This window comes from Plantactinospora sp. KLBMP9567, assembly GCF_033446045.1.
In the GTDB taxonomy this organism is placed as follows: domain Bacteria; phylum Actinomycetota; class Actinomycetes; order Mycobacteriales; family Micromonosporaceae; genus Plantactinospora.
The window spans coordinates 1-230,686 of record NZ_JAWQRR010000010.1; the positions used below are offsets into that span (position 1 = coordinate 1).

Below are 230,686 nucleotides of genomic sequence, written 5' to 3' on the forward strand. Positions count from 1 at the left end.
ACGCCGTGAGCGCGAGGAGTGAGCCGGTCTTGCGAGCCCCGCAGTCGCGAACGAACGGAAACGGAGTCCGGCGGCCGTGAAGATCCTGCACACCTCCGACTGGCACGTCGGCAAGGTCCTCAAGGGACAGTCCCGGATCGGCGAGCACCGGGACGCCCTCGCCCAGGTGGTCGAGGTCGCCCAGGCCGAGTCCCCCGACCTGGTGATCGTCGCCGGTGACCTCTACGACACCGCCGCGCCGACCCCGGAGGCGACCCGGCTGGTCACCCGGGCACTCTCCGCGCTGCACCGCACCGGCGCCCAGGTCGTGGCGATCGGCGGCAACCACGACAACGGGCCGGCCCTGGACGCGCTGCGCCCGTGGGCCGAGGCCGCCGGGGTGGCGCTGCGAGGCAGCGTCCGGGACAACCCGGCCGAGCACATCATCGACGGCAGCACCGCCGACGGCGAGGCCTGGCGGCTGGTCGCGCTGCCGTTCCTCTCCCAGCGGTACGCGGTCCGCGCCGTCGAGATGTACGAGCTGACCGCCGCCGAGGCGGTCCAGACGTACGCGGACCACGTCGGGCGGGTGCTCGGGCGGTTGACCGAGAGCTTCGACTCCCCCGACCGGGTGCACCTGGTCACCGGGCACCTGACAGTGGTGGGCGCCCGGACCGGCGGCGGTGAGCGGGAGGCACACACCGTACTCAACTACGCCGTACCGGCCTCGGTCTTTCCGGGTGGGGCGCACTACGTGGCGCTGGGGCACCTGCACCGGGCGCAGCAGGTGCTCGGGCCGTGCCACATCCGCTACAGCGGCAGCCCGCTCGCGGTCGACTTCGGGGAGGAGGAGAACCGCCCCTCGGTCAGCATCGTCGAGGTGGGTACCCGGACGGCCGCCCGGGTCCGGGAGGTGCCGATCACGGCGGCGGCGCCGCTGCGCACCGTACGCGGCACCCTGGCCGAACTCGCGAAGGTCGACGACCGCACGGCCTGGCTGCGGGTCTACGTCCGGGAGGCGCCCCGGGCCGGGCTGCGCGAGGAGGTACAGGATCTGCTGCCCCGGGCCCTGGAGGTGCGGATCGACCCGGAGATGTTGCCGGCCGCCGGTGCGGGCCGGGCCGCGCAGCGGGCCGGGCGCTCCCCCCGGGAGCTGTTCGGCCACTACCTGACCAGCCGGGGCCAGGCCGACGACGGAGTACGCGAACTGTTCGACGAACTCTACGAGGAGGCGACCAAATAGTGCGCCCGCTCCGGCTCGACCTGGCCGGCTTCACCGCCTTCCGGGACGCCACCACCGTCGACTTCACCGACGCGGACTTCTTCGCCCTGGTCGGGCCGACCGGTTCGGGCAAGTCCAGCGTGCTCGACGCGATCTGCTTCGCGCTCTACGGCACGGTGCCGCGCTGGGGCGGCGCCCGGGGCATCGCCAACGCGCTGGCGCCGTCGGCGAACGAGGCCCGGGTCCGGCTGGTCTTCGAGTCCGCCGGCGCACGCTACGTCGCGACCCGGGTGGTCCGGCGGGACAGCCGGGGCAACGTCAAGACCGGCAACGCCGGACTGCAACTGATGCCGCCCGGCTTCGACGTGACGAAGCTGGACACCGGGCTGAGCCCGGAGGACCTCGGTGAGGTGGTCGCCGGCACCCCGGCCGAGATGGACGACGCGGTGCTGGAGGCGGTCGGGCTGCCGTACGAGCAGTTCACCAGCTGCGTGTTGCTGCCGCAGGGGCAGTTCGCCGACTTCCTGCACGCCAGGCCGGCGACCCGGCAGCAGATCCTGGTCAACCTGCTCGGCCTCGGGGTCTACGAGGAGGTGCAGAAGCGGGCGACCGCCCGGGCCGCCAGGGCCGACGCCGCGCTGGAGGCCGTCGACCGGGTACTCGACGGGCTCACCGGGATCGACGACGAGGCGCTGGCGACCGCCGCCGCCCGGGTCGACGCGATGCGCGAGCTGGCCGACGGCGTCGACGCCGCCGTACCCGAGCTGCGGGCCGCTCGTACCGCCGCGACCGAGGCGGAACGCGCCCTGGCCGCGCTCGACGCCGAACTCGCCGAGCTGGCCCGGGTCCGGCCGCCCCGGGACCTGGCGGTGGTCGCCGAGGCCGTCGAGACCGCCCGGGAAGCGGCGACCGAGGCGTCGGTGGCGGTGACCGTGGCCGAGGAACGCGAGGAGAAGCTCCGGGGCGAGCTGGCCGGCGCCGGCGACCCGGCGGCGCTGGGGCTGCTGCAACAGGCGCACACCGAACGCAGGCAGGTGGCCGGCGAGGCGGCGACGCTGGCCGGCGCGCTGGACTCGGCCGGTGCCGACCACGACGCGGCGGTGGCCGCGCTGGAGGCGGCCCGCGCCGTTGCGGAGCGGGCCGGTGCGGAACTGGAGGCGGCCCGCACCGCCTACCAGGAGGCGCAGACCGCCGACCGGGCGGCGGCACTCCGGGCCCACCTGCACGCCGGGGCGCCCTGCCCGGTCTGCACCCAGCCGGTGACCGAGGTACCACCGCTGCCGGCGGGCTCGGCGGTGGCCGCCGCGAAGCAGGCCGGCGAGGCCGCCCGGGCCGCCGCCGACACCGCCAACCGGCTGGTCGCCGAGCGGGACCGGGCCGCCCGGGACCTGGAACGCACCCTCGACCAGGCCCGGGCCCGGCACGAGCAGCTCACCGCCCGGCTGGCCGACCTGGACGCCCGACTGGCCGACTCACCCGGCCCGGCCGCGCTGCGCGAGCGGCTCGAACTGCTCGCCGGGCTCCGCCGCGACCTGGAGGCGGCCGGCGGGGCGGTACGGGCGGCCCGGGAGGCCGCCCGGCGGGCCCGGGCCGGTGTGGAAGCGGCCGAGGAGCGGCTGCGCGGCGCCTGGCACGCCTTCGACACCGTCCGGGACGGGGTGGCCCGGCTCGGCCCGCTGGCCGCCGACCGGGCCGACGTGACCGCCGCCTGGGCCGGGCTCGCCGGCTGGGCGGCCCGGGCCACCGAGGAGCGGCACGCGCGGCGGGCCGGCGCCGCCTCGGCGGTGACCGAGGCGCACCGCGGCGTCGAGGCGGTGGCCGAACGGATCGCCGCGCTCTTCACCGCCGTCGGGCTGGACCGGCCGGCCGCCGACGCCGACCCGGTCCGGCTGGCGGTGGTCGCCGTCGAGCGGGCCGAGGCCGAGCAGCGCCGGCTGGTCGAGCGCCGGGAGCAGGCCCGGGAGCTGACCGAACAGCGGGCCGGGCACGAGCGGGAGTCCCGGATCGCCAAGGCGCTCGCCGGGCACCTGCGGGCCAACAACTTCGAGCGCTGGCTGCTGGCCGAGGCGCTGGACATGCTGGTCGACGGCGCCTCCCGGATCCTGCGCGAACTCACCGACGGGCAGTACGACCTCGCGCACGACAAGGGCGAGTTCTTCGTGCTCGACCACCACGACGCCGGGCTGCGCCGGGCGGTCCGGACGCTGTCGGGCGGCGAGACCTTCCAGGCCTCGCTGGCGCTGGCACTGGCGCTCTCCGAACAGCTCGCCGGGCTGTCGACCACCACCGCCAGCCTGGAGTCGATCGTGCTCGACGAGGGCTTCGGCACGCTGGACGCGGCCACCCTGGACACCGTCGCCGCCACCCTGGAAAATCTCGCCGCCCGGGGCGACCGGATGGTCGGGGTGGTCACCCACGTACCGGCGCTGGCCGAACGGATTCCGGTCCGCTTCGAGGTACGCAAGGACGCCCGCAGCTCCCGGGTGGAACGGACCGGCCGGTGAGCGCCCGGCTCTTCGTCGACACCTGGGATCCGGCCTACGGCGCCTCGTTCGAGGCGGCCGGTGGACCGGCGGCACCGAGCAGTGCCCAGGTCCAGACCGACATCGAGCTGCCCGCCGACGAGTGGCGCCCGCTCACCGCGCCGGACTCGGTCGAGCCGCCGGACGTGGTACTGCTGGTCGACGGGGTGCGGCGGATCGACGCCAGCGTCTGGACCGAGGAGCCGGACGGCAGCTCGTTTCCCGGCCTGGCCGCCTCGTACGCCGCCGGGGTGGTCCGGTGCGACCTGCGCCGGGGTGCCGCCGAGCTGGCCGGTGCCGAGGTGGAGCGGGGACTCTTCACCGCCAGCCCGTCCGCGCAGGACGTGGTCGCCGGGCAGATCCGGTACGCCGTACACCGGCTCAGCGGGACCGGTGAGCTGGGCAAGCTGCCGGCGGCGGTCCAGGGGCCGCTGACCGCGCTGGAGGTGAAGGTCTCCGGCGCGGTCCGGGACGACGGCGACCTGCTGGTGGTCGACGGCCCGCTGCGCAGCCGGCGGCAACTGCCGCGCACCCTCGGCTACATCAAGACCCAGCACAGCCAATACCTGGACGCCCGGCACACCGCGCTGGTCACCGGGCTGGCGGCTCGGGAACGCTCCCCGGTCTTCCGGCTCGGTACGGCCTGGGGCGGCTACTCCTGGTACCTGCGGTTACCCGGCTCCGGGCGTGGCCCGTGGGCCGGGATCGTCCGGGTGGAGTGTTCCGCCGAACTGGCCGAGCAGCAGGCGATCGAGCTGGCGAACCTCTCCCTTGTCACGCTGCCGAAGTTCGCCTCCACGCCCTACAAGGACCCCCGGGCCCCGCAGAACCTGATCCCGATCGCCGGTCTGGAACGCCGGCTGCGGGCCCGGCTCGGCGACGGCCGGCTGCTGCACCGTGCCCTGACCCTGGCCACCGTCCGGGCCGCCCCGCCGGCATACACCCGCTGACGGGGGCGGTGTGCGGAAGGGCTCCTTCCGCCGACCCCCACCCCGACCGGCGAGTCCGGCGGCCATACTTCAGCGGTGGGACGGAAACGGCGGGCCGACGCGTTCGCGGTGAAGGTGGCGGGCGGCCTGGCGGAGCTGCGCCCGGATCCGGACCGGCCGGGCTCGTACACCCTGCTGGTCGACGGGGCGCCGCAGTCGCACGTCGACCTCGCCGACCCGACCCACCTGGAATTCGAGTACGTCCGCCGGATCGCCATCGTGCTCGACCTCGTCGCGCCGGCCGGCGAGCCGCTCCGGGTACTGCACCTGGGCGGCGGGGCGATGACGGTGCCCCGCTACCTCGCGGCCACCCGGCCCGGCTCGACGCAGCGGGTCGTCGAGATCGACGCGGCCCTGGTCGACCTGGTCCGCGAGAAACTGCCCTGGCCGGCCGACCCCCGGCTGCGGGTCCGGGTCGGCGACGCCCGGGAGGTGCTCGGCACGATCCGGGACGGCGACTACGACGTGGTGGTGGCCGACGTCTTCGCCGGTGCCCGCACCCCGGCGCATCTCTCCTCAGTGGAGTTCGCGGCCGAGGCGGCCCGGGTACTTCGCCCCGGCGGCGTGCACCTGGTCAACGTCGCGGACGGCCCGCCGCTGCGGTACGCCCGCGCCCAGGTCGCCACCGTCCGGGCCGTACTCCCCGAGGTCTGCCTGATCGCCGACTCGGCGGTGCTGCGCGGCCGCCGGTACGGCAACCTGGTGCTGGCCGGCAGCCGGGCCGAACTGCCGGTGCCGGAGCTGGTCCGGCGCACCGCCGGAGACTGGTTCCCTGGCCGGGTGCTGGCCGGCGCCGACCTGGACCGCTTCACCGACGGTGCCCGGGCGGTCACCGACACCGCAGCCCGGCCCTCCGCACCGCCCCCACCGGGCAGCTTCAACATCGCCATCTAGTTGGACACATCGGATGAACGGTCGCCCGGAGCACAGATCCCGGCACAACTTCTCCGAGCTGCGTTGATCCGGCCCGGGCCGGAATCCGTACTTCTCGGCGGCGGGATCGACCGGGCCCCAGGCGGGGGGCCGGCTCACGCGCCTTCGACGCGGAGGTATGGGTGGGATGCAGGCGGTAGCCGGCGGATGGTATGGCGACACGGTCATGCCGGGGCGAATGTGCGCCACCTCGCAACGCCGGGCAATTCGGTACCGGAAAAGTCTCGACGCGCGGCCAACCGGACGGAATGATGGGCCGGTGACATCGCGACCGGCTGCCGGCCGCCACAATTCGACCCCCGCCGAGACGCGGCACTCCGACGAGCTCGTTCGCGTGCTCTACGAGGAACATGCCAAACCTCTGCTGATGTTCGTCCTGCGGCTGACCGGCGGTGACCGCCAGCGCGCCGAGGACGTCGTGCAGGAGACGCTGTTGCGCGCCTGGCGCAACGCACATCGGCTCGGCACCCACGGCCAGTCGTCGCTGCGGCCCTGGCTGGTCACCGTCGCCCGGCGGATCGTGATCGACGACCACCGTAGCGAGCAGGCCCGCCCCGCCGAGACGTACGACCGCGATCTCGAGGCGTTCTCCGAGTCGGACGACACGGACCGGGTGCTGCGAATGATGACCATCACGGACGCACTGCGCACGCTGAGCCAGCCGCACCGGGAGGTGCTGGTGGCGACGTACTTCCGGGGGCGCACCGTACCCGAGGCGGCCGAGGAGTTGGGGCTGCCGCTCGGCACCGCGAAGTCCCGGGTCTACTACGCGCTCCGGGCACTCCGCGCGGCCCTGGTGGAGCGGGGGGTGACCGAGTGAGCGCCGAGATCCACTGGGACGTCGCGTCGTACGCGCTCGGCGTCCTGGACGAGCGGGACACCCTCCGCTTCGAGGAGCACCTGGCGAGCTGCCCGCAGTGCGGGCTGGAGCTGGAGTCGCTGCTGCCGGTGGTGGACCTGCTGGGCGAGGTCGACGGCCACGAGCTGATGGTGGCCGAGCGCGCCGAGACCGACGGCCAGCTCTTCGAGCGGGTCGTGGCGGCGGTCGGTGCGGACCGGCGGCGGGCCCGCAGCCGCCGGCTCTACAGCCTCGCGGCCGGAGTGGTCCTGGTGGCGATGCTGACCGGCCTGGCGCTGTTCACCGGGACCCGGATCGCCGATCCCGGGACGACCGCGCAGCCGCCCGGCCCCGGCACGGTCACCACCAGCCCGGGAGCCACCGGCCGGCCCGCGCCGACCGGCGAGCGGTTCACCGCCACCGACCGGGACAGCGGGGCGCGCATGGAGGTGGTCCTGGGCTCGACGCCCTGGGGCACTCGCATCTCGTACGCACTGAGCGGCGTTTCCGGCCCGAAGGAGTGCCGGCTGGTGCTGATCCACAAGAACGGGGAGACCGAGGCCCTCTCCAGTTGGAAGGTGCCGCCCGGCGGCTACGGCACGGCGGCCCAACCCAACCCGCTGATGCTGGAGACCGCCACGTCCACCGGCTCGGACGACATCGGTCAACTCCAGGTGCAGGTGATCGACGACGACGGCTCGGTGGACCCCCTGGTCACCGTACGGGCCTGACCGAGCCGTACGGGCCTGACCGAGCCGTACGGGCCTGACCGAGCCGTACGGGCCTGACCGAGCCGGGCGGGCCGCTGACACCGTAGGCGCGCGCCCGGAGTCCCCGCCCCGATCCGGAGGCGCCGGACACGCATGGTCCCGGCGTCACCACGCCTCGGATAATTGCGCGCCCGAATAGGGTCACGGACCCAGCACGGGTTTGCCGAGCGGCCGGAAAGCACGTGGCCGGGACGGCTCTTGATTTGTACGTACCGCACCGGGCAAGAGTTCAACGTATCGCTGTGAAATTGTCCACTGCAAATAGCTCATCCGGGCGGCCGAGACGGCCGTACTTTCCGGCAACCTGTCCAGCAGAGGAGGGGACGTGGCACCGACGAAGCGCACCGGCGTCGTTCTGGCCGGCGCGGCGCTGGCCGCGTTGACGGCCTGCGCACCAGCGGGAACCACCCCGGAGAACAACACCGTCGGCAACGCGAAGCCGGCGGCGAACGCGGCCGCCGAGCCGACCGCAGAACCCACCGCCGAGCCGACCCCGCAGCCGGTCGAGGTGGCCGATGTGGACGTCACCGCCGGCCTGGTCGGCAAGCGGGTGCCCCGGATGGGGCAGGTGGTGACCGACGACAAGGGCTGGGTGCTCTACCGCTTCGACCGGGACTCGGCGAAGCCGCCGACGACGACCTGTGCCGGCGAGTGCGCCCGGGTGTGGCCGCCCGCGCTCACCAACAGCAAGCCGAGCCTCAAGGGCGTCGCCGCCGACAAGGTCGGCACGGTCACCCGGCCCGACGGCACCAGGCAGATCACCATCGGCGGCTGGCCGGTGTACCGCTACATCGGTGACAAGTCGCCCGGACAGTGGAAGGGCCAGGGTGTGGGCGGTACCTGGTTCGTGGTGACCCCGACCGGCACCAAGAACCTGAGCTGCCTGCCGACCGGTACGCCGAAGCCGGTCGCCCCGCCGCCAGCCGACGCCGAGGAAGGGGAACAGGAACAGGGCCCGCTGAGCTACTGACCTTCCACCACACGGTGCTGCCCCACAGACCCGGCGGCCGGCCGTTGCCAGGGTAGGCGCGGTCGGTCGCCGCCGTGATCCCGGACGCGGCGCGCGGCAACGGTCGCCGTCCGGCTGTGACGCCGGCCCTGCTCCGGGGTCGGCGTCGCGGCCTGTCCGGCCCGACCGGCCACTGCGGACGCTGCGGAGCATGAGCGACACCCTCCGGCGACCGACCCGACGGCCTCGCCGATGGTTCGCCCCCCGAAACATAATTTCCTTTTAAGTGGACCTCAAGAGATCCCTATCTTCTCTACCACGGTTTGACTCTCAGCCAACGCATTCCGTACGGTTTTTTTCGCACCGTTACCGGCTGAATATTCGGAAAGGCGGGAAGATGGAGACGATATACGGGTTGCCCCGCGGCGACCACGATCGTCCGTCGCTTCGCCGATCTCCGTGGCCAGCGCCGTGCCCGGTGACCCCCGCCGGGTCGACAGCGCGCCGATCGCCGGACTTCCGGGCCCGCGCAGTCGACGGCCCGCCCAGCATCCCGCCCCGCCCGACGACCTCCTGGCCGTCGGCACCACCAGCCTGGTCCCGCTGAATTCCGACCTTGCTGACCGAACCCTCTAAGGAAGAGGTGGCACCACGTGAAGAACACCCCCGTCCGCTCCTCACGGCGGCGCTCGAACCGACCACCACGCAACAAGCGCCTGATCGCCGTACTGGCCACGCTGGGCGTGTTCGGCGCGATCATCACGGTGACCCAGGTCTCGAACGCCGGCACGTGGGGCCGGGGTCGGCCGCCGGCCGCCAAGCCCTGCCCGACCGCTCCGGCCCCGGCGACCTCCGCGCCGTCGACGAGCGCCCCGGGCACGGCTAACCCGTCCTCCTCGGCGGCCGCGACGGGCCCGGGCACGGCGGCGAAGCCGCAGACCCGGTCGTACCACGACCACGGTGCCATCCAACACCCCGGTGACGGGCAGGAGCCGGGCACCCTGGCCCAGCGCGGCCGCCCCGGCAGCGGCGGCACCAACTGCACCCCCAGCCCGGGTACCAGCGGCACCCCAGCCCCGGGCAACCCGGCCGCGCTCGAGCCGCTCGGCGCGGACTGCTCGGACAGCGACCTCACGGCGCACGACGGCTTCCAGAACGGCCCCCGCTGCGTCGGCACCGCGTTCGGTGAGGTCGGCGCCCCGGAGCAGAACCCGAGCCTGCTGATCACCCGGGCGCCGAACTCGGTCCGGGTCAACCAGCAGTTCACGCTCCAGGTCAGCACCCGCAACCTGGTCCGGGACCGGTTCCTGCCGGCCGGGCAGGGCGGCTACTACAAGGAGAGCTCCTTCCTCACCGAGGAGGGCCTGGTCCGCGGCCACTTCCACTCCGCCTGCCGGATGCTGAGCAGCAGCCGTACCGCACCGGACCCGGCGCCGGTCCCGGCGTTCTTCGTGGCGACCGAGGACGGCCGGGGCGGTGCCCAGCCGGACAGCGTCACGGTGACCGTGCCGGGGCTGACCCAGCGGGGTACCGCGCAGTGCGCGGTGTGGGCCGGCGACGGCTCGCACCGGATCCCGATGATGACCCGCGCCAACCAGGTGCCGGCCTTCGACGTAGTGCGGATCACCGTCCGGTGATCCCGGCCGGCTCCGGCCGGCAGGCGGCCGCAGCGGTGTAAACGCTCCCGCCACAACCCGCACCATCCGGCGGTGACTGGTCCCCAACCCCCGCCGCCCACCAGGTGAGTCCGGCTGGAGAGCCCGAGAGGAGGAGACCGGATCGGACCGCACCTGACACCGCTACAGGCCGGACGGCACCGGAACGCGCACGGGCGTTCCGGTGCCGTTCTCCGTATCCGGGCTCGGGCCTGCCCAGCCCGGCGCCCGGACAACCGTTCCGGGCTCTGCGGTCCCCCGCGCATGAGTGGCAGAGTGTCCGGTTGACTTACTCCCCGCCCTAAAGCTGAGGGACGGGGATTCCCTGGGTCGCCCCAGAGGTTTCCTGTTTCCCAGCCGACCGCAGAAGGGAGGACCCTTGCTGTCTCACATCAGCTCCGCAGGCATCGCCGAGATCGCTCTCGGCTACGACTCGACCAGCCGCAATGATGTTCTTGGCGGCGTTGATGTCCCGGTCGTGCCGGGTGCCGCAGTCGGGACACGCCCAGTGGCGCGTCCCGAGGGAGAGCGTGGTGGGCAGGTGCCCGCACACCGAGCAGGTCTTCGAGCTGGGGTGCCAGCGGTCGACGACGACCATGGTGCGACCCGCCCGCTGCGCCTTGTATTCGAGCTGGCAGCGGAACTCGCCCCAGCCGCAATCGGAGATCGCCTTCGCGAGGGACCGGTTGCGGACCATGTTCTTCACGGCGAGGTCTTCGACGGCGATCAGGTCTGCGGAGCGGACCAGCCAGGTGCTGGTCTTGTGCAGGAAGTCGGCGCGGGCGTTACGAACCTTGCGGTGGGCGGCGGCGACTTTCGCTCTGGCCTTGCGCCGGTTCGCCGACCCGCGTTGACAGCGGGCCATGCGCCGCTGGTAACGGGCCAGGTTCCGCGCCTTGCGCTCCAGGTGTCGAGGGTTGGCGATCCGCTCGCCGGTCGACAGGACGGCAAGTCCTTCACGCCCAGGTCGACGCCGATCTCGGCACCGGCTGGACCCACCGGGGCGGGCTGGTCGACGTCGACGGCAAGGGTGGCGTACCAGCGCCCGTCGGTGTCGCGGGAGATCACGACCATCGTCGGGTTCAGGGTGGCCAGGTCGATGTTCGGCCACGACCACACCAGGGCGAGCGGCCCGTCGGTCTTCGCGATGTGCAACGCGCCGGCCCTGATCCGAAACGCGGACCGGGTGTAGTGCACCGGCTGGCGGCCGTGCCGGGACTTGAAGCGGGGGTAGCGGGCGCGGCCGGCGAAGAAGTTAACGTAGGCGGTGTGCTGGTGGCGCAGCGTTTGCTGCAACGGCACGGAGGACACCTCGGACAGGAAGGCGAGTTCGGTCGTCTGTTTCCAGCCGGTCAACGCGGCGTCGGTCTGTCGGTACGAGGTGCGCTCGCCGCGCTGGTGGTAGGCGACGTGCCGGGTGGCGAGGGTGCGGTTCCAGACCAGGCGTACGCAGCCGAAGGTGCGGTTGAACACCGCCGCCTGTTCGGGGGTCGGGTAGACCCGACACTTGTACGCCGTACGCATGTTCGAATGCTTACACGAGGAGAGGCTTGAGTAACGCGACACGCCGCAGGCCAGCGGGCTTCGCCCTCGGACCGTCCCGGCTCCGCCGGGCCACTCCTGGCGGAGTCCGGATTTCTCCCCGCCTTGCAGGACGGGGCATCCTCCGGAGGATCCGGTGACCGAAACCGGGCCGACCGCGAGCCGGCTGCTGCGCCCGCCGGAGCGCTATCACCTCGACGGCTCGGTCCGGTCGCTGGCGATGGGGGCACACGACCCCTGCGCCCGGTTCGTCGACGGCACGTTCTGGTGGGCCACCCGCACTCCGGACGGGCCGGGGACGCTGGCACTGCGCCGGGTCGGGGGCGACCTGCTCGCCGACGGCTACGGGCCGGGCGGCGGCTGGGTGGTGGACCGGGCCGACGCGGTGGCCGGACTGCGCGACGAACTGACCGGCTTCGACCGGCTCGCCGCCGGTCACCCGCTGGTGGCCCGGCTGGCCAGCACCCACCGAGGGCTCCGGCTACCGGCCACCGGGCAGATCTTCCCGCGGCTGCTCCGGGCGATCCTGGAGCAGAAGGTCACCGGAAAGGAGGCGTTCCGGGCGTACTCGGCGACCGTGCGCCGGTTCGGCGTACCCGCCCCCGGCCCGCTGCCCCGGCTCTGGGCCCCGCCCGAGCCGTCGGTGATCGCCGGCCAGCCGTACTGGGTGTTCCACCCGTTCGGGGTGGAGCAGCGGCGGGCGGAGACGCTGCGGCGGGCGGCTGCCGAGGCGGACCGGCTGGAGCGCTGCACCGACCCGGTCGAGGCGACCCGCCGGCTCACCGCCATCGCCGGGATCGGCCCGTGGACCGCCGCCGAGGTGGTCCGGATCGCCTTCGGAGACCCGGACGCGGTGAGCGTCGGCGACTACCACATCCCGAACACGGTCGCCTGGGCCCTGGCCGGCGAGGTACGCGGCGACGACGCCCGGATGCTGGCCCTACTGGAGCCGTTCCGGGGCCACCGTGGCCGGGTCTGCGTGCTGCTGGAGGCCGGCGGTCACCACGCGCCCCGGTTCGGCCCGCGGATGCCGCTCCGCTCCTTCGCCCGGTTCTGACCCACCGACGGTCCTGGCGTCCGCACCGCCGACGGTCCTCGCTGGTCCGCACCGCCGACGGTCCTGGGGTCGGTCCGCACCGTCGACGGTCCTCGCTGGTCCGCACCGCCGATGCTTCCCGGGGGCAGCCTCCGCCCCGCGTCGTCCGCCCTTCGCGGTCAGCCGGCGGCCAGCCGGCGTAGTACCGACGCGCAGCGCCAGGCGTATCCGCGCTGGAAGAGCGGCAGCAGCGGGCCGGCGGCCCGGGTCAGCGGGCTGGCCGGTCGGCTGAACGCGGTGACGGTGAACCAGGTTCCGCCGTCGTCGGCGCGCTCGACCAGGAACGCCTCCTCGCCCCGTACCGGGTGTCCGGGGAGGGTGCCGTAGCCGAAGCCGGCCCGCTGGTCGTCGCGTACCGTCCAGACCACCTCGCAGGGCGCGGCCAGCCGGAGCCGGCCCAGCCCGAGCCCGGCGGTGACCGTGCAGCCCGGCTCGGCCCGGGGCGCGCTGGCCTCGATCCGCACCCCCATGGCCCGGTGCATCCGCCAGCAGAGCACCGCCTCGCCGGCCACCTCGAACGCGCCCGGGGGCAGGGCGGCGCGGTAGCGCAGGTGCCGGTAGCCGGCCGGCAGCCGGCCTGTGCGGGTGGCGCCGACCTCCGGATAGGTCAGTCCGGGCATTGCCTGCCGCCTCCTCGCAGCGGTACCCGCCGGTGGGCCACGGGTACGGCGTCGGTTCCGTCGGGCAGCCTGATACTCCACCCGTACCTGCGTGCATTGGTATTTCCGCAGATGAACGGCATGATCGGTGCTGTGTCGGTGCCGATAAGCCAGCTGTTGGCGTCGATGTTATGCACCGGGCTGAATGTCCGTTTCGGACAGGACGCAGCCGGCGACCTCGGTTGCCGTCAGGTACCGTCAGTCAACAGGACGCAGCCGGCGACCTCGGTTGCCGTCGGGTACCGTCAGTCAACCAGACGTACCCACCCCGGGCCTCATCAGGGGTGAGGAACGCCTCCGGGCCCAACAGCACGCCGTACTCTCCCGTGAACAGGTCCGGGGTTGTCCCGACCAGCGACACCACCTCGCCCGCGTCACGGAACACGAGAAGATTGGGCGACGACAGGTAGCGATTGCCCTTCAGGCCACTCTCGCCGACCACGTTTTCGATCTCCGGCTTTGTTGCACCCTCGCTGAAGAGCGCGACCTCGTCCCACTCCACGCTCGTGAGGTCGCGGACCAGGACCGGCTCGCCGTTCTTCGCCACCCCGGCAATCGCCGTGTCTATCGCCTCCTCGAACTGAAGTGCCGGCAGGTCCTGCGATCCCGCCGAACCGCAGCCCGCAAGCAGCAGGACCGCCACGGCCATCGTCGACACGGTCCTCCGCTTGTCACCTGCGCCCATCGGTCCTCAGCTCTCGTCTTTCCACTCCGGGTCCTTCCTGGCAACTGGTTCGCCCTTTCCGGAACGCGCGGAGCGGCTCATTCGCTCGCGCTGGATCAGCGCGCTATATCACCAGGGTGTCGAACCGGCCTTCCCGACGGCGGACGTGCCCACGCCATCCCGCAAGCAGTGCGATGAAAGTCCAGCCGATGCCACCGAGGACCAGCGAGCCCAGGGTGCCGCTGGAGTCGACCCGATCGGCCTCCTCGAGCGCGACCACCCCGTCCGGGTCGGTGAGTACGGTTAGGGTGTCGCCGATGCGGTAGCCAGGGTTGCTGCCCTGATAGGTCAGTGGCTCGTCGAGCGGACCGTCGTCGCCCCGGAGCGTGAACGTGTGCCGCTTACCGGCGACCTCGGCGTCGACGATGGTTACCTCCTGGCGGACGCCGCGCTGCTCCAGCGCCAGGTCGGGGGCGAGTCCCACCGATCCCACGAGTACGAACAGGGCGGGAAGGAACGAGAGCAGGGACAGCCACATCGCCCGGTGTAGCAGACGTACGACGACCATGAAGACCAGGCAGAAGGCGAGTCCCGTCACGATCGAAACGACCCTCGACCCGACGGTGGCGTACGCGATGGCGGTGTTCAGCCCGATGGAAGCCAGGCCGAACAGCACCACCAGCGCCGTCCTTCTGGCCGACTTGCCCGCCGTCCAGGCTCCCGCCCACGGGGCGGAACCGGTCGGTGGCGCCCCGGCCGGGCCGAATCGCTGCGAACCGAACGCGGCGGGAGTCTTTCCGGTGAATCGCTGCTCGGCTGGCCGTCCGTGGGCGGACTGGATCCGGCCCGGTGATGCGGGATCGGGATGCACGGCCAAGATCGTAACAAGGGCCACCAACCCACCCTGAACGTGCGGAGGCGCGTCGTTGAGTCTTCGGGTCGCCGCCGCCAGCAGGTGACTTCAACGAGCGGAGAAGCGGCGGGAGCACGGCCGCCGGGGCGCCCGGGTCTATTTCGATCCCGACGACGCGCACCGGGTGTGGTCCGCCTTCGACTGGGACGCGGAGGACTACGACGAGTTCCTCGCGGACGTCTGCGTGTCGGTGCCCGCTCACCAACGAGGGAGGCGGTGCCTTGAGCGGCCCCGCAAGGCCCGCCCGACAGAGGTGGTACGTCCCTGCCGCCCGTGCCCGGGTGGTTAGCCCAAGCATCGGGGCCCTGCCGGACGTGGTGCCGGGAACAGTCGCGATCAGCCGGCCACCGAGAGCAGCGCCTCGGCGACCGTGGTACGGCTGTTCAGCACGGTCCGGCCGGTCCGCTACGTGGCCACCAGCCCGGCGGCCCGGAGCACGGCGAGGTGCTGCGACACGCCCCCGGCCGAGAGCCCGGTACGCCGGGCCAGTTCGGTGGTGGAGACCGGTGACCGCATCTCGGCGAGTACCCGGGCCCGGCCCCGGCCGAGCACCGCGGCCAGGCTGTCGGACGCCTGTCGGGGTGTTTCCCAGAGTGTGGCGATGCCCCGGGCCGGGTACGCGAGCTGCGGCGCCGGGCCGGCCGCGACGCTGAGCACCGACGGCCAGACGAAGACCGACGGGATCAGCACCAGTCCGTCCCCGTCCGGCACGTCGGCGGCGGTGCAGTGCTGCTGGGCGATCGCCAGTGTCTCCCCCTCCCACCGGACCTGCCGGTGCAGGTCGTTGAGGAGTCCGGCGGCGCCGTCGGCGGCCAGCCGTCGGGCCCGGTGATGCACCTCGGCGTCGAGCAGCAGCCGGATCCGGGCCCAGTCCGGGGCGAGCGCGATCCGCCAGTACCGGACGATCTCGTCGGCGAGCCGGCGCAGCCCGTCGGCCGGGTCGGCGTGCAGGTGCCGCACCGCCGGGGCGCCCCGGCCGGCGTAGCCGTCGAGGTCCGCCCGGACCGCCTCGACCGGGGTGGCCCGGAGCGTCGCGAGTTCGGTGTCCAGGTCCGGGTTCAGCCCCTGCGGTGCCGGGGTGAGGAAGTCGGGCAGATAGTGCGGCCCGGCCGGGATCAACTGCCAGAGCAGCCCGCCCCCGGCCGCCCCGGCACTGTCGACCGGGCCGGGGGAAGCACCGCCGGCGGGGATGAGGCCGGCGTCGACCAGCCGGGGGCGTACCCGGGTCACCCACGGCAGGTGCACGGCGTGGTCGCCGGCGTCGCGCAGAACCCGGACGCTGGTCGCGACCTCCCAGAGGCAGGAGACCGCGAACCGGATCCGGGCGACGGCACCGCCCGGCAGACCGATGGAAACCACGCCGACCCTTCGTTCCAGGCAGGCCCTTCGTCGCCAGGCCCGTCACGTTACTCGACAGGCCCGTCGTTTTAGCCAGAGCTGAAAGAATACGGCGCCCGGCGCGGGCGGCGGAGACTACCGGGCATGAGTGATCAACGCAGCCGCGCCGAGCTGTTCCGTTCCCTGCACATCCCGTCCGACCCGATCGTCCTGGTCAACGCGTGGGACGCGGCGAGTGCCCGGATAGTGGAGGCCGCCGGCGCCCGAGCCGTCGCGACCACCAGTGCCGGGGTGGCGTGGAGCCTGGGCGCCCCGGACGGTGACGTCCTCGGCCGGGAACTGGCCACCGAACTCGTCGGACGGGTCGCCGGCGCGGTCTCGGTGCCGGTCACCGCCGACATCGAGTCCGGTTTCGGGACCACCCCCGAGCGGGTCGCCGAGACCGTCCGCGCGGTGCTGGCCGCCGGTGCGGTCGGGGTCAACCTGGAGGACGCGGCGCCGGGCGGCGGCCCGGGGTTGCGCGAGGCCGCCGACCAGTCCGGCCGGCTGGCCGCCGCCCGGGCCGTCGCGGACGGGGTCGGGGTGCCGCTGTACGTCAACGCCCGGGTCGACACCTTCCTGCGCGGTGCCGGCGGGCTGCCGGAGACTCTCGACCGGGCAGCCGCCTACCTGCGGGCCGGTGCCGACGGGATCTTCGTGCCCGGAGTGGTCGATCCGGCGACGGTGGCGGCACTGGTCGCCGGCATCCCGGCACCGGTCAACATCCTCGCCGGGCCCGGTGCGCCGACCGTGCCCGACCTCGCAAAGCTCGGGGTGGCCCGGATCAGCCTCGGCTCGGCGGTCGCCGAGGCCGCGTACGCGGTCGTCCGGCGGGCCGCCGAGGAGGCGTACGGGTCGGGCGGTTACGACGCCCTCGCCGGCGCCCTGGACTACGGGTCGGTCAACGAGCTGATGCGCCGCTGACTCCGGCGCGGACGCCTGCCGAGGCGCATCCGGCTGGCGATCGCCGGGTCCGGGGCGTTCCGGCGGTGGATCCGAGGCAAGTTTGGGGAACGATAGCGGAATGTCGAACACCGCAGAGGGCAGCAGCACCACCGAGGGCAGCTACGTCAACCGGGGTGGGGAGTTCACCCGGGACCAGCGCTACATCGCCACCCGGATCACCGCTGACGGGCGGGACGGCTATCCGGTGGAACCCGGCCGGTACCGGCTCGTGGTGAGCCGGGCCTGCCCGTGGGCCAACCGGGTGGTCATCGTCCGCCGGCTGCTCGGGCTGGAGGATGTGCTGTCGATGGGTATCGCCGGGCCGACCCACGACGCCCGGAGCTGGACCTTCGACCTCGACCCCGGCGGCCGGGACCCGGTGCTCGGCATCGAGCGGCTCCAGGAGGCGTTCTTCGCCCGGTTCCCGGGGTACGAGCGCGGGATCACCGTGCCGGCGATCGTGGACGTACCGACCGGGCAGGTGGTGACGAACGACTTCGCCCAGATCACCCTCGACCTGTCGACGCAGTGGCGGGCGTACCACCGGACCGGTGCGCCGGACCTCTATCCGGAGGCGCTGCGGGAGGAGATCGACGAGGTGAACGCGGTCGTCTTCGCCGACGTCAACAACGGGGTGTACCGGTGCGGTTTCGCCGGCAGCCAGCCGGCGTACGAGAAGGCGTACCGGCGGCTCTTCGACCGGCTGGACTGGCTGTCGGCCCGGCTGGAGGGGCAACGCTATCTGGTCGGGGACAGCATCACCGAGGCGGACATCCGGCTGTTCACCACGCTGGTCCGGTTCGACGCGGTCTACCACGGGCACTTCAAGTGCAACCGGCAGAAGCTGACCGAGCAACCGGTGCTGTGGGCGTACGCCCGGGATCTGTTCAGCACGCCCGGGTTCGGCGACACCATCGACTTCGACCACATCAAGCGGCACTACTACGAGGTGCACCGGGACATCAACCCGACCGGGATCGTGCCGCTCGGGCCGGACCTGCGCAACTGGCTGGACCCGCACGGCCGGGAGGCGCTCGGCGGCCGCCCGTTCGGGGACGGCACCCCGCCACCACCTCCGCGCGCCGACGAGACCGTACCGGCCGGGCACACCCCGCTGGCGGGCTGACCGGGCACGCAGGGCTGACCGGGCACGCAGGGCTGACCGGGCACGCAGGGCTGACCGGGCACGCAGGGCCGCTTCCCGTCCGACGGTGACGGGGAGCGGCCCTGCGTCATGTCGGCCACCACCCGTCGCGGTGCGGAGAGCGCAAACCGGCTCCGGCGACCTGGGCGAAATGAGAGGCTTGTCGGTGGTTGGCGGTCGATCGGTCGCTGACGGTCGGCACGGCGAGCGGGGGGCGGCGGCGTGGCGAGCAAGGAGAGCGTGCTGCACCTGGTCGGCCTGGGCCGGAGCTACCAGGAGATCGGCGCCGAGTTGGGCATCCCGGCCGGGCAGGCGTACCTGGTCGGCACCGGGATCCCGGCCGACGGCGGCGGCACGGTGACCCGGGCACAACGGCAGCGCCCCGGCGTCCTGCCGTCCCGCACCCAGGTCCTGGTGAATCCGCGCGAGATCAACCCGATGTCGTCGCGGCAGGTACACGACTGGATGCGGGATCGGGCCCGGGCCGACGGGCTGGGTCGACCGGACCGGTGACGAACCGGCCGCCGCCCGCGGGAAGTGCCGGCGGTGGCGGCCCTCGACGACAGGAGGCGCAGGTGCGCGGTCTACCGATCGGCTCGTGGCCGGTCTGGCGCCAGCTCACCGGTCCGGACCGGGCCGGCCGGGCGGCGTCGGTGAAGTCGCGGCACAGCGCCGACCTGCGCGCCCGTACCGCCGGCGCCGACCGGGTGGTCAAGTCGGTCTGCCCGTACTGCGCGGTCGGCTGTGCGCAGAACGTCTACGTCTCCGACGACCGGGTGGTGCAGATCGAGGGGGATCCCGACTCGCCGGTGAGCCGGGGGCGGCTCTGCCCGAAGGGCGCCGCCTCGCTGCAACTGACCACCGACTCGGGCCGACTGGACAAGGTGCGCTACCGGCCGCCGTACGCCACCGAGTGGCAGGACCTCGACCTCGACACCGCGATGGAGATGATCGCCGAGCGGGTGATCCGGACCCGGCGGGAGACCTGGCAGGAGGAGCACGAGGGCGTCAGGGTGGCCCGGACGATGGGCATCGCCAGCCTCGGCGGCGCCACCCTGGACAACGAGGAGAACTACCTGATCAAGAAGCTGCTCACCGCGCTCGGGGTGATCCAGGTGGAGAACCAGGCCCGGGTCTGCCACAGCTCCACGGTGATCGGCCTCGGTACGTCGTTCGGGCGCGGCGGTGCGACCACCTTCATGCAGGATCTCCAGCACGCCGACTGCATCGTGATCGAGGGCTCCAACTTCGCCGAGGCGCACCCGGTGGGCTTCCAGTGGGTGCTGGCGGCGAAGGCCCGGGGCGCCACGGTGATCCACGTCGACCCCCGGTTCACCCGGACCAGCGCACTGGCCGACCTGTACGTGCCGATCCGGGCCGGCACCGACGTCGCGTTCCTCGGCGGGATCATCAACCACGTCCTGACCGAGGAGAAGGACTTCCGGGAGTACGTGCTGGCGTACACGAACGCCTCGACCATCGTCGACGAGCGGTTCCGGGACACCGAGGACCTGGACGGGCTCTTCTCCGGCTTCGACCCGGACAGCCACACCTACCGCGAGGAGAGCTGGCAGTACGAGGGCGTGCAACTGGTCTCGGCGACCGGCGAGCGGGACAGCCAGTTCGAGGCGCGGGTGGCGGCCGGGCGCAGCCTCCAGGACGACCCGAGGCGGTCGGCGGAGCACGACGGGCACGGCGCCGGCCGGGCCGAGAAGTTCGGCTCCGGCAGCGCCGCCCTGGACGGCCAGCCCCGCCAGGACCCGACCCTGTCCGACCCGCGCTGCGTCTACCAGATCCTCAAGCGGCACTTCGCCCGCTACACCCCGGAGATGGTGGAACGGATCTGCGGCATCCCGCCGGAGGTCTTCACGCAGGTGTGCCGGCACCTGGTCGACAACTCCGGCCCCGAGCGGACCAGCGAGTTCGTCTACGCGGTCGGCTGGACCCAGCACAGCGACGGCTCCCAGTTCATCCGCTCGGCCAGCATTCTGCAACTGTTGCTCGGCAACATCGGCCGGCCCGGCGGCGGCATCCAGGCGCTGCGCGGGCACGCCAGCATCCAGGGCTCGACCGACGTGCCGACGCTGTTCAACCTGCTGCCCGGCTACATCCCGATGCCGCACGCGCACAAGACCCAGACCCTGGCCGACTTCATCATCGCCGACGCCGCCCGCAAGGGGTTCTGGGCGAACATGCGGGCCTACACGGTCAGCCTGCTGAAGGCGTGGTGGGGGGCGGCGGCCGGGCCGGAGAACGACTTCTGCTTCGGCTACCTGCCCCGGCTGACCGGCAGCCACTCGCACTACGACACGGTGCTGGAGCAGCTCGGCGGCACCTGCAAGGGCTACTTCCTGCTCGGCGAGAACCCGGCGGTCGGCTCGGCCAACTCCCGGATGCAGCGGCTCGGCATGGCCAAGCTGGACTGGCTGGTCGTCCGGGACCTCAGCATGATCGAGAGCGCCACCTGGTGGAAGGACGGGCCGGAGATCGCCTCCGGCGAACTCGTCACCGAACAGATCGGCACCGAGGTCTTCGTGCTGCCGGCGGCGGCGCACACCGAGAAGGACGGCAGCTTCACCAACACCAACCGGCTGCTCCAGTGGCACCACCAGGCGGTCGAGCCGGCCGGCGACCGGCGCAGCGACCTGTGGTTCATGTACCACCTGGGCCGGATCATCCGGCAGAAGCTGGCCGGCTCGACCGATCCGAAAGACCGGCCGATCCTCGATCTGACCTGGGACTACCCGACACTCGGCCGGACCGCGGAACCGGACGCCGAGGCGGTGCTCGCCGAGATCAACGGCTGGAACGCCGACGGACGGCCACTGTCGACGTACACCGAACTCACCGACGACGGGTCGACGGTCTGCGGCTGCTGGATCTACTGCGGGGTGTACTCCGACGGGCTCAACCAGGCCGCCCGGCGCAAGCCGGCCGAGGAGCAGAGCTGGGTCTCCCCCGAGTGGGCCTGGGCCTGGCCGGCGAACCGGCGGCTGCTCTACAACCGGGCCTCGGCCCGGCCGGACGGGCGGCCGTGGAGCGAGCGCAAGAAGTACGTCTGGTGGGACGCCGACGCCGGCCGGTGGACCGGCTACGACGTACCGGACTTCGAGCCGACCAAGGCGCCGGACTACGTGCCGCCGGAGGGCGCCCGGGGCGTCGCCGCGCTGCGCGGCACCGACCCGTTCATCATGCAGGCCGACGGGCTCGGCTGGCTCTTCGCGCCGACCGGGGTCTCCGACGGCCCGCTGCCCACCCACTACGAACCGCAGGACTCCCCTGTGGACAACCCGCTCTACGGCCAGCAGCGCAACCCGGCCCGGCTGCTCCGGCCGCACGAGCAGAACAGGTACCACCCGAACGGGTCGCAGCGCGGGGCGCAGACCTTCCCGTACGTGGTGACCACCTACCGGCTCACCGAGCACTTCACCGCGGGCGGGATGAGCCGGCACACCCCGTACCTGGCGGAGTTGCAGCCGGAGTTCTTCTGCGAGGTATCCCCCGAACTGGCCGCCGAACGCGGGCTGGTGCACTGTGGCTGGGCCACCATCGTCACCGCCCGCAACGCCATCGAGGCCCGGGTGCTGGTGACCGAGCGGGTCGCTCCGCTACGCGTCGACGGGCGGGTGGTGCACCAGATCGGCCTGCCGTTCCACTGGGGACCGAACGGCTACAGCCGGGGCGACGCGGCCAACGAACTCACCTCGATCTCGCTGGACCCGAACTCGCACATCCAGGAGAGCAAGGCGTTCTCCGCCGACATCCGCCCCGGGCGGCGGCCGCGCGGGCCGGAGCGGGTGGCGCTGGTCCGGGACTACCAGCGGCGGGCCGGGATCACCGTCGCGACCGGAACGGAGGTGTGAGCGGATGGCTCCCGACCTGCGCGAGGCGACCGGGGACCGGCGCGATCCGGCCACCGCCGGCGGGTACGCCGAACCGCCGGACCGGGTCGGCTTCTTCACCGACACCAGCGTCTGCATCGGCTGCAAGGCGTGCGAGGTGGCCTGCAAGGAGTGGAACGCGATCCCCGAGGACGGGCTGGCCTTCACCGGCATGTCGTACGACAACACCGGCCAGCTCGACGCGAACAGCTGGCGGCACGTCGCCTTCGTCGAGCAGCCGCGCCGGCTCGGCCGGCAGGACGCGCAGCTCGCCCCGGCCGAGGTCCCCGCCGGGCTGCGCCGGGCCGCCGGTGGCCGGACTGCGGTCTCGCTCGGCATGCCCGGCTCGGCACCGCCGGACGGGCACGTCGACGCCGTGCCCGGGATGGACTTCCGCTGGCTGATGTCCTCCGACGTGTGCAAGCACTGCACGCACGCCGCCTGCCTGGACGTCTGCCCGACCGGCTCGCTGTTCCGCACCGAGTTCGGCACCGTGGTGGTGCAGCAGGACATCTGCAACGGCTGCGGCTACTGCGTACCGGCCTGCCCGTTCGGCGTGCTCGACGTACGCGAGGGAGACGGGCGGGTCTGGAAGTGCACCCTCTGCTACGACCGGCTCTCGGTCGGCCAGGAACCGGCCTGCGCCAAGAGCTGCCCGACCGACTCGATCCAGTTCGGCGAGCTCTCCGAGCTGCGGGCCCGAGCCGCCGCCCGGGTGTCGGACCTGCACGACGCCGGGGTGGACAGCGCCCGGCTCTACGGCGCCGACCCGTACGACGGGGTAGGCGGGGCCGGCGCGTTCTTCCTGCTGCTCGACGAGCCCGAGGTGTACGGGCTGCCGCCCGACCCGGTGGTCACCACCCGGGACCTGCCGGCGATGTGGCGCCGGACCGGACTGGTCGCCGTCGGGCTGCTGGCCGCACTGGTCGCCGTGTCAGTTCCGGGAGCACGCCGATGACCCACACCGACGTACGCCTCGACACCGCAGCCGACCTGCCGGTGGAGCGGGACGCGCTGATCGGCTCCGCCGGCCGCCCGGGGCGGCGGCAGCGCGGCGAGCGGCTGATGGTGCCGAGGGCCGAGTTCCGGTCGTACTACGGCCGGCCGGTGCTGAAGCCGCCGACCTGGGAGGCGGCGGACATCGGCGGCTATCTCTTCCTCGGCGGGCTGGCCGGCGCCTCGTCCACCCTGGCCGCCACCGCCGACCTCACCGGCCGGCCGGGACTGGCCCGCGGCCTCAAGGCCGGTGCCGCGGTCGCGCTGGCCGGCTCGCTCTACTCCCTGGTGCACGACCTCGGCCGCCCGGAGCGGTTCCTGCACATGCTGCGGGTGGTCAAGGTGACCTCGCCGATGAGCGTCGGCTCCTGGCTGCTCGCCGGGTACGGCCCGTTGGCGCTGCTCGCCGCCGGCAGCGCGGTCACCGGCCGGCTGCCCCGGCTCGGCCGGCTCGGCACGCTCGGCGCGGCCGCGCTCGGGCCGGCCGTCGCGTCGTACACCGCGACGCTCTTCGCGGACACGGCCGTGCCGGTCTGGCACGACGGGTACCGGGAACTCCCGGTGCTCTTCGCGGGTTCGTCGGCGGCCTCGGCCGGTGCGCTGGGGCTGCTGGCCGCCCCCGGTCCGGAGGGCGGGCCGGCCCGCCGTGCCGCAGTGCTCGGCGCCGCCACCGAACTGGCGGCGGCGTACCGGATGGAGCGCCGGCTCGGCATGGTGGCCGAGCCGATGCGGCAGGGCCTGGCCGGCGGGTTGCTGCGGGCCGGCAAGCTGCTCTGCGGGGCGGGTGCGCTGGCGGCCGGCGCCGGGCGCGGCCGGGCGGTGACGGCGACCGGCGCGGCGGTGCTACTGGCCGGCTCGATCTGCCTCCGGTTCGGGATCTTCCAGGCCGGGGTGGCCTCGGCCCGGGATCCGAAGTACACCGTGGAGCCGCAGCGGGAACGGTTGGTGGCCCGCACCGGCAGGCGGGAGCGCCGATCGTGAGAGCCGTGGCCAGACTCCTGCCGTTCGCCGGCATCGTGCTCGGCACCTGCGCGGCGGCCATCCTCGCCGGGAGGCGGACACCGTCGACGGGTCGGCGCGGTCGCCGTCGCTGACCGGGCCCTGCCGGCCGCCGCGACCGGCGGTGGATCCGGCGGGCGCGGGCGGGGCGGCCGAGCTGCCCGCCGCGCTGCGCCGCGCCGCCGCCGGGCGGATCCCGGTCAGGCGTGACCGGTGTCCGGGGCGCCGGTCTCCGAGATGCCGGCCGTCGCGAACAGTATGGTCCGGACGGCCCGGTAGAGGTCCTGCCGGCTCTGCTCGCTCCCCGGCGGCGGCGCGGTGAGCGAACCGGCGCCGCAGAGGCGGTCGAAGAGCAGCCCGTCCACGCAGGCGACGAGGTGGTTGCCACTCCGCTCCGGATCTGCTGCTCCGGCCTGGGCGAGCAGCGCGCGGGCCTGGTTCCGGGACGCGATGCCGTACGACAGGATCTCCAGCAGTTCGGGGTGGTGGGTGGCCTCCAGCAGGCAGGCGTACCGGGCCAGCGTCCGGGTACGCCCGGCGGTCAGCCAGTGGTCGAGCAGTCCGGCTATCCGACCGGCAAGCTGGTCGAGTTCCCGGGGTCCGAGCTGCTGCTTGCCCTCGCCGGGCAGCACGGCCGATCCGGTCATCGCCTCGGTGGGCAGCTCGGTGGCTTCGAAGTCGGCGCGGTCGAGGTCGGCGAGGCGGCGTACGACCGCCTCGACGAGCGCCTTGCGGGTCCGGAAGTACACCGAGGTGGAGCCGAGCGGCAGTCCGGCCCGGGCGTCCACCGCCCGGTGCGTCAGCCCCCGCATGCCCAGCTCCGCCACCAGTTCGATCGCGGCGTCGGTGATGACGGCGAACCGGTCCGGCCGTGCGGTCACCCGCGGCTCCCTCCAGTGGGCTTTTCTACGCCTGTAGTATGCCCTTCTACAGGCGCAGAAGAACCAGTTCCCGTCGCAATAGCAGAAAAAGCCCCGCATCCGACGCGAGATGAATCGGCCATTCACCTACATTCACGCAACTACGTTTCTGTGATCCGTGCCCGAACGTCCTGATTAGCCCATAATGCAACACAGACCGCTGGGGCATCCGGCCCAAAGCGGCACAAAAGGAGCGAGAGGCCCGATCGTGAAGCTCACTTTCATTCGTAAGACCGCGCAATCCCAGATCAACAACTGCCCGTCGCTGTACCGCACGGACCGTGACACCTTCATCGTGCAGGGCTGGCGCGTCTCCGACCCGGAGGCGCTGGCCCAGCTCGACATTCCGGCGCACGAAACCGCGGTGGAGGTCCCGGCCGACGTACTGGCCGAGATCGCGAAAGCGCTCTAGTACCGCGACGACCCCGATACAGACGCAGATCGGTTCACGAGGCCCGGCCGGCCGGACGTTCGCGGAGGTCGGCCAGGGTCACCGGGGTACGGGCCAGCAGCAGCCGCTCCAGCGCCGCGATCGTGCCCACCTCGCCGAGTACGTCCACCCCGCCGACGTCCGGGCGATAGCGGTACGCCAGCCGGTAGAGGTATCTCCCGGCGATCCGCTCGACACTCACCTGCCACCGGCCGCAGCAGACGCACACCCAGCCCCGCATCCGGCGAAGATAGCTCTGACCTGCTAAAACGTCTCACTCGCGGTGGTCGACTCGGGGCTGCTGAGCCGGATGTGACCCCTGGGACCTCCGGTACGGGCACGGGGCACCCCGGCCCGGCGCCCATCTGGTTGACTTGGCCGGGTGGAACTGCCGATCAACCCGCCGGTCGAGCCGATGCTGGCGAAGAGCGTGCCGAAGATCCCCACCGGGCCCGGGATGAGCTACGAGCCGAAGTGGGACGGCTTCCGCTGCATCGTCTTCCGCGACGGTGACGAGGTCGAGCTGGCCAGCCGGGGCGGCAAGACGATGACCCGCTACTTCCCCGAGGTGGTGGCGCAGGCCCGGGCGCAGTTGCCGACCCGGTGCGCGGTCGACGGCGAGCTGATCGTCATTCGCCGGGACGGCCCGGACGGCGAGCCCAAGCTCGACTTCGACCTGCTCAGCCAACGCATCCACCCGGCCGCGTCCCGGGTCAACATGCTGGCCGAGACGACCCCGGCCGACCTGGTCGCCTTCGACCTGCTCGCCGTCGGCGACGAGTTGCTGGTCGACCAGCCCTACGAGCGGCGCCGGGCCCGGCTCGTCGAGGAGCTGCGCGGCGTAGTACCCCCGGTGCACGTCACCCAGACCACCACCGACCCGGAGACGGCGGCCCGGTGGTTCGAGATCTTCGAGGGGGCCGGGCTGGACGGGCTGGTCGCCAAGCCGGCCGACATCCCGTACGAGCCGGGCAAGCGGCTCATGTTCAAGGTCAAGCACACCCGTACCGCCGACGTGGTGGTCGCCGGCTTCCGCTGGCACAAGTCCGGCCCGGTGGTCGGCTCGCTGCTGCTCGGCCTCTACGACGAGGCGGGGACACTGCACCACGTCGGCGTGTCGGCGTCGTTCAGCGCCGCCCGCAGGGCCGAGCTGCTGGACGAGTTGGCGCCGTACCGCGAGGGCGTCAAGGAGCACCCGTGGGTGCACGGCGACCACACCAGCGGGCAACGCATCCCAGGCGGGCCGAGCCGGTGGTCCGGCACCAAGAGCCTGGAGTGGGAGCCGCTCCGGCCGGAGCTGGTGGCAGAGGTCGGCTACGACGCGATGGAGGGGGACAGGTTCCGGCACACCGCCCAGTTCGTCCGCTGGCGGCCCGACCGGGAGCCGGCCTCCTGCGGGTACGACCAACTCGACCGCCCGATCCGGTTCGACGTCGACCAGGTGCTCCGCGGCGACCCGCTCGCCCCCGGCGCGTAGCCTGACGGTCGATACGATCACGGAGGATTTCTCTTGGCCCGCTCGCATCTTCGCCGGCTGCCCCTGGCCGGTCTCCTGGCCGTCGTGATGCTCGTCGCCGGCTGCACCATCCCGATTTTCCGGCCCGACGACGAGAGCGAGCGCGGTGGCCCGGCCGCCGCGTCGAAGGGTGCCGGCGCCACGGACTGGAAACCCTGTCCGGAGGTGCCGCGCAAGCTCGTCGGCCGAGGCGCGCCCAACATGCGGTACGACTGCGCCACCATCGGGGTACCCGCGGACTGGAGCACCGCCGGCGGCACCGGCGCGGGCGGCGACAAGCTGGAGATCTCGCTGCTGCGGATCCGTTCCACCAAGCAGCAGGACCGGATCGGTTCGCTGCTGATCAACCCGGGCGGGCCGGGCGGTTCCGGCGTCGACTCGGCGGTCTACCTGTCGTTCGGGGCCGGCTTCGGCGGGCTCCCCGACGAGGTGACCCGGCGGTTCGACATCATCGGCTTCGACCCCCGGGGCGTGGGCCGCTCCTCCCCCGTCAAGTGCGTCTCCGACGCCGACCTGGACAGCACCTTCGGCTTCGAGCCGGATCCGGAGAGCCAGGCGGAGTTCGACGAGCTGGTGGCGCTGAACCGGAAGATCGGTGACACCTGCGGCAGCAAGTACGGCGAGCGGCTCCGGCTCTACTCCACCGAGCAGGCCGCGCACGACATGGATGCCATCCGGGCCGCCGTCGGCGACGAGAAGCTGAGCTACCTCGGATACTCCTACGGCACCCTGCTCGGCGCGACGTACGCCCAGCTCTTTCCGCGTAACGTCCGGGCGCTGGTGCTCGACGGCGCGATCGACCCGGAGCAGGACATCGTGGCCGGCTCGGAGAGCCAGGCCAAGGGCTTCGAGCGCGCCTTCAGCAACTTCACCACCTGGTGCCGGGAGACACCGGGCCGCTGCCCGATCGCCCCGGACGCCCGAGGTGCGGTGACGGAGGCGCTGGAGAAGGCCCGGGTCTCCCCGGTACGCGGCGAGGGTGGCCGGGAGGCGACCGCCGGCTGGATCTTCTACGCGGTGATCTCCTCGCTCTACACCGAGGCCGGCTGGCAGAAGCTCGCCGCCGCGATCGACTCGCTCGCCGACGGGGACCCGAAGGAGGTCTTCGAACTCGCCGACTCGTACGCCGAGCGGGCCGAGGACGGCAGCTACACCAACCTCTTCGACGCCAACCTCTCGGTGAACTGCGCCGACGAGGAGAAGAGGGTCGGCCTCGACCGGATCCGGTCGTTGCAGTCGGAGTGGCGCAAGAAGTACCCGCTGTTCGGCGCCCCGCTCGCGGTGGGCATGCTGAGCTGCGAGTTCTGGCCAGGCCAGCGGGACCCGTACCCGACCGGCCCGGCGACCGGCGCCCCGCCGATCGTGGTCGTCGGCACCACCGGCGACCCGGCCACGCCCTACGAGCAGACGCCGAAGCTGGCCGAGATGCTCGACGTCGGCGTGGTGCTGACCTGGCAGGGCGAGGGGCACACCGCCTATCCGCAGACCCGCTGCATCAGCAACGCGGTCGACGGCTACCTGATCGACCTCAAGCCACCGAGCGCCGGCACCACCTGCCCGGCCCGGTGAAGTCCCCCCGCTGACGCCCGGCGCTCCGTCGGGCGCTGCCAGCGTCGGGCGCTGCCGGCGTCCGGCGCTCCCGACCTCGGACGCTGCCCGGCGCTTGCCGACGATCGGCGCGCGGGTGGCGAGCGGTTGGCGACCAGCCCGCCTGGCGCCCGGCCGGCGACGCCGGCCGGGCATAACCTCCGTCGCCGACTGTCGAGCTGGGTGCACAGCCGGGGCAGACGTCCGGAGGAGCGGGGAACGACGTCGGCGACGAACGGCGAGGGACGCCGCCCGGGTGGTACCCAGGCTCGGGCTCCCCTCGCCTCGGCATCCTCGCCGAGTCACGGCTTGGGGTCCGCACCCAGTCGCCTACCCGATGGGTGCACAGGCGGGGCAGCTCTACAGTCTGCTGGACGAACGTCCCTGGCTCGGCGGTTCGCGCGCGGCATCCCGCGCCGCCACGCAGTGCGGCGTCCCGCCAGCCGCCTCAGTCCGCGGTCCTGAAACCGGCGAATGCGCGCAGCCGCAGCTTGCGCCCCACCGTCTCGGCCAGCCACCTGTGATAGCCGTTCTGCGGATCCAGGCTGGCCCGAACCACCTCGCACCACTCCTCGCGGTCGAGTACCGCGAGGATCCGGCCCGCGAGTTCTTCCCGTTGCCCCGCGGAGCAGCTCACCCACTCGTCTGTCGTCCGGTCCGTCAGGTACGCGGCGATGGTCACGGCCGCGATGTACCGGTTCAGGATCGGCCGCTGCCGGCCGAGATGCCTGGCGTACCCGTCGAGCGCCAGCCTGGCCGACGGATACCGGTCGAGGGTGAGTCCCTGGCCCCAGCACTGGGTCATGGTCCCCAGCAACTGGCCGCTCTGGTCGATCAACTCGTCGTCCGCGTCCTCCGCGCCGATCGCCTCGTGCAGGTGGGCCGCCTCGGCCGCCTTGCCGGCGTAGTAGCCCTCCAGGACGTCGCCGTCACAGGTCCGGCGCAGCAGCCAGCCCCGTACCGCGGTTCTGTGGGCCAGCGGGCAGAGCGCCTCGACCAGGTAGACCCTGCCCCATCCGGTCATCCGACCGGCGAGCCAGAGCAGCGCCTCGTCGCCACCGTCGCGGGTACGTCGCCGTAGTGCGTCGGCAGCCAACGGGCCGAACGTGTCGGACAGCAGTGCGATGGTCCGGATCAGCGGAATGTCGTCAGGTGTCCGGTCGGTCGCCAGCAGGGCCAGCCCGACGAGAGCGCCACGTCGATCGGTGGCATGCCGTACCAGCCAACGGCCGGTACGGCGCACGCGTTCCCGCTCGGCTCGCAGGGCCGCGGCGGCGATGTGGTCGTTGCGGTGGATGGGAACGTCGACCTCGCGGAACGCTCCGGCGAGTTCGCTCGGCGGGGCACCGTCCATCACGAAGTGTGCGTCCAGGACGGCGGCGGCCGCCATGCCCTGATGACGCCGATCGTCCGGCGGATCCGGCTCAGGACGCTGACGCTCCAGATCCTCGTCCGGATAGGGACGCCCGTCCTCGGGCAGGGGCGAGTCCGGGTGCTGACGATGCAGCCGCCGGGCGTGGTCGAAGAGGGTGACCCGGGGTCCGAGCGGTCCAGGCTCGGGCGTCTCGCTCACCGGCGGACGGAGGACTCGATTCTTTCGATCATGACCGGGATGATGCCAGGACGCTGCGCCGCCAGGCAAGCCGGCCGCCGAGTCGACCGGGGTGACAATGGCCGATGTGCCAGGCTGAGGGCATGAGTGAGCTGATCTTCCGGACCGCCCGCCGGGACGACGTACCGGCGATCGTCGCGATGCTGCTCGACGACGAGGTGACCGCGAGCCGGGAACCGGCGGAGCCGACCGGCGAAGAGGTCGACGCCGCCTACTGGGCCGGGTTCGAGGCGGTCGACGCCGACCCGCGCAACGAGCTGATCCTCGCCGAACTCGACGGCGAGCCGGTCGGCACGATGCAGCTCACCTTCATCCCCGGAGTGAGCCGGCGCGGCGCCGAACGGATGCAGATCGAGGCGGTCCGGGTCCGCTCCGATCTGCGCGGCGGTGGGATCGGCCGGCGGATGATGACCTGGGCGGTGGACCAGGCCCGGGAACGCAACTGCCGGCTGGTCCAATTGACCACCGACAAACGGCGTACGGAGGCGCACCGGTTCTATGCCTCGCTGGGATTCGCAGCCAGCCACGAGGGCATGAAGCTGGCGCTCTGACGCCGACCGACCGTCGGTACGAGTCGCTGACGGCGGCGTGCGGCGCTGGTCGCCCCGTGGCCACCGGATCGGGCCACGGGGCGACCGTGCGAGGTCAGCGGACGGGCCGGTCCGAGTTGACCAGAGCGATCCGCTCCCGCACCTGTTCGCGCAGCTCGGTCAGGCTCTCGGCCGACAGCCGCGCCGGCGAGTCGAGCTTCCGGCTGTCCCGCTTCACCGGGCCGGCGACCGGGTACACCTCGGCCTCACCCGGCAGCGGCACGCCGGGACAGGTCACATTGGACGGGCGCGAGTTGCGCAGCAGGAAGACGTTGACCATCCCGTCGACACACGGGTTGCCGTTCAGCGCGTACTGCCCGTGGAAGGTGGCGTCGTCGATCGAGACCATGCTGACCCCCGGTGCCGCGCGGACCGCCGCCCGCGCCTGCTCGTAGCCGGTCTGCGGGTCGAACTCGGCCTGGACGACCAGGATCTTCGAGGCGGCCGACGCGGGGAGGTTCGGCAGGGTCTGCCGGGGCGCGTCGGACCAGAATCCACACGGCTCGGAGAGCCCGTACGCCCAACCGAACAGCGGGTAGCGGGGGCCCTGCCGGTCGCTGAGCTTCCGGTACCAGGTGGCGGAGCGGGTGGGCTGGTCGCCGCAGGCCACGGAAACCCGGGTACCGGGGAACGTCACGTAGTCCTCGGGGACCTCGGCCGCGATCCGCCGCACCGTCAGCTCCGCGAGCGGCACGCCGTACTCCGCCCGGGCCAGCGCGTCCAGCTCGGTGCGCAGGGCCTCCGGCAGCCCGGTTTCGGGAGTGTCACCGTTCATCTCCTGTGCCGCCAGCGTGAAGACCAGGGTGGCGAGAAGCCATTGGAGCTGGCCGCCCATGCCGACGAAAAGGGCGTCGTAGTTGTCACCGGCGATCCCCAGGGTCTTGGCGTACTCGCGGGCCTGCTCCCAGGTCCGCGCCGCCTCGGCCGGGGTGCCGCCGACGATCTCGGGGAACTGCCGCGCCGTCCACGGCAGGTAGACGTCGTCGAGCTGCCGCTGCCCGATCATCGGGAACGCCTCGAAGGCGGCCTGGAGCCGGCCCTGCCAGTTGACGCTGGAGTCGAGCACCATCTTGCCGGCACTGGCCGGGAAGAGTGAGGCGTACTTCGCACCCAGCCAGGTGCCGTAGGAGTAGCCGACATAGTTGAGAGTGGAGTCGCCCAGCAGTTGCCGGATGAGTTCCATGTCGTGCGCGGTCTGCCAGGTGGTGATGAACGGGGTCAACGCCTTGCTCTGGCAGGCTTCGGCGATGGCCCGGGGTGCCTTCTGGTGCTCGGCGATGCTCTCCGGGGACCGGTCCCGGGCGTCTAGGTCGGTCCGGGTCGAGAGTCGGCCGGTCGGGATCTCACAGACCAGTCCGAGCTGGTCCGGGGCGGTCCCGCCCTCATGGCCGGTGCCGCGCGGGTCCATGCCGATGAAGTCGTACCGCTCGTTCACGGTCGGCTGGAGCGCGGCCAGGGCCCCGGCCAGGGAGCTGCCCTGGCCTCCCGGTCCGCCCGGGTTGGTGAGGATGGCGCCGAGGCGTTCGCCGGTGGCCTTCGCCCGGCTGATCGAAACCTGTAGGTCGACGCCCGCGTCGGGCGCCGCCCAGTCGCGGGGGACGGTGACCAGGGCGCACTCCGACGGGCGGGCCTGCTCCGGCGGCGTGAACAGGCAGGCACCCCAGCTCAGTTCCTGGTCGAGGTAGCGGTCGAACGGGCTGGCGGCCCGGGCCACTACCGGGGTCGCGACCAGCGCGAGGACCAGGATCGCCGGTGTCACCACACTTCTGACGATGCGGCGCACGGTACTCCCTCCAGTAGGAATCGGATGAAGGGAGCGTAGCCGGTGTTTTCCGGGCCGGTGCCCACCATTGGGGTGAACTCGCGTCCGCCGGCCTCATCCCTCAGGCCTAATCCCATCCTCGCCTAGCGGATCGCGACGACGATCGCAAGAGCGTCGCCTTGCTCGATCATGGACCTCCGTTGCTCACTCATCTCCCATCGCATCGGCTCCCGGCGATTCGGTGTTTACAGCACAATCACCACCTCATAGGGTCGGCAGTCCAACGAGGACGGTCTCGCGTGCCGGAGATCGGAACTGCGCCGATATCCCCAATCGAGAGTGAGCGATCGTGGGCAGCATGTCTGAGTTCCTGATCACTGAACTGCGGATCTTACGGACGTCACGTGGCCTGAGTCAGGAAGACTTCGGAAAGGCGATCAAGTATTCCGGCAGCCACGTCTCGTCGGTGGAGACCGGTCAACGCCCGCCCACCGAGGAATACCTCGAGGCGGTCGACCGAGTCTTCGAGACCGGCGGCCTCTTCAGCCGGCTACTGGTGCGGATCAACACGCTGGAAGTCGTGCACGTCTGGCTCCGGCCGTGGATCGAGGTCGAACGGGACGCCATCGTGCTGAAGTCCTACGAGCCGTTGGTGATCCCGGGCTTGCTTCAGACCGAGGCATACGCCCGGTCGCTGCTCAGCACCGGCACCCTGCCGGCGGGACAACTCGACCCGCAGGTGCGCGCTCGGATCGACCGTCAGCAGGTGCTCGGCCAGGACAACCCCCCGCTACTCTTCGCCGTGATCGACGAGACCGTGTTGCGCCGGGCCGTCGGCGGCGCGGCGGTGATGCGAGAGCAACTCGACCACCTGCTGATGGCGTCCGAGCGACCGAACGTGAATATCCATATAGTCCCCGCCAGCACCGGGGCGTACGTTGGACTGAACGGCGCGTTCGTGATCGCCACGCTGCCGGACAGCCGGGAACTGGCCTATCTGGATCATCAGCTTGAGGGACTGGTTTCGGAGCGGCCAAACGACATCCTGCCCGTCCGGGAGGCGTGGGAAAAGGTGCGCGGCGTTGCGCTACCCGTCCAGCAGTCCATCGAGTTGATCAGGGAAGTGGCGAAGACATGGACATGAGCGTCGCCCGTTGGCGCAAGTCGAGCCGTTCCAGCGCCAACGCCGGCAATTGCGTGGAGGTGGCCGACAACCTGCCGGGTCGGGTACTGGTCCGGGACAGTAAGGATCGGGAGGGCCCGGTGCTGGCCTTCGAGTACAACGCTTGGCGGTCCTTCGTGGCCGAGGTACCCCGGATCTGATCCAGCCGGAGTGGTTCCACCGATCCGCCTGATACCACCGAGTCATCATGATGACTCGGTGGTATCAGCAGCGGAAGGAATGTGCCCGGCCGGGCCGGCGAACGTCTCCCGACCGGGCGGCCCGCCAGCCGTCCCGGAACCCCGTCACTCCGCGGGACAGGAGTCGGGCTGCCCCGGGTGAGGGCGGTGGCCGGTGGGGCCGCGCCTCGGCCTGCGCGCTTCGGTCAGGGGCGGCGTTGCACCGCCAGGAAGGTGACGGTCGTGAGCGCGACCGCGACGATCAGGTATATGGCCGCCTCGGCGAGCTGCAGTTGCCAGTAGGTCATAGTGGCGCTCTCGCGCAGTGCGCGGGCTCCGCCCAGTTGCACGATGCCCAGTATCGGGACGCTGATGGCCATGGCGATGTGGGTGTTGCGGGTCAGCGCACCGAGTGCCGCGCCCAGGGCGAGGGCGAACAGGACCCGGGCGAACGGGACGAGGTCGTGGGATTCGTAGTAGAACCAGTGCATCGGATCGGCGGCGGTTGTGGGTAGTGCCCAGCTGACGATGGCGGTGACCGCTGTCGCTGCGGCCAGCGCTCCGGCTGCGGCGACCGTTAGCCTGGCGGCGAGCCACCGGGTACGGGGTTGGCTTTGGGTCCAGGCGAGGCGGTGCGTGCCGTGTTCGATGTCGCGTGCCACCAGCGGTACGCCCCAGAACATGCAGACTCCGATGGTCAGGTAGCCGGCGAACAGTTGAGTGATCGTGGTGAACTCGGTATCGAAGTGCGCTGCGGTGGCCAAGGCGCCGTAGATGGCGGTCAGGACAGCGGCGGCGGTGAAGGGGAAACGCTGCTGGCGCCAGGCGAGCCAGATCATGCGGCCTCCGTCTCGGTTCTGGCGAGGATGGGTGCTGGCATCCACGAGGCGTCCGGGTTACGGAGGTAGGCCAGGACGAGTTCCTCCAGGGCGGGTGCCTGGCCGCTGCTGCGGGCGTCGGCGGGATCCCCACGTACGAGTGCGGTGGCCTGGCGGGCGGTGGCGCTCAGGTGCACGGGCGGGACGGGGGCATTGCGCAGTTGCGCGGCGAGTTCGGCGGGCCCGGTGACGATTCGGTGGGCTTCGATGAGTTCGTCGAAGCTGCCAGCCAGTTGCAGCCGGCCCCTGTTGAGCAGCAGCAGGTAGTCGCAGGTGTCGACAAGGTCGGTCAGGATGTGTGACGACAGCACGACGGTGGCCCCGGTATCGGAGACGGCGGCCATCATCGCGCCCATCACCTCCTGACGGGCCAGCGGGTCGAGGTCGGCCAGCGGCTCGTCGAGGATGAGCAGTTCGGCGCGCTTGCCCAGGGCGAGCGTCAGCGCGACCAGGGTACGTTGCCCGCCGGACAAGTGGCCGACCTTCCTGTCCAAGGGAATTCGGTAGGCGTCGAGCCGGGCTCGGGCCGAGGCGTTGTCGAAGCCGGGGTTGGTTGCCCGTCCGAAGCGGAGGATCTCTTCGACGGTGAAGGTCGCGAACAGCGGCTTGTCCTGCGCCACGAACGCAACCCGGGCCAGATCCTGGCCCTGCTGGCTGAGCCTGCGGCCGGCGACGCGTACCTCACCCACGGTGGGTGTGAGTAGGCCCGCCGCCAAGTGCAGCAACGTGCTCTTGCCCGCGCCGTTCGGTCCTACCAGGGCGGTCACCGTCCCGGACGGTACCGCCAGGGTGCAGTCACGCAGCGCCCACGTCCGGCCGTATCGCTTGCCCAGGCCGGTGGTCTCCAACGCGTTCATGACTGCTGTCCCGCCTGCCGTGGTGCCGCAGGTTCGCCCTCGGCCAGTGCCGCCTCGAAGACCGCGCGCATGTCGTCATCGTCCAAGCCCGCGTCACGTGCTGCGGTGACCCACGAATCGAGCTGGTTGCGGATCGCCGGGTCCTGCGCCGCGCGCCGCACGGACAGCGACGCGAGGACGAAGGTGCCCACGCCCGGCCGGGAGAGCACCACACCGTCGCGTTCCAGCTCTCGATACGCCTTGTGCACCGTGTTCTGGTTGATACCCAACGCGGCCACCACCTCCCTCGCCGTCGGGAGCTGATCGCCTTCCTGCAGCCAGCCCAGCCGCACCGCCTGTCGTACCTGCTGAACCAGCTGCAGGTACGGGGTGACGCCGGACCGGCGGTCCAGTCGGAACGTGATCACGCCTACTCCCATTCTGCTACACTGCTAGCAGAATAACAGTATGGCAGGTCGCAGCAGAGAGGCCCCTTCCATGACCCAGACCGGACGTCAGATCCGCCGCCGCTTCGGCAGCCGAGGCGTGCTCACCGCTGTGGCGGTGTTCGCCGCCGCCGTCATCACAGGTGTCATCGCCCTCATCGCCTGACACTCGTTCACCGGGGCGTCTTCGCCTCCGCCGCCCAGGGGATGCACCGGCGCCCCGCCCGAGCGTGGCGGGGACCTGCCCGTGGCGCAGCTAGTTCGGCCTTGTCGGCCTACGCTCGCCCGCTCACTCCTTGCGGTCGCGGTCCCGGGACGGCTGTACCCGCTTCGGCTCCCCCGGCATTTTCGGATGGTCCGGCGGATAGGGCAGGTCGCCCGAGCCGTCCCGGTCGTCCCGGTCGGCCCACTCCAGCAGCGGGGAGATGTCCCACGGCGCGTCGTCGATGCCGGCGTGCGGATCGCCGATCTTCGCCACCCGCTCCGGCACCGTCTTCAGGTCGAAGTCGTCCGGCTCCACGTCCGGCAGCTCGTCCCAGCTGACCGGGGTGGAGACGGTGGCCCGGGCGTTGGCCCGCAGCGAGTAGGCGCAGGCGATCGTCCGGTCCCGGGCCATCTGGTTGTAGTCGATGAAGACCTTCTCGCCGCGCTGCTCCTTCCACCACGAGGTGGTGACCAGGTCGGGGCGGCGCCGCTCGACCTCCCGAGCGAACGCGATCACCGCCCGGCGCACCTCGGTGAAGGTCCAGCGGGGCGCGATCCGCAGATAGACGTGCACGCCCCGGCCGCCGGAGGTCTTCGGCCAGCCGGTCGCGCCCAGCTCGTCCAGCAGCCCGCGCACCTCGCCGGCCGCCTCCACCGCGTCGGCGAAGTCGGTGCCGGGCTGCGGGTCGAGGTCGATCCGCAGTTCGTCGGGGCGGTCGACGTCGGTGCCCCGGACCGGCCAGGGATGGAAGACCACCGTACCCATCTGGGCCGCCCAGGCGACGTGCGCCAGGTCGGCCGGGCACAGCTCGTCAGCGCTCCGGCCGCTCGGAAACTGGATCTTCGCAGTCTGGATCCAGGGCGGCACGCCCCGCGCCGGCACCCGCTTCTGGTAGAACATCTCCCCCTCGATGCCCTCCGGGAAGCGCTGCAACGCCGTCGGCCGGTTGCCCAGGGCGCGCATGATCCCGTCGCCGACCGCGAGGTAGTAGTCGAACATGTCCTTCTTGGTGAACCCGCGACGAGGGAAGTAGACCCGGTCCGGGCTGCTCAGCCGTACCGTGTGCCCGGCCACCTCGACCTCGACGGGCTTCGCCTTCGCGCTGCCACCAGCCATGGGCCGACCCTATGCCACCGCTCCGACACAGGTGACCCGACACGGAGACGCCGCCCGCCGCCACGGCCGGACAGCCGCCACGGCCGCTCAGGCCAGGGGTCGCGCCTCCCGCTCCCGGCTGCCGTGCCGGTGCGCCTCCCAGACCTGGCAGATCAGCACGAGCTTCTGCTCGAACCGGGGATCCCGGTCCAGCGGGCCGCCGTCGTACGGAGCATGCAGCCGCAGCGGCCCGGCGTCGCCGAGGTAGACGGCGACGACGGTACGACCCCGGCGGCGCTCCGCCCGGACGTCGACCACCCGCTGCCAGGCCACGAAGGCGTACCCCCCGTACGCCCGGCCCCGCAGCCCCGCCTCGTCCAGCCGGACCCGGGCCCGGAGCCGGTCGGCGGCGCCGCAGAGCACCCCGAGCGGTAACGGGGCCAGCACGGCGACCCAGACCAGTTCGGAGAGTTCCCGATGCCCGGGCAGCGCGCTGGCGATCACGATCACGGCGCCGCTGCCCAGACCACCCCAGCGCAGCCCCCGGACCACCGCCTGCCGCCAGGTCAGCCGGAACTCGGCCAGCACCGGCCGGTGCTCGCGTCGCCGTCGCTCTCCGCCCGGCCCGGTGGCCGCCCGCATGTCCTGTCAACGACTCGGTCGCCGGGCGGTGATTAATCAGTTGTTTCTCGCTGTTTTCCGATGATTCTGCGGTGCTCGGCCGCCCCGACGAGGCGCTTAGCCGCCCGACGATCTCCGCCGTACCGTTGGGGGTATGGCTGACAACAGCGTCCGGGACGACCAGGCAGGCAAGCTGCCCACCACCGAGGAGGAGTGGCGGGTCCGGCTCACTCCGGAGGAGTTCAGGGTGCTCCGCCAGGCGGGCACGGAACGCGCGTGGACCGGCGAGTACGTGGACACCAAGACCGCCGGCACCTACCACTGTCGGGCCTGCGGGGCGGAACTCTTCTCCAGCGACACCAAGTTCGACTCGCACTGCGGCTGGCCGAGCTTCGACCAGGCACTGCCCGGCGCGATCCGCTACCTGGAGGACCGCTCGCTCGGCATGGTCCGGATCGAGGTGCGCTGCGCCAACTGCGACTCCCATCTCGGGCACCGCTTCGACGGCGAGGGCTTCACCCCGACCAACGCGCGGTACTGCATCAACTCGATCTCGGTGCGCCTCGACCCGTCGAGCACGTAGTATCACCGCAGATGCGGTGAAACGGGGGAATTCGACATGGCGACCTGCGAGGTCTGCGGCAACGACTACTGGATGGCGTTCGAGGTCCGCACCACCAGCGGGGACGTGCACACCTTCGACTCGTTCGAGTGCGCGGCGCACAAGCTCGCCCCGGTCTGCGAGCACTGCGGCATCCGGATCATGGGGCACGGTGTCGAGGTCTCCGGCCGGTTCTTCTGCTGCGGGCACTGCGCCCGGGTCGTCGAGGGCGAGCGCGGGGCGGAGATCCGGGACGCCGTCGGCGCCCGCCCGGCCTGATCCCGCACCCCAATCACGGCCTGACGCCGCACCGGGTCCCGACGCCGTCGGATCGCCCCGGCGGCAGCCCGCGCCGCCGCGCGCCTACCATCGCGGGATGCAGCAGTCGCAGACGCCACCGCGCCAGGCGGACCCCGCGGAGCGGGTCGAGCTCCGGGTCGCCTCGTTCGCCGACCTCGACACCCGGACCCTGCACGACCTGCTGAAGCTGCGGGTCGACGTCTTCGTGGTCGAGCAGGAGGCCGCCTATCCCGAACTCGACGGCCGGGACGTCGAGCCGGGCACCCGGCACCTGTGGCTGGCCCGGGGCGGCGTGCCGATCGCGTACCTGCGACTGCTCGCCGACCCGGGCGGGGTGGAGCGGATCGGCCGGGTGGTGGTGGCCCGGCAGGCCCGGGGCGGCGGGTACGCCGGACGACTGATGACCGAGGCGCTGGCCGTGGTCGGCTCCCGGCCCTGCGTACTCGACGCCCAGTCGCACCTGGTCGACTTCTACGCTCGCTACGGCTTCACCGTGAGCGGCCCGGAGTACGTCGAGGACGGCATCCCGCACGTGCCGATGCGCCGCGACCCGGCGGACCGGGCCGAGGCGGCGGACTAGTCTGCCTGGCCAGCCCAGACCGGCGGTTCGGACGGAACTGCCCGCCTATCGCGATCATTTGCCGGGGTTTGTGCCGGGCGGGGTTGCTGGCCCGACCGGGCCACCTCTAGCCTCCCGATCACCGCCGTGGAGATCTTGCCCCGGCGCCTTTCTACGTAACCCCCATGGAAGGTGTACATGCGCCCCCTCCTGCCCTTCGCCCGGATCGGCGTGGCCGTCGCCCTGGTCGCACTGACCACGGTCGCCGCCGCCACGCCGGCCAGCGCCGAGGAGCCCGACTCACCGTACGCCGCCGCGTGGCCGTCACTGCCGTTCGTGGTCAACGTCGCTCAGGACGCGACCAAGCCCAAGCCGGCCAAGCTCACCATCAACAACTACTCGCAGGTCGCGGCCCGCAACGTCTCCGTCAAGATCGACGTCTCCGGGCTGCCCGCCGCCATCACCGCCACGCTGCCCGGTAAGGACCAGGGCTGCGTCATCTCCGGCGCGGTGGCCACCTGCACGCTCGCGGAACTCGCGGCCGACACGGTGCACACCTACACCATCGGGCTCGCCCCCGGAAACCTCGACGAGACTCCGTGGAGCGGCACCATCACCGCCACCTCCCGCGGGGAGAACACCCAGGGCGAGGGCAGCACGGAGAGCATCGTCCAGGTCAGCGCCCCCGGCATCGACCTGGCAATCGGTCAGCTCGCCGACGTCGAACTGAAGGCCGGCGCCTCGACCAATGTGCCGATCTCGGCCCGCAACGAGGGCACCGTCGCCGCCGACGCGGTCGCCGTGGTGATCAGCACCACCCACCACCTGGAACTGCCCAACCCGTACGAGAACTGCCTTTACAGCCAGGACGACCTGGCGCTGACCTGCATTGTGGACGGAGCGGTCGGCCCGGACGAGACCTTCGAGATCGATCCCGCGACGCCGCTGCGGCTCAAGGTGGCCGACAAGGCTGCCGGCCCGGACACCTACGGTGCGTGGGCTGCCGTGCTGCCGCTGACCGACGAGGAGGCCGAGCAGCGGCTCAGCAAGGCGGAGAAGAGGTCGAGCGGCAAGCGGCTTCGGCTGGTCCCGACCAGCAGGGCGCTGCGTGCCCCGGCGGATGACCTGAACTACGACGACAACGAGACCAGCTTCACCGTGAAGGTGCCGCTGCACGAGGCGGACAGCGTCGCGATCGGGGCGACCGTCGACGGTGCTGTCGACGAGACCAGGTCTATCCGGGTCGGCATCCGCAACGACGGCCCGGCGAACACCCTCACCCCGGGCGAGGAGTGGTCGTCGTCGGCCGAGGTGGTCCTGCCCGCCGGCCTGTCGGTGCTCAAGGTCGACGAGAACTGCGAGCCGAACACCGACAACCCGAACGGTGAGGACCGGCGGGGCGTGGCGGACGGTCTGTCGTACCACTGCTGGCCGCCGGAAGAACTCCGCTCGGGTAAGACCTGGCTCTTCAACTTCACGGTCAAGATTGCCGGCGAGCCCGGTGCGGCCGGCTCGATCGTCGTCGACGGCGGCGTGCAGGACAAGAACACCGGCAACAACACCGCTCCGATCACCCTGGAGACCGGTGGCGCCGGCGGTGGCCTGCCGGTGACCGGTGCCCGGGCCGGGCTGGTCGCGCTCGGCGGCGCGCTGCTGCTCGCCGCCGGTGTGGTCGGCGTCGTCGTGGCCCGGCGCCGCCGGATCGTCACGGTCGTCGACTGACGCTTCCAGCAACACCGGAGTAGGGGGCAGCGGCGTGACGCCGTTGCCCCCTACTCCTCTCCGACCAGGTGCTGCCCGGCTGCGGTCGGATCCGGACGCGACGACCCGGCACCACCGACGGCACGGCGGCCGGCTCGCGTCACGGCAGCGCGTTGACCAGTTCGCCGATGCTCCGGCGCCGGCCGGTGAAGAACGGCACCTCCTCGCGGACGTGCCGACGGGCCCGGGAGGCGCGCAGGTCGCGCATCAGGTCGACGATCCGGTGCAGTTCGTCGGCCTCGAAGGCCAGCAGCCACTCGTAGTCGCCGAGCGCGAACGAGGCGACCGTGTTGGCCCGGACGTCCGGATAGCCGCGGGCCATCATGCCGTGCTCGGCCAGCATCTCCCGGCGCTCGGCGTCGGGCAGCAGATACCACTCGTAGGAGCGGACGAACGGGTAGACGCAGACGTAACCCCGGGCCGCCTCACCGGCCAGGAACGCCGGTACGTGGCTCTTGTTGAACTCCGCCGGCCGGTGCAGCGCCATCTGCGACCAGACCGGCGCCAACTGCCGGCCGAGCGCGGTACGCCGCAGCCGCCCGTACGCGTCCTGGAGCGCGTCGCTGGACGACGAGTGCCACCAGATCAGCAGGTCCGCGTCGGCGCGCAGCCCGGAGACGTCGTAGCTGCCCCGCACCACCACGTCCTTGCCGGCCAGCTCCTCGAAGAGCGACCCGACCTCGGCCGCGATGCCGTCCCGCGCCTCGGGCAGCGGACCGGTCGCCCGGAACACCGACCACATGGTGTAGCGAATGCTCTCGTTCAGCTCGCGCAGCCGCGCCGCGTTGCTCTGCTCCGAGCCAGCAGTGTTGGTCTGCTCCGAGCCACCGGTCTGTTCCGCAGTCATGTCCCCGATACTCCCAGCACCTTGATGATCTCCTCGGCCGCGGTCTCGCCGGAGCGTACGCAGACCGGTATCCCCACCCCGTCGTAGCCGGCGCCGGCCAGCGCCAGGGTCGGGTGTGCGGTCCGCAGCGCGGCCCGGGCCGCAGCCACCCGGTCCAGGTGGCCGGGGGCGTACTGGGGGAGCGCGCCGCCCCACCGTTGCACGTGGCTGTCGACCGGTGCGGGCAGTTCCGTGCCGAGCAGCTCGGACAGCTCCCGGTGCACCGCCGAGACCAGCTCGTCGTCGGCGCGTTGCAGCAGGTGCTCCTCGCCGTGCCGGCCGACCGAGGCGCGCAGCAGCAGCGTGCCGTCCGGGCGGCGCAGGTGCGCCCACTTGCTGGTGAAGAAGGTGGCCGCCTTGACCAGGGTCTGCTCGGTCGCCGGCACCAGGAACCCGGACAGGTCCGTCGGCACCGCGCCGCCGGTCGCGGAGAGCACGCCGCGGTCGCTCGCCGCCGCGCTGTCGGGCGGGCCGGGCAGGGCGAGGCTGATCAGCGCCACGCTGGCGTAGTCGAGCCGGCCGACCAGCGCGCCGACCGCCACGTCGACCCCGCCGAGCAGCCGGGCGGCGGGCCGGGCCGGCAGGGCCAGCACCACCGCGTCGACCTCGACCAGTTCCGGGTCGCGGGTCGGACCGATCACCAGGCGCCAGCCGCCCGGGACGGGCAGCAGCTCCCGGACCGCCGCGTTCAGCCTGATCTCGGCCCGGGCCGCCTCGGCGACGGCGGCCACCAACCGGCTCACTCCGCCGTCGACGGTCGCGAAGACCGGGCTGCCGGCCGGTCGGGGCGCGGCGGCCATCGCCGCCCGGACCGCCCTGGTCAGGGTCGGCTCGACGCGCGCCGCCCGGGCCAGCCCGGGCATCGTGGCGGCCAGCGACAGTTCGTCGGCGCGGCCGGCGTACACCCCGCCGAGCATCGGGTCGACGAGCCGGTCCACCACCTCGTCGCCGAGCCGCCGCCGGACCAGCCCGCCGACCGTCGGGTCCTCGTCCGGACCGAGCAGCGGGCGGCCTCCGTCGGTGTCCCGCTCCGCCGCCGGCCGGGCCACCGGGGCCACCGCGGCCAGGTCACCGGGTACCCCGACCAGGGTGCCCGGGGGCATCGGCCGCAGCTCGCCACCGATCGCCAGCGCGGCCCGCCCGATCGCCGGGTGCACCAGCGCGTCGGCCAGCCCCACCCGGCGGGCCAGGGCGACCGCCGCCGAGTCCCCGCCGGCCGGATCCCGGGTCAGGAACGCCTCGGCGCCGAACTCGACCGTCGCACCGCCCAGCGACCCGGTACGCAGCTTGCCGCCGAGCGCACCGGACTGCTCGTACACGGTGATCTCGGTGTCGGCGGGGAGCCGGTCCCGCAGCCGGAGCGCGGCGGCCAGCCCGGTGATACCGCCGCCGACCACCGCGATCCGCGGCCCGCCGGACCGTGTCGTGTCGTTCACCCCGGTGCCCGCCTCTCGGTCAGCTCGCGGACGCTTCGTGGACCAGGGCGACGACCCGGGTCAGTACGTCGGGATCGGTCTCCGGCAGCACGCCGTGCCCGAGGTTGAAGACGTGCCCGGGGGTGGCCGCACCCTCGCCGAGCACCCGGCGCACCTCGGCCTCGACCACCGGCCAGGGCGCGAAGAGCACGGCCGGGTCCAGGTTGCCCTGCACCGCCCTGTCCGGCCCGATCCGCACCGTCGCCGCGTCCAGCGGGGTACGCCAGTCCACCCCGACCACGTCCGCCCCGGCCTCGCCCATCGCGCCGAGCAGTTCGGCGGTGCCGACCCCGAAGTGGATCCGGGGCACGCCCGCGTCGGCGAGCCCGCGCAGCACCGCCGTCGAGTGCGGCAGCACGAACCGGCGGTAGTCGGCCTCGGAGAGCGCCCCGGCCCAGGAGTCGAAGAGCTGCACTGCCGCCACGCCCGCGCCGACCTGCACCTTCAGGAAGGCGAGGGTGATCTCGGCCAGCCGGCCCAGCAGCGCGTGCCAGACGTCCGGTGCGCCGTGCATCAGCGCCTTGGTGCGTACGTGGTTGCGCGACGGCCCGCCCTCGACGAGGTAACTGGCCAGGGTGAACGGCGCTCCGGCGAAGCCGATCAGCGGGGTGTCGCCGAGTTCGGCGACGAGCAGCCGGACCGCCTCGTCCACAAAGGACACGTCGGAGGGGTCGATGGCCCGGATCCGGTCGACGTCGGCGAGGGTGCGTACTGGTTCGGCCACCACCGGGCCGGTGCCGGGCACGATGTCCAGGTCCACCCCGGCCGCCGCCACCGGTACGACGATGTCGCTGAACAGGATCGCCGCGTCGACGCCGTGCCGGCGTACCGGCTGGAGGGTGATCTCGGCGACCAGCTCCGGCCGGCGGCACGACTCCAGCATCGGGATCCCGGCCCGCACCTCGCGGTATTCCGGCAGCGAGCGCCCGGCCTGCCGCATGAACCAGACCGGGGTGTGTGGCACCGGCTGGCGCCGGCAGGCCCGGACGAACGGCGAATCGGCCGGGCCGCCCGGGGCCGGCTGGTCGTCTCGGGCCACGTCGCCCGCAGTCGTGGTGGTCATCGGCGCCATCGTGCCACGCGCCCCGTTCCCGGCGACGCGCACCGCCGGGTTTTGTGGCGTGCCAGACGTACCCGATGTGCGGTGCGCCGGGCCGACCGGCCGCTCCGACCGGCGCGGCGCCCCACCACCGCGCCGACGATCGGCTTAGGCTGCGGATATGGCCTCCCCGATCGTCCAGCCCGAGACCTTCGCCCGCGCGGTGGCCGGGTTGCGGTCGGCGGCGCCGCGCGCGGAGATCGTGCTGGAGGAGGTGGGCGCCCCGCAACGGCTGGCCCCGTACGCCTTCGCGCTGGCCGCGAGCGTGCGGCGCGACGGCGAGGAGGTGGCCACCGGACGGCTGATCCTGCTGCACGACCCGGCCGGACACGAGGGTTGGGAGGGGACGCTGCGCCTGGTCACCTACGTCACCGCCGAGCTGGAGATCGACCTCGCCGCCGACCCGCTGCTGCCCGCCGTCGGCTGGACCTGGCTGACCGACGCGCTCCAGGCGCGGGACGCGGCCCACCGGGCGCTCGGCGGCACGGTGACCCAGACCATGTCGACCCGGTTCGGCGAGCTGGCCGGCCCGCCGGCTGCCGGTGACATCGAGATCCGCGCCTCCTGGACCCCGGTCGACGACGACCTGCGGGCACATCTGCTGGCCTGGTGCACGCTGCTCGCCTCCACCGCCGGGCTGCCGCCGCCCGGTGTCACCGCGCTGCCGCACTCCCGGCCGGCCGGCGCCGCCTGACCAGCCGCAACTTCTGCCGAACCTCGTACGCCCCAACCGCTTCGGCGGCCCCAGCCGCCCCACCGGACCCGACTCGCCGGACCGGCTGCGCGACCCGAATCCTGGCGAAGACTAGGGTTGTCAGGTGACCGACGAACCACCCCTGCGCCGTCGGGCCGCGCAACGCCGAGCAGGGGACGAGCCGCACAGCCTTCCGGTGTCCGCGCCGGATCCCGAGACAGTGGGGCCCGACCCAACGCCCGGCGGGCCCGTACCGCTTCTCACCCCTCGCGACGGCACTCCAGCCCCCGTCGAGACACCCGCCGGCCTGGCCGACGTGGTGTCCCGGTTCGGGGCCGGCACCGGCCCGGTCGCCGTCGACGCCGAACGCGCCTCCGGCTACCGCTACAGCCAGCGGGCCTACCTGGTCCAGCTCCGGCGGGCCGGGGCCGGCACCGTGCTGATCGACCCGCTGCCACTCGGCGACCTACGCACCCTCGACGAGGCGATCGCGGATGCCGAATGGGTGCTGCACGCCGCCAGCCAGGATCTCGCCTGCCTCGCCGACCTCGGGCTGCGGCCGAGACGCCTCTTCGACACCGAGCTGGCCGCCCGGCTCGCCGGCTTCGAACGGGTCGGTCTGGCCGCACTGACCGAACAACTGCTCGGCTTCACCCTGGAGAAGCACCACTCGGCGGCGGACTGGTCCAGCCGGCCGCTGCCGGAGTCCTGGCTGACCTACGCCGCGTTGGACGTGGAGATGCTCACGGAACTGCGGGACAAGCTCGCGGCCGAGCTGGAGCGGCAGGGCAAGGCGAAGTGGGCGGCCGAGGAGTTCGCCGCGCTGGTGGCCTGGGGCGCCCAGCCGGCCCGGCAGCGGCCGGACCCGTGGCGGCGGACCTCCGGCATCCACCGGGTGCGCGGTGCCCGGGCGCAGGCTCGGGTGCGGTCGCTCTGGTACGCCCGGGACGAGATCGCTGCCCGCCGTGACTCCGCGCCCGGCCGGGTGCTCCCGGACGCCGCGATCATCGCCGCCGCCGAGATGGACCCGAAGGACGAGCGGACCCTGCTGATGCTGCCCGGCTTCGGCGGCCGCTCGGTACGCCGGCTCGTCCGGACCTGGCTGGACGCCCTCGCCGACGCTCGGCAACTGCCGGACGACGCGCTGCCGGTGAGCCCGACGATCGACGGGCCGCCCCCGCCGCACCGCTGGGCCGAGCGGGACCCGGTGGCAGCCGCCCGGCTGGCCCGGTGCCGCGAGGTGGTGACCCGGATCGCCGCGGCGCACACCCTGCCGCCGGAAAACCTGATCACTCCCGACTCGGTACGCCGGCTGGCCTGGATCCCGCCGGAGGAGATCACTCCGGAGACGGTGGCCGAGACCCTGGGTGGGTACGGCGCTCGGAGCTGGCAGGTCGGCCTGATCGCCGAGGAACTCGCGCTGGCACTGGTCGGGCCGACCTGACCCGCCCACTCCGGCCCGCCGGCAGCAGGTTCTCCGGCGGGCCAGAGTAGCGGCGCAGTTCTCCGCCGGGCCGGAGCGGCGGCACAGGTCAGTGGTGCAGGTGCAGGGCGGGCCGGCGGATGCCGAGCAGCTCGTCGCGGATCCTGCACCACTGCACGGCGTGCCGGATGCCGTCGGCAACGGAATACTCGGGCTTCCAGTCGAGCAGCAGGCGGGACCGGGTGCTCCGGGTGAACGAGCCGGCCGCGTCGCCGGGGCGGCGCGGCGCCTCGCGGGTGCGTACCGGCCCGACCGCCTCGGCGAAGGCGGCGACGAGTTCCCGGACGGTGGTCCCGTCGCCGGTGCCGAGGTTGACCGCCTCCACCGACCGGTCGCCGCCGGGCGGCAGGATCTCGTCGAACCGGCGCAGCGCACAGACGTGTGCCCTGGCCAGGTCCCAGACATGGATGTAGTCGCGGATTCCCGAGCCGTCCCGGGTGGGCCAGTCGGTACCGGTGATCGGGAACTCCCCGCCGTCGGTCCAGGCGTCGATCAGCTTGCCCAGCGCGTGCGTCGGCCGGGGCACCTGGAGACCGGTACGCAGCAGCGGGTCGGCACCGATCGGGTTGAAGTAGCGCAGCGAGAGCGCCCGCAGCGGGGTGGCCCCGGCGGTGTCCGCTAGCACCGTCTCCATCATCGCCTTGGTCCGGGCGTACGGGCTGGCCGGCTCCAGCGGTGAACTCTCGTCGACCGAGAGGTCGGCACCGGTACGGTAGATCGCCGCCGAGGAGCTGAAGACGTAGCGGGTGACCCCGTTGCGGAGGATGTGGTCGAGGAAGTCGAGCGACTTGGCGACGTTCTCCCGGTAGTAGCGCAGTGGCTCGCTGACCGACTCCGGCACCACGATGAGCGCCGCCGCGTGCACCACCGCGCCGATCTCCGGGTGCTCGGTGAAGATCCGGTCGAGCAGCACGCCGTCGGAGATGTCGCCCCGGTAGAAGGTCCGTCCCCGGGTGAACTCGACCCGCCCCGTGCAGAGGCTGTCCAGGATCACCGGTTCGATGCCCTCGTCCAGGCAGGCCGACGCGATGGTGCTGCCGATGAAGCCGGCACCACCGGCGACCAGCACCTTCACCCGGACTCCTGGCTGATTGGAGGCTTTTTCACAATTGCTCGGCGTTTAGCCGGCAATAGCGGGATTACCGACGCACCCAGCCGGACAATATGTGGTCCGAGCCACACGGGGGGCACGAACGACACTAGTTACTGGCTAGTAGCATCCGAGGTACCCGCCCACCCGGGCCCCTGCGGCAAGGAGGCTCCAGTGCCCCGTGAAGTCCGGGACGTCGTCTTCGTTGACGGCGTCCGCACCCCGTTCGGCAAGGCAGGTGGGATGTACGCCCACACCCGCGCCGACGACCTGGTGATCCGCTGCATCCGCGAACTGCTGCGGCGCAACCCGCAACTGCCGCCGGAGCGGGTCGACGAGGTGGCGATCGCCGCCACCACCCAGATCGGCGACCAGGGCCTCACCATCGGCCGTACCGCCGCGCTGCTCGCCGGGCTGCCCAAGACGGTGCCCGGGTACGCCATCGACCGGATGTGCGCCGGGGCGATGACCGCGGTCACCACGGTGGCCGGCGGGATCGCGATGGGCGCCTACGACGTGGCGATCGCCGGTGGGGTCGAGCACATGGGCCGGCACCCGATGGGCGAGGGCGTGGACCCCAACCCGCGGATCCTGGCGGAGAAGCTGGTCGACCCCTCCGCCCTGGTGATGGGCTCCACCGCGGAGAACCTGCACGACCGGCTCCCGCACATCAGCAAGGAGCGCGCCGACGCGTTCGCGCTCGCCTCGCAGGTCAAGACCGCCAAGGCGTACGCCAACGGCAAGCTCCAACCCGACCTGGTGCCGGTGGCGACCCGCGACCCGGAGACCGGCTGGGGACTCGCCACCGCCGACGAGGCACCCCGGGAGACCTCACTGGAGAAGCTGGCCACCCTGAAGACACCCTTCCGCCCGCACGGCAAGGTCACCGCCGGCAACGCGGCCGGGCTCAACGACGGGGCCACCGCCAGCCTGCTCGCCGCCGAGGACGTCGCCCGGGAACTCGGGCTGCCGGTGTCGATGCGGATGGTGTCGTACGGCTTCGTCGGGGTGGAGCCGGAGGTGATGGGCTACGGCCCGATCCCGTCGACCGAGAAGGCGCTGCGGATCGCCGGGCTGTCCATTGACGACATCGACCTCTTCGAGCTGAACGAGGCGTTCGCGGTGCAGGTGCTGGCCTTCCTCGACCACTTCGGCATCGCCGACGACGACCCCCGGGTCAACCAGTGGGGCGGGGCGATCGCCATCGGCCACCCGCTCGCCTCCTCCGGGGTACGACTGATGACCCAGCTCGCCCGGCAGTTCGCCGAGCACCCCGAGGTGCGGTACGGCCTCACCGCGATGTGCATCGGGATCGGCATGGGCGGCACAGTCATCTGGGAGAACCCGAACTGGGAAGGCGGCGACGACAAGTGACGGTTCCGCGCAACCCCAACGAGGTGGTCACCCGATCGCTGCTCCGGCTGGTGAACCTGCCGGGGCTGGACCGCCCGGCCGCGCTGATCACCCTGGACAACGGCCTGGACCACACCAAGCCGAACACCTTCGGCCCGGCCGGTCTGTCCAGCTTGGACAGCGCGATCACCGAGGCGCTCGCCGCCGAGCCGGCGTTCGTGGCGGTGACCGGCAAGCCGTACATCTTCTGCGTCGGCGCGGACGTGACCGGCATGCCGCTGCTCGCGGACCGGGACCAGGCCCGCGAGATCGGCCGACTCGGGCACCGCGTCTTCGGCCGGCTACGCACCAGCGCCGTGCCGACCTTCGCCTTCGTCAACGGCGCGGCGATGGGCGGCGGGCTGGAACTGGCGCTGCACTGCCACTACCGGACGCTCTCCGGCGGCGCCGCCGCGCTGGCCCTGCCCGAGGTGTCCCTCGGCCTGGTGCCCGGCTGGGGCGGCACCCAACTGCTGCCCAACCTGATCGGCATCGCCGGTGCCGCCCAGGTGATCATCCAGAACCCGCTGATGCAGAACCGGATGCTCAAGCCGAAGCAGGCCGCCGAGCTGGGCATCGCGGACGTACTCTTCGCGCCGGCCGACTTCCTGGAGCGCTCGCTGGAGTGGGCCGCGCAGGTGGTGCGCGGCGAGGTCCAGGTGACCCGGCCGGAGGTCGACCGGGAGATGTGGGACGGCGTGCTCTACTTCGCCCGGCAGACGCTGGACGAGCGACTGCACGGCGCGGTACCGGCCGCCTACCAGGCGCTGGAGCTGCTGGAGCTGGCCCGCGAGGCGCCGGACGGGCCCGCCGAGGGCGACCCGGACCGGCTGCCGAAGGGAATGGCCGCCGAGGTGGAGGCGCTGGCCGAGCTGGTCTTCAGCGAGGAGCTGCGCAGCGGCCTCTACTCCTTCGACCTGGTGCAGCGCCGGGCCAAGCGGCCGGCCGGTGCCCCCGACAAGGGCCTGGCCCGGCCGGTGACCAAGGTCGGCATCGTCGGCGCCGGCCTGATGGCCTCGCAGCTCGCGCTGCTCTTCGCCCGCCGGCTCCAGGTGCCGGTGGTGCTCACCGACCTCGACCAGTCCAGGGTGGACAAAGGCGTCGGCTATGTGCACGCCGAGATCGACAAGCTGGTCGGCAAGGGCCGGCTTCCCGAGGGTACGGCCGCCAAGCTGCGCGGCCTGGTCAGCGGCTCGGTCGACAAGGGCGTCTTCGCCGACGCCGACTTCGTGATCGAGGCGGTCTTCGAGGACCTGGCGGTGAAGAAGCAGGTCTGGGCGGAGCTGGAGAAGATCGTCTCGCCGGAGGCGGTACTCGCCACCAACACCTCGTCGCTCTCGGTCAGCGCGATGGCCGCCTACCTGGAGCACCCGGAGCGGGTGGTCGGGTTCCACTTCTTCAACCCGGTCGCGGTGCTGCCGCTGCTGGAGATCGTCCGGGGCGAGCGGACCGACGACGCCACCCTGGCGACCGCGTTCGCGGTCGGCAAGGAGCTGCGCAAGTCCTGTGTCCTGGTCGCCGACGCGCCGGCCTTCGTGGTCAACCGGTTGCTGACCCGGTTCCTCGGCGAGATCATCGCGGCCGTGGACGCCGGCACCCCGCCCGAGGTGGCGGACGCCGCACTCGACCCGCTCGGCCTGCCGATGCGCCCGCTGGCGCTGCTCCAGCTCGTCGGGCCGGCGGTGGCGTACCACGTCGGCGGGACGCTGCACGCCGCCTTCCCGGACCGGTTCGCGGTCAGTGAGAACCTGAGGCGGATCGCCGAGTCCGGCAAGCCGCTGGTGGTCGACGGCGACGTCAACCCCGAGGTGGCCGGGCTGCTGGAGGTCGGTTCCGCGCCGCTGCACGCCGAAGAGGTACGCCGGCGGGCGCTGGACGCGCTCGCCCAGGAGATCCGGCTGATGCTGGACCAGGGTGTGGTCGCCGAGCCGCAGGACATCGACCTCTGCATGATCCTCGGTGCCGGCTGGCCGTTCCACCTCGGCGGCGTCACGCCGTACCTGGATCGGACCGGCACCTCCGAGCGGGTCACCGGCCGCCGCTTCCTGCCCCGGGGCGCGGCCAGCCTGCCCGCCTGACCGACACCCACCCATCCCCCCACGATCGCGGTGATCAGGGACCTGTCCCGGCGAGTCGCACGGCGCGCTGTGCGACCCTGATCCCTGATCACCGCGATCTGCCCGGGCGCCTGCGGCGTGCGGCGATTTGCCCGCCCGACCGGGCGGGGGCGCCGGCCGGGCAGGCATCGAGATTCGCGTACCGGACTGAACTGCCACTGGACGTCGACTGGATTCGTCCCGCCGGGAGGACCCGGGAGGTCTCCTTCACCGAGTCTCCACGACGGGCACACACCCGCCCCGCACCGGCTGCCTAGCGTCGGTGACATGCGTGTCAAGCTGATCCTGCCGGCCCTGACCGAGGCAACCAGCCCGTTCTTCCGACCGATCAAGTACTCCCTGATCGCCGGGCACCGCTACCTGGTGCCGAACTCGATTGTGGTTTCCCGGGGCTGCCCGCACCACTGCGACTTCTGCTACAAGGACGCCTTTTTCGCCGGTGGGAAGTCGTTCTACACGCAGGCGGTCGACGACGCGCTGGCCGAGATCGACCGGCTCCCCGGCCGGCACCTCTACTTCCTCGACGACCATCTGTTCGGCAACCGGCGGTTCGCCCGGGCCCTCATCGACGGGATGGCCGGGATGGGCCGGCTCTGGCAGGCCGCCGGCACCGTCGACGCGGTACTCACGCCGGACCTGCTCGAACGTGCCGTCGACGCCGGGCTGCGCAGCCTCTTCGTCGGCTTCGAGACGGTCAACGACGGCAACCTGGCGGCCACCCGCAAGCGGCAGAACGTCGGCCGGGACTACTCGGCGGTGGTGCGGCGGCTGCACGAGCACGGCGTGATGGTCAACGGCAGCTTCGTCTTCGGGCTGGACGACGACGAGCCGGATGTCTTCGACCGTACGGTCGGCTGGGCGGTCGAGCAGGGGGTGGAGACGGCCACCTTCCACATCCTCACCCCGTACCCGGGGACCGCGCTGTACGACCGGATGGCCGCACAGGACCGGATCCTGCACCGGGACTGGGACCGGTACGACACCCGCCAGGTCGTCTACCGGCCGAAGCGGCTCACCCCGACCCAGCTCACCGACGGCTACCGGCGGGCCTACCGGGACTTCTACCGCTGGCCGGCGATCTGGCGCGGAGCCGCCACGAAGGAGAGCCTGCGCGGCCGGCTGCGGCATGTGGCGTACGCGGGCGGCTGGAAGAAGTTCGAGCCGGCCTGGGACGCGGTTATCCGGGCCGGCCGGGTGCTGCACGCCCTGCCGCTGCTGGAGGCGGTGCTCGGCGGCTTCGGCGAGCGGCCCGCGGGCAGCGGTGGTGGCCGGGCCGGCGAGGGCGGGGCGAATCCGGTTGCGCCGTCGCTCGCGCCCGTCGACATCCAACGGCATGGATCTCGACGACGTCGCGCCGGTCCGGGCCGGGGCACGCGCCGTGCTCGGAGTCGACTTCAGCTCGGTGGCGACCACCGCCGCCGCCCGCCGGGCGGCCGACCTGGCGGTCCCGTGCCGGTACGTCGTCGCCCGGCTGCCCGGTGCCCCGCTGCGGGACGGCTGCCGAACGCGTACGCCCTGCTCGCCCGGCTGCCGGGCTAGCCCGGGCCCCGCCACACCGCTGCGGTGCGGAGGGGTCCGGTACTACCGTTTCGCGCCGGTACGCCGCAGCTCAGTCGGCGTGCTCGGCGGCGCTCCGCTCGACGCAGAACTCGTTGCCCTCCGGGTCGGCGAGCACCGCCCAGCCGGTGCCGTCCGGCCGCCGGTGGTCCGCGACCAGGGTGGCGCCCAGCCCGAACAGCCGGTCGACCTCCTCGTCCCGGGTCCGGTCGGTCGGTTGCAGGCAGACGTGCAGCCGGTTCTTACCCGACTTGCCCTCCGGCACCCGCTGGAAGAAGACCTGCGGCCCGACGCCGTCCGGCGCCAGCAGCGTGATCTCGTCGTCGCCGGGCTGGTCCTCCGGACGCAGGGACCGGTCCAGCACCTTCGCCCAGAAGCTGGACAGCCTGTAGGTGTCGGCACAGTCGAAGCTGATGTTGTGGATGATGGAACTCACGAATCCTCCATGCTGGAGTGTGCGCCTCGCGGAGGAACGCGGATCGGTCAGCGGTGGCCGAGGCGAGGCGCGGGACAGGACAGCGCAACCATCTACCGCACCTCCCTCCGATGATCCGGGCTGACGGCGGCAAGCCTGGCACGACGGGACGGGATCGGCAACCGGGTTTTCCACCGTCGTCGGGCCGGACCCGGGCGGCCCGGCTCGACGAGCGGGGTGCGGCCGGGCGGCTCAGTCGGCGAGTCGGTGCAGCACGAAGAGCCCGCCGTGCCGGGGCTGGTCGAGGCGCTGCTCGTCAGTGCTCACGTACTCGTCGAGCAGCGCGCAGATCCGGCGGTCGAGTTCGGCGATGTCCTCGACCGACAGGTGCAGCGCGAACCGTGCCAGTGTCTGCACCGAGTCGCCGCCGGCCTCGCGTAGCTCGTGTTGGAACGCCTCGATGGGAGCCAGCCGGGAGACCCGGGTGGCATCGGTGAGCCACCAGGACTGCCGGGTCGACCGGTACGGCTTCTCCAGCGCGCCGCTGTTCCCGGCACGCACCGATCCCGGCTCCAGCAGCCCAGCGTCCACCAGGTGCCGGACGTGGTAGAGCACCGTACCCGGGTCCCGGTCCAACCGATTCGCCAACTGCTTGTTGGTCAACTCCTGCTCGTGGCAGAGCCGCAGGATGCGCAGCCGCAGCGGATGGGCCAGCGCCTTCGCTTCCCGGACCGTCGCCTCCCGCCGCTCCGTCGCCTGAGGCCGCTGCTCGGCCTCGCGCCGCTCCGTCGCCTGACGACGCCGCCGGGAGGCGTCGGTGCCGGGAGCCTCGGCGATGGTGCCGGTCGGTTGCCGGCCGGTGCCCTGTTCGCGCATGGCGAAAGCGTAGTCGACCGGTGGAACCAATCCACCGATGGAGTGTTCTCCATCGGTGTGTAATTCTCCACCGATGCTCCAGCTCGGCCTGCTCGCCGGGATGATCGTGGTCACCGACGACCGGATGGACGCCGCCGAACGCGACGCCGAGCAGCCGGGCGGACACCACTGACCGCGAAGGGCGGGCAACCACCCGGCAAGGGGTGGCAACGCCAAGCACATGGATGGCCACCAGGCGGTGAGCGACACGCCGGAAATCCCGCCGGTACACCGGCTGGACCGCTTCGGCCGTAAGGATGAGCGGTCAGGCCGGCTGGTCCGCTGGGCCGAGAGGAAGCACGACGACAGGCAAGGAGCGACCGGTGCCCCTCCCACAGCTTCGCCGGGTCCGCTGGGCCGTACGCGCCACCCTGGCCCTCGGGGTCGCCGCCTCGGTGGTCGCCAACATCCTGCACGCCCGGGACAACCCGATCAGCCAGGCCATCGCCGCCTGGCCGCCGCTGGCCCTGCTGCTCACCGTCGAGTTGATCTCACGGGTACCGGTGCACCGCCGCTCGTTGGCGTTCGCCCGGATGGCGGCCACCGCCACCATCGCCGGGATCGCCGCCTGGGTGTCGTACTGGCACATGGTCGGGGTGGCCGCCCGGTACGGCGAGACGGGCGCGTCGCCGTACCTGCTGCCACTGTCGGTCGACGGCCTGATCGTGGTGGCCAGCATCTGCCTGGTCGAGCTGGGCGGCCGGATCTCCGCCGCCCAGGCCGCGACCTCCGCCGAGGCGACCCGGTCCGGTCCGGCGGCAGAGTCCGCCGAAGCCGGCGCCTTCACCCGGACCGGGGAGTTCGACCGGGTCATCCTGGGAACCGAGCGGGCCGCCGGACCGGGCGGGGACGCCGGGACCCGTCGGCGCCCGGCGGCATCGAACGGCGGACCGCTCGGCGCGGTCGAGCCGCTCGGCCGGGGTATCGGCGAAATCCTCGCCATCCCGTCCGGCGACACGGAAACCGGCGTGTCCGGCGGGACGCAGGCAGGCGCGCCCGGCACGACCGGCGCGGCAGCGCCACCGGACGCCGGAACCGCCGCCAGGACCAGGAAGGCGCCGACCGGAGCGGCCCGGAAGCGGGGCTCGACCGGCCGCGCGGCCGGGCCGGGCGCCGCAGCACGGCCACGCCGGCCGATCACCGAGACCGCCGCTCTGGCCGCGGCGATCCAGGCGGAGCGGCCCGAGGCCAGTGACGCCGACGTGGCGCAGGAACTCGGCATCACCACCGCCCGGCTACGGGCGATCCGCCGCGAGGTACGCGAACTCGACCTCGTCGCCTGAACGCAGAGCCGTTAGCCGGATGCGGGGTCCGCACCGGGGCCGGCCTCCGCCAGGTCGGTCGGGGTGCCGGGCTCGGCCGGCGTACCCGGGACCGGCACGCCGGCCGGGGCGGCCCGGCTGGCCGCCGAGCCCAGCGGGACGGTGCTGGCCGTACTGACCACGCTGTTCGCCGGTACCGGCCGGACCGGCACGGCGACCGGACTGCCGCCGACCGCCGCCGACGCGGCCACCACCGGGGTCGTCTCGGCCGCCGGCAAGGTCACCGTCACCTCCAGCCCGCCGCCGTCCTGGGCGATCGCGCTGACCGTGCCGCCGTGCGCGTCGCAGACCGCCCGGACGATCGACAACCCCAGCCCGGAGCCACGGGCACCGGTACGTTCCCGGCCGCCCCGCCGGAACGCCTCGAACAGCCCTGGTACGTCCGCCTGCTCCACCTCGAAACCGGTGTTGCCGACCACCAGCCAGGCGTGCTCGGGACCCGAGCCGGTACGCACCCACATCCGGCCGTGCAGGTGGTTGTACCGCACCGCGTTCTCGATCAGGTTGCCGGCCAGCCGCTCCAGCAGGCCCGGATCGCCGACCACCGGTGCCGGGGCCAACGCCGTCTCGACCTGGAGCTTGAGCCGGTTGGTCTCGTTCCGGACCGCCGAGAGTGCCGCACTGGCCCCGGTGGCGAGATCGGTCGGCGCCTTCCGGGCCAGCCGGCGGCCCGACTGGGCCTCGCTGCGTGCCAGCACCAGGAGCGCGTCGACCAGGTTGTTGGCCCGTTCCGACGCGTCCCGGACCACCGTGGCCATCCGCCGGTACTCGGCCACGTCCGCCTCGTCGTCGGCCATCGTGACGTCGATCTCGGTACGCATCACCGCCAGCGGGGTACGCAGCTCGTGCGAGGCGTTGGCGACGAAGCGTTTCTGCGCCTCGAAGGCGTCCCCGATCCGGTCCAGCATGGCGTCGAAGGTGCCGGCCAGCTCGGCCACCTCGTCGTCCGCGCCGGAGTAGCGGATCCGCTGGTCGAGGGTGGCCTCGCCGAGCCGTCGAGCCGTCGAGGTGACCTGGTGCAGTGGGCGGAGCGCCCGGCCGGCCACCGCGTACGCCCCGGCGACCCCGACGATGCTGATCACCAGCAGCGCCAGCAGCCCCTTGACCAGCAGTTCCCGGGTGGCCGTCTGCGCCATCTCCTGCTGCCACTGGCGCGCCCCGACCGTCCGGCCGTCGGAGAGTTCGAGCATCGGGTTCGACCTGAGCTGGATGTCCGGGGTCAGCGCGTCCCCGACCAGCAGCCAGGCGAGCAGCACCAGGATCGCCCCGGCGCCGATCAGCAGCACGCCGTTGAGCAGGGTCAGCCGGAGCCGGAGGGTGGGCCGCACCCGGGGCCGGCGGCGGGTCAGATAGACGGTCACACGCTCACCTGCCCCGGCACGTACGGGTCCGGCACCCGGTAGCCGGCCCCGACCACCGTCTCGATCAGTGGAGGATCACCGAGCTTCTTCCGCAACGTCATCACGGTCACCCGGACGGTGGTGGTGAACGGGTCGGTGTTGGCGTCCCAGACCCGTTCCAGGAGTTCCTCGCTGGACACCACCGCCCCGCGCGCCTTGACCAGTTCCTCCAGCACGCCGAACTCCTTACGGGTCAGGTCCACCGCCGCCCCGGCCCGGGTGGCGACCCGCCGCGCCGGGTCGACCACCAGGTCTGCCACGGTCAGCACCGGCGGGGTGACCGGGGTGGCCCGGCGGCCGAGGGCCTGCACCCGGGCGACCAGCTCGTCGAAGGCGAACGGCTTCGGCAGGTAGTCGTCGGCGCCGAGCTGGAGACCCTCCACCCGGTCGGCGACCGTACCGCTGGCGGTCAGCATCAGCACCCGGGTCAGCGCGCCCGAGGTGACCAGGTCGGCACAGATCTGGTCGCCGTGCACGCCCGGCAGGTCCCGGTCGAGCACCACCACGTCGTAGCGGGTGACGAAGGCCATCTCGTGTCCGGCCGAGCCGTCGTAGGCGACGTCGACCGCCATGCCCTGCCGGCGCAGCCCACGGACGATCGCATCGGCAAGGTTGCGCTCGTCCTCCACCACCAGTACCCGCACCACGACCTCCCCGGCTGCCTGTAGGGGACAACCTATCCGTGCCCGACAAGTGACAGCTCGCAGGCGCCGGCCCGGCCGGCTATCCGGGCAGCCGCCACACCCCGATCGAGGCGTCCAGCCGCCGGCAGTGCAGCGCGGTCGCGGTCAGCCCGCAGTCGCCGGAGACCCCGGACAGCACTGTCACAAGCCGGCCCCGCCAGGTCGCCGGATCGAACTCCACCACCCAGGCCCGGCGGTCCGCGCCGTACCGGACGCCGATGAACCGCGATCCGTGCGGGGTGAACAGTCCCCAGGCACCGAGGTCGGCGAGTACCCGTCCGCTGGCCGGATCGAGCACGGAGAGCGCCTCGGTCTCGCCGGCCCCGGCCCCCTCGGCGGCGACCAGGGCGTCACCGACCCTCCAGATGCCGATCCAACGCTCGTCCGACCAGCGGGTACGGCCAGTTTGCGCGTCCCAGACCCGTACGCCGCGCTGGGAGCGCAGGCTGCACAGGTCGGCCCCGCAGGCGAACGGCCCCCGCTCCACGCCGGGCTGGGCCGGCAGCGACCAGCGCCGGTCCAGCCCCGGCAGCCCGTACGCGGTCACCGCGCTCTCTTCGTACACCACGAAGAGGCCGGCGGCGACCGCGGCCCGCCAGTTGGTCCGCGGCCCGGCGCCCGGCGGCGGCATCTGGACGGCCCGCACGACCGCGCCGGTGCCGAGGTCGCGCACCTCGACCCGGCCGGACGGCAGGGCGAGGACCAGGGTCGAGGCCCGCACGGGTGCCCTCGGGTCGGCCGCCGACACGTCGAACGACGGCAGGGCGCCGGCCGGCACCGGCAGCGACCAGCGCACGGCACCGGAAGCCGGGTCCACCGCCTCCAGCGTGCCGGGCCGGTTCTCCGCGCCCGGCCGCCAATCCTCGGCTGCCGCCCAGAGCACCAGGTCACCGCCGCTGCTGACCACCATCAGGCTCGCCTCGCGCTCCCAGGCCACGGCGCCGGCCGACACCTCCAGCACGGTCAGCCGGGCGACCCTGTCCAGCAACGGTTCCGGATAGCGCGCCAGCAGCAGGTGCTCGCCGACCACCTGGAGGCTCCCGATGTCGCCGGCCGGCAGCGTCACCCGCCAGCCCAGCTCCGCCGCCGGCAGCCGGTACGCGGCCAGCTCCGGACCGCCCCCACGGGGCCGCTCGGGGTCGACGACGAACATCCAGCCCCGGTCGGCGTGGACGATGGAGCCGAGCCAGGCCGGTACGGCCGCCTCCGGCCAGGGCCGGGAAAACGGGCTGCCAGCGGCCACCATGCCGAGCACCCCGACCAGCACGGCCGCGAGCAACCCCGGCCGGGCCGACCGGCGCCGGCCGGCCCGGCGCGGCGCGGCCCGGTCCGACCCGACCGGCCCGGGACGGGACCCCGCAGCCAACTCACCCAGCTCGATGGTGGGCATCTCCCTCCCTCCCCGACTCCGCCGACCAGCCCGGCGCGTTCCGTCCGGATGGTCCGGTGCGAGCCGGCACGGTGATCCGGCACACTCCGGATATCCCGGAGCGGGTAGCGGCAATTCGGACGCGAAGCCACCTGTACGATGGCGCCTCGTGGCAGTTCCGGTGGTGGACAATTCTTCGGACGCCGAAGCCGGTTCGACCGAAGTCGGTCGATCTCGACGGTGGCGGATCTTCCGAACTCCCGCGCGGGTCGACGTACTGGCCATCGGAGCGTACGTCCTACTCGGCATCTTCGTGTGCGCCAACTACTGGGTCGACGTCAACCACCGGGTGTCGTCGCACCTGCCGACCGACCACAGCTGGTTCGAGTGGCTCTTCGCGCACGGCGCGTACTCGGTGCAGCACCTGGAGAACCCGCTCTTCTCGGCCCGGCAGAACGCGCCGGACGGGGTCAACATGATGGCCAACACCTCGCTGTTGGGCGTCACCCTGCCGCTGGCCCCGCTCACCTGGCTGTTCGGTCCGCAGGTGACGTACGCGCTGTATCTGGGCGGTGCGCTCGCGGCGACGGCCGCCACCTCGTACTGGGCGCTCTCCCGGCACCTGGTCTCCTCGCGGGGCGCGGCGTTCGTCGGCGGGGCGTTCCTCGGCTTCGCGCCCGGCATCATCCACCACGCCAACGGGCAGCCCAACTTCGTCTCCAACTTCCTGCTGCCGCTGATCGTGGTCCGGGTGTTCCGGCTCGCCGAGCCGGGCCGCTGGCTGCGCAACGGGCTGATGCTGGGAGTGCTGGTCGCGTACCAGATCTTCATCAACGAGGAGATGCTGCTGCTCACCGCGCTGGCCTGCGCGGTGGCCGTGCCGCTCTACGTCGCCTTCCGCTGGTCGCTGATGCGCCACCGGATCTGGATCTTCCTGCGCGGCCTCGGCGTCGGCGGCGCCGTGGCGCTGCTGCTGGCGGGCTACCCGATCTGGTACCAGTTCAACGGCCCGCAGTCCTACCGTGGCCTGCAGGGCGGCGTCTTCCACAACTGGGGCGAGGACCTGCGGGCCTTCGTCACCTATTCCCGGGACACCATCGCCGGCTCGCCGGAGGTGGAGAAGACCATCGGGGTCACCGAGCAGAACACCTGGCTGGGTTGGCCGCTCGTCGGGCTGGTCGTGCTGGTCGCCGTGCTGCTCTGGCGGACCTCGGTCGCCGCCCGGATCGCCGCGCTGCTCGGTGCCGGGTTCGCGCTCGCCTCGCTCGGCCGGCAGATCCGTTACGACGGCCGGCTCACCGAGCAGGAGGGGCCGTGGCACCTGCTGCCGGAGGACCTGCCGCTGATCGAGATGATGATGCCGACCCGGCTGAGTCTGGTCACGGTCGCCACCGTCGGGCTCCTGGTCGCGCTCGCCTGGAACGACGTCGCGAAGGGCCGGCCGCGACCGGCCGCCTCGAACGGCGGCGCTCCGGCCGGCGGCTCCGGAAACGGCGTCGCGGCCACCTCCGGCGCGCCGCACCAGATAGCGTCCGGCACGCCGGACGGCAGCGCGACGGCCAACGGCGGCCCGGCGCCGGGTAGTGTCCCGCTCGACGTCGCCGGCCGGGTCGAGCCGGCCCGGCCCCGGCTGCGGATCCTGGCGTACGCCGCGATCGCGCTCGCGCTGCTGCCGCTCGTCCCGCGCCCGCTGCCGGCCATGCACATCGACCCGCCGCCGCGGTTCATCACCTCCGGGGCCTGGCGACCCTACGTGCCGGCGGGCCGGACCCTGGTGCCGGTGCCCATCCCGAGCAACGTGCACGGCCTCTCCACGCTGCGCTGGAGCGCGCTGACCGGGCAGGCGTTCCCGATCCCGGCCGGCTACTTCATCGGCCCGGACGCGCAGGGCTACGGGGTGTTCGGCGCCCCGTCCCGGCCGACCAGCCTGCTGATCTACGGGACGATGGACCGGGGCGCCGCACCGGTGGTCACCGAGGAGAACCGTCGTCAGGCCATCGAGGACCTGCGGTTCTGGCGGGCCTCGGTGGTGGTGCTCGGCGACCACCCGGCCACCCCCGCCCTGCACGTCCTGCTGGCCGGACTGTTCGGCCCGGGGCAGCGGGTGGACGACGTCTGGCTCTGGGACGTCCGACCGCTCGTCGGCTGACCGCCGTTACGACTCCCCTGGGACCGTACGCCGGCAAAGAACCCGGCCGGGCGGCGCGGCCGACGACTCAGCCGACGAGGGCGCGGACGTCCCACACCCAGGCGCCGGAGATGTCCCGGCCCGGCCCGAGCAACTGGTCGAGGGTCTCCTTGACCGGCACGCCCCGGTGCAGGCCACCCTGCACCACGATGGCGGCCCGCCAGTGCCGCAGGTCCTCGATCGCCTGCCGCCGTTCGACCTCACCGATCGGCGGCACCTCACCGGTGGCGGCGACCCGGTCGAGCAGCACCGCGGTCGGGCGGTCCGGCGCACCCCAGCGGGCCTGCGGATCGTCCGGCCCGGTGGGTCCGATGAAGTAGCCGCCCGGGGCGGTGAAGGTCAGCCCGGTCCGGGCCGACCAGAACATCCCGGCGATCGCCTCGGAGCCCCTGGTCGGCGGCACCGCCACGAGGGTACGTCCGGGCGGCACGTACGACCGCCACTCGCCGCTGGCGACGAAGTCCGGTACCGGCCAGACGGGCCTGGTGTGCAGCGGCGTCGGCGCCAGCGGCAGCAGTACGGCGAGCACCGCCCCGGTCCAGAGCAGCCGGACCGGTATCCGCCCGCCGGCCACCCCTGCCCCGGCTTCCGGCAGCGCACGGCTGTCCGCCGCGCCGCCGGCCGTACGCCGGAACACCCCGTCGAAGGAGAGCGCCAGCAGGATCGCCAGGGCCGGTACGCAGATCAGCGGAAACCGGGCCGGCACCGCCAGATCGATCAGCGGCAGCCCGGAGACCAGCCGGTACGGGCCGGGCAGGTCCAGCACCTCCCCGCCCAGCCGCAGGTCCTCGCCGAGCGACAGCGTGGCGAAGACGAGTACGCAGAGCACCAGCGCCCGGACGAGCGGCCGCCGCCACTGCCAGATCGCCACCACCGCGCAGAGCACGATCAGCGCCAGCCCGAAGAAGGAGTTCTCCTCGGTCAGGTTCGGCGAGAGCAGGCCCGGCACCGAGTCGTGACCGGTGATCGACTGCCGGGACGCGGCGGTGAACGACGCCAGGTCCAGCGGGTACGCCTTCGGGTCGAACGGCAGCCCGCGATAGTGCCCCGGCCCGAAGAACTGGAACCACAGCGGGTACGCCAGCAGCACCACCCCGACCAGCGTGCCGACGCCGAGCCGGCCGAGAAACGCCGGAGCCAGCCGCCGGGCGGTGCGCGGGGCCGAGACCGCGTAGCCGACGGTGAACAGCCCGCAGGCCAGCACCAGGAAGGCCAGCACCTCCTCGCCGAGGAAGACCTGATAGCCGACCAGCACTCCGAGCAGTACGCCACGCCGGACCACCCGGTCGGTGCGCGGGTCGAAGACCACCGCGAGGATCGCCGGCACCAGGAACTGCGAGATCATGTGCAGGTGCCCGGTGGCCTGGGAGATCATCCCGGGCGCGAACCCGCAGAACAGGCCGGCGACGGCCGCGCCGAGGCGGGAGTCGACGATCCGCCGGGACAGGAAGAGATACCACGCGGTGGCCGTACCGGCCAGCGAGAGCACGACCGCGAGTAGATAGCTGGTCTGCGAGCCGAAGAGCAGGGTCACCGGGGTCAGCGGCACGCCCAGGCCGAGCACCGAGGTGTTCGCCATCAGGTTGATCCCGTCCGGCGCGTTCAGCGCGGTGCTGTAGAACGGGTTCTCCAGGTGGGTCACCGCCCGGGCGGCCCGGGCCAGCATCCACTCGAAGAGCATCATGTCGTTGCTGGCGTACGTCATCCGGTCCCGGTGCAGCCAGAGTCCGGAGGTGACGTAACCGGCGGCGGCCAGACAGAGCAGCACGACCGCCGCGTCGACCAGCGGACCCCGCCGCCGCGTCGACCAGGCACGCAGTGCGCCGAGTCGGTCGGCGGCGATGCGCCGCACCACCTCCCGGCGGCCGGCGCCGCTGGTCGCCGGCACGGCCGCCGGGACCGCGACGTCCGGCGCGGTCTCGGCGGGTCGACCCGGCCCGCTCACCCGGGCGTGCGGTTGGTCAGTGCGCGGACGTCCCAGAGCCACACGTCGGCGGTACGCCGGGCCGGGCCGGCGAGCTGGTCGACGGTGCTGCGCAGCGCCTCGACGTTGTCCTGCCGCACCGGCAGCACCAGGATCGCGGCCCGCCAGTGCCGCAGCTCGTCCAGGGTCCGCCGGCGCTGCCGGTCGGTCAGCGTCGCCGGCTGGCCGCTGGTGGCGACCCGGTCGAGTACCGCGCTGAGCCCGCTGGGCCGCCCGCCGAACCGGCCGGGGTCGCCGGTGTTGCCGTTGCGGGGAGCGAGGAAGTAGCCGCCCGGGATCTTGAAGTCAAGGTTGGTGGCGGCGGCCCAGCGCATCCCGTTGGTGTGCCCCATCGCCGGGATCGGCACCGGCACCAGCGTCTGGTCCGGGCCGACGTACGGCCGCCACTGTCCGGAGGTGATGAAGTGTGGCACCGCCGGCCGGCTCACCTCGCGCAACGGCAGCGGCAGGATCGGCACCAGCGCGATCGCCAGCGCCGCCACCACCACGGCACGCAGCGCCCGCTGGTCGGCGATCTCCAGCTTCCAGGCCCGGTCGGTGGCGAGCGCGAGGATCAACCCGATCACCACGGTGGTGATCAGGCCGAACCGGGTCGGTACCACCGCGTCGAGCAGCGGGGCCTTCACCAGGATGTCCCACGGCCCCCAGAAGGCGCCCCGGTTCCACCAGGAGATCCGCTCGCCCAGCGAGAAGATCGCGAAGAGCAGGCCGGTCACCGCGAGCGCCCGGATCACCACCTCGCGGCGGAGCCAGACCACGATCGCCACGGTCAGCAGCGCCAGGCTCCAGCCGAAGAAGGCGTTCTCCTCGGAGTAGTTCGGGGCGAGGTCGAGATTGGCCCGCTGGTTGCCGCCGAGCGTGGTGGAGCCGGGTACGAAGAACGCCGCCAGGTCGTTGCCGTAGTCCCGCACCGCGTCGCTGAGCCCGTGGTACGCCTGCCGGCCCGCGAACTGCACGATCAGCGGGTACGTCAGCAGCGCCCCGGCGAGCACGGCGCAGACCGCCAGGCCGGCGCCGAGCGGGCGCCAGGTCGCCTTCCAGCGGGCCGGCTCCTGGGCCAGCACGGCGAGCAGGAAGACCCCGCAGGCCATCGCGGTGAAGAGCAGGATCTCCTCGTTGATGAACGCCTGGTAGGTGACGAGCAGCGCGAGGATCACGCCGTCCCGGACCGGCCGGGTGGAGCGGGTCAGCACCAGTACCCGCCAGACGATGAACGGCAGCAGGAACTGGGAGATGATGTTCGGGTGCCAGTTGGCGTGCGACAGCAGCGCCGGGGAGAAGCCGCAGAGCCAGCCGCCGACGATCGCCGCGATCGGGACGCTGACCAGGTGCCGGGAGATCACGTAGTACCACGCGGAGGCGGTGCCGGCCAGGCCGATCGTCACCAGCACCACGAAGGACACCGCCGGGCCGAACAGCAGCGTCACGGGCACCATCGGGATGCCCAGCCCCAGGATCGCCGTGTTGGCCATCAGGTTGACGCCGTCAGGATAGTTCAACCGGTCGGTGAAGAACGGAAACTCGCCGTGCAGCACCACCCGGACGGAGTGGGCGAGGAAGTACTGCACCTGTGCGGGATCGCTGCTGTAGAGCGAGGCGACCCGGCCGGCCGGGTCGAGCCAGATCTGGCTGGTCACCCAGAGACCGGCGACCAGGAAGGCGGCGTAGACGGCGAGGTCGCGCCGCCAGGTGGGCCAGCGGGCCGGCCGGGTGGCCGGCTGGCCGGTGTTCCGGTCCGGGGTACCCGCGTCCTCGCCCGCGTCGCCGGGACGCCGCGTTCGCTCCTCGTCGGCGGCGGCCGCCGCCGCGGTATCCGAGCCGGTCTCGGAACCGGCGCCCGAACCCGCCGACTCCGCCGCGCCCCCGTCGGTTCCGGTCGCCGTTCGGCTTCCTGACTCGGGGCCCTCCGGGTCCGGCGTGGTGTGCAGACGTGGCTCGGCAAGCGTCACAGTCGGCGGAGTCTACAGGAGTACCCCATTGGTCCCAGTTGCCTGGGCGGCGAGTTTCCGCAGGGCGAGTCGTGTCGCCGGGACCCTGGTCCCCGATCGGTCGAGCTTTCCCGGGTCGCGCCCGAGCCGCGTCCGAGATCTCGTAGGATGTGGCTTCTGTTGACGACTGAGGCGGATCGGGAGCACAGCGGTGGGTTCACTCCCTCGTAGCGGGATCGTCGGCGCGGCCTTCACGCTGGCTCTGCTCACCGGCGGGTGCGGCACCGTCCCGAAGGAACCTCCGGTCGCGCTCCGGGTCGGCTACGACACGCTGGACGGCACCCTCCAGGTGTGGCCCTCGCGGGGCGCCCTGGCCGGTGATCCACAAGCGACCGCGGCGGTGGCCCGGGCCGTCGACGAGTGGCGCTCCCCGGTCGAAGACCGGGTGCACCTGCCCTCCTCCGGCATCCTCTGGCTCGGCGAGGTCGACGGTGGCCGGCTCGCGCTGGTCGCCGCCGACGTGCCCGGCGAGGCGGGGTCCTGGCTGTTGCAGTTGACCGGCGACGGAGCGGACTTCACGGTCGACCGGGCGGTCGAATACACCGATCCGGGCTACCTGGTCTACTCCGACGTGCTGCCGGTGCAGTTGCCCACCGGCCGGCGCTATCTCGTCTCCGCCCGGGTGGACCGGCTCCTCGGGCCGGACCGCCGGCCACTGGCCGTCACCGACGGCCTGACCGGCCCGGTCGCGCTGCCGGCCTGCGCCGCCCGCACCGTCACCGCCCGGCTGCGCCCCAGCGAGTCGCTGCCGAGCGGCAAGGCCGCCGACCGGCTCATCGACCTCGGCACCGGCATCGAGGGGCCGCGCTACCCACTGGTCGGCGACGACACCGGCTCCGGCGCGAAGGTGCTGGACGGCCTCGACACCTGCGCTCTCGGCACCAGGACCGGGCCGTTCGGCAGCATCCCGCACCGGGTGCACGGCGAGGCCCACCCCGGATCGGTGCCGGTCTCCTGGCCGATCGACCGGCTGTCGACGAAGGAGTTGGCCGAGGTCGAGCTGGTGGGTGCCGGGGAGGAGCCGGCCAAGCTCGAACAGCTCAGCTGGCGCACCGACGAGGGCATGATGACGGCGGCCCTGTTCCGGCCCGCCGGAGGTCCGCCGCTGGTCTCGGCCGCCGACCGGCTCGAGCCGCTCCAGGCGTACGTCCTGCCGTTGTCCAGCCCCGTCGTGGTGCTGGTCTGGCAGCCGAGCCCGGAGACCAGCCTCGCACTGCCGGCGAACACGACCCGACTGGTCGACCGCCCCGGCCTGGTCGTGGTGCCGAAGCCGGCCACCCGGGAGACGTTCAGCCTGATCGCCTCGGACAAGACCACCGACCGCTCTGCCGGCGGCAACTGACGACCACTCGACCAGCAGCTCTGGCCGTCGTCGTACCGTGCCTGCCCGGCAGGGCGGGCTCTGGTCGGCGGGAGGGCGGACACGTACCGCCGGGACCGGACGTACGCCTGCCGGTGGGGCGGACGTGGATCGACGCCGACGAGTCCGGTCGGGTGGACCGGGACGTCGGCGCCGACACGTCCGGCGGTCAGCCCCGGCCGTTGCGTCCCTTCGCCGCCCGGTCGCCGTTGGGGGCGGTCACCGGCACCGGCGCGATCGGCTCGTCGTCGAGCTGGGAGACCCAGCCGGTGACGTCCCGGGCCACGTCCTGCGCGGTCAACCCCAGGTCGGCGAGGATCTGCGCCCGGGTGCCGTGCGGCTGCCAGACCGGCGGCACGCCGAGGTCGCGTACCGGCACCCGGAGGTCGGCGTCGCGCAGCGCCTTGGCCAGCGCGTCACCGACCCCACCGGCGCGTACGCCGTCCTCGACCGTGACCACCAGCCGGTGGCTGCCGGCCAGCGTGACCAGCTCCGGCGGGATCGGCCGGACCCAACGCGGGTCGACGACCGTCACGCCGTAGCCCTGCTCGGCGACCCGGGCGGCCACCTCGACGCCGAGCTGCCCGAACGCACCCACCGCGACCAGCAGGACGTCGGTCCGGGCGGACTCGGCGAGCACGTCCACCCCGCCGGAGCCCGAGCCGGTGGCGGTGACCCGGCGCACCGCCGGCAGGTCGGCGACGACAGCACCGGTCGGGAAGCGCAGGATCGTCGGCCCGTCCTCCACCGCGACCGCCTCGCGCAGCTCCGCCCGTAGCGTCGCGGCGTCCCGGGGCGCGGCGATCCGCAGCCCGGGCACCACCCCGAAGACGGACATGTCCCAGATGCCGTAGTGACTCGGCCCGTCCGGGCCGGTGATCCCGGCCCGGTCCAGCACGAACGTCACCGGCAGTTTGTGCATCGCGACGTCGAGCAGCACCTGGTCGAAGGCGCGGTTGAGGAAGGTCGCGTAGACCGCCACCACCGGGTGCAGGCCGCCCATGGCGAGGCCGGCGGCGGAGGTGGCCGCGTGCTGCTCGGCGATGCCGACGTCGTAGACCCGGTTCGGGTACTTGCGGGCCAGCGCGGCGATGCCGGTCGGCTCGGCCATCGCGGCGGTGATGCCGACCACGTCCGGCCGCTCGTCGGCGATCGCGACCAGCTCGTCGGCGAAGACGTGCGTCCACTTCACCGACGGGGTGGCGAGCAGCCTGCCGGTCTGCACGTCGAACGTGCCCGGGCTGTGCAGGCAGTCGGCGTCGTCCTCCTCGGCCGGACGGTAGCCCAGACCCTTGCGGGTCACCGCGTGCACTATCACCGGCCCGCCGAAGCCCTTGGCCCGGCGCAGCGCCGACTCCATCGCGGCCACGTCGTGCCCGTCGACCGGGCCCAGGTACTTGATGCCGAGGTCCTCGAACATCGCCTGCGGCGCGACCGCGTCCTTGATGCCCTTCTTGACCGCGTGCAGCACCTCGTACATCGGCTTGCCGACCAGCGGGGTGGAGCCGAGCGCCTCCTTGACGACGTCCAGCACCTTCTCGTAGCCGGGGTTGAGCCGCAGCGTGGCCAGGTGGTCGGCCAGGCCGCCGATCGTCGGCGCGTACGACCGTCCGTTGTCGTTCACCACGATGACCAGTGGGTTGCGGGCGGCGGCGATGTTGTTCAACGCCTCCCAGCACATGCCGCCGGTCAGCGCCCCGTCGCCGACCAGCGCCACGACGTTGCGCGACTCGCCGCGCAGTGCGTACGCCTTGGCCAGCCCGTCCGCATAGGAGAGCGCGGTCGAGGCGTGCGAGTTCTCGATCAGGTCGTGCTCGCTCTCCGCCTGGCTCGGATAGCCGGAGAGGCCACCCCGCTGGCGGAGCTGGTCGAAGCCCTCCTGCCGCCCGGTGAGCATCTTGTGCACGTACGCCTGGTGACCGGTGTCGAACAGGAAGCGGTCCCGGGGCGAGTCGAAGACCCGGTGCATGGCCAGGGTCAGCTCGACCACCCCGAGGTTCGGGCCGAGGTGCCCGCCGGTCCGGGACACCTTCGCGACCAGGAAGTCCCGGATCTCGGCGGCGAGCGACGCCAGATCCTCGGCGGACATCCGCTTGACGTCCTGCGGTCCACGGACCGCGCCCAACAACCGTCCGGCGGACGTCTCCGACTCCTCCACCGTCATGCCGTCACCTCGCCGCGCTCGGCAGGGGTATCGGGCCGCACGGCGCTGGGCTGGCTGATTCGCTCCCTACACAGGCTCATAGCCGCAGAGTCTATCGGGGCCGGACCGGCCCGCAGCCGGGCCGCCGAAGCAGTGCCACGGATGGCCCCACGCCGCCCAGGTGGCAGAGGTTCGGTGCGCATCCCGGCGCGCAGGGTAGCCGATCGGAAGCGGGTCGGCGGGCGAACCGCTTCGCCGGCCGGTTCCGGGCGGCTGGCGATCAGCAGAGTCCCGTTGACCGGACGGCGCGGCCGTTGCGGACAGTCGACGACTCCACACCGCGAGTGGCGGGTCCGGGATCCGCCGAACGACCGAAAAATCGGGCAGATGCTGCCAAGGGCCGTAGCATGGCCGGTAACCCACCCTCCCCTAAGGTCTCGACATGTCGCCTGCTGGCTCTCGCCCCGAGTGGTCCCCCGGCCGGACCCGAACCACCCCGGCCTCCGGCCAGTACGCCGTCGGCCAGGTCATCGCGGTCGGTATCGTGCTGCTGGTCGCACTGCCGCTGCTGCCGCTGATTCTGCTGATCATCGCCTGGATCCGGCTCCGCGATCGGGCCGCCGCCCGGGCCGCCCGCCGGGATACGGAGGCGGTCCCCACGGCGCCCCGGTCCGCCCTGCACGCCATTCCCTGAGCCCCGCCCCGGCAGCACCGCCCGCGCCGACCACCACTGCCCCGCGTCCTCCGCCGCTGGATCCGGCTGGGTGCCCGCGTACCCGTGCCGAATCTGCGTTGCCTGCCCGGTCGGCGGTCCCGCAGAGTTGCCGGAACCACCGGCAGGTGGACGGCAGCGCAGATCACGGGGAGGCAGCATGTCCGACTTCAACGTCCGTACGGCGAACCTGGCCGCCGTCAATTCGTTGACGAAGTACCCGTCCATCCCGACCTACCACTCGCTCGACCCGCGCAACGGCGGACTGCTCGACGAGACCGTCGCCTTCTCCGGCCGGGTCCAGCTGACCGAGAAGGTCGACGGAGTCAACGGTCGGATCGTCTCGCTGCCCGACGGCAGTTACCTGATCGGCAGCCGCGAGGAGCTGCTCTACGCCCGGGGTGACCTGATCGGCAACCCGGCGCTCGGCATCGTCGAGGCGCTCCGGCCGATCGCCGACCGGTTGCCGCCGGGCGGCCGGGACGCCATCGTGGTGCATTACCTGGAGGTCTACGGCGGCAAGGTGACCGCCGCGTCGAAGCACTACACCGACACCCGGGCGGTGGGCGCCCGGCTCTTCGACGTGGTCGTGCTGGACGACTACGCCGAGCTGCTGGACTGGCCGGCCGAGCGGATCTCGTCCTGGCGGGAGTCGGCGGGTCAGCCGTTCCTCGCCGAGCCGGAGCTGCTGGCCCGGGCCGAGGCCGCCGGGCTGCCGACGGTACCCCGGCTGGCCACGGTCGACGCCGCCGAGCTGCCGACCGATCTGGAGAAGACCCACCGGCTGCTCGGCGAACTCCTGCCGGCCACGACGGTGGCCCTGGACGGTACGCCGGGCCGCGCCGAGGGCGTCGTGCTGCGTTCGGAGACCCGCTCGACGATCGCCAAGGCGCGGTTCCAGGACTACGAGCGGACCCTGAAGCGCCGCCGTACCGGCCGGGCTCAGCCCTCGCCCGGCAGCAGCAGCGCCACCAGCTCCACATGTTGGGTCATCGGGAAGAGTTCGTAGCCGCGCAGCGCGGCCAGTCGCCAGCCCGCCTCCCGGAACGTCCGGGCGTCCCGGGCGAAGGCGGCCGGGTCGCAGGCCACGTAGGCCACCGCCCGGGTGGTGGCCGCGGCGACCGCCCGGACGACCTCGGCACCGGCACCGGCGCGCGGCGGGTCCAGCACCACCAGGTCGACCGGCCCGACGATCCGGCGCCGCCGCAGCGCCGGCCCGACCGACGCCCGGACCACCTCGATCTGCGGCAGGTCGCGCAGGTTGTCCCGGGCGGCCTCGACAGCCGGCTCCGCCGACTCCACCAGGGTGATCCGGCCGGCCGGGCCGACCCGGCCGGCCAGCGCCGCCGCGAACAGTCCGGCGCCGCCGTAGAGGTCCCAGGCGGACTCGCCGGCCCGCGGCGCCAGCAGGTCGAGTACGGCCGTCGCCAGCGTCTCCGCCGCCGCCGGATGCACCTGCCAGAACGCCTCCGGCGGCAGCCGCCACGTCCGGCCGACCGCCATCTCCCGGACCCGCTCCGCCGCCCCGTCCCCGGCCGCCGTGCCGTCCCCGGCCGCCGTGCCGCGCCGCCCGCGTACGGTCACGTCGCCGGCCGAGGAGGCGACCACCTCCACCAGGTCGGCGTCGGGCCAGAGCCGGCCGCTGGGCGCCAGCACCGGCAGGTCCTGGATCGCCGGGCGGGCGATCCGGCACCGGTCGATCGGGACCACCTCGTGCGAGCGGTGCTTGAGCAGCCCTGCCCGGCCGGCGGCGTCGACGGCGTACCGGACCCGGGAGCGCCAGCCGAGCGGACCGCCGGGCAGTTCGTCGACCCGGACGTCCAGTTCGGTGACCTCCTCCGGGGACAGTCGGGCCAGCCGGCGTAGCTGCTCGCGTACCACCTCGGCCTTCCAGTGCCGCTGCGCCGCAGGTGCGACGTGCTGGAGGTCGCAGCCGCCGCACCGGTCCGGCCCCGCCCACGGGCACGGCGGGACGACCCGGTCCGGCGAGGCATCGAGTACGGTCACCGCGTCCGCCCGCAGGAAGTCCCGGCGTACCTCGGTGATCTCGGCGATCACCCGCTCCCCCGGCAGCGCGTGCCGGACGAAGACCACCTGCCCGTCCAGCCTGGCCACGCAGTGCCCACCGTGCGCCACCGGCCCGACGGTCAGCTCGACCCGCTCCGCTTCACCGGGGCCCACCGAGGACACCCCGGACCGCTCCCCGGTGCTCATCGGGGACCGGCCGTGTCCCGCCCGGGGGCGGGCGGAGGCTCGTCGAGGTCGGTACCGGCCAGCGGGGGCGGCGGCGCCGGCGCGGCGGCGGTGTTCGACGGCGGAGGCGGGCCGAGCAGGCCACCGACGGCACCGCCGCGCGGGCCCCGGGCCGGTCCGCGGCTGAGCGTGGCGTCGAACCGGTCCAGGTTCTTCCGGGCGGTGGAGGCGAGTTGCCACGGCACGCTGGTCACCATCACCCCGGGCTCGAAGAGCAGCCGGCCCTTGATCCGCAGCGCGCTCTGGTTGTGCAGCAGGTTCTCCCACCAGTGCCCGACGACGTACTCCGGGATGAAGACGGTGACCACGTCGCGCGGCGACTCCCGGCGCGCCGACGCGACGAAGTCGAGGATCGGCCGGGTGATCTCCCGGTACGGCGAGTCGATCACGGTCAGCGGCACGGCCACCCCGTGCCGTTCCCACTCGGCCTGCACCGCCCGGGTGTCCGCCTCGTCGACGTTCACGGTCAGCGCGGTCAGGGTGTCCGGCCGGGTCGCCTGGGCGTAGGCGACCGCCCGCAGGGTCGGCTGGTGCACCTTGCTGACCAGCACGATCGCGTGGTTGCGGGCCGGCAGCACCGGGCGCCCCTCGGCCGGGGTCAGCTCGGCGGCGATCCGGTCGTAGTGCCGGCGGATGCCCAGCATCATGGCGTAGATCACCGCCATCGCGGCGATGGCGATCCAGGCGCCGAGCAGGAACTTGGTGATCAGGACGACCACCAGTACGGCCCCGGTGAGGCCCATCCCGAAGGCGTTGATGGCCCGGGACCGGACCATCCTCCGCCGGACGACCGGATCCCGCTCGGTACGCAGCATCCGGTTCCAGTGCCGGATCATCCCCGCCTGGGAGAGCGTGAACGAGACGAAGACGCCGACGATGTAGAGCTGGATCAGCCGGGTCACCTCGGCCTGGAAGGCGACGATCAGCAGGATCGCGGTCAACGCGAGGAAGACGATGCCGTTGGAGAAGGCCAGCCGATCGCCCCGGGTGTGCAACTGCCGGGGCAGGTAGCGGTCCTGCGCCAGGATCGAGCCGAGCACCGGGAAGCCGTTGAACGCGGTGTTGGCGGCCAGGAACAGGATCAGCGCGGTCGCGCCGGCCACCACGAAGAGCAGGACCCCGCTGCCCAGGATGGCCTGGCCGAGCTGGACGGTCACGGTCTGCTGCACGTAGTCGACCGGGCCGTGCTCGAGCTGCCGGGCCGGGTTCTCCATGAACTGCAGGCCGGTCAGCCGGGACAGCCAGATGATGCCCATGATCATGACGATCGCCACCGAACCGAGCAGCAGCAGCGTGGTGGCGGCGTTGCGGCTCTTCGGCGGCTTGAACGCGGGTACGCCGTTGGAGATCGCCTCCACCCCGGTCAGCGCGGCGCAGCCCGAGGAGAAGGCCCGGAGCAGCAGGAAGGCCATCGCGAAGGCGGTCAGGTTGGCGTGCTCGGCGCTGACCACCAGGTCGGCGCTGGGCGCCCGGAGGTCGTGGCCGAGGACGAAGATCCGGACCAGCCCGGTGAGGATCATCCCGATGATCACGATCATGAAGCCGTAGGTCGGGATCGCGAACGCGGTGCCGGACTCCCGCAGCCCGCGCAGGTTGATCGCGCTCAGCACGACCACCGCGGTCACCGCGACCCCGACCCGGTGCTCGGAGACGAACGGCAGCACCGACCCGAGGTTGGCCACCCCGGAGGAGACCGAGACGGCGACGGTCAGCACGTAGTCGACCAGCAGCGCACTGGCCACCCCGACGCCGAACTTCGGCCCGAGGTTGACGGTGGCCACCTCGTAGTCGCCACCGCCGGAGGGGTACGCGTGCACGTTCTGCCGGTAGCTCGCCACCACGGTGAGCATCACCACCACGACGGCCAGGGCGACCCACGGCGAGAAGAGGTACGCCGAGGTGCCGGCGATCGACAGCGTCAGCAGGATCTCGTCCGGGGCGTACGCCACGCTGGAGAGCGCGTCGGAGGCGAAGACCGGCAGCGCGATGCGCTTCGGCAGCAGGGTGTGCTGCAACTTGTCCGACCGGAAGGGTCGGCCCAGCAGCAGACGCTTGACTAGCGAGGTGGGACTGGCCACAACCGCTAAGGGTACGGCTGCCGGATTCGCCCGGTCGGGCGGTGCGGCCGATCTTCCCGGTGGGCCGGCCGACCCGGCACCCGGTAGCCCGGCACCGGGAGGGCAAGCCCGGTCACGGCTGGCAACCGGCCCGCGCCGGGCCACGTCGCGACGGGCCGTGGCGCGCCCCCTCCGGAGTTCGGGGCGCGCCCGGAGATCCGGCGACGCGGAGGTCGGGCGGCACGGGCGGGGGGCCGGATGACTACGCTCAGGGTGACATCACCCCACCGGACGGGTCGGTCCCACGGTGACCCGGGAGGACTTACCTTGCACGTCGTGATCATGGGCTGTGGCCGGGTCGGCTCGACCCTCGCGCACAACCTGGAGTCGCGCGGCCACTCGGTGGCCGTCATCGACCAGGACGCCGACGCGTTCCGCCGGCTCGGCCCCGACTTCGGCGGGATCACCGTCACCGGCGCCGGGTTCGACGCGGAGGTGCTCCGCCAGGCCGGCATCGAGCGGGCCGACGGCTTCGCCGCCGTCTCCAGCGGCGACAACTCCAACATCATCTCGGCCCGGCTGGCCCGCGAGACGTACGGCGTCTCCCGGGTGGTGGCCCGGATCTACGACTCCAAGCGCGCCCAGGTCTACGAGCGGCTCGGCATCCCGACCGTGGCCACGGTCCGGTGGACCGCCGACCGGATCGTCCGGCATCTGGTGCCGGAGGGGCACGTGGAGATCTTCCGCGACCCGACCAGCACCGTGTCGATCATCGAGGTGCCGGTGCACGACGACTGGATCGGCCGGCCGGTACGCGGGCTGGAAGAGGCCACCGGCGCCCGGGTCGGATACCTGACCCGGTTCGGCATCGCCGCCCTGCCGACCGCGTCCAGCGTGCTCCAGGAGGGCGACCAGCTCTCCATGCTGGTCACCGACGACATCGCCGACCAGGTGACGACGGTGGCGGGTTCGCCGCCGGAAGGAGGGCGCTGACATGCGGGTCGCCATCGCCGGGGCCGGCAACGTGGGCCGCTCGATCGCCCAGGAGCTGATCGAGAACGGGCACCAGGTGATGCTGATCGAGCGGAAGCCGAAGATGCTCCGCCCGGAGCGGGTACCGGCCGCCGAGTGGGTGCTCGCCGACGCCTGCGAGCTGGCCAGCCTCGAGGAGGCCGACCTGGCGAGCTGCGACGTGGTGGTGGCCGCCACCGGCGACGACAAGGTCAACCTGGTGGTCTCGCTGCTGGCCAAGACGGAGTTCGCGGTCCCCCGGGTGGTCGCCCGGATCAACCGGGCCGAGAACGAGTGGCTCTTCACCGACCAGTGGGGTGTCGACGTGGCGGTCAGCAAGCCACGGGTGATGGCGGCCCTGGTCGAGGAGGCGGTGACCGTCGGCGACCTGGTCCGGCTGATGACGTTCCGGCAGGGCGAGGCGAACCTGGTCGAGATCACGCTGCCGCCGACCGCCCCGTACGTCGGGCACCCGGTCCACTCCGTGCCGCTGCCCCGGGACTCGGCGCTCACCGCCATCCTGCGCGGCAAGCGGGTGCTGGTGCCGAGCCCGGACGACCCGCTGGAGGCCGGCGACGAACTGATCTTCGTCTGCACCGCCGAGGTCGAGGACGAGGTCCGCAAGGTGATCCTCGGTCCGGACAGCGTCGAACGGACCCGCGGCAGCAGCAGCGGCTGAGCCGCCAGGCCGATCGGGCGGGGCCTGCCGGCGGCGGTCAGCCGCCGAGCGGGGCCGGTACGGCCGGCACCCGGTTCACCCGGCGGACCGCCCAGATGGTGATCACCAGCAGCAGCGCGTACGGCGGATAGCCGAGCAGCAGCCGGGCGATGCCGAGCGCGGTGTCCATGTCGGCCAGGTAGAGCCCGGCCTGCACACCGACCTTGGCCAGCCACACCACGCCCCACAGCACGGTGAGTCGGGTGAAGGTGCGGACCAGCCGGGGATCCTGCCGCCACTCGGACCGGCCACCGGCGGCGATGATGGACCAGATCCAGCCGACCAGTGGCTGGCGGACCACCGCCGAACCGAGCAGCACCAGCCCGTAGACGATGCCGTAGAGGATGCCGGGCAGGTAGAAGTCCCGCTCGTCACCGGTACGCCAGGCGATCATGGCGCCGATGCCGATCCCGACCAGGCCGTTGACGGCGTGCCGGACCGGCCGCCGCTGGAAGAGCCGGACGACCGCGATCAGCACCGCGACCGCCACCGAGGCGATCACCGCGGGACGCAGCTCGGTGATGATGTTGACCGCGACGAAGACGACCACGGGGACGCTGGACTCGACCATCCCCCGCCAGCCGCCGAGCTGCTCGGCCATCTGCTCGGTCAGGCTGGGAAGCGGTTCCTCCTCCTCGGTCCGGCCTGCCGTCGGGTCGCTGCCCGTGCTGTCGGTGCGGGGCTGTCCAGCGGTCATCTGTGTGTCTTCCGGTCGCGGCCGGAGTCGACGCCGTCCGTGCTCACCGCGGCGACTCCAGCTCGTAGTACGGGTTGTAGATGACTTTACGGTCATCCCGTACCGCCATGCGACCGCGCGCGGTCAATTGCCGGCCCGGCTCGATCCCGGAGATGTGCCGGCGGCCCAGCCAGACCAGGGTCACGATGTCGCTGCCGTCGTAGAGGTCCGCCTCCAGGGTCGGCAGGTTCGTCCGAGGGGTGTAGACCACGGTGCGGAGCCGGCCCGAGACCGACACCACCTGGCCCCGGCGGCACTGCCCGGCCGGGGTGCTGCCGCACTCGGCGCTCTCCCGGAGCAACTCCTCGGCCTCGATCTCGGCCTCGCTCGCGGTGAGCCGTTGCAGGAAACCCCGCCACGAGACTCGGCCCTGGTCGGTCGCCATGACCCGGTGTCACCCTCCTCGACGCGCCCGCCCGGCGCGTCCTCGACACGACTGGCGTGAAGCCGTCCCGCAAGCGTACGCCGGTCGGCACGGGCGCACCTGCCGCCCGGTGGCGGGTTGCCGACCCGCCCGCCGCCCGCGCCCGGATCGGCGACCCCCTGACCTCCGGAATCCGCCCGGACAGGTCCCGCCGACGGCCGGGCGCGTCCGGGTTACCCCCGGGCGCCCGCCGACGGCCGCACCAAAGCGCCGCCACGACCGTTCCGGCACCCACCGCAGGGATACCCGACGGGCACTGGTCAGGCGCCGTCGCGGCGGGGTCGCGGCTCGGGCCGGTGCGGGTGCTGGTGGCCGGAGACCACCCCGTTGACCGGCGGCCCGGACCCGTCGCCCTCCGACTGCGGCTCGGCCCCGGCGGCCGCCTCGCGGGGCAGCCGCAGCGGCAGCGGCTCGCGGACCGGCTTGGCCTCCTGGCCCCGGTCGACCACCAGCCCGTTCAGGCACTCGGCGAGCGACCCGGCCGCGGCCGGGTCGCTGGCGGCACGCCCCTGGAAGACACCCTGGATCATCCAGCGCGGCCCGTCCACGCCGACGAACCGCAGGTCGGCGACGCCGCCGTCCGGGGTACGGACCCGGGCTCGCAGCTCGGTGCCGTACTCCCCGTCCACCTCCTCGGCCACCACCCCGTCGGCCGCCAGCGAGGTGCGGATCTCCTCCCGCCACTCCGGCCAGATGTCCTCGGTACGCGGCGCCGCGAAGACCCCCAACTGGAGGGCGCTCTCGCCGTGCACCAGGACGACCTGCTGGATCACCCCGTCCGGGTTGGCCTGGACGCGTACCTCCACGTCCTGTACGGCCGGGATGCGCAGGCTGCCCAGGTCGAGCCGCTGCACGTCCGGCGGCGCGTCGCCGATGTCGTACGGCCCGCGCCCGGGCCCCTCGGGCTCGGCCGCGGCGGCGAGGTCCTGGGTGTCGGCCGACTGCCGACCGGAGCGCTCGTCGCGGGAGTGGCGCCCGCCGCGTCCTCGGGAGAAGATCATGTGCTTACCTGCTACCTTCCGTTTCCGGCTGCCGGATGGGCGGATCACTCGCATTGTCGGCCACGGCGTACGGCGACGTCCGACCCGGGGCACTGAACCTTTTCACCCTCCCCTGGCGGTCCGCCGTGGCCGCAGGTGGAAGTCGGGACGCACGCACCGCGCTGTCCAGGTTGAAAAGGTCCACCCTTTCCGGCGGGTTCACCGGCTTCCCGCCCCCTCGACCCGCTCGCCCCGGTGGTCGGCGGCGACCAGCCCGGCGTGCCCGCCGGTCGAGCCGTGCCCGCCCGCGCCCCGGACGGAGTCTGGCAACTCGTCGACGGGCAGGAACTCGACCCGCTCCACCCGCTGCACCACGAGCTGCGCGATCCGGTCCCCCCGGGAGATCTTCGCCGGGGAGACCCGGTCGTGGTTGATCAGGTTGACCAGGATCTCGCCCCGGTAACCGGCGTCGACCGTACCGGGCGCGTTGAGCACGGTCACACCGAGCCTGGCCGCCAGCCCCGAGCGCGGTTGGACCAGCCCGACGTACCCGGCGGGCAGGGCCAGCGCGACACCGGTCCGGACCAGCCGCCACTGGCCGGGCGGGATCTCGACCTCCTCGGCGGCGACCAGGTCCGCTCCGGCGTCACCCGGATGGGAGTACGCCGGCAGCGGCAGGTCGGGGTCGAGTAGCCGGACGGGTACGGGCAGGACGTGCGTCACGCTCTCACTCTCCTGGCAGGTTCGCGGATCCACCGGTGCTGCCCCCATCCTGCCGGGTCGACCGGGCGCGTCGGGTCGTACCCTTCCAGCGTGGCCCCGACAAGTTCCGAGCCCGCCGTCGTCCCGGCCCGTGCCCGGTACGCCGAGCGGCTGACCCTGCCCTGGTGGCTCTGGCTGGCCGGGATCGCCGCCGCCGGGCTGCTGGCCACCGAACTCTGGCTCGGTTCCACCGGCGTACGCGCCTGGCTGCCGTTCGTGGTGCTGTTGCCGCTGGCCGCCGTCGGTCTCGGCTGGCTCGGCCGGATCCGGATCGCCGTACGCGACGGCGAACTGCTGGTCGACGACGCCCGGCTGCCGGTGCGGTTCGTCGCCGACGCGATCCCGCTGGACGCCGAGGGCCGGCGCGAGGTACTCGGAGTCGGTGCCGATCCGCTGGCGTTCGTGGTGCAGCGTCCGTGGGTGCCGGGAGCGGTGCAGGTGGTCCTCGACGACCCGGCCGACCCGACGCCCTACTGGGTAATCAGCTCCCGCCATCCGGTACGCCTGGCCGAGGCGATCCTCGCGGCCCGCGACCCGGACTGACCGCCGCCCGATCCGCACTCGGTCCACCGCCCGGCCGTATCCGCACCCGGGCAAGGCACCGGAGCCAGCCGGTTGCCGAGTCGGTCGGTCATCCGCCGAGCGCCTTGGGCCCCTGGCGGAGGTCCTCCCGGACCCGGTCGCCGAGTCCGCGGGTGGCCCGGCCGTTGAGGAAACCGGCCACCGCCGCGCCGGTCAGGAACGGCCCCAGGGTGGTCAGGTTGCGGCCGAACCGCCGCAGCAGCCGGTCCCGCAGCTCCTTGCGGGCCGCCGTGCCGAGTACCGCACCGACGCCGACCCCGGGCAGCAGCGGATTGACTCCGCGCTGGCCCGCCCAGGAACGGATCAGGGTGACGGCGCGCTGGCTGCCGCCGCCCGGCAGCCGCACGCCGTACGCCTCGTGCAGTTCGCCGATCAGCTTGAGTTCGATGGCGACCACCGCGACGGTCTCGGCGGCCAGCAGCACCGGTGCCGACAGCAGGGTCGGGGTGACCACCCACTCCACCGCCGCGACGCCGCCACCGGCCGCGCCCACCCCGGCGGTCGCCCTGACGGCGTTGCGGACCAGCCGCTCGGCCAGCGCGTCCCCGTCGAGACCGTCGAAGTGCCGGAGCAGGGTTTCCCGGTCGCGCACCGGGATGTGCGGCGCGATCTCCGTCACCGTGTCGGTGAGCCAGCGGACCGCCGCCTTGGGCTTGAACAGGTTTCCGGGTCGCCCGGTACGCACCTGGCCGACCAGCCGGCCGAGCAGCCGTCGCCGACGGGACCGGTTTAGCTCGTCGGCGGTGAGCGCGGCGACGGTCGAACTCAGCTCGTCGTCCCGGGACGCCAGTTCGGCACCTGGCGTCGCGCCCCGGCCGGCGGGCGTGGCCGGGGTCGTCCCGTCGACCGGCAGGGCGGGCCCGTCCCGGTCGGTCGGTCCCGGCGCGGCGGCGTCGGTCGGTCCCGGCGAGGAAGCGTCGGACGCCCGGTCGGAGCGGCTCATCATGACCTCCAGCGCGTGTCGTCGGTGGGGCGTGCCACCACGCGCATCGAGTCAAGCAGTTACCCGCCAGCCCCGCATGTCGAATCACGCGCGGCGACCTCCAGCCGTGGAGGTCGCCGCTCCCCCCGTACCGGAAGACTCACCCCGTACCCGCCGGACGGGCTCCCCTGCCCGGGAAGACCGCTCCGGCCGCAGTGGTCAGGCGCACTCGCGGCAGATCAGCTCACCGTTGCGCTCCACCGCGAGCTGGCTGCGATGGTGCACCAGGAAGCAGCGCGCGCAGCGGAACTCGTCCGACTGCATCGGCAGCACCTTCACGGTGAGCTCCTCGTCGGCCAGGTCGGCACCGGGCAACTCGAAGCTCTCGGCGACCTCGGCCTCGTCGACGTCCACGGCGGCCGACTGTGAGTCGACCCGCCGAGCCTTGAGTTCTTCCAGGCTGTCCTCGCCGAGGTCGACCTCGTCGCGACGCGGGGCGTCGTAGTCGGTGGCCATCGGTCTCACTCTCCCATATCGATATAGTCGCTTCCGGTTGTAACGCCGGAGGACGCTGTTTCGGTTCCCGCTGGCCGGCCTTCACTTCCGGTCGCCCGACCCGGCGCACGTTCCGGGTCGTGGCCGCCGGGCGGAACTCCCCCGGCGAGCGGGGTACCTTACCCCCCTTCGGGCGAGGCATGTATACCGTCCCTGCGGCAGACATGTACGTCCGAGCGCGCGGAGTTGTTCCCAATGTGACTCAGGCGACACGAAGATAGGGGTAGTGGTCGGCCGATCGGCGTCGGCGCGCCGACAAATCTGGCGGATTCAGCACCCGGTCGGACAACGGCTGGCGTCACCGGCATACTCGATAGCCACGGCGGCCCGTCCGGTCGGCCGCCCGGTGTCTGTTCCACACCAGCTTCGCAGGAGCCAAGCAGATGACTTTCGCGCGCGTCCGAGCCCTCCTCGTCGTCGGCGTGCTCGCGGTGATCGCCATAGTGTTCGTCGCCGTCACCCTCGTCCGCGACACCCAGGCCGGCAAGGAGGTCGCCAGCGACTGCCAGGAAGGCGACAAGCTCGCCGACACGCGGTTGCGGCAGGCCAAGGACATCAAGATCAATGTCTACAACGCGACCGACACCGCCGGCTTGGCCAACACGGTGAAGACCGACTTCCAGAACCGGCAGTTCAAGGTGCTCAAGGCCGGCAACGAGCCGGCCAAGAAGGGCATCGACGACGAGGTCGCGGTGCTGCGGTTCGGACCGAAGGGTGTCGGCTCCTACCAGGTGCTCAGGGCCTACTTCCTGAACAAGGCGGAGCCGGAGTTCCAGCTCGACCGCAAGGACGACGTGGTCGACGTCGTCATCGGCGGGGAGTTCAAGCAACTGGCGACCATCACCGAGGTCAACCAGGCGCTGACCCAGCGGGACAGCGACAGCACGCAACTGCCACCCCGGACCTGCGCCGACCCCAACCTGAAATAACCGTCAGGGGCCGCCGGCCGCGTCGAGCCGGGCCAGGTGGTCGTGCAGCCGGCCGAACAGCGCCGGCGGGGCCGCGATCACCAGGTCCGGCCCGGGTGCGGCACCGGACAGCCCGTCGACCCGGAGCCCGGCCTCGGTGGCGACCAGCCCGCCGGCCGCGTGGTCCCAGAGGTTCAGGCCCTTCTCGTAGTAGCCGTCGACCAGCCCCTCGGCGGCCAGGCAGAGGTCGATCGAGGCGACGCCGAACCGGCGGATGTCCCGGACGTACGGGATGAGCCGGTGCAGCACCCCGGCCTGGTGCGCCCGGCGCGCGGGGTCGTACCCGAACCCGGTGGCGATCAGCGCCTGTCCGAGATCGGTCTCCACCGAGCCCGCCAGCCGCCGACCGGCCCGGTAGGCGCCCCGGCCCCGGACGGCCGTCCACTCGTCCCCGGTGGCCGCGTTCCGGACCACTCCGGCGACCACCTCGCCGTCGACCTCGGCGGCCAGCGAGACGGCGTAGTGCGGCAGCCCGTAGAGATAGTTCACGGTGCCGTCGATCGGGTCGAGGATCCACCGTACGCCGCTGCCACCGGCCGGGCCGGCGCCCTCGGCGTCGCCGTACTCCTCGCCCAGCACGGCGTCGCCGGGCCGGGCCGCCCGCAGGGTCGCGACCGCCTGCCGCTCCACCGCCCGGTCGGCCGCGGTGACCACGTCGGTCGCGGTGCTCTTGGTGGCCACCCCGGAGACGCCGTCGGCGCGCATCCGGTACGCGCTCTCCGCCGCCTCCCGGGCCACCTCGACCGCGATCTTCAGCAGCTCCTCCGGAGCCGGTGTCGTGCCGTCCATGACGTCCCCTTCCCGCACGCCTGTGACGTCCCGCCCCCGGCGCGAGTATCATCCTTACAAAGTCAACACGCGCATCGGGTCGGTGGCCCCGGACCACGTCTCCGGCGTGCGGCGCGGGATGATCGCCGCAGACGGCGCTACAATTCACGCCTGCCCACGCGCCACGGACCGCCGAGCACCGGCCGGCCCGGGACACGGGGGTCCCTCAACCACATCGGCCCGACACAACGCATAGCGCTGCGCCGGCCGATCCCGGCCGTGCTCGCTCATCGCCTCCGGAAGGTCATTCGTGACAGAACCCCGCCACATCGGCGCCGACGTACGCTCGCTCACCGACACCCTGATCGCCCACGCGCAGAGCGCCGGCGGCCAGCTCACGTCGGCCGAGCTGGCGCGTACGGTCGAGTCTGCTGAGGTGACTCCGGCCCAGGCCAAGAAAATCCTGCGTGCGCTCTCGGACGCGGGGGTGACCGTCGTGGTCGACGGCTCGGCGAGTACCCGTCGCCGGGTCGCCGCCGCCCGGTCCGCCACTCCCGCCTCGCGGGCGACCACCGCCAAGGCGACCAAGAAATCGGCGCCGCCGGCCCCGAAGCAGGCGCCCGCCGCCGACGAGTCGGCCGGCGCGACGCGCAAGCCGGCGACCCGCAAGCCGACGCTCGCGGCCGACGGCGCGTCCCCGGCCGGTGCCGCCAAACCGGCCGCGAAGGCCGCTGAGACGGCCGCCAAGGCTCCGCCGAAGCCCGGCCGGGCAGCCGGCAAGGCTGCCGGCACCGGACCGGCCAAGGGCGCCAAGGCCGGCGCGCCGGCCAAGGGCGGCGCCCCGGACGGTCCCGGCGACGACATCGATCCGGAGGAGCTTGCCGCCGAGATCGAGGACGTGGTGGTCGAGGAGCCGGCCGAGCTGGCCAAGGCCGCCGAGGCGGACGCCGCCGACGCCGCGACCGACAACGACTTCGAGTGGGACGACGAGGAGTCCGAGGCGCTCAAGCAGGCGCGCCGGGACGCCGAGCTGACCGCCTCGGCGGACTCGGTCCGGGCCTACCTCAAGCAGATCGGCAAGGTTCCGCTGCTCAACGCCGAGCAGGAGGTCGAGCTGGCCAAGCGGATCGAGGCCGGGCTCTACGCCGCCGAGCGGCTGCGCGCCGCGGAGGAGGGCGAGGAGAAGCTCGTCCGGGAGATGCAGCGCGACCTGATGTGGATCTCCCGGGACGGCGAGCGGGCCAAGAACCACCTGCTCGAGGCGAACCTGCGGCTGGTGGTCTCGCTGGCCAAGCGGTACACGGGGCGGGGCATGGCGTTCCTGGACCTGATCCAGGAGGGCAACCTCGGCCTGATCCGCGCCGTCGAGAAGTTCGACTACACCAAGGGCTACAAGTTCTCCACCTACGCCACCTGGTGGATCCGGCAGGCCATCACCCGGGCCATGGCCGACCAGGCCCGCACCATCCGCATCCCGGTGCACATGGTCGAAGTGATCAACAAGCTGGGCCGGATCCAGCGCGAGCTGCTCCAGGACCTGGGCCGCGAGCCCACTCCGGAAGAGCTGGCGAAGGAGATGGACATCACACCCGAGAAGGTGCTGGAGATCCAGCAGTACGCTCGGGAGCCGATCTCGCTCGACCAGACCATCGGCGACGAGGGAGACAGCCAGCTCGGGGACTTCATCGAGGACTCCGAGGCGGTCGTCGCGGTCGACGCGGTCTCCTTCTCGCTGTTGCAGGACCAGCTCCAGCAGGTGCTCCAGACGCTCTCCGAGCGGGAGGCCGGCGTGGTGCGGCTGCGGTTCGGGCTGACCGACGGACAGCCGCGCACCCTGGACGAGATCGGCCAGGTGTACGGCGTGACCCGCGAGCGGATCCGGCAGATCGAGTCCAAGACGATGTCGAAGCTGCGCCATCCGTCCCGTTCGCAGGTGCTACGCGATTATCTTGACTGACCCCAAAAGTCAACCAGTCGTGTCCATCTGATCACCACACGTACATCGGGCGCATGGTGATCGGCGGTTCCCCACTTGTGATCGTTGACGTGGCACCCTGGTGGCACGGCACACTGTCTCTACCACGTGTGACATCGGTCCCCCGGGGGCACACTGGGAAGGCCACACCCCACGAGGGTGTTGCACGATAGGTGAGCAATGACCGACGAGAGTGTTCATCGGTGACGACCGCAGGAGGAAGGCGATGACCCCGACCCTCACGCCGCCGCCCGAGACGGTGGCTCCCCCAGCCGCCGATGAACGGTGCGACCGCTGTAACGCCGCCGGCAAGCTTCGAATCACCCTCGCGGGTGGGAGCGAGCTGGTGTTCTGTGGGCATCACGCGAACAAGTACGCCGAGGATCTCGTGAAGATCACGGTTAGGTACGCGGTTGACCCCGAGTTCAGCTGGCGAGGCGCCGAGTTGATGGCGAACTAACCCAATCAGGACATAGCTGACCGGAGGTGCCCGGAGCGGGCGCCTCCGGTCGTCTATTCCCCGACAGTGCCGATTGCCGACACAGCCGGCGATCGGCCGCAGCACGGCACGGACCCGCCGGCACTGTGCTGGCATCGGCCGCGCCGCCGTACGGCCGCCTCGGTGCCGTGACGCGGTCACAACGTCTGGACGGTGGCGATCCGCTCCTCGAGCTGCTCGATGGTGGCCTGCGCGCTGGGCGGCCCGCCGCAGCGGCGGCGCAGCTCGGCGTGGATCTTGCCATGTGGCAGCCCGGTCCGGTGGTGATGCGCCGCGACCAGTGCGTTGAGCTGGCGGCGCAGGCTGACCCGCCGTTCCGCCGCGCTGAGCGGGCGGCTCTCCGGCCGGGGCGCCGGCACCGGCTCGGCAATCGTCCGACGCCGCTGCGCGGCCAACTGCTCGGCCTGGCGCTTGTTCAGCAGCACCGCGACCTGGTCGGCGGTGAGTAGGCCGGGCAGGCCGAGGTACTCCTCCTCCTCCGGCGTACCCGCCTGGGCGGCGGTGCCGAAGGAGGCGCCGTCGAAGATCACCTGGTCCAGTTCGGCGGTGGCGGAGAGCGCCTCGAACCGCTTCTCCAGTTCCCCACTGGCCTGCTCGGTGCGCTGCGCCCGCTCCAGCAGGTCGTCGTCGAGCCCGTCGCCGCGCTTCGGCGCGCCCAGCACGTGGTCCCGCTCGACCTCCATCTCACTGGCCAGCCCGAGCAGATGCGGCACGCTGGGCAGGAAGACCGACGCGGTCTCGCCGGGCCGGCGGGCCCGGACGAACCGCCCGATCGCCTGGGCGAAGAAGAGCGGTGTGGAGGCGCTGGTCGCGTAGACGCCGACGGCCAGCCGGGGAATGTCGACCCCCTCGGAGACCATCCGGACCGCGACCATCCAGCGCTGGTCCGAGGCGGCGAAGGCGGCGATCCGGGCCGAGGCGCCCTGGTCGTCGGAGAGCACCACCACCGCCCGCTCCCCGGTGATCCGTTCGATCAGCCGGGCGTACGACCGGGCCGCCTGCTGGTCGGTGGCGATCACCAGACCGGCCGCATCGGAGACTCCACCGGCCCGGAGCACCTGCAGCCGCGCGTCGGCGGCCCGCAGCACCTGCGGCATCCAGTCGCCGGCCGGGTCCAGCGCGGTGCGCCAGGCCTGGGCAATCAGGTCCTGGGTCATCGGCTCGCCCAGCCGGGCGGCCAACTCGTCCCCGGCGCTGGTCCGCCACCGGGTCTCCCCCGAGTAGGCGAGAAAGATCACCGGACGGACGACGCCGTCGGCGAGCGCGTCGGAGTAGCCGTACACGGAGTCGGCGCGGGAGCGTTGCAGGCCGTCGCCGCCCCGCTCGTAGTTGACGAAGGGGATCGGGTTCTCGTCCGACCGGAACGGCGTACCGGTCAGCATCAGCCGGCGTACGGCGGGTTCGAAGGCCGCCTTGACCCCGTCGCCCCAGGACCGGGAGTCGCCGGCATGGTGGATCTCGTCGAGGATCACCAGGGTCCGTCGGGTCATCGTCCGGCGGCGGTGCACCTGCGGGGCGATGCCGACCTGGGCGTACGTGACGACCGCACCGTGGAAGTCCGCCGAGGAGTGCAGGTCGGCGTTGCGGAAGGCGGCGTCGAGCTGGATGCCGACCCGGGCCGCCGCCGCGGCCCACTGGGTCTTCAGGTGTTCGGTCGGGGCGACCACGGTGACCGCCTCGACCGTGCCGTCGCGGAGCAGCTCGGCGGCGATCCGCAGCGCGAAGGTGGTCTTACCGGCACCGGGCGTGGCGACGGCCAGGAAGTCCTCGGAACGGCGTCGCAGGTATTCCACCAACGCCTTACGCTGCCACGCGCGCAGCGCCGGGAACGACTCGAGAACCGGCAGTCGGGCTCCCACGCGAATCTCTCCCCTCCGACGGCCAGGTATCCGACCACACGAAAACGCCTCCGCGACCGGACCGAGCGCGAAGGCCGTACCAGCATAACCAGCCGGCCCCATCCGACCCAGGCGACACCGACGCCACAGCGGGCACAGTTGGCGCCGCCGGCCCGGGCCCTCGACGGTGCCCGGACGCCCGGGCACGGCCGGTCAGCGACCCTGGTCCGCAGCGCGTCCGTCGTCGGCCTGCCGGTGCACGCCGCCGGCGTGATCGGCCTGCCGATCCACCGGGCCGGTACCGTCGCCGGCCTGCCGGTCAACACCTCGTCCGCCGCCGGCCCGCCGGCCCGCCGGAACAGCGCCGTCGCCGGCCGGCGGGTCGATCGGAACCGGAGCCGACCAGCGCCGGCGCAGGGCCACCAGCCGGACCGCGAAGACGAAGAGCGCCGCCGCCATCAACGGCCCCGGCCCGGCCAGGCCGGCCCGGTCCAGGCCGACGACCGCGACCGCACCGGCCAGCGCCGCCACCGCGTAGATCTCCCGGCGCAGCACCACCGGAATCTCCCCGGTGAGCAGGTCCCGGCCCAGCCCGCCGCCGATGCCGGCCATCATGCCGATCATGCCGGCGCCGAGCGGTGGCAGGCCGGCGTCCAGCGCGGTGAGCGTACCGGTGACGGTGAAGAGGCCGAGCCCGGCCGCGTCGAGGACCAGCACGGTGGTACGCAGCCGCGCCAGCTGGGGATGTAGCCAGAAGACCGCCGCGGCGGTGACCGTCGCGGTGACCGCGTACCGCCAGTCGGCGAAGGCCAGCGGTGGCCCGTCGCCGATCACCAGGTCACGGAAGATGCCGCCGCCGAGCGCGGCGACGAAGCCGACGAAGACCACCCCGAACAGGTCGAGCCGCTTGACCACCGCGGCTGATGCCCCGGAGGCAGCGAAGATCGCCACACCGGTCAGGTCGGCGAGGAGCAGGGCGGCTGCGGCGGTCACCGCAGGATGTTACGCGCGCAGGGCTGGCCCCGGCCCGCGTCAGTCCCGCATGGAGTCGTAGATCTCCTTGCACTTCGGGCAGACCGGCGAGCCCGGCTTGGCTGCCTTGGTGACCGGGAACGTCTCACCGCAGAGCGCGATCACGAAGGTCCCCATGACCGCGCTCTCGGCGATCTTTTCTTTCCGGACGTAGTGGAACATTTCCGGCCCGGTATCCGCGTCCTTCAGCTCCGGACGCTCGAGAACCTCTGTACTCACGGCAGTGATTCCTCCCTAAGTGACCCCGCCAACGCTCAAGTCTGGCAGGTCACTGCCGACCGGTCCACCGGAACACCCACCGGCCCCGGCCCGTACGGTGGTCAGCCGTGACCGATTTTCAGATCCGCTACGGCGCCGAGGTGGCCGAGGCACTGCGCGCCGGACGTCCCGTCGTTGCCCTGGAGAGCACCATCGTCTCGCACGGCCTGCCCCGCCCGGACAACCTGCGGGTGGCCCGCGAGATCGAAGCGGCCGTACGGGCCGAGGGTGCGGTGCCGGCCACCATCGGCATGGTCGAAGGCGTTCTCGTGGTGGGCCTCGACGACGCCCAGTTGATCCGACTGGCCTCCTCGGACGGGGTCGCCAAGCTCTCCGTACGCGACCTGGCGTTGGCCGCCGCCACCGGGGCGGACGGGGCGACCACGGTGGCCGCCACCAGTGCGGTCGCCGCGGCGGCCGGAATCCGGGTCTTCGCCACCGGCGGGCTGGGCGGTGTGCACCGGGAGGCGGCGCAGACCTTCGACGAGTCGGCCGACCTGACCACGCTCTCCCGGACCCCGATCGCGGTGGTCTGTGCCGGGGTGAAGTCGATCCTCGACGTCGGCGCGACGCTGGAACGGCTGGAGACGCTGGGCGTGGCGGTGGCCGGTTACCGCAGCCGCCGGTTCCCCGGCTTCTTCGTCACCGACGGCGGCTTCGACCTGGACTGGTCGCTGGACTCGCCGGAGCAGGTCGCGGCGGTACTGGCGGCCCGGGCGGCCCACGGAGTCCAGCCGGGTGCGCTGATCGTGGCCAACCCGCTCCCCACCGACGAGCAGCTCGATCCGGCCCTGCACGACCGCACCCTGGCCGACGGGCTGGCCCGGCTCGCCGCCGACGCGGTGACCGGCAAGGCGGTCACCCCGTTCCTGCTGGCCCACTTCCACTCGGCCACCAAGGGCGCCAGCCTGGCGGTGAACATCCGGATCATCCTGCGCAACGCGGCCCTCGCGGCCCAGATCGCCGTGGCCGCCGCCACCCGGTGATGACCACCGCGGAACCCGTGGCCACGGCCAGGATCGTCGTGGTGGGTGACATCGTCACCGACGTGCTGGCGGTGCTGGCCGGGCCGGTGGCGCCCGGCTCCGACACCTCGGCCGACATCCGGGTCACCGGAGGCGGCCAGGCCGCCAACACCGCCGCCTGGCTGGCCTGGCGGGGCCGCCCGGTGACCCTGGTCGGCGCGGTCGGCGCCGACGAGGCCGGCGCCTCCCGGCTCGCCGAGCTGACCGGGCTGGGCGTGCGGTGCGCGGTGCGGCGGTATCCGGACGTGCCGACCGGCACCGTCATCGTGCTGGCCGGGGACGGCGAGCGGACCATGGTCACCCAGCGCGGCGCGAACCTGCGGCTGGCCCCGGGGCACGTGGACGCCGCCCTGGACGCCAGCGCGGACGCGACCCATCTGCACCTGTCCGGGTACACCCTGTTGGACGCCGGATCGCGGGAGGCCGGGCGGCGCGCGCTGGCCGCCGCGCGCGAACGCGGGTTGACCACCAGCGTGGACGCGGCCTCCGCCGAACCGCTGCGCCGGGTCGGCGCGGCGGCGTTCCTGAGCTGGGTACGCGACGCCGACCTGCTGCTCGCCAACGCGGACGAGGCGGCGGTGCTGGCCGGCCCGGGCTCACCGGCCGCCCAGGCGCGTGTCCTGACCGAGCTGACCCGGCACGTGGTGGTGAAGGACGGGGCCGCCGGTGCCGTCTGGGCCGAGCGCGGCGGCGAGGTGGTCTCCGCGCCGGCCCGCCGGGTGCCGGTGCGGGACGTGACCGGAGCGGGGGACGCGTTCGCGGCCGGTCTGCTGGCGGCCTGGGTCACCGGGGCGCCTGCGGCCGAGGCGCTGGACCGGGCGGCCGAACTGGGCGCGGCGGCGGTCGGCACCCTCGGTGCCCGGCCGGCGGCCGACGGGGCGGCCGGGGTGGTCGACTGACCGGCCAGCAGGCCGGTTCGGGGTCCTGGTCATGTTCCAGACCTTCTCCCTGCCCGGCGTCCGGTCGCCGACCGGTCAACCTCAGCCGTGACCGCTCGGTCCGTCCCCGCTCAGCCTGGCACCGCTCAGCCCGTGGCCTCGTGCCGGGCTGCCGCGAGGAACCGGTCGAAGGTCTCCACCAGTACGGCCCGGCGGCTCTCCCGGGCCTCCGCCGACTCCACGAGTTCCCCGATGGTCTCGTCCCAGACGGCCAGGTAACGCCGCTTCCAGTCGGCGGCGACGTCCGGTTCGGGCAGGCAGACGCCGACGTAGGGCAGCTCGGCGAGCCGGTAGAGGAGTTCGAGGTTGCACGGCACCGCCACGCCCCAGTACTCGTCCGGCTCGAGTTCGACCGGATCGCCGGCCATCGCCTCGGTGACCTCGTCGAGCAGTCGTTTGGTGATGATCGACAGGTGGTCCGCCGCCGTGTCGTTGTCGAAGTTGCCGAAGCCCCAGCTACCCACCGCTGCTCCTCCTGACCGTCCGCGTCCCGCACCGGCGGCCGGCGCGCGAAGTCGATCACCGATCCGGGTGAGACTACCGACCGGGGCGGACGCTTCGGATCACGGCTCGGCGTCGATCACCCGGTGCGGCCGCTCCTCGGCGGGCAGCGCGCGGGGCGGGGTCTCGTCGAGGTGCGTACGACGCCACCTGGCGCTGATCCGGTGCTGCTCCTTCGGTGGGCGGTCGTTCGCGAGCAGTACGGCCAGCCACGGGATCAGCACCATGCCGACGGCGCAGAGCGGCAGCCAGAGCCAGAGCAGCGGTGCCTTGGCACCGACCAGGATCGCACCGACGATGACGCAGAGTGCCCGGATGGACATCATCACGATGTACCGGCGCTCGCGGGTACGCAGTTGGTCGTCCTGGCTGCGCGAGGCGTCGGTGATCAGGATCGGCTGGTACGCCTGACGCTTCACCACGGCCTCCGGAGGGATGCGGTCGGTCCTCCCCGGAACTCTCCCGTCCCGGGATGCCACCCCCATCCTCGCACCTTCGCCTGAGCGGCGGCGCCGGGCCGCCGCCCCGCCCCCCGCGCTCGCCCCTCCCCGACGTGTTACGCCCGTGGTACGCTCCCCCGCGTGGGCAGCAGGTTCAGCTTCACCGATGAGGCGCTGGGAAACCTGAAGGTCCACGACGTCACCCCCGGCGAGGTGTGGGAGGCGCTGCACAGCGCCCGACGGGTAATCCGGCACCTCGGCGACGACGTGATGGTCGTCTACGCCACGGCACGGCGCGGGCGACGACTGGCCATCCTGCTGGCCGAGGCCGATCAAGTTGACAACGACTGGGACATCCTCTCCGCGCGTGACCTGACCGACATCGAGTCCAAGCGCTACGAGGAGGCGATCCAGGGGCGACGGCGATGAGTCCGTCCCACCGGGCGGGCCCGAGATCGCGCACCAGGAGACCGGGATCGATCACGAGATCGAGCACCGAGACGAGGAGGAGGCGGTGACGATGCACCGAGACGATGCCATCAAGCGGTTCCACGCCGGCGACGAACAGCTCGCCGACCTGGTCGACGACGCGCAGCCGGTCGAGCTGCCCACCCCGGACACCGACGTGCCGATGGTCAGCCGCTCCGTACGCCTGCCGTTGGACACCTACGAACGGGTCCGCTCGGCCGCCGAGGCGCGGGGCATCGGGGTGACCACCCTGATGCGGCAGTGGATCGAGGCCGGGCTGGCCGACCTGGACGACTCGGCGACGGTGTCGCTGGCCGACGTACGCCGGGCCCTGGCCGCGCTCGCCCACCCGACCGCAGCCTGAGACCGGCGGCCGCACAGGGCGGCGACCACCGGTCAGACCCGCGGCATCGGCTGCTCGGGCGCCTGGCCCCACGAGCGGCGCAGGTCGAGGAGTGCCACCCCGAGCAGTACCCCGGCGGTGGTGCCGGCGACCGCCAGCAGCGGCAGGTGCTCCATCGCCGGTACCACCGCTCCCAGCAGGAGCAGGCCGGCCACCCGGGGTCGGGAGATCCGCCCGAACACCTGGAACTCGAAACCGGCCCGCCCGGCCAGGAACAGCGCGGGACCGCCCAGGATGGCGATCAGCCAGCCGGGCGCGATGTGCCCGAGCGGGTGGGCGATGGTCAGCTCGTAACCGACCCCGGTGAGCACGATTCCGGCAACCATGATCAAGTGCGCGTACCAGGCGGAGAGGCCGAGCCGGGTCGAGTTCCGGGCCCTGACGATCGCGCCCGGTAGCACGTGCCCGGCACGGTAGAAGTAGATCCGCCAGAGCAGCACGGTGGTCAGCAACGCCAGCCCCAACGCGCTGGTCCGCGCAGGGGTGAAGATACCGTTACCGCCGCTGAAGGCGATCCCGGTGACGAGGATCACCTCGCCGAGCGCGATCAACAGGAACTGCTGAAGCCGTTCGGCCAGGTGCTCTCCGCCGAAGGGCTGAGTGCCGTACCGGGTGCGACCGGACCAGGGGGTCGGCCAGCCCAGCGTGAACCCGAAATAGTCCATGGCGATTGCGCCGCTCCACAACACTCCGCGGAGGACACTCTCGTCGATCATTCCGCCGGTGAGCCACGGCACGGCGGACAATCCGGCCCAGAAGAGCACCCGTCGCGGCGCCGCCGGGTCGTTCGGAAGGAACCGGCCAGACGTGGCGAGCATGAGGAAGCCGATCCGGCCGAACTGGACCGCGAGATAGGCGACGGCGAAGATGAGAGCCCGATCGCCGAACCCCTCCGGCAACGCCACCGCCACCACCATGCTGCCGACCACGGTCAGCACCACAGCGCCCTGCACGGCGAACGCCTCGGGCTCCAGGGCGCTGGTGACCCAGGCTGTCGAGGCCCAGATCAGCCAGAGCGCCAGGAACAGGGCCAGGGTCTGGCCGGCCTCGGAGAACAGGACCCGCTGCTCCGTGGTGAAATCCTCGACCAGCCGCGCGGAGACCCGGGTGAGCGCGAAGACGAAGACCAGATCCAGGAACAACTCCAGGAAGGTGGCCCGCTGCGAACTGGACTCGGCGCGCAGCAGCGGGTCCACAGGCGTGTCAGCCATCCGGCCTCAGCCCGGCGGGTCCGGCCGGCGCTCCGAGACCTACCCGGATAGGAACCGTCGAAACCATTGGTCGCTCCCTGAGCGTCGATAATCTCCACACTCAACGAGTCAGCATCCACCGGGGCGCTGCCGCCGCCCGGATCCGCCCCGCCGACCGGCCGTCGCGTGGGGCCCGGGCGGGATCAGTCGGCCGCTGCGGCCTTGGCGGCGGCCTTCATCTGCTGCTTGTGCTGGCGTACCTTGGCCAGCGACGTCTCGTCCACCACGTCCGCGACCGAGTAGTGGGCGCCGTCCACGCCGTAGTCGCCGGCCGCCTCGCGCCAGCCGGGCGGCTGGACGCCGAAGCGCTTGCCGAGCAGGGCGAGGAAGATCTGCCCCTTCTGCTTGCCGAACCCGGGCAGTCCGGTGATCCGCTTCAGCAGCTCGCGGCCGTCCTCGGCCTCCGACCAGAGCCGGCTCGGGTCACCGTCGTACCGCTCGACGAGGGTCCGGCACACCTCCTGGACCCGGGCCGCCATCGCCTTGGGGAACCGGTGCAGGGCGGGGCGCTCGGCGAAGATCGCGGTCAGCGCGTCCGGGTCGAAGCCGGCCAGCTCGGCCGCGTCCGGCGCGTGGCCGAGCCGCTTCACCAACTCGTACGGGCCGGCGAAGGCCTTCTCCATGCTGACCTGCTGGTCCAGGACCATGCCGATCAGCAGCGCCAGCGGGTCGCGCCGGAGCAGTTCGTTCGCTTCGGCGTCGATGGGCAGCGAGAGCGTCATGCGGCTATCTTGCCTGCTCAGTCCGGCGCCGAGGTAGCGCCCCCGGGCGGGCCGGACCGGCGGGCGGGGTACCCGAGCCGCGGATCGTCGGACCGGGTTGACCGACACCTCACCCTGGTCCGTCCGGATCACGATCTGTAGCCCGGACAGGTCCTCGGCCCACCACAGCCGTTCCTCCTCGACGGTGGCCGCTCCGTCCCGCCCGGCCAGCGTGGTCTCCCGGGCCCAGACCTGGATCCGGGTGTACGCGTAGCGCCCGGTCGCCGGGGCGTCCGAGCCCTCCCGGACCAGGCCGGCGAGGTGGTTCAGCCAGTACCGTGCGGTGCTCGGCTCCGAGACTACGGGTGCGCCGGACCCGACGGGTGGACTCGACGGCGCGGTGAGGACGGCCGGAGGCTCGCGATCGTCCCGAATGGCCACCAGCACTCCGCCGGCACCCGCGAGGGCCATCCCGGCGGCACCCGCCATCGCCGCGCTCACCACCTTGCGCCGGGTCCAGACGACGCCTGCCCAGCGGGGCGGGAGCGGCAACGGCGGTACCGGGCCGGGCCGGGCTCCCCCTGCGGGAGGAGACGGCTCGGGCGTCCGGGGCGCAGGCTCGGGCATTCGGGGCGCGGGTATGGCTGGCGACGTCCTGCCCGGTGAGAGGCGCGCACGAGGTGGGCTCGCCGGACGCGACGATCCGATCTCGTCGAGCAGGTGGTTCTTGCGGCGCAGTTCGCGGATCCGGGCAAGGTGCTTCCGCCAGTACCGGACGTCGCCGTCGATTCCGCCGCAGGCGAAGACGACGTGGTCGAGTACCGGCTCGGTCGGCGGGCTGCTCCGGTCGACGAACTCCGCGACGATCTCCGGCTCGGGTATCGGCCGGACCGTCCACTTCTTCCGGTGTTTCCTCGTCTCCCCGATGACGCTCCCGGCCGCCTCCGCCAACCGCCCGGCCAGCACGGCGGTGTCCAGTCGCCCGTCGACCGCCAGTCCCTGCCCGGACGCGAGCACGACCAGGGCGTCCACCAGGTCGTCGTCGGTCTCGCAGTGCGCCAGGTCCGGCCGGAACGCCTCGATGGCCTCGGCCGTCTCTTCCCAGATCCGGAGCACACCGCCGTAGGTGTCGCCGTCCGTGATGCCACACCCCCGGAGGAACGCCTCCACGCACTCCCGGGTCGGCACCACCTGACCGTTCTTCGCCCGGGACAGGTTGGCGGTACTGCTGCTGCGGCCGAGCCTCATCCGTTCGAGCGGCGGTCGGCCGGCCTCCTCGTAAACCCTACGGAGCACCCGCGCGAGCCGAGCCACCGGCCCGAAGCCCAGCACCGGGTTACCCGGCCGTCCGGTCCGCGCCCCGTCGGTGCGGGGTCGGCCGTCTCCAGCCTTCCCGGTCCCGTCCGCACCGGTCACGGTCTGCGGCAGCCCGACCTGCCCGAGCGGTTCGTGTCGTCCTGGCCGCCCAGGCGGACCGGACCGTTCCGGCTGCCCGAGCGGGCCGGGGCGCCCGAGTGGTCCGGGCTCGACACGGGGTTCGGTCGACTGCTGGCGACGATGCCAGTCACTGTCTTGCACGCTCAGGTAGGCCTTTCGAGGGGCGGGTAACGCGTCGCGAGGCGATGCGTCACCCGCCGGGTCCAGCGGTTCCAGACCATCGTCGGAGATCATTTCCCGTCCGGACCGGTTGCAGCCGGCCCAATGATCTCGAACGACAATTCGGATCATCCCATCGCGCGGCCCCCGAGGCTAGTCCAGAAATAGCAAAGCTTCGGCCGCGATCCGGCCATAAATCGGTCAATCGCTATGTGTCGCGACAACATTCACCCCATCAAGAAACTCCGGGCGCCCAACCCGAAAAGCCTCACCTGCTTCCGCCGCACGAGCCGGAGCACTCACCGAACCAGGACCAAAGTAGACTGTCGCCGCTCGGCTACGTACGGTAAGGTATCCACAAATCGTGGCCACCTGATCACAGGTTCCCGATTCGGCCTTCGATGGGTCCAGCGGAGTCGGGCGGGGGTCTTCCGTTGCAGCGGAAGACCCCCCATCACCATCGGCACCCAGAGCCCGCCCCGACCCGGAAGCCACAGCTCACTGGCCTGGGCCGACACCCGTTCCGATCATGATGGCCACCTTCAGCAGCCGACCGAACCAGCCGTCGCGCCCCTCCCCCGACGCCGGTGCCGTGACCCGGCGGACCACCGCGACAGCCACTCCACAGAGCACGACCAGGACGGCCAGGGCGGGCCACAGCGGTACTCCGATCCACAGCAGCAGGACCAGGCAACCCATCAACATCGCAAGCACGGCGACGAGCAGTCCGGCCGCAATCGCGACGCCGGCAACGAGACGACCCCGTTCCGACGATTTCCCCCCAGACCCGGAATCCGGGTCTCCTTTCTTTGCAGGCATCTCGGCCTTCCTCACTTGCGCCGACGGCGACACCCTGATCGTGCACGCGACCGGCGGTCCGATAGGCACGACGAGAGCAGGATTTGCCGGGCGGTCTGCAGCCCGACCGCTGATCTCATCGATTGGAGGGATCATGTGCAAGCGAACAGGATTCGTCAAGACGCGAAATGAGTCCGTTCTTGTTCCGATTCACGGAGGGGAGATTTTCCGCGTCGCAAGCACAAATCCCGGATCGGCACGGAGGCGGGGAGGAGGGACGGAAAAAGCCGATACGCTGCGGGTTCGTACGGCGGGAAAACTTCTGCGAGGCCGGAAGAACTGTCAGCCGGCGGTCGGATCAACCACCGGCGTGGCATCGGTGGAAACGCGCCGGGTCGGGGCGGCCGAAAAACCGCGCCGCCCCCGACCCGGCACGCGCTCGCCGCTGCCAGCCGACCAGCGGTGGCCGTACGGCACGGGTGAGAGCCGCAATCGGGCCGACGGGCGGGAGGTTCGACGCCGGGGTCAATCGTGCGAGGGGCGGCGCCCGGCCCGGGTGCCGGCGAGGAAACGGCGCCACCGTTCCCGGCCGAAGGTCAGCACCGGGCCGGCCGGATCCTTGCTGTCCCGAACCGCCACCACCCCGGGCAGGTTGTCGGCGACCTCCACGCAATCCCCGCCGTTGCTGCCGCTGCGCGTGCTCTTGCGCCACCGGGCGCCGGTCAGATCGCTCACCATTACCGCTCCCCTGCGATCATGTTGATCAATTCCTTCGATTCTCCCCCATCCAGAGCGAGCCTGACCAGCGCCGACCAGACTTCCTCGTAGGCCCGTATCTCGCCCGACTTCTCCAGATAGAGCGCACCGGTCAGCGACTCGCTGTAGACCGTGGTCGGCCAGTCACCCGCCGCACGTTCACGCCCCGGGAACTCCAGCACCGTGAAGGCTCCGGTCTCGCTGGCCAGGGTCGGCCCGGCGGCCAGCGGCAGGATCCGTACCGAGACGTTTGGTTGGGACGCGACCGTCACCAGGTGGCGGAGCTGCTGCTGCATCCCCTCGGCGTTGGCGATGCTCCGCCTGAGCACCGCCTCGGAAACAACGGCCCAGATTGCCATCGGTAAACGGCGGACACAACGTTGTCAGCCAACTGTCCCTATCGGATTCTGAACACGGGCACGGCACCCACCCGAGGCGACCCCCCCGCAGAATCGGCCGGTGCCGTGCCCCCGTACCCGAATCGGCAGCGGAAGCGCGCCGTGCCCCGCACCGGGCCCGGAAGGATCAAGATGCTCCGGGAACTCTTCCAGGGCAATCTTCCGGGACTGGTCAGCTATCTGATCCGCTACCTGAACGAGGCGGTGGCCGAATTGGACGGGCTCGGCACGGCAGAGATCATGGACCGGTTCGTCGGATGGTGCGGGCAACCGCCCGATCCAATGCCTCCCCTGGACCGGCCGGACCGGAGTCGTCCGCCGAACCTCGGCCCGACGATGCGCCGGCTACCGTCCCGCCGGTCGTTCTGAGGAATACGAGCAGACCCGACCCGGATCAGTCGCCGACGGCGACGGCCTCGATTTCGAGTAGCCATTCCTCGGCGTAGATGTCGGTGATGATGATGGTGATCGCGGGCGTGTGGTCGCCGAGTACCTCGGCGCGGATCCGCGAGTTGGCCTCCCGGTAGCGCCGGTCCGAGAGGTACGTCGTCACCTTGGCGAGATTCCGCACTCCCATCCCCGCCTCGGCGAGCACGGCCAGGACGTTGCGCCAGACCAGTCGGCACTGCGCGTCGAAGTCCTCCGGGAGGTGTCCCGCCTCGTCCCGCCACGGCACCTGACCGCTGACGAAGACCGTACGGCTGCCGCCGGTGACCAGCGTGCCGTGGGTGTAGTTGCCGGTCGGCGCCGGCAGCCCGGCCGGGTTGAGCGGTCGGATCTCGACCTCGGTCACGACACCCTCCCGTCCACGACGTATCGATCACTGATCCAGGTGCGTACGCACCGTACGCAGCCCCGGCCGGCCGATCAAGCACCGCTGGAACGGATCGACGGCGGGGCGGGAAGGCCGTTGAGGGCCGTCGATGTTGCCGGGGTGGGGTAGGGCGTGCTGGAATGGCTCATATCGCCGCAGTGCGGGGGCAACCGCACTGGGAACGGCCAGCACGGGAGCACGCAGTGCCGGCAGCGCGCCGCCTCGACGCCGGATTCGCGCTGCACCAGATCCGCGCTGCGTTCGCCGGGCCAGTTCCGACAACGACGGACATCCACCCACCACGGGTCGGCGCGTCCGACGAGTTCTGCCAACGCACCAACCCGGCGACGAGATGAGAACGATCATGATTACCCGGAACAGTTTCGCGGGGTGGTACCGCAACCGCTTCGTGTGGGTGGCGGTCATCCTGCTGGCGGTGTCGGCCGGCACGGTCGTACTGGTCAACACGGCCGGCTCGGAGGCCGGGCCGCCAGATCTGCGCGGGCAGATCATGACCCGGCTGCGCACCACACTGGAATCGGCCGACCCCGGGCAGCACCAGCACACGGGCCACAACGTCGAGCAGGCGACAGCCGAGAAGGACGGGAAAAAGCCGCCGGTCATCTGCGGGGTACACGTCTACGGCTTCGAGCCGAGCGGCGTCAGCACGCTCGCCGAGGTGAAGACGGTCTACGGATTCCACCTCTGCGGGGTCGCCGAGCAGAAGCGGCCCTGGGACTGGGCGGTCAAGCTGGCCGGTCCGGTGATCGTGGACATGTCCACCGAGCCGCCGGGGATCCAGGTGGTCGAGGCGACCGAGAACGTCCGGTTCATCGACCGGCTCAAGGAGATGTTCCCGGACAAGTACGAGGAACTGGCGCAGAAGGAGGCGCTGGGCGCCTCGGAGATGGCCGACCTGCGCCGTCGGTACGACGAGGCGGCCGGGCTCTGACCCACGCTGCGCGGCGGGGCCGACGCCGTACCCGGTCCCGGCCGGCCGCCGGGGCGCACCCCCCTCGGTAGACTTCCGGTTCGTCGGGTGCCGGGCCGGCCCGGCGTACCCGAGTGGAGGTCGACCCGTGACGACACCGCACCGACCCCCGCTGGCCGAGCAGCTCGACCTGGCCCCCCACCCGGAGGGTGGCTGGTTCCGCGAGACCTGGCGCTCGGCGCACGCCTTCACCCCTGACGGGTACGCCGGACCGCGTGCCGCCGCGACCGCGATCTACTTCCTGCTGCAACCCGGGGAGCGGTCCCGATGGCACGTCGTCCGCTCCGACGAGCTGTGGCTGTGGCATTCGGGCGGCCCGCTGCGACTGCAGCTCGGTGGCGCGGCCGAGGTGCCGGCGGAGGAACCGGCCGAGGTGCGGCTCGGCCCGGACGTGCCCGCCGGCGAGCGGCCGCAGGTGGTGATCCCCGGCGGTGTCTGGCAGTCGGCCGAGCCGGCGGGTAACCAACCCGTGCTGGTGAGCTGCGTGGTGGCACCCGGCTTCGACTTCGCCGACTTCCAACTGGCCTGAGCCGGCCGCACCGGTGGCGAACCGACGCCCACGGCGCGCCGGCTCCGACCGCCCCGGTCCCGGTCCCGACTGGACATGCGGGACCATTCAGCCCGTCAGGTATCGATGGACACCTATTGATTGAGCCGGCCATCCGTGCTGCAATGGTTCATATCGCCGCAGTACGGGGGCAACCGTGCTGCGCGTGTGGGATCCGGGCCTGATGCCAGCAGCCGGTGACCGGGCACGGCGGACGCCACCACCACGCCCGCACGCCCCGCCGGAGTCAGCCCGACCGCGCCCGACGACACCTTCCGGCGGCGGTCGAACAGAAGGGATCAACTCGTGAAACTCCTGCGCAGACTGACGGTTGTCGGCGTCTCCGCCGTGCTGACCGCCGGCCTCCTGACGGTGATCTCGCCGAACCCGGCCAACGCACACGGCGCGCTGATGGTTCCGGCGAGCCGGACGTACGCGTGCTACCGGGACGGCCTGACCCCGCAGGGCAACATCGTGAACCAGAACCCCGGCTGCGTCGCCGCGGCCAACGTGAGCGGCGTCTCCCCGCTCTACAACTGGTTCAGCGTGCTCCGCTCGGACGGCGCCGGCCGGACCCAGGGCTTCATCCCGGACGGCCAGCTGTGCAGCGGCGGCAACTCCACCTTCCGGGGCTGGGACCTGGCCCGGAACGACTTCCCGAAGGCCCAGGTCAGCTCGGGCGCAAGCGTCGAGTTCCGGTACAGCAACTGGGCCGCGCACCCCGGCCGGTTCGACCTGTACGTCACCCGGAACAGCTGGAGCCCGACCCGGCCGCTGGCCTGGAGCGACCTGGAGTCGACGCCGTTCTCCTCGGTCACCAACCCGCCGCAGCGGGGCAACGTGGGCAGCAACGACGGCCACTACTACTGGACCGGTCGACTGCCGTCCGGTAAGAGCGGCCACCACATCATCTACTCGGTGTGGACGCGGTCCGACAGCACGGAGACCTTCTACGGATGCTCGGACGTGACGTTCTGACGCTCTGACCCACGGCCCGTCCGACCATGAGCACGTCGCCCGGCCCGCCCCCGCGCGGCGAACCGTGACGCTCTCGACGAGATGCCACCGGCCCGATCCGGCGGCGGCATCCCGTCGAGAACGGCCGTCTCCGGCCCGCCGACCGCCACTACTCCGGCCGGCGGGATCGTGGCCGGGCCAGGCCCAGGTCGTACGCGAGGATCGTCGCCTGCACCCGGTCCCGCACGCCGAGCTTGGCCAGCAGGGCGTTGACGCCCCTGGGAGATGTTCGTGGTCAGCCTGCTGGTGCACGCCGGCTACGCCGTCGTGGTGCTCTGGCTGGCCCGCCGTCACCGGCTGCCGACCGTCTCGCCCGAGCGTCCGGCCTCCGCACCCGCACACCCGACGACCACCCCCGGACATCCGTTCCCGGTGCCCGCACACCCGACCGCCGTTCCCGGACAGCCGCTCCCCGACCCGCACACCCGACCACGAATCCCGGACAGCCGCTCCCCGACCCGCACACCCGACCACGAATCCCGGACAGCCGCTCCCCGACCCGCACACCCGACCACGAATGCCGGACAGCCGGTTCCCGGTGCCGGATATCGGCTCCGGTCGCGGCGGAGCCGGCGCAGCGGCCGAGAGCTGGGGAAACGCCGATCGGACCGGTCGGCTGACGCGGGATGTCGCCGCCGATTACACCCGACGGGGTGGTTCCCGGCCGCCAACTGCGGGGGTTGCGGGTCGGTCCGGCCCGACCGGCGGGCAGGATGGACGCCGTGGACGGGAACGAGATGCTGCTGTCCCCGGCTGGGGTGGACCAGCTCCGGACGGCACTGACCAGCGCGGGCTACACCTCGAGCGGCATCGCCGACCGGCTCGGCCCGGCGGCGACCAGCGGACTGGCCCGCAGCGACTATCGGGCGGCGCTGCGGGTCACCGAGGACCGGGACCCGCTCGCCACCCTGATCCGGCTCTTCGTCTGCGCCCAGACCGAGCCGGAAGCGGCGGTACGGGCCGCCTTTGCGCCGCTGCCGCTCGCCGAGGCGCTCGCCGGAGGGCTGCTCGAACGGGTCGGCGACGGACTGCGCCAGGGCGTCGACCTGGAACCGTACGGGGACTCCTGGTGGGTACTCTCCGACGTGGCGGCCAGTGCCCGGCCTGGCCAGCCGCTCGCCGCCGACCATGTGCTCGGAATCGGCGGGGCGACCACCACGCTGGTCGGGGCGACCGTCCGGCGCCCGGTCGGCAGTGCCCTGGACCTCGGCACGGGCAGCGGGGTGCAGGCCCTGCACCTGGCCGAGCACGCCCGCTCGGTGACCGCCACCGACCTCTCCGACCGGTCGCTGCGGTTCGCCGCGACCACCGCCGCGCTGAACGGACACCACTGGGAACTGCTGAGGGGCGACCTGGTCGGCCCGGTGGCCGGCCGCCGCTTCGACCTGGTGGTGAGCAACCCGCCGTTCGTGGTCGGCCCGGGCACCACCACGCACAGCTACCGCGACTCGGGCCGGGTCGGCGACGGGATCGCCGCCGAACTCGCCGCCGCCGCGCCGGAACTGCTCACCGAGGGCGGCACCATGCAGTACCTGGCGAACTGGCTGCACGTGGCCGGGGAGGACTGGGGCGAGCGGGTGGCGGGGTGGTTCGCCGGTACCGGCCTGGACGCCTGGGTGATCCAGCGCGAGGTCGCCGACCCGATGGCGTACGTCGACCTGTGGCTGGCCGACGCCAGCGAGGCGGCCGACCCGCACCGGGTGGCCGCCTGGCTGGACTGGTTCGACGCGCAGAAGGTGGAGGCGATCGGCTTCGGCGTGGTGAACCTGCGCCGGGCCGGCCACACCGATCCGGTGGTGCGGGTGGAGGACCTGCGCCAGGCCGTACAGCCGCCGATGGGCGAGCAGATCGCGGCCTGGTTCGACCGGCAGGACTGGCTGCGCGGCCGGGACGACGAGGCGCTGCTGGCCACCCGGTTCCGGGCGGTCGACGGGCTGAAACTGCGCCAGGAGGCGTCGATGGGCGACGACGGCTGGGCGGTGGACCGCCAGGTCCTGGTCCAGTCGCACGGACTGCGCTGGACCGAGGAGGTGGACCCGCTGGTGCTGGCCCTGGTCGGCGGGGCCAACGGCCAGGTGCCGCTGCGCGAGCAGCTCGCGGTGCTGGCGCTGGCGCACGACGTACCCGCGGAGGACCTTGCCGAGGCGGCCGGGCCGATCATCGCGCACCTGGTGGAACGCGGCGTCCTGGCACCCGTGGCAGACTGACCGCCGTGCGGGCGGTGGTGCAGACGGTCAGCCGGGCCAGTGTGACGGTGCACGGCGAGGTGGTCGGGGCGATCTCGGACGGGCTGCTGGTGCTGCTCGGGGTGACCCACTCCGACACCCGGGCCACCGCGCAGACGTTGGCCCGGAAGGTGCACGAGCTGCGCATCCTGGACGACGAGCGGTCCGCCGCCGACGCCGGGGCGCCGCTGCTGGTGGTCAGCCAGTTCACCCTCTACGGTGACGCCCGCCGGGGCCGCCGGCCCAGCTGGGGCGCGGCGGCCCCGGCCGAGCTGGCCGAACCGCTGGTGACCGCGTTCGTCGAGGCGCTGCGGCTGCGGGGCGCCAAGGTCTGCACCGGTCGGTTCCGGGCGCACATGCTGGTCGAGAGCGTGAATGTCGGCCCGCGCACGGTGCTGCTGGAGCTGTAGGAGCCGGCCCTCGCGGGTCCTCCGGCGGGCGGACCGCCGTGGGACGGTTCAGAAGAACAGGCCGCGCTTCTGCATGGACTGGCGCAGCCAGCCGTCGAGCTGCCGGACCCAGTCGGTCCGGTCCACCGACGCGTAGTCGACGGTGAACCGGCCGAACGCGTCGCGGCCCTCGGTGAAGAGCCCACCCCGCTTGTCGATCTCCAGCACGATCTGCAACTGCTGCGGCGTGGCCACGAAGGTCAGCTCAAGCTGGTTGATCGCGCGGGCGTACTGCGGCCCGGGGTAGAACTCGATCTCCTGGTAGAACGGCAGGCTCTGCTGCACCCCGTAGATGCGGCCGCGTTCCACGTCCGCCCGGCTGAACCGGAAGCCGAGCTGAACCAGGGCGTCGATGACGCGCTCCTGCGCCGGCAACGGATGGACCGCCACCGGGTCGAGGTCGCCCTTGTCCACCGCCCGGGCCACCTCCAGCTCGGTACGCAGCCCCATGGTCATCCCGTGCAGGTGCCGGCCGCCGATCTCGGTCAGCGGCGTCTCCCACGGCACCTCGAAACGGAACGGAAGGTCGTGGCGCTGCCCGCTCTCCAACCGGAACGGGCCGGTCACCCGCTGCCGCTGGAACTCCTGGGTGGTGTTGTACTCACTGTCACCGCTCTCGACCTCGACCCGGGTCACCAGGCCGAGCGAGACGTACTCGACGTCCACCGGGTGGTCGCCGCCGGCGACGTGGACCTGGCCCTCCAGATAACCGCCTGGCCGGCAGTTCGGGTTGGTCAGCACCGTCTCGACCGACGGACCGCCCACGCCCATCGCCTGCATCAACCGCTTGAAGACCACCACGTCCTCCATCCGTCGTTGATCTCGTTCCCGTCTCGCACGGTAACCGTCACCGGCAAGTACCGCCGGGCGCGTACCAGGTCGGCTGCCGACGAGCCGGCAGTGATCAATCGGACCAAGATCGGGAAACCAGGGCGAATCACCCCCGGCAACCTCCCGGTTTCATGCCAACCCGACGCTCGCCTCACCTCGGCTTCACGCCCTACCGGCCAAGCTATGTGTCACCAGCGCGGTTGTCCGCTGGGACGCGCCACATTGTCGAAGCGGGGAGGCGACAGATGATGGTCCTGCAGCACAGCGAGAGCCACACTCACCCGGCCAGCGCGGCCGGTGTCGACAACGAGCCGGCCGGGGACGGCGGGCAGGTCATGGTCGACCTCGACGCCACCGACGAGCGCGGCGCCTCGGCCGACCTGGTCCGGGCCTATCTCAACGGCATCGGCCGGACCAAGCTACTCACCGCCGTCCAGGAGGTGGAGCTGGCCAGGCGGATCGAGGCGGGGCTCTACGCCGAGGAGAAGCTGAGCACCGACACCCGGGGCGCGCTCCCGGTGGAACTGCGGGCGGACCTGGAGATCGTCGCCGCCCAGGGACGGGCCGCGAAGAACCACCTGCTGGAGGCGAACCTGCGGCTGGTGGTCAGCATCGCGAAGCGGTACACGGGGCGGGGCATGGCGTTCCTGGACCTGATCCAGGAGGGCAACCTCGGCCTGATCCGCGCCGTCGAGAAGTTCGACTACACCAAGGGCTACAAGTTCTCCACCTACGCCACCTGGTGGATCCGGCAGGCCATCACCCGGGCCATGGCCGACCAGGCCCGCACCATCCGCATCCCGGTGCACATGGTCGAGCAGGTCAACCGGATGGTCCGGACCCGCCGTGACCTGGCCACCCAGCTCGGCCGGGAACCGAACGTGGCCGAGGTGGCCGCCGCGCTGGGCGTACCGGAGTTCCAGGTCATCGAACTCATCTCGTACGACCGGGAGCCGGTCAGCCTCGACCAGGCCGTCGGCGAGGACGGCGAGAGCGCGCTCGGTGACTTCGTCGCCGCCGTCGACCCCCGCGAGGAGCCCGGTGACGCGGTCTCGCAGGGCATGCTGCGCAGCGAGGTGGAGATCGTGCTCGCCACCCTCTCGCACCGCGAGCAGGCCGTGATCCGGCTGCGCTTCGGCCTGGACGACGGCCGGCAGCGCACCCTGGACGAGGTGGGCCGGGAGTTCGGCCTCTCCCGGGAGCGGATCCGCCAGATCGAGAAGGTGACCCTGCTGAAGCTGCGCCACCCATCCCGGGCCGACCGGCTGGAGGCGTACGCGAGCTGAGCCGTACGACGCGGGAGCCCCCGCCACCTGTCCGGTGGCGGGGGCTCCCGCCGTGTCCCTGGTTCGCGGTGGTGCCCGTCCGGCTCAGCCGATCGCCAGGTCCCGGCGGCGGAACGTGGCCAGGCCGAGCCCGGTCAGCGCGACCGCGACGGCGAGCAGCACCAGCAGTGGGGTGGCGCTCGGGTCGGCGGCCGGCACCGCCGGCAGGTGGGTGAACGGCGACAGGTTCAGCACCGGCTGCGGCAGCTCCAGCAGCACGCCGAGCTGGCCCAGCAGGACGCAGAGCAGGAAGACCGACCAGGACAGCGCCACCGACAGTCGGGGCAGCAGCCCGAAGAGCACCACCACCAGGCCGGCGAGGACCAACGCCGCCGGCGCCTGGACCAGTCCGGCCACGGTGAGCCGGGCCACCTCGCCGGGCACGTCGCCGCTGACCAGGCCGTAGCCCAGCCCGGTGCTGGCGCCGGCCAGCGCCAGCAGGACGACCGCGCCGAGCGCGGCCCAGAGCAGATGGCTGAGCAGCCAGCGGGGCCGGCTGACCGCCGTGGCCAGCACTCCCTCCAAGGTTCCGGCCGCCTCCTCGGTCCGCAGCCGCAGCACCGCCTGCACCGCGAAACCGGCCACCGCGAGCGCGAACATCGCCATCATGGTGCCCAGGAACGCGTCGACCAGCTCCTCGGTGCCGCCGAGCTGGGCGATCAGCTCGCTGGCGGCCTCGTTCTCGCCGACGAAGCTGTCCAGTTGGTCGCCGACCGAACCCATCGACAGCCCCATCACCACGACGCCGATCGCCCAGCCGAGCACCACGCCACGCTGCAACCGCCAGGCCAGGCCGCCCGGGCTGAGCAGCCCGCTGGCCGCCGCTGCCGGCCCGCGGCGGACCGCCAGTACCCCGCTGCCCAGGTCGCGGTGGGCGGTCAGCACGAACGCCGTACCGACGGCGAGCAGCGCGAACCCGGCCGTCAGGGCCAGTACCGGCCAGCGGTTGCCGCCGAACGGCTGGACCTGGTTGGCCCAGCCGAGCGGGGAGAGCCAGGACGGCCAGGCGCTGACCACCCCCATCCCGTCGGCCGTGACGGTCCCCCAGGCGTCTCCGGCGGCCCGGAGCAGGAAGGCGAGCCCGACGGCGGCCGCCGCCATGCCGTTCGCGCCGCGCGCCGTACCGGCAATCTGGGCGGTCACCGCGGCGACCGCCGCGAACGAGACCCCGATCCCGGCGATCGCCGCGCCGAGGGCGAGCGAGCCGGCCGCCGGAAGATCACCGGCGACCAGCACCAGGGCGAGCAGCAGCCCGCTGACCAGGTTGGCGGCCACCGTGGTGAGCAGGGCTGCGGTGAGCGGGGCGTGCCGGCCGACCACCGCCGAGCCGAGCAGTTCGGCCCGGCCGGTCTCCTCGTTCTGCCGGGTGTGCCGGACCACCGCGAAGGTGCTGAGTAACGCGGCGAGCAGGGCCAGCATCGTGTACGCCTCGGCGGTGACCACCGACCCGAGACTCGGTCCGGAGACCGGGCCGTTGAACGCCCGCGCGACCACGCTGGCGGCGCTGGTGGTGGCGTAGCCGATCCGGTCGGATTCGGTGCCGTAGATGCCGGAGACGCTCTGCGCGACCGCGGCGCCGACCGCCGGCAGGGCCAGCGCCCAGACCAGGAGCTTCACCCGGTCCCGGCGCAGCGCGAGCCGGGTCAGCCGGGCGGTGCCGGTGAACGCGGTCATCGGGCACCCGCCGGCACCGGGCGCCGGGCGGCGTCGGTCTCGGATCCGTCGCCGTAATGCCGCATGAACAGCTCCTCCAGCGTCGGCGGCGTACTGGTCAGCGCCCGTACGCCGAACCGGACGAGGTGGGCCAGCACCGGGTCGAGGGTGCCGGACTCGACCTCGAACCGGGTGGTCGAGCCGGAGACGGTCACCGCGTGCACCCCGGCCAGGTCGGCGAGCCCGTCCACCGGGCGTTCCGTCTCGACCGCCATCGGGGTCCGGGTCAGGTGGCGCAGTTCGGCCAGGGTCCCGGACTCGACCGTACGGCCGGCCCGGATGATGCTGACCCGGTCGCAGAGCGCCTCCACCTCGGACATCACGTGGCTGGAGAGCAGGACGGTCTTGCCCGCGTCGCGCATCGCGGCGACGTACTCCCGGAAGACCGCCTCCATCAACGGGTCCAGCCCGGAGGTCGGCTCGTCGAGCACCAGCAGTTCGACGTCCGAGGCGAACGCGGCGACGATCGCCACCTTCTGCCGGTTGCCCTTGGAGTAGGTGCGGCACTTCTTGGTCGGATCGAGGTCGAAGCGCTGCAACAGCTCGTCCCGGCGGGCCCGGTCCAGGCCGCCGCGCAGGGCGCCGAAGAGGTCGATCGCCTCCCCGCCGGAGAGGTTGGGCCAGAGGTTCACGTCGCCGGGCACGTACGCCAGCCGGCGGTGCAGCGACACGGCGTCCCGCCAGGGATCACCACCCAGTACGCCGACCTCGCCCGCGTCCTTGCGGAGCAGGCCGAGCAGGATCCGGATGGTGGTGGACTTGCCCGCCCCGTTCGGCCCGAGGAACCCGTGCACCTCACCGGACCGGACGGTCAGGTCCAGTTCGTCCAGCGCGCGGGTGGCCCCGAAGGTCTTCACCAGGCCGGCCACCGAGATCGCGGTCATGACGCTCCCTTGTTAGTTGCCGATTCCACGTCGTCCCCAGCCTGGACGGCGCGTCGAGCCAGATCGTGACGGTGCCTCGGTCCCCAGTGTACTGACCGATGGTAGGACGACCGTCACAGATTCCTGATCGACGGTCAGTGGCCGGTACGCTGGGCGGATGGACCGCCCGCCCGCCCCCGACACCCGGAGCCGGATCCTGCGTACCGCCCTCGACCTGTTCGGGGCGCAGGGTTACCAGCGCACCTCGCTGCGGCAGATCGCCGACCGGCTGGGACTGACCAAGGCGGGCATCCTCTACCACTTCCCCAGCAAGGAGCACCTGCTGGTGGCGCTGGCCGAGCCGCTCGTCTCCGACCTGGAGGCGGCCCTGGACCGGGCGGCCCGGCTGCCCTGGCCGGCGGCCCGCTGGGCGGCACTGGAGGGCTGGCTCGACACGCTGCTGCGACATCGCCGTCCACTGGGGACGCTCTATCACGACATGACGCTGCTGGCCCGGGGCAGCACGTACGCGCGGATCATGCGGCTCGCCACCCAGGCGTACGACCTGGTCGCCGGGCCGGGCGCGACCCGGCTGGAGCGGATCCGCGCCATCCAGGCGACCGCGATGCTCGGCGACCCGATCGTCTTCTTCGCCGACATGCCGGACGACGAACTACGGGCGGCGCTGCTCGACGGGGCCGTCCGGCTTCTCCGCGACCCGGCACCGCCATCCGGTGGGCCGGCACCGGCCGGGACGGCTCCGCCCGCCCGACCGGACGAACCGGAGCCGGCCGCGCCACCCCTTGTACCAGCCAGGACGTCCGAGGTGGCGCCGGTCGGCGACGCGCGGCGCGGCGGCACCGGCCCGGTGCCGGGAGCACGTACCGGCCGGGCCGACGAGCTGTCCGGAGGGCGGCAACCCGGCCCGGAGGGCGGGGCAGGAGGCCGGCACCCGGGTCCGGAGCGGGTCCGGCCCGGCCGTCGGCGCCGGGCGGGGCGACCGCCCGGGCTCAGTGCCGAACAGGTGCGGACGGCCCGGGCGATGCACGGCGACGGCCTGCACACCGTGGACCAGATCGCCGCCAGCCTGGGCGTCTCCCGGGCCACCCTCTACCGGCACCTGCGGGTCACCGATCCGACCCACCCCGAGCCATAACGAGACGGTTTCCAATACTAATTCGAGACGATTTTGCGACAGCCGGAGCAGGGGTCACCGTCAGCCAGGCCGGAGCTCTGGCCGCAGTCGGTATCAGAGCGCCGGATCCTGCGGATCGAGGCCGTGCAGCGGAAAGACCGCCTTGCGGGTCGCCATGATCGCCCGGTCCACCGCGTCCGGCTCGCCGGTCGGCTGCCACGGCTCGTACGAGCCGTCCGCCTCATCGGTCATCCGCAGCGGTACCTCACGCTCCGGACGGCGGGCCTTGGCCAGCGCCCGCCAGGCCGGCGGAGTCAGCGCGGCCGGGTCGACCGGGTCACCGGTGGCCACCGCGAGCAGGTGCGTCCAGGCCCGGGGCACCACCTCGACCAGCGCGTAGCCGCCACCGCCGGTGGCCACCCAGCGCCCCTCGCAGAGTTCGTCGGCCAGCGCACGCAGTGCCAGATAGCTCGCCCGCTGCCCGTCCACGCTCAGCCGCAGATCGGCCAGCGGATCGAGCCGGTGGCTGTCCGCACCGCACTGGGTGACCAGGATCTGCGGGCGGAACGCGCGCAGCAGTGCCGGAACGGTGGCGTGGAAGCCACGCAGCCAGCCCGCGTCACCGGTGCCGGGTGGCAGCGGCAGGTTGACCGCGCTCCCCTCGGCCCCCGGACCGCCGGTCTCGTCGGAGAACCCGGTGCCGGGAAAGAGCGCCAACGGCGTCTCGTGCAGGCTGATCGTCAACACCCGGGGGTCGGTGTAGAAGACCTCCTGCACGCCGTCACCGTGGTGCACGTCGACGTCCACGTAGGCCACCCGCTCGGCGCCGAGGTCGAGCAGTCGGGCGATGGCCACCGCCGGGTCGTTGTAGACGCAGAACCCGGCCGCCCGGCTGGGCATCGCGTGGTGCAGTCCACCGGCCACATTGACCGCCCGCCGGGCCTCACCCCGCCAGACCGCCTCGGCCGCCGCCAGGCTCGCCCCGGCCACCAGGGCGCTGGACTCGTGCATCCCGTCGAAGATCGGGTTGTCCGGCGTACCGAGGCCGTATCCGGAGAAGAGCGGGTCGCTCGGCGCCGCCCGGACCGCGTCGAGGTAGTCCGGCCGGTGTACCCGGGCCAGTGCCGTGTCGTCGGCCGGGGTGGGCGCCACCACGCGTACGCCGGGGCGGTCCAGGATGCCGAGTTCCCGGGCCAGGGCCAGGGTCAGTTCCACCCGTACCGGGTCGAGTGGGTGGTCACCCAGGTCGTACGTCAGCAGGCTCTCGTCCCAGACCACCACCGTGTCGTCCGACATGGCGTTCATCGTCGCACGGCGACCGACGACCACCCGCGACCACGTACCCGGAGCGCCGCGCGCCGCTGCCGTGACCCGACGGGCTCAGGAGCCGGCCGGCGCCGGGTCGGTGCCGAGCGCGACCGGCCGCTCCGGATCGGTGATCCAGTGGCTCCACGACCCGACGTAGAGGGCCGCCTCGGGATATCCGGCCCGGTGCAGGGCGAGCACCGCCTGCGCGGCGGTCACCCCGGAGCCGCAGTAGGCGCCGACCCGCACCCCGGGCCGGACGCCCGCCTCGGCGAACCGGGCCCGCAGCGCCTCGGCGGCCGGCAACCGGCCGTCCACCCCGACGTACTCGGTCGCCGGCACGTTCACTGCACCGGGAATGTGCCCGGCTACCGGGTCGACGGGCTCGGTCTCACCCCGGTAGCGCGCCGCCGTCCGAACGTCGACCAGCACCCCGTCCGCCGCCATCTCGGCGGCCGAGCCGGCATCCAGCACCGGCATGCCCCCCGGGCGTACGGTCACGTTCCCCGGCGTCAGTGCCGGCGGCTCGGTGGTGACCGTCAGCCCGGCCCCGGCCCACGCCGGGAAGCCGCCGTCGAGCACCCGGACCTCGGCATGCCCGGCCCAGCGCAGCGTCCACCAGGCCCGGGCCGCCGCCATCCCGTCGCCGCCGTCGTAGACCACCACCGGCCAGCCGGCCCGGACGCCGGCCGCGCGGAGCACCCGCTGCAACGCCGCCGGGTCGGGCAGCGGATGCCGGCCACCCTCGCCGGGCGGCCCGGACAGCTCGGTGTCCAGGTCGACGAAGACCGCGCCGGGGAGATGCCCGGCCAGGTAGTCCGTGCGGCCGGGCGGCCCGACGAGCCGCCAGCGGACATCCAGTACGACCGGCGGCTCGGCGGACGCCAGTTCGGCGGCGAGCCCGGTCACGTCGACGAGGAGGTCACCCGGTACGGACACGGCGTCCAGTCAACACCATCCGGCACGGAAGCGCCCGGCTCGGCGACACTGAATATCGGTGCCCCGAGGTACCATCGTGACCGGGAGGACCACTGACGTGAACGACCTAGTCGACACCACTGAGTGCCGGTATATCGTCGAGGGTGGGTGTTGATCTTGAACGACCTAGTCGACACCACCGAGATGTACCTGCGCACCATCCTCGAGCTGGAAGAGGAGGGGGTGCCGCCGCTGCGCGCCCGGATCGCCGAGCGGCTGCGCCAGAGTGGTCCGACCGTCAGCCAGACCGTGGCCCGGATGGAGCGCGACGGCCTGCTGACCGTCGAGGACGACCGGCACCTCCAGCTCACCGCGCTCGGCCGGACGCAGGCGATCTCGGTGATGCGCAAGCACCGGCTGGCCGAACTCCTGCTCGTCAACGTGATCGGGATGCCCTACGAGGAGGCCCACGAGGAGGCCTGCCGCTGGGAGCACGTGATGAGCGACTCGGTGGAGAAGAAGGTCTACGAGCTGCTCGACCGGCCCACCCGGTCGCCGTACGGCAACCCGATCCCGGGGCTGGAGGCGCTGAGCCCCAACCCGGACGTCACGGTCGAAACAGTCACCGAGGGTGAGCGCAATCTCGCCTTCCCCGGCCTGAGCGGTCCGGTGGTGGTCCGCCGGATCTGCGAGAGCGTCCAGAAGGACGGCGACGTGTTGCGGCAGTTGCACGCTGCCGGAGTCGACCCGGGCGCGATGGTGACGGTGGCCCAGGAGCGGGACGGGGTCACCATCGACCGCTCCGGCGACAAGGTACGGCTGCCCCGAGAGGTCGCCTCCCGGGTCTTCGTCGCCGCGCACTGACGCGCAGCCGCACCGCCTGCACACCAAGCGCGGCCGCCCGACCTCCCCGGCGGGGCGGTACACCCTACCGCGCCCGATCCGACCCACCGGCCGGCTCCGGCTCACCCGCCGACTCCGGCCCGCCCATGGTCAGAGGCTGCTGGTGTCGATCTTCTTTGCCAGGTTGATCAGCTTGGGCGCGAGAGCGTCGGCCTGGGCCTCGTCCTCCCCGGTCGCGAAGGTGAAGCGGAGGCTGACCAACCGGCCGTTGCCGGCGAGCCAGCCCACCTCGACCGCACTTCCGACGCTCTTCGTCGGGGCCGTCGTGGCACGGTAGGCGGCCTTGCCGAGCCCCTTGACGGTCTTGCCGCCGCTCGGAACGACCTCGTCGGCGAAGATCGACGCGTCGGCCGTGGTCGGGGTCACCGACAGCGTGAGTTCGGGTCGGGCCTCGGCCTCGCCACGCAGCACGCAGGTGTCCGTCTTGCCGTGCCGGCTCGCCGCCGCCACCTCGAACCTGATGCCGATAGCCTGCTCAATCGCCGGATACTCCAGTAGCTGGCAGGCACCGCCGGCCGCCGACGCCGGCAGCCGGACCACCTTCGGCGCCGGCCCGACCGACTGCGGCGCGGCCTCCTCGGCACACCCGGCGAGCAGCAGCAAACCGGCACCAATCAGGCAGAGTCGTCCGCGCACCTCGCACCTCCCACCCGCCCGGCCCGAGCGCCGGGGAATCCGTCGGACACCGTACGGGTTCGACGCGCCCGGCGAAACCCCGCGTCCCGCCCGTCGCCCGCACGGCCCCGGTGAACAGCTCGCCCGCGCCGCTCCCGCCCGCACGGCTCCCGCCCGTCGCCCGCCCGCACGGCTCCTCCCCCGCTGCTCGCCCGCACGGCTCCTCCCCCGCTGCTCGCCCGCACGGCTCCTCCCCGCTGCTCGCCCGCACGGCTCCACCCCGCCGCTCGTTCCGGCCGAGCACGACCATCCGGAACCGGTCCGGGTTGCGGGGCCTGCTCGATCGTCTTGGAAAACGCGGTGGCAGCGTGGCCGAACGGGGTGGGCCCGGCTCAGCCGGTCGGTGGCACCGGGTCGTCCAGGTACGGGCAGTGCCGGCAGCCGCGCCCGCAGCAGGTGCCGCGCCGGGCCAGAAACCCGGCGGTGAGCACGAAGAGCCCGGTGCCCGGGTCGGGATAGCCCGCCTCGCCGGCCGCGAGCGCGCCGGCGTGGGCGGCGAGGATCCGCTCCCGGTCCGGGTACGTCAGCGGGAGCCGGGACGGGTGCGGCTGGTCGAGCGGTCGGGGTGCCAACGGCAGGCGCCGTCCCCTCGTCTGCTCCCCCGGACCGTCCATCGCGCCGACCCTACGACAACCCGCCGGCCGCCCTGGCCAGCGGCTGGTTCCCCGGCCCGGACGAGGCCAAATTCGGTACCCGAACACCAAGATCAACGGTAGCGTTGCCAACCGTCTCCCGGCGCGGTCGACCGAAGACGGCGGCCGCGTTGCGGGCCGAGGCCAGCGGAGGCCACGAGCCGTACCGACGGGTGGATCGGTGACCCAGCAACTGGCACGACCCTCGACGCCCGGGACGGCGGAGCAGCCCTCGCTGTGGCGCAACCGGAATTTCATGCTGCTCTGGAGTGGTCAGACCGTCAGCGAGCTGGGGACCAGAATCTCCGGGATCGCCGTACCGCTGCTCGCCGCCAATGACCTGCGGGCCAGCGTGTTCCAGATCTCCCTGCTCACGACGCTCGCCTGGTTGCCGTACCTCTTCTTCTCGCTGCCGGCCGGGGTCCTCGCGGACCGGGTCGACCAGCGGCGGGTGATGATCGTCTGCGATCTGGGCCGGATGGCGCTGATGCTGTCGTTGCCGGTGGTCGCCCTGCTCGGCGGGCTGACCCTGGGCTACCTGTACGCGGTCGTCGGGCTCTCCGGCGCACTCACCGTGCTGTTCACGGTGGCCTACCGGAGCAGGCTGCCCGGGCTCGTACCCGCCGGCCAGCTCGTCGATGCGAACGGCAAGCTCGGGATGAGCCAGGAGTTCGCCGAACTCGTCGGGGTGAGCCTCGGCGGCGCGCTGATCGCCCTCGTCGGCGCCGCCAGGACCTTCGTCGGCAACGCGCTCGCCTTCCTGGTGAGCGCGGTGACGCTCGCCCTGCTCCGGCCCGGGCCGGGCGGCCGGCGAGGTGCCGGGCGGACCGAGGACCGGGTGCCGCTGCGGGTCGCGCTCACCGGTGGGCTCGGCTTCATCCGGCGGCAACGGATCCTGCTCGGCATCCTGGCCTGCACCACCACCTCGAACTTCTTCGTGATGGCGTCGGGTTCGATCGAGATCACCTTCATGGTCCGGGAGCTGCACGCCACGCCGGTACTGGTCGGCCTGGTCTACGCGGGAAGCGCCCTCGGCGGCCTGGCGGCCGGTGCCGCCGCGCGGCGGCTGTCCAGGCGGATCGGGTCCGCCCGGATCATCTGGGTCGCCATGGCCGCGCCCGGACCGCTCTACCTGCTGCTGCCGCTGGCCCGGCCGGGTTGGGGGCTGCTGCTCTACGGAATCGGCCTGGCCGCCTTCTCCGCAAACACGGTGCTGTTCAACGCTGCCGCGATGTCGTACCGGCAGCGGGTCACTCCGGCCGGGCTGCTCGGCCGGGTCAATGCGGCGTTCCTCTGGGTCTGCTACGGCGTCATCCCGCTCGGCGCCCTGTTCGGCGGCGTACTCGGCAGCCAGCTCGGACTGCGCCCGGCACTCTGGATCTGTGTGCTCGGCACCTGGAGCGCCGCGCTCTTTGTCGTCTGCTCACCGCTGCGCCGGATGCGGGACATGCCGGTGACGTGACGGCCGCTACTGGGTGTTCGACCGCGCCGCCGGAACGGAAGGCCTGGCACCGGTCCGCACCGCCCTGCTGGCGACCGGGCATCGAGGATCGGGGCTATCCGAACCAGACCATCGCCTGTCCGTGCCCCCGGGTCCAGGCGAGCGGCCCGCCGTTCAGTGCGAGCACGTTGTAGAACGCGTCGCTCGGCGGCTCCGGCAACCCGTCGTAGGGCAGCACCTCCGGAGCCTCGTTCGCGATCCAGTGGCCGGGCAGCCCGCGTACCAGCTCGACGAACGCCTGCCGGCGTGGCGCCGGCACCTGGTAGAGCACCGCGGTGTGGAAGACGACCAGGGTCGCGCCGGGCGGCGCCTGCGCGGCCAGCGCCGGTAGGTCGTCCACCAGGTCGCCCCGGACCAGCAGCGGCGGCTCGGCCACGGCGACCGCCGCCGCGGCCACCAACCGGGCCCGCCGGTGCGCGTGCTCCGGCCAGATGGTGGCCTCCAGCCAGGCAACGTCGGCGGGATCGGTCACGTCCAGCGGGTTCAGGTCCAGACCGGCCCGCCACACCACCTCGGGCAGCCGGGTCGGCGGCGCCACTGCCGTGGCCGCGCAGTCGAGCAGCGGCTCGCCGTTGCCGACGAGGTGGTCGCCGTAGCGGTAGGCGTAGCGGTCCGGGTAGAGGCAGAGCCCTGCGGAGGCGCCGACCTCCAGCAGCGCGAGCGGCTGCGGCAGGGAGTTGAGTACCGGCAGCAGCAGCGCACACCGGCCGGCCTCGTTGGTCTGGGTGGCCCGGGTACGCACCTGCGCCGCGATCGCCGGCCAGTTCGCCACCGTGTACTCGTGGAACGCGGCCGGGTCCTCGACCGGACCGCCGAGCAGCCGTACGACTCCGAACAGCAGGTTCGGTTGCTGCTTGGCGGGCGGCAGCGTACCGATCAGGTCGAGCAGCTCGTCGTCGCGGGAGACCGCGAGGGAGAGCCGCTCGTACGCGGGCGACACCCCCCGCGCCTCACGGGTGCCGAACTCGACGTAGCGGGTGGCGATCGTCATTTCCCGATGATCGCATCCGGCCCGGCGCCGTCCGCCCTGATGGCTGGCTGGGGCCGGCAGTTCCGGCCCTGGCCGCGCCCGGTGACGCGCGGGCCCGCGGGGTCGTAGTAGATCTCTCCGCTTCGGTGGCCGGTGTCGGGGCCCGACCATGTTCGCCTCGCCCTCATCCGTCCCGGTCAGCGCACACCCGATTTCGCCTTGCAGGACAAGACAATGACCGGGCGCCTGGCCCGCTGGCCGGGGCGCCGGCAGTCCAGATTCCAACCCCCGGCGCACACGGCCGCCGATCAGGTCCCCGTCGCGGCGACCGCCCGGCCCCTTACGGGATCGGGCGGTCGCTTCCTCTTCAGCCGATGGCCGGCGCCGCAATCCACACGTCGCGGATCACCAGCCCCCAGCCATCGTCGTCATCGAGCAGTTCGGCGTTGCCACAGGTGCGATTCGGCCCGGTACTGGTGCAGTGAGTTGATCTCAACAAGGATCCGGGCTCAGGTTGGGATGACACGGGCATCGCGTCCATAACGGATGGTCCAGAGACAGAGCGTGGGGCCCTCGGTAGACAGGTTCTTGCGACGGAATCTGATCTACCAGGAAGGACCCCACGTGATTGCCTATCGTGCCATCCTCGACGTCCCCAGGGAACTCGTGCAGTACGTGGCACGGCTGCTACGCGCCGAGCGTCGCGCGGTCGGCACTCGACCGGGTACCCGCGCTCTGACCTGCTTCTACCAAGCACTCCTGGTGCTGGTGTGGTTTCGCAAGGGTGAGGACAAGACCATCCTCGGGGCCGGGTCCGGAGTGTCGAGAGCAACCGCCTACCGGTACGTCGCCGAGGCCGTACGCGTCCTGGCGACGCAGACACCCACCCTGCACGACGCCCTGCGACGAGTAGCCGCCGACGGCTGGTCACACGTGATCCTCGACGGGAAGCTGTTCGACACCGACCGGCTTGCCGAGACGACCACCAGCGTGAAAGGCGAGACGATCGACGCCTGGTACTCCGGGAAACACCGCGACTTCGGCGCGAACATCCAGGCCGTGATCCGCCCGGACGGACTGCCGATCTGGACCTCCGACGCGATGCCCGGACACCTACACGACCTGACCTGCGCCCACCACCTCGACGTCACCGGCGCCCTGTACTGGGCGGCATCGCAACTCCACCTACCGACCCTTGCCGGCTCCGGCTACGAAGGCGCCGGCCAGGGCATCCACACCCCGTACAAGCAACCCGCCGACAGCCGCCGGCCGCATAAACCCCGTGTCCAGGATCCGGGGGCAAGCCCCAACTCCACCAGATGCGTGACGTAACTGTGGCGTAGGCAATGCAGGTCAAGCTCGGAAGGCAGGCCGGCGGCGCCACGGGCGACCTCGAACGCCGCGTTGATCCTCCGCCGCGCCAATCGACTGCAGCGCTCTGTAACCCACATGGCGGGGTGGGCACCGGGTGAGAAGGCCGGCCGAACTTCACCCAGCCAGTGCTCCAGCACAGGAACGATCCAGTCCATCTCCGGAATGGTCACACAGTCCGGCGCTTCGGCGGGCTGCCGTTCGAAGACTTCCCATACCGGACGAAGACCGCTCCGTACCGCCCGAATGCCGGTGTCTTCGGGTTGTGCCGGAGGTCAGCCAGATCCAGGCCCCACGCCTCTCGACGACGAAGGCCGAACGCGTAGATCGTCTTCAACAGCGCGGCGTCCCGCAGCGCGGCCAGCGCACCCTTGCGGCCCCGCGAACGGATCGCTCCCCAATCAGCTGCCCGTCTCGTTGATATTGAGGCACCCCGTCTGGAATGACATCCTCTGCGCCATGAGCAACGACGCGGCTGATATATGGGACCAGCACGCAGCGACCTTCGACGACGAGCCGGACCATGGCCTGCGCGACCCGACGGTCAGGGACGCTTGGATCGCTCTACTCATGCCGGTCCTTCCGGACCCGCCGGCATCGATCGTCGATCTCGGCTGTGGGACTGGCAGCCTGTCGATCCTTCTGGCTCAAGCGGGACATGATGTCCACGGTCTCGACAGTTCGCACCGCATGCTCGATGAGGCCCGCGGTAAGGCAAGCCGACTCGGCGTCGCCGTGACGCTGCATCACGGCGACGCTTCACGGCCGCCGTTCCAGCCCGCCTCGTTCGATGTCGTTCTGGTCCGGCACGTGCTCTGGGCGTTGCCGGATCCAGCGAGCGCCCTGGCGCACTGGGTCACCCTTCTGCGGCCTCAAGGCCGGTTGGTGCTGATCGAAGGGCGCTGGATGACTGGCGCCGGGCTGTCCGCGGCCGACTGCACCGCCCTGCTGCGGCAGCACCGCAAGGAGATAGGTCTGCAAGTCCTGGACGACCAAGCCCTGTGGGGCAGGGCCATCACGGACGAGCGATACCTCCTGCTCAGCCGCCGCTGATTACGAGCAGGCCCTTCCGAGAGCGACGAGGGACAGCGAATGGCCTGGGTGTTGGACGACGCCCCGGCGGTCAGGCGGGGGAACGGGTGCATGCTGCTTTGGAGCCAGCAGAAGAGTGGATCGTAGGAGCTGTTCTCCGGTTTGTAGTCGATGCGAGGTGCTGCATGATGTCGCGCCGGAGCTGGCGGATTCGGCGCCTATCGGCGGTGTGGGTGAGTTCCCGCGAGTGTGGCATGGCCAGCACATGGGCGAGACCGACGGTTTCGGGGTAGGTCACGACCGGTGTGATCGGGTCGCCGGGCGGGATCCTGCCGGTCAGCGGGTTGCGGCCGAGCAGGGCGTGGACCAACGGTTTCCTGCGGTCGCTGTGGATCCCGTGGCGTGCCCAGAAAGCGGTAATATCGGCGGCTTCGGTAAGGGCGTCGGCTGTTGCTTGGCGGCCGTTGTGTCGAACCAGCCGGTAGTGGCGGCGTTGGGCATGAAGGATGTCGGGCAGGTGGTGGACGTCGTACTGAAGGCCGTGGTGAGTGCGAACGGGTGGGCCGAGCCAGATCAGGTGGCGTGGGCAGAGCGTGATCTCGGCGGGTTTCCAGGTGATGGCGAAGATGAACGCGCTGCGCAGGCCGGCGCAGCGCCAGCAGATCGTGCGGCGCACGTGCACGGGCAGCGGTGGGCCGGTGTTGCGGTCGATGCCGGGCCGTAGTTCGGGCAGCGCATGGATGAGGATGTGCGGGGATCTGCCGGTCACGGCGGCTAACTCGTCGACGGTGATCGGGGTGTGTCGGCGGGTGCCGGTCAGGTGCCGCCGCGACCGTCCGAGTCGCCAGATCGATGATCCAGCTCAGCTCGACCCGATCGACCACCCCGTTGTCCAGCACCACCCGCACGTCCAACGGTGTGGAGTCGATCTGCATCCACTCACCCGGACGCACCGCGGTGACGGTGCCGAACGGGCCATCCGGCCGCTGGGCCAGCGACCGGCGGGTGCGGGCCGACCCGAAGGTGTGCCTGCCCGTCGAGATCCGCTCGGCCAGCCGGTAGAACGTCGCCCGGGCCGGCATCACCGACGCCGGGTCGACACCGCCGTCGGCCAGGATCTGCTCCACCCTGCGCCGCAGCCTCGCGACCGTCCCAGTCGACCGGTTCGTCTCCTCGGCCACGGCCTGACCGATCGCCCGCAGGACCCGCTCGTCGGTCCGGGCGCCCGGCCTGCGGGCAGCCCGCTGATCGACCAAGCCCAGACACCGCGTTTCTCGTAGGCCAGCCGAAGCCGCTGCAACGTGCTCAGCGGCACCATTCGCCCGTCATCGGCCAGCTCACGCACCTTGGCCAGCTCCCGCTGCCGCAGCGAACGGGTGCTCGGGTCGAACTCCGGCCGCGGTCGCGTCTCTCGCCCGGTGTCCGGTGGGACACCCGTGATCACTTCGACGATGTGGCGTTCCCACCAGCGTGCCTGCTCCACCACGTCTGCGGGCAGGCTGTCCAGCAGTCCTTGTGGGGGCAACGCGGCCGCAGTTCGTGTCACCAACTGGAATCCGGGGGCGCGCAGCAGGTCCGCCAACGCGATGTTGGACTCCGCCCCGGTCACATCGACCAGCTGGGATGTTGGACTCCGCCCCGGTCACATCGACCAGCTGGGCGTGGGGTCCGGACAGGCCAGCCACGGTGTATCCGGCGTCGTCGACCCGAACCTCGTCGCCCACCCGCAGGCCCGGTGGTCGTGACACCGTCACCGGTCGCCTCCGCGCGCGCCGACCACCGACGACCCGCACAACGCGGTGGACATCAGGTCCTGGTCGACGTCCCTGTCCACAGCAGGTGGAACAACGACGGCAGCACCGCGATCCGGTCCCCGACCGCCTCCGCCCCGGCCAGCAGCGGCATCGGCTCGGTGAATACCTCCACCAGGCGGACACGGTGCTCCTCCCGCAGACACCGAGGATGCCGATAGCCCGCCAGCCAGCGCACATTCGCCGCCAGTACCGGATCCAGCGCGCCCACTCGACGATAGGCCCAACCCACGGACCCACACGCGGCAGCAGTTGCCTCGAACGCCTCAGCGTCCTCCGGCGCGATCCGGTCATCCGCGCAGACATCGACCACCACACCACGACCATCGGTCAACCGCGCGAAGAAGTCCGGAGCGTGCCGACGGATCCTGCCGCCCGACGACCACAACAGCCAGAACGGCTGCGCCGCGAACGCCTCCACCCGCGGTGAAAAGTCGAGCATCATCAGCTGATCGCGCTCCAGCCACGACTCGAACCCGACGTGTCGGCCCACCGACGCGGCGAAGTAGTAACCCGAGCAACTCCGCTGGCCTTGATAGGACGGGAAGCGGCGCACCGGAGACACATCCTCAAACCTGGTGCTCCAGCACACGCCCAACCCGCCCTGGCGCTCAACGCCGCCAGCCTCGTCCACGTCCAGGTAGCGCAGCTCGAACCCGCTCGCCTGCCGGGCATCGGCAACCGCCACTGCGGCAACGCTGGCCATAGCACACCGTAAACAAGCGTGCCTCAAACAATGAGACGACGCGCCGAATGCCTCAGATCAGAGCGACTAGCTCGACATCAGCGAGACGGGACAACGGGTACTGGTTGGAAAACTCGACAAGCCGGCGCACCAACGCCACCCGCGCCGAGATGGTGTCCGCCTTCAAGAACCGAGCACGCTGCGTCTCCCAGCCCTCCACCATCGCGACGAACACCGCCGCCGCCGGATCAAGATGGACAACCCCATCAGGCAGCAGCGCCACCGCAGAACCCGGCAAGTGAGCACTACCCCGCACGTTGCACCTAACGCAACATCGTTGAATCAGTTACGAGGGCCTACAGCGGATCCCTTGCTCTACAGGGGAGGGAAGCCGGGACGACACCGGACTCCCCTCCCCTTCCAACAAATCTCATACTCGATCAGTAAGTGCCGAATGTTGCGTCAGACGCAATTCGGCCCAGTTTCAGCTGCAACCGGAGGTCGAACCGCAGCCCTCGCAGACGTAGCAACTGCCGGCGGGGCGCATCTTGGTGCCGCAGGTGAAGCAGAGCGGGGCGTCCGCGGCGGTACCGAGCACCGCCTCCAGCAGTTCGGTGGAGGAGCCGACGTTCGGCGCCGGCCGTTCCGCCGCCACCTCGACCTGCTGCTCCGCCGCCGGCTCCGGCTTCGCCGTCTCCACCGGCGCCGATGCGGCCATCGCGGCGAGGTCCACCGCGCTCTCCGCCTCGGCCTCGGCCCGCAACTGCGCGGCCCGCTCCTTGGCGGTGAAGATGCCCAGCTCAGCCCGGCGCTCGTAGGGCAGGAAGTCCAGCGCCAGCCGGCGGAAGATGTAGTCCATCACCGAGGCGGCCATCCGGATGTCCGGGTCGTCGGTCATCCCGGCCGGCTCGAACCGCATGTTGGTGAACTTGCTGACGTACGTCTCCAGCGGCACGCCGTACTGCAGGCCGATCGAGATGGCCACCGAGAAGGCGTCCATCACCCCGGCCAGCGTCGAGCCCTGCTTCGACATCTTCAGGAAGACCTCGCCGAGGCCGTCGTCCGGGTACGACGAGGCGGTGAGGTAGCCCTCGGCCCCGCCGACCGAGAACGAGACCGTCTCGGAGGGGCGCTTCTTCGGCAGCCGCTTGCGCACCGGCCGGTACTCGACGACCTTCTCGACTGCCCTCTCCGCCGGAGCCGGCTCGACCGCCTTCTCCTTCTCGTTCTTGGCTGCGGAGAGCGGCTGGCCGACCTTGCAGTTGTCCCGGTAGATCGCCAGGGCCTTGAGGCCGAGCTTCCAACCCTCGAAGTAGATCTCCTCGACCTCCTCGACGGTCGCCGACTCCGGCATGTTGACCGTCTTGGAGATGGCGCCGGAGATGAACGGCTGCACCGCGGCCATCATCCGGACGTGTCCCATCGGGGCGATCGAGCGCTGACCCATCGCGCAGTCGAAGACGGCGTAGTGCTCCGGCTTCAACCCGGGCGCGTCGACCACGTGGCCGTGCTCGGAGATGTGCTCGACGATCGCCTCGACCTGCTCCTCAGGGTAGCCGAGGCTGCGCAGGGCGCGCGGCACCGTCTGGTTGACGATCTGCATCGAGCCGCCGCCGACCAGCTTCTTGAACTTCACCAGCGCCAGGTCCGGCTCGACCCCGGTGGTGTCGCAGTCCATCATCAGCCCGATGGTGCCGGTCGGGGCCAGCACCGACGCCTGGGCGTTGCGCCAGCCGGACTTGTCACCGATCTTGTTGCCCTGGGTCCACTGCTTGGTGGCCTCGCGGACGATCTCGGTGGCGACCGTGCCGGTCGGCTTGATCGCGTCGTTCGCGGCGGCGTGCTTGCGCATCACCCGCTTGTGCGGCTCGGCGTTGCGGGCGTAGCCGTCGTAGGCGCCGACCACTCCGGCCAGTTCGGCCGAGCGGCGGTAGGCGGTGCCGGTCATCAGCGAGGTGATCGCGGCGGCCACCGACCGTCCGCTCTCCGAGTCGTACGGGTGGCCGGTCGCCATCAGCAGCGCACCGAGGTTGGCGTACCCGATGCCGAGCTGCCGGTAGGCCCGGGTGGTCTCGCCGATCTTCTCGGTCGGGAAGTCGGCGAAGCAGATCGAGATGTCCATCGCGGTGATGACCAGCTCGACCGACCTGACGAACTTCCGGACCTCGAAGCCGCCGTCGGCGCGGAGGAACTTCATCAGGTTCAGCGAGGCCAGGTTGCACGAGGAGTTGTCCAGGTGCAGGTATTCCGAGCACGGGTTGCTGGCGGTGATCCGCCCGGTCTCCGGGCAGGTGTGCCAGTCGTTGATCGTGTCGTCGTACTGCAGGCCGGGGTCGGCACACTCCCAGGCGGCCTGGGAGATGGTCCGGAACAGCCCCTTGGCGTCGATGGTCTCGATCACCGCGCCGTCCAGCCGGCCGCGCAGGTCGAACTTGCCGCCGTCCTGCACCGCCCGCATGAACTCGTCGGAGACCCGGACCGAGTTGTTGGCGTTCTGGTACTGCACGCTGACGATGTCGGAACCGCCGAGGTCCATGTCGAAGCCGGCGTCCCGCAGCGCGCGGATCTTGTGCTCCTCCCGCGCCTTGGTGAGGACGAACTCCTCGACGTCCGGGTGGTCGACGTCCAGGATGACCATCTTGGCCGCCCGCCGGGTCGCCCCGCCGGACTTGATGGTCCCGGCGCTGGCGTCCGCACCCCGCATGAAGCTGACCGGGCCGGAGGCGGTGCCACCGCTGGAGAGCAGTTCCTTGGAGGAACGGATCCGGGACAGGTTGACCCCGGAGCCGGAGCCGCCCTTGAAGATCAGCCCCTCCTCCTTGTACCAGTCGAGGATCGAGTCCATCGAGTCGTCGACGGCGAGGATGAAGCACGCGCTCACCTGCTGCGGCGAGGCGGTGCCGACGTTGAACCAGACCGGCGAGTTGAAGCTGAACACCTGGTGCAGCAGCATCCAGGTCAGCTCGTGCTCGAAGACCTCGGCGTCGGCCGGGCCGGCGAAGTAGCCGTGCTGCTCCCCCGCCGCCCGGTACGTCTTCACCACCCGGTCGATGAGTTGCTTGAGTGACCACTCCCGCTCTCGGGTGCCGACCGCGCCCCGGAAGTACTTGGTGGTGACGATGTTGGCCGCGTTGACGCTCCACGAATCCGGGAACTCGACGCCCCGCTGCTCGAAGTTGATCGAGCCGTCCCGCCAGTTCGTCATGACGACGTCCCGGCGCTCCCAGGTCACCTCGTCGTACGGGTGCACCCCCTCGGTGGTCCAGACGCGCTCCACCTTCAGACCGGCCGTCGCCGCCGACCGGGTACGTGACCTACTTGCTGTCACACCTTCCCCCGACATCTCATCCGCCCCCTTACGCACGCACGACGCTTCCCGTCGTACGGCCTCGCTGATCTGTTACCCGAAAGAACTAACTGGCCGGTTCGCCCGCCGGCTGGACAGCCCCGACGCCGTCCACCGCCGACCGGCTCCGAGCTACCGCAGCCGCCCGCAGCGCGTCGATCTCCCGCTCGAAGTCGTCCAGCGACTCGAACGACCGATACACGCTGGCGAAGCGCAGGTAGGCCACCTCGTCCAGCTCCCGCAGCGGGCCGAGGATGGCGAGCCCCACGTCGTGGCTGGGAAGCTCGGCCGCGCCCTTGGCCCGGACCGTCTCCTCCACCCGCTGGGCCAGCAGGGCGATCGCGTCGTCGTCCACCGGACGGCCCTGGCACGCCTTCCGCACCCCGCCGATGATCTTCGTCCGGCTGAACGGCTCGGTGACCCCGCTGCGCTTGACGACCGCGAGCACCGGCTCCTCGACCGTGGTGAACCGCTTGCCGCATTCCGGGCAGGCCCGCCGGCGCCGGATCAACTGGCCGTCGTCGGCCTCCCGCGAGTCGACCACCCGGGAGTCGGCGTGCCGGCAGTACGGACACCGCATCGCCAACCTCCTTCACACCGCCGGGACCACCGCGCCCGTCGGCCCGCCGGAGCGGCGGACCCGCCCACAGGCAGCCGACACCGGCGGATCAGCCACCTTCGGTGGCTCCCGCGGTGTTGGGCGGACCTGAGTGCTGCGGGTAGTGGAACCCCAACTTCTAGGTGACTTACACCCTTGTCACTACTACATCTAGGGGTCGACCGTATGCCGCCGAGCAGCCGAGGTCAAGTTGAACAGGGCGTGGCGCGGCCCGCAAATCTTCCAACCGCCCCGCCGACGACGTGGTTACCGCTTCACCGGCACGGAACGGCCGCAGTTACCGCTTCGCCGGCAGGATCAGCCGCTGACCGGCGTGCACCGTGTAGTCGTCGAGCCCGTTGAGCTGGCGGATCTCGTCGATCACCGCGAACGGCCGCTGGCTGGGCCGGTGCCGCTCGGCCACCGACCAGAGGGTGTCACCGGGCCGGACCACCGCGGTCTCCGCCGACCGGGGCGGGTCGGCGGCCCGGGAGGCGGGCGAGAGGATCGCCGCCAGTCCGGCCACGAGGAGCAGCAGGAGAACGGTCACGACCAGCCGGCCCCGCCGGGTGAGCCGCAGCCGTGCACCGCCTCGGGTAGTCCTCGGATATCCCGTCGCACCCATCGCGACCTCCAAGATCGAACAGGAGTTCGAACGAACGGACGTACGATGGTTTATCAGAACAGGCGTTCGATGTCGAGCCGACGGAGGCGACACGCCGCGCCGAATGTCGTACAGATGTTTGAAACTGTGTGATCTCACCTATACGGTTTTGAACATCGACACCGGGACCGTGGAATACACGGGACCGGCGCCGAGCCACGACGCACCACGAGCCGCCAAGGCACCCCCACCGCCACCAGGAGGACGACGTGTCGACCGACGACCGGACGAGCCGGCAGAAGCCCCAGAAGAGCGGCGTACCAGGCACCCGGGCCAGCCGACGCACGGCCGGACCGCGGAGCCGGGAGGGTGCCCCCGCGCTGCGCGCGGTCACTCCGGTGGTAAGCGCCTTCCCCGACCTGGTCTCCGCTGACCTCACCGCCCGGCAGCGCCGCATCCTCGAGTTCATTCGGGACTGGGTGGAGCGCTACGGCTACCCGCCCAGCGTCCGGGAGATCGGCGAGGCGGTCGGCCTGGTCTCCCCGTCGAGCGTGGCCTACCAGCTCAAGGAACTGGAGCGTAAGGGCTTCCTCCGGCGCGACCCCAACCGCCCGCGTGCCGTGGACGTGCGCCCGCCGAGCGAGATGATCGACGACGAGACCGCCCGGGCCCAGCGTCCCACTCCGGCCTACGTCCCCCTGCTCGGTCAGATCGCCGCCGGCGGCCCGATCCTCGCCGAACAGGCCGTCGAGGACATCTTCCCGCTCCCGCGCGAACTGGTCGGCGAGGGCGAGGTCTTCATGCTCCAGGTCAAGGGTGACTCGATGCTCGACGCGGCGATCTGCGACGGCGACTGGGTGGTCGTCCGCCAGCAGCCGACCGCGAACTCGGGAGAGATCGTCGCGGCGATGCTGGACGGTGAGGCGACGGTCAAGACCTACCGCCGCCGGGACGGGCACGTCTGGCTGATGCCGGCCAACTCCGCCTTCGACCCGATCGCCGGTGACAGCGCCACCATCATGGGCCGGGTGGTGGCGGTCCTCCGCCGGATCTGACGGCCACCCACCGAGGCATCCCCGTGCCCGCACGGGCGGAGGTCCGTCGCGGTGCTGGTGCGGGTCCGGCGGCGTAGGGGTCCGCCGCCGGACTGAACCTCGTCCGCTCGGCCCGGCCCGGCCTACCGGAGGCAGACCGCCGCCCGACCGGGAGCGGATAGGACCCTGCCGTGCGGTGGGTCGGCGGTCGTCGCCGGGGGGTCACCCCGCGATGGTCGGGCCCGACCGGGTCAGCGGTGGTGGTAGTCGTCGGGATGCCCGCCGGACCGCTGCCGGGGCTGGCCGTACTGGCCACCCCGTGGTCCGCCAGCACGGGGCCCGGCACCCTGGCCGCTCCGCGGCGCCCCGCCCCACTGGTCGTCCGGCCCGGGGCGACCAGCCCGACCATTGCCGTTGCCGCCGGAGGGCTGGCCGCCGTAGACGCCACCGCCACCGGCCCGGGGGCGGCCGGCCGGAACGCCACCGCCGGCGGGAGCCCCGCCGTACACGCCGCCGCCAGCGGGTGGGCGACCGCCGCCGCCACCCTGAGGTCGACCGCCACCCCCCTGGGGGCGACCGCCACCGCCACCGCCCGGAGGGCGGCCACCGCCGTACACGCCACCGCCACCGGCCGGCTTCGCACCGTAGACAGCGCTGCCGTCGGCCGGCTTCCCCCCGTACACGCCACCCGCCGGCCTGCCCCGGCCGGCCGGCTCGTAGTCGTCGGCCGGGCGGTCGGAACGGTAGCCGTTGTCGTACCCGCCGGAGCGTGCCGGACCCCAGTTCGACCCGTCGTCGTAGTCGGGGCGCCGGCCGCCGGGGCGGTCCCGGTCGCCGCCCGGCATCTCCTCCCGGCCGGCCCTCGGATCGATGTCGTCACCGTCCGGCCCGACGGCGCCCAGGCCGTCCTCTTTGGGCCGGCGGCGGGCCCGCACGATCCCGAAGATGCCCAGCCCGACCAGCAGGGCGCCGAGCACCCCCACAGCCGCGATGAGATAGGTGATGTCGTCCAGGGTCAGCGAATCGGTCCAGGACGTCGCGGACTTCGTCGGGTCGGCCCCGGACCCGCCGGCCGAGGCCGCCACCTCCTTGGCCGGGGTGTAGCTCAACACCGTCACGTCCAGTTCCTCGTCGAGCGAGGCGACGTCGGAAACGGTGAGGAAACTCTTGCCGTCGGGGGTGTACGCGACCGCCTCGCCGAACGGATCGGCCAGGGCCGTCATCCGAGGCTTCCCGGTGGTCAGGGTCTTGACCAGGTCATCGTCCTTCACGTCCCACTCGAAGGCGTCCGCGTAGGTACGCAGGGCGACCCGGCTGCCGTCCGGCGACCGGGCCGCGCCGGTGATCGTCACCCGGCCCGCCCCGCCGAACGGGTTGGCGGTGGAGGACTTCGGCAGGCTGATCTCGCCGGCCTTCGCCAGCGGCACGCCCTCGTCGTTGTTCTTCTTCAGGGCCGCGCTCGGGCGGTAGATCTCGGCCTTGCCGGTCGCCTTGGTGATGATCAACGGCACGTTGTCGGAACCGATCAACAGCGCCTCGGCGTCGTGCCGCTTGTTGCCTGGAAAGGTCAGCCGGTGCAGCACCGGCTTGGTGGCGCCGCTGAGCGGCATGCTCCAGAGCACGACGCTGGTCCGCCGCTCGGTGTCGTTGTCACCGGTGTCGGCGATCCAGAGGGTCTTGCCGTCGGGGGAGAGAGCGAGGTCCTCCGGGTCGCGCGGGTTGCTCGCGTACTGGACGGCCTTCTTCAGCTTGCACTTGGTGTCCAGCAGGAAGACCCGCTCCCGGTCCGGGTCCTCGCTGCCATCGTTGATCATCACATAACCACTCGACGTGGCGATCATGCCGGAGAGTTCCGTCATCCGCTCGTCGGTGACGGTGCAGACCTTCTTGCCGGCAGCGGCGGAGGCCGCGACAGCTCCGAAACCGAGGCTGACCCCGACCAGGCCAAGGGTCAATCCGAGCACGCCGAAGGCAACCAGCACCATGGAGAGGACTCGCCGCATCCGCCCAGTGTCGCATGCTGATGCCGCCAACCGGGGAAGCGGCGTGATCAACCCTCCGTCACCGGTCAACGGGGCGGCCGGTCATACCACTACCTCCCGGTACGGCGCCAACTCCGCGGCGAGGGCCTCGTCCACCCGTACGTGCAGCTTCGTCCCCTCCGGCAGGTGCGCCGTGCCGAGCACCTCGCCCCGGCGGTGCACCCGGGCGACCAGGTCGCCGCGGTCGTACGGGAGTACCGCACGAACCTCCACCGCCGGGCGGGGCAGCCGGGCCTCGATCGCCGCCCGGACGTCCTCGACGCCGCCACCCGTACGCGCGGAGACGAAAACCGCCTCCGGCCACTCCCGCTTCAACCGGAGCAGGGTCTCCTCGTCCGCCGCGTCGGTCTTGTTGACCACCAGCAGCTCGGGGAGCTTGTCCGCACCGACCTCGGCCAGTACCTCGCGTACCGCCCGGACCTGCTCCTCCGGGTCGGCGTGTGCCCCGTCCACCACGTGCACGACCAGGTCGGCGTCGGCGACCTCCTCCAGCGTGGAACGGAACGCCTCGACGATCTGGTGCGGCAGGTGCCGGACGAACCCGACGGTGTCGGCCAGGGTGTAGATCCGCCCGTCGGCCGCGTACGCCCGGCGGGTCGTCGGGTCCAGCGTGGCGAAGAGAGCGTCCTCGACCAGTACCCCGGCGTTGGTCAACCGGTTGAGCAGGCTGGACTTGCCCGCGTTGGTGTAGCCGGCGATAGCCACGGCCGGTACACCGTTGCGGGCCCGGCGGGCCCGCTTGGTGATCCGGGCGGTCCGCATGTTCTTGATCTCGCGGCGGAGCCGGGAGATCCGGATCCGGATCCTGCGCCGGTCGGTCTCCAGCTTGGTTTCACCGGGACCGCGGAGCCCGACGCCACCGCCGGCACCGCCGCCTCGGCCGCTACCACCGGCCTGGCGGGACAGGCTCTCACCCCAGCCGCGCAGCCGGGGCAGCAGGTATTCGAGCTGGGCCAGCTCGACCTGCGCCTTACCCTCCCGGCTCTTGGCGTGCTGGGCGAAGATGTCCAGGATCAACGCGGTCCGGTCGACCACCTTGACCTTGGTGCGCTGCTCCAGGTTGCGTAGCTGGGACGGGGACAGCTCACCGTCGCAGATCACCGTGTCGGCGCCGGAGGCCATGACCACCGAGCCGAGGTCGTCGACCTTGCCCCGACCGATGTAGGTGGCCGGGTCCGGCCGGCTGCGCCGCTGGATCAGGCCCTCGAGCACCTGCGAACCGGCCGTCTCGGCCAGCGCGGCGAGCTCCGCGAGGGAGTTCTCCGCGTCGGTCACCGTGCCGTCCGTCCAGACGCCGACCAGGACCACCCGCTCCAGCCGGAGCTGCCGGTATTCGACCTCGGTGACGTCGGCCAGCTCGGTGGAGAGGCCCGCGACCCGGCGGAGCGCCTGGCGGTCCTCCAGTTCCAGCTCGCCGGTGGTGACGTCGCCATCGATGACGATGGCGTCAAGGTCCTCGTCCGCCAGCCGAACGAAGCTTTCCTGGTCTCGCAAGCCGTTCCTCCTGATCTCGTGTTCGTCGTCTATCGCCGACCCCACCGGTCCGGACTACGCGTGCCGGCCGGTGGGTGTTTCTGATGCCCGTTGCGCCATCTGCGCGCTCTGCGGCTTGTCGTCGCATTGTTACCCTGGGCGCGCGAGTGGCAATCAATCGTGACACGCGCGCCCGTCGGACGCACCCGCTATATATCGACCCAGCCGTCCCGTCGACCGCCTGGATATCGACGCAGCCGCCCCTTCGACCGCCCGGCGCGGGGCCGTCCGGCCAGAACCCCCGCACCGGCCTTCCCCGCTTCGCCGGGACCATCCGTTCGGCAGCGGTCCCTCTGCTTCGCCCGGGACTACCGGGATGGTTTCGCCCGGAATTACCAGGATGGTCAACGGCCGGCAGCAGCCGGAAATTCCCCGGGCCGGCCTGAGCCATCGACGGCATGGCCCGGAACCGGGTGGCAGAGGTCAGCCGCCGGGATGGCCTGGCGTCCGTCGGACGGACGTGAATGGAGGTGCCGCAGGCGGCGGACCGGAGTCTCCGGCGAAAGGTGAGCCGGTGGGGTCGACCGGCCGGGCCGGCGTCGGCGACGTTGTCGACCCGGCCTAGGGTGGTGCGGGTCGCCGGATGGCGACGGAGGCCGGGCCCGGCCGACGGCGGGTCCGGGCCGGCAGGCGAGAATGCTGACGGCGGCAACGAAGCCGCGGGAAGACGACGGAGGACCACGTGGCGATCACCCGACTGCCGAGTGCCGGATTCTCGATCACCATCCGGATCGGCGTAACGGCGGACGCCTCGGCCATCGGCCGGCTGACCACCTGCGTCGGTGAGGCCGGCGCCATCGTGACCGCGCTCGACGTGGTCGACTCCGACCCCACCACGGTGGTCGTCGACCTGACCTGCGACACCGCCGACGCGACCCACGCCGACCAGGTGGTGAAGGCGCTGACCGCGCTGGACGGGGTGGACGTGCGCAAGGTCTCCGACCGGACCTTCCTGCTGCACCTCGGCGGCAAGATCGAGGTCTCCCCGAAGGTGGCGCTGCGCAACCGGGACGAGCTCTCCCGGGCGTACACCCCGGGGGTGGCCCGGGTCTGCCTGGCCATCGCGGAGAATCCCGCCGACGCGCGGCGGCTGACCATCAAGCGGAACACCGTCGCGGTGGTGACGGACGGCTCTGCCGTACTCGGACTGGGCAACATCGGTCCGGCGGCGGCGCTGCCGGTGATGGAGGGCAAGGCCGCGCTCTTCAAGCGGTTCGGCGGGGTGGACGCCTGGCCGGTGGTGCTGGACACCCAGGACCCGGACGAGATCGTCTCGATCGTCCGGGCGATCGCCCCGCAGTACGGCGGGATCAACCTGGAGGACATCGCCGCGCCACGGTGCTTCGAGATCGAGAACCGGCTGCGCGAACTGCTCGACATCCCGGTCTTCCACGACGACCAGCACGGCACCGCGATCGTGGTGCTGGCCGCGCTCACCAACGCACTGCGGGTGGTCGGCAAGAAGCTCGCCGACGTCCGGGTGGTCGTCTCCGGCGCCGGCGCCGCCGGTACGGCGATCATGAAGCTGCTGCTGCGGCAGGGCGTCGGCGACATCATCGCGTACGACCGCCAGGGGCCGCTGCACCGCGGCCTGGAAGGGCTGAACTCGGCCTGGCAGTGGCTCGCCGAGAACACGAACCGGGACGCCTTCTCCGGTGACCTCAAGGCGGCCCTGCGCGGCGCGGACGTCTTCATCGGGGTGAGCGCCCCCAACCTGCTCAGCGGCGACGACATCGCCACGATGGCCCCCGACGCGATCGTCTTCGCGCTGGCCAACCCGGACCCGGAGGTGGACCCCCGGGAGGCGCGCAAGTACGCCTCCGTGGTCGCCACCGGCCGGTCCGACCAGCCCAACCAGATCAACAACGTGCTCGCCTTTCCGGGCGTCTTCCGCGGCATGCTCGACGCGCACGCCGAGGAGTTCACCGAGGAGATGGCGATCGCGGCCGCCCGGGCCATCGCCGACGTGGTGGGCGCAGAGAAGATCAACCCGACGGTCATCGTGCCGAGCGTCTTCGACCCCCGGGTGGCACCGGCGGTGGCCGCCGCGGTCCGGGCCGCCGCGCAACACCCCACTCCCCCGCCGGCCGCGGATCCCGGGCCGGCCGACCTGCCCGAGATCGCCGCCGAGGCCGCCGCCCCGGCCAGCCCGCTGTCGAGCTGACCGCGCGACCGGCCGGACCGAAGGTCCCGTAGCGGGACCGCGACCCGGGTCACCTGGGCCGGGATCACGGCCGGGCAGAAGAAGCTCAGCCGGTGATCGCGGCCAGGTCGATCTCGCCGTGTGCGACCAGCACCGCCGGGCCGGCGAGCCAGCAGCTCTCGTCGTCCAGGGTCACCGTGAGCCGGCCGCCGGGCACGTCCACCGCGACCGCCCCGCTGGTACGCCCGGCGTCGCGCAACGCCACCGCCGCCACCGCACAGGCGCCGGAGCCGCAGGAGAGCGTCTCCGCCGAGCCGCGCTCGTAGACCCGCATCCGCACGTGCAGATCGGCGCCGTCGACCGGCTCGGCGGGGGCGACGAACTCGACGTTCACGCCGGCCGGAAAGGCCGCGGGGTCGAAACCCGGTGAGCGGGTGAGGTCGAGCCCGGTCAGCTCGATGCTGCCCGGCAGTACGCAGACCAGGTGCGGGTTGCCGCAGTCCACCGCGCTACCGGCCAGGGTCAGCCCGCCGAGCGTGGCCACGGCTCCCCCGGTGATCCGGGGCCGCCCGAGATCCACCGCGATCTCCTCGGCCGTCACCTCGGCCCGGACCACTCCGGCCCGGGTGGCGATCGGCAGGCCGCCGTCGACCGGCTCGGCCAGCCCGCTGGAGATCAGATATCTGGTGAACACCCGTACCCCGTTGCCGCACATCTCCGCGATGGAGCCATCGGCGTTCCAGTAGTCCATGAACCACTCGGCGCTGCCGGCGTAGCCGACCGCGTCCGGGTGCTTGGCCGCCCGGACGACCCGCAGCACCCCGTCCGCGCCGATGCCGCGCCGACGGTCGCAGAGCGCCGCCACGATCGACGGGGTCAGGCCGAGCTGGCCGTCTGGGTCGGGCAGGAGCACGAAGTCGTTACCGGTGCCGTGGCCCTTGCTGAATCGCACCCCTCCATCATCCCCGAGGGCCCGCCGGTCCCGCCGGGCCCCCTCACCCGGGCCCGGGATCACTCGCACCGCATACCTCTCCGACCCCACCGGCCCCATCGTCCCGTGCGGCCCGACGCCGGTCGGCCGGGGCACCCGGGTCAGCCCGGGTGGTGTGGGCCGAATCGGCCCAGGTGGCGTCGGTGGTGCCGGCCGACGGGTCGCGAACCAGGGCGAGGGCCGCCTCCACCAGATCGTCCCGGGCCCCGTCCAACCAGTGGATCCGGGAATCGCGACGGAACCAGGAGCGCTGCCGCCGGACGAACCGCCGGGTCGCCTGGATCGTGTCGGCCCGCGCCTCGGGCTCGGAGATCTCGCCGTCGAGCAGCCGGAGCACCTGCTGGTAGCCGAGCGCTCGGCTGGCGGTACGGCCCTCCCGCAGGCCCTGCTCCGCCAGCGCCCGGGTCTCGGCGACCAGGCCGTCCGCCCACATCTTGTCCACCCGTACGGCGATCCGCTCGTCCAGCGCCGCCGTTTCCCGGTCCACCCCGAGCTGTACGGCGGCGTAGTACGGCGTCGGCCGGGGCAGCGAGGCGGTGAACGGCGCGCCGGTCAGCTCGATCACCTCCAGCGCCCGTACGATCCGCCGCCCGTTGCTGGGCAGGATGTTCTCCGCCGCCGCCGGATCGGCGGCCCGCAGCCGGGCGTACAGCGGCGCCGGCCCCGACTCGGCGAGTTCCGCCTCCAGCCGTGCCCGGACCAGCGGATCCGTGCCGGGGAACTCGAACTCGTCGAGCACCGCCCGGACGTAGAGCCCCGAGCCCCCGACCAGCAGCGGTACCCGTCCCCGGGCCAGGATGTCGTCGACGGCCGCCCGGGCCAGCGCCTGGTACGCCGCCACGCTCGCCGGTTCGGTCACCGCCCAGACGTCCAGCAGGTGGTGCGGTACCCCGGCCCGCTCCGCCGGGGTCAGCTTGGCGGTTCCGACGTCCATCCCCCGATAGAGCTGCATCGAGTCGGCGTTGACCACCTCGCCGCCGAGGGCCTCGGCCAGTTCGATGCTCAGCCCGGACTTGCCGGTGGCGGTGGGGCCGACGACCGCGACGATCCGGCCGCGCCCGCTCACGCCGGCTCTCCGCCCGGCTCGCCGGACCTCGACAGCCGCTCCCGCTCGCCCGACCTCGGCCGCGGCTCCCGCTCGCCGGATCCGGGCGACCCGTCCGGCCGCGTCGGGGTCCAGGTGGCGACGAAGTAGCTGACCCCGTAGGGCGCCGCGTAGTAGGTAAGGTCGCCGCGCCAGGGCGCCCCGCTGCGGGCCGCCGCACCGGCGAGCACCTGCCAGGGCGCCCGGCCGGCGACCAGCAGCCGGGTGGACAGCTCCGGCTCCAGCCCGAGCAGGGCGGAGCGGTCGGCGTCCCGGAGCGCCGCGGCGACCCGGTCGTCGTAGGGCCGGGCGCGCGGATCGTCGTACCCGGGGGACCGCTCGCCCCGGCAGGCCGACCCGTCCCCCATCACCAGCAGCCCGATCCGCTCGGCCGGATCCTCGACCAGTTCGGCACCGATCCGCTGGCACTCGTCCACCGGGGTGTCGGTGCCGACGCTCTGCCCCCGGTGTGGTCCGGCCGCACCGGCCCGGTCCAGCAGCCAGGCACCGACCAGCAGGCTGAGCGGCAGTTCCGCCCGGCCGGTGCGGTTGCCGTCCGGCCCCAGCCGCAGCACCCGGTCCAGTCCGTACGGCCGGAGGCTGCCGCGGTCGTCCGGCCCGTGCCCGAGGGTTCGTTCCGCCGCCCCCACCACGACTACGACGTCCGGCCCGGTCGCCAGTAGCCGACCGACCGCCTCGACGCAGGCGGAACGGAGATCATCCAGCTCACCGGCCGCGGACGCGGCGAGTTCCGGAACGATCATCGGGGGATGTGGGCAGACGGCGGCGGCGACCAGTGGCACGCCACCACCGTAGCGGGCAGCGAACCTTACACCCGAAGGCCAGACGATTCGGGTGCGGTCAAGGACACCGTATGGTCACGGTCGACGATAGGCGCTCGACGCGGACCGGGTTGGACCTGTGACAATGCCGGGAGATACTTCGCTGCGCCGTGGCGGTGACCGCCGGGGACCCCCATCCCCGGCAGCGCCGGGAGAACGAGGATGGGCTCATGAGTGACTGGACTGCCTTTGGACGGGTGGATGCGGACGGGAACGTCTACGTCAAGACGGCCGAGGGTGAGCGTGTGGTCGGTTCCTGGCAGGCCGGTGCGCCGGAGGAAGGTCTGGCCCACTTCGCCCGCCGCTTCGCCGACCTGGTCACCGAAGTCGACCTGACCGAGGCCCGACTCAATTCGGGGGCGGCGGACCCGTCGGGTTCGCTCGCCACCGTCCGGAGGTTGCGGGCATCGCTCGCCGAGGCGCACGTGGTCGGCGACCTCGACGCGCTCGCCGCCCGGCTGGACCGGCTGGCCACGCTCGCCGAAAGCAAGGCCGGCGAGGCCCGGGCCGCCCGGGAGACCGCCCGGGCCGAGGCGGTGGCCCGGAAGACGGCCCTGGTCGAGGAGGCCGAGAAGCTGGCTGCGGAGTCCACCGGGTGGAAGACCGCGGGCGACCGGCTCAAGGAGATCCTCGACGAGTGGAAGACCATCCGCGGCGTCGACAAGAAGACCGACGGCGAGCTGTGGAAGCGGTTCGCCGCCGCCCGGGACGGCTTCACCCGGCGCCGCGGGGCGCATTTCGCCACCCTGGACGCCCAGCGCAAGCAGGCCCAGGCGGCCAAGGAGGAACTGGTCGCCGAGGCCGAGTCGCTGGCCGACTCGACGGACTGGGCCGCCACCGCCAACCGGCTGCGCGAACTGATGGCACAGTGGAAGGCCGCGCCGCGCGCCTCGAAGGAGGCCGAGGAGCGGCTCTGGGAACGGTTCCGGGGCGCCCAGGACGGCTTCTTCTCCCGGCGCAGCGAGGTCTTCTCGGCCCGCGACGCGGAGCAGCGCGGCAACCTGGAGCGCAAGCAGGCCCTGCTCGCCGAGGCCGAGGCGCTCAACGTCGACGGCGACCCGCGCGGCGCGCAGGCGAAGCTGCGGGAGATCCAGGGGCAGTGGCACGAGGCGGGCCGGGTGCCCCGGGACGCGGCGGCCAACCTGGACCGCCGGCTGCGCGCGGTGGACGAGAAGGTACGCCAGGCGATGGACTCGGCGTGGCGGCGCACCGAGCCGTCAGCCAACCCGCTGCTCGCCCAGATGCGCGACCAGGTCGCCGAGGCCGAGCAGCGGCTGGCCCGGGCCAGGACGGCCGGCGACGCGAAGCGGATCCGCGAGGCCGAGCAGGCCCTCGCCGCCAAGCGACGGTTCCTGGAGCTGGCCGAACAGGCGAGCTGAGCCGATCCCCGGGCGGGCCAGGCCCGCCCGGGGCACTCCGGCCGCCGTCGACTCTCGACACGTACCGGCCGACCGCCGACGGCCTCACCCCGCGACGACATCCGCCGCCGGCCATCCCCGGGCGGCGCTGCTCGTTCGGCCGCAACGGGCGACGCTGGGGCGAACCAGCCGTGTACCGGGGCGAACCAGCCGTTTACAAGGATCGAAAAGCATGATTCCATTCGAAGGAAAGCGCTTGCCTAAGGTGGGCGCGAGTGTGGGAGCCATCGTCTTGAAACACGGCTTGGATCCGCGGCGCGGGTCGGCCGGTCACGGGAGCCGCCGGGCACGGCACCCGAACTGACCGGCGGTACGCGCGTGCGTCCGAACGAGAAGGAGAGCACGATGCTCGCACGACAGCGCCGGACGGCGCTGATTCTCACCGCTGCCGCCACCACCGCCGCGCTCACCGGAGCCGGTGTACTCACCGCGGTCTCCGCACACGCCGCGGTCGGCTGTCAGGTCAGCTACTCGGTCGCCTCGCAGTGGCCGGGCGGCTTCGGCGGCAACGTCACCATCACCAACCTCGGCGACCCGCTGAACGGCTGGACGCTGCGCTGGACCTACTCCGGCGGGCAGACGGTGACCCAGGCGTGGAACGCGAACGTGTCGCAGAACGGCAGTCAGGTTACCGCGACCAACGTCGGCTACAACGGCAGCGTCGCCACCAACGCCAGCGTCTCGTTCGGGTTCAACGGCACCTTCACCGGGTCGAGCAACCCGGCGCCGACCAGCTTCAGCGTCAACGACGTGACCTGCACCGGCGGCACCAACCCGGGCACACCGGGGCCGACCACCCCGACGACCCCGCCGACGACCGGACCGACGCTGCCGCCGCAGACCGGGCTGGTCGGCTGGGCCACCCAGAACGGTGGTACCACGGGTGGCGGCAACGCCGCCACCACCACGGTCACCAGCGCCTCCGCCCTGACCAGCGCGGTCGGTTCCAGCAGCGCCGCCGTGATCCGGGTCTCCGGCACCATCTCCTGCTCCGGCATGCTCCGGGTCCGCTCCAACAAGACCATCGTCGGGGTCGGTGCCAACGCCACCATCTCCGGGTGCGGACTCAACATCAACGGAGACCGCAACGTCATCATCCGCAACATCAACTTCCGTGGCTGGGACGACGACGCCATCAACGTCCAGGAGTCGGCCACCAACATCTGGATCGACCACAACAGCTTCACCGACGGGTACGACGGTGCCGTCGACGTGAAGCGGGCCTCGGACTTCGTCACCATCTCCTGGAACCGCGTCTACGGCCACGACAAGTCCATGCTGCTCGGCCACAGCGACGACAACGCCAGCCAGGATCAGGGCCACCTGCGGGTCACCTACCACCACAACTGGTTCGACGGCTCGGAGCAGCGGCACCCCCGGGTCCGGTTCGGCAACCCGGTGCACGTCTTCAACAACTACTACAACAACATCGGCGGCTACGGCGTCGCGTCCACCGAGGGGGCGGGCGTACTCGTCGAGGGCAACTACTTCGAGAACACCGACGACCCGTACCACCTCGGTGAGGGCGACTCGGGTCCGGGCAGCCTGGTCGCCCGGAACAACCACTTCGTCAACTCCGGCAGCGGGCAGACCGGCGGCAGCGTCGCCGGCATCCCGTACTCGTACCAGCTCGACAGCGCCAGCGGCGTGAAGTCGATCGTGACCAGCGGTGCCGGCACCGGCCGGATCGGCCTCTGAGCGGACCGGGTGGCAGGACGGGCCGGTTTCCCCGGCCCGTCCGTACGCCTCAGCGGTCGCAGGCCGCCGCGGGCGCGGGCAGCGGCGGCGGCACGCCGACGGTGGGCAGCCCGAGCGACACCCCACCGGTACGCGGCGCACGCCCCGCCTCGGCCGCGTCACCGGCCCGGGTACGCCGGTGGGCCAGTGGCTCCCCGTCGGCGTTCAGGTGGTGCGGGGCGGCGTAGCTGACCCTGGTGTGCACGATGTCGCCGGGCCGGATCTTCCCCGCGTACGAGCCGACGGCGAAGTGCACCAGCCGGCCGTCCCGGGCCCGGCCGGAGAGCCGTCCGGTGCGCTCGTCCTTGCGCCCCTCGCCGACCGCCACCAGTACCTCGACCGGGGTGCCGACGAGCTTGCGGTTCTCCGCCCAGGTGATCTCCTCGACCGCTGCGATTAGCCGGTCGTAGCGCTCCTGGACCACCTGCTTGGGCAGTTGGTCCGGCATGGTGGCGGCCGGGGTGCCGGGGCGTTTCGAGTACTGGAAGGTGAACGCCGAGGAGAACCGCGCCTCCCGGACCACCTCCAGGGTGCGGGCGAAGTCGGCCTCGGTCTCGCCGGGGAAGCCCACGATGATGTCGGTGGTGATCGCCGCGTCCGGCATCGCCGCCCGGACCTTTTCGATGATCCCGAGATAGCGCTCGGCCCGGTACGACCGGCGCATCGCCCGGAGCACGTCGTCGGAGCCGGACTGCAACGGCATGTGCAGCGAGTGGCACACGTTCGGGGTCTCGGCCATCGCCGCGATCACGTCGTCGGTGAAGTCCTTCGGGTGTGGGCTGGTGAACCGGACCCGCTCCAGCCCGTCGATCTCGCCGGTGGCCCGGAGCAGCTTCCCGAACGCGAGCCGGTCACCGAACTCGACGCCGTACGAGTTGACGTTCTGGCCGAGCAGGGTGACCTCGAGCACACCCTCGGCGACCAGGGCGCGTACCTCGGCCAGGATGTCGCCGGGGCGGCGGTCCTTCTCCCGGCCGCGCAGCGCCGGCACGATGCAGAAGGTGCAGGTGTTGTTGCAGCCGACCGAGATCGACACCCAGCCGGCGTAGGTCGACTCGCGCCGGGTCGGCAGCGTGGAGGGGAAGACCTCCAGCGACTCCAGGATCTCCACCTCGGCGGCGGCGTTGTGCCGGGCCCGCTCCAGCAGCACCGGCAACGCGCCGATGTTGTGGGTGCCGAAGACCACGTCCACCCAGGGCGCCCGGCGGACGATCTCGCCCCGGTCTTTCTGGGCCAGGCAGCCGCCGACCGCGATCTGCATCTCCGGGCGCTTGTCCTTGGCCGGCCGGAGGTGCCCGAGGTTGCCGTAGAGCCGGTTGTCGGCGTTCTCGCGTACCGCACAGGTGTTGAAGACCACGACGTCCGGATCGTCGGAGTCGGCCGCGCGAACGTAACCGGCCTGCTCCAGCAGTCCGGAGATCCGCTCGGAGTCGTGCACGTTCATCTGGCAGCCGTAGGTGCGCACCTGATAGGTACGCGGGCTGCCGAGGGCTGCGGTAGTCATGACAGTGACAGAGTATCCGCAGGACCCGGGAAGCCCGTTCCCCCGGGACGTCCACTCCCCCTCGACCGGAAGGTAGCGCCATGTGCCGGAGCATCAAGACCCTTCGCCAGCCGTACGCCGAGGTCGTCACCGAGACGGACATCGAGGCGGCGGCGTTGCAGTACGTCCGCAAGATCTCCGGGTTCCGCGCCCCGGCCGCGCACAACGCGGCGGCCTTCGACGCCGCGGTGGCCGCCGTGGCCGAGGCGACCCGGACCCTGCTCGACCAGCTCGTGGTGAAGGGCTCCGGCACCGGCCAGCCGGCAAAGGGCGGGCAGGCGGCAGGCTAGCGGGCAAGCGCGGGCTAGCGGCCAGGCGCGGGCTAGCGGCCAGGCGCGGGCGCGGGCTAGCGGCCAGGCGCGGGCTAGCGGCCAGGCGGTCAGGCGGCGGCGAGCGCCGGGATCACCGAGTCCGGGACCCAGCGCGACCGCTGACAGGGCGACCAGCCCCGGCAGCGCGGACTGAGCACGGTGCAGAGCCGCTGCTCGGAGAGGATCTCGCCGTCCTCGGTGTCGCGCACGTCGTGGTGCACCGGCCGGATGGTGCCGTCCGCCGCGACCAGCAGGTGCCGCCCGGCGTCCAGGGTGTCGTCCGGCAGCAGGCAGGCCCGGCCCAGCCGGCGGGCGAACGCCGCGACGGCGCCCACCTCCGGCAGTTCGGCCGGCACGCCGTAGCAGTCGACGGAGGTCGGGAAGTCACCGGGGCGGTGCCAGACGTCGGCCAACAGCGCGCCGGCCGGTACCCGGGCCGGGTCGACCCCGCCGAGCGGCAGCACCGGTACGTCGAGCGCGTCGGCAAGCGCGAGGCGGATCTCCGAGGCGGCGACGCGCCCCTCCGTCCTCCAGTTCCACAGCTCGATCATTGCCGCCTCCTCGCCGTAATCGTTCGTGGCTGGATGCCGGTCTCGCCTCGGGCATCCCCCGTCGGGCCGGGAACCCCGTGTCTGGGTGTAACGGCCTCACCCACGATGGTGCCGGGCACACCGGATCAAGAGCGGCTAAGTTACCGGTCTGTGACCATATCCGCCGAAATAGACGACCCTTGACTACCTATTGTAGTCGGAGCGGGAGCCCGTTCCGGCGCAGCTCGCCGGACACGCTCACCCAGCGTGGTCTCTTCGGTTCAGCGGGGTCGGGCACCGGACAGTTCGGGCGCGGATATAGTCCGACCTGGAGGCGGGCAGGTGCCTGGTGGTCCTCACGGTCTTCAAAACCGATGCGACCGAGTAGCTCGGTCGGGCGGGTTCGATTCCCGTACGCCTCCGCCAGCTTTTTCCCGGCGACGGACCGGTCGCCCGGTTCCGGACGGCGCCCCACCTCGGGAAGCGCGACGGCGACCAGCACGCCACTACTCAGAGTTGACAGACCTTAGCGGACAGTCATGATCTTTGTCGTCGCTGTTATCGCCCCGTGATGAACTCGATTACATTCCAGCACGTCAGGTCCCCTAGAGTTGCGTAACCGATTCAGCCTGAATCTGGTGCGACAGATCATGGACGAGACAGGTGGGGGCATGACCGAGCGGAGCGACGCGGGCGAAGTGGCCGGTGCGACGACGACTGACCGACCGCTCATCAGGCTTGACGGGGTCAACAAGTGGTTCGGCCCGCTGCACGTGTTGCAGGACGTCGACCTGTCGGTGGCCCGTGGCGAGGTCGTCGTGGTGATCGGCCCCTCCGGCTCCGGCAAGTCGACGCTCTGCCGGGCGATCAACCGGCTCGAGCCGATCAACTCCGGCACCATCATCTTCGACGGCCAGCCGCTGCCGGCCGAGGGCAAGGCCCTGGCCCGGCTGCGCAGCGAGGTCGGCATGGTCTTCCAGTCGTTCAACCTCTTCGCACACAAGACGATCCTCGAGAACGTCACCCTCGGCCCGACCAAGGTCCGCAAGGAGAAGGCGGCCTCCGCCCGGGACCGGGCGATGCAGCTACTGGAGCGGGTCGGCATCGCGAACCAGGCCGAGAAATATCCGGCACAGCTCTCCGGTGGACAGCAACAGCGGGCGGCGATCGCCCGCGCGCTGGCCATGCAGCCCAAGGCGATGCTCTTCGACGAGCCCACCAGCGCCCTCGACCCGGAGATGGTCGGCGAGGTGCTGGACGTGATGACCTCGCTGGCCCGGGACGGCATGACGATGGTGGTGGTGACCCACGAGATGGGCTTCGCCCGGCACGCCGCCAACCGGGTCATCTTCATGGCCGACGGCCAGCTCGTCGAGGACGCCGCACCGGACGAGTTCTTCGCCAATCCCCGTAGCGAGCGGGCCAAGGACTTCCTGTCCAAAATCCTCACCCACTAGGTATCCACAGTGGAGCGACCGCCCCCGGGTCTGGCCGCTCCGTCGAAGAAGGAGAGAGCAATGCGCATCACGCGAGTGGCGGCGGTGGCCGCGGTCGCGGCACTGGCCTTCACCGTGGCCGCCTGCGGCGGTGACGATGGAGACGGTGCGGGCACCGGTGCCGGGAGCAAGACCTTCGAGGCCGGCACGACGATGGAGCGGCTGAACAAGGCCCAGAAGATCATTATCGGCACCAAGTTCGACCAGCCGGGCTTCGGCCTCAAGGGCCTCGACAACAAGCCGGCCGGCTTCGACGTCGAGATCGGCAAGATCATCGCCGGTGAGCTGGGTATCGCCGAGGACAAGGTCGAATTCATCGAGAGCCCGTCCGCGGTCCGGGAAGAGGTCCTGGAGCAGGGCAAGGCCGACATCGTGGTGGCGACCTACACCATCAACGACAAGCGCAAGGAGCGGATCGACTTCGCCGGTCCGTACTACGTCGCCGGGCAGCACATCATGGTCCGCTCCGACGACAGCTCCATCACCGGCCCGGACTCGTTCAAGGCCGGCGACAAGAAGGTCTGCTCGGTGCAGGGTTCGACCCCGGCCGACAACATCAAGAAGTACCTGGCCAACCCGGCCAGCCCCGGCGCCCAGCTGGTGCTCTTCGACGGCTACCAGAAGTGCGTCGACGCGCTGACCAACAAGCAGGTCGACGCCGTCACCACCGACAACGTCATCCTGCTCGGCTACGTGGCCAAGAGCGAGGGCAAGTTCAAGCTCGCCGGCGAGAAGTTCACCGAGGAGCCGTACGGAATCGGTGTCAAGAAGGGCGACACCGCGTTCCGCGAGTTCATCAACGCCACCCTCGAGAAGATCTACACCGACGGCCGGTACGCGAAGGCCTGGCAGGACACCGCGGGCAAGTTCGACCCGACCGTCCCGCAGGGTCCGGCGGTCGACCGGTACTGAGTAGCGCCGGCATCGACAGACGCAGTTAGGTAGGAGCTGGAAGGTGACCATGAGAGAGGCGTGCCCGTGAGTGTGCTCGTCGACCACTTCGACGTCTTCGTTGGAGGGTTCTGGCTCACCTTCCAGCTCTGTATCCTGTCCGCGATCGGGGCGCTGGTGCTCGGCACCCTGGTCGCGGTCATGCGGATCTCCCCGGTGCCGCCACTGCGCTGGATCGGCACGGCGTACGTGACGGTGTTCCGGAACAGTCCGCTGACCATCGTGATGTTCTTCGCCGCCTTCGGGTTGCCGGCGCTCGGCTCGAACGCCGACTTCCTACGCATCCCCGGGCTGTCCAGCCTCTTCTCCCGGCTCGGCATCGACCTGCCGTACTTCCGGTTCGCCGTCATCGCACTCTCGGTCTACACCGCCGCCTTCGTCTGCGAGGCGATCCGCAGCGGCATCAACGCCGTACCGCCGGGGCAGGCCGAGGCGGCCCGGGCGATCGGGCTCACCTTCGGGCAGAACCTGCGGTATGTCGTGCTGCCGCAGGCGTGGAAGTCCGCGGTCGTACCGCTCGGCTCGGTGATCATCGCCATGATCAAGAATTCCGCGCTCGCCGGTTTCTTCGGAGTCGTCGGCGACCTCTCCAACTCGGCACAGAATCTGACCAGCGCGCTCGGCGAGCCGATCATCCCGGTCTTCGTCGGAGTCTCCATCGGCTTCCTGGTGATGACCGTGCCGCTGGGCATCCTCCTCGACCGGATCGAGCGGCGCCGGGCGGTGTCGGCCCGGTGAACGCGCTGGACAGTCGGGTGGCGGGTAACCCGCACGAGGAAGGTGCCGGCATGAGCGAGCACAGCGAGCGGATCGTCGGACTCAGCACCGATGTGCCTCAGGACGGCACGGAACGAAGCGGAGTGCAGGCATGAGCAACCAGCAGACGGTGCTCTACGACGCCCCCGGGCCACGGGCCCGCCGGGTCACCCTGATCGTGAGCCTGTTCGCGGCCGTCGGCATCGCCGTCCTCGGATACTTCCTCATCTACCGGCCGCTGGACGAGAACGGCCAGTTCACGATGGAGAAGTGGGGTCCGCTGATCGACCCCAACAACGAGGTGTTCCCGCTGGTCTGGGCGCGACTGCGGGACGGCTTCATCGCCACCCTGACCGCAGCCGGACTGGCGATCGTCAGCTCGCTCGTCTTCGGCACGGCGCTCGCCGTGCTCCGGGTGCAGCTCAAGACGCTGAAGCAGCGGCGGTTCGTGGGGCTGCCCGGCCCGGCCGCCTGGACGCTGCGCGGGCTCGGCTGGGTGCTCAACGCGGTCACCCGGTTCTGCGTGGAGATCTTCCGCGGCCTGCCGGTCGTGATCACCATCTTCTTCGTCGCCAGCGCCCTGCCCGACCTGGGCGTCGACCTCGGCGACATCCTCTGGTACCTGGTCATCGGCCTCACCATCTACAACGGCGTGGTCATCGCCGAGATCCTCCGCTCCGGCATGGAGGGCCTGCCCGGCGGCCAGCGGGAGGCGGCGCACGCGATCGGGTTCAGCTCCTTCCAGACCACCCGGATGATCCTGCTGCCCCAGGCGTTCCGGATCATGCTGCCGGCCCTGATCAGCCAGCTCATCGTGGTCCTCAAGGACACCTCGCTCGGCTTCATCATCAGCTACGAGGAAGTGCTCCGGGTCAGCCGGTTCATCATCGACAACCTGGAGAACCCGATCCAGGTGTACACCGTGGTCGGCGCCATCTACATCCTGATCAACTACCTGCTGTCGAAGCTCGCCGAGTACGCGCAGCGCCGGATGGCTCGGGCCCGCAAGACCCGTGGGCTGCCGAACCAGGCCGCGCCGCCGTCGATCATGCCGCAGGCCGGTCCCGGCGGAGCCACCGTGGGTGTCGGGGCGGACACGGGCAGCGCGTAGCTACCTACTATCAGCCCGCCGGTTCCGCCGCCGCATCGAGGGTGGAGGCCGACCGACACGAGAACGCCGGCCGCGACCGAGAGGTGGTGGCCGGCGTTTCCGTCTGTCCGTGCCAGCCACCGATGCCAGGAGCCCGCCCGTGCCTGCCAGCGACGGCAGGTCCTGTCGGCCGGTGCACAGGCGGGGCAGCTCGACAGTCTCTCTGTCCGTGTCTGCTACCGACGCCAGGACCCGCAGGGTGCACGCCCCGAGGTGCCGGCGGGCCGGACGTCGAACGGGCTCGGCGCGGGCGTCAGCGGGCGATCTCGGTGACCCTGGACTCGCGTACGACGGTCACCCGGATCTGACCCGGATAGGTCAGCTCCTCCTCGATCTGCTTCGCCACGTCTCGGGCCAGCACCGCCGCGCCGATCTCGTCGACGTCGTCCGGCTTGACCATCACCCGGATTTCCCGACCCGCCTGCATCGCGAAGACCTTCTCCACGCCCGACTTGCCGGCAGCGATCTCCTCGATCCGCTCCAGCCGCTTGACGTACGCCTCCAGGCTCTCCCGGCGCGCGCCCGGTCGCCCGCCGGAGCAGGCGTCGGACGCCTGGGTCAGCACCGCCTCGATGGTCTGCGGCGGCACCTCGTTGTGGTGCGCCTCGATCGCGTGCACCACCTCCTCGGACTCGCCGTACTTGCGGGCCAGGTCGGCGCCGATCAGCGCGTGGCTGCCCTCCACCTCGTGGGTGAGCGCCTTGCCGATGTCGTGCAGGAACGCTGACCGCTTGATCAGCGGCACGTCCAGCCGCAGTTCGGCGGCCATGATCCCGGCGATGTGCGCCGTCTCCACCAGGTGCTTGAGCACGTTCTGCCCGTACGACGTCCGGTAGCGCAGCCGACCCAGCAGGCTGACCATCTCCGGGTGTATCTCGGTGATGCCCACCTCGACCAGGGCGTCCTCGGCGGCCCGCTGGCAGAGCCGCTCCACCTCGTGCTTGGCGGTCTCGAAGACCTCCTCTATGCGGTGCGGGTGGATCCGGCCGTCGAGTACCAGCTTCTCCAGGGTCAACCGGCCGATCTCCCGGCGTACCGGGTCGAAGCAGGAGAGCAGCACCGCCTCCGGCGTGTCGTCGATGATCAGGTTGACTCCGGTGACCGACTCGAAGGCCCGGATGTTGCGCCCCTCGCGGCCGATGATCCGGCCCTTCATCTCGTCGCCAGGCAGGTGCAGCACGCTGACCACGCTCTCCGCGGTCTGCTCGCTGGCCACCCGCTGGATGGCGTCGACCACGATGTGCCGGGCCCGCTGCTCGGCGGTGTTCCGGGCGTCGGCCTCGATGTCCCGGACCAGGATGGCCGCCTCCCGCTTCGCCTGGCCCTCGATCGCCTCCACCAGCTCGGCCCGGGCCGCGTCGGCGGTCAGCCCGGCGACCCGCTCCAGCTCCCGCTTCCGCAGCTCCTCCGCCTCGGCCAGCGCCGTCTCCCGAGCGACCAGCGCCGCCTTCCGGGCCGCCAGCTCGGCGGCCGTGGCGGTCAGCCGGCGCTCCCGTTCGGCGAGCCGCTCCACCTCCTCGGTGTGCAGCCGCTCCCGCTCGTCCATCCGCTGGGCTCGCCGTTCCACCTCGGCCGCCTGTTCCCGGGTGGTGGAGGCGAGCAGCGAGATCTCCCGCTCGCCGCTGCGCCGGGCCGCCGCGCGTACCTGCTCGGCGTCCGCCTCGGCCTGCCGGTGCGCCCGGTCCAGTACGGTGTCGGCCTCGGCCCGGGCGGCGTCCAGTACCCGCTGCGCCTCGGCGCGGGCGGCGCTTGCCTCGGCCTTGGCGGCGGCGGCGTCGGCCCGGGCCGCGGCGGCGGCCGACCTGGCGGTGTCGACGCTCGACGACGCCTCGTCGGCGGCGGTGCGCAGCGCCGCCAGCGACTGCTCCTGCCGGTCCTTCTCGGCGACGAAGGCGGGATCGTCCGGCGGCGGCGTGGCGGCCGCGGTCCCGATCCGACGCAGCGCCCGGGCGCCCAGGCTGATCGCGACGAGCACCAGCGCGGCCAGCCCGACGATGGCGGCCAGCAGGACCCATTCGAGGCCGCTCATGCCGGCGCTCCGCGTCGCTGCGTGCCGGCACGAGGCACATCCGCACTGGACTGGCTGATTCGCTCGGGTCGCTCGTTCATGCCGGAGCCCCGGCGTGACTGAACCCGCTACCGATCCTGGCCCGCTCGGTCATGGCCGCCTCCCCTGTGCCGTCAAGCGCCGGAGGTGCCACGCCCGTGGGTGGGGCGTGCCCTGCGGCTGTCACGACGCCCGACCGAGGCGGCTGGCCGAGGGTACGGCCACCGGGCAGTGCCCCCCGGGGACACCGCCGACGACCGGGTGCTGCTGGTGCTGCGGTTACCGGACCGGCCCGTCCGGTAACCGAATATCTGGCCGATGAACTGGCCTGAAGTGATGCCGTACTGTTACGCGATCTATGTTGTGCGCTTAGCCTGCGATGGTCGGGAAAACTCGTCTAAGGCGAGGCTAGGTCGCGATGGGGCATTCGGTCAAGAAACTCATGATCCGGCCAGGCGTCTGACGTACGGCGACGGCACGCTCACGGCAAGCTGATATGAGGGTGGGCATAAGGGGGCGAGTCCGGAATCCGACTTCCGCCTGAGGGCCCGGCGAGGCGGTGCAGCGACCGGAACGGAAGCGCTCCCAGGTCGGCATCGCGGGGCGTCCTCACCCAGAGACGGTCCCGCCTGGCCCGCAGCGCCGAGCGCGCTAGAGAGCGTCGCGGTCGGGTTCCGTGCCGGCTTCGGCGAGCGCGTCCGCGTCGATCTGGTCGGCGAACTCGGCTGCCTCGGCGTCCCGCTCGGCCAGTGCGTCCTTGACCGCCCGGATCGCCACCCCGGGCGGATAACCCTTCCGGGCCAGCATCCCCACCAGCCGCCGGAAGACCGCCTCCGGCGAGCCGGTGGCGCTACGGAGTTTCCGGTCGACCAGGTGCCGGGCGGTCTCGGCCTCGGTCGTCTCGTCCAGCTCGCCGAGCGCCTCGGTCGCGATGTCGGCGTCCACGCCGCGCTGGCGCAGCTCGTTGGCGAGCGCCCGACGGGCCAGCCCTCGACCCTGGTGACGGCTACTCACCCAGGCGCGGGCGAAGGCGGCGTCGTCGATGATGCCGACCTCGTCGTAGCGATCGAGGACTTCGGCGGCCACCTCTTCGGAGATGCCTCGCCGGGCCAGTGCGGTGGCCAGCTCGGCCCGGGTGCGTGGGCGTACGGCGAGCTGGCGCAGGCAGATCTCCCGGGCCTGCTCCGCCTCGTCACGCGGAGCGCCCGGCGCCGATGACTCGTCCGCTGCCGCGTCGCCCGGTCCCGCCTCCGCCGGCCATCGCCCGGACGGGGTGGCCGAGCCACCTGACCGACCCCGGCGCGAACGGCCGGTGCCACTGCCGCCCGTACGGGCCGACGGGGCGGCATCCCACCCCCGGCCCGTACGGGCACCACGTCGTCCTGCCACGTCGATGTGGACTCAGTCGAGGCGTCAGAAGTCCACCGGCGGCAGTTCCGGCCCGCCGGCCGCATCCGTGCCGGCCGCCACCCCTACACCGAGCTTTTCGAGGATCTTCTTCTCGATCTCGGCCGCCACGTCCGGGTTCTCCCGGAGGAACTCGCGGGCCTTCTCCTTGCCCTGGCCGAGCTGGTCACCGTCGTAGGTGTACCAGGCGCCGGACTTACGGATGATCGACTGCTCCACGCCGACGTCGATCAGCGAGCCCTCCCGGGAGATGCCCTTGCCGTACATGATGTCGAACTCGGCCTGCTTGAACGGCGCCGCGACCTTGTTCTTCACCACCTTGACCCTGGTGCGGTTGCCGACCACGTCGGTGCCGTCCTTGAGGCTCTCGATGCGTCGCACGTCGAGCCGGACCGAGGCGTAGAACTTCAGCGCCCGACCACCGGTGGTCGTCTCGGGGCTGTTGTGCACCATCACGCCATCGACGAAGTAGTTGTGGTTCCCCTCAACCTCGATGTCGAACCGGTTCATCGACCGAGTCTTCGACTTGACCCGCACGTCGATGATCCGCGCCGGCACCGGCGTCAGTTCCGCCGGCACGAACGCCGGCTGGACGACGCACCGGCCACGGAAGCGCGGAAGCAGCTTGGACTCCATCACCGCCGGCACGTACGGCGCGACGATCTCCTGGAACCTCGCCGAGGCAGCGGTGGTGAACTGGATGAACGCCATCTGTCGTGCACCCCGGCTCACCAACTTCACGTCCAGTTCGTACGCGTCCCGCAGGTGTTCGACCAGCCTTTCCCGGGTGCCCTCGGCCATCGCCTCGACACAGATCTCGATCCGACCTGAGCCACCCTCGGTACGCTGCTGGAGCCCCTTGGACCGCAGTGTGAAGCAGCCATCGTCCATGTACCACACCGCGAACGCCAACGGCGTCAGTGCCTTGAGATAGTCCCAGCTCAGGTGCTTTTTCCCGTCGCCGAGGTAGACCGCCCGACGCAACTCGTCCAGTTCGGGCAGCGGAGTGAAGTCCGCAAAGACGGCCCCTCTGGCGTCGGTCCGGCGCGAGTTCGGGATGTTGCCGAGCAGCGAGACCTTCCAGTCGAGATAGCCGGTCTGCTCGGCTCCGTGACCGAGCCGGAACCGCGCTCCGGACCGGTCCCGCCGGTTGGCCGAGAGGTTGCCGTCACCCATCAACGAGCCGAGCACCACCTGCCACTGCTGTTCGCTGAGCCGGCGCTGCTCGGTCAGCATCACCCGGTCTCCGGCGATCAGTTCGCCGGCCTCGCGCCAGCCGCCCGGAGTCCGGACGAGGTGGTTGGCAGTGGCGGCGAACTGCGCGCGCCCGTTGCCACCGGATTTGGCGACCGTGAACTGGAGAAACTCCTCGGCCGGGCCGTTGTTGAACCAGTTGACGATCTTCTTGGGCTCGACCCGGTCGGTCTCCGGGTTGTACGAGAGCACCTCGACGTCCATACGCTGGTTTACGATCTTGCCGATCTTCTCCTGCGTGCCGTCCGCGAGGGTGACCCTCGTCGAGTACGACATGCAGCCGAACATCACGCCGATCTTTTCCCGGAGCTGGTTGATGAAGATCGCGGTGGTGCCGGTGTTGCTGAGCACACCGGTGATCTTCCGCAGCGCCTGGCTCATCAGCCGGGCCTGGAGACCGACGTGACTGTCGCCCATCTCGCCCTCGATCTCGGCACGCGGCACCAGCGCGGCGACCGAGTCGATCACGATGATGTCGAGCGCACCGGACCGGATCAGCATGTCGGCGATTTCCAGCGCCTGCTCACCGGTGTCGGGTTGGGAGACCAGCATCGCGTCGGTGTCCACGCCCAGCGCCTTCGCGTATTCCGGGTCGAGGGCGTGCTCGGCGTCGATGAACGCGGCGATGCCGCCGGCCTTCTGCGCGTTGGCCACCGCGTGCAGCGCGACGGTCGTCTTACCGCTGCTCTCCGGGCCGTAGATCTCGACGACCCGGCCGCGCGGCAGACCGCCCACGCCGAGTGCCACGTCGAGCGCGATGGAACTGGTCGGGATCACGGCGGTCTGGATGACCGGCCGCTCCCCCAGCCGCATCACCGAGCCCTTGCCGAACTGCTTGTCGATCTGAGCGAGAGCAAGGTCGAGTGCCTTCTCCCGGTCAGGTCCTGCCGCCATGGTTGCCACCCCTGCCTTCGCCGGCATCTTCGCTGAGCTTTTCGTCACGCGCACACGCTAGGCGCTCGGTCCGACAGAAAACAGCCGGCTGGCCGCGACCTGTGGACGGGCGCCCCGCTGTGGACAATAGCCGAACAGGTGTACGACTCGGCACACGACACGCCAAACTACCGTAAGTGCCTAATCGATCACTTTGAGATGTACGTCGATCGACGGGTCAGCGTAGCCGAGCCGGCACCCGATCGGGGTACGCCGCGCAGACCGCGCGCCACACCACCACGGTCTCCTCGCCGGCCTCCAGGGCCTGCCGGATGGTCCGGCCCCCCAACTGCGGCAGCACCTGGTCGGCGGCGAGGCTACCGGCGTACGCCGGGCCGAACGTCTGCTCCAACCGCGCCCAGAAGTCTGTCAACCGCACCGAACCAGTCCCCTTCCGCTCCGGGCACCCCCGCCCGGTCTCAGACCCCGGCCCGCATCCGCGGCGGCGCCGCCCGCAACGCTAGCGCCAGCAGCGGCACCACGGCGACCGCCGCCAGCAGGTTGAGCACGGGATAGCCGGCGACCTGGATGACAAACCCGCTCAGCGCCCCGGCGAGCGCCCCGGCCAGCCCCATGGTCAGGTCGGAGAGCCCCTGCACCGCAGGGCGTACCTCGACCGGCACCGACTCCGACAGCAGGGTCGAGCCGGCCACCATGGTGCCGGACCAGCCGAGGCCGAGCAGGGTGAGCCCGATCGAGATCCGTACGGTGTCGTGCCCGGCGGTCCCGGCGACCGCGCAGGCGGCGAGGAGCAGGCCGAGCCCGCCGAGGATCACGGCCCGCCGACCGAGCCGGTCGGTGAGCCAGCCGACCACCGGGGCGAGCGCGAACATCCCGGCGATGTGCAGGCTGAGCACCAGGCCGACCACCCGCAGCAGGTGGGCTTCGGAGTGCCACTCGCCGAGGCGTACCGGGGTCATCACCATCACCCCGACCATCACCAGGTGCCCCATCGCGACGGCGGAGATGCCGAGCCGGGCGGCCGGCAGGTCGCGGACCACCCGGAAGGCGGCGCGCAGGCCGTCGTCCCGCCGGGCCGGAGCGCCGGTGCCGGGTGCGTCGGTGGCCGGTGCGTCGGTGGCCGGTGCGGCGTCGGCACCGGCGGCCGCGAGCCGGCGCGCGGTCAGCAGCGGGTCGGGCCGGAGGAACACCAGGAGTACCCCGGCGGCGAGCACGAAGGCGAGCACGCTGAAGACGAACGGGCCGGCCAGCGGGGGTACCCCGGTCCAGGCCAGCGCCCGGTCGGCCGGCGCCGCGAGGTTGGGGGCCGTCACCGCACCGATGGTGGTGGCCCAGACGGCGATCGACAGGTGCCGGCCCCGGCGGGCCGGCTCGGCCAGGTCGACGGCGGCGTACCGGGCCTGGAGCCCGGCGGTCGTCCCGCCGCCGAAGAGGAGCGCACCGAGAAAGAGCAGCGGTACCCAGTCGGCGACCGCCGCCAGCACGATCAGGGCCCCACCCACCGCGCCGACCAGGTACGCGACGGCCAGCCCCGGCCGCCGACCACCGGTCCGCATGATCCGGCTCACCGGCACGGCGAGCAGTGCGCCGCCGACCACCGAGGCGCTCTGCACCAGACCGGAGATCGCGGTGCCACCGAGCCGGGCGCCGAGCAGTACGCCGACGGACATCCCGATGGTCATCCCGGTGCCGCCGATGATCTGGGTGAGGCAGAGCAGCAGCAACGTGCGCCGCTGGACCCGGGCGACGTCGAGTGGCGCCGCCCCGACGGGTCGGCCGTCGACTCCGGTGGTCAGTTCCGCCGTCATGCCAGCCGCTCCCGTCCCCGTTCGGACCCGCCGCCGGGGCGGGAGGCGCAGATCGCCCGCCGCAAGGAGCGGTAGGCGAGGGCCATCCTTACCTGCGGATCGAAGCACGGCCGCCGGGCACGTTCAACCCCGATTCGCCGACGGCGTAGTGCGGACCCAGGCCCGTCACAGCCCCAGGTCGCGCCCGATGATCTCCTTCATGATCTCGGTGGTGCCGCCGTAGATGGTCTGCACCCGGCCGTCCAGCCAGGCCCGGGCGACCGGGTACTCCAGCATGTAGCCGTAGCCGCCGTGCAACTGGACGCAACGGTCGGCGACCCGGTTCTGCAGCTCGGTGGTCCACCACTTGACCTTCGCGGCGTCCACTGCGGACAGCCGGCCGGCGTTGAACTCGGCGACGCAGTGGTTCAGGAAGGTACGGGCGATGGTGACCTCGGTGTCCAGCTCGGCGAGGAGGAAGCGGTTGTGCTGGAACGCCCCGATCGGCTGGCCGAACGCCTCACGGGACCGGGCGTGCCCGAGGGTTACCGTGAGCAGCCGCTCGGCGGCGGCGACCGCGGCGACCGCGATGCCGAGCCGCTCCCGGGGGAGGTTCGCCATCAGGTGGTAGAAGCCCCTGTTCTCCGTACCGAGCAGGTTGGTCGCCGGCACCCGGCACTCGTCGAAGAAGAGTTCGGCGGTGTCGTTGGCCTTCAGCCCGACCTTGGCCAGCCGGCGTCCCCGGCTGAACCCGGGTGTGCCGCGCTCGACCACCAGCAGGCTCACCCCGTGCGCGCCCCGCTCCGGCGCGGTCTTCGCCACCACCACGACCAGGTCGGCCAGCTCGCCGTTGGTGATGAACGTCTTCTGTCCGGTCAGCACGTAGTCGTCGCCGTCCCGGGTGGCGGTGGTGCGGATCCCGGCCAGGTCGGAGCCGGCGCCCGGCTCGCTCATCGCGATCGCGGTGACGATGTCGCCGGAGCAGAAGCCGGGCAGCCAGCGCGCCCGCTGGTCGCCGGTGGCCAGCTCGCTCAGGTACGGCGCGACCACGTCGTTGTGCAGCCCGAACCCGAGCCCGGAACAGCCGCTGGCGACGACCTCCTCGACGAGTACGGCGTTGAACCGGAAGTCGCGCTGGCCACCGCCGCCGTACTCCTCGGGGATGTCCATGCCGAGCAGTCCGGCGGCACCGGCCCGGCGCCACACCTCCCGGTCCACGATGCCGTCGGCCTCCCACCGGTCGTGGTACGGCACCGCCTCGCGGGCCAGGAACGCCCGGCACAGCTCGCGGAACTCGTCGTGCACGGGCTCGTAGAGGTGCTGTTCCATGCCGGTCAGTCTGCCCCGGCGTCGCCCCGGACCCAAGGAACCCGATCCGGCTCCTGGTACGGCGCTCAGGCCAGCGCCCCGGCCACCACCAACAGGTCGGCGACCAGGCCGGCGTACGCGGCGTCCCGGTCGTCGGCGCGGAGCACCGCGGAGGGGTGGATGGTGGCGACCAGCCGGGTCGGCGCGACCGACTCGCGTTCCCCGGTCGGCCCGACCGGCACCGTGGCGAAGTCCTGCGGCCGCTGCGCCGACTCCGGCCAGGGCAGCAGTACGCCCCGGGACTGGGTGACCCGGAACGAGGGGCCGAGCAGCGCCTTGGCCGCCGTCGCGCCGAGTACCACCACGACCTCGGGGTGCAGCCGGGCGAACTCGGCGACCAGCCAGGGCCGGCAGGCGACGATGTGCACCCGGTCCGGGGTCTTGTGCAGCCGGCGCCTGCCGCGCATCTCGAACCGGAAGTGCTTGACCGCGTTGGTGATGTAGAGCTGCGCCGGGTCGATGCCGGCCTCGTCCACGGCACGCCGCAGCAGGTGTCCGGCCGGGCCGACGAACGGCAGCCCCTTCTGGTCCTCCATGTCGCCGGGCTGCTCACCGACGAAGACGACCCGGGCGTGCTCGTCGCCCCGGCCGAAGACCGTCTGGGTGGCGTCTCGGTACAGCTCGCAGCCCCGGCAGCCGCCGGCCGCGTCGCGCAGCTCGGCCAGGCTGTCGGCGCCGGGTGGGATGAACTCCTGCGCTCCGGGGGCGGTCTCGGTCTCAGGCATAGCGCATTTTCTACCCCGTACCCCCCGGATCACGCACTCAGGGTGGTCGGCGTGGCGAGCCACCAAGATTCTCGGCGACATACCATCGGCCGCTGAGCACAGATCACCAAGGATCTCGGTGATCCCGACGACGGCGAAGCGAAGCGGGCGGTGGTCCCGGGTACGCCTGGATCAGGCACTCAGGGTGAGCGGAGTGGCGGGGGCGGCGGCCCGGGCCACCGCGTCGGCCAGCGGCGCGATGTCGGCCTCGGCGAGTGGGCTGACCGTGATCCGGATTCCCGGCCCGCTGGCCAACCGGAACAGTGAGCCGGGCGCCACCACGTAGCCGGCGTCCCGGAGCACCGCGACCGCCCGGGTCTCGTCGGGCACCGGCAACCAGACGTTGATCCCGGTACGGCCGTGCCCGGCCAGCCCGCGCTCGGCGAGTGCGCCGCGCAACGCGGCGACCCGCTCGGCGTAGCTCGCCCGGGCCAGTGCGATCCGCTCGGCGACCGCCGGGTCCCGCCACAGCGCGAGGGTGAGCCGTTGCAGCAGGGTGGAGACCCAGCCGGAGCAGACCCGCAACCGGCCGGCCACCCGGGCCACGGTCACCTCGTCCCCGGCGAGCACGGCCAGCCGCAGATCCGGCCCGTACGGCTTGCTGGTCGAACGGACGAAGGCCCAGCTCCGGGTGGCGCCGGCCAGGCTGTGCAGCGGCTCGACGGCGAGCTCGGCGGCGTGGTCGTCCTCGACCAGCAGGACGTCGGGGCGGTCGGCCAGCACCGCCCGCAGCGCCACCGCCCGGTCGGCGGTCACCACCGCCCCGGTCGGATTCTGTGCCCGGCTGGTCACCAGCACCGCCCGGGCTCCGGCGGCCAGCGCGCCGCGCAGACCGGCCGGGGTGGGTCCGGCGTCGTCGACCGGCATCGGCACCGCGCGCAGCCCGAGCGTGGCGACCAGGTCGATGGTGTTGGCCCAGCCGGGATCCTCGACCGCGACCGCGTCGCCCGGGCTCAGGTTGCTGACCAGCAGCCGTTCGATGCCGTCCGACGCGCCACCGGTCACCGTCACCGCCTCGGCCGGCACCCCGTCGGCGGTCAGCCGCTCCCGGGCCGCCTCGACGAGTTCCGGGAGGACGCCGCCGTCCCGGTAGTTGACCGAGGCACCGGCGGTCTCGGCCAGCGCGGCCAGGTGCGGGCCGATCGGCGGGAGCAGCCCGGGGTCGGGCTCGCCGACCGAGAGGTCGAGCGCACCGGGCGGCGCGGGCAGCCGCAGTGCGGCGCGGCGGCCGGTGACCGGTGGCTTCGGGCGGACCCGGGTGCCGTTGCGGCCGGCGGTCTCCACCACGCCGCGTTGGCGCAGTCCCTGGTACGCCTTGGCGACCGTCGCCGGGCTGACCCCGAGCCGCCCGGCCAGGGCCCGGACGGCGGGCAGCGCGGCACCGGCCGGCAGCTCCCCGGTCCGGACGCCCGCCTCCACGCTGGCCGATATCTCGGCTGCCGTCGTACCGGCGAGCTGATAATGTGCTGTCACAGTTTGAGGATTGTACTATCACAAAAGGGCGGACGCGAGATGGCCGAGCAGACCCCGACGCAGACGCATCCGGACGGCGCACCGGAGAGCTACCCGCAGACCCGGCGGAGCACCGCCACCCGCGACCGGTCGAAGATGACCTACCAGCGCTCCGCCGCGCACGACCTGCTCGACGAGGCGTACCACTGCCACCTCGGGTTCACCGTGGACGGTGAGCCCCGGATCCTGCCCACCCTGCACGTCCGGATCGGCGACACGCTCTACCTGCACGGCTCGACCGGCAGCCGGCCGCTGCTGGCCGCCCGCTCCGACGCCGGGCTGCCGGTCTGCGTCGCGGTGACCCAGTTGGACGGGCTGGTCTACGCCCGGTCCCAGTTCCACCACAGCGCCAACTACCGCTCGCTGGTCGCACACGGCACCGCGCACCTGGTCGCCGACGAGACGGAGAAGCGGAGGGTGCTGACCGCGCTGGTCGAGAAGGTCGGCCGGGGCCGCAGCGCCGACAGCCGGCCGCCGAACCGCCGGGAGCTGGCCGAGACCGCCCTGCTGGCCCTGCCGTTGCGCGAGGTCTCGGTCCGCACCCGCACCGGGGGCGTACGCGAGGAGCCCGCCGACCACGCCCTGCCGCACTGGGCCGGAGTGCTGCCGCTGCGTACCGTCGCCCGGCGGCCCGAGCCCGATGCCGGGGTGACCGCCCCGCTGCCGGCGTACCTGCGGGCCGACCGCTCCCCCTGGCACACCCCGGTGGAGATGGCCGGCGCGCACGTCCGGCTCGCCCCGCTGGCCGAGTCGCACGTCGACGCCCTCTACGCGGCCACCCGCGACCCGGAGGTCTGGCCCCATCTCGGCGCCGCCCAGCCGCAGGACCCGGCCGGGATGGCCGAGATCGTCCGGACCGCGCTCGACGCGCACTGGCAGGGCGAGCGGGTGCCGTGGGTGCAGCTCGACGCGGTCACCGGCGAGGTGGTCGGGACCACCTCCTACTACGAGATCGACCCGGTGCACCGCCGCGTCGCGATCGGACACACCTGGCTGGGCCGGCGCTGGTGGCGTACCGGGGTGAACACCGAGGCGAAGCTGCTGCTGCTGACCAGGGCCTTCGAGGAGTTGGGCGCGGAGCGGGTGGTCTGGCACACCGACATCCGCAACGAGCGGTCGCAGCGCGCCATCGAGCGGCTCGGCGCCACCCGGGAGGCGGTGCTCCGCCGGCACCGGATCCGGCCGGACGGCTCGTGGCGGGACACCGTGCAGTACGTGATGTTCGCCGACGAGTGGCCGAAAGCACAGGTCAGGCTCCAGGAAATGCTTCGCCCGGGGGTCCCGGCGGGGCGATGATGACCGGCGTGCTGGGGATCACCGACATCTGGACGTACGTGCTGGGCACGGTCGCCATCATCCTGCTGCCCGGGCCGAACTCGCTCTACGTGCTCACCACCGCCGCCAAGACCGGGGTACGCGCCGGCTACCGGGCCGCCGCCGGGGTCTTCCTCGGCGACGCGGTGCTGATGGTGCTATCCGCCGCCGGGGTGGCCTCGGTGCTCAAGGCGTACCCGCCGATCTTCATGGTGATCAAGTACGCCGGCGCGGCCTACCTCGGCTATGTCGGGCTGATGATGCTGCGCGGGGCGTGGCGGCGCTGGCGTACCCGGAACGACCCGGCGGTGGCGCCGCTGGTCGACACCCGGCCGGCGGCGGCCGACCGGCCGTTCCGGCGGGCGGCGGTGATCAGCCTGCTGAACCCGAAGGCGATCCTCTTCTTCATCTCCTTCTTCATCCAGTTCGTCGACCCGGCCTATCCCTACCCGGCGCTGTCGTTCCTGCTGCTCGGCGCGATCGCCCAGGTCACCAGCGCGCTCTACCTGACCGTGCTGATCTTCACCGGCACCTTCCTGGCCGTGCAGTTCCGCCGCCGCCGGCGGCTGGCCGCCGGGGTGACCACCGGGATCGGCGCGCTCTTCCTCGGCTTCGGCGTCAAGCTCGCCACCGCCAGCGCCGGCTGACCACCCCCGGTCGACCGGACCCATCCGACACCCTCAGGTTCCACCGCCACCGCCACCGCCACCGCCACCCCCGCCCGCGCCGCCGCCGATCCCACCCTCACCGCCGCCGATCGGGCGCAGTCCCCGGACCGGATCGTGGCCGGCGGCCGGTGCGGCCCCACTGGGCTCCCGGCCCGGCGGCTCGCTGTCCCGGGTGTCGGTGCCGGACGGGCCGGGATGCGACTGGTCGGGGTCGGTCGGGCGAGGCGGCGGCGACGGACGGCGTTCCGTGCGGACCTGGTAGCCGGCGGCGGTGGCCGAGTGCCGCTGTACGGCGTACCGGAGCCAACTGTCCACCACGGTGGTCCAGTCGAGTTCCGCCGCACCCCGGTGGTCCACCCGGAACCGGCTGAAGCTGACGTGTCCGGCACCGGCCAGCGCCACCCGGCGGTCCAGCGCGAAGAGCACCTCCACCCGGTACGGGTCGGTGAAGAACGAGACCTCCAGCTCGCTGAACGGGCCGCCGTACAGCGGTGCCGCCCAGTACGCGATCTTCTGGTGGAACGGCAGCCTCTGGTCGATGCCCGGCAACCGTTCCGCGAGCAGTCCGACCTGGCGCAGCTCGAAACCCAGCTCGCCCAGTGCGGCGAGCACGCCGGCCTGGGCGGGGAGCGGGTGCACGTACACCGGGCGCAGATCGCCCCGGTCGAGCAGCGCGCTGACCGCGACCTCGGCCCGCAGCCCCATCCGCAGGTTGAGCAGGCAGCGGCCGTCGACCACCGTCACCGGCGTCTCCCAGGGCACCGGCACGCCGAAGTCGAGGATCCGGCGCTCCTCCGGAGCCAGCACGAACGCCCCGGCGGCGGCTACCCGGTGGAACTCCACCGGCTGGTACTCCAGCTCGCCGCCGGCCGGCTCGACCCGGGTGACCAGGCCGAGGGTCACCCGATCGACCGTCACCGGCGACCGGCCGGCGGTGACGGTGACCCGGCCGGGCAGCGACAGCCCCGGCCGGGTACTCGGATTGGTCAGCACGGTCCGCACGGTCAGACCCGCACCCGGCAGGAGTCCCCCGAATCCCACCGTCGCCCCCCTCCCGTGTCCGCCCGGCCGGGCCCCCACCCGGCCGCTCCGCCGCACCTGCCCCGGAAACTCGGCTGCCAGGCGGGCACGGCGGACGCTCAGCGCAGCCGGCGGCCCCGTGGGATCGGGTCGGTCTCGTCGTCGAACTCCCCGATGACCTCTTCCAGCAGGTCCTCCAGGGCGACGAAGCCGATCGGCCGGCTGGCACCGGCACCGTTGCTGACCAGCGCCAGCTGCACCTGCTCGGCCCGCATCGCGGCCACCGCCTCGGTGACCGTCGCGGTCGCGTCCAGGGTGAACGGCACGGTCATCAACTCCCGCGCCGTCGCCGCCCGCCCGGCGGTGGTGGCCCGGACCGCCTCCCGGACGTGCACCAGCCCGGCCACCTCACCCGGCGCCTCGAAGACGGCCAGCCGGGACCGGCCGCTGGACCGGCACACCTCCTCGATCCGCTCCGCGGAGTCGTCGGGGCGTACCGAGACGATCGTCTCGACCGGCTCCATCACCTGGGCGACGGTGGTGCCCTGGAGTTGGAGCATGCTGGTCAGCATCTCGTGCTGGTCGGCGGCGAGCAGGCCGTGCTCGCGCGACTGCTGGAGCAGCATCCGTAGCTCCTCCGGCCCGTGCGCCACCGCCAACTGCTCCTCCGGGCGTACCCGGGCCAGCCGCAGTGTCACGTTGGCGAGCCCGTTCAGCGCGGAGAGCACCGGCCGGGCCACCCGGGCGAACGCCCGGAACGGCAGCGCGAGCAGTACGGCGGAGCGCTCCGGGTCGGTGATCGCCCACGACTTCGGAGCCATCTCGCCGACCACCAGGTGCAGGAAGGTGACCAGGGCGAGCGCGAAGACCAGCGCGATCGCGTGGCTCGCCGTGTCGGGCAGGCCGACCGCGTGCAGCAGCGGGCTGAACAGGTCCTCGATCGCCGGTTCGGCGAGGGCACCCAGCCCCAACGTGCAGACGGTGATCCCGAGCTGGGCACCGGCCAGCATCAGGGTCAGCTCGCGTACCCCGTCCAGCGCCGCCCGGGCGGCCCGGCCACCGGAGGCGGCGGCCTGCTCCAGCCGGTAGCGCTTCGAGGCCAGCAGGGCGAACTCGGCGGCCACGAAGAAGCCGTTCAGCGCGAGCAGCAACAGGGAGATCAGCAACGCCCACGTGGTGCTCACGGGGTGCGCTCCGTCTCGCCCTGCGGCACCAGCACCCGGAGCCGGACCGAGTCGGCGACGTGCCGGTCGACCGCCAGCACCTCGACGTGGGCCCGGGGCAGCGTCGCCTCCTGGTCCGGCTCGCCTTCGGCGGAGAGCCTGATCTCCAACCGGTCGCCGACCTCCGGTATCCGGCCCAGCTCCCGCATCACCAGACCGGAGAGGGTGTCGTATTCGGGTGCCTCGGGCAGGGTGATCCCGGTGCTGTCGGCGACCTCGTCGATCCGCCAGCGGGCCGGCACCACCCAGGATCCGTCGGCCTGCCGGACCGGGGCCCGCTCGGGCGGGTCGTCCTCGTCCCGGATCGGGCCGACCAGTTCCTCGGCGATGTCCTCCAGCGTGATCACCCCGGCGAAGCCGCCGTACTCGTCCACCACGCAGGCGAGCTGGCGGTGCCCGGCCCGGAGCCGGTCCAGCACCGTCGGTAGCGGCAGCGTCGCCGGCACCAGCAACGGGGGTACGGCAACCGCCTCGACCGGGGTGCTCGCGCGCCGCGCCGGCGGCACCCCGAGTACGTCGGCGATGCCGACCACCCCGACGACGTCGTCCACTCCCTCGGCGCCGCGGACCGGGAAGCGCGAGTGCCCGGTGTCGAGCAGCTCGACCAGCCGGCTGAGCGGCTCGTCGGCCCGTACGGTGTGCACGTCGACCCGGGGCACCATCGCCTCGGCGGCGGTGAGCTGCCGGAAGTCGAGGCCCCGGTCGAGCAGGGTGGACATCTCGGCGTCGAGGTGCCCCTCCTCGCGCGACTCGGCGATGATCTGTTCCAGGTCCTCCGGCGTCGCCCCGCTGGGCAACTCCTCCACCGGTTCGATGCCGATCCGGCGCAGCAGCCGGGTGGCGGCGGCGTCGAAGAGCCGGATCAGCGGCCCGGCGACGGCCAGGTAGATCAGCGTGGAGCGGCTCAGGGCCCGGGCCAGCGCCTCCGCCCGGACGATGGCGAGGTTCTTCGGGGCGAGCTCACCGAAGACCATCTGCACGACGGTGGCGATCACCAGGGCCAGCGCGACCGCGACCGGCGTGCTGACCGCGGCCGAGACGCCCGCCACGCCGAGCAGGTCGGCCAAGCCGTCGCCGAGGTACGGCTCGGCGACGTAACCGACGAGCAGAGCGGTGACGGTGATCCCGAGTTGGGCTCCGGAGAGCATGAAGGAGAGCCGTCCGGTGACCGTGAGGGCGCGTTGCGCCGCGACGTCGCCATCCTCGGCGAGTTGGCGCAGTTTGCCCCGGTCTACGGCGACGTAACCGAATTCCTGGGCGACGAAATATCCGGTCGCCACGGTGAGCAGGATGATCAGGACGAGACCTAGCGCGATCAACACGGGGTGCTCAGCGCTCCCCGTCGTCGCGGCTGGTGCGGGAGATGCCGGGTCCGACCCGGCTGGCTACAGCTGCCCTCCTGGACAGTTGAGTCGATCACCAGACCATCCTACCGAGCCCCGGAGAACAGCGCCCGGACAACCACCAGCGGTCCCGACCGGCCGTTTCCGGGACCGCCGACCGGGTAGAGACGCGTGTCCCGATCCGTCCCGCCCGGTCTGGGACCGCACCGTGCGGTTGCTGGCCGCAGCCGGGAAGGGAGGCCATGTTGGGACGGGAGTGGCGCAACTGGTCGGGGAGCCTCCGGTTCACCCCGCGCGAGTACGCCACGCCGGAGAGCGAGGACGCCGTCCGGGCACTGGTCGAACGGGCCCGGGCGACCTCGACCAAGCTCCGGCCGGTCGGCTCCGGCCACTCCTCCAGTCCACTGGTCCGGACCGACGGCGTACTCGTCAGCCTGGCCGGGCTGCCCCGGACCGTGCGCCGGCACGACGACGCGCTGCTGGCGACGGTCGGCGCCGGGGTGCCGCTCGGTGAACTGGGCGACGCGCTCTACGAGGCCGGGCTCGCCATGGACAACCTGGGTGACGTCGACGTGCAGTCCATCGCCGGTGCCACCGCCACCGGTACGCACGGCACCGGCCTGAGCTTCGGCAACCTCTCCACCCAGGTGGCCGGAGTCCGGCTGGTGACCGGCACCGGCGAGCTGCTGGAGATCTCCGGGCAGCAGAACAGCGACCTGCTGCCCGCGGCCCGACTCTCCCTCGGCGCGCTCGGCGTGGTGACCACGATGACGCTGAAACTCACCCCCACCTACCACCTGCGGCGGCGCAACTGGTGCTCGTCGATCGCCTGGACGCTCGACCACCTGCACCAGTTGCAGCGGCAGAACCGGAACATGGACTTCTACTGGTATCCACGCACCGACACCACCCAGATCCGCACCCTCAACCGACGCGGCGAGGAGCCGGAACTCATCCCCGTCGGCGAACCCCGGACCATCGAGTCCGGCCCGAGCCACCGGACCATCCCCCGGCACCGCGAACTGCGCTTCGACGAGATCGAGTACGCCATCCCGTCGGAGGCCTTCCACGCCTGCTTCACCGAGATCCGGCGCCGGATCCTGGACCGGCACCGCATCGGGGTGGCCTGGCGGGTCCTGGTACGCACCTGCGCCGAGGACGACGTCTGGCTCAGCCCGGCGTACGGCCGGGCCACCACGACGATCGCCTGCCTCCAGAACAACTCCCTGCCGCACGACGAGTACTTCGGCGACGTGGAGGCGGTGTTCCGGCAGCACGACGGCCGACCGCACTGGGGCAAGAAGCACTCGCTGACCGCCCGGGAGCTGCGCGGCGTCTATCCACAGTGGGACAGGTTCCAGGACCTCCGCCGCCGGCTCGACCCGGACGAGGTGTTCCTGACCCCGGACCTCGCCCGGCTGCTGAGGGACGGCTGATGGCCGGGCTCGGCGGACGGGTCTGGGTAGTCCCCGACGGCCGGATCCCCTTTCCCAGCAACGGAGAGGAACCGGAGTTCACCAGCTTCGACCAGTTGTCCGTGCTGAACACCGGTGACGAGCCGGCCGAACTGGAGATCACCGTCTACTACGAGGACCGGGAACCGGTCGGCCCGTACCCGGTCAGGGTGGACGCCCGCCGGATCCGGCACATACGCCTCAACGACCTGGTCGACCCCGAGGCGATCGTACTGAGCCGGCGGTTCGGCTGCGTCGTCCGCTCGCCGGTCCCGGTCGTGGTGCAGTTCCTGCGTCAGGACACCCGGCTGCCCGGCACGGTCGGGTTGACCGGCACGATGGCCTTCCCCGCCGATCCCTGACCACCTGGCGCCCGCCATGCTCACAGTCAGTCCAGCACCTCCACGGTGTCACCGACGCTGACCGTACGACCTTCGTGGGAAGGCCCGCCCGGTTCGACCCGCACCGTCATCTGGAGACCGAAGAGGAGCTTCCGGCCGATGTTCCGCCGTGCGGCGAGCATCCACAGCGGCTCCCGCCCCCGCTTTCCGGTCTCCTGGTCGATCGTCGCGATCAGACAGCGGCCACACTCGGCGGCGCCGTGGAACACGGCCCCGCCGATCCTGATCCGCCGGCCGACCCACTCGCCCTCGGCCCACGGCGCGGCACCGCTGACCACCAGGTTGGGGCGGAACTGGATCATCGGCAGCGGCCCCTCGGTGCTGCCCGACTCCAGCAGCCAGTCGTTGAACGCGTCCAGCGACGCGGTGTTGGCCAACAGCAGCGGAGTGCCGTCGGCGAAGCTCAGCTCGGCGCCGACCCCGGCCGGCACCGGCCAGGGAACGAGGTTGTTGGTGGGATCACCGAGCCAGACCAGCCGGGCGGTGCGCCCCAACAGCCGGTTGAGCCACTCGTCCGCCTCGGGGCCGACGGCGCGTACCGGTGCGGGCGGCCGTCCCCGGTACACCCGGACCTGGATCGCCTCGCCGCCGGTCGGTTCGGCCAGATCGAGCGGGGCCAGCCCCGGCGCCTCCAGGGTCAGCCCGCCCGGCCGGGACACCGCCCGCATCGTCACCAGTTCCCGATGCTGGCGCTGGGTCAGGCCGAGCCCGTGTTCGTCCACGATCAGCCAGCGCCGGTCGCCGTCCAGGCCCCACGGCTCGACCCGCGCCGTGTCGCGGTCCATCCGGCGGCACCCCTTCACCGGATACGTGTGAATCGAAACGACTCGCATCCGGTCAGGATGACACGCCGGGGCGTGACGGGGGTAACCTCGCGTCGGCGGCTGCGTGCTCGTGGACACCGAGGGGTAATTCCGGAGCAAGACTGTTGGCGCGCCGCGGACGGCGACCCTCGTGATGGCGACCAGTCGACTCGGGAAGCTGCCACGTTCGCGGCCACTCAGTCGAGACAGAACTCGTTGCCCTCGATGTCCTGCATCACGAGGCACGACTCGTTGTCGCCGTCGGCAGGCAGTAGTCGCACGCGTACCGCGCCGAGCGCGACCAGTCGTGCACATTCGGCCTCAAGCGCGGCCAGGCGCTCTTCACCCACGAGCCCGGTGCCGACCCGCACGTCAAGATGCAGCCGATTCTTGACGACCTTGCCTTCCGGGACGCGCTGGAAGAACAGTCGCGGGCCCACACCTGAGGGATCAGTGCATGCGAACGCCGCACCCCGATGCTCAGCCGGCAGTGTGCGGTCGAAATCGTCCCAGGTAGCGAACCCCTCCGGTGGCGGCGGTACGACGTACCCCAACACCTCGCACCAGAAACGAGCGACCCGCTCAGGTTCTGCGCAGTCGAAGGTGACTTGGATCTGCCTGACCGACACCATCGGCCCAGCATAGAGGCGGGGTTTTTCGTCGTCTCCCGGGCCGAGCGGTGGCACGCCAGGCAGGACGGACACCGACCGGACGTACGATGGCAGCTCGGCCGGCGGGACTGCTCAGTCAGCAGGACCCGAACCGGTGGAGTCGCGGTCGGCCAGCTCGTCGACGTTGAGCGACTCCCGGTGTACCCGCCCGGTGCGGTACGCGGCCCGACCGATCATCTGGGCCGCGAGCGGGGCGGTGGTGAGCTGGAACCCGCCGATCAGCACCAGCGTGGCCAGGTCGGCGCCGTTGCGCAGGCTCACCGCCAGCGCCAGCAGGATCAGCAGTACGCCGAGCACCTGCGGTTTGGTCGCCGCGTGCATCCGGCTGAGCACGTCCGGGAAGCGGACCAGCCCGATCCCGGCGACCAGGCTCAGCAGCCCCCCGGCGACCAGGAAGATCCCGACCAGCACGTCGAGCACCACCTCGCCGGTCACGCCTCCTCCCCGGCGGCGAAGCGCACCAGGGCCACCGAGCCGACGAAGCCCAGTGTGCTGAGCACGATCAGAATCGGCAGCGTGGTGGCATGCCGGGTGACGGCCGCCTCGACGCCGAGCGCACCGATCATGATCGAGATCAGCACCTCGGCGGCGACCACCCGGTCCAACAGCGCCGGGCCGCGTACGACGCGGACCAGGGCCAACGCCGCTGCGGTCGAGAGCAGGACGGCGGCGACAACGACGACAACGGTCACGGTGGTCCTCCCGGTTCGGTGTCTCCAGCGGACGGCGAGAGCAGCCGCAGTTCCGTTTCGGAACCGATGGCGCGGACGAGGCGAGCCTCCAGGGCCAGGATGCGTTCCCGGCTCCGGACCAGGTCCTCGGCGCCGCGTACGTCCAGCACGTGCGCGTAGAGCGTTCCGCTCTCCCGGTCCGCCTCCACGATCAGCGTGCCGGGGACCAGCGACAGCACCTCGGCGGTCAGTGCCAGGTTGAGGTCGGTACGCACCCGCAGCCGGACCGCGACGATAGCGTTCCGGGGCTGCCCGGGGCGCAGCGCGACCCAGCCGACGTGCACGCTGGCGACCACGAGTTCGGCGACGAACCGCCCGACGAACTCGGCCACCGCCAGCGGCCGGAGCCGGCCCCCGAAGGTGACCCGGGGCAGCGGCAGGAAGACCAGGATCACCACGGCCACCAGCACGCCGCCGACCAGGTTACCGACGGTGAACTCGCCCCAGAGCAGACTCCAGACCGTGACCAGCCAGCCGACCGTGATCAGGTGATCCCGCCAGCGCCGCCGCTCCGGGAGCCGGCGCCACAGCGCCCGCCAGCGCCGCCGCTCCGGAAGTCTGCGCCACAGCGCCAGCCGGCCCGGTACGGCCCGGCGCGACGGGTCCGGTGCGGCCGCCCGGGCGCCGCCGGTCACGGCGGGCCGCCGGGGAAGACCGCCCGCACGTACGGGACGCGTTGCCGCAGGTCGTCGGCGGCCTCGGCGCTGACGCCGAAGAGCGGGCCGGCCGCCACCGTCAGCCCCACCCCGAGCAGCACCAGTACGGTGGTGGCGCCGACCATCAGCCGGGGCAGCCGGGCCGACGCCTCGGTCTCGACCAGCCGGGGCGGGCGCCAGAACGCCAGACTCCACACCCTCGTCGTCGCGTAGAGGGTGAGCAGGCTGGTCAGGGTGCTGGCGACCACCAGCAGCCAGGGCAGCACCCCGCCGGCCGACACCCCGGCCTGGATCAGCCCCAGCTTGCCGAGGAATCCGGAGAACGGCGGGATGCCGGAGAGGTTCAGCGCCGGCACCAGGAACAGCACCCCGAGCAGCGGGGCAACCCGGGCCAGCCCGCCGATCCGGTCCAGGTTGGTGCTGCCGGCCCGCCGCTCGACCAGCCCGGCCGCCAGGAACAGGGTGGTCTGCACGGTGATGTGGTGCACCACGTAGAAGATCGCGGCGGCCAGACCCGGTCCCGAGGACAGCGCCACCCCGAAGAGCAGATATCCGATGTGACTGATCAGGGTGAACGACAGCAGCCGCTTGATGTCGGACTGCGCGACCGCGCCCAGGATGCCGACCACCATGGTCAGCAGGGCCAGCACCAGCAGCAGGCCGCCGAGGCGGTTCTCGGGGAAGAGCAGCGTCTCGGTCCGGATGATCGCGTAGATGCCGACCTTGGTCAGCAGGCCGGCGAAGACCGCCGTGACCGGGGCCGGAGCGGTCGGATAGCTGTCCGGCAGCCAGGCCGCCAGCGGGAAGACCGCCGCCTTGATGGCGAAGGCGAGCAGCAGTACGCCGTGCAGCGCCACCCGCAGGTCGGTCGGGAGCGCGTCGAGCCGGCCCATCAACTGGGCGAGGTTCAACGTGCCGGTGGCGGCGTACACCAGGCCGATCGCGGTGAGGAAGATCAGCGACGACACCAGGCTGACCACGACGTACGTGGTGCCGGCCCGGATGCGCTCCTCGGTGCCGCCGAGGGTGAGCAGCACGTAGCTGGCGGAAAGCACGATCTCGAAGCCGACGAAGAGGTTGAACAGGTCACCGGCGAGGAAGGCGTTGGTCACCCCGGCCGTCATCACCAGATAGGTGGGGTGGTAGATCACCACCGGGGCGTGCACGCCGGGATCGGCCCGGTCCTCGCCGATCGAGTAGAGCAGCACGCAGAGCGTCACCGCCGCCGAGACCACCAGCATCAGCGCGGCCAACTGGTCGGCGATCAGGACGATGCCGAGCGGGGCGGGCCAGCCGCCGACGTGCACCACCAGCGGGCCGTGCCAGTGCGCGCGCCAGAGCAGCATGCCCGCGACGATCGCGGTGATCACCAGGGCGGTGACGCTGATCGCCCGCTGGGCGATCGGCCGGCGGGCCAGCACCAGGGTCAGCGCCGCGCCGAACAGCGGTACGACCACCGGCAGCGGCACGAGGTACCTCATGCCCGGCCTGTCCCGTCGTCGGGCCGGCGGGGCGGCGGCTCCGGGTCGACCTGTTCCGGATCGGTGCCACCCAGCACCCGGCCGGCCGGGGCCCGCGGCGCCTCCCCGACGTTGTCGTCCGGACCGGCGAGTTCGTGCCGCTCGGCACGGCGCACGATCCGGCGGTCCTCCGGGTCGTCGCGTACCTCGTCGTGCCCGGTCAACTGCCAGCTCCGGTACGCCATCGCCAGCATGAACGCGGTCAGGCCCAGGGTGATCACGATGGCGGTCAGCACCATGGCCTGGGCCAGCGGGTCGCTCATCTCCGCGTCCGGCGTGACCCCGAGGATGGGCGCCCCACCGGACCGGCCGCCAAGCAGGAGCAGCAGGTTGGTGCCGTTGGTCAGCAGGATGACGCCGATCAGCACCCGGCTGAGGCTGCGCTCCAGCAGCAGCACCACCCCGCTGCCGAACAGCACCCCGACGACCAGCGCCAGCACCAGGTTCGGGGTCATCGACGGCCGTCCGTACCGGCCGACCCGGAGTCCGTACCGCCCGGAGCCTCCGGCGCCCCCGCGCCCGCCGCCGCCTGCCGCGCCGGTCCCGCCGGCCGGTCGGTACGCAGCCCGGTGCCCGGCTCGTCCTCCACCTCGATCTGCCGGTCCACCTCGGCGCCGAGGCTGCGCAGGATGTCCAGCACCAGGCCGACCACCACCAGGTAGACGCCGATGTCGAAGAAGATCGAGGTGACCAGGTGCAGGTCGCCGACGAGCGGCAGCTCCGGCTCCAGCAGCGTGCTGCGCAGCAGCTCCCCACCTGTCGACATGGCCAGCAGACCGGTGCCGACCGCCACGAGGAGACCGACCCCGAGCAGCACCCCGGCGTCGACCGGGGCTGCCTGGTCGAGTTCGTGCCGGCCACCGGCGAGATAGCGGACCGCCAGCGCGAGCCCGGCCACCAGGCCGCCGACGAAGCCGCCGCCGGGGGCGTTGTGGCCGGAGAAGAGCAGGAAGATGGAGAAGAGCACGACGGTGTGGAAGATCAGCCGGACGACCACCTCGAAGACGATCGAACGGTGCCGGGTCCGCAGCGTCGGCCCGGCCCGCAGCCAGACCCGCTCGGCTCCGGGCGGCGCCAGATCGTGCCGGCGGGGCCGGTCCGGACCGCGTCGACGCTGGAAGATCAGGCTGGCCACCCCGGTCGCCGCCACCACCAGGACGGCGATCTCGCCCATGGTGTCCCAGGCCCGGATGTCCACCAGGGTGACGTTGACGACGTTACGGCCGTACCCGAAGGAGAGCGCCGGTCCGGGAAACTCGGCCGAGACCGGCGGCGCCCGCCGCGCCCCGGTCGCGGTCACCGCCATCGCGGTGACCACGGCCCCGACCGCCACGCCGACGGCGAGCCGGGTCCACCGGCTGCGCCGCAGCGGCCGCACCGAGAACCGGGCCGGCAGCCGGCGCAGCACCAACACGAAGATCACGATGGTGACGGTCTCCGCCAGGAACTGGGCCAACGCCAGGTCGGGCGCCCCGTGCAGCACGAACAACATGGCCGTGCAGTAGCCGGTGACGCCGGCCAGGATCACCGCGGTGAGCCGGCGCCGGGCCCGGACGGTGAGCACCGCGGCGACCCCGAGCACCACCCCGACGACGGCCTGCAACGGATGGTCCGGGGAGCCGACCCGGTCCGGCCACGGGCCGCGCAGCAGCGCGCCGCCCAGCACGAGCACCAGGGCCAGCAGGATGATGCCGAGGTACTGCGGCAGCGAACCCCGCTGCGTCGCACCGGTGACCGCCACGGCCACCCGGTCGAACCCCCGGCTCAGCACCTGGTAGGCGGTGTCCCCGTCGAACGGTGCCCGCACCCGGGCCTGCACCGCGCCGACCGCGCTGCGCGACGCGTTGACCAACAGGCCGCCGGCGAGGGCCAGCAGCGACATGCCCAGGACCGGCCCCGGCGCCGGCACGAACGTGAGCTGGTGCGCGATCGCCCCGAACGAACGGGGATAGCCGGCGAGCGCATCGCCGACGGGCCCGGCCAGTACCCCCAGCACCAGCCCGGCGACAGCGAGCAGAGCCGCCGGAGCGAGCAGGGCGGTCTCGACCGGGCGGGTCGCGGTCGCCTCCCCGGACGGTGGGCGGCCGGCGAACGCCCCCCAGACGAATCGGGCGCTGTACGCCGTGGTCAGTACGGCGCCGAGCAGCAGCGCGGCGAGCAGCGGCAGGTCGCCGACGAACGCCCCGAGGACCGCCTCCTTGGCGACGAACCCGATCAGCGGCGGTACCCCGGCCATCGAGGCGGCGGCGAGTACGGCGGTCGCGCAGACCAGCGGCATCCGCCGGTACAGCCCGGAGAGCACGGTCAGGTCCCGGGTACCGGCCCGCCGGTCGACGATCCCGACCACCAGGAACAGGGCCGCCTTGAACAGGGCGTGCCCGAGCAGCATCGCCACGCCGGCGAGCGCGGCATCCGGGGTGCCGGCGCCGACGAGTACGACCAGCAGCCCGAGCTGGCTGACCGTGCCGTACGCCAGCAGCAGCTTCAGGTCGACCTGACGCAGCGCGGCCCAGCCGCCGGCCAGCATGGTGACGATCCCGGTCACGTAGATCACCGGGCGCCACGGACCGACCTGCGCGTACGCGGGGGCGAGCAGCGCGACCAGGTAGACGCCGGCCTTCACCATCGCGGCGGCGTGCAGGTAGGCGCTGACCGGGGTGGGTGCGGCCATCGCCGCCGGCAGCCAGAAGCTGGTCGGGAAGATCGCCGACTTGCTGAGCGCGCCCACCAGGATCAGCACCACCGCGATCCCGAGGTACCCGCCGGAGGGCGGCGGCCGGGCGGCGATTTCCGACCACCGGTACGTACCGGCGTGCTGGCCGAGCATGACGAAGCCGACCAGCATGACCAGGCCGCCCAGGGTGGTCACCAGCAGCGCCTGGTTCGCCGACCGCCGGCTGGCCTGCTGCTCCGGGTGGTGCGCGATCAGCAGGTAGGAGAAGACGCTGGTCAGTTCCCAGCAGACGTAGAGCAGCAGCAGGTCGTCGGCGACCACCACCCCGAGCATGGCTCCGGCGAAGCCGACGAAGACGGCGGCGAACCGGCCGAGCCCGGGCTCGTCGGCGTCGAAGTAACGGACGCAGTAGACCAGCACCAGGGCGCCGATCCCGCCGACCAGCAGCACCAGCAGCCAGGACAGGGTGGTGACCCGCAGCGCCAGTTCGAGACCCAGTTCCGGCACCCACGGGTACGCCTCGACGACCGCCCCGCCGTCCCGGACGGTGCCGGCGTACCCGAGCGCCCAGCCGAACGCGCTGGCCGGGGCGGCCGCCAACGGCAGGAAGGCCCGGCGACCCCACCGGTGCACCAACGCGGGTGCCAGCGCCGCAGCCACCAGGTGCAGCGCCAGCAGCATCAGCATGCGTACTCCAGGTAGGTGTCGGCACGGCCCGGCCCGAGGACGTGGACTCAGACAGATCACACGCCAGAGTCCGGCCCGACACGCGGAATTGCCCGAAACCACCCGAGTGGGGCGTGAGATGGGCAATCATGCGGCCGGCCGGTCCGGCGGCGGTCCCGGGTCGGCGGGTGGCGCCGCGCCGCCGTCGGTGGCGCGAGGAACCGCCCCGCCGGTTCGAGCCGCTGTGCGGCGCGGCCGGCGGTCCGAAGAGCACCGAGCAGTCCGAAGAGTCACCCGGCGGTCCGGGCCGGCGGTGTGCGGGGCTACCGGGCGGGCCGCGCCAGCGGGGCTACCGGGCGGGCCGCGCCAGCGGGGCTACCGGGCGGGCCGGAGGGCACGGGTCGGGGGTGTTACCCGACAGCGCACGGCGAGTCGAGGCCGTGCGCCGGACCCTGGTCGCGGAGGGCCGGTGCCGGGCCGCCGTCCAGGAGGGCGCCGGCGGCCGGGCCGTCCGGGACGTCGGGTGTGGACGGCACCGCCAGGTCGGCCCGGCCGAGTTGCCGGACGACCTGATTGATCACCTGCTGGGCGGCGGCGAGGGAGCGCCGGGGCAGCACCCGGCCGTGCGCCTCGCGGCGTAGCACCAGGGCGTGCACCGCCGCCCGGACCCGGGCCCGGTCCGCCGCGCTGGCGGTGGCGGTGGCCGCCACCAACTGGCGCAGACAGTCGACGAGCCGCTCGGCGAGTTCGAGGTCGGCGCCGCGCAGACCGGCCCGCGCCACGGTCAGGTAGGTCTCGACCCGACGGGTCAGGACGTCCGTGGCGGCGGGGACGTCGCGCGGAACGCCGGTCATCCGTACCCCCTTGCGCCGAGCTTGGGTTTCGGAGAAGTTACTGTAGGTCGCGCTTCATTCGCAAGCAGTTAAGTGAGACTTAGCCCTCATCTCAGGCGAAAACAACGATCAACCGGGCATGCGGACAACCGTTCCGGTGAACCTGTCGGACCGACCGGGCACGATGGGTCGGTGAGTGATGTGCTGGCGACGTTCGGCGCGGCGACCCGGGAGTGGTTCGGCGCCGCGTTCGCCGCGCCCACCGACGCCCAGTCCGGGGCGTGGCGTGCGGTCGGCGCCGGCCGCAACGCCCTGGTGGTCGCACCGACCGGCTCCGGCAAGACCCTCGCCGCGTTCCTCTGGTCGCTGGACCGGCTGGCCCGCGAACCGGCCCCGGCCGACCCCCGGCACCGTTGCCGGGTGGTCTACGTCAGCCCGCTGAAGGCGCTCGCCGTCGACGTCGAGCGCAACCTGCGCGCCCCGCTCACCGGCATGCGGCAGGCGGCGGCCCGGCTGGGCATCCCGCCGCCCGAGATCACCGTCGGGATGCGGACCGGGGACACCCCGGCCGACGAGCGGCGGGCGTTCGCGCGTACCCCGCCGGACATCCTGATCACCACGCCGGAATCGCTCTTCCTGCTGCTCACCTCCGCCGCCCGGGACTCGCTGCGCGGCGTGCAGACCGTGATCGTCGACGAGGTGCACGCGGTCGCCGGCACCAAGCGCGGCGCCCACCTGGCCCTCTCCCTGGAGCGGCTGGACGCCCTGCTGCCCGCCCCGGCGCAGCGGATCGGGCTCTCCGCCACGGTGCGCCCGATCGACGCCACCGCACGGTTCCTCGGCGGCGCCCGGCCGGTCACCGTGGTGCAGCCCGAGACCGCGAAGACCATCGAGGTCAGCGTGCAGGTGCCGGTCGAGGACATGACCCGGCTGGACGAGCAGGAGGCGCCGGAGGACGGGTTCGGCACCCCGCGCCGCGCGTCGATCTGGCCCGCGGTCGAGGAACGGGTCTACGACCTGGTCCGGTCGCACCGGTCGACCATCGTCTTCACCAACTCCCGGCGCAGCGCCGAGCGGCTCTGCGCCCGGCTCAACGAGCTGGCCGCCGACGAGTCCGAGTCGGCCCCCGACCCGACAGACGGGGCCGCGAACGGCCGCCCGCCCTCCCCGGGGTGGCCAGGGGACGACCGGCCGCCCTCCACCGGCCGGGCCGGGGGCGACCGGCCCGGGCCGATCCGGCCGGCGGCACCGCCCCGGCTGCCGGCGGAGATCATGGCGCAGTCGGGGGCGGCGACCGGGGCGGCGCCGGTGATCGCCCGGGCGCACCACGGCAGCGTCTCCCGGGAGGAGCGCCGGCACATCGAGGAGGCGCTCAAGTCCGGCCAGTTGCCTGCGGTGGTCGCCACCTCCAGCCTGGAGCTCGGCATCGACATGGGCGCCGTCGACCTGGTGGTGCAGATCGAGGCCCCGCCGAGCGTCGCGGCCGGCCTGCAACGGGTCGGCCGGGCCGGGCACCAGGTCGGCGCGGTCTCCCGGGGCGTGGTCTTCCCCAAGCACCGGGGCGACCTGCTCTCCTGTGCGGTGGTGGCGGAGCGGATGACCGACGGCGCCATCGAGGAGCTGCACTATCCGCGCAACCCGCTGGACGTGCTCGCCCAGCAGATCGTCGCGATGGTCGCCCTCGACGAGTGGCGGGTCGCCGACCTCACCGCCCTGATCCGTCGCGCCGCGCCCTTCGCCGAACTGCCCGACTCGGCCCTGCACGCGGTGCTCGACATGCTCTCCGGGCGCTACCCGTCCACCGCCTTCGCCGAGCTGCGCCCCCGACTGGTCTGGGACCGGGTCGCCGACCTGCTCACCGGCCGACCCGGCGCGCAACGGCTGGCGGTGACCAGCGGCGGCACCATCCCCGACCGGGGGCTGTTCGGGGTTTTCCTGGCCGGCGCCGAACGCGCGGCCAGGGTGGGTGAGCTGGACGAGGAGATGGTCTACGAGTCCCGGATCGGCGATGTCTTCCTGCTCGGCTCGTCGTCCTGGCGGATCGAGGACATCACCCCGGACCGGGTGCTGGTCTCGCCCGCGCCGGGCCAGGCGGCCCGGATGCCGTTCTGGAAGGGCGACCAGCTCGGCCGCCCGGTCGAGCTGGGTCGGGCGCTCGGCAACCGGCTGCGCGGGCTGGTCCGGGCCGACGACGACGCCGCTCGCGCCGCGCTGCGCTCCGGCGGGTTGGACGACTGGGCCGCCGGCAACCTGGTGGCGTACCTGCGCGAGCAGCAGGCCGCCACCCGGTCGGTGCCGGACGACCGGACGATACTGGTCGAGCGCTTCCGCGACGAGTTGGGCGACTGGCGGCTGGCCGTGCACTGCGTGCTCGGCGCCCGGGTCAACGGGCCGTGGGCGCTGGCCATCGCCCGCCGGCTCGCCGAACGCCACGGTGTCGACGCCCAGGTGGTCCCCTCCGACGACGGCATCGTCGTGCGGCTGCCCGACACCGCCGACGATCCGCCCGGCGCCGAGCTGGTCGCCTTCGACCCCGACGAGATCGCCGCCCTGGTGGAGGAGTCGGTGGGCGGGTCCGCCCTGTTCGCCGCGCGGTTCCGGGAGTGTGCCGCCCGCGCCCTGCTGCTGCCCCGCCGTGACCCGCGCCGCCGCCAGCCGCTCTGGCAGCAGCGCCAACGCGCCGCCCAGCTGCTCGACGTCGCCCGGGAGTACGCCGACTTCCCGATCACCCTGGAGGCGGCCCGGGAGTGCCTTCAGGACGTCTTCGACCTGCCCGGCCTGGTGTCGCTGATGCGGGAGGTGGCCGCCCGCAAGGTCCGGCTGGTCGAGGTGGAGACGTCCCGGCCGTCGCCGTTCGCCCGCTCGCTGCTCTTCGGCTACGTCGGCGCGTTCCTCTACGAGGGCGACGCCCCGCTGGCCGAACGGCGGGCCGCCGCGCTGGCGCTCGACTCGGCGCTGCTCGGCGAACTGCTCGGCCGGGTCGACCTGCGGGAGCTGCTCGACCCGACGGTGGTGACGGAGACCGAGCGGCAGTTGCGCTGGCTGACCGAGCAGCGCCGGCCCCGGGACGCCGAGGACGCGGTCGAGCTGCTCCGGCTGCTCGGCGACCTCTCCGACGCCGAGCTGGCCGAACGCGGGGTCGCACCGGAGTGGCTGACCGGGCTGGCGGCGGCCCGGCGGATCCTCCGGATCCGGGTCGCCGGTCAGGAGCGCTGGATCGGCGTCGAGGACGCCGGCCGCTACCGGGACGCGCTGGGCGTGGCCCTGCCGGTGGGAGTGGCGCAGGCGTACCTCGAACCGGTGGCCGACCCGCTCGGCGATCTCGTCGCCCGGTACGCCCGCACGCACGGCCCCTTCGCCGCGGGCACCTGCGCGGCCCGGTTCGGGCTCGGCGTCTTCGTGGTGGAGCAGACGCTGCGCCGGCTCGGCGCCGACGGGCGGGTGGTCTCCGGCGAGTTCTCGCCGACCGGCGCCGGTCCGGAGTGGTGCGACGCCGAGGTGCTCCGCCTGCTGCGCCGCCGTTCCCTGGCCGCGCTGCGCCGGGAGATCGAGCCGGTGCCGGCCCAGGCGCTGGCCACCTTCCTGCCCCGGTGGCAGCAGGTCGGTGCGGCCGCCCGGGGCGTCGAGGCGGTCGCCGCCGTGGTGGAGCAGTTGCAGGGGGTTGCGGTGCCGGCGTCCGCGCTGGAGAGCCTGGTCCTGCCCGCCCGGGTCGCCGACTACTCCCCGGCCTACCTCGACGAGCTCTGCGCCAGCGGCGAGGTGGTGTGGGCGGGCTCCGGCGCGATCGGTCGGGGCGACGGCTGGGTCACCCTGGCGTACGCCGACAGCGCCGCCCTGCTGCTGCCGCCGCCGGACGAGGCGCTGGCCCTGACCCCGCTGCACGAGGCGGTGTTGGCGGCGCTCGGCGACGGGCAGGCGCTGTTCTTCCGGTCGCTGGCCGAACGGGTCACCACCGACCAGCGGGCCGCCGACTCCGGTGCCGGCCCGGTCGAGGACGCGACGCTGGTCGGGGTGGTGTGGGAGCTGGTCTGGGCCGGCTGGCTGACCAACGACACCCTGACACCGCTGCGCGCCGTACTCGGTGCCGGGGGTGCGCACCGGCCGCGTACCGGCGCGCCCCGGACCCGCTACCGGCGGCCGGGCCGCCCCGCACTGCCGGCCAGGGGCGGGCCACCGACGGTCGCCGGGCGCTGGTCCCGGCTTCCCGGGCGGGACACCGACCCGACCCGACGGGCCGCCGCGCTCGCCGACCTGCTGCTCGAACGGCACGGGGTGGTGACCCGGGGAGCGGTGGTCGCCGAGGGAGTGTCCGGCGGCTTCGCCGCGGTCTATCCGGTGCTCTCCGCGCTGGAGGAGCGCGGGGCGGCCCGCCGTGGCTACTTCGTCGAGGGTCTCGGTGCGGCACAGTTCGCGGTACCCGGGGCGGTGGACCGGCTGCGGGCGCTCGCCGAGCCGGAGGAGTTGCGCCGGCGGGCCGGCGGGGCCCGGGTGCTGGCCGCCACCGACCCGGCCAACCCGTACGGCGCCGCGCTGCCCTGGCCGACCCGGGTGGTCGACTCCGGGGACGGCACGGTCGAACCCGACGGCGGTTCCGCCGGTACGGCGACCGGGCGGCAGCGGGTCTCCGGTGTACCGGGCGCAGCCGGGCACCGGGCCGGGCGTAAAGCGGGTGCCCTGGTGGTGCTGGTCGGCGGCGCACTCGTGCTCTATGTGGAGCGCGGCGGCCGGACCCTGCTCTCGTTCACCGACGATGGCGAGGCGCTGACCGCCGCAGCCCAAGCGCTCGGCGCCGCGGTCGGCTCCGGCGCGCTCGGTGCACTGGCGGTGGAACGCGCCGACGGTGGTTCGGTGCACGCCTCGCCGCTGCGTGACGCACTCACCGCCGCCGGCTTCCGGGCCACGCCGCGCGGGCTGCGTCTGCGCGGCTGAGCCGGAGGGTCCGCTGACCACGCGGCCAGGTTAGGCTAACCTAACGACACGCCGCGTTCCCGAGTCTGGCGGCGGCGCGTATCGAGAGGTTGCCCGATGACCGAGCTTTCCACCGCCCCGTCGCTCGTCGCCCCGTGGCGGCTCTTCCCGGCCGAGGTCGTCCGGCTGCACCGGCTGAGCCCGTCCTTCCTCCGGGTCACCTTCACCGGCGACGACTTCGACACCTTCGCCGACCCCGGCTACGACCAGCGGATCAAACTCGTCTTCCCGATCCCGGCGCACGGCTTCCGCCACCTGCCGGCCGGCACCGACTGGTACCCGCGCTGGCGGGCCCTCCCCACCGAGCTGCGCAATCCGTTCCGCACCTACACCACCAGGGCGGTACGCCGGGCGGCCCGCGAAGTCGATGTCGACATCGTGCTGCACCCCGACGGCGGCCCGTACGGCGCACACGGACCGGCGGCCCGCTGGGCACTGGCCGCCGCACCGGGTGACCGGATCGTCATCATGGGGCCGGACCACGGCTACCTCGGCGACCACGGCGGTCGGGAGTTTCAACCGGCGCTGGCCAACCGCACCCTGCTGCTGGCCGGGGACGAGACGGCGGTGCCGGCGATCGCCGCGACCCTGGAACGGCTGCCGGCCGGCAGTCGGGGCGAGGCGCTGCTCGAGGTGCCGCTCCCGGCCGACGTGCTGGAGCTGGCGGCCCCGCCGGGAATCACGGTGACCTGGCTGCCCCGCTCCGGCGCCCGGCACGGCGACCTGCTGATCCCGGCGGTCCGGGCGGCGGCCGAACGGCTGCTCCCGGCCCGGCCCGGCACCGGAACCGCCGCGCTGGCCCCGGAGGCCGAGGCGGCATGTCAAGCCGAGGCGGCCGGCAATCCGGACGAGGAACTCTGGGAGGTGCCGGTCGGGCTCTCCAGCGAGGGCCACTACGCCTGGCTGGCCGGCGAGTCCGCAGTGATCCGGGCGCTGCGCCGGCACCTGGTCACCGAACGCGGCCTGGACCGCGAGGCGGTCGCCTTCATGGGCTACTGGCGACTCGGCCGCGCCGACGACGCCGCCTGAACCGCGCCCGGCGACGAGGCGCCCGGGGAGGGTCCTTTCGTCGCAACCGTCGTAGCAGGGCCCGGTCCCACGGCGACCGGGCGGCCCCGTCCGGGTCAGAGTCGCGGTGCCACCTCGGCGGCGATCAGGTCGAGGTGGTCCAGGTCGGCGATGTCGAGCACCTGAAGGAAGATCCGGCTGGCGCCGTGCTTGGCGTACGCCTGGATCTGCTCGACGACCTGCTCCGGGGTACCGGCGACGCCGTATCCGGTCCGCATCTCCTCCGGGTCGCGACCGATCGCCTCGGCCCGGCGCCGCACCTCGGCGTCGTTCCGGCCGCAGAGCACGGCCAGCGCGGCGGAGAGCACCAGTGGGGCGCGGCCGGCGGCGACCCGACCACTCCGCTCGCCGGCCTCGGCCACCGCCGCGTAGCTGCGGGCCACCTCGGCGGCGGAGCTGAACGGCACGTTGAACTCGTCGGCGAACCGGGCAGCCAGCATCGGGGTACGCCGTAGCCCCTTGCCGCCGACGATCACCGGCAGGCTCGGCGTCTGCACCGGCTTCGGCAGCGCCGGTGAGCCGGCGAGCCGGTAGTACGTCCCGGAGTAGTCGAAGGTGCCGCCGACCGGCGTACCCCACAGCCCGGTGACCACCTCGAGTTGCTCGGTGAGCCGGTCGAACCGCTCACCGGGCGGCGGGAACGGGATCCCGTACGCCTCGTGCTCGGCCTCGAACCAACCGGTGCCGAGACCCAGCTCGACCCGGCCGCCGCTCATCTCGTCGACCTGGGCAGCGCTGATCGCCAGCGGTCCCGGCAGCCGGAAGGTCGCCGAGGTGACCAGCGTGCCGAGCCGGATCCGGGAGGTCTGCACCGCCAGGGCGGCCAGGGTCAGCCAGGCGTCGGTCGGGCCGGGCAGCCCGGTGCCGCCCATCGTGAGGTAGTGGTCGGAGCGGAAGAAACCGTCGAACCCGCACTCCTCGGTGTGCCGGGCGATCCGCAGCAGGTCCTGATAGCTGGCACCCTGCTGGGGTTCGGTGAAGATAACCAGGCGCATGTGGTCACCTTGCCAGGTGACGGGCGGCGGAGCAGCACCCGGTGCGACTTCGGACCCGGGCGCCGGGCCGGCGGAACCGGTCCGGGCTCCGGTCATGCGGAACCGGTCCGGCACCTCCCGCCGCCGCAGCACGGCCAGCCGTCAGCTCACGTCGATGCCGTGCAGCAGCCCGTCCTGGTCGCCGACCAGGAGCAGGTCGCCCACGACGACCGGCGGGCTGTAGCAGTACCCGGTGGTGGTGAGCTGCAGGCGGGTCCGGACCGACCCGGTGCCCAGGTCGAGCGCGACCAGCAGGCCGGTGGTGGTCGGGGTCCACGCGACGGAGCGGTGGATCGCCGCGCCGGTGCTGACCGGACGCGCACCGAGTCCGGTGGTCCACCGGGCCTCTCCGGTGTCCGGGTCGACCCGGGCCGCGGTACGCCCCCCGTCGTCGAACATCAGCACGTCGCCGTCGTCGAGCAGCAGCTTGGGGGCGTAGACGTAGGAGCCGGTCACCGACCAGCGCTGCTGCCCGGTGGCGGGATCCAACGCGAACGCGTTGGCCACGGTGGAGACCAGGACCAGGCCGTTCGGGAGTACCTCGAGGTTGTCCGCCCACGGGCCGTAGATGAGCCGGCTGTAGGCGGTGGTCCGGGAGTTGGTGGAGAACGACCACCGGACGGCGCCGGTGCGGGCGTCGTGGGCGTAGACGTTGCCGTCCCCGGCACCGGCGTAGACCCGGATGCCGTCGCTGGCCGCGCGCCCGGCGAACATGCCCGACCCGGGCACGTTCCACACCCGGGCGCCGGTGCGCGCGTCGATCGCCTGCCGGGTCTCGCCGGCGGCGAAGACGACCAGGGTACGGCCGGCCACCCTGGTCACCAGCGGGCTGCCCAGCACCGGGGCGCCGGCCCGGTAGGCGAACCTGCGCCGCCCGGTGGCCGGGTCGAGGGCGTAGAGGTGCTGGTCGTCCGACGGCACGTAGACGGTCCGGCCGTCGGGGGCGAACGCCGGCCGGCCGTGCACCGGGCCGAGCCTGGTCCGCCAGCTCTGGCGTAGTCCGTTGCGGGTGGGCCGGGCGCCGAGTACGGTGCCGTCGGTGGTGGTGGCGACCAGCAGGCCGTCCCGGGCGGCCAGGCCGGCCTGCACCGGGGCACCGAGTTGTTCGCGCCAGCGCAGCCGTCGCCGGGGGTCGGGGAGGGCGAACGTCCGGGTCTGCTCGTACCAGGCGCCGCCGGGGTCGGTGACCCGTACGGTCATGCGGTGCTCGCCGGGCGGCAGCGTGGTGATGTCCAGGCCGGTGCTGAAGCGGCGACCAGAGGTGTCGGCGGCGAGGTCCCGCCACTGGCCGGCGTCCTTGAGGCCGTACGTGTGCTGCGGGTAGAGCTGAGCCTGCACGCTGGCCGCCTCGGCGCGCGGAGAGAGCCGCACCGAGACCGCCAGGGTGGAGGCGGCCGGGGTGAGCGAGAGCGCCTGGGGCCGCTGCGCGAGGGCGGTCCGTGGACCGTCGAGGGGGATCTCCAGCACCGGCCGGGTCTCGGCGCTGCCGTCTGCGGCCCGCTGCACGGCCGTGATCCGCAGCACCGAACCGGCCCGTCCGGACGTACGCTCCACCCAGTAGTAGATCGGCGCCCCGCGGGTGTCGTCGACCGCGAACTGGGTCAGCCCGTTGAACCGCTGGACCTGTTCGGCGTGCACGTGCCCGGCGAACACGGCCCGTACGTTGTAGCGGTCCAGGAGCCCCAGCAGCCGTTCCTGGTCGTTGACGTAGTAGTTGTCACCGCCGAACGGGAAGTGGCAGAGCAGCACGATCGGCACGCCGGCCGGGACCCGGTTCAGGTCCCGGGTCAGCCAGTCGATGCCGGGCTCGCCGAAGCCGCCCGGCTCCTGGAGCAGGTGGCTGGGGTCCAGCGCGACGAAGTGCAGGCCGGCGTGGTCGAAGGAGTACCGGCTCGGCCCGAACAGCGCGCCGTAGCGCGCCCCGGCGGTGCTGTCCCACCGCCAGTCGTGGTTGCCGGGAACGTGCCGGATCCGGGGTCGCAACGCCGCCGGGATGGTGGACAGGTAGGTGTCGTACTCGGCCACCGAGCCGTGCTCGACGATATCGCCGACGTGGCAGACGATCGGCGGGTTCGCCGCGGCGATGTGCTGGTACACCCAGCTCACGATCTCGGTCCGCTCGGGGAGGTCCACGTCGATCTGCGTGTCACCGAGCAGCGCGAACCCGGACGGGGCGGGGCCGCCCGGCCAGGGCCGGCCGGCGGCGGTCGGCCCGCCGAGGGCGGGCGATCCGCCGGCCGCCGCGCCGGCGGCCACCGCGGCGGCCGTACCGGCGCCCAGCCGGAGGATCCGGCGGCGGTCCAGCCGGAGGTGGTCATGGTCCCGGGCAGGCATCGATGACACGGTCCGTTCCTTCCGGCCGACTTCGTCTGGAGTGCCGGTGAGCCTGGCACGGGCCCAAGTTTTCGATCAAGGTCTTCCGGGTGAATCGGCGATGATCTCGCAGGAAACCGTCAAACATGGCCGGCGGGGTGTCGGGTCCTTGCATCCGCGCCGGTCACCGGCTCGGCAGGCCTGGGGCGCAGCCGTGCTCAGGTCCCGGCCTGGCCCTGCTCAGGTCCTGGTGCCGGCAGCACCATCCCGGCCCGTTTGACGGAACGGAGCGCGACCGCGACATCGGCGTGCTGGAGGCCGGGTAGCTGGCCGATCGTCTCGGAGAGGAAGTCGTAGAGGGCGCTGTCGCTGGCCAGCGCGATCTCACCGCAGAGGTTCCGGTCTCCGGTCGTCGCGGCGATCATGAGTACGGCGGGGTGCGCGGCGAGGACTTCGCCCACCTGCCCGAGCTGGGTGGGATTCACGTTGAGCGAGACGAAGGCGTTCACCGGGAGCCCGACCACGCCGGGCTCGACGAGTGTCCGCATCCGCAGAAAGCCGGCGGTCATCATCGCCTCGGCGCGCCGCCGTACCGTGACCGGGCTCGCGCCGCACCGCTCGGCCAACTGCTGCCAGCCCTGGCGGCCGTCCCGGGTCAGAGCGGCGACGATCGTCTCGTCGAGTGGGCTCAGCCGTGGCGGGGGTACGGTCGGCACCTGCTCGTTCCACTGGTCCATCCGCTGGTCGCGCAGCCGGTCGACGACGTCGGGAGGGAGCAGGCTCGGGCTCCAGCCGTGCGGCGTGGAGAACCTGCGGATCACCTGGTTACTCCAGACCGCCAGGATCCCGTCCAGGCCGGGCAGTTGGTCGAACATGAGCTGGCGCAGGTGCTCGTTCGAGGTGTAGGAGACCTCGGCCACGCACTCGACGCTGCCGGTGACCAGCTTGACCGATCCGCTCTCCGACCATTGGGCCAGGTGCTCGGCCGACCGGCTGGCGGTGCCCGGTCGGCAGCGCAGCCGGACGAAGAGTGATCGCGCCCGACGGGTCGTCTCGCTGTCTATCACCCCGATCACCCGGACGGCCCCGCTGCGCATGAGTCGCGGCAGCCGACGGGAGACGGTCGCCTCCGAGGTGAAGACCGCCTCGCCGATCTGCGCGTGGGTGGCCCGCGGATGTGCGAGCAGGGCACCGATGATCCGGCGATCGAGTGCGTCCAACAAAGCCCCATACCCATCACTTTGACGCGATGACATGCTGAAGTCTTGCATTCGCCGTTCAAAAGTTGACACTCTACCTCGCGGCTCCGCAGACTCGCGCTCACCTTCTTCCGGTGAGGAGACAGCGAATGGCGCTTCCTGGCAAGCGACGGTACGCGATCCGGGCGGTCGCGGCGGCCACGGTCGCGCTGCTCGCAGCCGTCGCGGTACCGGCCGGCCCGACACCGGCATCTCCGGTCTCGTCCTCGTCGACGCCCCTGGCGCGACCCGCCCAGCATGTAATTTTGTTTGACTTCGATGGATTCGACCCACGTTTCGTCTACGGCCAGTACGCCGGTGTGGCGGATCTGCCGAACCTTCGGGCGCTGATCGAGGAAGGCTCGTACGGCGTCGCCGACGGCTCCTTCTCGTCGTACTCGAACTCGTCGCGGGCGACGACGGCGACCGGCACGTACCCGATCACCCACCGCAACACCGGCTACTACTACAGCCCGGAGACCGGTCGGGGCGTCTCGCAGGAGCGTCACATCGAGCCCGGCGTCGAGACGATCGCCCAGTCGCTGCGGCGCCAGGACCGCACCGCCGCCTACCTCCAGTGGTACGTCGTGCAGAACTACGGCGCCGTCTTCGGCGACCCCGCCGCCCTCTACACCCAGCCGGGCGGAAACTGCCAGACTCGTGCCGACCAGGCGATCGCGCTGCTGCGCGGGGAGCCGGTCGACTCCGGGGGCACGATGGTCGCCCCGGCGCGGATCCCGGACCTGATCACCGTCTACTGCGACGATGTCGACGCGGTGCTGCACGGCGACGGGTTCTCCGCCGCCGGCCTGCCGGCCGCGCTGGCCCGGGTGGACGCCCAGATCGGGCGGGTCCGGGAGGCCGCCCGGGAGGCGGGCATCCTGGACGAGACGGCCTTCGTCGTCACCGCCGACCACGGCGCCCGGGACTGGACCATCCCGCTGCTGCCCGAGGTGGTCGACCAGCTCGCCGGGACGGGCCTGACGGTCGAGGTCATCTCCTCCTCCGGCGGCGTACCGGACCCGGCGAGCGAGATCGTCGTCGTGGCGGCGCCGCGTACCGCCGACATCACCCTCCGGGGCCGGGCGGACACGCCGGCGCACGCCCGGAACATCGCCAGGATCATCCGTTCCGTCCCTGGGATCGCGGCCGTCTACGACGAGCGGGACCTGCGCCGGATGAAGGCCAGTGACAAGCTCGGTGACCTCGTCGTCGAGCCGATCGAGCCGTACCACCTCTCCACGCTCACCGACGGCAAGCCCCGCGGCTCGCACGGCGGCCTCGCCGAGGCGTACGTGCCACTGGTGCTCTCCGGTGCCGGGATCCGGGCCGGTGTCCCGCTGCGCGACGTCGGCCTGGTCGACGTGGCCGCCACCGTCAGCGCCCTGCTCGGCGTCCGGCCCCCGACGAGCTCCCAGGGGCACACCATCCACCGCGCCATCGAGCGCTCCTGACCGGGCCGTGCTCTGCCGCCGACCCGGCTCCGATCCCCCCAACGCAGATCGAGGAGATGACATATGACCCAGCGGATCAGGCGCGGGTACGCGGCGGCGGTCGCCGCCGCGGCCGCGCTCACGTTACTCGCCGGCTGCGGCGACTCCGACGAGTCGGATGCGGGCGACCGCAACGACATCACCGTCTGGACGCCGCAGACGACCCCGGAACGAGTCGCGGCACAGCAGAAGGTGGCGGCCCGGTTCACCGAGAAGACCGGCATCGCCGTGCAGGTCGTGCCGCTGGCCGAAGCCGACCAGCGGCAGTCCCTGGTGACCGGCGCCGCCTCCGGCGACGTACCCGACGTGATCCTGCACAGCGCCGCCTCGACGTCCGCCTGGCGCTCCCAGGGGCTGCTGGACACGAAGGCGGCGCAGCAGGTCGTCGACGACCTCGGTGCCGGCACCTTCAACCAGAACGCCCTGACCGCCTTCGGTCTCGACGGCGAGGTCGGCGCCGTGCCGAGCGACGGCTGGGTGCACCTGCTCGTCTACCGCAAGGACCTCTTCCAGGCCGCCGGGGTCCAGGTGCCCACCAACCTGGCGGAGGTGGCGCAGGCCGCCACCACGATGAAGGGGACCGGGGTGACCGGCATCGCCCTCGGCACCCAGACCGGCACCGCCTCGGGCACCGAGGCGATCTACTCGATGTTCCAGAGTGCCGGCTGCGAGCTCGTCCGCGACGGCACGGTCACGATCGACTCGGCCGAGTGCACCCGGGCGGCCGAACTCTTCAAGACGCTGCGGGACTCCAGCGTGCAGGGGGACTTCGACGTGACCAGCGCGCGGGCGGCGTACCTCGCCGGGCGCGCCTCGATGCTGCTCTTCTCGACCCACATCCTCGACGAGCTGGCCGGCCTGGACCCGGCGAACCCGGCGACCTGCCCGCAGTGCAAGAACGACCCGGCGTTCCTCGCGAAGAACTCCGGCTTCATCACGGTGCTCGACCGCAACCACCCGGCCCAGTACGGTGCGACCCTCGGCTACGGCATTCCGGAGGGCGCCCACACGGCGGAGGCGCAGCAGTACGTCAAGTTCGTGCTGGAGGAGGGGTACGCCGACACGCTCGGCTCGGCGACCGAGGGACGGATCCCGCTGCGTAACGGGACCGCCGCCGACCCGAACGCCTACCTCGACGCGTGGGGCAAGCTCGGGATCGGCCCGCAGCGGACGCAGTCCGTGGCCGAGCTGTACGGCCCGGAGATGGTCACCGCGATCCGGGACGGTATGAACGCGGTCCGGCTGTGGGGCATGGGCACCAAGGACTCGCCCCTGGCCGGCGCGGTCACCGCGGAGGGCACTCTCGCGCAGTTCCTGGAGCGGCTCTACGGCGGAACGCCGCCGGCCGAGGTGACCAAGGCGATGGCCGAGGAGGTCAAGAAGGTTCAAGCCGAGCTGTGAAGACGACGACAGCTTGGACCGCCCGTTGGGAGCGGCTCAGCCGCTCCCAACGGGAGAACCTCAACGGCCAGTTCCTCACCGCCCCGTCGCTGCTGCTGGTCACCCTGGTCGTGCTGCTCCCGTTCGTCCTGGTCGTGGTCTTCGCCCTCTCGGACACGCGGCTGATCGACATCCCGAGGTTGTCGCCGTCCACCATCGAATGGAGTTTCGACAACTTCAGGGACGCGGCGGCGTCGGAGGCATTCTGGGACGCGCTCTGGACCACGATCGCCTACGCCGCCCTGACCACCGTCGGATCCATCGGGGTCGGCCTGGCCCTCGCCCTGGCCCTGCGGCGCCCGTTCCGGGGGCGCGGGCTGGTCCGGGCGCTGCTGCTGATCCCGTACGTGCTGCCGGTCATCGCGGCGGCGATGATCTGGCGCACCATGCTCAACCCGCAGTACGGCATCGTCAATGCGGTGGGCCAGGAGTACCTCGGCTGGCAGAACCCGATCGGCTTCCTCAGCACCACGTCGGCGGAGCTGGCCGGGGTACCGGTACCGGTGTCGCTGCTCGTCGTCATCTGTTTCGAGATCTGGAAGTCCTTCCCGCTCGCCTTCCTGTTCATCACCGCCCGGTTGCAGAGCGTGCCGGGCGAGATCGAGGAGGCCGGGGCGCTGGACGGGGCCTCCGGCGGGCAGAACCTGCGCCACCTCGTCCTGCCCCAACTGCGGGGGGTCATCCTGCTCCTGCTGCTGCTGCGCTTCATCTGGTCGTTCCAGAACTTCAACGACGTCTACCTGTTGACCGAGGGTGCCGGCGGCACCCAGGTCATGGCGATCAAGGTCTACACGGAGTTGATCACCAGGGCCGACATCGGCAGCGCCGCGGCGTACGGGCTGCTGATGTCGCTGATCCTGAGCGTGCTGCTCGCCGGCTACGTGCTGCTGTCCCGACGCAGGGAGCCGGTGTGAACGCCAGCGACGCGAGGCGGTTCTGCACCACGGCCACGAACCGAGGAGGTTCCCGGTGAGTTCAGCGATGCGGCCGTCACGCCCGGCCACCGTCCTGCGTTGGACCTTCATCGTGGTCGCCCTCGCCTGCAGCGTCGGACCGGTGCTCTACGGGGTACTGCTGTCGCTGCGCCCGTACTCCGCCGCCCTGCTGGACCCGCTCGACATCGTTCCCGGGCTGAGCGAGATCGACCTGTCCAGTTACGTCACGGCGATGAAGGACGAGTCCGCCGGAGGATTCGGGCTGGGCCGGTTCGTGCTCAACTCCCTGCTGGTCGCCGTCGGCACCGTCGTGGTGTCGATCGTCGCGTGCGTCTTCGGGGCGTACGCCGTCGCCCGGCTCCGCTACCGTGGCCGCCGCGTCACCAGCGCGATCATCCTCGGCGTCTACCTCTTCCCGGGCATCGTGCTCGCGGTCCCGAAGTTCGTGATCCTGAGCCGGCTGGGGTTGACCAGGTCGCTCGTCGGGCTGCTCATCGTCTACGTCGCCGCCACCGTCCCGGTCGCGCTGTACATGATGCGCAACTACTTCCTCGCCCTGCCGGAGAGCGTCGAGGAGGCGGCCCTGCTCGACGGGTGCTCGCTGCCGACGATGCTGCGGAAGGTGGTGTTGCCGATCGCCCTGCCCGGCGTCGTGGCAACGGCCATCTACGTCTTCATGATCGCGTGGAACGAGTACTTCTACGCCCTGCTCTTCCTCGTCCAGGACCGTTCGCTGTGGACCGCGCCCCTCGGCCTCTCCCAGCTCACCGACTTCCAGGTGCCGGTGACCGTGCTCCTGGCCGGCTCCATCGCGGTGACCGTGCCGGTCATCGCCATCTTCTTCCTCGCCCAGCGCTACATCGTCACCGGTCTCACCTCGGGTGCGGACCGGTGAGCCCGGAAAGGACGCCGGTGAGCCCGGAAAGGATACCGGTGAGCCCGGGAAAGATGCCGGTGAGCCCGGAAAGGATACCGGTGACCTCGGAAAGGATGATCGACGTGACAGGCCGGGTGTCGTCGGGAACGCGTCCGTTACGACTGCTCGTACTCGGTGCGGGAGGGCGGGGCGCGCACGCGTACGCCCGGTGGTGCCTGGAGCACCCCACCGAGGCCCAGGTCGTCGCGGTCGCCGACCCCGACCGGGAGCGACGCGACCGGCTGGGCGACACGCACGCCGTGCCGCACTCCCGACGGTTCACCGACTGGCGGCAGGCGCTCGCGGCGCCCGGACCGTGGGACGGGGTCATCGTCGCGACACCGGACCGCGACCACGTGGAGCCCACACTCCGCGCCCTTGAGCTGGGACGGCACGTCCTGCTGGAGAAGCCGATCGCACCGACGCCGGAGGAGGTACAGCGGATCACGGCCGCGGCCCGGCACAGCAGCGGCACGGTCACCGTCGCCCACGTGCTCCGCTACACCCCGTTCTTCCGTACTCTTCGCCGCCTGCTCGACGAGGGACGCATCGGCCAGCTACAGGGCATCTCCCACATCGAGAACGTCGCCTACTGGCACTTCGCACACAGCTACGTACGCGGCAACTGGCACCGCGCCGACCGGTCCAGCCCGATGCTGCTGGCGAAGGCGTGCCACGACATCGACATCCTCCGGTGGCTGGTCGGCGCGCCGTGCGTAGCGGTCGCGTCGTTCGGTGAACGTCGCCACTTCCGGGCCGAGCACGCGCCGAAGGGATCGACGGAGCGCTGCATCGACGGCTGTGCCGCAGCCGACACCTGCCCGTACAACGCGGAACGGCTCTACGTCGACCAGCTCGCCACCGTCAACGGGCCGCCGGTCACGGTCATCACGAACGACACCAGCGTCGCCGGGCGACGCCACGCCCTGCGGACGACCGACTACGGGCGGTGCGTCTACCGGATGGACAACGACGTCGTCGACCACCAGACGTCGACGCTGCTGTTCGGCAACGGCGTCACGGCCTCGCTGGTGGTCTCCGCGTTCACCGCCCAGAACACCCGCACCCTGGTGCTGATGGGCAGCCACGGGCAGATCACCGCCGACATGGGCTCCGGGCGGATCGAAGTCGCTCCGTTCCTGGAGACGCCACCCCAGGTGGACGGGCGACGGGCCAACCCGACGCTGGAGGTCGGCGCCGGCGCCCACGGGGTCACCGAGGAGGTCACCGAAGCCTTCACCGGGCACGGTGGCGGAGACTCCGGGCTGATGAGCGACTTCGTGCAGCGGGTCCGCCGCCGGCTGCACGGCGACGAGGTCGGGGACGCCCCGAGCTCGCTGGCGGAGAGCCTGGAGAGTCACCTCGTCGCCTTCGCCGCCGAACGGTCGCGGCGCAACCGCACCGTGGAGGAGCTGTAGGCGATGCAGGATCTCCTCCGCGACCTGGTGGTACGGGTGGCCGGCAGTGCCGAGGGCGTACGGGTGGAACGGGTCCCGGCCGCCGCCGACGGCACGACGGTCGCCGGGTACGAGTGCCGGGACGGCGTACTCACCCTGCGCGGTTCGGACCCGGTCGCCGCGGCCTCCGCCTTCGGGCAGTACCTGAAGGCGTACGCCGGCCGCCAGGTGACCTGGGACAGCCCACGCCTCGACCCACCGCCGACCTCCTGGCCGGCGGCCCCCTCGACCCGGCTGAGCACCCCGTTCCCGATCCGCTACCACCTCAACGCCGTGACCTACGGCTATTCGACGGCGTTCTGGGACTGGGACCGCTGGGAGCGGGAGATCGACTGGATGGCGCTGCACGGCGTCACACATCCGCTCATGCAGGTCGGGCACGAGGCGGTGCTGGCGGAGTTGTACCGGCGGGCCGGGCTCGATCCGGCCCGGATCGAGGCGTGGATCGGCAGCGCGGCACACTTCCCGTGGACCTGGATGGGGAACACCAACTCGTTCGGCGGACCGCTGCCGGCGACCTGGATCGACCGGCACGTCGAGTTGGCGCGCCGGATCCTCGACCGGGAGCGGGCGCTGGGGATGACGCCGGTGCTGCCGATGTTCGGCGGGCACGTGCCGCCGGAACTCGCCGACGCCTCGGCCGGGGAACTCGAATGGCAGGGCTGGCGCACCCCGATCCTCGGGCCGGACAGCCCGCTGTTCGAGCGGCTCGCCGCCGAGTTCCTCGGCATCCAACGCGAGCTCTTCGGCACCGACCACCATTACGCCGTCGACCCGTTCGTCGAGTCCGTGCCGCCGAGCGGGGAGCCCGGCTATCTGGCGTCGGTGGGTCGGGCGGTCCACCGGACGATGGCGGAGCGCGATCCCGAGGCGGTCTGGGTGCTGGCCGGCTGGCCGTTCCACTACCAGCGCGAGTTCTGGACGCCGGACCGGGTACACGCGTTCCTCTCCGAGGTACCGACCGAGCGGCTGCTCCTGCTCGACCTCTGGGGCGAGTACGCACCGATGTGGCGCCGTGACGGCATGTTCGGGCGGCGCTGGGTCTGGTGCGCGATCCACAACTTCGGCGGCCGTTTCGCGCTCTTCGGCGACCTGCGCGGACTGACCCGTGACATCGACGAGCTGCGACAACTCCGGCCGTCCGGGCTGGTCGGCATCGGGCTGGCCCCGGAGGCGATCGAGAACAACACCGTCTTCTACGAGTTGGCCGCCGACCTTGCCTGGGGCGTACCGCCGGTTTCCGAGTGGCTCGACTCGTTCGCCCGGCAGCGGTACGCGACCGCGCACGACGACGTCGTACGGGCGTGGCGGATCCTGGCGGACACGCTGTACGGGCCGGGACGTACCCGCTCCATCCCGTCGCCCGTCATCGCCCGCCCCTGGTCGGCCGGCACGCCTTTCGCGGCGCAGCGCCTCGCCGGCGAGTTCGTCCCGCAGGACGCCGAGCCAGCACAGCGGCCGGCGAACATCGACGCGGAGGCGCTGCGGCCGTCGGCGAACATCGACGCGGAGAACGATCCGATGGTGCTCGGCGCCCTGCCACGGATCGCCCACGCCGCGCGACTGCTGCTGCGGCGGGCCACCGAGGTGACCGTCCGGGATCCGCTGGAACGCGACGTCGCCGAGCTGGTCGGCCACGTGCTGGCGCAGGGCGCCCGGGTACACATCCGCGGCATCGTGGCGGCCTTCGCCGACCGGGATCCGACGGCGATCCTGGCGCATCTCGCCCGGTTCCGGAGCGATCTGCTCGACCTCGACGAACTCGCCGGTACCCGGGTGGAGTCCCGGGTCGGGCACTGGATCGCCGCCGCCCGCGCCTGGGGCGGGTCGCCGGCCGAGGCCGACGTGATGGAGCGGGACGCCCGCAGCCTCGTCTCGGTCTGGGGACACCAGTCGAGCGGGCTGCACGACTACTCCGGGCGCCACTGGTCCGGCCTCGTCCGGGACTACTACCTGCCCCGCTGGGAGTTGTGGGGCGCCTGGCTGGCCGAGGCGGCACGGACCGGACGGGAGCCGGACGTCGACGTCCTGCGGGCGCGCATCGTCGCGCACGAGGAATCCTGGCGGAACTCCCTGGGCGGCTACTCCGCCGAGCCTGCCGGAAACACCCGCGACGTCGCGGCACGGATCCTCGACCGGCTCGGTCACTGACCGCCGTGATTGGGGACCCGACGTACGGCTACACGCTCCCGATGTTGTCGCAGGTCGGCGTGCCGCCGCCGCCCGACGACTTCGCGGACTTCTGGACCGGTCTGCACCAGCGGGCCCGCCAGGTCGACCCGGCACCCGTGGCGCGACCGAGCGGCCACCCGGAGTCGAGCCGGCCCGGCGGCTCGACGTACGACGTGGAGTTCACCTCGCTGGGCGGGATCCGGCTCGGCGGCTGGCTGCGCCTGCCGGCCGACGGGCGCGTGGAACGTGGCCTGGTGGTCGGGCACGGGTACGGCGGTCGGGCGACACCCGACGCCGCCGTGCCGGTCGAACGGGCCGCGGCGCTGTACTTCGGTTCGCGCGGGCTGCCGACCCGCGGTCTCGTGCCGGGCATCCCCGACACGGCGCGGCGGCACGTCCTGCACGGCATCGCCGACCGGGGCACCTACGTGCACGGTGGCTGCGCGGCGGACGTCTGGGCCGCGGTCAGTGCGCTGTGCCGGCTCGTACCGGAGGCGGCTGCCCGGGTCGACTACCTGGGGACCAGCTTCGGCGGTGGCATCGGCGCGCTCGCCCTGCCGTGGGACGACCGGATCACCAGCGCGTGCCTGGTGGTGCCGAGTTTCGGCAACCACCCGCTGCGGCTGACCATGCCCTGTACCGGAAGCGGCGAGGCGGTCCGGGAGCACGCCCGCGCCCATCCGGAGGTCCACGAGGTGCTGCGGTACTTCGACGCCGCGACCGCCGCGATGTTCCTGCGCATCCCCACCCACGTGGGACTGGCGCTCGCCGATCCAGCCGTGCCGCCGCCGGGGCAGTTCGCGGTCTACAACGCGCTCGCCGGGCCGCGTGCGCGGTTTCTGCTGAGCGCCGGGCACACCCCGTACGCCGGTATGGTCCGCGAGGCCGAGGCTCTCTCTACCGCGCAGCGCGACTTCCTCGCCCCGCTCGGTCCGGCTCCACCGGCCTGAGCTGGCCGGGGCGCCGCGCCGGGCTACCCTTCCGGCTGTGCCCGGTTACGCATGGCTCAGCCTGACCACCGACTACGGCCTCTCCGACGGGTTCGTGGCCGCCTGTCACGGGGTGGTCGCCCGGATCGCCCCGGCCGTCCGGGTGATCGACGTCAGCCATCTGGTCCCGCCCGGAGACGTCGTCCGGGGCGCCACGGTACTGGCCCAGACCGTCGGACACCTGCCGCCGGCCGTGCACGTGGCGGTGGTCGACCCGGGCGTGGGTACCGCGCGGCGCGGCGTCGCGTTGGGTACCCCCGGCGGCCTGCTGGTCGGGCCGGACAACGGGCTGCTCCCCCGGGCCGCGAGCGTGCTCGGCGGCATCACCGAGGCGGTGGAGCTGACCAGCGCGGAATGGTTCCCCGACCCGTCCCGCACGTTCCACGGCCGGGACGTCTTCGCCCCGGCCGCCGCCCGGTTCGCGCTCGGCGCACCCCTGACCGACGCCGGCCCGGCCGTCGACCCGGCGACCCTGGTACGGCTGGCCGAGCCGGTCGTGCGCAGGGGTGAGGGCTGGGTGGAGGCCGAGGTGCTGACCGTCGACCACTTCGGCAACGTGCAACTCGCCGCCCCCGGCGCCGCGCTGCGGCACCTCGGTCCGGTGGTCCGGATCGGCGCGCGGCGGGCGGTCCGGGGCGGCACCTTCGGCGACGCCGCCGCCGGTGAGATCGTGGTCTATCCGGACTCGGCCGACCACCTGGCGGTCGCGGTCAACGGGGGCCGCGCCGACGAACTCCTCCGCGTCGCCCCGGGCGACGTACTGCGGCTGGAGTGAGGGCCGCGCCGACCCGGCGTACCGGCGCCGACCCGGCCCACGCACCGCCCGCGTCGAGCCACCGGACGGCACCGGGAATCGGCCGGTGGAGCCGAAAAGGATGACAAAACTGTCTACTGTGCCCGCGCCGGGCTGCTGTGAAATGCTTACCGCGTGGGGAAACAAACGATCGATGTTGCCGCCTGCCCATGCTGCGCGCACCGGACCGGCGGCGGCACCTGTCCGATCTGCTTCTGGACCGACGACGGTTCCACCGACCAGAATGCCGGCACCGCCCGGGGCGGCCCCAACGGTGAGCTGAGCCTGTCAGACGCCCGGCTCAACTACGCCATCTACGGCGCGAGCCACCCGCGTTACCAGGACGCGGTCCGCCAGCCCCGTCCCGAGGAGTTGCCCTGACCCTGGGTGGGCGGCGGTAGGACGCGGCTCCGCCACCGGGCTGCCGTCCACCCGACGGAGGGTCTCCATCGCGACCGAGACCTACGTGGCGTGGGTGATGTCGCTGGCTGCCCGGACGATCAGACGTCGCGCGTCCTCGCCGACCGCCGCCTGCTCCCACAGTCGATCAACCACCCTGGCGTGCGCGTCGGCGTCATCGCCGCGATAGGTGATCTCACCGAGGAACGTGTCGACGATCGCCAGGTCGTCATACAACTGGACGGCGTGCTGGGGTGCGGTGGTCAGCGGCACACCCATCGGGACGATGCCGAACCGGATGTTGGGCAACCCGACGACCGTTTGAAGCCGGTCGAGCTGTCCGCGCATGACGTCCGGCGGGCAGAGCAACCACCGAAGCACGGGCTCGGCCGGCAGGAACTCGAACTGCTTCGTGGTGTCGTACAGGTACGCCTGGCGCTGCATCCTGGCTGCCACGGCCTCGTCGACGTCGGCGACGGCGAGATCGTGCAGGTCGACCATTTCGCTGAGCACGCGGCGGGCGTACTCGGCGGTCTGGAGCAGCCCTGGCATGTAGACGGTCTCGAAGTGCCTGACCAGCCGGGCGTTCCGGACGAGTTCGTTGTAGCTGGCCTGCACGGCGACCTGACCGCGCCGCATCCGACGCTTCCAGTCGTGGCGGGCGGTTTGCGCTTCGCCGAGCAGGCGGATGAGGTCATCCGCTTCGCCGTCGGCGTTGCAGGCCGAAGCCCAGGCAGCGACGTCCATCGCCGTCGGCATCTGCTTTCCGTTCTCGATGCGGGACACCTTCGACGGCTGCCACCCGGCACGCTCCGCCAGTTCCTTGCCGGACAGGCCCGCCCGCGTACGCAGGGCACGCAGGCGGGCCGCCCGCCCATCAGGCTGGGTCAGCCACTCTTCGATCGGGTTCACCTGACTCCTCAAGCAGCGGCGCTCGGGGCTGGGTCCGGGGTGCCGTGCCGAACCGCCAGATCCCACCACGCCTGCGCCTGCGCCACGATCAGAGGGTCGGCTACCAACTCGTTGCGGGTCCGATGGCCGTCACCGTCGAACATCATCATGATCAGCAGCTCGGAGTCCAGAAGCCACCAGTCGACGTCCCCGGCGGCTGGAAGCAGGCCGATGGCGTGCGCCTGACTCCGAGTCATGTACCGGATCGTCTCACCGGCCGCTGTGTTCCACTGGCCGGCCCACCGCTCCCACCGCTGGTAGTCGGTGGGCGTGTCCTCATGGACACGCACCCGCTCGACGTGCCACCGTCAGCTCGGCGATCTGCTCGAACCACGAGCGTAGCCCTGGCACCTCGGTTGGCGGTTCGGGCTGCCCGTCGACGAACTTCGCCACCGTCGCTTCCTCCTCCGGTTCAAGGTAGACCGGCTGTAACTCCAACCTGCGGGCGGTACGTGTGAAAGTCCGCAGGTGCTCGGCGAACTCGACATCAGTGAGCAGGGTGGGCATGCTCAGTCCAGCTTCCGGAGCCGATCGAGGACAGCCGCAGGCACGAACACGCCATCCTCGTTCCCGGCGAGGTCGCGGAGTTGGGCGCGGGTGGCGTCATCGAGCTTGACCCCCTGAACCACGTAGCCGCCGTCGGTGCGGTACAGCGCCGGGCATCCGCCACCCCCTGACCCGGGGTCCTTCCACATGAACTCCAATCTCGGACTTGACAAACCGGTCGTAGACATCGGCCCCCGGGGGTACCTACCTGGCGGCAGGAACCCGCTCTGCGGGTCGAGGGGCGGAATCATGGTCGTGGACCGTAGTACAACGAGCGAGGCAGCGGACACCTCCTGTCGTATCCATGTCTAACGACGAAGCGGCCCGCCCTCCCGTAGGAGAGCGGGCCGCTGGTCGTTCACCCGGGCCGGCCTTGCACCGGCTACCTCCGCCACATGTCTCGTGGCGACGCTCTCCTCGTTGAGCTACCGGCCTTGCTGGTGCTGCTACCGATGGCTGGTCGGCAGGTCCGGGCGGGCGAGTGCTTCGCCACGTACGCGGCGACCAGGCTGATCGCGGCCGGGATGATCGGGGCGACGAGCACCTCGACGAGATCCGGCCAGGCCGGCGACCAGGTTGTCGGTGTCGGTCTGGCCGAGGAACTCGCGCCAACCCGACAGCCGAGAGTCGCGCCGGTTGAACGCTGCGCGGACCCGGGCGCCGTACTTCACCGCTCGCCGGTAGTCGCCGGACCAGGCCTCCGGGGATGACCAGTCGCAGGCGGCGGCCCGGTTGTCCGGACCCTTCCGGTCGACCGGCCGGCGGATGCTGTAGTCCAACCGTCGACCACTGGCCACCCGCAGCCACATCTCCACCGGGAACGCCTCCTTCCATCCGCACTGGCGCCGGACGGCGCCGCACCGATTCCCGCCGACCGGCGGCAGTCGAGCGCGACCGACCAGCTCACGACCTGCGGCGGAGATCGGCGCGTGCGCGGCCGGCGGGCGTACGGCTGGAGGAGGATGGACGGGTGCCCGAAGGCGACACCGTGTGGAACACCGCCCGTGCGCTGCACCGTGCCCTGGCCGGTGACCGGCTGACCGCCACCGACTTCCGGGTGCCGCGACTCGCCACCGCCGACCTGACCGGCGCGACCGTGCTGGAGTCCGCCGCCCGGGGCAAGCACCTGCTGCTGCGGCTGCTCGGCCGGGACGACGAGGCGCGGCTCACCCTCCACTCCCACCTGCGGATGGACGGAGCCTGGCGGGCGTACGCCCCGGGGGAGCGCTGGGCGGCCCGCCCCGCGCACACCATCCGGGTGGTGCTGCGTACCGCCGACGCGGTGGCGGTCGGCTATCACCTGCACGATCTCGCCCTGGTCCCGACCGCCGAGGAACCGTCGCTGATCGGGCATCTCGGGCCCGACCTCCTCGGGGAGGACTGGGACCCGGCCGAGGCGGTACGCCGGCTCGCCGCCCAGCCGGCCCGGAGCATCGCCGAGGCGCTGCTCGACCAGACCAATCTCGCCGGCATCGGCAACCTCTACAAGTCCGAGCTGCTGTTCCTGCGCGGTGTCTCGCCGTGGACGCCGGTCCGGGAGGTGCCGGACCTGCCGGGCCTGGTGGCGCTGGCGCACCGGCTGCTGATGGCGAACCGGGGGCGGTGGACGCAGAGCACCACCGGGTCGCTGCACCGGGGCCGGACCAGCTACGTCTACGGCCGCCGGGCCGAGCCGTGCCGCCGGTGCGGCTCGACGATCCGGAAGCGGGAGCAGGACGAGCGGGTCACCTACTGGTGCCCGGTCTGCCAGCCCGAGCCCGGCCGGCGCCGGCCCGGCCCGGCCATCCCGCGCAGCGGGTAACCCCGGTCGACGGCGAGCGGCGATGGCCGGACGACGCCGTCGTGTGCCAATCCGAAGTCGAGGCACTCTCACCGGGCTGGCGACCGTATCCAACACTGGCCGTACGCGGTTGACTGCTTACGGATCGTCAGCAGCTCTCTCGGCAGGTCGGGTCGGACCGGTCGCGGAACTCGGGCGCTGGCGGACGGAGCGATCCGGTCGAGCTGATCTTCCCGGGGAAGGGGTGCGGTCATGTTCAGGAGGTTCGCGGCAAGCCGGGCGGCCCGGGCGGAGCAGGCCAGGCGGCAGGGCGGGAACAGCGGGGAGACCGGCACCGGCCGGGCGGGTACGGTGGTGCCGGCTGCCCGGACCGGCACCGATCCGCTCCCGGCGGCCGCCCTCGACCCGACCGCCCCACCGGACTACTTCGGCTTCGTGCCGAACTTCGCGTACAGTCCGCTGCCGGTCTGTGGGGCCGACGGGCGGGTGGCGCCGGGCACCGGGATCCGGAAGTTCGTCACCTCGCTGCCCCGGCCCGGCGACACCCCCAACGAGTTGGGCAACCTGATCCCGGTCGCGGTGCCGGACACCACCACCTATCCGGGCTGCGACTACTACGAGATCGGCGTGCAGGAGTACCACCAGCGACTGCACCCCGACCTGCCGCCGACCCGGCTGCGCGGCTACCGGCAGCTCAACAACGGGACCGACGACACCGGGCACAACACCGTGGCCCCGCCGGTCCGGCCGTACCATCTCGGGCCGCTGATCCTGGCGCAGCGGGACCGTCCGGTCCGGGTCAAGTACGTCAACCGGCTGCCGGTCGGCGAGGCCGGCGCACTCTTCCTGCCGGTGGATCCGACCCTGCCGGGCGCCGGTACGGGTCCGCTCGGCGACACCGAGCGCTATCCGCAGAACCGGTCCGCGGTGCACCTGCACGGCGGGCGTACCCCGTGGATCAGCAACGGCGGCCCGGCGCAGTGGACGACCCCGGCCGGCGAGTCGACCTCGTACCCGCGCGGCGCCGGCTACGCCAGCGTGCCGGACATGCCCGACCCCGGCGCCGGGGCCACCACCGCCTACTACCCCAACCAGCAGAGCGGTCGGCTGCTCTGGTTCCACGACCAGGCGGAGGGGATCGCCCGGCTCACCGTCTATTCCGGACAGGTCGGCCTCTACCGGCTGGACGATCCGGTGCAGCGTCAACTCGTCGACGACGGCGTGCTGCCGGCCGAGGAAATCGTACTGGTGCTCCAGGACAAGACCTTCGTACCGGACGAGACCCAGCTCGCCGCCGAGGACCCGACCTGGGACGTGGCCCGCTGGGGCGGCCCGGGCAGCCTCTGGTTCCCGCACGTCTACATGCCGAGCCAGAATCCCTACAACGAGTCGGGGACGAACCCGATGGGCCGGTGGGACTACGGGCCCTGGTTCTGGCCGCCGTTCACCGGGATCACCCACGGGGCGGCACCGAACCCGTACTACGACCCGGCCACCCGGCCGTGGGAACCGCCGGTCCAGCCGGGCACCCCCACCCCGTCGGCAGTGCCGGACGCGTTCCTGGACACCCCGCTGGTCAACGGTGCCGCCTATCCCTACCTGCGGCTGCGGCCGGCGGCGTACCGGTTCCGGATCCTCAACGCCTGCAACGACCGCAGCCTGAACCTCCAGCTCCACTATGCGGCCTCGGACGCCCCGATGTGGCATCCGGACGGCACGCTGCGGGACGGCGACGCCGGCGAAGTGCCGATGGTGGCGGCCCGGCCGAACCCGGACTTCCCGCCGAGCTGGCCGACCGACGGCCGGTGCGGCGGGGTGCCGGACCCGAACGCGGCCGGACCGGACTGGATCCAGATCGGCTCCGAGGGCGGGCTGCTGCCGGCGGTGGCGGTGCTGCCCAGCCAGCCGATCAACTACCAGTACAACCGGCGGGACGTGACGGTGCTCAACGTGACCGAGCACGCCCTGCTGCTCGCCCCCGGCGAACGCGCCGACGTGGTCGTCGACTTCTCGTCCGTGCCGCCCGGGTCGAACCTGATTCTCTACAACGACTGTCCAGCGCCGATGCCCGGCTTCGACCCCCGCAACGACCACTACACCGGCGCCCCGGACCGGACCTCGTCGGGCGGGCCGCCGACCACCCGCCCCGGTTACGGCCCGAACACCCGAACCCTGATGCAGATCCAGGTGGTCGGCACGCCGGCTCCGCCGTTCGACACCGACCGGCTCCGGGTCGCGCTCCCCCGGGCGTACGGGCAGAGCCAGCCCCCGCCGATCGTGCCGCAGAAGGCGTACGACGCCGCGTTCGACACCGCCACGCCCCGGAACACGTACGTCCCGATCGACGACACCTCGGTCACCTTCACCCCGTACTGCGGGGGCACGCCGGTGACCCTGCCGCTGCGGCCCAAGGCGATCGTGGCCGACTTCGACCCCGAGTACGGTCGGATGAACTTCCTACTCGGCACCGAGCTGCCGAAGACCAGCTCGCTGATCCAGACCACCATCCCGCTGACCCGGATCGACCCGCCGACCGAGGTGCTGCTCCCCTCCGACCCGGCCGCCCCGGTCGGCTCCCCCGGCGACAACACCCAGCTCTGGAAGATCACCCACAACGGGATGGACACCCAGTCCATCCACTTCCACCATGTCAACGTCCAGCTCGTCAACCGGGTCGGCCGGGACGGGGCGATCAAGCCACCGGAGCCGAACGAGGTCGGCTGGAAGGACACCGTCCGGATGAACCCGTTCGAGGCGACGGTGGTGGCGATCCGGCCGACGCTGCCCGAGCCGCTGCCGTTCACCGTCCCGGACAGCACCCGGCTGCACGACCCCACCCGACCGGCCGGGACGTCGGACGGATACACCCAGGTCAACTCGGAGACCGGCGAGCCGGCCGCGGTGACCAACCGGGTGCACAACTTCGGTTGGGAGTACGTCTGGCACTGCCAGCTACTCGGCCACGCCGATGCCCAGATGGCCCGGCCGATGGTGCTGCGGTTCTCGCCGGCCGCGCCGACCGGGCTCGCCGCCAGGCCGGAACCCGGCTCCGCGACCGTGCTCCCGGCGATCGTGCTGGCCTGGACGGACAACTCCCGGTCGCCGGCCGGCACCGGTACGGCAGCGCCGCCGGCCACCGGCAGCCTGGTGCAGCGGGCCACCGACGCCGGTTTCACCCGGGACTCGCGCATCTTCGCCGTCCCGGCCGGCGACAACCGGTACGTCGACTCGACCGTCGTCCCCGGGCTCACCTACTACTACCGGGTCCGGACGGAGAACAGCGTCGCCCACTCGGCGTACTCGAACCCGGCCAGCACGATGGTGCAGCTACGGCCGCCGACCGGGCTGGTCGCCACGGTGGCGAGCGGGCCGCCGCTGCGGGTCAACCGCGGCTGGGTGAACCGGTCCTTCGCCACCACGGTGGACCTGCAACGGGCCACCAATCCGACCTTCACCAGCGGGCTGGTCACCAGCACCGTCCCGGTCACCGGAAGCTGCCCGGACCCACGGGTGGCCCCGGACACCACCTACTACTACCGGGTCCGCACCTGCTATCTCGGTGCCACGTCACCGTGGTCGAACGTCTCCACCGTGGTCACCCCGGCGGTGCCGGCGACCCCGACCGACCTCGCGGTAACGCTCGACGGTGTGGCCGGCGGTCCGGGCGGGGTCAGCGTGGTGCTGAGCTGGGCCGTCCCGCTGACCAGCGTGGTCGGCGGATTCAGGCTGCACCGGGCCACCGACTCCGGCTTCACCACCGGGGTGGCGACGTTGCCGGTACCGGGCGCGGCCCGCTCGTTCACCGACACCGGGCTGGCCCGCGACACCGTCTACCACTACCGCATCCAGGCCGGCAACGCCGCCGGCACCTCCGTGGTCAGCCGCGCGGTCTCGATCCGTACGCCGGCCTGACGGTCATAGGCCCGGTGGTACGACCCGGCGCCGTCAGGACATCGCCTGGGTCGGGCCGGTACGGGAGCGCAGCTCCGCCAGGCCACCGGCCACGCCCCGGAGCAGGTCGGTCGCCTCGGTGAGCCGGGTCACCGAGGAGTTGTCGTCGTACTCGCGACCGTCCTCGGCCACGAAACGCGCCGCCGCCGCCACCAGCCGCTCGTACGCCGACACACCGCTGTCGAGCTGCGCGGTCAGGTGCCGGTGCGCGGCATCCAGCTCGGCCCGGGTCTCGGCCGGAGCCACCCGTACCGCCCGGTCCACACTGGCCACCCGTTCGGCGAGGTCCCGGAGCGACTCCTCCGCCACCGTCGCCTCCAGCACGGCCGGGCCGGCGGGACCGGTCAGCCGGCCGGCGAGACCGGCCATCGTCGTGGCTGCCTGATCCAGCCGGGCCCACGGCTCGGCCGCGGACGAGCCGCGCAGGGCGACCCGGGCGCGCTGCCGGCGTACCTCGGCGAGGGCCTGACGCCCGGCGGGCAGCCGCTCGACCGCGGCGACCAGCCGGGCGCGGACCTGTTCCGGGCTCACCGGCTCGGGTGCCGGGGGCACCGGCTGCGCGGCCAGCGCGCGGAGGTCTGCCCAGCGCCAGACGGCCAGCATCACCGAACCACCGGCCGCCGCCGCCCAGGCCGCGTCCGGCAGTCCCAGCCCCTGGTAGGGGGTGAGGATCGCCGCCGCCCCACCGAGGCCGCCCGCGAGCACGCTCCACCGCCGCACCGACCGGCGCAGGCTCCGCAGCCGGCGCAGGTGGCGGGTTCGCAGATCCGCCATCTCGACCTCACTCCCCGACGGCCGCCGGTCCGGCCGACGGCTCCGCTCCCCCTATGGTCGCCGGCCGGAGCCGGCGGCATCCCGCGTTCGCCGGATCGCGCCGGCTCAGCCGGCGGCGCTGCTGCCGCCGGCCTGCTTGTCCCGGCCCATGCTGGCCCGGATCTCGTCCAGCCGGGCCACCCCGGCCGGGTCAGCTGCCGGAGCCGCCGGCTCGACCGCCGGGGTGGTGGTCCCGCCGGCCAGCTTCTCGCCGGCCATGCTCGACCGGATCTGCTCCAGCCGAGACGCGCCGGCCAGGTCGAGGGTGGACTTCTGGATCTCCAGCATCCGGCCCTCGACGGAGTTGCCGGCCAGCTCGGCCCGGCCCATCGCGTTGGCATAGCGCCGTTCGATCCGGTCCCGCACCTCGTCGAGCGAGGGGGTGTTGCCCGGCGCGGCGAGCGCCGACATCGACTCCAGCGACTTGGCCACGCTCTCCTGCATCTTGGCCTGCTCAAGCTGGCTGAGCAGCTTGGCCCGCTCGGCCAGCTTCTGCTGGAGGATCATCGAGTTGTTCTCGACCGCACGGCGCGCCTGGGCGGCGGCACCGATCGCCTGGTCGTGCAGGCTCTTGAGATCCTCGGTCGACTGCTCGGCGGCGACGAGCTGGGTGGCGACGGTCTGCGCACTCTGCTCGTATTTCGTCGCCTCGGTCTCGTCACCGGCGGCCCGGGCCCGGTCGGCGAGCACCAGCGCCTGGCGGGCCATCCCCTGCAACCGCTCGACCTCGGACATCTGCCGGGACAGCCGCATCTCCAGCTGACGCTGGTTGCCGATGACCGCTGCGGCCTGCTGGACCAGCGCCTGGTGCTGGCGCTGCGCCTCCTCGATGGCCTGCTGGATCTGCACCTTGGGATCGGCGTACTCATCGATCTTGGTGCCGAACAGCGCCATCATGTAGCGCCAGCCCTTGACGAACGGGTTCGCCATCTCCCGGTATCCCCTCAGTGTCATCAGTCCGGTGGCCGTGTCTGCTGGCCCAGGAAAGGCGCCCGCGCGACAGGATCTCCATCGTCCCAGGATCGCGCCACCCCGGCATACGACCTCAGGGGGATATCCACCGGATATGCCGCTAGGGGCCACCGTAACGCGGTAGGCCCCGGCGAGCCACACCTTCAGCGGCGCCGTGCACCCTGACGGACCGGTCAGCCGACGCGCGGGCCGGTCAGCCGGACGGGACGGAAAGCCCGGGCGGGCCCGGCGCTCGGTCGGGTGGAATCAGCCGACGCAGACGACGTCCCGCTCGGGGTTGGTGGTCGGGCGGATCCGACGGGTGGTCCGCAGGGTCGCCTTGAGCGGCGATTCCTGCCGTACCGTCACGGAAACGGTGCCATCGGACGCGATTTGCCGTACCGGCTCGGCGCCGATCTGGTGCACGCCGCCCTCGGCGAGGGTACGCAGTGCCCGGTCGGCCAGCGCCGGTCCGGCCAGGGACGCGTCGACCCGTGCCGACTGTGCGGCGGGCTCGGTGCGGGCCGGTTCGGCCGCCGCGGCCTGCCGGGCCGGCTCGGCGGTGCGGGGCTGGCGTACGGGCTCGGCGGCGGCCGGCTGGCCAGCCGGCTCGGCCGTGCCGGACTGCCGGGCCGGTTCCGGGTAGGCCGGCCCGGCCCGCCCGGCCTGCTCGGCCGATCCGCCGGACTCCGGGCGCCTCGCCCCGTCCCGGCCGGAGACCGGGCTCTCCTGGACCGGCACCAGTACCCCCGGCAGCCCCTCGGCCACCTCGACGGTGTCACTGATGTCGCGGAGCAGTTCGGAGAGCCGGGCACCCAGCGCGTCGCAGATGGCGGCCAGCAGTTCGCTCGACGCTTCCTTCTGGCCCCGCTCGATCTCCGAGAGGTAGCCCAGGCTGACGTTGGCGGCGGAGGAGACCTCGCGCAGGGTCCGGTGCTGCCCCTGCCGACGCGCCCGTAGCGCATCACCGATCACCCGGCGTAGCAGGACCATCGCACCTCCCGTGTCGCGGGCTCAGACCCTCCCGGACGTCGGACCGGCGCCGTCACCTCGACCCCGCCGCGATACGGCGAAATCGACCTCGCCGCAACATTGCGGCATCGATCCGACCGCGCTGCGGCCGATTGATCTGGCCGCGTTGCGGCAGCTTCGATCTGGCCGCGTTGCGGCGGGTTCAATCTGGCCGCGTTGCGGCGGTGACCGCGACGTCGACTGCCCGAGCCTTCCCGCAACCGTACCCGGTGCGGCCGCCGACGACATCCCGCCCCGCCAGTCCGCTCCTCCCCGCCCGCCCACCCGCCGGCACGCCCGCACCGGAGCCGGCCGGCCCGGAAAGAGGAATCGGTGCTGGTGGCGACGCCCGGCTCCGGTACCGCTCGGGTGCCGCCCCGGGCCATCCGCCCGGGTCACCCCGCTGGCGGACGAGTGGAAACTGGCGGACGAGTGGAAATCAGCGCCCGCCGTCGACCGGGCTCTCGTCAGTCTCGGCGTGCAGCCGCTCGGCGAGCAGGTGCAGGGCACCGCTCACCGCGCCGATCCGGATCCGCAGCCGGTTGCCGTCGATGTCGAGTCGGCGTACCACGGTGCCGGAGGGTCCGGCCGCCGCCACGAAGACGAGCCCGACCGGCTTGCCGTCCTGCGGCTCCGGGCCGGCAACCCCGGTGGTGGCGAGGCACCAGTCAGCGCCGCAGCGCGCCCGGCCCCCCTCGGCCAGCGCCACCGCCACGTCCGGGTCGACCGCGCCCCGCTCGGCGAGCAGCTCGGCCGGTACGCCCACCAGCGACGATTTCAACTCGGTCGCGTACGTCACCAGGCCGCCCCGGAACACGCTGCTGACTCCGGCGATGTCGACGATCGTGGCGGCCAGCAGGCCACCGGTGAGCGACTCCACCACCGCCAGGGTGGCGCCCCGGTCGACGAGCGCGTGTACGACCGCCGCGGCTCCGTTGTCGGCCGCCCGTGCCGGGTCGTCCATCCGATCCTCCTCCGGTCAGACGCTGTCTGTTGCGGGTCGATCTGTGGCCCGTCGATCTGTTCGTGGCCGGTCGAGCGGATGCGTGTCCGGCACGCCGTCAGGGCGCGGCGCGGCGCAGCCGCAGCGCCCGGACCACGTAGTCGAGCCCGGTCACCACGGTCACCACCACGGCGACGCCGAGGATCCAGGGCCCGACCCAGGTCACGCTCTCCGGCACCGGCCAGAGATACCAGACGATGGCCAGGATCTGGACGGCGGTCTTGGCCTTGCCGCCCCGGCTGGCCGCGATCACGCCGTACCTGATCACCCAGAACCGCATCAGCGTGATGCCGAACTCGCGGACCAGGATGAGTACGGTGATCCACCAGGGGATACGGTCATACCAGGACAATAAGACCAGAGCGGTGCCGGTCAGCGCCTTGTCGGCGATCGGGTCGGCCACCTTGCCGAACGAGGTGACCAGCGCCCAGCGCCGGGCGATCCAGCCGTCGACCAGATCCGTCGCCGAGGCGACGGCGAAGGTCAGGCAGGCGGCCACCCGCCAGCCGGCGTGCACCATCCCGGAACTGATCACCAGCCCGACGAAGACCGGTACCAGCGCCAGCCGGAGCGCGGTGAGCCCATTGGCGGCGTTGACCACCGGGACCGGACCGACCCGACCGGAGGGTGCCGGATCGACGGCCGCCGCCGCCCGGCCCGGCTCGGCACCCCCGCCACCCCCGCCACCCCGGCCCGCCCCGGATCCGACCGTGCCGGGCGGCACCGGCGGGCCCGGTACCGGATCCGCCGCCTCGGTCACGACGGCGTCCCGCCACCGACGCCGACGCACCGGCGGCGGTACGCCCCCGACGGGACCGTCGCTGCCACCCCGGTCACCCCGCCCCACGCGGCGCCGCCGACACCATCTCCTCCGGTACGGCCACCAGGTCCACGCCCTCGGTGCCGGTGACCCTGGCCCGGACCAGGTCGCCCGGGCGTAACGCGGCCAGGTCGACCCCGCCGCCGACCGGGGCGACCAGGGTGGTCGAGCCGTCCACCTCCGGCGCCTGGTGGGCCGCCCGGCCCTCCACCACACCGCCGTCCACCGAGTCGACCAGCACCTCGACGGCGGCGCCGAGCCGCTCCTCGGCGCGCTGTGAGCAGAGCTCGTCGGCGAGCGCGGAGAGCCGGTCGTAACGGCGCTTGACCGTGGCCGGCGAGACCTTCCCGGGCAGGCCGGCGGCCTCGGTGCCGTCCTCGTCGCTGTAGTCGAAGACGCCGATCGCGTCCAGCCGGGCGGCGGTGAGGAAGCGCTCCAGCTCCTTCACGTCCGCCCGGGTCTCGCCGGGGAAGCCGACGATCACGTTGCTCCGGGCTCCGGCGTCGGGGGCGAACTCCCGCACCGACCCGAGCAGTTCGAGGAACCGGTCGGTCGAGCCGAACCGGCGCATCCGGCGCAACACCGCCTCGCTGGAGTGCTGGAACGAGAGGTCGAAGTAGGGCGCGACGCCCGGTGTGGTGGCGATCACCTCGACCAGGCCGGGGCGGGTCTCGGCCGGTTGCAGATAGCTGGCCCGGACCCGGACGATGCCGTCGACCGCGGCGAGCTGCGGCAGCAGCTTCTCCAGCAGCCGGGGGTCGCCGAGATCCTTGCCGTACGAGGTGGAGTTCTCGCTGACCAGCACCAGCTCCCGGACGCCCGAGCGGGCCAGCCACTCCGCCTCGGCGAGCAACTCGTCCGGGGTACGCGAGACGAAGGCGCCGCGGAACGTCGGGATGGCGCAGAACGCACAGCGCCGGTCGCAGCCACTGGCCAGCTTCAGCGAGGCGACCGGGCCGGAGTCGAGCCGGTGCCGCAGCACCGGGCGCAGGTGCGCCGGAGTGTGCTCGTCGGCCACCAGCGTGCCGCCGGCCGGCCGGGTGGCCGTCCCGCCGTGCCCCGGCACCACGACCGCGCCGCCGTGCCGGGCCACCGGGGTCAGCGGCAGCAGCTCGCGCCGGTCCCGGGGGGTGTGCGCGGGGAGCTGCTTGCCGGCCAGCACGTCGTCGAGCCGGGCCGAGATGTCGGGATAGTCGTCGAAGCTGAGCACCGCGCCGGCCTCGGGCATGCCGTCGGCGAGCTCCCGGCCGTACCGCTCGGCCATGCAGCCCGCCGCCACGACCTTGGCCCCGGTGTCGGCGGCGGCGAGCAGCGTCTGGATCGAGTCCTGCTTGGCCTTCTCCACGAAGCCGCAGGTGTTGACGAGCACCACGTCGGCGCCCTCGCCGTCGGTGGTCACCTGCCAGCCGTCGGCGTGCAGCCGGGCGGCCAACTCCTCCGAGTCGACCTCGTTACGGGCACAGCCGAGGGTGAGCAGCGCGACCCGGCGGTCCGGGGTCGAGGAGGGGGAAGCGGCAGACACCATCCGAGCCTACCGGGACGGCTGGACGGCCCGGCCACGGCGGCCGCCCCCGTGCCGGGCGCGTCACCCCGGACCGGCACCCCGAGCCGGCGGCGCCGAGGCGGCCGGCGCGGCCTCCGGCCGGGTCAGCCGGTCGAGCAGGAACGCCTCGCTGCCGGCCAGGCCGACCGAGCAGAAGACGGTCACCTGGTCCGCCGTGGTCCGGCCGGGGACCACGCCGGCCAGCACCGCGCCCAGCGCCCGCAACCGCCCGGCGTACGCCCCGACGGTGCCGAGCATCGGCGGGTCGTACGCGCCGGCCTGGGCCAGCGAGTCGGTGACCAGCAGATCCGCCCGCTCCAGCAGGTCGGGGCCGAACTCCGCCCGGCCCACCTGCTTGTGGCCGATGGTGCTCAGGTGACTGCCGGGGCTCAGGTCGGCGGCCGAGATCACCGGTGTGGGGCTGGTGGTGGCGAGCACCACCACGTCGCGGTCGCGTACCGCCTCCGGGGCGGTGCGGACCGCCCGGGCCGGGATATCCAGCTCGGCCCGGACCCGGGCGGCGAACTTCTCCCGCCCGGCCGGGGTACGGCAGAAGACGGTGACCTCGCGCAGCCGGCGTACCGCCGCGATCGCCCAGACCTGCGCCCACGCCTGGCCACCGGCACCGACCACTCCGAGCGTGGCCGCGTCCGACCGGGCGAGCGCGTCCACCGCCACCCCGCCGAGCGCCCCGGTACGCCGGGAGCCGATCTCCTCGCCGACCGCGATCGCCCGGACCCGCCCGGTACCGGCGTCGTGCAGGGCCACCACCTGTTCGCCCTCGGCATGCCCGAAGGTGTCGTAGGAGCGGAAGCCGTACCACTCGCCGGTGAGCTGCCCGGCGGTGAAGACCAGCCGGCCACCGGCCAGCGGCGCGGCCACCCGGGGCGGGGCGACGAGCCGGCCCCGGTGTGCCGCCAGCAGCGCGTCCCGGATCGCCCGTACCGCCGTTGCCGGGTCCAGCCGGGCCGCCACCTCGGCGTCGGTGATGAACTGGGTCATCAGCGGATTCTGATACTTCAACCGTGGTTCAGGTCAACCACCGGTGCGCAGCGCCGGCTCCGGCGGCGTCGCCATGCTCACCGTCACCCGCCATGTCCACACTCAGTCGTCCGGGCGGAGCGCCGCCAGCGCCTCCTCCAACTCGTCCGGCTTGACCAGCACGTCCCGGGCCTTCGAGCCCTCGGACGGCCCGACGATGCCCCGGGTCTCCATCAGGTCCATCAGCCGGCCCGCCTTGGCGAAGCCGACCCGCAGCTTGCGCTGGAGCATCGAGGTCGAGCCGAACTGCGAGGTGACCACCAGTTCGATCGCCTGCACGAGCAGGTCGAGGTCGTCGCCGATGTCCTCGTCGACCTTCTTCTTGGTGTCCTGGACCGGAGCGAGCACGTCGGGCCGGAACTCCGGTTCCCGCTGCTCCTTGCAGAACTTGACGATGTCGTTGATTTCGTTCTCGGTGACCCAGGCGCCCTGGATGCGTACCGGCTTGGAGGCGCCCATCGGGAGGAACAGGCCGTCGCCGCGGCCGATCAGCTTCTCCGCGCCCGGCTGGTCGAGGATGACCCGGGAGTCGGCCAGCGACGAGGTGGCGAAGGCGAGCCGGGACGGCACGTTCGCCTTGATCAGGCCGGTCACCACGTCGACCGACGGGCGCTGGGTGGCCAGCACCAGGTGGATGCCGGCGGCCCGGGCGAGCTGGGTGATCCGGACGACCGAGTCCTCCACGTCGCGCGGCGCCACCATCATCAGGTCGGCCAGCTCGTCCACGATCACCAGCAGGTACGGGTACGGTCGGATCTCCCGCTCGCTGCCCGGTGGCGGCTTGATCTGGCCGGCCCGGACCTTGCGGTTGTAGTCGTCGATGTGGCGTACCCCGGCGGCGGCCAGGTCGTCGTAGCGCATGTCCATCTCGCGGACCACCCAGTCCAGCGAGTCCGCCGCCTTCTTCGGGTTGGTCACGATCGGGGTGACCAGGTGCGGGATCCCCTCGTAGTTGGTCATCTCGACCCGCTTCGGGTCGATCAGCAGCAGCCGCACCTCGTCCGGGGTGGCCCGGGTCAGGATCGAGACGAGCAGGCTGTTCAGACAACTCGACTTGCCGGCGCCGGTGGCGCCGGCGATGAGGATGTGCGGCATCTTGGCGAGGTTGGCCACCACGAAGCCGCCCTCGATGTCCTTGCCGAGCGCCACCAGCATCGGGTGGTGGTCACTCGCCGCCGCCCTGGACCGGAGCACGTCGCCGAGCGCCACGTCCTCCCGGTCGCTGTTCGGGATCTCCACCCCGACCGCGCTCTTGCCGGGAATCGGGCTGAGGATCCGCACGTCCGGGGACTTGACCGCGTACGCGATGTTGCGGGAGAGCTGGGTGATCCGCTCGACCTTCACGCCGTGCCCGAGTTCGACCTCGTACCGGGTGACGGTCGGGCCCCGGGTGAAGCCGGTCACCGCCGCGTCCACGTCGAACTGGTCGAAGACCCCCGTCAGCGCGGCGATCACCTCGTCGTTGGCCCGGCTGCGGGTCTTCGGTGCACCGCCGGGACGCAGCAGGTTGGCCGGCGGCAGGGTGTAGTCGCCGGCCAGCCCGGTGATCGCCAACTGCTCCGCCCGGGTCGGTGCCGGGGAGTGCTCCGGCGGCTCCGGTGCCTTCCGGGCGGCCGGTACCCTGCCCTTCGGCTTGCGCGGCAGCGGCACGTGCTCGTCCGCCGGGGTGTCGATCTCGTAGCCGGGCTCGTCCCCATCGGCCGGACCCGGCAGCGGAGACGGTCGGCGGCGCGACCGTCGGCCCTCGGCGGCGCGCGCCGACTCGGACTCGGAGTCCTCCTCGGACTCCGGCCGGCCGAGCACCGCACCGGCGAGCAGCCCGAGCCGCTCCGGCACCTTGTTGATCGGGGTCGCGGTCACCACCAGCAGCCCGAAGAGCAGCAGCAGCACCAGCAGCGGTACGGCGACCCAGGCGCTGACCGCGCTCTCCAGCGGCCCGCCGACGCCGGCCCCGATCAGACCACCGGCGTAGTCCCGCTCGGTGTTGTCGGCCGGATGCTGTCCGATGTGCAGCAGTGCCGCGGTGCCGACGATCAGCGCCGTCCAGCCGACCAGTCCCCGGCCCCGGTGCTCCGGCTCGGCGGGCGCGCGCATCAGCCTGACCGACCCGATCAGCAGCAGGATCGGCAGCACGATCGAGATCGCGCCGAAGAACAGCCGGATGGTGTCGGCGAGTCGACCGCCGAGCGGCCCGGCCGAGGAGAACCAGACCGCCACGGCGCTGAGGATCGCCAGGCCGAGCAGGAGCAGACCGGCGCCGTCCCGGCGATGCTCCGGGTCGAGGTCGCGGGCGGTCGCCGCCTGCCGGCCGGCCGCCCGCATCGCCCAGCCGACGCCGTGCGCCAGCCCCATCCAGGTCGCCCCGAGCGCCCGGCCGACGTACGCCGCCGGACTGGTCCGGGTCGGTCGGCGTACGGCCGCGGCCCGGCCGCGGGCCGGCTGCCGCGCCCGGGTGTTGCCCGCCCGAGTACCGCCGGTACGGGTCGTGGACCCGCTCCGGCGCCGGTTCGCCTGAGAGGAGGCACGGCCCGCCATAAGTTCACACGTTAGCTGCGCGCGCTGAGGATTCCCCGCTTTTGCGCGCCGTGTCTGAGCAGCTACCTTGCGGATCACACCCGATCCGCACCGCCCGCGCCCCGGCGACCCCGGCCCGGCCTGTCCCGGTACCGGCGGCCGTGGTCCTACCATCACGGGCGGAGCCGGAGCCGTCCAGGAGGGACCCCGCATGCCCGTACCGGACTTCGTGGCCGCCTCGGACCGGCCCGGTGGCGGCCGGCCGGAACGACTGCGGCCGCTGACCGACGAACTCCTCGGCACCGTGCTCGGCGGCCGGGGCCACACCTGCTACACCGACCCGGACGGTGACCTGGTCGGTAGCTGGGACGACAACCTGGTCTACTTCCTCCGGGTCGGCGAGGCCGGCGAGGTGCTCCAGGTCCGCACGATGGCGGCGAGCCGGTTCTCGGTCGACGACGTGCCCGTCCTGTACGCGTTCTGCAACGCCTGGAACCGCGACCGGCTCTGGCCGAAGGCGTTCGTGCAGGTCAACGACGACGGCAGCGTCCGGGTCTGCGGCGAGGTGGTCACCGACCTGGAGCGTGGGGTCACGGTGCGGCAGCTCGACCAGTTGCTCGACTGCGGCATCTCGACCGGCCGGCAGATGTGCGCTGCCGTGGCGGAGCTGCGACGCTGAGTAAACTCACCGGCGGCCCGTCCCCACCCCGTGAAACCGGCGCGACCCCGTGAAAGCGAGACCCCGTCCATGACCCGACCCCACGCGGCCGCCGCGTGACCCGCGACGAGTTGTTCGCCGCGCTGGCGGACGCCCGGGACCGGCCGGACGACGCGGCCAAGGTCGCCGAGCTGGACCGGATCGTCGCGCACGCCGACGCCGGCGGGGACGTCGGGCTCGGCTTCGCGGCCCGGCTGGCCCTGGTCGAGGTGCACCGGCAGATCGAACCGTGGCGGATGCTCCCGCCGGTGCGATGGTGCCTGGACGTCGTCGACCAGGCGCCGGGGACGCTCGACGCCATCGACTCCGCCCGGCTGCACGGCTACCACCGGGAGGCGGTGGCCGCGCTCTGCGGCACCTCGCGGATCGGGCTGACCCGCGCCGGGGCCGCTCTCGACGACCTGGAGCGGCGGCTCGGGGCGGCCGGGCGGAGCTGCCGACCGGCGTACGCCCTGCGCTGCCGGATCGCCGACCACGTCGGCGCCGAGTCGACCGCCCGACGGTGGCTGGTGCGCTGGCGGGCCGCACCCCGTGACGAGTGGAGTGGCTGCGTCGGCTGCGAGCCGGCCGAACAGGCGAGGCTGCTGACCGGCTGGGGCCGGTGGACCGAGGCGGTCGAGCTGGTCGAGCCGGTGCTCGCCGGCACGCCGCGCTGCCCCGACCAGCCGGAGCGGGCGCTCGGCACGATCCAGTTGGCGTACCTGCGCCTCGGCCGGTACGACGAGGCCGCCGCGGCACACGTACGCGCCTACCGGCGGCACCGGCGGGAGCGGGCAGGGTTTCCGTTCCTCGCCGACCACCTGCGGTTCTGCGCACTCACCGGTCACCACGATCGCGGACTGGAGATCCTCGCCCGGCACCTGCCCGAGCTGGACCGTCCCTACGACGAGGCGTCCGCGCTGGAGTTCGCCGCCGCCGGGGCCCTGCTCTGCCGACTGGCCGGCCCGGCCGGCTTCGCGCGACACCTGATCCACCGCCCCGGATACGCCGGGCGGCACGCCGCCGAGCTGACCGTCACCGCGCTCAGCACCGAGCTCACCGCCACCGCCGAGGACCTGGCGGGCCGGTTCGACGCCCGCAACGGGACGAGCCACCAGTCCGGCCGGATCGCCTCCTGGCTGGCCGAACGCCCGCTGCCCGGCCCGGTACGCCTGCCACCGGAGCCGGTGGCCGAGCCCGAACGCGCCACCGAACCCGAACGCGCCACCGAACCGGAACCGACAGCCAAGCCGGAGCCGGCGACCGAGTCGGCCACGGCAGCGGAGTCGACAACGGCGGGCAGGTCGGAGCCGGCGGCAGAGCCGAGGAGGGAATCGGAGCCACCAACCGGGCCGACAACGGCAGCCAGGCCGACAACGGCGGGCAGGTGCGAGCCGGTGCCGGTGGGGTGCCGGGACCGGGGCGACGGGCCCGCGGTGGTCGCGCCGCTGACCGTGGCGGCGATCGTGGAGGTGCTGCGGGACCGGGCGGACCAGCACGTACTCGGTCCGGCGGGCACGGTCGGCGGCCGGTGGGGCAACGCGCTGATCGAGTTCCAGCGGTTGGGTGAGCGGGGAGAGATCCTGCACGCCCGGGTGACCGCCGAGCGCCGGCTGCCGGCGGAACGGCTCGGGCAGGCGTACGAGTTCTGCAACGCCTGGAACCAGGACCAGTTGCTACCCAAGGCGTACGTCCTGGATCTCGGGGCGGGGGAACTGGTGCTGGCCGGCGATGTCAGTACCGACCTGGAGTACGGCGTCGCCGCCGGTCAGCTCGCCGTACTGGTCAACGCGACCCTCGCCAGCGGAGCCGCCTTCGCAGCCGCGGTGGCCGCGCTGCCCTGAGCCCCCAGAACAGACCGAGCCGCTGGAACAGGCCGACCCAGGAGACCAGGATCAGCACCGCGACCAGTGCCTGGGCGAGCGCGGCGTACCGCTCGGGATAGATCACGCCCTCGACGTAGCGGTCGATGAAGCCCTGCCCGACGCCGGTTTCGCCGGCTCGGCGCCGCGCCCAGTGTTCGAGATAGGTCAGCGGGCAGACCAGTTGCGCGGCGGTCACCAGTACGCCCCAGGCGGCGGCACCGAGATGCAGCCAGACCGTCCTTGGCCAGCGCCAGGCGAGGAACCCGCCGAGCGCCAGATAGCCCAGGAAGCCGAAGTGCAGCACCAGGACCAGCGTGATCAACAACCGGTAACCCATCGCCGCCTCCCGGACAGAGGCTACCCAGCCGGGCGGCCGGCGGACCGGGTACGAATACTCAGCCCGCCGGCCGGCGCTCACGGATCGTCTCGGCGCCCGGCTGCCTCAGTGAACCTTTTCAACCTGGACCGCGCTGCGCTCACGCACCGCGTCCGCCCCTTGCGGTCCGGCCGGACCGCAAGGGGCGGTTGAAAAGGTTCGGTGCAGGTCGGCCGGCTCAGCGCAGCGAGAAGCCGAGGGTGTAGGCGCCGGAGCCGCGCCGGGACTCCACCCGGTAGCGGTAGAAGCCGGCGCTGCCGCTGTAGGAGATCCGCTCGTCCGCGGTCGGCCCGGCGGAGACGGCGACGGTACGCCAGCCGCCCCGGCTCCACCTCTGGAGTACCAGGTCGAAGTTGGCCCCGGACGGCCCGTCCAGACAGCCGACCTGCCGACCGTGTCCGGCCCGGAAGTAGCGACCGGCGGGCTGCACCTGACGGCGCCCGGCCGCGAGGGTGGCGGCCTTCAGCGCCTTGTGCTCGGCGCACTCGGAACCCGGCGGCGGGCTCGGCGGCTCGGTCGCGCCCGGCGGCTCGGTCGCAGTCGGCGGCTCGGTCGCAGTCGGCGGCTCGGTCGCGGCGGGCGGTTCCGTCGCGGCCGGCGGGTCGGTGGTCGCCGGCGGGTCGGCCGGGGGCGCCGTCGGCCCGTTCGCAGTGGTGACCAGGGTGAGCTGGTTGACCTCGAGGATCTCGGTCAGTGGCTGGAAGAAGGTGATGCCACCCACCGTGCAGTCGCCGGAGCCGCCCGAGGTGACCCCCTGGGCCTGGTCGCCGGACATCCAGGAGCCGCCGGAGTCGCCCGGCTCGGCGCAGACGTTCGTCCGGGTGAGCCCGGTGACCGTGCCCTCCGGGTAGACCACGGTGGCGTTCAGCGCCTCGACGACACCGCACCGGGCGCCGGTGGTGGCGCCGAAGCGGCAGATCGAGCTGCCGACCGGTGCCTCCTGCCCACCGGCGACGGCGATCGTGCCGCCGTCAAAGTCGTTGACCACCGGCTGCGGAACCCAGTCGTCGTTGGTCTCCACCACGCCCCAGTCGTCGCCGGGGAACGAGGAGGCCGAGACGACACCCTGGGCGACCCCGTCCGGGCTGCTGGTGGTAGCCCCCGGCGCTCCACAGTGGCCGGCGGTGACGAATCCGCCGACGACGGAGAAGCCGATCGAGCACCGGGCGCGGTCGTCGATCACGTACGGGTCACCGCCGCGTACGTCGATCAGCGGCACCGGCGCCTCGGCCGAGGCGACCACCTCGACCGCCTTCGCCGGGGCGCCACTGGCCTGCACGAACCGCCGCACGGCGGCCTCGGTACCGGGCTGGGCGCGTACCACGACGCGGTTGTTCGACACGTCGACGTACCAGCCGGCGACGTCCGGGGTCGCCTCGTCGGCGATCCGGTCGAGGCTCGCCTTGACCGTGTCGAGCTGTCGGGCGTTCCGGGTGACCAGCTTCGGTTCGGCTCCGGCGGCGCGTACCCGGGCGGCAGCCGCCTGGTCGGTCACCGCCACCATGAGCTGGTTGCCGTCGGCAGCGAGCCAGGTGCCGCCGTATCCGGCCCCGAGTTCGGTACGCAGCCGCTGGGTGGTCCCGCGGGCCCACTGCTCCCGGTCCAGCCGGGCGCGTGCCTGGGCCTCGGTCAGCGACAGGTCCCGGCGCAGCGCGTCGACGAGCTGCCGGGCCGGGCCGGCGGGTGTCGGCTCCGATCGCGGCGGGTCCTCCCCGGCCAGCGCCGGCCAGGTCACCGCCGCCAGACCGGCGACGGTCGCCACCGTCACCCCGATCGCGATTCCCCGTCGCTGTGCCGTACTCCGCCGACTGACCGTGCCTCGCCGGCTCCGCGTCGCGCGTCCGCGATCCATCGATCGCCTCCTTCACCATCGGGCAGCCCGCGGGAAGGTACGGCCGGCAGGCAGCCGCCGATGAACGGATCGGTGATGGGCAATCTCACAGCCGATCGGCTGAACCGGAAGCGGCTCCCGTCCGTATCACCTGGAACGGCGGCGACTGGGCGCGAAGCCCCTTCCGGCCCTTCCAGCACGCCGACCCTTCCGCACGCTTTCCGCACGGAAGGGCCCGGTCCGACAACTCGAAGACGCTGGTCGGCGCCGTGGACCGGGGTCAGACCTCGACCACGGTCGGGACGATCATCGGACGGCGCCGGTACGCGTCGTTCACCCAGCGGCCGACCGTACGGCGGACGATCTGCTGCAACTGGTGCGGATCGGTGATGCCCTCGGTGGCCGCCCGGCCCAGCGCCTCGGTGATCAGCGGGATCACCGGGTTGAACGCGTCGGGGTCGTCCGAGAAGCCCTTGGCGGAGACAGTGGGACCGCCGACCACCTTGCCGGTGACCGAGTCGACCACCACGGTCGCCGAGATGAACCCGCCGTCGCCGAGGATCCGCCGCTCGGTGAGGAGCGATTCGCCGACGTCGCCGACGGCGAGGCCGTCGACGTAGACGTACCGGCTCTTGAGGTGACCGACCACCCGGGCGTGCCCCTCGACCAGGTCCACGACGTCGCCGTCCTCGCAGAGCACCACCCGGTCGGCGGCCACCCCGGACTCGATGCCGAGCCGGGCGTGCGCCCGCAGGTGCCGCCACTCGCCGTGCACCGGCATCAGGTTGCTCGGCCGGACGACGTTGAGCAGGTAGAGCAGTTCACCGGCCGGGGCGTGCCCGGAGACGTGCACCTTCGCCACGTCCTTGTGGATCACGGTCGCGCCGGCCCGGCAGAGCTGGTTGATCACCCGGTAGACCGAGGTCTCGTTGCCCGGCACCAGCGAGCTGGCCAGCACCACCGTGTCGCCGGGGGCGACCGTGATGTGCCGGTGGTCGCCGGTGGCCATCCGACCCAGCGCGCTCATCGGCTCGCCCTGCGAACCCGTCGACATCAGCACGATCTGGTCCGGCGGCAGCATGGTCGCCTCGTCCAGCCCGACCACCAGTCCGGGCTCGATCCGGAGCAGCCCGAGGTCGCGGGCGATGCCCATGTTCCGCACCATCGACCGGCCGATGAAGGTGACCTTCCGGCCGTGCTCGGCGGCCGAGTCCAGCACCTGCTGCACCCGGTGCACGTGTGAGGCGAACGAGGCGACGATGATCCGGCCACGCGCCTTCGCGTAGATCGAGTCGAGGACCGGCCCGATCTCCCGCTCCGGCGTGACAAAGCCGGGGATCTCCGCGTTCGTCGAGTCGGAGAGCAGCAGGTCGACGCCTTCCCCGCCGAGCCGGGCGAAGCCGGCCAGGTCGGTGATCCGGCCGTCCAGCGGAAGCTGGTCCATCTTGAAGTCGCCGGTGTGCAGCACCAGTCCGGCCGGGGTCCGGATGGCCACCGCGAGAGCGTCCGGGATCGAGTGGTTGACCGCGAAGAACTCGCACTCGAACGGGCCGAGCCGCTCCCGGCCCCCCTCCCGCACCGTCAGCGTGTACGGCTCGATCCGCCGCTCGGCCAGCTTCGCCTCGACCAGGGCGAGGGTGAACTGCGAGCCGACCAGCGGGATGTCCGGTTTGTGGGCCAGTAGGTAAGGCACCGCCCCGATGTGGTCCTCGTGCCCGTGCGTGAGCACGATCGCCTGTACGTCGGCGAGCCGGTCCAGGATCGGCGCGAAGTCCGGCAGGATCAGGTCGACGCCGGGCTGCTCGACGTCGGGGAAGAGCACCCCGCAGTCGACGATCAGCAGCTTGCCGTCGTACTCGAAGACGGTCATGTTCCGCCCGATGGCGCCGAGCCCGCCCAGCGGCACGATTCGCAGCCCGCCCTCGGGCAGCGGCGGCGGCAGCTCCAGCTCAATTCCCGGCTGACTCATGCCGGCACTCCGCTTCGCTCCGTACCGTCATGAGGCACACCCGCACTGAGCCGACCGATTCGCTCACTACGCTCGCTCATGCCGGCACTCCGCTTCGCTCCGTACCGTCATGAGGCACACCCGCACTGAGCCGACCGATTCGCTCACTACGCTCGCTCATGCTGTCGCCTCGCAACGCTGTCCGCCGCTGCCCCTGCCCCCGCTCACGGCAACTCCAGCCCGGCTTCGGCACAGTCCGCCCGCAACTGGGCCATCTCGTCGGAGGTGACCTCCACCAGCGGTGGGCGTACCGGCCCGGCGGGCAGGCCCCACGCGGAAAGTGCCGCCTTGACCAGAATGGTGCCCTGAGTGCGGAAGATCCCGGTGAACAGCGGCAGCAGCCGCCGGTGCAGGGCCAGCGCCTCGGCGGAGGCGCCCCGGTCGTACGCCTCGATCATCTGCTTGGTGAGCGCCCCGGTCAGGTGGGTCGAGGTGCCGACCAGGCCGACCCCACCGATCGCCAGGGCGGGCAGCGTCAACGCGTCCTCGCCGGAGTAGTAGGCCAGGTCGGTCCGGCCAGTCACCACCGAACTGGCGATCAGGTCGCCCTTGGCGTCCTTCACCGCGACGATCCGCTCGTGCTCGGCGAGCCGCAGCAGGGTCTCGGTGGCGATCGGCACGCCGCTGCGGTGCGGGATGTCGTAGAGCATCACCGGCAGCGCGCTGGCGTCGGCCACCGCGGTGAAGTGCCGGACCAGCCCGGCCTGCGGCGGCTTGTTGTAGTACGGCGTGACCACCAGCAACCCGTGCGCCCCGGCCTTCTCGGCGGCACCGGCCAGCTCGATGGTGTGCCGGGTGTCGTTGGTGCCGACCCCGGCGACCACCTGGGCCCGGTCGCCCACCGCCTCGACCACGGTGCGGATCAGCCGCTCCTTCTCCGCGTCGGTGGTGGTCGGCGACTCGCCGGTGGTCCCGTTCACGACCAGCGCGTCGTTGCCCTGCTCGTCCACCAGGTAGGCCGCGAGCCGGGCCGCGCCGTCGAGATCCAGCGAGCCGTCCGGGGTGAACGGGGTCACCATCGCGGTGAGCAGGCGCCCGAACGGACGGGGTGCCGCCCGACCGGCGTTGTCAGGGTGGTGGGTCATGCGAACAACCTATCGGACTGCCGCCGCCCGACCGGCGGGGAAGGGTTCAGGACAACTGGGCGTACGGGCTGGTGGCGATCTCGGTGCCGTCCGGCAGCGCACGGATGGTGAAGTCGGCGAAGACGTTCGGTGCGACCCGCTGGAGCTGCCGCAGGCACTCGACGGCCAGCTCACGAATCTCGACGTCGGCGCCCTCGGTGGCCCGCATCGCCACGAAGTGCCGCCAGGCGCGGTAGTTGCCGGTGACGACGATGCGGGTCTCGGTGGCGTTCGGCAGCACCGCCCGGGCGGCCTGCCGGGCCTGCTTGCGGCGCAATGTCGGGTTCTCGACGTCGGCGAAGCGCCGTTCCAGCCCCTCCAGCAGGTCGTTGTAGGCCCGCAGGCTCGCCTCGCTCGCCTCCACGAACCGCTTGTGCAGCTCGGCGTCCTCGGCGATCACCGAGGGCTCCACCATGGCGGCCTCGCGCTCCGGCACGTACCGCTGGGAGAGCTGGGAGTAGGAGAAGTGCCGGTGGCGTACCAGTTCGTGGGTGAACGAGCGGGACACGCCGGTGAAGTAGAACGTCACGCTGCCGTGTTCCAGCACCGAGAGGTGTTGGCTCTCCAGGATGTGCGCGAGGTAACCCGCGTTGGTCGCGGTGGCCGGGTTGGGCTTGCGCCACGACTGGTAGCAGGCCCGGCCGGCGAACTCGGCCAGCGCCTGGCCGCCGTCCGCGTCGGTCGACCAGGGTACGTCCTCCGGTGGCTCGAAGTGCGTCCACGCGATGACCTTGACCTGGGGGGCAACCATCTCCGGCATTCCTCGGACTCTAGTCGCCTCCGGCGCGATCCCCGACGACCCCCTGCCGGCGTCGATGGCCCGCACCCGCCACTCGTCGTCGGCCTCGCCCGGCAGGACCCGACCACCAAGATCACCGCACCGGACTGAACGCTCGCCGCTGCGCCAAGCCCGAGGCGGAGACCGGGAATGATCGCGCAATATCGGGGAAGGAGTGGCCTCTGTACGCCGACGAAGGCCACTCCTTCCGGGAAGTAGCACGATCTTGTTCCGGGAAGTAGCACGATCTTGCGCGTCGTACCGCGACTGATCCCGCTCGGGACGGCTTCCTGGTTGCCCGGCGCCCGGGCACTGGGCCGGCCCGGGCGGCGCCACGACGGCCGGTCACCACCTCGGCGGTGTCACCGGCGACCCGGACGCGAGACGGCGGACCGGCGCCGATGTCGGGGCCGGTGCCGGAACCGGCCGGCCGGCGGCGGGTCCGACCGAACCGTGTGGCCCGGCAGCCGACGGCAGCGACGGAGCCAGGTCCGGGCGGTCGCGGTCGCCACGGCGGTACCGAGGAACAGCAACCCGGCACCCCACCATCGGGCACGATGAGGCATTCTGTCATCGACCTTCCACGATCAGTAGTCTTCGAAGGAGGTCCTCCGCACGCGACCCGGGCTTGCCGACCGGGCGGCACGGAGGACCACAGCCCGCCCGCCAGCCGGCTGGACCGGCGAGCAGCCGCAGGTACTCTCGCCGGTCCGTCGACTGTCGGAAAAGAGCACCGCCGCCCTACCCCCAAGGTTCCGACAGGCAGCGCCGCTGTCGGAACCACCTCTCCGGCAAGGACTAACCGACATGCCCCCCGGACCTCCCGGCATCGACGACGACACGATCCGCGCCCGCTGCGCCACCCCGGAAGCGGCGGCATACACGCTCTACGTCCGACACCTGGTCACCGGACCGGAGTTAACAGGCGGGCAGGCCGAAGTCCTACGTACCGCCGCCACACGCCGCATCCTGCCGATCGGCTACACCCGACAGACGCTCTCCGAGCACCTCTCCGGCCGGTATCGACACGGCCCGCCCTGGTCCACAACGGAAATAATCATCCAGTGCCTGCCGGAGCACGCACCCCGCGAACGCATCCGCGCCGAGGCCGCCACCCTGCACCGAGCCGCCACCCGACGAGCCACGCACCGTCCCCACCCGGCGAGGACCACCTCCGACAACCTCGATCCCGACAAGCCCGCCAACCCGGACACCATGAATCCCGACAGCCTCCCCGGTCCCGACAGCCGCGCCCGGCCTGAAAAGCTCACCAAGCATCGTCCGGTCCAGGCCCCGGCCGGTCCCGCACCGGCCGGCACGGTCCGCACGCCGAACGCGTCCGCACCCGGCCGGCACAGCACACCGCGACGAAACCGCACCCCGAACAGCGCCCCACTCGGCAACGCCCGCCCGGATGCCAACCAACCGAGCGGGCAGTACCAGCACGCTTCCGAAAAGGACGGACGCAACCGCGACATCACAATCGACATCGCAGACCTACGAGCCGACTGCGCCCGGCTGACGGTGCAGGTCATGCTGCTCACAGAGCCGGGCACCGGACCGAATCAGCACCCCACCGAACTGTCGACAGCCCTCGAACGGCGGCAACGCAGCCCACTCGGGCAGCTCTCCCAGCACATCAACCCGGCCGCGCCACTACCGCAGCGGGCACTCGCCCAGTACCTCTGCACCTACGCCGAACTCGGCCGCACCACCGTCACCGAACTAGCCGTCCGGACCGGACTGACCGCCACCACCGTGGCCGACATCCTCGCCGCCCACCAGATCCCCACCGAGACCGAACTACACAATCTGGGCACCGTACTCGGCGTGGACGCCGGAGTACTCTGGCAGCTCGCGACACCCGCCCTGAGCGTCCCGCCGGCCGTGCCGCAGTCGCACCGCTGACGCTGACGGCACCCGCCAGCCGCACCGCTGACGCTGACGGCACCCGCCCGAAGACCCGCGCCAGCGGCGGGCCGTAGGCCGCTGCGCGAAGCGGCGGGCCCGGCCGGGCCGTGCAGTCTGGATGACGCACCGACACCAGCGCGCCCCGCCGATCGTGCCGAGGGCCAGCGATCATCCCAATCTATGGACGTCTATGTTGCCGCCTCTCCGGTGATGTGTTTCGGTCAATGTTCAGGAGTGCCGGTATGACCGGTATCCAGGGGAGGCACACCATGAATCCAGTTAAAAGGCTTACGCGGGGAGTAACGGGCCTCGCCCTGCTGCTCACGTTCGCCGTACCGGGACCGCCGGCAGGCACGGCCGCGATGGCGGGACCGCCGGGCCTCGCCGGATACGCGGTACCGGCCGAATCGTCGACTCCGCCCGGCACATCCGGGCCCGACCCGACGGCGGGTACCGGTGCCCGGACCGTCAGCCTGGTCACCGGTGACCGGGTCACCGTCACCAGCGACCTCAAGGCGAGCGTCGAGCCGGGACCCGGCCGGACCGGCATCGAGTTCCTGACCCGGAGAGTCGCCGACCGGCTGCACGTCATTCCGACCGACGCCCTCGCCCTGGTCCGCAGCGGGCGGCTGGACGAGCGGCTCTTCGACGTCACCGCCCTGCTGGAGTTCGGCTACGACCGCCGGGGAGACCTGCCGCTGCTGGTGACGTACGCCGGTGCCGACGCCCGGGTGCAGGGACAGCGCGCGCTGGTCGGTGCCGGTGCGCGACTGGTCCGCGACCTGCCGCCGGTCGCCGGGCAGGCCGTCGCGGTGGACCGGGCCGGGCTGCCCCGCTTCTGGACCGACCTGACCGGGCCGGAGCCGACCCGGCGCACCATGGCCGCGACCGTCCGCACCGTCTGGCTCGACGGCCTGCGCCGGCCCGCCCTGGCCGAGAGCGTCCCGCAGGTCGGCGCGCCGGCCGCCTGGGCCGCCGGGTTCGACGGCACCGGAGTGACCGTCGGGGTGCTGGACACCGGCATCGACGAAACCCACCCGGACCTCGCCGGACAGGTGACCGGGCAGCGCAACTTCACCGACGGCGCCGAGGACGACCGGGACACCGCCGGACACGGCACACACGTCGCCTCCACCGTGGCCGGTACCGGTGCGGCCCGGTTCAAGGGGGTCGCCCCCGGCTCCCGGCTGCTGGACGGCAAGGTCTGCGCGGCCGGCGGCTGCGCAGAGTCGGCGATCATCGCCGGCATGCAGTGGGCGGCCGAGTCGGGCGCCCAGGTGGTCAACATGAGCCTGACCGGCCTGGACAGCCCGGTGGTGGACCCGATCGAGCAGGCCCTCGGGGAGTTGACCGAGGCGCACGACACCCTCTTCGTGGTCGCGGCCGGCAACATTCCGGGTACCAGTACCATCGGCTCGCCGGCCACCGCCGACGCCGCGCTGGCGGTCGGCGCGGTCAGCAAGTCCGACGGGCTGGCCGGCTTCTCCAGCCAGGGCCCCCGGCTCGGCGACGGCGCCATCAAGCCCGACCTGACCGCGCCCGGCCTGGACATCGTCGCCGCCCGGAGCATCGACACCGGGCCGGACGTGCCCGAGGGCGGCGGGATCAGTATGTCCGGCACCTCGATGGCCGCCCCGCACGTCGCCGGGGCCGCCGCCATCCTGGCGCAGCGCCAGCCGGACCTGCCGGCGGGCAACCTGAAGGCCGCGCTGATGGCCGCCGCCCGACCCAACCCCGAACTCAGCGTCTTCGCCCAGGGGGCCGGCCGGCTGGACGTCGCCCGGGCGCTCGACCAGCGGGTCACCGCCGACCCGCCGAGCCTGAGCTTCGGCCGGCAGGCATGGCCGCACGACGACGACACCCCGGTCCGGCGTACGGTCAGCTACCACAACGCGGGCACCACGCCGGTCACGCTGCAACTCGGGGTACGGGCGGTCGCGCCGGACGGCACCGCCGTGCCGACCGGGATGTTCGCGGTCACGCCGAGCAGCGTCACCGTGCCGGCCGGCGGCACCGCCGAGGCGACCGTCACCGCCGACACGGCCGGCAGCGGCGGCCCGCTGGGGCAGCTCACCGGCCACCTCACCGCGACCGTGAGCGGTGGCGGGAGTGTGCCCACGCCGCTGGCGGTCGACCGCGAGGTGGAGAGCTACGACGTCAAGGTCTCGCACCTCGGCCAGGCCGGCGAGCCGACCAACGGTTATCTGACCATGCTGGCCGGGCTGGACAGCGCCGGATCGATCTCGATGCCGGTCACCGAGGACGGCACGGCGACCCTCCGGGTGCCGAAGGGGCGCTACGCGGCACTCACCGCGATAACCAGCCCGCTCGACGGCATCTATCTGACCAGCATCCTCGCCCAGCCCGAGCTGGAGGTCAGCGGCGACCGGAGCGTCGTCCTCGACGCCCGGCTCGGTCGACCGCTGGAGGTGACCGTGCCGAACAGCGGCGCCCGGCAGGTCTTCGCCGAACTGGCCACCAGCGTGCTGGCCGCCGGACGCACCGCCGAGGTCGGCACCCTCGGCGGCACCTTCGAGCGGCTGCGTACCGGTCGGGTCGGGCCGGACCAGGCGGCCGCCGGGTTCGTCTCCCGGACCACCGCCACGTTCGCCCCGGCCGACGCGGCGGACCACTCGTACGCGTACCTGCTCTGCTGGCTCGACGAGGGGCGGATGGGCAACGGCTTCACCCGACAGGTGACCGCCGCCGACCTGGCCACGGTCCGGGCCGACCACGGTCACGAGTCCTCCGGCAGCAGCGGCCGGAAACTGGCCTGGGCGGTGCTGCCGGAGTCGGTGATGGGCGGGTTCGCGCACGCGATGACCTTCCCGCTGCCGTCGACCCGGATCGAGTACTACAACACCGACGGCCGGGCACAGTGGTTCCGTTCGGTCGACGAGACGACCGGCTCCGGTACGGAGCAGGCGTACCTGACCAGCCTGGTGGCGCCGCCGATGACCTACCGGGCCGGGCAGGCGTACCAGGAGCAGTGGAGTCGCGGGGTGTTCGGGCCGACGGTGGCGGCACCGCCGTACGAGCACCAGTGGGTGACCCGGCTCGGCGACACCCTCACCGTCCAGGCCCCGCTCTACGGTGACGGCGTCGGCCGGGCAGGCTTCTCCTCGATCGCCACCGGCCGGATCACCCTGGAGCGCGACGGCAAGGTACTGGCCGAACTCGACGGTCTGAACGGAACGCTCGAACTGCCACCCGAGACCGGGGACTACCGGCTGACCATGACGGCGGAGCGGAGCGGGCCGGCGACCCTCTCCACCCGGGTCAGCGTGACCTGGACCTTCCGCTCCGGGCACGTCGACGGGGAGTCGCCGGTCCGGCTGCCGATCTCCACGGTGCGCTTCTCGCCCCGGGTGGACAACGACAACAGCACCCCGGCCGGGCAGACCGGGACCATCCCGGTGACCGTGACGGCGCAGCCCGAGTCGGGAGCCGGCGCCAACGAGAACCTGACCGTCGAGGTGTCGTACGACGACGGGGTGAACTGGGCTCCGGCAGAGGTGACGGCCGGGCAGGCGGTGCTGCGGCATCCGGCCGAGCCGGGGTACGTCTCGCTGCGGGCCAGCGCCACCGACACCGCCGGGAACACGGTCACCCAGACGGTGATCCGGGCATACAAGATCGGCTAGTGGGCGTACGGCTGCGGTGACCGGATCCTGCCGGTCACCGCAGCCGTCGACTAGACGTAGACCGCAGCCGTCGACTAGACGTAGAAGGCGTCGAAGGGCGCCCAAGGCAGGTTGCGCAGCACCGAGAAGACCCCCCAGGCGGCGAGGAAGATGCCGATCGTCTTCGGGGTGATCTCCAACTGCGGCAGCTTCCAGCCGAAGAACTGCCGACCTGCCCAGGCGACGTAGAGGTAGAGCAGGAACGGCAGGGCGAAGACGAAGAGCAGGTGGTGCCGGGCCGCCGCCGGCAGGTCTCCGTGCAGGACGTACCAGAACGCGCGGGTGCCGCCGCAGCCCGGGCAGTCCAACCCGGTGGTGAGTTTGAGGATGCAGGACGGCGCCGCATCGGGTGCGCTGCGGGTCGGATCGGCGAAGAGGGTGTAGCCGACCGCGCCGGCCATGCAGCCGAGCGCCGCCACCGGGGCGAGCCAGCGGGGTGCCCGCGCCTGGATCCGGTTGACGAACCGGGTGAGCCGGTCGGGCTCGGGAGCCTGGTAGGGGGGCACCGGATAGCCCGGGTAGACCGCCGGGTCCACAGCCGGATAGCCCGGATAGGTCCCCACGTCCCCGCCCGGCGGAGTCGGGTCGCCGGCCGGCGTCGCCCCGGCTTCGCCGGACCGGGTCTCGTCAACGCTTGTCATTCCGTCCTGCCCGTCGCCAATCACGTCCGCCACGGCGTCGGCATCGCTTGCCACCGCTCGCGACGCGCCGCCCGCCGGCCCGGCGGACGCCGGCCGGCTCGTCTCACCGTACCGCGAGCATGCTGGCGAGGGTGGCGGCGAGCGGCCCGGCGAGGTCTCCGCCGACCGGGGCCGCCACCGCGCCCAGGCCGAGCCAGCCGGCCAGCCGGTGCAGCTCGGCGGCGAGGGCCGGGGCGGTCTCGACCGGATCGGTGCCGGGCTCGGCCCAGGCCGCCGGCACCAGCAGCGTCCCCGCCTTGCGGTCGGCCTTCAGGTCGACCCGGGCGACGAACCGGTCGCCGAGCAGGAACGGCAGGACGTAGTAGCCGTACACCCGCTGCGGCGCGGGGACGTAGATCTCGATCCGGTAGCTGAACCCGAAGAGGCGCTCGGTGCGGGACCGCTCCCAGATCAGCGGGTCGAAGGGGCTGACCAGGGTGCTGGCCCGGATCCACCGGGGCAGTCGGGCGTCCCGGTGCAGATAGCCGGGCAGCCGCCAACCCTGCACCGTGACCGGCCGCAGCACGCCCGCCTCGACCAGTTCGGCGAGGGCGGTGCGGGCGGCGGCGACCGGCAGCCGGAAGTAGTCCCGCAGGTCCGGCTCGGCCGCCACCCCGAGCGCCCGGGCGGCGATCCCGACCAGCTCGCGGTATGCCTCGGCCGGCTCCGGGGTCGGCGCGGCCAGCACCTCCGGCGGCAGCACCCGTTCCGGTACGTCGTAGACCCGGGCGAAGGAGCTGTTCCGGGCGGCGGCGGTCAGCTCGCCGGCCCAGAAGAGGAATTCACAGGCGCGCTTCACCGCCGACCAGTTCCAGCCCCAGTTGCCGGTCTCCCGGGGCGCGTCGTGCTCGATCTCGGCGGCGGTCATCGGGCCGCTGGCGCGTACCTCGTCGAGGACCCGGGCGACCAGTTCCGGCTGCTCGACGGCGATCCGGCGCATCCCGCCCCAGGCGTCGGTGTGCGCGGCGGCCATCCGCCAGCGCAGCGCCGGTTGCAGGTCGACCCGGACCAGCGACGCCTCGTGCCCCCAGTATTCGAAGACGTCCCGGGGACGCCGGTAGGCGGCCCGGTCGAGCAGCTCGGCCGGATAGGGCCCGAGCCGGCTGTAGAGCGGCAGGTAGTGCGCCCGTTGCAGGACGTTGACCGAGTCCATCTGGAGCAGGCCGAGCCGGTCGAGCACCCGGCGCAGGTGGCGACGGGTCGGCACGGCTCCGGGTGCGGGATCAGCGAAGCCCTGGGCGGCCAGCGCGATCCGCCGGGCCTGGGAGAGCGACAACGATTCAGGTACGGTCATCGCTCCGGACCCTAGCCGACGGGTCCGACACGACGCGGCGGACCTGGACCTGGCCCGCAAAACGGGATAAAACAATGCTGATGCTAGCCGTCAGCCCCGAGGGCCCCGACGACGCCCTGGCCATCGCCGAGGTGCACGTCCGGAGTTGGCAGACGGGGTACGCCGAAATCATGCCGGCCGAGGTGCTGGCCCGGCTGAACGTCACCGCCTGGGCGCAGCGCCGCCGCGACCTCGGCACCGCCGAGCCCGACCACCCGTTCCGGACCCTGGTGGCCCGGGGCGACGACGAGACGGTGCTCGGCTTCTGCACCGTCGGGCCGTACCGGATCGACCAGGACCCGGAACGCCTCGACCACCGGTACGCCGAGATCCTCGGTCTCTACGTGCGGCCCGGGCACTGGGGCGCCGGGGTGGGCCGGCGACTGCTCGCCGCCTCGGTCGCCGAGCTGACCGCACTCGGCTGGACCGAGCTGCGGCTCTGGGTACTCGCCGACAACCGGCGGGCCCGCCGATTCTACGAACGGGCCGGATTAGTCGCGGATGGTGAGCGGTCGACCTACGAACTGCAACGGTCGGGGGGACGGCCGCCGCTTGGGCTGGTCGAACTCCGCTACGCCGCCCGTCTCGGCGAGTTGGCCGGCCCCCCGCACCGGTAGCGCGAACAGCAGCGCGACGCTGATCCAGACATAGGCGTTGCTGCCCAGGAAACCGAGCAGGCCGTCGAAGCGGCGTTCCCAGATCCAGACCAGCCGGCTGATCAGCACCAGGTACCCGAAGACCGCGAACCGCAGCAGCCAGCGCCGCCGCCCGCCGCCGGCCGGGGCGGCGTACGCGTTGTCGACCAGCAGGATCAACGCGGGGATCAGCCAGACCAGGTGGTGCACCCAGGTGACCGGGCTGACCAGACTCTGCACCACACCGGTCAGCGCCAGCCCGGTCGCCTCGTCGCCGACCGCCGCCGCGGCCCGGGCCCGCCAGATCCAGACCCCCACCGTCGCCGCCACCAGCACCAGCCAGAGCAGCGTGTTCGGATGGTCCGGGTCGAGCCGGGCGACCACACCCTGCCACGACTGGTTCGAGATGAACGACAGCGACCCGACCCGGTCGGTGTCCCACAGCGCGGTGGTCCAGAACTCCCGGGACGCGTCCGGGGCCACCCCGGCGGCGAGCAGGGTGACCGCGGCCGCGGTACCGCTGGCCACCAGCGCCGCCCGCCAGCGCCCGGTGACCAGCAGATAGACGATGAAGATGCCGGGGGTCAGCTTGATCGCCGTGGCCAGCCCGACACCCACCCCGGCGAAGCGGCGGTAGCGCTGCGGCAGCCGGCGCCCGAACGGGGTCACCGGGGCGACCAGCCAGAGCAGGTCGGCACCGACCAGGAACAGCAGCAGCATGTTGACCTGGCCGAAGTTGACCGTCTCGCGCATCGGTTCGAAAGCCGCCGCCAGGCAGAGCGCGACGGCCAGGGTGAACCACCGGGTCCAGCCCGTCCGGCGGGCGACCGGGTCGACCAGCCACCAGATCAGCAGCGCACTGGCCAGTACGGTCAGGGTGACGCTGATCACCATGGCAGCCGGCCAGCTCAGGTACGCCAGCGGCAGCATCGTCAGCGCTGCGAACGGCGGATAGGTGAAGCCGTACTTGCTGTCCGGCTTGAGCCAGTCGTAGATCTCGCCGTCGGCGCGTACCCAGTGGTGCAGTGCCCCGTAGTAGACCCGGAGGTCGAAGAAGCCGTGCCGGACCGCCGCCACCGAGAGGAACCCGGCGACCAGCACCGCCAACGCGATCACGAATAGCACCTGGTACCGGGTACGCCAACCGGCACCCTGCGCCATTACCGCCCCCCTTGCCCTGCGTAGGCTTCCCACTCATGGCTCTCGGGTACGTCCGCCCGGCGCGTCCGTCAGACGCCGGCGAGATCGCACGCATCCAGCTCGCGACCTGGCGGGTCGCGTACCGCAGGATGCTGCCCAAGCACGTGCTCGACAACCTGGACGAGGAATGGCTCGGTCGCCGGTGGAGTGCGGCGGTCGAGGCGCCCCCCTCCGAACGGCACCGCGTCCTGGTCGCCGTCGAGCAGGCCGAACAATCGTATCTGGTGGGATTTGCCGCATCCGGGCCCCCCGACGAGCAGGCGCTGGCCCCGGGGGAGCCGGCCGAGGCGCTCGGCGCGGGCGTCGTCGCCGTGACGGACCTGCTGGTCGAGCCGAGGTGGGGCCGGCGCGGGCACGGCAGCCGGCTGCTCGCCGCCAGCGTCGACCTGTGGCGTACCGACGGCTTCGACACGGCGGTGGCCTGGGCCTTCGAGGGTGACGCCGCGACCCGGAAGTTCCTCGGCGGCGCCGGCTGGGAGCCGGACGGGGCGGCCCGGGCGCTGGACGTCGACGACCTGCTGGTGCCGCAACTCCGGCTGCACGTCTCGCTCGCCGCCGAACCCGAGCCGGGCGCCGCCGCCGAGCCCGCGCAGGGTTGAGCCTCAGTCCTTGTCGGCCCCCCTCGTTGGCGCCGCGCACGAAGTAGCGCTGAAAGACCACGAAGATGATCGCCACCGGTACGGTGGCCAGCAGCGCCGCCCCGAGCTTGAGCGGTACTGGCTGCCCTTGCCCAGCGAGCCGCTGACCAGGTCGGCCAGTCCGCGCGGCAGGGTGAACCAGTCCCGGATCCTGCACCGCGACCAGGGTGTGCGGCAGCTCGTTCCAGGAGCCCTGGACGGGGCACATGCCTGGACGGAGCGCCATGCCTGGACGGGTGCTGGTTCCAACGAGACTGTCGAGCTGCCCCGGCCACGCGCCCACCCCGCCCGCCATCCTGGACGGGTGCTGGTTCCGACGAGACTGTCGAGCTGCCCCGGCCACGCGCCCATCCCGCCGCGCCCGCCCGGGGCCGAGCTGGATTCACCTCCACCACGCCCACCCCGGCCGGCCGACGCCGCCGCGCTCGCCCGGGCCGTGTGGCCCTCATCGGGCTCACCCGGCCACACGGTCCCAACCCGGCCACACGGCCCCACCAGGCTCGGCCGGGCCCGGCACCCACCGCGCGGTCACACGGTCGCGCGGTCGCGCGACCGGTCAACGCTGGCGGCTCGGCACACCTCCGAGCCGGCGTCCGGGGCTCACCGCACGCGCCCCGCCTGTGCACCCAGCTCGACAGTCTGCACGCAAGGCTCCCCTCGCCCGGCCCGGCCGGAGCAATCCGCGGCGGTCGACACCGCCCCGACCTCAGTCCAGCAGCGCGTCGATGCCGACGGTGAGCCCGGGGCGCTGCGGCACCGAGCGCACGGCCAGCAGCACGCCGGGCATGAACGACGCCCGGTCGTACGAGTCGTGCCGGACGGTCAACGTCTCACCGGCGGTACCGAACAGCACCTCCTGGTGCGCGACCAGGCCGGCAGCCCGGACCGCGTGCACGCGTACCCCATCGATGTCGGCGCCGCGTGCACCCGGCACCTCGTCCTTGGTGGCGTCCGGCACGGGGCCCAGGCCGGCGTCGGCCCGGGCCTGCGCGATCAACCGTGCGGTGTGCGCGGCGGTGCCGCTCGGCGCGTCCAGCTTCTTCGGATGGTGCTGCTCGATGATCTCCACCGACTCGAAGTAGCGGGCTGCCCGGGCCGCGAACTGCATCATCAGCACCGCCCCGATGCCGAAGTTCGGTGCGACTACCACGCCCACCCCGGGCTTGTGGGACAGCCAGGTACGCACCTGGTCGAGCCGCTGCTCGGTGAAGCCGCTGGTGCCGACGACCACGTGGATGCCCTGTTCGATGCACCAGTGCAGGTTGTCCATCACCGCGTCCGGGTTGGTGAAGTCGACCACCACCTCGGCGCCCGCGCCGGAGGCATCGCCCAGCGAGTCGCCTTCGTCGACCGTCGCCACCAGTTCGAGATCATCGGCGGCGTCCACCGCCCGGCACACCTCGACGCCCATCCGGCCGCGGGCACCCAGCACACCGACCCGCAGCAGCTCTCCCCCCGGCCGGGCCGACGGCTCGGCGGACGATCCGGCCTGGGGTTCACGCACGTCACTCACGCGGCACAACTTATCCCACCCGCGGGGACACGTCCGCCGGGTGCCCCCGCTGGCGAAGCTGCCGGAGCGAACGACTCAGCCTGCGGCGAACGACTCAGCCTGCGGCGGCCGGGAAGTCGTCCGGGCCGAACGGGCCCACCACGGCCAGCGACATCGGCCGGGCCAGCAGGTCGGCCGCGAGCGCGTTCACCTCGTCCGCGCTGACCGCGTCGACCCGGGCCAGCAGCTCGTCGACCGGCAGCAGGTCACCGAAGAGCAGCTCGCCCTTTGCCAGCCGGCTCATCCGGGAACCGGTGTCCTCCAGGTTGAGCACGTAGGAGCCCTTCGCCATGCCCTTGCCCCGGGCCAGCTCGGCGCCGGTGACGCCGTGCGCGGCGACCTCGGCCAACTCGGCCCGGACCAACTCCAGCACCTCGTCGACCTTGC

Annotated in this window: 194 protein-coding genes, 1 tRNA gene and 12 pseudogenes (1 of these 207 cut by a window edge); 92 read left to right on the top strand and 115 right to left on the bottom strand. The window is 72.4% G+C overall.

Translation table 11 applies throughout. The features are described from left to right. Positions 1-76: 76 nt before the first annotated feature. From R6Y94_RS07690 to R6Y94_RS07725, 8 genes are all read left to right on the top strand, one after another. Entirely contained in the window at positions 77-1,222 is a 1,146-nt protein-coding gene (locus R6Y94_RS07690; protein ID WP_318395088.1) for an exonuclease SbcCD subunit D, read from the top strand. After that, a complete protein-coding gene (locus tag R6Y94_RS07695; protein WP_318395089.1) occupies positions 1,222-3,705 on the top strand; it encodes an SMC family ATPase in 2,484 nt (827 codons plus the stop codon). Before R6Y94_RS07690 ends, R6Y94_RS07695 begins: the two co-directional genes overlap by 1 nt. After that, positions 3,702-4,673 carry a hypothetical protein gene (locus R6Y94_RS07700; protein WP_318395090.1) on the top strand — a complete coding sequence of 324 codons (972 nt, stop codon included), beginning with the start codon at positions 3,702-3,704 and terminating at the stop codon, positions 4,671-4,673. The genes R6Y94_RS07695 and R6Y94_RS07700 overlap by 4 nt, the downstream gene beginning before the upstream one ends. Positions 4,674-4,748: 75 nt before the next feature. Further along, a complete protein-coding gene (locus R6Y94_RS07705; RefSeq protein ID WP_318395091.1) occupies positions 4,749-5,606 on the top strand; it encodes a fused MFS/spermidine synthase in 858 nt (285 codons plus the stop codon). A gap of 166 nt (positions 5,607-5,772) precedes the next feature. Then, positions 5,773-6,465, top strand: coding sequence for a sigma-70 family RNA polymerase sigma factor (locus R6Y94_RS07710; RefSeq protein WP_318395092.1), 693 nt, complete (start codon positions 5,773-5,775; stop codon positions 6,463-6,465). Further along, a complete protein-coding gene (locus R6Y94_RS07715) occupies positions 6,462-7,214 on the top strand; it encodes a zf-HC2 domain-containing protein (protein ID WP_318395093.1) in 753 nt (250 codons plus the stop codon). The genes R6Y94_RS07710 and R6Y94_RS07715 overlap by 4 nt, the downstream gene beginning before the upstream one ends. A 364-nt stretch (positions 7,215-7,578) precedes the next feature. Then, on the top strand, positions 7,579-8,223 hold the full coding sequence (locus R6Y94_RS07720) for a hypothetical protein (RefSeq protein ID WP_318395094.1): 645 nt from the start codon (positions 7,579-7,581) through the stop codon (positions 8,221-8,223). A gap of 632 nt (positions 8,224-8,855) precedes the next feature. After that, entirely contained in the window at positions 8,856-9,839 is a 984-nt protein-coding gene (locus R6Y94_RS07725; RefSeq protein ID WP_318395095.1) for a Pecanex-like protein 1, read from the top strand. 319 nt (positions 9,840-10,158) lie between these two features. Here the strand turns inward: R6Y94_RS07725 and R6Y94_RS45065 are convergent. After that, positions 10,159-11,369: pseudogene (locus R6Y94_RS45065) on the bottom strand (RNA-guided endonuclease InsQ/TnpB family protein); the annotation flags it as partial. A gap of 166 nt (positions 11,370-11,535) precedes the next feature. Here R6Y94_RS45065 and R6Y94_RS07740 point away from each other — a divergent pair. After that, positions 11,536-12,456: a DNA-3-methyladenine glycosylase 2 family protein gene (locus tag R6Y94_RS07740; RefSeq protein ID WP_318395096.1), complete on the top strand. Its 921-nt coding sequence runs from the start codon at positions 11,536-11,538 to the stop codon at positions 12,454-12,456. A 158-nt stretch (positions 12,457-12,614) separates the two neighbouring features. On the opposite strand, the gene R6Y94_RS07745 is transcribed toward R6Y94_RS07740, so the two are convergent. From R6Y94_RS07745 to R6Y94_RS07760, 4 genes are all read right to left on the bottom strand, one after another. Beyond that, positions 12,615-13,115: a DUF1990 domain-containing protein gene (locus R6Y94_RS07745; RefSeq protein ID WP_318395097.1), complete on the bottom strand. Its 501-nt coding sequence runs from the start codon at positions 13,113-13,115 to the stop codon at positions 12,615-12,617. A gap of 241 nt (positions 13,116-13,356) precedes the next feature. After that, entirely contained in the window at positions 13,357-13,803 is a 447-nt protein-coding gene (locus R6Y94_RS07750) for a hypothetical protein (RefSeq protein ID WP_318395098.1), read from the bottom strand. Between the two features lie 139 nt (positions 13,804-13,942). Further along, on the bottom strand, positions 13,943-14,497 hold the full coding sequence (locus R6Y94_RS07755; protein WP_318395099.1) for a hypothetical protein: 555 nt from the start codon (positions 14,495-14,497) through the stop codon (positions 13,943-13,945). 639 nt (positions 14,498-15,136) lie between these two features. After that, on the bottom strand, positions 15,137-16,090 hold the full coding sequence (locus R6Y94_RS07760; protein ID WP_318395100.1) for an ArsR/SmtB family transcription factor: 954 nt from the start codon (positions 16,088-16,090) through the stop codon (positions 15,137-15,139). A 123-nt stretch (positions 16,091-16,213) separates the two neighbouring features. Here R6Y94_RS07760 and R6Y94_RS07765 point away from each other — a divergent pair, with 123 nt between their 5' ends. The 6 genes from R6Y94_RS07765 (at position 16,214) to nrfD (ending at position 24,055) form a co-directional block, all read left to right on the top strand. Beyond that, complete coding sequence (locus tag R6Y94_RS07765) at positions 16,214-17,032, top strand: isocitrate lyase/phosphoenolpyruvate mutase family protein (protein WP_318395101.1); 819 nt, start codon at positions 16,214-16,216, stop codon at positions 17,030-17,032. A 100-nt stretch (positions 17,033-17,132) separates the two neighbouring features. Beyond that, the gene (locus tag R6Y94_RS07770) at positions 17,133-18,179 is read left to right on the top strand and encodes a glutathione S-transferase family protein (RefSeq protein ID WP_318395102.1); all 1,047 of its coding nucleotides are present in this window, start codon (positions 17,133-17,135) and stop codon (positions 18,177-18,179) included. Positions 18,180-18,419: 240 nt separating this feature from the next. After that, on the top strand, positions 18,420-18,710 hold the full coding sequence (locus R6Y94_RS07775; RefSeq protein ID WP_318395103.1) for a hypothetical protein: 291 nt from the start codon (positions 18,420-18,422) through the stop codon (positions 18,708-18,710). A 62-nt stretch (positions 18,711-18,772) separates the two neighbouring features. Next, complete coding sequence (fdh, locus tag R6Y94_RS07780) at positions 18,773-22,060, top strand: formate dehydrogenase (RefSeq protein WP_318395104.1); 3,288 nt, start codon at positions 18,773-18,775, stop codon at positions 22,058-22,060. A 4-nt stretch (positions 22,061-22,064) separates the two neighbouring features. Next, positions 22,065-23,036, top strand: coding sequence for a 4Fe-4S dicluster domain-containing protein (locus R6Y94_RS07785; protein ID WP_318395105.1), 972 nt, complete (start codon positions 22,065-22,067; stop codon positions 23,034-23,036). Beyond that, the gene (gene nrfD / locus R6Y94_RS07790) at positions 23,033-24,055 is read left to right on the top strand and encodes an NrfD/PsrC family molybdoenzyme membrane anchor subunit (RefSeq protein ID WP_318395106.1); all 1,023 of its coding nucleotides are present in this window, start codon (positions 23,033-23,035) and stop codon (positions 24,053-24,055) included. The genes R6Y94_RS07785 and nrfD overlap by 4 nt, the downstream gene beginning before the upstream one ends. Before the next feature lie 218 nt (positions 24,056-24,273). On the opposite strand, the gene R6Y94_RS07795 is transcribed toward nrfD, so the two are convergent. Then, positions 24,274-24,954 (bottom strand): TetR/AcrR family transcriptional regulator, encoded by a 681-nt coding sequence (locus R6Y94_RS07795; protein ID WP_318395107.1) that lies wholly within the window; start codon positions 24,952-24,954, stop codon positions 24,274-24,276. A gap of 247 nt (positions 24,955-25,201) precedes the next feature. Between R6Y94_RS07795 and R6Y94_RS07800 the strand changes: the two genes are divergently transcribed. Next, positions 25,202-25,405, top strand: a complete 204-nt coding sequence (locus tag R6Y94_RS07800) for a hypothetical protein (protein ID WP_130464110.1) — start codon at positions 25,202-25,204, stop codon at positions 25,403-25,405. 34 nt (positions 25,406-25,439) lie between these two features. Here the strand turns inward: R6Y94_RS07800 and R6Y94_RS07805 are convergent, their stop codons facing one another. After that, positions 25,440-25,664, bottom strand: a complete 225-nt coding sequence (locus R6Y94_RS07805; protein WP_318395108.1) for a hypothetical protein — start codon at positions 25,662-25,664, stop codon at positions 25,440-25,442. A 141-nt stretch (positions 25,665-25,805) separates the two neighbouring features. Here R6Y94_RS07805 and R6Y94_RS07810 point away from each other — a divergent pair, with 141 nt between their 5' ends. Together R6Y94_RS07810 and R6Y94_RS07815 are read left to right on the top strand one after the other, a co-directional pair. After that, entirely contained in the window at positions 25,806-26,900 is a 1,095-nt protein-coding gene (locus R6Y94_RS07810; protein WP_318395109.1) for an ATP-dependent DNA ligase, read from the top strand. A gap of 33 nt (positions 26,901-26,933) precedes the next feature. After that, on the top strand, positions 26,934-28,508 hold the full coding sequence (locus R6Y94_RS07815) for an alpha/beta hydrolase (RefSeq protein ID WP_412102707.1): 1,575 nt from the start codon (positions 26,934-26,936) through the stop codon (positions 28,506-28,508). A gap of 466 nt (positions 28,509-28,974) precedes the next feature. On the opposite strand, the gene R6Y94_RS07820 is transcribed toward R6Y94_RS07815, so the two are convergent. Then, positions 28,975-30,099, bottom strand: coding sequence for a hypothetical protein (locus R6Y94_RS07820; RefSeq protein ID WP_318395110.1), 1,125 nt, complete (start codon positions 30,097-30,099; stop codon positions 28,975-28,977). Between the two features lie 122 nt (positions 30,100-30,221). Between R6Y94_RS07820 and R6Y94_RS07825 the strand changes: the two genes are divergently transcribed. Then, a complete protein-coding gene (locus R6Y94_RS07825; protein ID WP_318395111.1) occupies positions 30,222-30,689 on the top strand; it encodes a GNAT family N-acetyltransferase in 468 nt (155 codons plus the stop codon). 94 nt (positions 30,690-30,783) lie between these two features. Here the strand turns inward: R6Y94_RS07825 and R6Y94_RS07830 are convergent, their stop codons facing one another. Beyond that, a complete protein-coding gene (locus R6Y94_RS07830) occupies positions 30,784-32,511 on the bottom strand; it encodes an alpha/beta hydrolase (protein WP_318395112.1) in 1,728 nt (575 codons plus the stop codon). A 337-nt stretch (positions 32,512-32,848) separates the two neighbouring features. Here R6Y94_RS07830 and R6Y94_RS07835 point away from each other — a divergent pair, with 337 nt between their 5' ends. Together R6Y94_RS07835 and R6Y94_RS07840 are read left to right on the top strand one after the other, a co-directional pair. Next, on the top strand, positions 32,849-33,634 hold the full coding sequence (locus tag R6Y94_RS07835) for a helix-turn-helix transcriptional regulator (protein ID WP_318395113.1): 786 nt from the start codon (positions 32,849-32,851) through the stop codon (positions 33,632-33,634). After that, the gene (locus R6Y94_RS07840) at positions 33,625-33,813 is read left to right on the top strand and encodes a DUF397 domain-containing protein (RefSeq protein WP_318395114.1); all 189 of its coding nucleotides are present in this window, start codon (positions 33,625-33,627) and stop codon (positions 33,811-33,813) included. Before R6Y94_RS07835 ends, R6Y94_RS07840 begins: the two co-directional genes overlap by 10 nt. A gap of 224 nt (positions 33,814-34,037) precedes the next feature. Here the strand turns inward: R6Y94_RS07840 and R6Y94_RS07845 are convergent, their stop codons facing one another. From R6Y94_RS07845 to R6Y94_RS07865, 5 genes are all read right to left on the bottom strand, one after another. Further along, positions 34,038-34,670: a hypothetical protein gene (locus tag R6Y94_RS07845; RefSeq protein ID WP_318395115.1), complete on the bottom strand. Its 633-nt coding sequence runs from the start codon at positions 34,668-34,670 to the stop codon at positions 34,038-34,040. After that, the gene (locus R6Y94_RS07850) at positions 34,667-35,566 is read right to left on the bottom strand and encodes an ABC transporter ATP-binding protein (RefSeq protein WP_318395116.1); all 900 of its coding nucleotides are present in this window, start codon (positions 35,564-35,566) and stop codon (positions 34,667-34,669) included. The genes R6Y94_RS07845 and R6Y94_RS07850 overlap by 4 nt, the downstream gene beginning before the upstream one ends. Next, on the bottom strand, positions 35,563-35,973 hold the full coding sequence (locus tag R6Y94_RS07855) for a GntR family transcriptional regulator (protein WP_318395117.1): 411 nt from the start codon (positions 35,971-35,973) through the stop codon (positions 35,563-35,565). Before R6Y94_RS07855 ends, R6Y94_RS07850 begins: the two co-directional genes overlap by 4 nt. Before the next feature lie 307 nt (positions 35,974-36,280). Then, positions 36,281-37,312, bottom strand: coding sequence for a non-homologous end-joining DNA ligase (gene ligD, locus R6Y94_RS07860; protein WP_318395118.1), 1,032 nt, complete (start codon positions 37,310-37,312; stop codon positions 36,281-36,283). A gap of 87 nt (positions 37,313-37,399) precedes the next feature. Next, complete coding sequence (locus R6Y94_RS07865) at positions 37,400-37,933, bottom strand: hypothetical protein (RefSeq protein ID WP_318395119.1); 534 nt, start codon at positions 37,931-37,933, stop codon at positions 37,400-37,402. 133 nt (positions 37,934-38,066) lie between these two features. Here R6Y94_RS07865 and msrB point away from each other — a divergent pair, with 133 nt between their 5' ends. From msrB to R6Y94_RS07885, 4 genes are all read left to right on the top strand, one after another. Then, positions 38,067-38,495: a peptide-methionine (R)-S-oxide reductase MsrB gene (gene msrB / locus R6Y94_RS07870; RefSeq protein WP_318395120.1), complete on the top strand. Its 429-nt coding sequence runs from the start codon at positions 38,067-38,069 to the stop codon at positions 38,493-38,495. A 36-nt stretch (positions 38,496-38,531) separates the two neighbouring features. Next, entirely contained in the window at positions 38,532-38,792 is a 261-nt protein-coding gene (locus tag R6Y94_RS07875; protein ID WP_318395121.1) for a Prokaryotic metallothionein, read from the top strand. Positions 38,793-38,889: 97 nt separating this feature from the next. After that, positions 38,890-39,393 carry a GNAT family N-acetyltransferase gene (locus tag R6Y94_RS07880; protein ID WP_318395122.1) on the top strand — a complete coding sequence of 168 codons (504 nt, stop codon included), beginning with the start codon at positions 38,890-38,892 and terminating at the stop codon, positions 39,391-39,393. 177 nt (positions 39,394-39,570) lie between these two features. Next, positions 39,571-41,094: a hypothetical protein gene (locus R6Y94_RS07885; RefSeq protein WP_318395123.1), complete on the top strand. Its 1,524-nt coding sequence runs from the start codon at positions 39,571-39,573 to the stop codon at positions 41,092-41,094. Between the two features lie 139 nt (positions 41,095-41,233). Here the strand turns inward: R6Y94_RS07885 and hemQ are convergent, their stop codons facing one another. From hemQ to hemE, 3 genes are read right to left on the bottom strand one after another with little or no spacing between them, the layout of a single operon-like run. Continuing rightward, positions 41,234-41,980, bottom strand: coding sequence for a hydrogen peroxide-dependent heme synthase (gene hemQ, locus R6Y94_RS07890; RefSeq protein WP_318395124.1), 747 nt, complete (start codon positions 41,978-41,980; stop codon positions 41,234-41,236). Continuing rightward, positions 41,977-43,455 carry a protoporphyrinogen oxidase gene (gene hemG / locus R6Y94_RS07895; RefSeq protein ID WP_318395125.1) on the bottom strand — a complete coding sequence of 493 codons (1,479 nt, stop codon included), beginning with the start codon at positions 43,453-43,455 and terminating at the stop codon, positions 41,977-41,979. The genes hemQ and hemG overlap by 4 nt, the downstream gene beginning before the upstream one ends. Positions 43,456-43,474: 19 nt before the next feature. Continuing rightward, positions 43,475-44,557 carry a uroporphyrinogen decarboxylase gene (gene hemE / locus R6Y94_RS07900; protein ID WP_318395126.1) on the bottom strand — a complete coding sequence of 361 codons (1,083 nt, stop codon included), beginning with the start codon at positions 44,555-44,557 and terminating at the stop codon, positions 43,475-43,477. Between the two features lie 157 nt (positions 44,558-44,714). Between hemE and R6Y94_RS07905 the strand changes: the two genes are divergently transcribed. Further along, positions 44,715-45,287 (top strand): DUF3000 domain-containing protein, encoded by a 573-nt coding sequence (locus tag R6Y94_RS07905; RefSeq protein WP_318395127.1) that lies wholly within the window; start codon positions 44,715-44,717, stop codon positions 45,285-45,287. Positions 45,288-45,411: 124 nt separating this feature from the next. After that, positions 45,412-46,731: a ribonuclease D gene (locus tag R6Y94_RS07910; RefSeq protein WP_318395128.1), complete on the top strand. Its 1,320-nt coding sequence runs from the start codon at positions 45,412-45,414 to the stop codon at positions 46,729-46,731. 88 nt (positions 46,732-46,819) lie between these two features. Here the strand turns inward: R6Y94_RS07910 and galE are convergent, their stop codons facing one another. Next, positions 46,820-47,845 carry a UDP-glucose 4-epimerase GalE gene (gene galE, locus R6Y94_RS07915; RefSeq protein ID WP_318395129.1) on the bottom strand — a complete coding sequence of 342 codons (1,026 nt, stop codon included), beginning with the start codon at positions 47,843-47,845 and terminating at the stop codon, positions 46,820-46,822. A gap of 189 nt (positions 47,846-48,034) precedes the next feature. Between galE and R6Y94_RS07920 the strand changes: the two genes are divergently transcribed. The 3 genes from R6Y94_RS07920 to R6Y94_RS07930 all read left to right on the top strand — a co-directional run bounded on the left by R6Y94_RS07920 (position 48,035) and on the right by R6Y94_RS07930 (position 52,908). Then, positions 48,035-49,234: an acetyl-CoA C-acyltransferase gene (locus tag R6Y94_RS07920; protein WP_318395130.1), complete on the top strand. Its 1,200-nt coding sequence runs from the start codon at positions 48,035-48,037 to the stop codon at positions 49,232-49,234. Further along, positions 49,231-51,330: a 3-hydroxyacyl-CoA dehydrogenase NAD-binding domain-containing protein gene (locus R6Y94_RS07925; protein ID WP_318395131.1), complete on the top strand. Its 2,100-nt coding sequence runs from the start codon at positions 49,231-49,233 to the stop codon at positions 51,328-51,330. Before R6Y94_RS07920 ends, R6Y94_RS07925 begins: the two co-directional genes overlap by 4 nt. 306 nt (positions 51,331-51,636) lie before the next feature. Further along, positions 51,637-52,908, top strand: a complete 1,272-nt coding sequence (locus tag R6Y94_RS07930) for a B12-binding domain-containing radical SAM protein (protein ID WP_318395132.1) — start codon at positions 51,637-51,639, stop codon at positions 52,906-52,908. A 70-nt stretch (positions 52,909-52,978) separates the two neighbouring features. On the opposite strand, the gene R6Y94_RS07935 is transcribed toward R6Y94_RS07930, so the two are convergent. Together R6Y94_RS07935 and R6Y94_RS07940 are read right to left on the bottom strand one after the other, a co-directional pair. Further along, positions 52,979-53,362, bottom strand: a complete 384-nt coding sequence (locus tag R6Y94_RS07935; RefSeq protein WP_318395133.1) for a VOC family protein — start codon at positions 53,360-53,362, stop codon at positions 52,979-52,981. Positions 53,363-53,593: 231 nt separating this feature from the next. Then, positions 53,594-54,217 carry a winged helix-turn-helix domain-containing protein gene (locus R6Y94_RS07940; RefSeq protein WP_318395134.1) on the bottom strand — a complete coding sequence of 208 codons (624 nt, stop codon included), beginning with the start codon at positions 54,215-54,217 and terminating at the stop codon, positions 53,594-53,596. A gap of 362 nt (positions 54,218-54,579) precedes the next feature. Here R6Y94_RS07940 and R6Y94_RS07945 point away from each other — a divergent pair, with 362 nt between their 5' ends. Further along, the gene (locus R6Y94_RS07945; RefSeq protein ID WP_318395135.1) at positions 54,580-55,539 is read left to right on the top strand and encodes a DUF2637 domain-containing protein; all 960 of its coding nucleotides are present in this window, start codon (positions 54,580-54,582) and stop codon (positions 55,537-55,539) included. Between the two features lie 242 nt (positions 55,540-55,781). Here R6Y94_RS07945 and R6Y94_RS07950 read toward each other — a convergent pair. From R6Y94_RS07950 to R6Y94_RS07960, 3 genes and pseudogenes are all read right to left on the bottom strand, one after another. Continuing rightward, positions 55,782-56,927: pseudogene (locus R6Y94_RS07950) on the bottom strand (sensor histidine kinase); the annotation flags it as partial. A gap of 8 nt (positions 56,928-56,935) precedes the next feature. Further along, the gene (locus R6Y94_RS07955; RefSeq protein WP_318395136.1) at positions 56,936-57,622 is read right to left on the bottom strand and encodes a response regulator transcription factor; all 687 of its coding nucleotides are present in this window, start codon (positions 57,620-57,622) and stop codon (positions 56,936-56,938) included. Between the two features lie 79 nt (positions 57,623-57,701). Further along, positions 57,702-59,051, bottom strand: a complete 1,350-nt coding sequence (locus R6Y94_RS07960; RefSeq protein ID WP_318395137.1) for a PQQ-binding-like beta-propeller repeat protein — start codon at positions 59,049-59,051, stop codon at positions 57,702-57,704. Between the two features lie 160 nt (positions 59,052-59,211). Here R6Y94_RS07960 and R6Y94_RS07965 point away from each other — a divergent pair, with 160 nt between their 5' ends. After that, a complete protein-coding gene (locus R6Y94_RS07965; RefSeq protein WP_318395274.1) occupies positions 59,212-61,179 on the top strand; it encodes a hypothetical protein in 1,968 nt (655 codons plus the stop codon). Between the two features lie 67 nt (positions 61,180-61,246). Here the strand turns inward: R6Y94_RS07965 and R6Y94_RS07970 are convergent, their stop codons facing one another. Both R6Y94_RS07970 and R6Y94_RS07975 read right to left on the bottom strand, forming a co-directional pair. Next, a complete protein-coding gene (locus R6Y94_RS07970) occupies positions 61,247-63,163 on the bottom strand; it encodes a hypothetical protein (RefSeq protein ID WP_318395138.1) in 1,917 nt (638 codons plus the stop codon). Continuing rightward, the gene (locus R6Y94_RS07975; protein WP_318395139.1) at positions 63,160-65,151 is read right to left on the bottom strand and encodes a hypothetical protein; all 1,992 of its coding nucleotides are present in this window, start codon (positions 65,149-65,151) and stop codon (positions 63,160-63,162) included. The genes R6Y94_RS07970 and R6Y94_RS07975 overlap by 4 nt, the downstream gene beginning before the upstream one ends. 190 nt (positions 65,152-65,341) lie before the next feature. Here R6Y94_RS07975 and R6Y94_RS07980 point away from each other — a divergent pair, with 190 nt between their 5' ends. After that, positions 65,342-66,532 carry a hypothetical protein gene (locus R6Y94_RS07980; RefSeq protein WP_318395140.1) on the top strand — a complete coding sequence of 397 codons (1,191 nt, stop codon included), beginning with the start codon at positions 65,342-65,344 and terminating at the stop codon, positions 66,530-66,532. 187 nt (positions 66,533-66,719) lie between these two features. On the opposite strand, the gene dxs is transcribed toward R6Y94_RS07980, so the two are convergent. Then, positions 66,720-68,714 carry a 1-deoxy-D-xylulose-5-phosphate synthase gene (dxs, locus tag R6Y94_RS07985; RefSeq protein ID WP_318395141.1) on the bottom strand — a complete coding sequence of 665 codons (1,995 nt, stop codon included), beginning with the start codon at positions 68,712-68,714 and terminating at the stop codon, positions 66,720-66,722. A gap of 421 nt (positions 68,715-69,135) precedes the next feature. Here dxs and R6Y94_RS07990 point away from each other — a divergent pair, with 421 nt between their 5' ends. Both R6Y94_RS07990 and R6Y94_RS07995 read left to right on the top strand, forming a co-directional pair. Then, positions 69,136-69,387: a hypothetical protein gene (locus tag R6Y94_RS07990; protein ID WP_318395142.1), complete on the top strand. Its 252-nt coding sequence runs from the start codon at positions 69,136-69,138 to the stop codon at positions 69,385-69,387. A gap of 178 nt (positions 69,388-69,565) precedes the next feature. After that, positions 69,566-70,414, top strand: coding sequence for an RNA ligase family protein (locus tag R6Y94_RS07995; protein ID WP_318395143.1), 849 nt, complete (start codon positions 69,566-69,568; stop codon positions 70,412-70,414). Here R6Y94_RS07995 and R6Y94_RS08000 read toward each other — a convergent pair. Both R6Y94_RS08000 and R6Y94_RS08005 read right to left on the bottom strand, forming a co-directional pair. Beyond that, on the bottom strand, positions 70,348-71,619 hold the full coding sequence (locus R6Y94_RS08000; protein ID WP_318395144.1) for a class I SAM-dependent RNA methyltransferase: 1,272 nt from the start codon (positions 71,617-71,619) through the stop codon (positions 70,348-70,350). The two genes, R6Y94_RS07995 and R6Y94_RS08000, sit on opposite strands and share 67 nt — an antisense overlap. Further along, a complete protein-coding gene (locus R6Y94_RS08005; protein ID WP_318395145.1) occupies positions 71,616-73,736 on the bottom strand; it encodes an APC family permease in 2,121 nt (706 codons plus the stop codon). Before R6Y94_RS08005 ends, R6Y94_RS08000 begins: the two co-directional genes overlap by 4 nt. A 306-nt stretch (positions 73,737-74,042) precedes the next feature. Between R6Y94_RS08005 and R6Y94_RS08010 the strand changes: the two genes are divergently transcribed. Together R6Y94_RS08010 and R6Y94_RS08015 are read left to right on the top strand one after the other, a co-directional pair. Continuing rightward, positions 74,043-74,708 carry a TrkA family potassium uptake protein gene (locus tag R6Y94_RS08010; protein WP_318395146.1) on the top strand — a complete coding sequence of 222 codons (666 nt, stop codon included), beginning with the start codon at positions 74,043-74,045 and terminating at the stop codon, positions 74,706-74,708. Position 74,709: 1 nt separating this feature from the next. Then, on the top strand, positions 74,710-75,405 hold the full coding sequence (locus R6Y94_RS08015) for a TrkA family potassium uptake protein (protein ID WP_318395147.1): 696 nt from the start codon (positions 74,710-74,712) through the stop codon (positions 75,403-75,405). 37 nt (positions 75,406-75,442) lie between these two features. On the opposite strand, the gene R6Y94_RS08020 is transcribed toward R6Y94_RS08015, so the two are convergent. The 4 genes from R6Y94_RS08020 to dut form a co-directional block, all read right to left on the bottom strand. Beyond that, on the bottom strand, positions 75,443-76,141 hold the full coding sequence (locus R6Y94_RS08020) for a DUF3159 domain-containing protein (RefSeq protein ID WP_318395148.1): 699 nt from the start codon (positions 76,139-76,141) through the stop codon (positions 75,443-75,445). 43 nt (positions 76,142-76,184) lie between these two features. After that, entirely contained in the window at positions 76,185-76,565 is a 381-nt protein-coding gene (locus R6Y94_RS08025; RefSeq protein WP_318395149.1) for an OB-fold nucleic acid binding domain-containing protein, read from the bottom strand. A 299-nt stretch (positions 76,566-76,864) separates the two neighbouring features. After that, entirely contained in the window at positions 76,865-77,605 is a 741-nt protein-coding gene (locus R6Y94_RS08030; protein ID WP_318395150.1) for a DUF3710 domain-containing protein, read from the bottom strand. A gap of 198 nt (positions 77,606-77,803) precedes the next feature. After that, positions 77,804-78,355 carry a dUTP diphosphatase gene (dut, locus tag R6Y94_RS08035; RefSeq protein WP_412102709.1) on the bottom strand — a complete coding sequence of 184 codons (552 nt, stop codon included), beginning with the start codon at positions 78,353-78,355 and terminating at the stop codon, positions 77,804-77,806. A gap of 42 nt (positions 78,356-78,397) precedes the next feature. On the opposite strand from dut, the gene R6Y94_RS08040 reads away from it, so the two are divergent. Then, entirely contained in the window at positions 78,398-78,889 is a 492-nt protein-coding gene (locus R6Y94_RS08040) for a DUF3093 domain-containing protein (protein WP_318395152.1), read from the top strand. An 88-nt stretch (positions 78,890-78,977) separates the two neighbouring features. Here the strand turns inward: R6Y94_RS08040 and R6Y94_RS08045 are convergent, their stop codons facing one another. Further along, positions 78,978-79,871, bottom strand: a complete 894-nt coding sequence (locus R6Y94_RS08045) for a hypothetical protein (protein WP_318395153.1) — start codon at positions 79,869-79,871, stop codon at positions 78,978-78,980. A 198-nt stretch (positions 79,872-80,069) separates the two neighbouring features. Then, entirely contained in the window at positions 80,070-80,366 is a 297-nt protein-coding gene (locus R6Y94_RS08050; RefSeq protein ID WP_203861001.1) for a DUF4193 domain-containing protein, read from the bottom strand. 422 nt (positions 80,367-80,788) lie between these two features. Between R6Y94_RS08050 and R6Y94_RS08055 the strand changes: the two genes are divergently transcribed. Beyond that, the gene (locus R6Y94_RS08055; RefSeq protein WP_318395154.1) at positions 80,789-81,334 is read left to right on the top strand and encodes a LytR C-terminal domain-containing protein; all 546 of its coding nucleotides are present in this window, start codon (positions 80,789-80,791) and stop codon (positions 81,332-81,334) included. Between the two features lie 3 nt (positions 81,335-81,337). On the opposite strand, the gene R6Y94_RS08060 is transcribed toward R6Y94_RS08055, so the two are convergent. After that, entirely contained in the window at positions 81,338-82,162 is an 825-nt protein-coding gene (locus tag R6Y94_RS08060) for an inositol monophosphatase family protein (protein ID WP_318395155.1), read from the bottom strand. A gap of 289 nt (positions 82,163-82,451) precedes the next feature. Between R6Y94_RS08060 and R6Y94_RS08065 the strand changes: the two genes are divergently transcribed. Together R6Y94_RS08065 and R6Y94_RS08070 are read left to right on the top strand one after the other, a co-directional pair. Beyond that, complete coding sequence (locus R6Y94_RS08065) at positions 82,452-84,098, top strand: RNA polymerase sigma factor (RefSeq protein ID WP_318395156.1); 1,647 nt, start codon at positions 82,452-82,454, stop codon at positions 84,096-84,098. A 244-nt stretch (positions 84,099-84,342) separates the two neighbouring features. Then, positions 84,343-84,576: a hypothetical protein gene (locus R6Y94_RS08070; RefSeq protein WP_203860997.1), complete on the top strand. Its 234-nt coding sequence runs from the start codon at positions 84,343-84,345 to the stop codon at positions 84,574-84,576. Positions 84,577-84,752: 176 nt separating this feature from the next. Here the strand turns inward: R6Y94_RS08070 and R6Y94_RS08075 are convergent, their stop codons facing one another. The 3 genes and pseudogenes from R6Y94_RS08075 to R6Y94_RS08085 form a co-directional block, all read right to left on the bottom strand. Beyond that, entirely contained in the window at positions 84,753-86,474 is a 1,722-nt protein-coding gene (locus tag R6Y94_RS08075; RefSeq protein ID WP_318395157.1) for a DEAD/DEAH box helicase, read from the bottom strand. Between the two features lie 354 nt (positions 86,475-86,828). Continuing rightward, positions 86,829-87,446 (bottom strand): annotated as a pseudogene (locus tag R6Y94_RS08080) (trimeric intracellular cation channel family protein); the annotation flags it as partial. Between the two features lie 39 nt (positions 87,447-87,485). Beyond that, complete coding sequence (locus R6Y94_RS08085) at positions 87,486-87,704, bottom strand: DUF3039 domain-containing protein (protein WP_101370506.1); 219 nt, start codon at positions 87,702-87,704, stop codon at positions 87,486-87,488. A gap of 107 nt (positions 87,705-87,811) precedes the next feature. On the opposite strand from R6Y94_RS08085, the gene R6Y94_RS08090 reads away from it, so the two are divergent. Then, positions 87,812-88,729 carry a pseudouridine-5'-phosphate glycosidase gene (locus R6Y94_RS08090; protein ID WP_318395158.1) on the top strand — a complete coding sequence of 306 codons (918 nt, stop codon included), beginning with the start codon at positions 87,812-87,814 and terminating at the stop codon, positions 88,727-88,729. 17 nt (positions 88,730-88,746) lie between these two features. Further along, positions 88,747-89,667 (top strand): carbohydrate kinase family protein, encoded by a 921-nt coding sequence (locus R6Y94_RS08095; protein ID WP_318395159.1) that lies wholly within the window; start codon positions 88,747-88,749, stop codon positions 89,665-89,667. Between the two features lie 125 nt (positions 89,668-89,792). Here the strand turns inward: R6Y94_RS08095 and R6Y94_RS08100 are convergent, their stop codons facing one another. Both R6Y94_RS08100 and R6Y94_RS08105 read right to left on the bottom strand, forming a co-directional pair. Further along, positions 89,793-90,170, bottom strand: a complete 378-nt coding sequence (locus R6Y94_RS08100; protein WP_318395160.1) for a DUF4259 domain-containing protein — start codon at positions 90,168-90,170, stop codon at positions 89,793-89,795. A 99-nt stretch (positions 90,171-90,269) separates the two neighbouring features. After that, complete coding sequence (locus R6Y94_RS08105) at positions 90,270-90,626, bottom strand: DUF3099 domain-containing protein (RefSeq protein WP_318395161.1); 357 nt, start codon at positions 90,624-90,626, stop codon at positions 90,270-90,272. Between the two features lie 162 nt (positions 90,627-90,788). Here R6Y94_RS08105 and R6Y94_RS08110 point away from each other — a divergent pair, with 162 nt between their 5' ends. Both R6Y94_RS08110 and R6Y94_RS08115 read left to right on the top strand, forming a co-directional pair. Then, complete coding sequence (locus R6Y94_RS08110) at positions 90,789-91,076, top strand: hypothetical protein (protein ID WP_318395162.1); 288 nt, start codon at positions 90,789-90,791, stop codon at positions 91,074-91,076. A 91-nt stretch (positions 91,077-91,167) separates the two neighbouring features. Next, on the top strand, positions 91,168-91,479 hold the full coding sequence (locus R6Y94_RS08115; RefSeq protein ID WP_318395275.1) for a hypothetical protein: 312 nt from the start codon (positions 91,168-91,170) through the stop codon (positions 91,477-91,479). A gap of 32 nt (positions 91,480-91,511) precedes the next feature. Here R6Y94_RS08115 and R6Y94_RS08120 read toward each other — a convergent pair whose 3' ends face one another. The 5 genes from R6Y94_RS08120 to R6Y94_RS08140 all read right to left on the bottom strand — a co-directional run bounded on the left by R6Y94_RS08120 (position 91,512) and on the right by R6Y94_RS08140 (position 96,978). After that, positions 91,512-92,729 carry a low temperature requirement protein A gene (locus R6Y94_RS08120; protein WP_318395163.1) on the bottom strand — a complete coding sequence of 406 codons (1,218 nt, stop codon included), beginning with the start codon at positions 92,727-92,729 and terminating at the stop codon, positions 91,512-91,514. Between the two features lie 182 nt (positions 92,730-92,911). Next, complete coding sequence (locus R6Y94_RS08125; RefSeq protein WP_318395276.1) at positions 92,912-93,490, bottom strand: HhH-GPD-type base excision DNA repair protein; 579 nt, start codon at positions 93,488-93,490, stop codon at positions 92,912-92,914. A 2,073-nt stretch (positions 93,491-95,563) separates the two neighbouring features. Beyond that, positions 95,564-95,770 carry a hypothetical protein gene (locus R6Y94_RS08130; RefSeq protein ID WP_318395164.1) on the bottom strand — a complete coding sequence of 69 codons (207 nt, stop codon included), beginning with the start codon at positions 95,768-95,770 and terminating at the stop codon, positions 95,564-95,566. A gap of 618 nt (positions 95,771-96,388) precedes the next feature. After that, on the bottom strand, positions 96,389-96,601 hold the full coding sequence (locus tag R6Y94_RS08135) for a DUF397 domain-containing protein (RefSeq protein WP_318395165.1): 213 nt from the start codon (positions 96,599-96,601) through the stop codon (positions 96,389-96,391). Then, a complete protein-coding gene (locus tag R6Y94_RS08140; RefSeq protein WP_318395166.1) occupies positions 96,601-96,978 on the bottom strand; it encodes a DUF5753 domain-containing protein in 378 nt (125 codons plus the stop codon). Before R6Y94_RS08140 ends, R6Y94_RS08135 begins: the two co-directional genes overlap by 1 nt. Before the next feature lie 171 nt (positions 96,979-97,149). On the opposite strand from R6Y94_RS08140, the gene R6Y94_RS08145 reads away from it, so the two are divergent. Beyond that, complete coding sequence (locus R6Y94_RS08145; protein WP_318395167.1) at positions 97,150-97,386, top strand: hypothetical protein; 237 nt, start codon at positions 97,150-97,152, stop codon at positions 97,384-97,386. Between the two features lie 25 nt (positions 97,387-97,411). On the opposite strand, the gene R6Y94_RS08150 is transcribed toward R6Y94_RS08145, so the two are convergent. Then, positions 97,412-97,810, bottom strand: coding sequence for a RidA family protein (locus R6Y94_RS08150; protein ID WP_318395168.1), 399 nt, complete (start codon positions 97,808-97,810; stop codon positions 97,412-97,414). A gap of 385 nt (positions 97,811-98,195) precedes the next feature. Here R6Y94_RS08150 and R6Y94_RS08155 point away from each other — a divergent pair, with 385 nt between their 5' ends. The 5 genes and pseudogenes from R6Y94_RS08155 to dtd all read left to right on the top strand — a co-directional run bounded on the left by R6Y94_RS08155 (position 98,196) and on the right by dtd (position 103,021). Continuing rightward, positions 98,196-98,783, top strand: a complete 588-nt coding sequence (locus R6Y94_RS08155) for a hypothetical protein (protein ID WP_318395169.1) — start codon at positions 98,196-98,198, stop codon at positions 98,781-98,783. Between the two features lie 127 nt (positions 98,784-98,910). Continuing rightward, on the top strand, positions 98,911-99,351 hold the full coding sequence (locus R6Y94_RS08160) for a cupin domain-containing protein (RefSeq protein ID WP_318395170.1): 441 nt from the start codon (positions 98,911-98,913) through the stop codon (positions 99,349-99,351). Positions 99,352-99,717: 366 nt separating this feature from the next. Next, positions 99,718-100,344, top strand: a pseudogene (locus R6Y94_RS08165) (lytic polysaccharide monooxygenase); the annotation flags it as partial. Positions 100,345-101,108: 764 nt separating this feature from the next. Beyond that, a complete protein-coding gene (locus tag R6Y94_RS08170) occupies positions 101,109-102,593 on the top strand; it encodes a methyltransferase (RefSeq protein ID WP_318395171.1) in 1,485 nt (494 codons plus the stop codon). A 5-nt stretch (positions 102,594-102,598) separates the two neighbouring features. Continuing rightward, complete coding sequence (gene dtd, locus R6Y94_RS08175) at positions 102,599-103,021, top strand: D-aminoacyl-tRNA deacylase (RefSeq protein WP_318395172.1); 423 nt, start codon at positions 102,599-102,601, stop codon at positions 103,019-103,021. A 48-nt stretch (positions 103,022-103,069) separates the two neighbouring features. On the opposite strand, the gene R6Y94_RS08180 is transcribed toward dtd, so the two are convergent. Beyond that, on the bottom strand, positions 103,070-103,858 hold the full coding sequence (locus R6Y94_RS08180; RefSeq protein ID WP_318395277.1) for a sporulation protein: 789 nt from the start codon (positions 103,856-103,858) through the stop codon (positions 103,070-103,072). 368 nt (positions 103,859-104,226) lie between these two features. On the opposite strand from R6Y94_RS08180, the gene sigB reads away from it, so the two are divergent. After that, positions 104,227-105,177, top strand: a complete 951-nt coding sequence (sigB, locus tag R6Y94_RS08185) for an RNA polymerase sigma factor SigB (RefSeq protein WP_318395278.1) — start codon at positions 104,227-104,229, stop codon at positions 105,175-105,177. Between the two features lie 84 nt (positions 105,178-105,261). Here the strand turns inward: sigB and R6Y94_RS08190 are convergent, their stop codons facing one another. Then, positions 105,262-106,890, bottom strand: coding sequence for an anibiotic ABC transporter (locus R6Y94_RS08190; RefSeq protein ID WP_318395173.1), 1,629 nt, complete (start codon positions 106,888-106,890; stop codon positions 105,262-105,264). Continuing rightward, a complete protein-coding gene (locus R6Y94_RS08195) occupies positions 106,887-107,813 on the bottom strand; it encodes an ABC transporter ATP-binding protein (RefSeq protein ID WP_318395174.1) in 927 nt (308 codons plus the stop codon). The genes R6Y94_RS08190 and R6Y94_RS08195 overlap by 4 nt, the downstream gene beginning before the upstream one ends. Positions 107,814-107,970: 157 nt before the next feature. On the opposite strand from R6Y94_RS08195, the gene R6Y94_RS08200 reads away from it, so the two are divergent. Continuing rightward, positions 107,971-108,948 (top strand): TetR family transcriptional regulator, encoded by a 978-nt coding sequence (locus tag R6Y94_RS08200; RefSeq protein ID WP_318395175.1) that lies wholly within the window; start codon positions 107,971-107,973, stop codon positions 108,946-108,948. A gap of 93 nt (positions 108,949-109,041) precedes the next feature. Here R6Y94_RS08200 and R6Y94_RS08205 read toward each other — a convergent pair whose 3' ends face one another. Further along, complete coding sequence (locus R6Y94_RS08205) at positions 109,042-110,223, bottom strand: acetoin utilization protein AcuC (protein ID WP_318395279.1); 1,182 nt, start codon at positions 110,221-110,223, stop codon at positions 109,042-109,044. Positions 110,224-110,307: 84 nt separating this feature from the next. Continuing rightward, on the bottom strand, positions 110,308-111,171 hold the full coding sequence (locus R6Y94_RS08210) for a sulfurtransferase (protein WP_318395176.1): 864 nt from the start codon (positions 111,169-111,171) through the stop codon (positions 110,308-110,310). Positions 111,172-111,318: 147 nt separating this feature from the next. Here R6Y94_RS08210 and R6Y94_RS08215 point away from each other — a divergent pair, with 147 nt between their 5' ends. Further along, on the top strand, positions 111,319-112,014 hold the full coding sequence (locus R6Y94_RS08215; protein ID WP_412102710.1) for a metal-dependent transcriptional regulator: 696 nt from the start codon (positions 111,319-111,321) through the stop codon (positions 112,012-112,014). A 129-nt stretch (positions 112,015-112,143) separates the two neighbouring features. Here R6Y94_RS08215 and R6Y94_RS08220 read toward each other — a convergent pair whose 3' ends face one another. Further along, positions 112,144-112,689, bottom strand: a complete 546-nt coding sequence (locus tag R6Y94_RS08220; protein WP_318395177.1) for a hypothetical protein — start codon at positions 112,687-112,689, stop codon at positions 112,144-112,146. Positions 112,690-113,060: 371 nt separating this feature from the next. Beyond that, entirely contained in the window at positions 113,061-113,342 is a 282-nt protein-coding gene (locus R6Y94_RS08225) for a DUF5522 domain-containing protein (protein ID WP_318395178.1), read from the bottom strand. 199 nt (positions 113,343-113,541) lie between these two features. On the opposite strand from R6Y94_RS08225, the gene R6Y94_RS08230 reads away from it, so the two are divergent. Beyond that, positions 113,542-114,822 carry an MFS transporter gene (locus R6Y94_RS08230; protein ID WP_318395179.1) on the top strand — a complete coding sequence of 427 codons (1,281 nt, stop codon included), beginning with the start codon at positions 113,542-113,544 and terminating at the stop codon, positions 114,820-114,822. Between the two features lie 94 nt (positions 114,823-114,916). Here the strand turns inward: R6Y94_RS08230 and R6Y94_RS08235 are convergent, their stop codons facing one another. Further along, positions 114,917-115,852 (bottom strand): DUF2332 domain-containing protein, encoded by a 936-nt coding sequence (locus R6Y94_RS08235; RefSeq protein WP_318395180.1) that lies wholly within the window; start codon positions 115,850-115,852, stop codon positions 114,917-114,919. A gap of 603 nt (positions 115,853-116,455) precedes the next feature. On the opposite strand from R6Y94_RS08235, the gene R6Y94_RS08240 reads away from it, so the two are divergent. Beyond that, positions 116,456-117,163: a transposase family protein gene (locus tag R6Y94_RS08240; RefSeq protein ID WP_318395181.1), complete on the top strand. Its 708-nt coding sequence runs from the start codon at positions 116,456-116,458 to the stop codon at positions 117,161-117,163. A 498-nt stretch (positions 117,164-117,661) separates the two neighbouring features. After that, positions 117,662-118,255 (top strand): class I SAM-dependent methyltransferase, encoded by a 594-nt coding sequence (locus R6Y94_RS08245; RefSeq protein ID WP_318395182.1) that lies wholly within the window; start codon positions 117,662-117,664, stop codon positions 118,253-118,255. Positions 118,256-118,325: 70 nt separating this feature from the next. Here the strand turns inward: R6Y94_RS08245 and R6Y94_RS08250 are convergent, their stop codons facing one another. Continuing rightward, positions 118,326-119,003 (bottom strand): hypothetical protein, encoded by a 678-nt coding sequence (locus R6Y94_RS08250; RefSeq protein ID WP_318395183.1) that lies wholly within the window; start codon positions 119,001-119,003, stop codon positions 118,326-118,328. Between the two features lie 83 nt (positions 119,004-119,086). Between R6Y94_RS08250 and R6Y94_RS08255 the strand changes: the two genes are divergently transcribed. Then, positions 119,087-119,296 carry a hypothetical protein gene (locus R6Y94_RS08255; RefSeq protein ID WP_318395184.1) on the top strand — a complete coding sequence of 70 codons (210 nt, stop codon included), beginning with the start codon at positions 119,087-119,089 and terminating at the stop codon, positions 119,294-119,296. Between the two features lie 744 nt (positions 119,297-120,040). On the opposite strand, the gene R6Y94_RS08260 is transcribed toward R6Y94_RS08255, so the two are convergent. From R6Y94_RS08260 to R6Y94_RS08280, 5 genes are all read right to left on the bottom strand, one after another. Then, on the bottom strand, positions 120,041-120,751 hold the full coding sequence (locus R6Y94_RS08260) for a TnsA-like heteromeric transposase endonuclease subunit (protein ID WP_318395185.1): 711 nt from the start codon (positions 120,749-120,751) through the stop codon (positions 120,041-120,043). Between the two features lie 52 nt (positions 120,752-120,803). Further along, complete coding sequence (locus tag R6Y94_RS08265) at positions 120,804-121,013, bottom strand: hypothetical protein (protein WP_318395186.1); 210 nt, start codon at positions 121,011-121,013, stop codon at positions 120,804-120,806. 201 nt (positions 121,014-121,214) lie between these two features. Continuing rightward, a complete protein-coding gene (locus R6Y94_RS08270; protein WP_318395187.1) occupies positions 121,215-124,073 on the bottom strand; it encodes a vitamin B12-dependent ribonucleotide reductase in 2,859 nt (952 codons plus the stop codon). A 70-nt stretch (positions 124,074-124,143) separates the two neighbouring features. Beyond that, a complete protein-coding gene (gene nrdR, locus R6Y94_RS08275) occupies positions 124,144-124,656 on the bottom strand; it encodes a transcriptional regulator NrdR (protein ID WP_318395188.1) in 513 nt (170 codons plus the stop codon). Between the two features lie 316 nt (positions 124,657-124,972). Beyond that, a complete protein-coding gene (locus tag R6Y94_RS08280) occupies positions 124,973-125,299 on the bottom strand; it encodes a LysM peptidoglycan-binding domain-containing protein (RefSeq protein WP_318395189.1) in 327 nt (108 codons plus the stop codon). Positions 125,300-125,547: 248 nt separating this feature from the next. On the opposite strand from R6Y94_RS08280, the gene lexA reads away from it, so the two are divergent. Continuing rightward, positions 125,548-126,333, top strand: a complete 786-nt coding sequence (gene lexA / locus R6Y94_RS08285) for a transcriptional repressor LexA (protein WP_318395190.1) — start codon at positions 125,548-125,550, stop codon at positions 126,331-126,333. A gap of 230 nt (positions 126,334-126,563) precedes the next feature. On the opposite strand, the gene R6Y94_RS08290 is transcribed toward lexA, so the two are convergent. Beyond that, positions 126,564-128,315 carry a hypothetical protein gene (locus R6Y94_RS08290; protein ID WP_318395191.1) on the bottom strand — a complete coding sequence of 584 codons (1,752 nt, stop codon included), beginning with the start codon at positions 128,313-128,315 and terminating at the stop codon, positions 126,564-126,566. Between the two features lie 81 nt (positions 128,316-128,396). Next, positions 128,397-129,848 carry a GTPase HflX gene (hflX, locus tag R6Y94_RS08295; protein WP_318395192.1) on the bottom strand — a complete coding sequence of 484 codons (1,452 nt, stop codon included), beginning with the start codon at positions 129,846-129,848 and terminating at the stop codon, positions 128,397-128,399. Positions 129,849-130,569: 721 nt separating this feature from the next. Between hflX and R6Y94_RS08300 the strand changes: the two genes are divergently transcribed. Further along, on the top strand, positions 130,570-132,051 hold the full coding sequence (locus tag R6Y94_RS08300) for an NAD-dependent malic enzyme (protein ID WP_318395193.1): 1,482 nt from the start codon (positions 130,570-130,572) through the stop codon (positions 132,049-132,051). 85 nt (positions 132,052-132,136) lie between these two features. On the opposite strand, the gene dapF is transcribed toward R6Y94_RS08300, so the two are convergent. The 3 genes and pseudogenes from dapF to R6Y94_RS08315 form a co-directional block, all read right to left on the bottom strand. Then, positions 132,137-132,982 (bottom strand): diaminopimelate epimerase, encoded by an 846-nt coding sequence (gene dapF / locus R6Y94_RS08305; RefSeq protein WP_318395194.1) that lies wholly within the window; start codon positions 132,980-132,982, stop codon positions 132,137-132,139. 202 nt (positions 132,983-133,184) lie between these two features. Continuing rightward, positions 133,185-134,168, bottom strand: a pseudogene (miaA, locus tag R6Y94_RS08310) (tRNA (adenosine(37)-N6)-dimethylallyltransferase MiaA); the annotation flags it as partial. Further along, positions 134,084-134,869, bottom strand: coding sequence for a class III extradiol dioxygenase subunit B-like domain-containing protein (locus R6Y94_RS08315; RefSeq protein WP_318395281.1), 786 nt, complete (start codon positions 134,867-134,869; stop codon positions 134,084-134,086). The gene R6Y94_RS08315 and the pseudogene miaA, both read right to left, overlap by 85 nt. Before the next feature lie 248 nt (positions 134,870-135,117). On the opposite strand from R6Y94_RS08315, the gene R6Y94_RS08320 reads away from it, so the two are divergent. Continuing rightward, positions 135,118-136,326, top strand: coding sequence for a DUF349 domain-containing protein (locus tag R6Y94_RS08320; RefSeq protein WP_318395195.1), 1,209 nt, complete (start codon positions 135,118-135,120; stop codon positions 136,324-136,326). A gap of 384 nt (positions 136,327-136,710) precedes the next feature. Further along, entirely contained in the window at positions 136,711-138,063 is a 1,353-nt protein-coding gene (locus R6Y94_RS08325) for a cellulose binding domain-containing protein (protein ID WP_318395196.1), read from the top strand. A gap of 49 nt (positions 138,064-138,112) precedes the next feature. On the opposite strand, the gene miaB is transcribed toward R6Y94_RS08325, so the two are convergent. Continuing rightward, complete coding sequence (miaB, locus tag R6Y94_RS08330; RefSeq protein ID WP_318395197.1) at positions 138,113-139,606, bottom strand: tRNA (N6-isopentenyl adenosine(37)-C2)-methylthiotransferase MiaB; 1,494 nt, start codon at positions 139,604-139,606, stop codon at positions 138,113-138,115. An 80-nt stretch (positions 139,607-139,686) separates the two neighbouring features. Here miaB and R6Y94_RS08335 point away from each other — a divergent pair, with 80 nt between their 5' ends. Then, positions 139,687-139,935, top strand: a complete 249-nt coding sequence (locus tag R6Y94_RS08335) for a DUF2277 family protein (protein WP_318395198.1) — start codon at positions 139,687-139,689, stop codon at positions 139,933-139,935. Between the two features lie 89 nt (positions 139,936-140,024). On the opposite strand, the gene R6Y94_RS08340 is transcribed toward R6Y94_RS08335, so the two are convergent. Then, on the bottom strand, positions 140,025-140,507 hold the full coding sequence (locus R6Y94_RS08340) for a hypothetical protein (protein WP_318395199.1): 483 nt from the start codon (positions 140,505-140,507) through the stop codon (positions 140,025-140,027). Positions 140,508-140,816: 309 nt separating this feature from the next. On the opposite strand from R6Y94_RS08340, the gene R6Y94_RS08345 reads away from it, so the two are divergent. From R6Y94_RS08345 to R6Y94_RS08370, 6 genes are all read left to right on the top strand, one after another. After that, positions 140,817-140,912: transfer RNA gene (locus R6Y94_RS08345), tRNA-Sec, on the top strand. 245 nt (positions 140,913-141,157) lie between these two features. Next, positions 141,158-141,943 carry an amino acid ABC transporter ATP-binding protein gene (locus R6Y94_RS08350; protein WP_318395200.1) on the top strand — a complete coding sequence of 262 codons (786 nt, stop codon included), beginning with the start codon at positions 141,158-141,160 and terminating at the stop codon, positions 141,941-141,943. Positions 141,944-142,003: 60 nt separating this feature from the next. Further along, entirely contained in the window at positions 142,004-142,894 is an 891-nt protein-coding gene (locus R6Y94_RS08355; protein ID WP_318395201.1) for a glutamate ABC transporter substrate-binding protein, read from the top strand. Positions 142,895-142,960: 66 nt separating this feature from the next. Beyond that, positions 142,961-143,671 carry an amino acid ABC transporter permease gene (locus R6Y94_RS08360; RefSeq protein WP_318395202.1) on the top strand — a complete coding sequence of 237 codons (711 nt, stop codon included), beginning with the start codon at positions 142,961-142,963 and terminating at the stop codon, positions 143,669-143,671. Further along, positions 143,668-143,805 (top strand): hypothetical protein, encoded by a 138-nt coding sequence (locus tag R6Y94_RS08365; protein WP_318395203.1) that lies wholly within the window; start codon positions 143,668-143,670, stop codon positions 143,803-143,805. The genes R6Y94_RS08360 and R6Y94_RS08365 overlap by 4 nt, the downstream gene beginning before the upstream one ends. After that, positions 143,802-144,800 carry an amino acid ABC transporter permease gene (locus R6Y94_RS08370; protein WP_318395204.1) on the top strand — a complete coding sequence of 333 codons (999 nt, stop codon included), beginning with the start codon at positions 143,802-143,804 and terminating at the stop codon, positions 144,798-144,800. The genes R6Y94_RS08365 and R6Y94_RS08370 overlap by 4 nt, the downstream gene beginning before the upstream one ends. Positions 144,801-145,092: 292 nt before the next feature. On the opposite strand, the gene rny is transcribed toward R6Y94_RS08370, so the two are convergent. From rny to R6Y94_RS08420, 10 genes and pseudogenes are all read right to left on the bottom strand, one after another. Continuing rightward, entirely contained in the window at positions 145,093-146,868 is a 1,776-nt protein-coding gene (gene rny / locus R6Y94_RS08375; protein WP_318395205.1) for a ribonuclease Y, read from the bottom strand. Positions 146,869-147,537: 669 nt separating this feature from the next. Further along, positions 147,538-148,275, bottom strand: a complete 738-nt coding sequence (locus tag R6Y94_RS08380) for a regulatory protein RecX (RefSeq protein WP_318395206.1) — start codon at positions 148,273-148,275, stop codon at positions 147,538-147,540. 24 nt (positions 148,276-148,299) lie between these two features. Then, the gene (locus R6Y94_RS08385) at positions 148,300-148,803 is read right to left on the bottom strand and encodes a hypothetical protein (RefSeq protein ID WP_318395282.1); all 504 of its coding nucleotides are present in this window, start codon (positions 148,801-148,803) and stop codon (positions 148,300-148,302) included. Positions 148,804-148,974: 171 nt separating this feature from the next. Beyond that, positions 148,975-149,529 (bottom strand): annotated as a pseudogene (locus tag R6Y94_RS08390) (LAGLIDADG endonuclease); the annotation flags it as partial. A 60-nt stretch (positions 149,530-149,589) separates the two neighbouring features. Next, positions 149,590-150,441 (bottom strand): annotated as a pseudogene (gene recA / locus R6Y94_RS08395) (recombinase RecA); the annotation flags it as partial. A gap of 217 nt (positions 150,442-150,658) precedes the next feature. Continuing rightward, positions 150,659-150,859 carry a DUF3046 domain-containing protein gene (locus tag R6Y94_RS08400; RefSeq protein ID WP_318395207.1) on the bottom strand — a complete coding sequence of 67 codons (201 nt, stop codon included), beginning with the start codon at positions 150,857-150,859 and terminating at the stop codon, positions 150,659-150,661. Positions 150,860-150,899: 40 nt separating this feature from the next. Next, positions 150,900-152,249 (bottom strand): MFS transporter, encoded by a 1,350-nt coding sequence (locus R6Y94_RS08405; protein ID WP_318395208.1) that lies wholly within the window; start codon positions 152,247-152,249, stop codon positions 150,900-150,902. Positions 152,250-152,414: 165 nt separating this feature from the next. Further along, positions 152,415-153,557 (bottom strand): acyl-CoA dehydrogenase family protein, encoded by a 1,143-nt coding sequence (locus tag R6Y94_RS08410; RefSeq protein ID WP_318395209.1) that lies wholly within the window; start codon positions 153,555-153,557, stop codon positions 152,415-152,417. A gap of 65 nt (positions 153,558-153,622) precedes the next feature. After that, a complete protein-coding gene (locus R6Y94_RS08415; protein ID WP_318395210.1) occupies positions 153,623-154,321 on the bottom strand; it encodes a UdgX family uracil-DNA binding protein in 699 nt (232 codons plus the stop codon). 171 nt (positions 154,322-154,492) lie between these two features. Continuing rightward, a complete protein-coding gene (locus R6Y94_RS08420; RefSeq protein WP_318395211.1) occupies positions 154,493-155,833 on the bottom strand; it encodes an aminotransferase class I/II-fold pyridoxal phosphate-dependent enzyme in 1,341 nt (446 codons plus the stop codon). 39 nt (positions 155,834-155,872) lie between these two features. Here R6Y94_RS08420 and R6Y94_RS08425 point away from each other — a divergent pair, with 39 nt between their 5' ends. Beyond that, positions 155,873-157,168, top strand: a complete 1,296-nt coding sequence (locus R6Y94_RS08425; RefSeq protein WP_318395212.1) for a bifunctional pyridoxamine 5'-phosphate oxidase family protein/GNAT family N-acetyltransferase — start codon at positions 155,873-155,875, stop codon at positions 157,166-157,168. After that, the gene (gene leuE / locus R6Y94_RS08430) at positions 157,165-157,833 is read left to right on the top strand and encodes a leucine efflux protein LeuE (RefSeq protein ID WP_318395213.1); all 669 of its coding nucleotides are present in this window, start codon (positions 157,165-157,167) and stop codon (positions 157,831-157,833) included. Before R6Y94_RS08425 ends, leuE begins: the two co-directional genes overlap by 4 nt. A gap of 33 nt (positions 157,834-157,866) precedes the next feature. On the opposite strand, the gene R6Y94_RS08435 is transcribed toward leuE, so the two are convergent. The 3 genes from R6Y94_RS08435 to R6Y94_RS08445 all read right to left on the bottom strand — a co-directional run bounded on the left by R6Y94_RS08435 (position 157,867) and on the right by R6Y94_RS08445 (position 161,419). Next, on the bottom strand, positions 157,867-158,895 hold the full coding sequence (locus tag R6Y94_RS08435; RefSeq protein ID WP_318395214.1) for a sporulation protein: 1,029 nt from the start codon (positions 158,893-158,895) through the stop codon (positions 157,867-157,869). A gap of 98 nt (positions 158,896-158,993) precedes the next feature. Next, positions 158,994-160,058: a hemolysin family protein gene (locus tag R6Y94_RS08440; protein ID WP_318395215.1), complete on the bottom strand. Its 1,065-nt coding sequence runs from the start codon at positions 160,056-160,058 to the stop codon at positions 158,994-158,996. Beyond that, positions 160,055-161,419, bottom strand: coding sequence for a hemolysin family protein (locus tag R6Y94_RS08445; protein WP_318395216.1), 1,365 nt, complete (start codon positions 161,417-161,419; stop codon positions 160,055-160,057). Before R6Y94_RS08445 ends, R6Y94_RS08440 begins: the two co-directional genes overlap by 4 nt. Positions 161,420-161,685: 266 nt before the next feature. Between R6Y94_RS08445 and R6Y94_RS08450 the strand changes: the two genes are divergently transcribed. Continuing rightward, the gene (locus R6Y94_RS08450) at positions 161,686-162,876 is read left to right on the top strand and encodes a D-arabinono-1,4-lactone oxidase (protein WP_412102713.1); all 1,191 of its coding nucleotides are present in this window, start codon (positions 161,686-161,688) and stop codon (positions 162,874-162,876) included. Beyond that, positions 162,876-163,256, top strand: coding sequence for a sensory rhodopsin transducer (locus tag R6Y94_RS08455; RefSeq protein WP_318395218.1), 381 nt, complete (start codon positions 162,876-162,878; stop codon positions 163,254-163,256). Before R6Y94_RS08450 ends, R6Y94_RS08455 begins: the two co-directional genes overlap by 1 nt. A gap of 26 nt (positions 163,257-163,282) precedes the next feature. On the opposite strand, the gene R6Y94_RS08460 is transcribed toward R6Y94_RS08455, so the two are convergent. The 9 genes and pseudogenes from R6Y94_RS08460 to R6Y94_RS08500 form a co-directional block, all read right to left on the bottom strand. Continuing rightward, positions 163,283-164,128 (bottom strand): MOSC domain-containing protein, encoded by an 846-nt coding sequence (locus tag R6Y94_RS08460; RefSeq protein ID WP_318395219.1) that lies wholly within the window; start codon positions 164,126-164,128, stop codon positions 163,283-163,285. A 167-nt stretch (positions 164,129-164,295) separates the two neighbouring features. Further along, positions 164,296-164,730, bottom strand: coding sequence for a VOC family protein (locus tag R6Y94_RS08465; RefSeq protein WP_318395220.1), 435 nt, complete (start codon positions 164,728-164,730; stop codon positions 164,296-164,298). Between the two features lie 111 nt (positions 164,731-164,841). Next, positions 164,842-165,204 carry a monovalent cation/H(+) antiporter subunit G gene (gene mnhG / locus R6Y94_RS08470; RefSeq protein WP_318395221.1) on the bottom strand — a complete coding sequence of 121 codons (363 nt, stop codon included), beginning with the start codon at positions 165,202-165,204 and terminating at the stop codon, positions 164,842-164,844. Next, positions 165,201-165,461 carry a monovalent cation/H+ antiporter complex subunit F gene (locus tag R6Y94_RS08475; protein WP_318395222.1) on the bottom strand — a complete coding sequence of 87 codons (261 nt, stop codon included), beginning with the start codon at positions 165,459-165,461 and terminating at the stop codon, positions 165,201-165,203. The genes mnhG and R6Y94_RS08475 overlap by 4 nt, the downstream gene beginning before the upstream one ends. Continuing rightward, positions 165,458-166,135: a Na+/H+ antiporter subunit E gene (locus R6Y94_RS08480; protein WP_318395223.1), complete on the bottom strand. Its 678-nt coding sequence runs from the start codon at positions 166,133-166,135 to the stop codon at positions 165,458-165,460. Before R6Y94_RS08480 ends, R6Y94_RS08475 begins: the two co-directional genes overlap by 4 nt. Further along, positions 166,132-167,637, bottom strand: a complete 1,506-nt coding sequence (locus R6Y94_RS08485; protein WP_318395224.1) for a Na+/H+ antiporter subunit D — start codon at positions 167,635-167,637, stop codon at positions 166,132-166,134. The genes R6Y94_RS08480 and R6Y94_RS08485 overlap by 4 nt, the downstream gene beginning before the upstream one ends. Beyond that, positions 167,634-168,131 (bottom strand): Na(+)/H(+) antiporter subunit C, encoded by a 498-nt coding sequence (locus R6Y94_RS08490; RefSeq protein WP_318395225.1) that lies wholly within the window; start codon positions 168,129-168,131, stop codon positions 167,634-167,636. The genes R6Y94_RS08485 and R6Y94_RS08490 overlap by 4 nt, the downstream gene beginning before the upstream one ends. Then, positions 168,128-171,037 carry a Na+/H+ antiporter subunit A gene (locus tag R6Y94_RS08495; RefSeq protein ID WP_318395226.1) on the bottom strand — a complete coding sequence of 970 codons (2,910 nt, stop codon included), beginning with the start codon at positions 171,035-171,037 and terminating at the stop codon, positions 168,128-168,130. Before R6Y94_RS08495 ends, R6Y94_RS08490 begins: the two co-directional genes overlap by 4 nt. A 485-nt stretch (positions 171,038-171,522) precedes the next feature. Further along, a pseudogene (locus tag R6Y94_RS08500) lies at positions 171,523-171,870 on the bottom strand (hypothetical protein); the annotation flags it as partial. 180 nt (positions 171,871-172,050) lie between these two features. Between R6Y94_RS08500 and R6Y94_RS08505 the strand changes: the two are divergent. Both R6Y94_RS08505 and R6Y94_RS08510 read left to right on the top strand, forming a co-directional pair. Beyond that, positions 172,051-176,778: a DEAD/DEAH box helicase gene (locus R6Y94_RS08505; RefSeq protein ID WP_318395283.1), complete on the top strand. Its 4,728-nt coding sequence runs from the start codon at positions 172,051-172,053 to the stop codon at positions 176,776-176,778. A 96-nt stretch (positions 176,779-176,874) separates the two neighbouring features. Then, entirely contained in the window at positions 176,875-177,846 is a 972-nt protein-coding gene (locus R6Y94_RS08510; RefSeq protein ID WP_318395227.1) for a siderophore-interacting protein, read from the top strand. Between the two features lie 95 nt (positions 177,847-177,941). Here R6Y94_RS08510 and R6Y94_RS08515 read toward each other — a convergent pair whose 3' ends face one another. The 3 genes from R6Y94_RS08515 to R6Y94_RS08525 all read right to left on the bottom strand — a co-directional run bounded on the left by R6Y94_RS08515 (position 177,942) and on the right by R6Y94_RS08525 (position 182,452). After that, positions 177,942-178,880: an LLM class F420-dependent oxidoreductase gene (locus R6Y94_RS08515; protein WP_318395228.1), complete on the bottom strand. Its 939-nt coding sequence runs from the start codon at positions 178,878-178,880 to the stop codon at positions 177,942-177,944. A 141-nt stretch (positions 178,881-179,021) separates the two neighbouring features. Continuing rightward, the gene (locus R6Y94_RS08520) at positions 179,022-181,253 is read right to left on the bottom strand and encodes a PQQ-binding-like beta-propeller repeat protein (protein WP_318395284.1); all 2,232 of its coding nucleotides are present in this window, start codon (positions 181,251-181,253) and stop codon (positions 179,022-179,024) included. A 197-nt stretch (positions 181,254-181,450) separates the two neighbouring features. Next, positions 181,451-182,452, bottom strand: a complete 1,002-nt coding sequence (locus R6Y94_RS08525) for an Lrp/AsnC family transcriptional regulator (protein ID WP_318395229.1) — start codon at positions 182,450-182,452, stop codon at positions 181,451-181,453. Positions 182,453-182,580: 128 nt separating this feature from the next. Between R6Y94_RS08525 and R6Y94_RS08530 the strand changes: the two genes are divergently transcribed. The 9 genes from R6Y94_RS08530 (at position 182,581) to R6Y94_RS08570 (ending at position 193,046) form a co-directional block, all read left to right on the top strand. Further along, the gene (locus R6Y94_RS08530; RefSeq protein WP_318395230.1) at positions 182,581-183,924 is read left to right on the top strand and encodes an alkaline phosphatase family protein; all 1,344 of its coding nucleotides are present in this window, start codon (positions 182,581-182,583) and stop codon (positions 183,922-183,924) included. Positions 183,925-183,987: 63 nt separating this feature from the next. Further along, complete coding sequence (locus tag R6Y94_RS08535) at positions 183,988-185,364, top strand: ABC transporter substrate-binding protein (protein WP_318395231.1); 1,377 nt, start codon at positions 183,988-183,990, stop codon at positions 185,362-185,364. Then, positions 185,361-186,317 carry a sugar ABC transporter permease gene (locus tag R6Y94_RS08540; protein WP_318395232.1) on the top strand — a complete coding sequence of 319 codons (957 nt, stop codon included), beginning with the start codon at positions 185,361-185,363 and terminating at the stop codon, positions 186,315-186,317. The genes R6Y94_RS08535 and R6Y94_RS08540 overlap by 4 nt, the downstream gene beginning before the upstream one ends. A gap of 55 nt (positions 186,318-186,372) precedes the next feature. Beyond that, a complete protein-coding gene (locus R6Y94_RS08545; protein ID WP_318395233.1) occupies positions 186,373-187,233 on the top strand; it encodes a carbohydrate ABC transporter permease in 861 nt (286 codons plus the stop codon). Positions 187,234-187,328: 95 nt separating this feature from the next. Then, a complete protein-coding gene (locus tag R6Y94_RS08550) occupies positions 187,329-188,672 on the top strand; it encodes a Gfo/Idh/MocA family oxidoreductase (RefSeq protein ID WP_318395234.1) in 1,344 nt (447 codons plus the stop codon). Positions 188,673-188,675: 3 nt separating this feature from the next. After that, positions 188,676-190,862 carry an alpha-N-acetylglucosaminidase gene (locus tag R6Y94_RS08555; protein ID WP_318395235.1) on the top strand — a complete coding sequence of 729 codons (2,187 nt, stop codon included), beginning with the start codon at positions 188,676-188,678 and terminating at the stop codon, positions 190,860-190,862. Between the two features lie 41 nt (positions 190,863-190,903). Then, positions 190,904-191,833, top strand: a complete 930-nt coding sequence (locus tag R6Y94_RS08560; RefSeq protein ID WP_318395236.1) for an acetylxylan esterase — start codon at positions 190,904-190,906, stop codon at positions 191,831-191,833. Positions 191,834-191,870: 37 nt separating this feature from the next. Next, entirely contained in the window at positions 191,871-192,647 is a 777-nt protein-coding gene (locus R6Y94_RS08565; protein WP_318395237.1) for an SAM-dependent chlorinase/fluorinase, read from the top strand. 153 nt (positions 192,648-192,800) lie between these two features. Further along, on the top strand, positions 192,801-193,046 hold the full coding sequence (locus tag R6Y94_RS08570) for a CPCC family cysteine-rich protein (RefSeq protein ID WP_318395238.1): 246 nt from the start codon (positions 192,801-192,803) through the stop codon (positions 193,044-193,046). Positions 193,047-193,127: 81 nt separating this feature from the next. Here the strand turns inward: R6Y94_RS08570 and R6Y94_RS08575 are convergent, their stop codons facing one another. The 4 genes and pseudogenes from R6Y94_RS08575 to R6Y94_RS08595 all read right to left on the bottom strand — a co-directional run bounded on the left by R6Y94_RS08575 (position 193,128) and on the right by R6Y94_RS08595 (position 195,376). Beyond that, positions 193,128-193,976 (bottom strand): helix-turn-helix transcriptional regulator, encoded by an 849-nt coding sequence (locus R6Y94_RS08575; RefSeq protein WP_318395239.1) that lies wholly within the window; start codon positions 193,974-193,976, stop codon positions 193,128-193,130. An 8-nt stretch (positions 193,977-193,984) separates the two neighbouring features. Next, positions 193,985-194,522 (bottom strand): annotated as a pseudogene (locus tag R6Y94_RS45070) (DUF6879 family protein). A 2-nt stretch (positions 194,523-194,524) separates the two neighbouring features. Continuing rightward, positions 194,525-194,710 (bottom strand): hypothetical protein, encoded by a 186-nt coding sequence (locus R6Y94_RS08590; RefSeq protein WP_318395242.1) that lies wholly within the window; start codon positions 194,708-194,710, stop codon positions 194,525-194,527. A 297-nt stretch (positions 194,711-195,007) separates the two neighbouring features. Further along, a complete protein-coding gene (locus tag R6Y94_RS08595) occupies positions 195,008-195,376 on the bottom strand; it encodes a hypothetical protein (protein ID WP_318395243.1) in 369 nt (122 codons plus the stop codon). A gap of 155 nt (positions 195,377-195,531) precedes the next feature. Between R6Y94_RS08595 and R6Y94_RS08600 the strand changes: the two genes are divergently transcribed. Then, positions 195,532-196,362, top strand: a complete 831-nt coding sequence (locus R6Y94_RS08600; RefSeq protein WP_318395244.1) for a DNA-formamidopyrimidine glycosylase family protein — start codon at positions 195,532-195,534, stop codon at positions 196,360-196,362. A gap of 231 nt (positions 196,363-196,593) precedes the next feature. Continuing rightward, positions 196,594-200,253, top strand: coding sequence for a multicopper oxidase domain-containing protein (locus R6Y94_RS08605; protein WP_318395245.1), 3,660 nt, complete (start codon positions 196,594-196,596; stop codon positions 200,251-200,253). A 33-nt stretch (positions 200,254-200,286) separates the two neighbouring features. On the opposite strand, the gene pspM is transcribed toward R6Y94_RS08605, so the two are convergent. From pspM to R6Y94_RS08645, 9 genes and pseudogenes are all read right to left on the bottom strand, one after another. Next, entirely contained in the window at positions 200,287-201,066 is a 780-nt protein-coding gene (gene pspM, locus R6Y94_RS08610; RefSeq protein WP_318395246.1) for a phage shock envelope stress response protein PspM, read from the bottom strand. A 105-nt stretch (positions 201,067-201,171) separates the two neighbouring features. Next, the gene (locus R6Y94_RS08615; RefSeq protein WP_318395247.1) at positions 201,172-202,035 is read right to left on the bottom strand and encodes a PspA/IM30 family protein; all 864 of its coding nucleotides are present in this window, start codon (positions 202,033-202,035) and stop codon (positions 201,172-201,174) included. Positions 202,036-202,323: 288 nt separating this feature from the next. Then, a pseudogene (locus R6Y94_RS45075) lies at positions 202,324-202,668 on the bottom strand (hypothetical protein); the annotation flags it as partial. Positions 202,669-202,710: 42 nt separating this feature from the next. Then, positions 202,711-203,049: pseudogene (locus R6Y94_RS08620) on the bottom strand (helix-turn-helix domain-containing protein); the annotation flags it as partial. 457 nt (positions 203,050-203,506) lie between these two features. Beyond that, positions 203,507-204,031: a CinA family protein gene (locus tag R6Y94_RS08625; RefSeq protein ID WP_318395248.1), complete on the bottom strand. Its 525-nt coding sequence runs from the start codon at positions 204,029-204,031 to the stop codon at positions 203,507-203,509. A 97-nt stretch (positions 204,032-204,128) separates the two neighbouring features. After that, positions 204,129-204,671 (bottom strand): CDP-diacylglycerol--glycerol-3-phosphate 3-phosphatidyltransferase, encoded by a 543-nt coding sequence (pgsA, locus tag R6Y94_RS08630; protein WP_318395285.1) that lies wholly within the window; start codon positions 204,669-204,671, stop codon positions 204,129-204,131. Between the two features lie 232 nt (positions 204,672-204,903). Further along, the gene (gene rimO / locus R6Y94_RS08635; protein WP_318395249.1) at positions 204,904-206,415 is read right to left on the bottom strand and encodes a 30S ribosomal protein S12 methylthiotransferase RimO; all 1,512 of its coding nucleotides are present in this window, start codon (positions 206,413-206,415) and stop codon (positions 204,904-204,906) included. A 60-nt stretch (positions 206,416-206,475) separates the two neighbouring features. After that, complete coding sequence (locus R6Y94_RS08640) at positions 206,476-207,435, bottom strand: ornithine cyclodeaminase family protein (protein ID WP_318395250.1); 960 nt, start codon at positions 207,433-207,435, stop codon at positions 206,476-206,478. A gap of 102 nt (positions 207,436-207,537) precedes the next feature. Further along, a complete protein-coding gene (locus tag R6Y94_RS08645; RefSeq protein ID WP_318395251.1) occupies positions 207,538-210,009 on the bottom strand; it encodes a DNA translocase FtsK in 2,472 nt (823 codons plus the stop codon). Between the two features lie 190 nt (positions 210,010-210,199). Here R6Y94_RS08645 and R6Y94_RS08650 point away from each other — a divergent pair, with 190 nt between their 5' ends. Together R6Y94_RS08650 and R6Y94_RS08655 are read left to right on the top strand one after the other, a co-directional pair. After that, positions 210,200-210,667 (top strand): YbjN domain-containing protein, encoded by a 468-nt coding sequence (locus tag R6Y94_RS08650; RefSeq protein ID WP_318395252.1) that lies wholly within the window; start codon positions 210,200-210,202, stop codon positions 210,665-210,667. 95 nt (positions 210,668-210,762) lie between these two features. Continuing rightward, a complete protein-coding gene (locus R6Y94_RS08655) occupies positions 210,763-212,529 on the top strand; it encodes a YbjN domain-containing protein (protein WP_318395253.1) in 1,767 nt (588 codons plus the stop codon). On the opposite strand, the gene R6Y94_RS08660 is transcribed toward R6Y94_RS08655, so the two are convergent. From R6Y94_RS08660 to thyX, 5 genes are all read right to left on the bottom strand, one after another. After that, a complete protein-coding gene (locus R6Y94_RS08660) occupies positions 212,471-212,887 on the bottom strand; it encodes a DUF2784 domain-containing protein (RefSeq protein WP_318395254.1) in 417 nt (138 codons plus the stop codon). The two genes, R6Y94_RS08655 and R6Y94_RS08660, sit on opposite strands and share 59 nt — an antisense overlap. Positions 212,888-213,104: 217 nt before the next feature. Further along, positions 213,105-214,778 (bottom strand): S1 family peptidase, encoded by a 1,674-nt coding sequence (locus R6Y94_RS08665; RefSeq protein WP_318395255.1) that lies wholly within the window; start codon positions 214,776-214,778, stop codon positions 213,105-213,107. A 259-nt stretch (positions 214,779-215,037) separates the two neighbouring features. Further along, on the bottom strand, positions 215,038-216,726 hold the full coding sequence (locus tag R6Y94_RS08670; protein WP_318395256.1) for a ribonuclease J: 1,689 nt from the start codon (positions 216,724-216,726) through the stop codon (positions 215,038-215,040). 203 nt (positions 216,727-216,929) lie between these two features. Continuing rightward, positions 216,930-217,850, bottom strand: a complete 921-nt coding sequence (dapA, locus tag R6Y94_RS08675; RefSeq protein ID WP_318395257.1) for a 4-hydroxy-tetrahydrodipicolinate synthase — start codon at positions 217,848-217,850, stop codon at positions 216,930-216,932. Between the two features lie 46 nt (positions 217,851-217,896). Continuing rightward, positions 217,897-218,640 carry an FAD-dependent thymidylate synthase gene (gene thyX, locus R6Y94_RS08680; RefSeq protein ID WP_318395286.1) on the bottom strand — a complete coding sequence of 248 codons (744 nt, stop codon included), beginning with the start codon at positions 218,638-218,640 and terminating at the stop codon, positions 217,897-217,899. An 834-nt stretch (positions 218,641-219,474) separates the two neighbouring features. Here thyX and R6Y94_RS08685 point away from each other — a divergent pair. Both R6Y94_RS08685 and R6Y94_RS08690 read left to right on the top strand, forming a co-directional pair. Then, on the top strand, positions 219,475-220,575 hold the full coding sequence (locus R6Y94_RS08685; protein ID WP_318395258.1) for a hypothetical protein: 1,101 nt from the start codon (positions 219,475-219,477) through the stop codon (positions 220,573-220,575). 272 nt (positions 220,576-220,847) lie between these two features. After that, positions 220,848-224,222 (top strand): S8 family serine peptidase, encoded by a 3,375-nt coding sequence (locus tag R6Y94_RS08690; protein WP_318395259.1) that lies wholly within the window; start codon positions 220,848-220,850, stop codon positions 224,220-224,222. Between the two features lie 74 nt (positions 224,223-224,296). Here R6Y94_RS08690 and R6Y94_RS08695 read toward each other — a convergent pair whose 3' ends face one another. Both R6Y94_RS08695 and R6Y94_RS08700 read right to left on the bottom strand, forming a co-directional pair. Next, complete coding sequence (locus R6Y94_RS08695) at positions 224,297-224,902, bottom strand: DUF2752 domain-containing protein (RefSeq protein WP_318395260.1); 606 nt, start codon at positions 224,900-224,902, stop codon at positions 224,297-224,299. Positions 224,903-225,005: 103 nt separating this feature from the next. Further along, entirely contained in the window at positions 225,006-226,235 is a 1,230-nt protein-coding gene (locus tag R6Y94_RS08700) for a winged helix-turn-helix domain-containing protein (RefSeq protein ID WP_318395261.1), read from the bottom strand. Between the two features lie 170 nt (positions 226,236-226,405). On the opposite strand from R6Y94_RS08700, the pseudogene R6Y94_RS08705 reads away from it, so the two are divergent. Further along, positions 226,406-226,756 (top strand): annotated as a pseudogene (locus R6Y94_RS08705) (N-acetyltransferase family protein); the annotation flags it as partial. A gap of 9 nt (positions 226,757-226,765) precedes the next feature. Here R6Y94_RS08705 and R6Y94_RS08710 read toward each other — a convergent pair. Beyond that, positions 226,766-228,070, bottom strand: a complete 1,305-nt coding sequence (locus R6Y94_RS08710; protein WP_318395262.1) for a glycosyltransferase 87 family protein — start codon at positions 228,068-228,070, stop codon at positions 226,766-226,768. A 35-nt stretch (positions 228,071-228,105) separates the two neighbouring features. Here R6Y94_RS08710 and R6Y94_RS08715 point away from each other — a divergent pair, with 35 nt between their 5' ends. Beyond that, the gene (locus tag R6Y94_RS08715; RefSeq protein WP_318395263.1) at positions 228,106-228,708 is read left to right on the top strand and encodes a GNAT family N-acetyltransferase; all 603 of its coding nucleotides are present in this window, start codon (positions 228,106-228,108) and stop codon (positions 228,706-228,708) included. Positions 228,709-229,453: 745 nt separating this feature from the next. On the opposite strand, the gene dapB is transcribed toward R6Y94_RS08715, so the two are convergent. Both dapB and R6Y94_RS08725 read right to left on the bottom strand, forming a co-directional pair. Continuing rightward, a complete protein-coding gene (dapB, locus tag R6Y94_RS08720) occupies positions 229,454-230,251 on the bottom strand; it encodes a 4-hydroxy-tetrahydrodipicolinate reductase (protein WP_412102714.1) in 798 nt (265 codons plus the stop codon). 103 nt (positions 230,252-230,354) lie between these two features. Then, positions 230,355-230,686, bottom strand: partial view of a M16 family metallopeptidase gene (locus R6Y94_RS08725; RefSeq protein ID WP_412102711.1) — the 3' end only. It continues 1,045 nt past the right edge of the window; the window shows 332 of its 1,377 coding nt (coding positions 1,046-1,377); its start codon lies beyond the right edge, outside the window — the gene reads right to left on this strand; it ends in the stop codon at positions 230,355-230,357.

What these genes read in the sequence shown, in the direction of transcription:
- R6Y94_RS07710 (WP_318395092.1), top strand. Translation starts at nt 5,773, where the DNA reads ATGCAGGCGGTAGCCGGCGGATGGTATGGCGACACGGTCATGCCGGGG.
- R6Y94_RS07745 (WP_318395097.1), bottom strand. Translation starts at nt 13,115, where the DNA reads ATGCCCGGACTGACCTATCCGGAGGTCGGCGCCACCCGCACAGGCCGG.
- R6Y94_RS07750 (WP_318395098.1), bottom strand. Translation starts at nt 13,803, where the DNA reads ATGGCCGTGGCGGTCCTGCTGCTTGCGGGCTGCGGTTCGGCGGGATCG.
- R6Y94_RS07765 (WP_318395101.1), top strand. Translation starts at nt 16,214, where the DNA reads ATGAGTGATCAACGCAGCCGCGCCGAGCTGTTCCGTTCCCTGCACATC.
- R6Y94_RS07770 (WP_318395102.1), top strand. Translation starts at nt 17,133, where the DNA reads ATGTCGAACACCGCAGAGGGCAGCAGCACCACCGAGGGCAGCTACGTC.
- R6Y94_RS07785 (WP_318395105.1), top strand. Translation starts at nt 22,065, where the DNA reads ATGGCTCCCGACCTGCGCGAGGCGACCGGGGACCGGCGCGATCCGGCC.
- nrfD (WP_318395106.1), top strand. Translation starts at nt 23,033, where the DNA reads ATGACCCACACCGACGTACGCCTCGACACCGCAGCCGACCTGCCGGTG.
- R6Y94_RS07805 (WP_318395108.1), bottom strand. Translation starts at nt 25,664, where the DNA reads ATGCGGGGCTGGGTGTGCGTCTGCTGCGGCCGGTGGCAGGTGAGTGTC.
- R6Y94_RS07825 (WP_318395111.1), top strand. Translation starts at nt 30,222, where the DNA reads ATGAGTGAGCTGATCTTCCGGACCGCCCGCCGGGACGACGTACCGGCG.
- R6Y94_RS07835 (WP_318395113.1), top strand. Translation starts at nt 32,849, where the DNA reads ATGTCTGAGTTCCTGATCACTGAACTGCGGATCTTACGGACGTCACGT.
- R6Y94_RS07840 (WP_318395114.1), top strand. Translation starts at nt 33,625, where the DNA reads ATGGACATGAGCGTCGCCCGTTGGCGCAAGTCGAGCCGTTCCAGCGCC.
- R6Y94_RS07845 (WP_318395115.1), bottom strand. Translation starts at nt 34,670, where the DNA reads ATGATCTGGCTCGCCTGGCGCCAGCAGCGTTTCCCCTTCACCGCCGCC.
- R6Y94_RS07850 (WP_318395116.1), bottom strand. Translation starts at nt 35,566, where the DNA reads ATGAACGCGTTGGAGACCACCGGCCTGGGCAAGCGATACGGCCGGACG.
- ligD (WP_318395118.1), bottom strand. Translation starts at nt 37,312, where the DNA reads ATGGCTGGTGGCAGCGCGAAGGCGAAGCCCGTCGAGGTCGAGGTGGCC.
- R6Y94_RS07865 (WP_318395119.1), bottom strand. Translation starts at nt 37,933, where the DNA reads ATGCGGGCGGCCACCGGGCCGGGCGGAGAGCGACGGCGACGCGAGCAC.
- msrB (WP_318395120.1), top strand. Translation starts at nt 38,067, where the DNA reads ATGGCTGACAACAGCGTCCGGGACGACCAGGCAGGCAAGCTGCCCACC.
- R6Y94_RS07875 (WP_318395121.1), top strand. Translation starts at nt 38,532, where the DNA reads ATGGCGACCTGCGAGGTCTGCGGCAACGACTACTGGATGGCGTTCGAG.
- R6Y94_RS07880 (WP_318395122.1), top strand. Translation starts at nt 38,890, where the DNA reads ATGCAGCAGTCGCAGACGCCACCGCGCCAGGCGGACCCCGCGGAGCGG.
- R6Y94_RS07885 (WP_318395123.1), top strand. Translation starts at nt 39,571, where the DNA reads ATGCGCCCCCTCCTGCCCTTCGCCCGGATCGGCGTGGCCGTCGCCCTG.
- hemQ (WP_318395124.1), bottom strand. Translation starts at nt 41,980, where the DNA reads ATGACTGCGGAACAGACCGGTGGCTCGGAGCAGACCAACACTGCTGGC.
- hemE (WP_318395126.1), bottom strand. Translation starts at nt 44,557, where the DNA reads ATGACCACCACGACTGCGGGCGACGTGGCCCGAGACGACCAGCCGGCC.
- R6Y94_RS07905 (WP_318395127.1), top strand. Translation starts at nt 44,715, where the DNA reads ATGGCCTCCCCGATCGTCCAGCCCGAGACCTTCGCCCGCGCGGTGGCC.
- R6Y94_RS07930 (WP_318395132.1), top strand. Translation starts at nt 51,637, where the DNA reads ATGCGTGTCAAGCTGATCCTGCCGGCCCTGACCGAGGCAACCAGCCCG.
- R6Y94_RS07940 (WP_318395134.1), bottom strand. Translation starts at nt 54,217, where the DNA reads ATGCGCGAACAGGGCACCGGCCGGCAACCGACCGGCACCATCGCCGAG.
- R6Y94_RS07960 (WP_318395137.1), bottom strand. Translation starts at nt 59,051, where the DNA reads ATGCCCACCATCGAGCTGGGTGAGTTGGCTGCGGGGTCCCGTCCCGGG.
- dxs (WP_318395141.1), bottom strand. Translation starts at nt 68,714, where the DNA reads ATGACGGTGGAGGAGTCGGAGACGTCCGCCGGACGGTTGTTGGGCGCG.
- R6Y94_RS07990 (WP_318395142.1), top strand. Translation starts at nt 69,136, where the DNA reads ATGTCGCCTGCTGGCTCTCGCCCCGAGTGGTCCCCCGGCCGGACCCGA.
- R6Y94_RS07995 (WP_318395143.1), top strand. Translation starts at nt 69,566, where the DNA reads ATGTCCGACTTCAACGTCCGTACGGCGAACCTGGCCGCCGTCAATTCG.
- R6Y94_RS08000 (WP_318395144.1), bottom strand. Translation starts at nt 71,619, where the DNA reads ATGAGCACCGGGGAGCGGTCCGGGGTGTCCTCGGTGGGCCCCGGTGAA.
- R6Y94_RS08015 (WP_318395147.1), top strand. Translation starts at nt 74,710, where the DNA reads ATGCGGGTCGCCATCGCCGGGGCCGGCAACGTGGGCCGCTCGATCGCC.
- R6Y94_RS08020 (WP_318395148.1), bottom strand. Translation starts at nt 76,141, where the DNA reads ATGACCGCTGGACAGCCCCGCACCGACAGCACGGGCAGCGACCCGACG.
- R6Y94_RS08025 (WP_318395149.1), bottom strand. Translation starts at nt 76,565, where the DNA reads ATGGCGACCGACCAGGGCCGAGTCTCGTGGCGGGGTTTCCTGCAACGG.
- R6Y94_RS08030 (WP_318395150.1), bottom strand. Translation starts at nt 77,605, where the DNA reads ATGATCTTCTCCCGAGGACGCGGCGGGCGCCACTCCCGCGACGAGCGC.
- dut (WP_412102709.1), bottom strand. Translation starts at nt 78,355, where the DNA reads ATGGGGGCAGCACCGGTGGATCCGCGAACCTGCCAGGAGAGTGAGAGC.
- R6Y94_RS08045 (WP_318395153.1), bottom strand. Translation starts at nt 79,871, where the DNA reads ATGAGCCGCTCCGACCGGGCGTCCGACGCTTCCTCGCCGGGACCGACC.
- R6Y94_RS08050 (WP_203861001.1), bottom strand. Translation starts at nt 80,366, where the DNA reads ATGGCCACCGACTACGACGCCCCGCGTCGCGACGAGGTCGACCTCGGC.
- R6Y94_RS08055 (WP_318395154.1), top strand. Translation starts at nt 80,789, where the DNA reads ATGACTTTCGCGCGCGTCCGAGCCCTCCTCGTCGTCGGCGTGCTCGCG.
- R6Y94_RS08060 (WP_318395155.1), bottom strand. Translation starts at nt 82,162, where the DNA reads ATGGACGGCACGACACCGGCTCCGGAGGAGCTGCTGAAGATCGCGGTC.
- R6Y94_RS08070 (WP_203860997.1), top strand. Translation starts at nt 84,343, where the DNA reads ATGACCCCGACCCTCACGCCGCCGCCCGAGACGGTGGCTCCCCCAGCC.
- R6Y94_RS08115 (WP_318395275.1), top strand. Translation starts at nt 91,168, where the DNA reads ATGCACCGAGACGATGCCATCAAGCGGTTCCACGCCGGCGACGAACAG.
- R6Y94_RS08120 (WP_318395163.1), bottom strand. Translation starts at nt 92,729, where the DNA reads ATGGCTGACACGCCTGTGGACCCGCTGCTGCGCGCCGAGTCCAGTTCG.
- R6Y94_RS08125 (WP_318395276.1), bottom strand. Translation starts at nt 93,490, where the DNA reads ATGACGCTCTCGCTGCCCATCGACGCCGAAGCGAACGAACTGCTCCGG.
- R6Y94_RS08130 (WP_318395164.1), bottom strand. Translation starts at nt 95,770, where the DNA reads ATGTTGATGGGTTGCCTGGTCCTGCTGCTGTGGATCGGAGTACCGCTG.
- R6Y94_RS08135 (WP_318395165.1), bottom strand. Translation starts at nt 96,601, where the DNA reads ATGGTGAGCGATCTGACCGGCGCCCGGTGGCGCAAGAGCACGCGCAGC.
- R6Y94_RS08140 (WP_318395166.1), bottom strand. Translation starts at nt 96,978, where the DNA reads ATGGCAATCTGGGCCGTTGTTTCCGAGGCGGTGCTCAGGCGGAGCATC.
- R6Y94_RS08145 (WP_318395167.1), top strand. Translation starts at nt 97,150, where the DNA reads ATGCTCCGGGAACTCTTCCAGGGCAATCTTCCGGGACTGGTCAGCTAT.
- R6Y94_RS08155 (WP_318395169.1), top strand. Translation starts at nt 98,196, where the DNA reads ATGATTACCCGGAACAGTTTCGCGGGGTGGTACCGCAACCGCTTCGTG.
- sigB (WP_318395278.1), top strand. Translation starts at nt 104,227, where the DNA reads ATGGTCGACCTCGACGCCACCGACGAGCGCGGCGCCTCGGCCGACCTG.
- R6Y94_RS08190 (WP_318395173.1), bottom strand. Translation starts at nt 106,890, where the DNA reads ATGACCGCGTTCACCGGCACCGCCCGGCTGACCCGGCTCGCGCTGCGC.
- R6Y94_RS08195 (WP_318395174.1), bottom strand. Translation starts at nt 107,813, where the DNA reads ATGACCGCGATCTCGGTGGCCGGCCTGGTGAAGACCTTCGGGGCCACC.
- R6Y94_RS08200 (WP_318395175.1), top strand. Translation starts at nt 107,971, where the DNA reads ATGGACCGCCCGCCCGCCCCCGACACCCGGAGCCGGATCCTGCGTACC.
- R6Y94_RS08205 (WP_318395279.1), bottom strand. Translation starts at nt 110,223, where the DNA reads ATGTCGGACGACACGGTGGTGGTCTGGGACGAGAGCCTGCTGACGTAC.
- R6Y94_RS08225 (WP_318395178.1), bottom strand. Translation starts at nt 113,342, where the DNA reads ATGGACGGTCCGGGGGAGCAGACGAGGGGACGGCGCCTGCCGTTGGCA.
- R6Y94_RS08235 (WP_318395180.1), bottom strand. Translation starts at nt 115,852, where the DNA reads ATGACGATCGCCACCCGCTACGTCGAGTTCGGCACCCGTGAGGCGCGG.
- R6Y94_RS08245 (WP_318395182.1), top strand. Translation starts at nt 117,662, where the DNA reads ATGAGCAACGACGCGGCTGATATATGGGACCAGCACGCAGCGACCTTC.
- R6Y94_RS08255 (WP_318395184.1), top strand. Translation starts at nt 119,087, where the DNA reads ATGATCCAGCTCAGCTCGACCCGATCGACCACCCCGTTGTCCAGCACC.
- R6Y94_RS08260 (WP_318395185.1), bottom strand. Translation starts at nt 120,751, where the DNA reads ATGGCCAGCGTTGCCGCAGTGGCGGTTGCCGATGCCCGGCAGGCGAGC.
- R6Y94_RS08270 (WP_318395187.1), bottom strand. Translation starts at nt 124,073, where the DNA reads ATGTCGGGGGAAGGTGTGACAGCAAGTAGGTCACGTACCCGGTCGGCG.
- nrdR (WP_318395188.1), bottom strand. Translation starts at nt 124,656, where the DNA reads ATGCGGTGTCCGTACTGCCGGCACGCCGACTCCCGGGTGGTCGACTCG.
- R6Y94_RS08280 (WP_318395189.1), bottom strand. Translation starts at nt 125,299, where the DNA reads ATGGGTGCGACGGGATATCCGAGGACTACCCGAGGCGGTGCACGGCTG.
- R6Y94_RS08290 (WP_318395191.1), bottom strand. Translation starts at nt 128,315, where the DNA reads ATGCGGCGAGTCCTCTCCATGGTGCTGGTTGCCTTCGGCGTGCTCGGA.
- R6Y94_RS08315 (WP_318395281.1), bottom strand. Translation starts at nt 134,869, where the DNA reads ATGATCGTTCCGGAACTCGCCGCGTCCGCGGCCGGTGAGCTGGATGAT.
- R6Y94_RS08320 (WP_318395195.1), top strand. Translation starts at nt 135,118, where the DNA reads ATGAGTGACTGGACTGCCTTTGGACGGGTGGATGCGGACGGGAACGTC.
- R6Y94_RS08325 (WP_318395196.1), top strand. Translation starts at nt 136,711, where the DNA reads ATGCTCGCACGACAGCGCCGGACGGCGCTGATTCTCACCGCTGCCGCC.
- miaB (WP_318395197.1), bottom strand. Translation starts at nt 139,606, where the DNA reads ATGACTACCGCAGCCCTCGGCAGCCCGCGTACCTATCAGGTGCGCACC.
- R6Y94_RS08335 (WP_318395198.1), top strand. Translation starts at nt 139,687, where the DNA reads ATGTGCCGGAGCATCAAGACCCTTCGCCAGCCGTACGCCGAGGTCGTC.
- R6Y94_RS08340 (WP_318395199.1), bottom strand. Translation starts at nt 140,507, where the DNA reads ATGATCGAGCTGTGGAACTGGAGGACGGAGGGGCGCGTCGCCGCCTCG.
- R6Y94_RS08350 (WP_318395200.1), top strand. Translation starts at nt 141,158, where the DNA reads ATGACCGAGCGGAGCGACGCGGGCGAAGTGGCCGGTGCGACGACGACT.
- R6Y94_RS08355 (WP_318395201.1), top strand. Translation starts at nt 142,004, where the DNA reads ATGCGCATCACGCGAGTGGCGGCGGTGGCCGCGGTCGCGGCACTGGCC.
- R6Y94_RS08370 (WP_318395204.1), top strand. Translation starts at nt 143,802, where the DNA reads ATGAGCAACCAGCAGACGGTGCTCTACGACGCCCCCGGGCCACGGGCC.
- rny (WP_318395205.1), bottom strand. Translation starts at nt 146,868, where the DNA reads ATGAGCGGCCTCGAATGGGTCCTGCTGGCCGCCATCGTCGGGCTGGCC.
- R6Y94_RS08385 (WP_318395282.1), bottom strand. Translation starts at nt 148,803, where the DNA reads ATGAACCGGTTCGACATCGAGGTTGAGGGGAACCACAACTACTTCGTC.
- R6Y94_RS08405 (WP_318395208.1), bottom strand. Translation starts at nt 152,249, where the DNA reads ATGACGGCGGAACTGACCACCGGAGTCGACGGCCGACCCGTCGGGGCG.
- R6Y94_RS08410 (WP_318395209.1), bottom strand. Translation starts at nt 153,557, where the DNA reads ATGGAACAGCACCTCTACGAGCCCGTGCACGACGAGTTCCGCGAGCTG.
- R6Y94_RS08415 (WP_318395210.1), bottom strand. Translation starts at nt 154,321, where the DNA reads ATGCCTGAGACCGAGACCGCCCCCGGAGCGCAGGAGTTCATCCCACCC.
- R6Y94_RS08425 (WP_318395212.1), top strand. Translation starts at nt 155,873, where the DNA reads ATGGCCGAGCAGACCCCGACGCAGACGCATCCGGACGGCGCACCGGAG.
- leuE (WP_318395213.1), top strand. Translation starts at nt 157,165, where the DNA reads ATGATGACCGGCGTGCTGGGGATCACCGACATCTGGACGTACGTGCTG.
- R6Y94_RS08455 (WP_318395218.1), top strand. Translation starts at nt 162,876, where the DNA reads ATGGCCGGGCTCGGCGGACGGGTCTGGGTAGTCCCCGACGGCCGGATC.
- R6Y94_RS08460 (WP_318395219.1), bottom strand. Translation starts at nt 164,128, where the DNA reads ATGCGAGTCGTTTCGATTCACACGTATCCGGTGAAGGGGTGCCGCCGG.
- R6Y94_RS08465 (WP_318395220.1), bottom strand. Translation starts at nt 164,730, where the DNA reads ATGGTGTCGGTCAGGCAGATCCAAGTCACCTTCGACTGCGCAGAACCT.
- R6Y94_RS08485 (WP_318395224.1), bottom strand. Translation starts at nt 167,637, where the DNA reads ATGAGGTACCTCGTGCCGCTGCCGGTGGTCGTACCGCTGTTCGGCGCG.
- R6Y94_RS08490 (WP_318395225.1), bottom strand. Translation starts at nt 168,131, where the DNA reads ATGACCCCGAACCTGGTGCTGGCGCTGGTCGTCGGGGTGCTGTTCGGC.
- R6Y94_RS08495 (WP_318395226.1), bottom strand. Translation starts at nt 171,037, where the DNA reads ATGCTGATGCTGCTGGCGCTGCACCTGGTGGCTGCGGCGCTGGCACCC.
- R6Y94_RS08510 (WP_318395227.1), top strand. Translation starts at nt 176,875, where the DNA reads ATGACCGAGCTTTCCACCGCCCCGTCGCTCGTCGCCCCGTGGCGGCTC.
- R6Y94_RS08515 (WP_318395228.1), bottom strand. Translation starts at nt 178,880, where the DNA reads ATGCGCCTGGTTATCTTCACCGAACCCCAGCAGGGTGCCAGCTATCAG.
- R6Y94_RS08520 (WP_318395284.1), bottom strand. Translation starts at nt 181,253, where the DNA reads ATGCCTGCCCGGGACCATGACCACCTCCGGCTGGACCGCCGCCGGATC.
- R6Y94_RS08530 (WP_318395230.1), top strand. Translation starts at nt 182,581, where the DNA reads ATGGCGCTTCCTGGCAAGCGACGGTACGCGATCCGGGCGGTCGCGGCG.
- R6Y94_RS08535 (WP_318395231.1), top strand. Translation starts at nt 183,988, where the DNA reads ATGACCCAGCGGATCAGGCGCGGGTACGCGGCGGCGGTCGCCGCCGCG.
- R6Y94_RS08550 (WP_318395234.1), top strand. Translation starts at nt 187,329, where the DNA reads ATGATCGACGTGACAGGCCGGGTGTCGTCGGGAACGCGTCCGTTACGA.
- R6Y94_RS08555 (WP_318395235.1), top strand. Translation starts at nt 188,676, where the DNA reads ATGCAGGATCTCCTCCGCGACCTGGTGGTACGGGTGGCCGGCAGTGCC.
- R6Y94_RS08560 (WP_318395236.1), top strand. Translation starts at nt 190,904, where the DNA reads ATGTTGTCGCAGGTCGGCGTGCCGCCGCCGCCCGACGACTTCGCGGAC.
- R6Y94_RS08590 (WP_318395242.1), bottom strand. Translation starts at nt 194,710, where the DNA reads ATGTGGAAGGACCCCGGGTCAGGGGGTGGCGGATGCCCGGCGCTGTAC.
- R6Y94_RS08605 (WP_318395245.1), top strand. Translation starts at nt 196,594, where the DNA reads ATGTTCAGGAGGTTCGCGGCAAGCCGGGCGGCCCGGGCGGAGCAGGCC.
- pspM (WP_318395246.1), bottom strand. Translation starts at nt 201,066, where the DNA reads ATGGCGGATCTGCGAACCCGCCACCTGCGCCGGCTGCGGAGCCTGCGC.
- R6Y94_RS08615 (WP_318395247.1), bottom strand. Translation starts at nt 202,035, where the DNA reads ATGGCGAACCCGTTCGTCAAGGGCTGGCGCTACATGATGGCGCTGTTC.
- R6Y94_RS08625 (WP_318395248.1), bottom strand. Translation starts at nt 204,031, where the DNA reads ATGGACGACCCGGCACGGGCGGCCGACAACGGAGCCGCGGCGGTCGTA.
- rimO (WP_318395249.1), bottom strand. Translation starts at nt 206,415, where the DNA reads ATGGTGTCTGCCGCTTCCCCCTCCTCGACCCCGGACCGCCGGGTCGCG.
- R6Y94_RS08640 (WP_318395250.1), bottom strand. Translation starts at nt 207,435, where the DNA reads ATGACCCAGTTCATCACCGACGCCGAGGTGGCGGCCCGGCTGGACCCG.
- R6Y94_RS08645 (WP_318395251.1), bottom strand. Translation starts at nt 210,009, where the DNA reads ATGGCGGGCCGTGCCTCCTCTCAGGCGAACCGGCGCCGGAGCGGGTCC.
- R6Y94_RS08650 (WP_318395252.1), top strand. Translation starts at nt 210,200, where the DNA reads ATGCCCGTACCGGACTTCGTGGCCGCCTCGGACCGGCCCGGTGGCGGC.
- R6Y94_RS08660 (WP_318395254.1), bottom strand. Translation starts at nt 212,887, where the DNA reads ATGGGTTACCGGTTGTTGATCACGCTGGTCCTGGTGCTGCACTTCGGC.
- R6Y94_RS08665 (WP_318395255.1), bottom strand. Translation starts at nt 214,778, where the DNA reads ATGGATCGCGGACGCGCGACGCGGAGCCGGCGAGGCACGGTCAGTCGG.
- R6Y94_RS08670 (WP_318395256.1), bottom strand. Translation starts at nt 216,726, where the DNA reads ATGAGTCAGCCGGGAATTGAGCTGGAGCTGCCGCCGCCGCTGCCCGAG.
- dapA (WP_318395257.1), bottom strand. Translation starts at nt 217,850, where the DNA reads ATGACCCACCACCCTGACAACGCCGGTCGGGCGGCACCCCGTCCGTTC.
- thyX (WP_318395286.1), bottom strand. Translation starts at nt 218,640, where the DNA reads ATGGTTGCCCCCCAGGTCAAGGTCATCGCGTGGACGCACTTCGAGCCA.
- R6Y94_RS08685 (WP_318395258.1), top strand. Translation starts at nt 219,475, where the DNA reads ATGCCCCCCGGACCTCCCGGCATCGACGACGACACGATCCGCGCCCGC.
- R6Y94_RS08690 (WP_318395259.1), top strand. Translation starts at nt 220,848, where the DNA reads ATGAATCCAGTTAAAAGGCTTACGCGGGGAGTAACGGGCCTCGCCCTG.
- R6Y94_RS08695 (WP_318395260.1), bottom strand. Translation starts at nt 224,902, where the DNA reads ATGACAAGCGTTGACGAGACCCGGTCCGGCGAAGCCGGGGCGACGCCG.
- R6Y94_RS08700 (WP_318395261.1), bottom strand. Translation starts at nt 226,235, where the DNA reads ATGACCGTACCTGAATCGTTGTCGCTCTCCCAGGCCCGGCGGATCGCG.
- R6Y94_RS08710 (WP_318395262.1), bottom strand. Translation starts at nt 228,070, where the DNA reads ATGGCGCAGGGTGCCGGTTGGCGTACCCGGTACCAGGTGCTATTCGTG.
- R6Y94_RS08715 (WP_318395263.1), top strand. Translation starts at nt 228,106, where the DNA reads ATGGCTCTCGGGTACGTCCGCCCGGCGCGTCCGTCAGACGCCGGCGAG.